A 225,766-nucleotide genomic window follows, 5' to 3' on the forward strand; every position below is an offset into this window, starting at 1 on the left:
GCGACCCGGATGGCGAACAGCGCCTCAAGCAGATCCGTACCTTCCAGATGGGCACCACGCCGATCGTTGAAATCACCGCCGAAGAGCGCCGCAAGGGCTTCCTTGCCCTCGACGCCTCCGGCAAGCTCGGCGTGTTCCACAGCACCGCCCACCGCACCCTGCTGGTGGATCAGGTAACCGAAGCCCAAGGCGTTTTCGGTCTGTCGCCGCGGGCCAACCGCGTTATCGTCGAAGCCGGCGGCAAGCTGCAGCCGCTGCTGCTCGACAACCCGCACCCGGAAGTGTCGTGGAGCGCGTTGTGGAGCAAGGTCTGGTACGAGAACTACGACGAGCCTAAATATGTCTGGCAATCGACTGCGGCCAACACCGATTTCGAACCGAAACTGAGCCTCTCGCCACTGACCTTCGGCACCCTGAAAGCGGCTTTCTACGCCATGTTGCTGGCCGCGCCGCTGGCCGTTGCCGCAGCGATCTACACCGCGTACTTCATGGCCCCGGGCATGCGCCGCAAGGTCAAGCCGGTCATCGAGCTGATGGAAGCGATGCCGACGGTGATCCTCGGCTTCTTCGCCGGTCTGTTCCTCGCGCCATACGTGGAAGGGCATTTGCCGGGTATCTTCAGCCTGTTGATGTTGCTGCCGATCGGCATTCTGGTCGCCGGTTTCACCTTCAGCCGTCTGCCTGAGTCGATCCGCCTGAGAGTTCCGGATGGCTGGGAAAGTGCGCTGCTGATTCCGGTGATCCTGTTCGTGGGCTGGCTCTCGCTGTACATGAGCCCGTTCATGGAAAACTGGTTCTTTGGCGGCGACATGCGCATGTGGATTTCCCACGACCTGGGGATTACCTACGACCAGCGCAACGCTCTGGTAGTCGGCCTGGCCATGGGTTTCGCGGTCATCCCGAACATCTACTCCATCGCTGAAGACGCCGTGTTCAGCGTGCCTCGCGGCCTGACCCTGGGCTCTCTGGCCCTGGGTGCGACGCCGTGGCAGACCATGACCCGCGTGGTGATTCTCACCGCCAGCCCTGGCATCTTCTCGGCGTTGATGATCGGCATGGGTCGTGCGGTCGGTGAAACCATGATCGTGCTGATGGCCACCGGTAACACCCCGGTCATGGAAATGAACCTGTTCGAAGGCCTGCGCACCCTGGCTGCCAACGTTGCGGTGGAAATGCCCGAGTCGGAAGTCGGCGGCAGCCACTACCGCGTGCTGTTCCTCTCGGCGCTGGTGCTGCTGTTGTTCACCTTCGTCATGAACACCCTGGCAGAACTGATTCGTCAGCGTCTGCGCAAGAAATACTCGTCGCTTTAAGCAAAGGTAGAAGTCTGTGAAACAGAACTCCCTGAAAGGATGGTTCAAGAGCGGCGCCCCGGGCGTCTGGATCAGCGGTGGCGCGGTGTCCATCGCGGTCATCATGACCATTGGCCTGCTGGCAGTGATTGCCGTGCGCGGCCTGGGTCACTTCTGGCCGGCGGATCTGATCCACGCCAGCTACAACGTGCCGGGCCAGGCCAATCACCTGGTCGTTGGCGAGGTGGTGCAGAAAGAAGAAGTACCGCGCGCGCGTTTGAAAAGCGCTGGCCTGCCGGTGCCTGACGAAGGCCCGGAGTTCATGACCCGCGAGCTGATCAAGGTCGGCAACCGTGACCTCAACGGCAACGACTTCAGCTGGATCGTCGGCGAGTGGCTGACTAACCAGACGACCCCGCCGGAGCTGATGGCGATCGAGCGTCGCGAGTGGGGCAATTTCTACGGCTACCTGGTCAACGTCAAACAGGACGGGAAGGTCATCGCCGAGGGCGAAGCGGCATGGCCTGAGCTGCAAGCGCGGATCAACCGTGTGAACGGCCTCGCAGCGCAACTGAAGTCGCTGGAAAAAACCGACATCGGTGCAATCAACGCCGGGCTGGAGCGCATCCGTCTGCACGGTCGCAAACTGGAACTGGAAGGCAAGCTCGACCCGGCTGCACAAGCAGATATGGAATCCGAGCGCGCCGAACTGAATGCGCGTTATCAGGACATCGAAGCACGTCTGGCCGATCTGCATGCGCAGTTCAACCGCGATGCCTTGACGGCTCGCGATGCCAACGGCAAAGAGATCGAAATCGGTCTGGGCAAAGTGGTTCACGCCTACCAGCCGAACGCGATGAGTACGTTCACCAAGGTCGGTTTCTACTTCAGCAAGATCTGGGAATTCCTGTCGGACGACCCGCGTGAAGCTAACACCGAAGGCGGGATCTTCCCGGCGATTTTCGGCACCGTGATGATGACGCTGATCATGGCGATGATCGTGACGCCGTTCGGCGTGCTGGCGGCGGTGTACCTGCGTGAATACGCCAAGCAGAACACCCTGACCCGGATCATCCGGATTGCCGTGAACAACCTGGCTGGCGTTCCGGCGATCGTTTACGGCGTGTTCGGCCTGGGCTTCTTTGTTTACGTATTGGGTGGTTCGGTCGACCGCTTGTTCTTCCCGGAAGCGCTGCCGGCGCCGACCTTCGGTACGCCGGGTCTGCTCTGGGCTTCGCTGACCCTGGCGCTGCTGGCGGTGCCGGTGGTGATCGTGGCCACTGAAGAAGGCCTGGCGCGAATCCCGCGCACCGTGCGCGAAGGCTCGTTGGCCCTCGGTGCGACCAAGGCTGAAACCTTGTGGAAGATCGTTATCCCGATGGCCAGCCCGGCAATGATGACCGGCATGATCCTCGCCGTGGCCCGTGCCGCCGGTGAAGTGGCGCCGCTGATGCTGGTGGGTGTGGTGAAACTGGCGCCGTCGCTGCCGGTGGACGGCAACTACCCGTACCTGCACCTGGATCAGAAAATCATGCACCTGGGCTTCCACATCTATGACGTCGGCTTCCAGAGCCCGAACGTCGAAGCGGCACGACCGCTGGTGTACGCCACGGCGTTGCTGCTGGTGTTGGTGATCGCGACATTGAACCTGTCGGCGGTGTACATCCGTAACCACCTGCGCGAGAAGTACAAGGCGCTGGATAGCTGACAACCCTGTAGGAGCCGGCTTGCTGGCGATGCTGGCAACTCGGTCTGCCAGTTTCACCGCGGTGATGCCATCGCCAGCAAGCCGGCTCCTACAGACAGAATTGCGTAACCGCAGGCAAGGCCTGCGGCTCACTGAACCGAATTTGTTAGCACAGGGAGCCTCCCATGCAGCACGAAACACATACCCACGGCATCAACATGTCGGCCCTGGGTCGCGACAAGCAGAGCCTGAGCCTCGAGCAGGAAACCGTAGCCATCGAAGTACCGGGCCTGAGCCTGTTCTACGGCGACAAACAGGCGCTTTTCGACGTCAGCATGAACATTCCGAAACAGCGCGTGACCGCCTTCATCGGCCCTTCCGGCTGCGGCAAGTCCACGCTGCTGCGGACCTTCAACCGCATGAACGACCTGGTTGACGGCTGTCGCGTAGAGGGTGCGATCAACCTGTACGGCAACAACATCTACCGCAAGGGCGAAGATGTGGCCGAACTGCGTCGCCGTGTCGGCATGGTGTTCCAGAAGCCGAACCCGTTCCCGAAAACCATCTACGAAAACGTGGTCTACGGCCTGCGCATCCAGGGCATCAACAAGAAGCGCGTACTGGACGAAGCCGTTGAGTGGGCATTGAAAGGCGCGGCGCTGTGGGATGAGGTCAAGGACCGCCTGCACGAGTCGGCACTGGGCCTGTCCGGTGGTCAGCAACAACGTCTGGTGATCGCCCGCACCATCGCCGTGGAGCCGGAAGTGCTGTTGCTCGATGAACCGTGCTCGGCACTCGACCCGATTTCCACGTTGAAAGTCGAAGAGCTGATCTACGAACTGAAATCCAAGTTCACCATCGTCATCGTGACCCACAACATGCAACAGGCGGCACGGGTTTCCGACTACACCGCGTTCATGTACATGGGCAAACTGGTGGAGTTCGGCGACACCGATACCCTGTTCACCAATCCGGCGAAGAAGCAGACCGAAGACTACATCACCGGTCGTTACGGCTAGGAAAGCTGTGGTTGCTCATTGAACTGACGCTGCGGTCCACCGCACCTTACCGGACGCTCCAAGGACGCCAACATGATTAGTAAAGAAGGCCTTACCCACCACATTTCCGCGCAGTTCAACGCCGAACTGGAGGAAGTGCGCAGCCACCTCCTGGCCATGGGCGGGCTGGTCGAGAAGCAGGTCAACGACGCGGTCACCGCGCTGATCGAGGCCGATTCCGGCCTGGCCCAGCAGGTTCGCGAGATCGACGACCAGATCAACCAGATGGAACGCAACATCGACGAAGAATGCCTGCGCATTCTGGCCCGTCGTCAGCCGGCCGCGTCCGATTTGCGTCTGATCATCAGCATTTCCAAATCGGTGATCGACCTGGAGCGCATCGGTGACGAAGCGACCAAGATCGCCCGTCGCGCCATCCAGTTGTGCGAAGAAGGTGAAGCGCCGCGCGGTTACGTCGAGGTGCGCCATATCGGCGACCAGGTGCGCAACATGGTCCGCGACGCACTGGACGCTTTTGCCCGCTTCGACGCCGATCTGGCGTTGTCGGTGGCGCAGTACGACAAGATCATCGACCGCGAGTACAAGACCGCCCTGCGTGAGCTGGCCACCTACATGATGGAAGACCCGCGCTCTATCTCGCGCGTCTTGAGCATTATCTGGGTGCTGCGTTCGCTTGAGCGCATCGGCGACCACGCGCGCAACATTTCGGAACTGGTGATTTACCTGGTGCGCGGCACCGACGTGCGTCACCTGGGTCTCAAACGCATGAAAGAAGAAGTTGAAGGAACCGGCGGGGAAACCGCTAATGTTCCGGGCAAATCTGACGATAAGTAAGATTGCCCAATGAACACGCCCGGCCTGTTGGCCGGGCGTTTTTGTTTGCGGCCCACGAATTCCAAAGGCAGCACCCGCGAACGAAAAGTCCGGCGTGACTGAGCGTTATTGGCAATATGCCATCAGCAAGACGGTATGCTTGCCGGGACTTTTTTAAGGGGTGATGGATGAGTAAGGTCAGTGTGTTGGTCGTGGACGACGCTTCGTTCATTCGTGACCTGGTGAAGAAGTGCCTGCGTAACCATTTCCCGGGCATGCGCATCGAAGACGCGATCAATGGCAGAAAGGCCCAGGCCATGCTGGTAAAGGAAGCCTTCGATCTGGTTCTGTGCGACTGGGAAATGCCGGAAATGTCCGGTCTGGAACTCCTGACCTGGTGCCGCGAGCAGGAGGGTCTCAAGGCCATGCCCTTCGTGATGGTGACCAGCCGTGGAGACAAGGAAAACGTTGTCCAGGCGATTCAGGCCGGCGTTTCCGGCTACGTCAGCAAGCCATTTACCAACGAGCAACTGGTCAACAAGGTCAAACAGGCGTTGCATAAGGTGGGCAAGCTCGACGCCTTGGTCAGCAGTGCGCCGAGTAAAGTGAGCTCGCCGTACGGCAATGACTCTCTGAACGCGTTGACCAGCGGCAAGCCTGCCGTGAGCGCAGCAACTTCCAGCCCTGCTGCCAATCCCTCCCGAGGCCTGCTGAACAGCCCGCCGCTCAAAGTCCCTGCGGCCTCGTCATCGGCTGCAATCGCCAGTGGCCGCGGCCAGGGCCAATTGCGCTTGCCGAACGGCATCCAGCAATGCGTAATCAAGGCCTTGAGCCTCAAGGAAGCGCTGTTGGTGGTGAAACGTACCGAGGCTCTGCCGCAGATTCTTGATAGCGCCGTGCTCGACCTGGAGCAGGGGGATAACGCCGAAGTTGCCCGCCTCAACGGCTACCTGCACGCGGTCGTGGCCCACGAACAAAAGCCCGACAGCGAGTGGTTGCAACTGACTTTCCGTTTTGTCGACCAGGATACGCAGAAGCTCGATTACATCTCGCGGTTGATCGCCCGTGGTACGGCGCAGAAGCAATTTATTCCGGGTGCGTAACCTTCGCCGCCTGCCCGTATGCCATCGCGAGCAAGCCCGCTCCCACATTGGAATGCATTTCAATTGTGGGAGCGGGCTTGTTCGCGATGGGGTTAATGAATTCACCGCACATTTACCAGGCTGCCCATTTTGAAACATCTGCCGACTACGCAGGTCAATTGCGACTGCTAGGCTTGGTCCCAAGCCTTACTCGACAGAATCCCGCCCATGCTCGCGCGCCTGCTGCTTCTATGTGGTCTGCTCATGGCCGCCGCCCCGGCTTTGGCCTTGACGATCTACAAGTCCACCGACGCCAATGGCGTGGTCTCCTATAGCGACCGCCCCACGAAAGGCTCCAAGGTGTTTACGTTGCGCGATCGTATGGACGAACGCCTGGAGCGCCAGGTGTATTACGTGTTGATGAAGAAGGACGGCGTTGACACTGTGTACGTGCGCAATGACCTGTATGCGCCGGTCGAAATCGAACTGGGATTTTCCGGGTTGAAGAACGTCAGCGGCGCGCCGGGCCGGCCGATTCGACGAGTGATACCGCTGCGCACCAGTGTTCGTCTGGCACAGCTCACCGCGACCAAGGCCGGAAGGCCAATCGCATACACCCCCAGGTTGAGATTTTCCCTGGGTGACCCCTCTGGGATCGCCACAGGCTATCGATACCCCTTGCCCTGGCGTGGCGGACCGTTTCGCATAAGTCAGGGCGCTAACGGCCAATACAGCCACTATGGACCGAAGAATCGTTACGCAATGGACATCGCCATGCCTGAAGGCACGCCGATCATTGCCGCGCGCGCCGGGGTCGTGGTGAAGGTCGAGAACAGCCAGACCGGGCGCGGCAGCAATCCATCGGGCAATTTCGTGCGGGTGCTGCACAGTGACGGGACGATGGGCGTGTACCTGCACTTGAAGAAAGGCTCGGTCAGGGTCGGTGAAGGTCAACGAGTCGAGGTGGGCAGCGCGCTGGCGTTATCGGGCAATACCGGCAACAGCAGCGGGCCGCACTTGCACTTCGTGGTTCAGCGCAACACCGGGATGGGGCTGGTGTCGATTCCGTACCAGTTCAAGCAGCCGGTGGGAGCATTGCCCAACTTTGCGCTGGGCAAGCAATAACGGCGACAGCGATCAAACATGGCGAGGGGTGCCTGCCTGTGGCGAGGGGTCTTGCCTGTGGTGAGGGGTCTTGCCTGTGGCGAGGGGTCTTGCCTGTGGCGAGGGGGCTTGCCCCCGCTGGACGGCGAAGCCGTCCCAAAGCCTTTGATGAAGGTGCATCAATCAGAGTAAAGCCCAAGACTTCAGGGCCGCTTCGCAGCCCAGCGGGGGCAAGCCCCCTCGCCACAGGAAGCCTCCTCCACAGAAGCCCCAAGCCACAGAGGTCCCATGCCACCGAAGGCCCTGGGAGCGTGCCTCAATCGAGCATCAACACCTTGGCCAGAACGATCTTCGGTCCTTTCATCTTCTTGATGATGATCCGCAGACCTTCGACTTCCAGCACTTCTTCCTCTTCCGGCACCCGTTTGAGGCTTTCGTAGACCAGCCCGGCGAGGGTTTCGGCTTCGACGTGATCAAGGTCGATCCCCAGCAGGCGTTCAACCTTGAACAGCGGCGTATCGCCTCGCACCAACAGTTTGCCCGGCTGGTACGCGAGGATCCCGCGCTCGGCCTTGCGGTGTTCGTCCTGGATGTCGCCTACCAGCACTTCCAGCACGTCTTCCATGGTCAGGTAGCCAATGATGTTGCCATCAGCCTCTTCGACCACAGCGAAGTGCGAGCCGCCCTTGCGGAACTGCTCCAGCAACTGCGACAGCGGCATGTGCCGCGAGACACGCTCCAGCGGGCGGGTCAGTTCGGCGAGGTTAAACGACTCTGGAATGTGGTCCAGCGCCGCCAGTTCCAGCAGCAGATCCTTGATGTGCAGCAGGCCGACGAACTCCTGGCGCTCGCTGTCGTACACCGGATAGCGGCTGAACTTGTGGCGACGGAACATCGCCAGGATCTGCTTGAGCGGTGCGTTGAACTCCAGGGTCACCAGGTCTTCGCGGGAGTTGGCCCAGTCGACCACTTCCAGTTCGCCCATTTCCACCGCCGAGGCCAGTACGCGCATGCCTTGGTCGCTCGGGTCCTGGCCACGGCTGGAGTGCAGGATCAGCTTCAGCTCTTCGCGACTGTAGTGGTGCTCGTGATGCGGGCCGGGTTCGCCTTGGCCGGCGATGCGCAGGATGGTGTTGGCGCTGGCGTTGAGCAGGTAAATGGCCGGGTACATGGCCCAGTAGAACAGGTACAGCGGCACCGCCGTCCATAGCGACAGCAGTTCGGGTTTGCGGATTGCCCAGGATTTCGGGGCCAGTTCACCGACCACGATGTGCAGGTATGAAATGATGAAGAACGCAGTGAAGAACGACACGCCCTTGACGATTTCGGCCGATTCCACGCCGATCGCGCTAAGCAACGGTTCGAGAATATGCGCGAATGCCGGCTCACCGACCCAGCCAAGGCCCAGGGAGGCAAGGGTGATACCCAGTTGGCAGGCCGACAGGTATGCATCGAGCTGACTGTGTACGGTGCGCAGGATGTGCCCGCGCCAGCCGTTCTTGTCAGCGATGGCTTCGACCCGGGTCGAGCGCAGTTTGACCATGGCAAATTCCGCCGCAACGAAAAATCCGTTGAGCAAAACCAGGATCAGAGCAAAAAGAATCATGCCGAAGTCGGCGAATATTGTTGCGAGGGACAAGCCAGGGGAAGGGTCCATGATGGAGTTTTGCGGGTTCCGTGTGTTCGAAAGGGAAGAATAAGCCGCGCCTGAAAGGCAGGCACAAGTCAGCCAATGTAGCGGCTGACTGATCTGTTGCCTAGTGGCGCGTGCTGGCCGGTATCAGTCTGCGGTATCGACAACCCGGGATTTACTGACCTGGGCCGGGGCAAAATGGCAGGTAAACGTACTGCCGTGGCCCGGTACGCTGCTGATTTCCATCCGCGCCCGATGACGTAGCAACACGTGTTTCACGATCGCCAGGCCAAGGCCGGTGCCGCCGGTGTTGGAGTTGCGGCTGGAGTCGACGCGGTAGAAGCGTTCGGTCAGGCGCGGCAGGTGCTTGCTGTCGATGCCGATCCCGGAATCCTGCACGCTAAGGTGCGCACCCTGGTTGTCGCCCCACCAGCGAATGCGGATGTTGCCTTCGGCCGGGGTGTATTTCACCGCGTTGAACACCAGGTTGGAGAACGCGCTGCGCAGTTCCGCTTCGCTGCCTTTGAGCAGAATCGTTGGATCCGCCTCCAGGGTGATGTGCTGGTTTTTCTGCCCGGACAGTTGCTGGGCGTCGCTCTTGATCGATTGCAGCAATCCGTCGATGGGTACTGGCTGGTTGTCCGACGGGTAATCGGTAGCTTCAAGCTTGGCCAACAGCAACAAGTCGTTGAGCAGCGCCTGCATGCGTCCACCTTGCTGCTGCATTTGTTGCAGGGCGCGGCTCCAGCGCGGGTTCACTTCCTCGACGTTGTCGAGCAGGGTTTCGAGGTAGCCGCAGATCACCGTGAGCGGTGTACGCAACTCATGGGAAACGTTGGCAATGAAGTCTTTGCGCATTTGCTCCAACTGATGGATGCGCGTCACGTCGCGTACCAGCATCAAGTGTTCGTTGTTGCCGTAACGGGTGATATACAACTGAATGCGTACCCGATCGTTGGTCGGCGAAGGGATTTCGAGGGGCTCGGCGTAGTTGTCCTGCTCGAAGTATTCCTTGAAACGCGGATGGCGCACCAGGTTGGTCACCGGCTGGCCGCTGTCCTGCGGGGTCTTGAGGCCCAGCAGGGTTTCAGCGGCGCGGTTCCACCATTCCAGGTTGCCGTCGGTGTCGAGCATGATCACCGCGTCCTTCAGCGCGGCGGTGGATTCCTGGACCCGGTCGATCACCGCTTGCAGGCGCCCGCGCACCCGTTGGTCGCGGCGTTGCAGGTGGTAGATGCTGTCGAACACCTCGCCCCACAGGCCGTAACCATCGGGGGGGGCTTCATCGGGTTTGTGCAGGCGCAACCACTCATGCAGGCGCAGCAGCTGCTTGAGGGTCCAGGCCAGGTAAAGGCCCAGGCCTGCAGCAAGGCTCCAGCCGAAATAGCCGGTAATCAGACCGATCACCAGGCAGGCGGTAACCAGTAACAGCATGTGGCGAATCAGGGTGCCATGCCAGTTTTGATTCACGGAAAATATGCGTCCTTGTCAGCGAGTCTGGCGGTCAATTCAGGCCTTGGTCGAGAACCGATAGCCGGTACCGCGCACGGTTTGTACCAGATTTTCGTATGCATCACCGAGGGCTTTGCGCAGGCGCCGAATGTGTACGTCGACGGTGCGTTCTTCGACATACACGTTGCCGCCCCAGACCTGATCCAGCAACTGGCCACGGGTGTAGGCGCGTTCCTGGTGAGTCATGAAGAATTGCAGCAGACGATATTCGGTAGGGCCCATCTCGGCAGGACTGCCATCGATGGTCACTCGGTGGCTGATCGGGTCGAGCAGCAGGCCGCCGACTTCGATTGGCGCCTCGCCATCGCTCGGGCCGGCACGGCGCAACACGGCTTTGAGGCGTGCTACCAGCTCGCGCGGGGAAAAAGGTTTGGTGATGTAGTCGTCGGCGCCGACTTCCAGGCCCTGGATCTTGTTGTCCTCTTCACCTTTGGCCGTGAGCATGATGATCGGAATGTCACCGGTCAGTTCATCACGCTTGAGGCGGCGGGCCAACTCGATACCTGAGGTGCCGGGCAGCATCCAGTCGAGCAGGATGAGGTCGGGCTTGCGGTCGACGATGATGGCGTGGGCCTGCTGGGAGTTCTCCGCCTCCAGGCATTCATAGCCGGCCATTTCCAACGCAACGGCGATCATTTCGCGAATGGGCGCCTCGTCGTCGACGATCAGAATGCTCCTGCCAACCATGCCTTACTCCTCTTGTCATTTAACTGTCTTGCGCCGCATTAGATAACGGAATTATTGCAGTCGTGTGACAGTATTTTAGTCGCCGGGTGATTGTCATGATCCTGAACTAAGCTTTAAGTCCGAATCCTGACAACCACCAAAGGAAGGTTTCCATGTATCAGCACTCGCAATCCTTCAAGGGCCTGCTGCTGGCAGCTGCCCTGATTCTGCCATCGATGGCGTTCGCCGCCGAACCGGCCATGATGAAAGATGGCGTGATGACCGACCACAAAGGCATGACGCTGTATACGTTCGACAAAGACACCGGCGGCAAGTCGGTGTGCACCGGGCAATGCGCGGAAAACTGGCCGCCGCTGATGGCCAAGGCCGACGACAAGGCTGAAGGCAAGTGGAGCATCATCAAGCGTGACGATGGCTCGATGCAGTGGGCTTACGACGGCAAGCCGCTGTACTACTTCGTCAAGGACAAGGCCCCGGGGCAAAAGGAAGGCGACAAGATGAAAGACGTTTGGCACGTCATCACCAATTCCGGGCCGAAGATGTAAGGATCCTGCAGGAGCGAGCTTGCTCGCGATGAACTTGAAGGCGGCGTGCGCGTCAACGTTTTCTCGCGAACAAGCTCACATCCCTCCTGTACGGTGTGGTCAACCTGTCGGAGCGAGTCTGGCCTGAACTCAGCGCAACGCATAATCCAGCACAATTCCCACGAATATGGCCAACCCGGCCCAGTGGTTGTGCAAGAACGCCTTGAAGCAGCGCATCCGGTCCTTGCCGCGGGTGTACCAGAACTCCCAGGCGAAGCAACCTGCGGCCACCAGCAGCCCGAAGTGGAACCATATCCCCAGCTCGAATTTCGAGCCTGCCAGCAACAGGCAACCCAGTGCCAGCCCCTGCAGGGTCAGAATGATTACCCGGTCTGCCTCGCCAAAGAGGATGGCCGTGGATTTCACGCCGATCTTCAGGTCATCGTCGCGATCGGTCATTGCGTAATAGGTGTCGTAACCCACTGTCCACATCAGGTTGGCGATCCACAGCAGCCAGGCGACAGCCGGTAGCTCACCGGTTTCGGCGGTAAACGCCATCGGCATCCCCCAGGAAAACGCCGCGCCCAGCACCACTTGCGGGTAATAGGTGTAGCGCTTCATGAACGGGTAGCTGAACGCCAGCGCCAGCCCGCCCAGCGACAGCCAGATGGTCGCGGCGTTGGTACACAGCACCAGCAGGAAACTCACCCCCATCAGCAAGGCAAAGAACACCAGGGCTTCTCTGGAACTGATCTTGCCGCTCACCAGCGGGCGTTGCTCGGTACGCTTCACGTGGCCGTCGACCTTGCGATCGGCCCAGTCGTTGATCACGCAGCCGCCAGCGCGGGTCAGCACCACGCCGAGCACGAAAATCACCACGTTGGCCAGGGACGGCGAGCCTTTGCCGGCAATCCACAGCGCCCACAGCGTCGGCCACAGCAGCAGGTATATGCCGATCGGCTTGTCCATGCGCGTCAGCTGGATGAAGTCCCAGGCTCGCGGATTCAGGCGGTTCAGGGACTTGAGCAGGCTCTGGTACATCAAGGTTTCTCCGGATGGGCGCGAGCGGCATTCCACAAGGTTGGCAGGAATACTTCGGCTACCAGGACGCTCAAGGCCCCGCGGTCGAAGCGCGAGCGACGGCCCCACAGCCCGCCGGCCTGTATCTCGGTCGGCAGCCAGGCTTGAGGGTAATGGCAAACCTCGATGTCCCGACGCTGGAATGCGTGGTCGCAAAACAGCAACTCGCCCAGGGAGCGGCTGCCCAATTCGTCCATATGCAAGCCATCGCCCTGCAGTGCACTGCGCGCAGCGACACTTCGGGCAAACACCCAGGCTTCGCCGTGGCCGCGCAAATACACTTCGCGTACCCAGCCTTCGCTGCCTTCGGCCAGATCCAGTGCCACGCATTCGTCAGCGCGCAGTAACTGCCAGCCTTCGAACGTGGGTGTGACGCTGAAAGCATCATTGGAGAGCTGAATGAGGCGCCGGGTCAGCGAGCCTTCATCGAACAGCCAGTCGAGGGCAGCCGGGTCGGGGAGGGGCGTCAGCTCGCTTCGGGGAAGCCAGAGCGGGGCCGTGCAGGAGGGTTTTGAGTGCGGCACAGTGCGTCATTATTGGCAGCAAATGAGGCGGCGAGCTTAACATGTCGGTCGACGACTTTGATTGAAATGGCCCGCCGTTGCGCCGAACAGTGCTTGCAACTGGCGGGCCCGATCAGTACAAAACGCCCTGAGCCGGATGGCAGCGTTTCACCATCGACCGTCTGAGCCTGCTAATGCCTGACCCCTGAGGAAGTATCTGAATGAAAAAGTGGCAATGTATCGTCTGTGGCCTGATCTATAACGAAGCCGACGGCTGGCCCGATGACGGCATTGTGCCGGGCACCCGTTGGGAAGATGTCCCGGCAGACTGGCTGTGCCCGGACTGCGGTGTGGGCAAAATGGATTTCGAAATGATCGAAATCAACTAATAAAAAACCAGAGGAGTAAGGAATGAACGCACCTGTCGTAATCGTAGGCACCGGCCTGGCTGGCTACAACCTGGCCCGCGAGTTTCGCAAGCTCGATAGCGAAACCCCGCTGCTGCTGATTACTGCCGACGACGGCCGTTCCTACTCCAAGCCGATGCTCTCCACCGGCTTCGGCAAGAACAAGGATGCCGACGGCCTGAGCATGGCCGAACCGGGCGCGATGGCCGAGCAATTGAAGGCCGAAGTGCGTACCCACACGCGCATCAGCGGCATCGACCCGGGTCACAAGCGTCTATGGATTGGTGAAGAAGCGGTGACCTACCGCGACCTGATCCTGGCCTGGGGCGCCGAAACCGTACGGGTTCCGATTGAAGGCGACGCAGCGGACTGCGTGTTTCCGATCAACGATCTGGAAGACTACGCGCGCTTTCGCGCGGCTGCGGCCGGCAAGCGTCGGGTGTTACTGCTTGGAGCCGGCCTGATCGGCTGCGAGTTCGCCAACGACCTGACCCTGGGCGGCTACGAGGTGCAACTGGTTGCGCCATGTGAACAGGTTATGCCGACCCTGCTGCATCCGGCGGCCGCTGCTGCCGTGCAGGCAGGCCTGGAAAGCCTGGGTGCACGCTTTCATCTGGGGCCGGTGCTCAATCGCCTGCAACGAGTGGCAGAAGGCCTGGAAGCGCATCTGTCCGATGGTCAGGTGATCGCGTGTGATGTCGTGGTCTCGGCCATTGGCCTGCGTCCGCGCATCGATCTCGCCGCAGCGGCTGGATTGCAGGTTAATCGTGGCGTGGTGGTCGACCGTCACCTGAAAACCTCCCATGCCAACATCTACGCCCTGGGTGATTGCGCCGAGGTCGATGGCCTCAATCTTCTGTACGTCATGCCCCTGATGAGCTGTGCCAGGGCGCTGGCGCAAACCCTGGCCGGCAACCCGACCGTCGTAAGCTATGGGCCAATGCCGATCACCGTCAAAACGCCGGTCTGCCCATTGGTGGTTTCGCCGCCACCGCGGGGTGCCGAAGGCGTCTGGACAGTCGAAGGGCAGGGCGCCGACATCAAGGTTCTATGCCGCGACGCGACGGGCAACCTGCTCGGTTATGCCCTGACGGGCGCGGCCGTAATGGAAAAACTGGCCCTGAACAAAGAGCTTCCGGCACTGCTGGCGTAAATACCGGTCGTTCTGTCGGATTCACCCCCCTTTTGCCCCTACATTGGCCGCGCCGACACTGGCGCGGCTCCTCGCTGCGTGCCATCCTCACTCCCGTCTGCCGCAGAGTAGAGCACCTGCGGCGCTTTGGGCGCTGCTTCGCAGAGAGCAGCACGGACATAACAACAAAAAACCGTCAAAGGGGCTTCACTCATATGCGTAAACCAGAACTCGCTGCAGCCATCGCTGAAAAAGCAGACCTCACCAAAGAACAAGCCAACCGCGTTCTCAACGCCGTTCTCGAAGAAATCACCGGCGCCCTGCATCGCAAGGACAGCGTGACGCTGGTGGGCTTCGGCACCTTCCTGCAACGCCATCGCGGCGCCCGCACCGGCAAAAACCCGCAAACCGGTGAGCCCGTCAAAATCAAGGCCAGCAATACCGTGGCTTTCAAGCCAGGTAAATCGTTGAAGGACAGCGTTAATCCGTAAGCGGTTTTCACCTCTCCCTTAGTGGGGGAGTGGAATAAAAAAATGGGCACGCCAACCAGGGTTGGGTGCCCATTTTTTGTGGGATCAACAGGTTTCATGGAAATCTGCCCCGGACATCTGCCTTCAAAGGTCTGAAAAACTATAGGGCTGAAGCTCGGTGATCTGAGACAGCAGGATCAGATGCTCCACTGCCTTTACCTTCTCCAGATGTTCGAGGGTGTCCGGGCCGCCGAACATCAGCGCTGGGACGAAACCGTACATTTCGTCGTGGCGTAGGGTGCCGAGCTTTTTCTTTGCGGGTTGGAACAGGTCTTCGAAATCGTTGTATTCAACTTCTGTAGATAAAAGAAAATTTTGGAGCTCTCTGTCCATTTCATCACTTGCTATTTCGAAGTTATCGATAATACATCGAGAAAGCACACTGGTTATTTTAAGAGAGGCACCCGTTTTTTCACCCCACAGGTACAAGTCGCCAAAGGCGCTGCGAGCAATCAGGTGGTAAGCGTCTCGATCTTCAAATGTTGTTCCTCCAAGCCAGGACGCCACCACCCCATCGTATTCCTGAGGGTTCACTATCCAAAAAATCCCATCACCATAACCGCACCAGCCGTGTTCAGCCCAATACTCCAGCAGTTGATTGGGTAGCTTGTCCCTATAACGTTCGATACTAGACGCCGGGACCTCCTGACGATCAACTGGACTGCCAAACGTATCCAGAAAAATTGAAAACACTTCATCCATTACGTTTCTCCTTAGCATTTATGAAGTTTGACATTGAGATATGTATCACCGCGTAAAGTCGTTGGCACTGTCTCAGCGGCCTTTTTCAAATTTGTTATTTTTGGTCCCCACTGAGGTCCAATGCTGGAGTTGACTTGTCGATCCCCGAAATCCGCGATGATGTCTTTACCTCCTGCACTCAAATCCGGATTATGCAGTCCTGCAAGGTTTGACATCGTTTCCTTGGCTTTTTTCAGACTCTCTGCTTTCGCAATTCCGGGGCTCATCGTTTTCGAATATTCCCTTTGAAATCGTGTTTGCAATTTGGCTTGTAGATTCTTTCGGGCCTGCCTGGCCGCCGTCCGACTACGCTTCACCGGATTAGCTATATTCTCCAGATATTCATCAACCGTCAGCCGATTCAGCCCGTCCTCTTGTCCCTTCAACTGCCGCTCGAATTCTCCGATTTTCGACGCCGGCATCTTGTCCGCTTTGAAACACTCGACTGTATGAAGCGGCATGGCGTTCGGTTTGTTATGGGGCGAGTCCTTAACTTTTCCAGGTGGACGGTTTGTCGGTGGTGCAGGCTCTTGCCGGCCGATAGCCCCTCTGCGCGGCTCTGCGGTTTGCAGGTCTGGTCGTTTTTTCAGTGACTCTTCATGCTTGAGCATCCATGCGCCCAGTCGCACGCCTTTGCGGCTCTCTCGCATTTCCTGGGCGAGGACATTTGCATTACCTCGACCACGGGTAATGTAAGCGACGATGGCTCCCAGCAGCAGGACGACAACCTCAACATGCCCCAGTGCGATGTGGTGGGCTGCTCTTGCTCCGGCAAAAGGATCGTCCCGGCTGAATGGGTTCAACCCTTCCTCGCCCCGTGGGCCTTTCCACGCGATGTTGATGCCCGTCAGGTAATACTCGCCAATGCGCGGCAATCCCTCGACGAAAAACTCAGCGATGGACGTCAGACCGAGTATCCCCAATATCCACGTGCTCACTTGTAACCCCATGGCGGCGCCAGCTGCGCCCATGGGAATGGCGCCTGCTCCTCCGAAAAACGCGCCTGCACCTGCGCCTATTGCGCCTCCGGTCATCACACTGCCCGCGACGATCATTGCCATTTGAGTGGCGACTTCGATCAGCTCGTTGAGGATGCTGGAGATGTCGAGGTCAGAGAAACGCTGCCTCAATAAACGACCAGCCTCCAATTCGGCCTGGTAGAACGCGGACCTGACACTGTTGATACGACGGATATTGAGAGAGAGGGAGGGGGCACGCTCGTTGAACTGCGTGCGAAAGATAGATCCTCCCTGGTAACCCATTTCGTGGGTTATACGGTTTTCAATCTCGTGCCACGTGGGCACGATTTGCCATAAAAACATTCGAGTGTCTCCCTGACAGTTCGCCCCATTGATGGACTGATAATCCCAGCGTCCATTGCTGAAATACGCTAACAAGATGTTTGAAGCGTTGATGTAGGAAAACACCCCTGTCAAAGTCAGAAACTTCTTCTATTTCACAATGTTGCGTCATTAGTCAGCAGAGGCTCGTATTGAGCCTGCTACTTGGATAGTCGGATTCATGACCACGAGAAGAAGGAAGCATTGGAAGGGAGCCAACCAGCGGAGCCTTGCAATTTGCAATTTGCAATTTGCAATTTGCAGAGTGCCGCAGGCCGTTCACTCCGCTGTCCGGCGCTTCGGACTATTCCAATTGGGTATTGGCAACTGTCAGTTCTGACAGTTAAAAGTGGTCAACTGATGCTTTATAAGAGGAGTCCCCTTACCAACGATAAGTGACTGAAATGACCTCGAACAATGTAATTGCAAATGCAGTTACCCCTCAGACAATCCCGGCGCAGATCAAGACTCTCTTTGCCGATATCAGATTTGCGCAGGTGGCGGCCGAACATATTTCAGCTGCCGCGGGCAAGCCTGTAACTGTCGAAGACACAGTGACACAGGACATGCTTGATAAAGTGACGGTGTTGAGAGTGTTGAGTGGGAGTCCGGTAAAGTTTACCAACCTGGGAGGCATTGGACATCTGCGCAACTTGCAGGACGTGATGATAGAAAAGCAAGTGATCACTCGCTTGCCCAAAGACTTCGGGACGTTGGCAAAATTGACGTCGTTGTACATCGGCAACTGCTCACTCCAGTCAATTCCATACTGGATCGGAAATCTCACCAGCCTGACCAACCTGAACCTCAGTGGTCAGTTTCCGGTAGGCATTATGAGAGGCGGTATTCCGGAGTCGATCGGTAACCTGACGAAACTGGAGCGCTTCGACGTGGGCAATAACAGCAACCTGTGCGGAAAATTGCCGGATACCTTTGCTCGGCTAACCGCTCTCAAACAGCTATTGGTTCAGAGCAACGGATTTGAAGACCTGACCGTCTTGAATGCCCTGCCTTCGACCGCCTTCATGTATTTCATCAACCAAGCCTTGGGGGTTTTTGAGTTGGGCGATGTGCGGCAAAACAGTTCATTGCCCATCAGGCTGCCGGAAATATTTGTGCAGGCCCAAACTCCGTGTGACGTCCTGTATCAAGCGGGCGGTGTCGAAATCCACGGCAATCCAGATGCGTACCTGGATGCGAACCTGCGCTATGTGCATTTGCCGACCTCCACCCTTGGCCCGTCCGAAGTGATACTGGCGTTTCCTGGGCGGCAGACCAATGTGACTTATCGCTACACGGTGACCGTATAGCGGTTAGCAGCTCTCCGGGCTTGAGCGGACATAAACCGTGCGCTGGACACGACAGCATTTCTGCGCACGGCTCATTAAGCTGGAAGGGGCATCGGCAGGCGAATGTTGAATAGCGTTTAATATTTGAAAGAAAAGTGTCCGCCCCATGATGAAAGCGTTCAAAAAATCGACGAATCATCCGACGCTTTTTTAGGGTTGGCCTTCGGAAGTGTGAGGGTTAGCGTGATAGCTCCACACTTACATGACGGAATCACTATGGTCAGTATCACCGACATACCTTCTGAATCAGAAGCCGACAGCATTTCCCCGTATGTCTGCGCTACTTCGAGAAAACTGCACGATGCTGCTGACCGTGCGCTGAACTATTACCTCAATCCCGTTCCCGTTAAGGCGCAGATCATACCCGGCTCGATCTTTACTATTGCGCCTGACATCAACAACGAGACGCTGTTGGCGCACGCGTCTGAGTCGCTGGAATCGGCGAGGGTGATGGCGGGTGATTTTGTCGGGGTTCTGGAGGGCTCACACCGCAAAACAATGCTGGCGCTTCAACAAATCATCATGCTGGGTCAGTTGGCAGTGAATCGGGTTCTGGACAATACCGGTGTTTCTGAAAATGCGTGAGCGAGTAGGAAAGCACAGCCTCGCGACACCTCTCATGTAACAACCTTCGTTAATGACTTGGTAGTCATCAGCGTCAAAAACGACAACATCTCCTGCTAAATAATGCAGATAGTGGTGTTCTTTGTTTTTGCCGTTACACTGCTCCCGCCGTTCATTTTTCTTTCGAGGCTGTGCGCATGAAGTTTCGTTTTCTGCTGTGGATGCTGGGTTTGTTGATGGGCAAGGCCAGCCGGACCAATCCGGCCTTTCAGCAGCAGTTGGGTGACAAGGACCTGGTGTTTCAGTTGCAGACCCTGGACGGGAAAGTGGCGCGGCATTTCCGCGTGAAGGACCAGCGCATTACCAGCCAATCGGGTGTGCATGCCGAGCCTGCGTTTGCGATTGCCTTTAAAGATGCCGCCTATGGCTTTGCCACGATGCAGGCGAAGAACAAGCAGTTGGCCTTCATGACCGGGATTCAGGACAAGTCGATTCAGATCAAGGGCAACCCGGCACTGGTGATCTGGTTCCAGGGGTTGACCAAGTATTTGAAGCCGAAGAAGGCAAAGGCGAGGGTTTGAGGCTTCTGAGATAGACCGGGGTGAATCTATCGTGGGCGAATCTTTTTCCTACTGGAGTGGGGCTCGCCCGCGGCGCTTTTAGGGAAACTTCGAACAAGTCTTCAATATGCTGAAATACAGTCTCAGCACCTGTATTTGAAAGGCTTCTTAATAACTGTAATTTCTGACAGTTACGTTAGCTTGAGTGGTGTGTTTCACTTCGACTGTTGGTTTTTAACTCAGTCGATTACAGGGAACATAATCATGACTCAAACTACGCGTGCACCAGGCACTATCGATCCTGGTTTTGGTCAACGAGGATTTGCCTTCTTTCCGCTTCCAGGTAGCGAAGGACTCAATAGGACCGTTACTATTCTTCCGGATAAGAGGGTGCTTGTAACCTTGGTATATCCGCCATTCGACGATGTAGCTTTAGGTTTGGCTGTATTTAAGGAAGATGGGAGCCTTGATCCTGTATTCGGTAGTGGGGGAATAAAAGATATATCTTTTTCTCAGCCGCTCACTTTTTACCCGAATACCGTGCTTTTGCTAACAAGCGGGGGCTGGTTGATTGCAGGTACTGCGTCAACCGAAAAAGGACTGTCTCTGGCTGTTGCCAAATTCCAGGCAGATGGCTCGCTAGATCCGACATACGGTGCAGCTTCAACACCGGGCTTAACGCTTATCGACGTTGATGATCTTGTTAAGGGGGCAACTTTACTATCATCTGATCAAGCGCCAACTGACATCATGGATAACGATGGTGGCAATGGTGCGATTTCTGCCACACAGCAGGATGGAAAAATTGTCATAGGCAGCGTGGTCAGTGTTGAGGGAACACCGTTTCCGCGAGGTATCGTGATTCAGTTGGACTCCACGGGAAACCTGGACATCACATTTAATTGTAAAGGATATTTACTGGTCAATTTGCCGGACGGCCTTGATTGGACCAATGTGATGGCCGTGCGTTTCCAGGATGATTACCTGGTAGTTTGTGGTAACTATCGCAAAGATTTGAAGTTGGGAGGTTATTTTAATCGCTATGACCGGCTAGGAAATCTGGATAGAAGTTTTGGCGAAAGAAACAACGGTACCGTTTTGATTTCACTCGATGACAGGCTGGTGCGTCTAAGTTCTTTCACAGTAAAGTCCGATAATAGTTTGATTGGGGCTGGCTATGTAATGGATAACCAGATCGGAGGCTTGGTTGTCCATCTAACTCCAAAAGGAAGCTATAATTTGCTGTTCAACGGCGGAACGCCGTTGGTCTCCAAATTCCTGGACTCAGGCGTGTTGTGGCGGACAAGTATGGTGCAATCGGATAGCAACCTGATTATTGCCGGTCAGGGCGGCGAGGATTTGGGCGAATTGAGATCATCTATTACAGCGCGCCTGCTTCCAAATGGAGATGTTGATCTTAAGTACGCTGACAAGGGTTGGGTTGAGTACCCAAGTCCAGATGTTGGAGGAAACCATACTTTTCGAGATGCAGCGTTGAAGTCGGATGATTATATGTATGTTAGTGAAACACAGATGGAAGGCGGGGGTACAACGAGAGGATCTGTGTTTCGTTATTTAGTATGAACCAGTGAAGGCAGTTGAGTGAGTGCAATTCTGTTGTCGGCTTGAGGCGTTTTGTGCCGCTCAACGTTAGACAAGTAAGTGTTCGTGATGAAGGTGTCTTTAATCACGAACACTTACTATGGGTTTCAAGCAGCCCCGTAATGAACTATCAATCGATGGTTTTTCAAGTCTGGCTGAATTGCGACGCCAGCTCCCGTAACAGCACTTCAGCCTCGAGCACTTTGCTGACTACATCATTGGCTTTATCGCGGGTCAAACCGACTCGTTCCAGTAACGCCTCAGGAATGTCTTCATCCGGGCCGGAGCCAATGCCCCGGCTGCGCAGCAGGCGCACGGACAGGCACACCAGGTTCGGGTACTCGGCGTGTTCACCGTCGTAGTGCGGGTCGTGCTGGAAGCGCAGCGCGGTGGCCAGTTCTTCGGGCATGTCCCAGTAGCGCATCAGCCACGAGCCGATCTGTTCACGGCTGATGCCCAGCAGGTGTTGTTCCACGAAGCTGTGGCACAGATGCGGGTTGACCTCCAGGTGGCGGCAGATCAGCGAAAAATGCGGCGGGAACACATGAGCCAGCAGCAGGTAGCCGAAGTTATGCAGCAGGCCGGCAAGGTAGGTCAGGCCGGCTTCCGGGCGCTGGGCGCGTGGCATGGCACGGGTCAGGCCTTCGATGACGGCGGCGGTGTAGATCGATTGCTGCCAGTACGGCGTGCTGTGTTGCGGGTGGTCCTTGGGCAGGCTCAGGGTTTTGCCCAAGGCCAGGCCCAGCGCCAGGTTGATCACCAGATCGAAGCCCAGCACGCGCACGATGGCGTCTTCTACCGAGCGAATCTTGCCGGGTGAGGCGTAGTAGGGCGATGCCGCCCAGCTCACAACCTGTGCCGCCAGCGCAGGGTCGGTCTCGACCACACCGGTAATGTCGTCGATGGTGGCGTTCGGGTCTACGCGCAGCTTGATGATCTTTTGCGCGGTTTCGGCAAGTGGCGGAATTTCGATGGTGGCTTCCAGGCGCTGCTGGATGCGTCGTGCAGTGAACGCTTGAACAGCCTGGGTGATCTCCTCGCGGTCATCGTCGGGTCGGTCAAGGTTCGGGCGGATGCTGCTCAGGGTTTCGCCGAAGTTGGCGGCGCTTGCCTTGGTCAGCATGGTCTTGAAGTCTTCGCTGGCGATTTCCAGCAGGACGCCCGGCTCGCCAGAGTTGATCAGCAACTTCGGCTCGCGCAGCAGGCATTCTTCGTACAGGCACGGTGAAGTGGTCAGTGCCGGCAGACCGGGCAGCAGGCTCAGGTTGTGCTTGCCGAGCATTTTTGCCAAGCGTTCGCCCGGCACGGCCGTAAGGCGGCGACCGGTGAGTTCGGTGAGGCGATTGAGGTCCAGCAACTGGCTCTGGGGGAACAACACCATCAATGCGCCGACGGCGTCATCCAGCAGGACGGCCTGGATCTTGCGCGCAGGGTTAAGGCCGTGATGATCCAGCACTTCTTCGTAAGTAATGCCCAATTTGCCAAGCATCAGCCGAATAACCGACGGAGCGTGCGGGGTGTCGGGTGCGAAGGCAACTTCGGTCATGTTCCGTATCCGTACCAAATCAATTGCGCAAGTATAACCAGCTTGCTTGGGGCGATGCGTCACAAACTGCGACGGGGATCACACTTGACCGTATTGCTGGCCATGGCGCAACCAGCGGTCTAGTAACGGGCTGACGTGGGTTGGCCAGCGTTCGAGCAAGGCTTGGGCGGCATCACGCACGGCGGGCAGCAGGTCGGCGTCACGCATCAGGTCGGCGACCTTGAATTGCAGCAGGCCGGTTTGACGGGTGCCGAGCATTTCGCCAGGGCCACGCAGTTCCAGATCCTTTTCCGCTATGACAAAGCCGTCGTTGGTTTCACGCATGATGCCCAGGCGCTGGCGGCCGATCTGCGACAGCGGTGGATGGTAGAGCAGCACACAATGGCTGGCTGCGCTGCCCCGGCCTACCCGGCCGCGCAATTGGTGAAGTTGTGCGAGACCCAGGCGTTCAGGGTTCTCGATGATCATCAGGCTGGCGTTGGGTACGTCGACACCGACTTCGATCACGGTGGTCGCGACCAGCAGTTGCAGATTACCGGCCTTGAACTCGGCCATCACCGCAGCTTTTTCCGCAGGCTTCATGCGCCCGTGGATCAACCCGACCTTCAGTTCGCCAAGGGCAGCGGTGAGGTCTTCGTAAGTGCTTTGCGCGGCCTGGCAGGTCAGTTCTTCGGACTCTTCGATCAGCGTGCACACCCAGTAGGCCTGTCGCCCTTCGGCGCAAGCACCACGTACCCGCTCGATGACTTCGACGCGGCGGGTGTCGGTGATCAGTACTGTGTTCACCGGGGTTCGCCCGGGTGGCAATTCGTCGAGGATCGAGGTGTCGAGATCGGCGTAGGCGCTCATCGCCAGCGTCCGTGGGATCGGCGTGGCGGTCATGATCAACTGATGCGGGCACATGCGTCCGCCGACGCCTTTCTGCCGCAGGGCCAGGCGTTGCTGCACGCCGAAGCGATGCTGTTCGTCGATGATCACCAATGCCAGATTCTTGAACTGCACTTCGTCCTGAAACAGCGCGTGGGTGCCGACCACCATCGGTGTGCCGCTGGCGATCTGCTCCAGCGCGGCGACACGATTCTTGCCCTTGAGCTTGCCGGCCAGCCACGCGACTTCGATGCCCAGCGGTTCGAGCCAGCGCTTGAAGGTGATGAAGTGCTGCTCGGCGAGAATCTCGGTAGGCGCCATCAGCGCGACCTGATAGCCAGCCTCCAGAGCCTGGAGCGCGGCGAGGGCAGCGACCACCGTTTTACCGGCGCCGACGTCACCCTGGATCAGCCGCAGCATTGGCTCGTGCTGGCTGAGGTCATAGGCGATTTCGTTGCCGACCCGTTGCTGGGCGCCCGTCGGGCTGAAGCCGAGGTTGGCCAGGTATTTGGGTGGCAGCTTCGTGGCTTTGGGCATGGCCGGCGCACGCAGGGAGCGCATGCTTTCGCGCAAGCGTTGTTGCGACAGTTGATGGGTCAGCAGTTCTTCGAACGCCAGGCGGTGCTGGGCCCAGTGATGACCCAGGGCCAGTTCATCGACGTCGGCATCGGCGGGCGGGTTGTGCAAATAGCGGATCGCATCGGCCAGCGGTGCCAGTTGATAGTCCCGGGCCAGCTCGGTCGGCAGCCAGTCGGGCAGGCTGCTGGGGCCAAGCAGGGTCAGGGTCTGCATGCACAACTGACGCAGGCGCTGCTGGGTAAGGCCTTCGGTGAGCGGGTAGACCGGGGTCAGGGTTTCATCCACCGGCGGTGGTTCGTCGCCGGTGATGGCGCGGTATTCCGGGTGGTAGATCTCCAGCCCCGAGGCGCCGGGCCGCGCTTCGCCATAACAGCGAATCCGCGTGCCGCGCTTGAGGCCTTCTTTCTGCGCGTTGCTGAAATGGTAGAAGCGCAGGCTCAATCCGCCGGTGCCATCTTGCAGCCGGACAACCAGGCTGCGACGACGACCCATGACCACATCGGCACCGCTGACGGTGCCTTCGATGACCGCATCCTGACCGGGCCTCAGCGCGCCGATGGGCACCACGCGGGTGCGATCCTGATAGCGCAGCGGCAAGTGAAACAGCACGTCCTGGAGGTTTTCCAGGCCGACCTTGGCCAGCTTTTCGGCCATGGCTTCGCCGACACCCTTGAGTGCCGTCACCGACACTTGCGACAACTCGCTCATGGCCGTGACTTAACCCGCAGCGACCTGTGCCGCTGGCTTGGCCACGGAACACAGGCGAATGGAGTCGGCGAGGATTTCGATGGCCTTGGGCCGGGGAAAGCTCGCGCGCCAGGCGATGGCCACGGTGCGGTAGGGCACCGGTGCGGAAAGCGGGCGCACTTCGATCACGCCAGGGGCGTAGTGATGGCTGTCGACCGCCGACAACGGCAGGATCGAGATGCCCAGGCCGGAGGCGACCATGTGGCGGATGGTTTCCAGGGAGCTGGATTCGACTGTGGTGTGCCTGGCGCCGTCGTTGCCCTTGGTCAAGGTCGGGCAGGCTTCGAGCACCTGATCGCGGAAGCAGTGACCTTCACCTAGCAACAGCAGGCTCTTGTCGTTGAGCAGGCTGGCGTCAATGGACTCTTTCTGCGTCCACGGGTGCTGGGCTGGCATCAGCACGTAGAACGGCTCGTCGTAGAGCTGCAGCGTCAGCACGTCGGCTTCGTTGAACGGCAGGGCGATGATGATCGCGTCGAGTTCGCCGTTGCGCAGTTTGTCGCGCAGCACGTGGGTGAAGTTTTCTTCGATGTACAACGGCATCTGCGGGGCGACCCGGTGCAGTTGCGGAATCAGGTGCGGGAACAGGTACGGGCCGACGGTGTAGATCGCGCCGACTTTCAGTGGCGCGGTCAGCTGGTTCTTGCCGGCCTGGGCCAGTTCGCGGATGCCCTGGGCCTGTTCCAGGACTTTTTGCGCCTGGGCAACAATGCCTTCGCCGACCGGGGTCAGGCGCACGGCGCTCTTGCTGCGCTCGAAAATCAGCACACCGAGTTCGTCTTCAAGCTTTTTCACGCCCACCGACAGGGTCGGCTGGCTGACGTGGCAACGCTCGGCCGCGTGGCCGAAGTGCTGCTCTTGGGCGAGGGTAACGATGTAGCGTAATTCTGTGAGGGTCATAGCAAGCGTCCATGTGGTTGCGGGCCAAGCATACCGGCTGCAATCGATAGACGCACGTTATCAGACTGGGTGTGTGCAGGGGCAAGCTCGCTCGCGAAGAACCTGAGACCGCCGTGGGGTGTCAGGCTCGCCGCGTTATCGTTGACGACCTTCGCGAGCGAGCTCGCTCCCATAGTGGTTCGGCGGTGCTTTACCGCCGGTGTTTTTCCAGCGAATAAACAAAAGGTGCAACGATTTCGATGGAACCGTTGTTCAGCATGTCGGCCGGTGGCTTGGGCAGCGGCTGGGCGCGGCGGATCATTTCCAGGGTGGCCCGGTCCAGATCGGCAGTGCCAGAGGCGCTTACCAGTTCAAACGACAACACATTACCTTCAGCATCCACGACGAAACGAAGACGGTTCGTGCCTTCCTTGCTCCGTGACCGGGCACTTGCAGGGTACTTTTTGTACTTCTGCAGGTGTGCCAGCAGCGTGCCTTGCCAACTGGCCTTGGCCGCCAGTTGAGCAGGCGAAGGGCCTGGTGCCGGCTGCGCGGATTTCTGCGTCGGTGCCTGAGTCTGCTGCGTTTCGGCAGGTTTCTCTTCGGCCGGTTTTTCCTTCGGTGGGTCAGGTTTTTTTTCTACCGGCTTGGGCGGTTGCGGCTTTGGCTTGGGTTTGACCGGCTTGGGCACGGCAATTTCAGCTTTCGGCGCTTCGGCAAGCTTCGGAATCGGCAGTTCTTCAACCGGAGCCGGGGGCTGTGGCGGTGTGACGACCTTCGGCGGAGCAGGCGGTGGTGGGGCAGGAACCGGCGCCAATTCGACCATCATTGCCTGTGGGGGCAACTCGATGGGCGGGCGGGCAGACCAGTTCAGCGCCAGCGCGATGGCCAGCGCGTGAACGCCCAGCACCACGGCCAGGCTACCGCTGTAACGCGTCAGCTTATGGCGCGTCGTGATCATTTCTTGGCTGCCGTCTCAAGTCCAACCAGGCCGACCTTCAGGTAGCCGGCGGAACGCAGGTTGTCCATCACGCTCATCAGGTCGCCGTAATCCACGCCTTTGTCGGCCTGGAAAAAGATCGTCGTGTCTTTTTTGCCTTGAGTCCTGGCGTCGAGGGTGGCGCCGAGGGCTTCAGCCTTCACTTCCTCTTCGCCGAGGAACAGGCGCTGGTCAGCCTTGACGCTGAGGAACACCGGTTTCTCCGGACGCGGCGCCGGTTTGGCGGTGGACGCGGGCAGATCGACCTTGATGTCCACAGTAGCCAGCGGAGCCGCCACCATGAATATGATCAACAGCACCAGCATCACGTCGATGAACGGCGTGACGTTGATTTCATGGTTCTCGGCCAGATCGTCGTCTGCCCCTTCTTTCAAATGCAGGCCCATGGCCGATTACCCCACTTTCACCATGTGCGGTTGCGAGCTGCGCTCAGGCTGGTGGTCGAGGTCGCGGCTGACCAGCAGCAGGACCTGCGCCGACGCGTCGGACACCTGGGCTTTGTAACCGGCAATGGAGCGAGCGAAGACGTTGTAGATCACCACGGCAGGAATCGCTGCAACCAGACCCAGCGCGGTGGCCAGCAGGGCTTCGGCGATACCGGGAGCCACGACGGCGAGGTTGGTGGTCTGGGTCTTGGCGATGCCGATGAAGCTGTTCATGATGCCCCATACGGTACCGAACAGGCCGACGAATGGCGCGGTGGAACCGATAGTGGCCAGTACGCCGGTGCCGCTGCTCATGTTGCGACCGCAGGCTGCAACCAGACGCTCGAGGCGAAAGCTGACACGCTCCTTGATACCTTCTTTCTCGCGGCTGTTGGCCGACAGGCGCATCTCTTCGAGGGCGTCGTGCACCAGCAGGTTGGCCAGAGTGCCTTCCTTGGTCGCCGTGGTGCTGGCTTCCTTGAGGGAGGCAGCCTTTTTCAGGTGAGCGATTTCAACGCGCAGACGACGCTTGGCGCCAATCAACTCGAAGCCTTTGGCGATCCAGATGGTCCAGGTAATGACGGAGGCGATGGCCAGTCCGATCATCACGATTTTCACGATGATGTCGGCGTTCTGGTACATGCCCCACGGCGACAGATCATGGGCCATGCCCAGGGTGTTGTCGGCTTCGAGGACTTCAGGAACGTCTTCGCCAAGGGTGTCGACAGCCGGTGCCGGGTCAGAGGCGGCCGGTGCCGCGACCGGGGCAGCTTGATCTGCCGGTGCAGGCGTTGCGGCGGCTGTCGGAGTGGCGGGTGCCTGGGCATCAGCGAACGCGGCAGCGGGTGCCAGTATCATGCTGAGGAGCAGGGCGGCCACGGCGCTCCAGGCGCGAGGTCGTTTGGTAGGCGAAGCGGGGAGTTGATTGCGTGTCATGCTGGCCGGACCTGAGAGTAAAAAAGGGTGATGTTCTTCCAGGCCTCGAAGGGCCGAGAACAAAAGTGGTCGGCATTATTGCAATTAATTCTTGTTAACAGAAGCAATAGCATCTCTTTTTTTCCCGCATTGCTAGCCGCTCGTCTATTGTCGGCGCTAGTCTGTTGCTTTCCGATGGGAGTATTTCAATGTCTGTCCCCTCTGTTTTGATCGCCGGTTGCGGTGACGTAGGCAGCCGTCTGGCTACGCAATTGCTGGCTGCGGGGTGGGAGGTTCATGGCCTGCGGCGCGATGTTTCACGCCTGCCCAAGGGTGTTGTCGGTGTGGCTGGCGACCTGTTCAAAGAAGACTGTCCGCCGACCTGGCCGGTGGGTGCGGTGGACTACCTGGTGTATTGCGCCGCCGCAACCGATCACGATGAAGACGGTTACCGTGCCGCTTATGTAGAAGGTTTGCAGCATGTGTTGGGCTGGCTGAATGACTATGGGCAGGTGCCCAATCGTCTTCTGTTCGTCTCCAGCAGCAGTGTTTACGGCCAGCAGGATGGCGAGTGGGTCGACGAGGCGTCGACGGCCGTGGCGGCGGGCTACTCAGGGCGTGTGATGCTCGAAGCCGAGCAGGTTGCGCTCAATAGCGGCATACCTGCCAGCATTGTGCGTTTGACCGGTATCTACGGCCCGGGCCGTGAGTGGTTGCTGACACAGGTACGCCGGGGTTATCGCGTAGTGGTCGAGCCGCCGCTGTACGCCAACCGTATTCATGCCGATGACGCCGCAGGGTTGATGGCGTACCTGCTTGAGGCGGATCGGCGTGGTGTGGCGTTGGAAGATGTCTACATTGGCGTCGATGACGCCCCGGCAGCCCTGGCAGACGTAGTGGGTTGGTTGCGCGAGTATCTGGGCGTGACCGAGTGGGCGGAGGATGCCAGCGTGCGACGCACCGGGAGCAAGCGTTGCAGCAATGCTCGGGCAAAAGCCTTGGGCTGGGCCCCGAAGTATCCAAGTTTCCGCGAGGGTTACGCGGCGATTCTGGAGGGGCGCTGCTGACTCCCAGTCACCACAAACCAAATGTGGGAGCGGGCTTGCTCGCGAAAGCGGTGTGACAGTCGAGAATAATGTCGTCTGACACACCGCTTTCGCGAGCAAGCCCGCTCCCACACGGGTTATGCGCTGTTTATTGTTGTTCCAGCAACCACTTGCGGTCACCCGGCGTGAACTGCGGCATTTCGTCTGCCTGCGCGGTGTTCACTGTCTGGAAAATTTCCAGCTCTTTGCCTTTGCGCGCAAAAATCCAGGCATTGCCTTGCCCGTTGAGTTGCAGCCACATGTTGTCGTTACCGCCGCTCATCGATGCGCAGTCGCCCGCCAGGCACAGGGCATAGCGATCGGCTCCCGGCAGGCCGGACACCTGGCCGTCGGGCTGGAACTGTACAGTGCTGCCTTCGCCCGGGCCGCTGATGACTTTCCAGCTACCGCCCATGTAGGTCGAATACAGCGCACGCTCGAAAGTTGCGCCAATCGGAGCGCCCTCCGGCACCGGAATCGATGAGCGATCGAAGAGCTGGGCAGATTCGTTTTCGGTAGCGGCCTGGCTCAATTGTTTGCCATCACGCTTCAGTTCACTGCCGGAACTGCCATAAAAATCGACTTTCCAGGCACCGGACTCCTCGCCCAGCAGCTTGCCGTCGACGTTTTCAAAACCATTGGTGTAGCGGGCCTGACCGGCCTTTGTATTGATGTCCCATTCCAGGTTCGGACCATAGGCCTGGAGCGCTTCACGCAGGGGGCCGCCTTTGGAGGCGGCGTCGATCGCCACCTGATTGATCCAGGTGCCGCTGATATCTCGGTCGGCAGGGTCGCTGGCACATCCGCCCAGGAACAGGGCAAGCAGCGAGAGAACAAGCGCATTGCGCATGGTGGAATCCTTTCAGGCTTTCTTTACTGCTGAGCAGTCGGCGCAGCCTGAAGCTGCGCCAGACGCATTACTCGATGACCAGGATGGCATCCATTTCAACCTGCGAACCCTTTGGCAGGGCTGCTACGCCGATGGCGGCGCGGGCAGGGTAAGGCTGGTCGAAGTATTTGCCCATGATCTCGTTGACCTTGGCGAAGTGGCTCAGGTCGGTGAGGAAGATGTTCAGTTTGACGATGTCCTTGAACGAACCGCCGGCGGCTTCAGCCACGGCCTTGAGGTTCTCGAACACCTGGACGGTCTGGGCTTCGAAGCCTTCAACCAGTTCCATGGTTTTTGGGTCCAGAGGAATTTGACCCGACATGTAGACGGTATTGCCAGCCTTGATCGCCTGGGAGTAGGTGCCGATGGCGGCCGGGGCCTTGTCGCTGGTGATAACAGTCTTGGTCATGAATGACTCCTTGTGAGGATGGGCTTCATGCACGCATGCGGGTGATGCGAATCACCCCGGTCAGCGCGCGCAGTTTTTTGATCACGCGGGCCAGGTGCACGCGGTCGTGTACGCTGACTACCAGTTGGACCACGCTGATGCGACCATCGCGTTCGTCCATGCTGATTTTCTCGATATTGCCGTCGGCCGCGTTGACGCTGCTGGCCAGCAGGGCGATCAGGCCGCGCTGATGTTCCAGCTCGACACGCAGTTCGACGTTGAATTCTCCGGTGACATCCTTGGCCCATGAGAGCTGGATGCATTTTTCCGGGTTGTGGCGGATTTCGGTGATGTTGCGGCAGTTGTCCAGGTGCACGACCATGCCTTTGCCCGCGGACAGGTGGCCGACAATCGGGTCCCCCGGGATTGGCGTGCAGCACTTGGCGTAGCTGAGTACCAGGCCTTCGGTGCCGCGAATCGCCAGCGGGCCTTCGGGACTTGGCAGCTGTTCGCCTTCGCCGAGCAGGCGGCGGGCGACAACATAAGCCATGCGATTGCCCAGGCCGATATCTTCGAGCAGGTCTTCGGCCAGTTCGAGGCGATATTCGGCAAGCATCGCCTTGATGCGCTCGGCGGGGATTTTTTCCAGCGAGCTGTCGAAACCGTTGAGGACTTTGTTCAGCAGGCGCTCGCCGAGGCTGATGGATTCCGAGCGGCGCTGCAGTTTCAGCGCATGGCGGATGTGGGTTCGCGCCTTGCCGGTAACCACGAAGTTCAGCCACGCCGGGTTCGGCCGCGCGCCAGGGGCACTGACAATCTCGACCGTGGAGCCGCTTTGCAGCGGTTCGGACAGCGGTGCGAGACGACGATTGATCCGGCAGGCAATGCAGCTGTTGCCGACATCGGTGTGCACCGCGTAAGCGAAGTCGACCGCCGTGGAGCCTTTGGGCAGCTCCATGATCCGGCCCTTGGGCGTAAACACGTAGACCTCGTCCGGGAACAGGTCGATCTTCACGCTTTCGATGAACTCCAGGGAGTTGCCGGCGCGTTGCTGCATTTCCAGCACGCCCTTGACCCACTGGCGAGCACGGGCGTGAGTGCCTTTTGGCTGCTCGTCGCCGCTGGACTTGTACAGCCAATGGGCAGCGATGCCGTTGTTGGCCATCTCTTCCATTTCACGGGTGCGGATCTGGATCTCGATCGGAACACCGTGCATGCCGAACAGCGTGGTGTGCAGCGACTGATAGCCGTTGGCCTTGGGGATCGCGATGTAATCCTTGAAGCGCCCTGGCAGCGGTTTGTACAAATTATGTACAGCACCCAGCACGCGATAGCAGGTATCGACCTTGTCGACGATGATCCGGAACGCGTAGACGTCCATGATCTCGTTGAAGGCCCGACGTTTGCCGCGCATTTTCTTGTAGATGCCGTAGAGGTGTTTCTGCCGACCGCTGACCTCGCCCTGAATGCCGTCGACGGCCAGGCAGTGGCTGAGGGACTCTTCGATCTTGTTGACGATTTCCTTGCGGTTGCCCCGGGCACGTTTGACGGCCTGGTTTATCCGCGCGGAACGCATCGGGTGCATGGCCTTGAAGCCGAGGTCTTCGAATTCTATGCGGATGGCGTGCATGCCCAGCCGATTGGCGATGGGCGCATAGATTTCCAGGGTTTCCTTGGCGATCCGCCGGCGCTTTTCACCGGACAGGACTTCCAGCGTGCGCATGTTGTGCAGGCGGTCGGCAAGCTTGACCAGGATCACGCGAATGTCGCGTGCCATGGCCATGGCCATTTTCTGGAAGTTTTCGGCCTGGGCTTCGGCTTTGGTCTCGAAGTTCATCTGGGTCAGTTTGCTGACCCCGTCGACCAGTTCGGCCACGGTTTCACCGAACTGCGCTTGCAGCGCTTCCTTGGCAATACCGGTGTCTTCGATCACGTCATGCAGCATGGCAGCCATCAGGCTCTGATGGTCCATATGCATTTCGGCAAGAATATTCGCAACCGCAAGTGGGTGCGTGACGTACGCCTCACCGCTACGGCGGCGTTGGCCGTCGTGTGCTTGTTCGGCGTAGAAATACGCTCGGCGGACCAGGTTGACCTGGTCGTTGCCGAGGTAGGTCGATAAGCGATCGGCGAGGGCGTCTATGCTCGGCATGATGTCTCCTGCCGCAAGCTGTGATCCCGTGCCGTGCTACGTCGACCAGGCATAGGCTTAGACGGCCTCGTTGGACTCGTCCTCGAATGCAGCAAAAAGCGGTTCATCTTCAACGATTTCGGCTTCGGCGATAGCTGCGTAGTCGATCAGGCCTTCAGCGATTTCACGCAGGGCAACAACGGTAGGTTTGTCGTTTTCCCATGCTACTTTCGGCTCTTTGCCGCCGGTGGCCAATTGACGGGCACGCTTGGTAGAGAGCATGACCAGCTCAAAGCGGTTATCCACGTGTTCTAGGCAGTCTTCAACGGTTACGCGGGCCATGGTCTTCCTCGTAGCAAATGCAATATGCGCGCTGCCCGGATGGGCGAGCGGACTGAACAGTTTAAAAAATCACCAGCGATTAGGGAAGCGCTGATTTTTTGACCAAGCCCTTCAACGCGCTGCAAGTGCCAATGTAAAGCCCTTGCAGCTGTTTTGGGAAGTGCTCTTTAACCGAGCAACTCAGCCAGTAATTTGCCAAAACGTTGCTGCTGGCGCTTCTGTTGGAGCTGATTGGCGCGGAAAATTGCCTGCAGGTCGCGCAAAGCGTGGGCGAAATCATCGTTGATGATCAGGTAGTCATAGTCGACGTAGTGGCTCATTTCGCTGACTGCTTCGCGCATCCGGCCGTCGATGATCTCGTCGCTGTCCTGGCCTCGGTTGGTCAGGCGCTGGTGCAAGGCCTCAAGCGACGGCGGCAGAATGAAGACCGAGCGGGCTTGCGGCATCAGCTTGCGCACTTGTTCGGCGCCCTGCCAGTCGATTTCCAGGATCAGGTCGTGGCCTTCGTCCAGGGTCTGCTGCAGGTGGCTTTGCGAGGTGCCGTAGAGGTTGCCGAAAACTTCGGCGCGCTCGAGGAAGTCCCCGTGTTCGATCATCTTCACGAACTCGCTGCGTTCGACGAAGTGGTAGTTCACGCCGTTCACTTCACCAGGGCGCATGGCGCGGGTGGTGTGGGAGACAGAGACGCGAATCTCCGGATCGGCGTCGGTCAGGGCTTTGACCAGGCTGCTTTTGCCCGCGCCCGAAGGGGCGGAAATGATGTACAGGGTGCCGGTGCTGTGGGTCATGTCAGGGTAGCCTTACTCAATATTCTGCACTTGTTCGCGCATCTGCTCGATCAACACCTTGAGGTTGACCGCAGCCTGGGTGCTGCGCGGGTCGAAGGCTTTGGAGCCCAGTGTGTTGGCTTCGCGGTTGAGCTCCTGCATCAGGAAGTCCAGACGCCGTCCGGCGGCACCGCCGGACTTGAGCACCCGGCGAACTTCGATGATGTGGGTGCTCAGGCGATCCAGTTCTTCGGCGACGTCGCTTTTTTGCGCGAGCATGACCATTTCCTGCTCCAGGCGCTGCGGATCCATCTCCGCCTTCATGTCGGCGAAGCGGTCGAGGACTTTCTGGCGCTGGGTGGCGAGCATCTGCGGGACCAGTTCGCGCAAGGTCACCACGTCGTCTTCTATGGAGGTCAAACGCTCGTTGATCAGCCGTGCCAGCTCGGCACCTTCACGCTCTCGGCCGGCCTTGAGCTCCTTGAGGCCCTGGTTGAACAGCGCGAGGGCTTCGGCATTCAGGGCTTGTGGATCGCTGGCGTCACCTACCAGCACGCCGGGCCAGCCCAGCACTTCCAGCGGGTTGAGGGCGGCGGGATTCTTGATCAGGCTGGCGATGGTCTCGGCGGCGGCGACCAGTTGGGCGGCACGCTCGCGGTCCACTTGCAGGGACTTGCCGGTGCTTTCCTCGGTAAACCGCAGCGTGCATTCCAGCTTGCCCCGGGATAGGCCCTGGCGCAGGGCCTCGCGGACTGCGCCTTCGAGGTCGCGAAAAGTTTCCGGCAGGCGCAGGTGGGGTTCCAGGTAGCGGCTGTTGACCGAGCGCAGTTCCCAGCTCAGGGTGCCCTGGGCGCCGGCTTTTTCGACGCGGGCGAAGGCGGTCATGCTGTGCACCATGGGGTACCTCGCAGTGCAGATGGGCGCAGAACCGAGGTTCCGGGGATCCGCTATCAATGAATTAAAGCCGACAGGCAGCAAAGGCGCAGGATTGTAACGCAGTGGTGCGGATGCGCCCAAACACACGGTGTGACAAACGCCTGCAAGCCTTCGATACCACGCCATGCAGAGCCTTCGGTCGTCGGCGGATTTTTTTAGAAGTGCCCAGGTGCGGCCAGCGGCTCTATAATGCCCGCAGTTTTCCGTCCCCAGTACAGGTACTCCCTATGATACGTCCAAGTGGTCGCGCTGCCGATCAGCTCCGCTCGATCCGCATCACCCGCAACTACACCAAACACGCCGAGGGATCTGTACTGGTCGAGTTCGGTGATACCAAGGTCATCTGCACCGTCAGCGTCGAGCCGGGCGTGCCGCGTTTCCTCAAGGGCCAGGGCCAGGGCTGGCTGACTGCCGAATACGGCATGCTGCCGCGCGCCACCGGCGAGCGTAACCAGCGTGAAGCCAGCCGTGGCAAGCAGGGTGGCCGCACCCTCGAAATCCAGCGTTTGATCGGCCGTTCCCTGCGCGCTGCGCTGGACATGTCCAAGCTGGGCGACGTCACCCTGTACGTCGATTGCGATGTGATTCAGGCAGATGGCGGCACCCGTACCGCGTCGATCACCGGCGCCATGGTGGCGCTGGTCGATGCCCTGAAGGTGATCAAGAAGCGTGGCGGCCTGAAAGGCGGCGACCCGATCAAGCAAATGATCGCTGCAGTTTCGGTAGGCATGTACAAGGGCGAGCCGGTGCTCGACCTCGATTACCTGGAAGATTCGGCGGCCGAAACCGACCTGAACGTGGTCATGACCAGCGCTGGCGGTTTCATCGAAGTGCAGGGCACTGCCGAAGGCGCGCCGTTCCAGCCTGAAGAGCTGAACGCCATGCTGGAACTGGCGAAGAAAGGCATGAACGAAATCTTCGAACTGCAAAAGGCTGCACTGGCCGATTGAACAGGCCGCTCCCAGCAAGGAGGACGCGATGAGTGATGAGCAAGAGCTACTTCCCACCCCGAGTAAAGACGTTCGGCAGTGGGCGATGTTTTGTCACCTGTCTGCCTTGCTCGGGATCTGGATCCCGTTCGGGACGCTGATCGGTCCTCTGATTCTCTGGCAGATGAAGCGCGAGATGGACCCGTTCGTCGACGCACAGGGCAAGGAGGCGCTGAACTTTCAGATTACCGTCGCCATTGCCTCTGCCATTTGCTTCCTGCTCATGGTGGTGATTATCGGGTTCTTCCTGTTTGGTCTGGTTGCGATTGGTGCGCTGGTGCTGACCATCATCGCAGGCGTGAAAGCCAATGAGGGGCTCCCTTACCGGTACCCGTTTACCTGGCGATTGATCAAGTAAAAGCCCGGTTGCTCTATACAAGTAGAACTGGCGCCAACAATAAGCAAATGCCCCGGAATTCCGGGGCATTTTCGTTTATTAAATAAGTGTTTCTAGTTGTGTTAAATCTTTGCTAGTTGTATCAATCACCGTGTACCAGGATTCGTTGAATCCCCAATGCCGAGTTGTTTACACTTTTAGTCACAACTGTAAAGTGTCAATGGTGCCCATGTGCTTGGCAATAAGGCGAGCTGATTGATAAAGTTGCCACCGCGAAATATTTCAAGAAATATTTTGATATATTCAGACCAGTGAAGGTTCTTGAATCTAACATCAGCCAGTGTTGAGGAGTTCAACCTGTTCAAGAGGCGTGTCCAGGTAAAAAGTTCGCCCCTGAATACTTATCCAAGAATGATGCAAATGATTCAGCTCGATTTTTATGGAACGTTAGTCGCCGCCTCTTTAGTGCTGTTACTGGGTCGCGGACTTGTCACTCGTGTAGGATTTTTACGCGCCTACAATATCCCCGAACCTGTAGCAGGTGGCCTGGTGGTCGCCCTGGCTCTCCTGGCTTTACGCAGCTTTGATATTCAAGTGCGGTTCGACACCTCGTTGCAGACGCCCTTGATGTTGGCGTTCTTCGCCACCATTGGCTTGAGCGCGGACTTCGCCAGCTTGAAAAAGGGCGGGCGTGTCGTGGGGATTTTTATTCTCGCGGTCACCGGGTTGTTGCTGGTCCAGAATGCCATGGGCATCGGTCTCGCAAGTCTGCTGGGGCTTGACCCTCTGATGGGCTTGCTGACGGGGTCGGTCACTTTGGCTGGCGGTCACGGCACAGGCGCTGCCTGGAGCGCGACATTCAGTGAAAAGTACGGCCTGGCTTCGGCTTCCGAGCTTGCGATGGCTTCTGCGACTTTTGGTTTGGTGCTGGGTGGTCTGATTGGTGGGCCGGTCGCTCGCCTGCTGATCAAGCGAGTGCAAGTCCCCGGTTGCGCTGAGCAAGCCAAGCTGCGCGTGCCAAAGGGTTTTGAGCAACCAAACAAAGAACGTTCGATCACACCCTTTTCGTTTATCGAGACACTCGCCCTGATTGCCGTCAGCTTGCTGGCAGGTAATCTTCTTAATGGCTGGCTGCTGGGCAGTGCATTTGAGTTGCCGACGTTCGTTTGTGTGTTGTTCGTGGGTGTTGTATTACGCAATGGACTTTCAGCACTGGGCTTGTATCAGGTGTTTGAGCGGGAAGTCTCGGTGCTGGGCAATGTCAGTTTGTCACTGTTCCTGGCCATTGCCTTGATGTCTCTTAAGCTATGGGATCTGGCTTCACTGGCTTTGCCGATCTTCATCATTCTGGCTGTTCAAACTATCGTCATGGCGTTGTTTGCGATATTCGTGACGTTCAGAATAATGGGTAGCAACTACGATGCGGCCGTACTGGCGGCAGGGCACTGCGGTTTCGGACTGGGTGCCACGCCAACAGCCATTGCAAACATGCAAGCCGTCACGCAGCGCTTCGGGCCATCGCAGATTGCGTTTCTGGTAGTGCCCATGGTGGGAGCATTTTTCATCGACATCATCAATGTCATCGTGATCAAGTTGTTTCTTGCGCTGCCATTTTTTGTCGCTGTCTAAGTTCAGCCTGGTTGAGCCATAAAAAATGCCCGTATCTTGCGATACGGGCATTTTTATTGATCCGACGCCTCAGATAGTCAGCGTCCAGTCGTAGTCCACGATCAGCGGCGCGTGCTGCGAGAACCGCGGCTGACGTGGCAGGCGTGCACTGCGTACAAAGCGGCGCAGGCCAGGGGTCAGCAGCTGATAGTCGAAACGCCAGCCGAGGTTGAGCATTTCGGCCTGTTCGTTGTCCGGCCACCAGCTGTACTGGTCGCCTTCACGACTGACTTCGCGCAGGGCGTCGACATAACCCATGTTGCCGACAATCTCGTCCATCCAGGCACGTTCAGGTGCCAGGAAACCCGGGGATTGCTGGCTGTCGCGCCAGTTCTTGATATCCAGCTTCTGTTGCGCCACGTATAGCGAGCCACAATAAATGTACTCGCGACGTTTGCGTCGCTGTTTATCCAGATAACGGGCGAAATCGTCCATTAGCTTGAACTTCTGGTTCAAGTCTTCATCGCCGTTCTGCCCCGAAGGGAGCAGCAAGGTCGCGATGCTGACCTTGTCGAAATCGGCTTGCAGGTAGCGCCCGTAGCGGTCGGCCGTCTCGAAACCGAGACCGCTGATGACAGCCTTCGGTTGCAGCCGCGAATACAAAGCCACGCCACCTTGGGCAGGGACTTCGGCATCGCAGGCATAAAGGAAGTATCCATCCAGTTGGAAGGCTGGATCGTCCAGTTCAAAGGCAGAGGCGCGGGTGTCCTGCAGGCAGATGACGTCAGCATTCTGTGCCTGCAGCCAACTGAGCAAACCTCGCTCGACTGCCGCCTGAATACCATTGACGTTCACACTGATGATCCGCATAAATGGCCCCAAAAATCGCGTGCGTGTATGATACACGGCGTCAAGCTAATTAGCTAAATCCGTGGTATTTGGGGTTTTTCATGCAAGCGTATCAGCGCGATTTCATTCGTTTTGCCATCGATCGCGGGGTTTTGCGCTTCGGTGAGTTCACCCTGAAGTCCGGGCGCACCAGTCCTTACTTCTTCAATGCCGGTCTGTTCAACTCAGGTTCGGCCCTGGCCCAGCTGGGTCGTTTCTATGCTGCAGCCATTGCCGAGAGCGGGATTGCCTTCGACGTGCTGTTCGGCCCGGCGTACAAAGGCATTCCTTTGGCGGCGACTACTGCTGTGGCCCTGGCCGAGCATCACAACCGTGACCTGCCATGGTGCTTCAACCGCAAGGAAGCCAAGGCCCACGGCGAGGGCGGCAGCCTGGTCGGCGCTCCGTTGACCGGTGAAGTGCTGATCATCGATGACGTCATCACGGCTGGCACCGCGATCCGTGAAGTGATGCAGATCATCGCTTCCCAGGACGGCGCCAAAGCGGCTGGCGTGTTGATCGCCCTGAACCGCCAGGAGCGCGGTAACGGCGAGTTGTCGGCGATCCAGGAAGTGGAGCGTGACTTCGGTATTCCGGTGATCAGCATTGTTTCGCTGAACCAGGTGCTGGAGTTCCTCGCCGACGATCCGCAGCTCAAGCAGCATCTGCCGGCCGTAGAAGCCTATCGGGCCCAGTTCGGCGTCTGATACACCGACCCTGTAGGAGCGAGCATGCTCGCGATGGACGTCAGGGCGCCACTTTCCGTCAGGTGCCCCGCGTTATCGTTGAAGTTTTTCGCGAGCATGCTCGCTCCTACAGGGATCTGCGGCAAAAAAAGACCCCGCTCAGCCAGGCTGAGTGGGGTCTTTTTGTATTCGCTACGGCTTAGTGACGCTTGCGATTACTGATCAGGGTGCCTACACCGGTATCGGTGAAGATCTCCAGCAGGATCGCATTCGGCACGCGACCGTCGATGATCAATGAGCTGCCCACGCCGCCCTGGACCGCTTCCAGTGCGCAACGGATCTTCGGCAGCATGCCGCCATAGATCGTGCCGTCGGCGATCAACTCGTCGACCTGCTGGGTGGTCAGGCCGGTGAGAACAGTGCCCGACTTGTCCATCAGGCCGGCGATATTGGTCAGCAGCATCAGTTTCTCGGCTTTCAGCGCCTCGGCGACTTTACCGGCGACCAGGTCGGCATTGATGTTGTACGACTCACCATTGGGGCCCACGCCTATTGGCGCGATAACCGGGATGAAATCACCTTTGACCAGCAGGTTCAGCAGGTCGGTGTTGATCCCGACCACTTCGCCGACATGACCGATGTCGATGATTTCCGGGGTAGTCATTTCCGGCGTCTGACGGGTGACGGTGAGCTTTTTCGCGCGAATCAGCTCGGCGTCTTTACCGGTGAGGCCGATGGCGCTGCCGCCGTGACGGTTGATCAGGTTGACGATTTCCTTGTTGACCTGGCCGCCGAGGACCATTTCTACCACGTCCATGGTCGCCGCGTCGGTGACGCGCATGCCGTCGACAAAGTGGCTCTCGATCGACAGACGCTTGAGCAGGTCGCCGATTTGCGGGCCGCCGCCATGAACCACTACCGGGTTGATGCCCACGGCTTTCATCAAAACGATGTCGCGTGCGAAGCCGGTTTTCAGCTCCTCGCTTTCCATCGCGTTGCCGCCGTATTTGATCACCAGGGTCTTGCCGACATAGCGTCGGATGTAAGGCAGCGCTTCGGACAGGACCTTGGCGGTATTGGCGGCGGCTTCGCGTTCGAGGGTCATTCAGGGCTCCGGGTGAATCAGAACGGTAGTTGGAGATCGGGCGCAACACGCTTCAACTGGACGTGGAACACATCCTTGATGCGCTGCAGTTCTGCCTCGTCATCGGCCTCGAAGCGCAACACCAGCACCGGAGTGGTGTTGGACGCGCGCACCAGGCCCCAGCCTTTGGCGTAGTCAACTCGCACGCCGTCAATGGTGGTCAGGTCGGCACCTGGGCCCCACTGTGCGTCGTGCAATGCATCAATGATGCTGAATTTGCTCTCTTCGGTCACATGGATATTGATTTCCGGCGTAGAAATATCGTTCGGGAAGGTCGCGAACAGCTCTTCCGCCGTGGATTTTTCCTTGCTGAGGATCTCCAGCAAGCGCGCGGCGCTGTAAATACCGTCGTCGAAACCGAACCAGCGCTCCTTGAAGAAGATGTGCCCGCTCATTTCGCCGGCCAACAGGGCGCCGGATTGTTTCATTTTCTTTTTGATCAACGAATGACCAGTCTTCCACATTAACGACCGGCCGCCGTATTCCTTGATCAGCGGGATCAGGCGACGGGTGCATTTGACGTCGAAGATGATCTCTGCGCCCGGGTTGCGCGCCACTACGTCGCGGGCAAACAGCATCAGCAGGCGGTCCGGGTAGACGATACTGCCGGTGTTGGTCACCACGCCGACACGGTCGCCGTCACCGTCGAAGGCCAGGCCGATATCGGCGTTGGTTTCCTTGACCTTGGCGATCAGGTCTACGAGGTTTTCTGGCTTGCCCGGGTCCGGGTGATGGTTCGGGAAGTTGCCGTCGACTTCACAGAACAGCGGGATGACTTCGCAGTTCAGGGCTTCGATCAGTTGCGGGGCGATCACGCCGGCAGCGCCGTTGCCACAGTCCACGACCACTTTCAGGCGTCGGGCCAGTTTGATGTCCTGGACGATTTCAGTGGTGTAGCGGTCGAGGATTTCGACCTGAGTGATGCTGCCTTGGCCGCTGCTCAGGTTGTTGGTCTTGAGGCGATCGTGCAGGGCCTGGATCTGTTCGTTGGCCAGGGTGTCGCCGGCTATGACGATCTTGAAGCCGTTGTAGTTCGACGGGTTGTGGCTGCCGGTGAGCATCACACCGGATTTGCCGGCCAGTACGTTGGCGGCGTAGTACAGCGCCGGAGTCGGGACCAGGCCGACATCGCTGACGTGGCAGCCGCTGTCGGCGATGCCCCTGATCAATTGCTCGACCAGCTCCGGGCCGGACAGGCGCCCGTCACGACCAACGCAGACGTTCGGCTCGCCTTGGGCCAGGCTCTGGGAGCCGACGGCGCGACCGATCCAGTATGCGGTTTCGGCATTCAGGAATTCCGGTACGGTGCCGCGAATGTCGTAGGCGCGGAAGATGCTGTCGGGGAACTTGGGGGCGATTTTGGCCGGGGTGTTCATCTGTGGAATGCTCCATCTCGAAGTTGGCTGGACCTGCCTGCGGGTCACTCAGCAGGCTCAAACTGAAGGGTATGACGGCGTTTTTCACAGAGAGTTCGTGGTGCGAAAAGGCCATGCCAGCGACGCGAGCGGCTTTTTGGCCGGCCAATGCCTTGATTCCAGACGGTCTCGGATCTTGTGTAGGAGCCGCCGAAGGCTGCGATCTTTTGATCTTGAAAGATCAAAATAAAAAGATCGCAGCCTTCGGCAACTCCTACATGGGTATCCGGTTATTTGGTGCCAGTGTGGCCGAATCCGCCAGTTCCGCGCTCGGTCTCGACAAACTCGTCGACCATCTCGAAATGCGCCTGCACTACCGGCACCAGCACCAATTGCGCCAGACGCTCGCCGACGGTCATGGTGAAGTCGGTCTGGCCGCGGTTCCAGCAGGAAACCATCAATGGGCCCTGGTAATCGGAATCGATCAGGCCGACCAGATTGCCCAGCACGATGCCATGCTTATGGCCCATTCCCGAACGCGGCAGGATCAGTGCGGCGAGATTCGGGTCGCCGATGTAGACCGACAGGCCGGTCGGAATCAACACGGTCTCGCCCGGCTTGATCACGATGTCTTGCTCCAGCATGGCCCGCAGGTCGAGGCCGGCGGAGCCTGGCGTGGCGTACTGCGGCAGCGGGAATTCGGTACCGATGCGGGGGTCGAGGATCTTGGCTTGCAAAGCGTGCATGTAAATTAAACCTGGTTCAGACGTTCGGCGATAAAAGTCACCAGCTGGCGAGCAATCTTGCTCTTGCTGGTCTGGGCGAAAGCGGTGGTATGAAGCTCGCGGTCGATCACGCTGCAGGCGTTTTCTTCGCTGTTGAAGCCGATGGTCGGGTTGGCGACGTCGTTGGCGACAATCAAATCGAGATTCTTGTCTTTAAGCTTGCGGGCAGCGTAATCGAGCAGGTGTTCGGTTTCGGCGGCAAAACCGACACTGAACGGGCGGTCGGGACGGGTCGCGATGGTGGCCAGGATGTCCGGGTTGCGCACCATTTGCAGAACGAAGCCGTCGCCGCTTGTAGGATCTTTCTTAAGTTTTTGCGGGGCAACGACCTCTGGTCGGTAGTCCGCAACCGCCGCAGAGGCGATGAACACATCGCACGGGATCGCGGATTCGCAGGCGGCGAGCATGTCGCGGGCGCTGACGACATCGATTCGCGTAACGCGGTCCGGGGTCGGCAGATGCACGGGACCACTGATCAGGGTGACGCGGGCGCCAGCTTCCACCGCCGCTTCGGCCAGGGCAAAGCCCATTTTTCCGGAGCTGTGGTTGGTGATGTAACGCACCGGATCGATGTTTTCCTGAGTCGGGCCAGCGGTGATCACCACGTGGCGGCCGGTCAACGCCTGGCGCTGGAAGCAGTCTGCCGCGCATTGGGCCAGATCGTTGGCTTCCATCATGCGACCCATGCCAACGTCGCCGCAGGCCTGGCTGCCGGAGGCCGGGCCGAAAGTCTTCAGGCCACGGCTTTCAAGGAGTTGCAGGTTGGCTTGGGTGGCCGGGTCGCGCCACATGGCCTGGTTCATTGCCGGGGCAACGGCGACCACGGCGTCGGTGGCCAGCACCAGGGTGGTCAGCAAATCGTCGGCAATGCCTTGGGCCAAGCGGGCGATCAGGTCTGCGGTGGCCGGAGCGATCAGCACCAGATCCGCCCATTTGGCCAGCTCGATGTGCCCCATGGCCGCTTCTGCCGCCGGATCCAGCAGATCCAGGTGAACCGGGTGGCCGGACAAAGCCTGCATGGTCAGCGGGGTGATGAACTCGGCACCGCCACGGGTCATGACCACGCGCACTTCGGCGCCCTGGTCGATCAGGCGGCGAACCAGGTCGGCGCTTTTGTAGGCAGCAATGCCGCCGCCGACGCCCAGAACAATGCGTTTCCGATACAGCCGCTGCATAGGCCTGCCTTTCAATTCGTTGGTGACATACGTGGCGAAACCCCCTCCCCAGGTGAATTCGCCCGCAAAAAAGATGGGCTACGATATCACAGCGACCGCGACGGAACAGCGGCGCCCACAGACAGGGAGGTGCTATGAGTATTCGCGATTGGCCGGCGGCGGAACGGCCGCGGGAGAGGTTGCTTGAACAAGGCTCGGGAAGCCTTTCGGACGCCGAGTTACTGGCGATATTTTTACGCACGGGCGTAGTCGGTAAAAGCGCCGTCGATCTGGCTCGACACTTGTTGAGTCAGTTTGGCAGCCTGCGCTTGCTGCTTGAGGCGGACCAGGAAACATTTAGCAAGCAGCTGGGGTTAGGGCCGGCGAAATTTGCCCAACTGCAAGCCGCTCAAGAAATAAGCAGGCGCCATCTGGCTGAGCGTGCGCGCGAAAAAACGGCGCTGGAGAGCCCGCAGGCGGTTCGTGAATACCTGAAGTCGATGCTGCGCCACGAGCCCCATGAGGTATTTGGTTGCCTGTTTCTCGACTCCAGGCATCAAGTGCTGACCTTTGAGAAAATGTTCCACGGCTCGATCGACAACACCAGCGTGCATCCGCGGGAAGTGGTCAAGCGCGCGCTGGCCCACAACGCCGCAGCGCTGATTCTGTGCCACAACCACCCGTCGGGTAACCCCGACCCAAGCCAGGCCGACCGAGAGCTGACCAAGCGCCTGCAAAAGGCATTGGAGTTGATCGACGTGCGGGTGCTTGATCACTTCATCATCGGCGATGGCGATCCGCTGTCGATGGCGGAGTATGGGTGGATGTAGGAGAGGGCAGACGCCCTCCTGTAGGAGCGAGCATGCTCGCGAAAAACGATCAGAGAACACGGCCTTTCAGGCGTCCCGCGTCATATTGACGTTCTTCGCGAGCATGCTCGCTCCTACAGGGGGGCGTGCAGGAGCGGATTATTTGATGCTGACCTTCGAGTAGTCCTGCCTGCCGAACGGGCTCACCGCATAGCCCTCGATATCCTTGCGCGTCAGGGCAAATGCCGTCGGGTGAGCCAATGGCAGCCACAACGCCTGCTGCTGGATCTGCGCCTGGGCCTGTTCATAGAGCTTGGTGCGCACCCCTTGTTCGCCGGTGGTCTTGCCGGCGCTGATGAGCTTGTCCAGGTCCTGGTTGCAGTAGCGGGCGAAGTTGGTGCCGGACTTGACCGCGGCGCAGGAAAATTGCGGCGTGAGGAAGTTGTCCGGATCGCCGTTGTCGCCGGCCCAACCCATGAACAGCAGGTCATGTTCACCGGCCTTGGCGCGGCGGATCAGCTCGCCCCATTCGATCACGCGAATTTCGGCCTGTATGCCGATTTGCGCGAGATCGGACTGCAGCAACTGGGCGCCGAGGCTGGGGTTGGGGTTGAGTAAACTGCCGGACGGGCGGGTCCAGATGGTGGTCTGGAAACCCTCTTTGAACCCGGCCTTGGCCATCAATGCCTTGGCCTTTGCAATGTCATGTGGATAACCCGGAAGGTTTTTCGCATAGCTCCAGGTGTTGGGCGGATACGGACCGTTGGCCGCTTCGGCGGTGTCTTCGAACACGGCTTTGATGTAATTGGCCTTATCGAAAGCGAGGTTGATGGCCTGGCGTACTTCGGGTTTGTCCAGCGGCGGATGCTGGCTGTTGATGCCGACGAATGCGGTCATGAACGCGTCAGTCTTTTCGACTTTCAGCGTCGGCTCCTGCTGTGCGGCCTGGACATCCAGAGGCTTGGGCGACAGGGCGATCTGGCACTCATTGCGACGCAGTTTTTGCAGGCGCACGTTCGCGTCCGGCGTGATGGCGAAGATCAGAGGATCGACCGAAGGCTTGCCGCCAAAGTAGTCGGCATTGGCCTTGTAGCGAACCGAGGCGTCCTTCTGGAATCGCGTGAAAATGAACGGGCCGGTACCGACGGGCTGGCTGTTGAGCTTCTCGGGCGCGCCGGCCTTCATCAGTTTGTCGGCGTACTCGGCCGAGTAAATCGAAGCGAAGCCCATGCTCAGGGTCGCCAGGAAGGTCGAATCCGGGTGGTCGAGGGTGAAGCGCACAGTCAGCGGGTCGAGGGCGTCGATTTTTTTGATCAGTGCGGGCAACTGCATTGATTGGGCGTGGGGGAATCCGCTTTGAGCGACTTTGTGCCACGGATGAGATGGGTCGAGCATGCGGTCGAAGCTGAATATCACGTCCTCAGCCGTCAGTTCACGGCTCGGAGTGAAGTATTCGGTGCGGTGGAATTTCACCTGCGGGTGCAGCTTGAAGACGTAGACCAGGCCGTCGGGGCTGACTTCCCAGCTCTCAGCCAGGCTGGCTATCACTTTGCCGCTGGCGGTGTCGAAGTCCACAAGGCGGTTCATCAGCACATCGGCCGAGGCGTTGGTGGTGGTCAGCGAGTTGTACTGCACGACGTCGAACCCTTCCGGGCTTGCCTCGGTGCAGACACTCAGGGCCGCCGCCATGGCCTGCGGACTCAGCAGGAAAGGGGCAAACAACAACGGTAGGGCAGCGAGGCGCATGGTCGGATTCCTTTACAGATCGAAGGCCCATCTGCAAGTGCAGTCTGGAAAAGGCTTACCCTAGTGGGCTCTTTTGAAAATGACTATCCCCGTATTCATTTTCAGGGGACTATGGACGGTCGGTTTTGCTGAGCCACTGCTGGGCAAAAAGCGTACTTGGCAGGGTAGCCGATTTTTCTTCGACGAGCGGTCACCACCGACGATAGCCTTTTTCCAAAGCGCTCGTAGCGCAAAAAATGGCTTTTTTATGGGTTGTGCGCACACCGAATGTTGTTGCTCTCAAGTCTTTCTGGTATAAAGCAGCGCTCTTTTCTAGGGGCCCGGTTCCTTCGTTTGTAGGTGTAGCCGGTAAGACCCTTAAAGAAACGCGGCGCCTGGCGCCAAATGACTGAGAGATTAAGCGGCCAACCCATGCCGGGTTGGGCATGTGGTTTAGAGGGCTGAGGCATGTCTAGAGTCTGTCAAGTTACCGGTAAGGGTCCGGTGACTGGGAATAACATTTCCCACGCAAACAACAAAACCCGTCGTCGTTTCCTGCCGAACCTGCAGCATCACCGCTTCTGGGTTGAAGAAGAGAAACGTTTCGTGCGTCTGCGCGTATCTGCCAAAGGCATGCGTATCATCGACAAGCGCGGCATCACTGTCGTGCTGGCCGAAATCCGCAAAGCCGGCAAGATCTAAGGGAGCTAATCATGCGTGAATTGATTCGTTTGATTTCGAGCGCCGGTACTGGTCACTTCTACACTACCGACAAGAACAAGCGTACTACTCCGGACAAAATCGAGATCAAGAAATTTGATCCGGTTGTTCGCAAGCACGTGATCTACAAAGAAGGCAAAATCAAGTAATTGATTTTTCCCTCTTACGAAAAAGGCCCGTATCGCGAGATACGGGCCTTTTTTGTTGGGCTGAAAAAAGTGGATCGGTAGATGCAAAAAAACGCCCGAAGCAGCGCATCGGGCGTTTCGTATTACCAGGTGCTTCTGGTCGCTTCAGCCCCGCGACAGGGCTGCAATGAGATCAATTTCCCATGGTGACATGGGTGATGATTTCGTTTTCAACCCGCAGGTTGATGCGTGCAGGGTTGTAGTCCTTGGTCATGATGAACCCGATGCCTGTCGGGCGTACTGCCAGGCCGGTCTTGTTGGCGAGTTCTGCACGCAGCTCTTCGGAGTAATGTTTGCCGATGTACTGCTGGGCGGTGATCAGATGTTGGTTCAAATCCAGAGTCATGAATTGCTTCCTTGCTAAAAGTTGATTTGAGCGAATTTGCTCTCGCCACCCGTCATGGGTGGCGTGGGAAAAGTCTGGATTAATCCCCGGCGTTTTTCATCCTCCGCACTGTGACGCGATGTTTTTCCAGCGCCTCGAGCAACAAAAAGCCCGCCATGAGGGCGGGCTTTGGGGTGGTTCAATCGGCCGGCTTCAAGCCTTCTGCTCAAATGCCACATAGATCTTGCGGCAAGGCTCAAGTACCTCCCAGGTACCCTTGAACCCGGCCGGGATCACGAAACGATCGCCCGCGCGCACGGTTTTGCTATTGCCATCGCTGTCGCGCAGCACTGACACGCCTTGAACGATTTCGCAGTATTCATGTTCGGTAAAATTCACCAGCCACTGGCCGACTGCGCCTTCCCACACGCCCGCATTCAACTGCCCGCACGGACTGTTGTAGTGGTTGTACACCGCTTGCTCCGGGTCGCCCTTGAGGACTTTGGCCGGGTCTGGCCGGTAGCGTTCGGGTTGAGTGTTGGCCTGGCTGAAGTCGACGACGTCCTGGATGCTCATTGTTGTAATCCCCAGAGATTGCGTTGGAAAAGCCCAAGTCTATGTTTATTAAAATGAACATCGCAAGGCCGTTTGCCGGTGTTGTGTCAAATATATTGAAACTTCACCTGTCGCTGGTTTAGGGTGACGGGATGCCTTGGGCCGAAAAACAGGCTGGCCGGGCAGAATTCCTGACAGCGCCCGCGAAGAACGCGGGTGTCGTATTCAATAAGAGGAGGACACTCGCATGACCACCCTGACCCGTGCCGACTGGGAACAACGTGCCCGCGACCTGAAAATCGAAGGCCGCGCCTACATCAATGGCGAATACACCGATGCTGTCTCCTCCGAGACTTTCGAGTGCATCAGCCCGGTCGATGGCCGTCTGCTGGGCAAGATTGCCAGCTGTGACGCCGACGACGCCCAGCGCGCCGTGGAAAACGCCCGCGCCACCTTCAACTCCGGTGTCTGGTCGCGCCTGGCGCCGACCAAGCGCAAAGCCACCATGATCCGTTTCGCCGGCCTGCTGAAGCAGCATGCCGAAGAATTGGCATTGCTTGAAACCCTGGACATGGGCAAACCAATCAGCGACTCCCTGTACATCGACGTTCCCGGCGCGGCACAAGCCCTGAGCTGGAGCGGCGAAGCCATCGACAAGATCTACGACGAAGTCGCCGCGACCCCGCACGATCAGTTGGGTCTGGTGACCCGTGAGCCGGTCGGTGTCGTGGGCGCCATCGTGCCGTGGAACTTTCCGCTGATGATGGCCTGCTGGAAACTCGGCCCGGCGCTGTCCACCGGCAACTCGGTGATCCTCAAACCGTCGGAAAAATCTCCGCTGACCGCCATCCGCATCGCGGCGCTGGCTGTAGAAGCCGGCATTCCGAAAGGCGTGCTGAACGTACTGCCGGGTTACGGCCACACTGTCGGCAAAGCCCTGGCCTTGCATAACGACGTCGACACCCTGGTGTTCACCGGTTCGACCAAGATCGCCAAGCAATTGCTGATCTACTCTGGCGAATCGAACATGAAGCGCGTCTGGCTCGAAGCCGGCGGCAAGAGCCCGAATATCGTGTTCGCCGATGCGCCGAACTTGCAGGAAGCCGCCGAAGCCGCTGCCGGCGCTATCGCCTTCAACCAGGGCGAAGTCTGCACCGCCGGTTCGCGTCTGCTGGTGGAGCGTTCGATCAAGGACAAATTCCTGCCGCTGGTGATCGAGGCACTGAAAACCTGGAAGCCGGGCAACCCGCTGGACCCGTCAACCAATGTCGGTGCGCTGGTGGATACGCAGCAGATGAACACCGTGCTGTCCTATATCGAGTCGGGTCATGCCGATGGCGCCAAACTGGTGGCCGGCGGCAAGCGCACCCTTGAGGAAACCGGCGGCACTTACGTCGAACCGACAATTTTCGACGGCGTGAGCAACGCGATGAAAATTGCCCAGGAAGAAATCTTCGGGCCGGTGCTGTCGGTCATTGCGTTCGACACCGCCGAAGAGGCTGTCGCGATTGCCAACGACACGCCTTATGGTCTGGCCGCTGCAGTGTGGACCAAGGACATTTCCAAGGCTCACCTCACCGCCCGGGCACTGCGTGCCGGTAGCGTGTGGGTCAACCAATACGATGGCGGCGACATGACCGCGCCGTTCGGCGGCTTCAAACAGTCTGGTAACGGTCGCGACAAGTCGCTGCACGCATTCGACAAGTACACCGAGCTGAAGGCGACCTGGATCAAGTTGTAAGTCAGTAGGGGAGGCCTGATTTGGATCAGGTCTCTCAAACGACAAAGATCCCCTGTGGGAGCGGGCTTGCTCGCGAAGGCGCCGTAACAGTCAACATAGACGTTGAATGTGCTGGCCACTTCGCGAGCAAGCCCGCTCCCACATTGTTTTGTGGTGGTTGAAAAAATAACAATCCACAGGAGCGTGGAACATGCGTTGGGCGACTTATTTCGCCGTGTTGGCGTCTGTCTTGAGTGTCGGCCTGGCCTTGGGCGTCAGCATGCCGTTGGTTTCTTTTCGCCTGGAAAGCTGGGGTTACGGCTCGTTTGCAATTGGCGTGATGGCAGCGATGCCGGCGATCGGCGTATTGCTGGGGGCGAAGATTTCCAGCCATCTGGCGGCACGCCTTGGCACGGCCAACCTGATGCGCCTATGCCTGTGGGCCGGGGCAGTTTCCATAGGTCTGCTGGCGCTATTACCGAGTTACCCCGTCTGGTTGCTGCTACGGCTGATGATCGGGGTGATCCTGACCCTGGTGTTCATCCTCGGTGAAAGCTGGATCAATCAACTGGTGGTCGAGCAATGGCGGGGGCGCCTGGTGGCGTTGTATGGCAGCAGCTACGCGCTGAGCCAACTGGCCGGGCCGGTGCTGCTTGGCTTCCTGGGCACGGAGCACGATTACGGCTTTTGGGTGGGTGTCGGTCTGTTGCTGGCCGCGCCGTTCCTGTTGCTCGGGCGAAGCGGTGCGCCTTCCAGCGAAGCCAGCAGCGTGACTTTCGGTGACTTGCTGAGTTTCTGTCGTGGCCTCCCGGCGATTGCCTGGGCGGTCTCGCTGTTTGCCGCATTCGAAGCCATGATCCTGACGCTGCTGCCGGTCTACTGCCTGCGTCAGGGCTTTACCACGGAAATTGCGCTGGCGATGGTCAGCACCGTGGTGGTGGGTGATGCCCTGCTGCAGTTGCCCATTGGCGCTTTGGCCGATCGCCTGTCGCGGCGTGCGCTGTTTACCGGTTGCGCGTTGATATTGCTGGTATCGAGTCTGGCGATCCCGATGTTGATCGACACGTTGCTGATCTGGCCGCTGTGGGTTCTGTTCGGCGCCAGTGCCGGTGGGTTGTTCACCTTGTCACTGATTCTGATCGGCGAGCGCTACCGCGACGATGCGCTGGTGCGAGCCAATGCGCACGTGGCACAGCTGTGGGGGATTGGCTGTCTGGTCGGGCCGCTGCTGGCCGGTGCTGGCAGTCAGTGGGTCAGCGGGCACGCGCTGCCGTTGCTGATGGCAGCGGGGGCCTTGGGTGTGCTGATTGTGGTGTTGCGGCAAGGGGCGTTTGGTACGGCGCAAGCTGCATAGATTTTTTGGGGTTTCTACAACATCCGCTCCAGGCCAACGGTGGTGCTGAGCCATGCATTGACCCGTCGCCACCAGCTCGCTGGCTCCTTGGTCAGCGTGTGCATTTTGCCGTCGTCTTCGGTGGTCCAGACGACATGGTCTTTTTCCAGTTTCACCTCATAACTCAAGGCGGGTGCCATGCCCTGGAGCGCCAGCTCACGGACTCGGGCCGCGAGTTCCGGGCTGTCTACCAACACGCCGACTTCGGTGTTCCATAACACCGAGCGAGGATCGAAATTGAAAGAGCCGATGAAGGATTTTTGCTGGTCGAAAATGATCGCCTTGCTGTGCAGGCTGGAATCGGAGCCGCTATAGGCGGCGCTGGAGAACAGGCGCGGTCCACTACCACCGGGGCTGTCTTCACCGGGTTGGCGGCGCAATTCGAACAGCCGCACGCCGTGTTCCAGCAGCGCCTTGCGATAGGGTGCGTATCCACCGTGTACCGCCGGTACATCCGTGGCCTGTAGTGAATTGGTCAGCAAACTCACCGAGACCCCGGCGTCGGCGCGTCCGGTAAGGTAAACAAGTCCGGGTTCGCCGGGCACGAAGTAAGCCGAAACCATGATCAGCTCTTTGCTGACGCCATCGAGCTCGGGCGTCAGTTGCGTGGTCAGCAGCAAATGCGGATCGGGTTCGCCCTTGGCCAGCACCTTGCTGGGCGCATCCCAGAGCGCCTGGCTCCAGGCCCAGATTAGCTCCTGACGCCAAGTATCGAGGCGCGGGTGAGTGGTATAGGTCATCAGGCGCTGGTAAAGCGCATGATTCTGTCTGCGGTTTTCTTCCAGCGATTTTTCCAGGCCGGCACGGGTCTCCTTCAAGTCCTGGGCGGTCGGTTTGCTCGACAGGAATTCGTCGATCGGCTTGCTCAACGCGCTGTTCCAGTACTGGTCGAAACCGTGTCCGAGCTCGTCGGCGACAGGGCCAACGCCGAGGATGTCGATGTCGGTGAAGTTCATATTGGGTTCGGCGTCGAAATACTCGTCCCCCAGATTGCGCCCGCCGACTATGGCCATGCTGTTGTCCGCCAGCCACAACTTGTTATGCATGCGCCGATGTTGCTGCGACAGGTTCAGCAGCCGCCCCACGGTCCGCGTCACTCCGGTACTGCGCCCCAGATTCAACGGGTTGAACACGCGGATATGGATTTTCGGGTGAGCGGCGAGGGTGCCGATGAACTGGTCCAGGCCATCGCTGGCGGTATCGTCGAGCAGCACCCGAACACGTACACCACGGTCGGCGGCCTTGAGCAGTTCATCGATCAGCATCCGTGTGCTGATACCGTCGTGCACGATGTAGTACTGCAAGTCGAGACTGCTTTGCGCGTTGCGGATCAGTTCGGCCCGGGCTGTGAAGGCTTCGGTGCTGTCGGACAGCAGGCGGAAGCCGGATTGCCCCTTATAAGGCGCGGCCTGCGCCTGGACCGAACGACCAAACGCCGAATCCGAGGCTGGCAGCGCCTGGCTGGACTCTCGCCGAATGTCGAAGCTGGCGCATCCACTCAGGAACGAAGCGATTAGCAGGAGAACAAGCAGGGGCTGACTGACTCTCACGTTAGGTCGTTCCAGTTGGCGAGGAGTAATGACATATGGATGCTGGATTCCGGATAAAAGTCAGTCACTGAATGGGTCGTTTTCCGCCAGCAATTTGATCGCCATTGCGCCGACCTTGCGCACCGCTTCTTCGATCTGCGGTGTTGGTTTGGCAGCGTAGTTCATGCGCAGGCAATTGCGGTATTTGCCCGAGGCGGAAAAAATGCTGCCGACGGCGATCTGTACGCCCTGATCATCCAGGGCACGATTGAGTTTCAGGGTATCAAAGCCTTCCGGCAGTTCGACCCATAGCATGAAGCTGCCTTGCGGACGACTGGCGCGGGTTCCGGCGGGGAAGTAACGGGTCACCCAGTCAATCATCATGTCGCGATTGCGCTGGTATTGGGTGCGCATCCGGCGTAAATGCGGCTCGAAGTGGCCGCCCTTGAGAAATTCGGCGATGGCGATCTGCGGTTGCGGAGCGGTTGAGCCGGTGCTGATGTATTTCATGTGCAGCACCCGTTCCAGATAACGGCCGGGCGCAACCCAGCCGATACGCAAGCCGGGGGCCAGGGTCTTGGAAAACGAGCTGCACAACAGCACGCGCCCGTCTTCGTCGAAGGATTTGATCGTGCGCGGGCGAGGATAGGTGTAGGCCAGCTCGCCATACACATCGTCCTCGATGATCGCCACGTCAAATCGCTGTGCGAGTGTCAACAACGCGCGTTTGCGCGACTCGGGCATGATGTAGCCCAAGGGGTTGTTGCAGTTGGGCGTCAGCTGTATGACTTTGATCGGCCACTGCTCCAGGGCCAGTTCGAGCGCGTCGAGGCTGATTCCGGTCAGCGGATCGGTGGGAATTTCCAGGGCTTTCATGCCCAGGCCCTTGAGGGTCTGCATGGCGCCGTGAAAGCTCGGCGAGTCCACCGCCACAATGTCGCCGGGCTCGCAAATCGCCCGGATGCTGGTGGAGAGCGCTTCGTGGCAACCGGTGGTGACTACCAGTTCGCCGCAGCCCAGCTGGCAGCCGGAGTCGAGCATCAGGCGGGCGATTTGTTCGCGCAGTTCGAGGTTGCCATGAATGTTGTCGTAATACAGGCCAGGCATGTCCTGGCGCCGGCTGATCCGGGCCAGATCGCGTAGCAGTGGTTTCATGGTCGGGCTGGTGATGTCCGGCATGCCGCGCCCCAGTTGCACCACATCCTTGCGCGGCACTGCGCGAATAAGCTCCAACACCTGATCCCATTGGGAGATGTCTACCGGACGTTGCGCCGGGCGGCCTACCGCCGGCAGGTCCGGCAGTTCGCGGCTGGCTGGAACGAAATACCCGGATTTTGGCCTTGGCGTGGCCAGCCCGCTGTCTTCCAGCACTCGATAAGCCTGCTGCACCGTGCTCAGGCTGACCCCGTGCTCGACGCTCAGCGCCCGCACTGAGGGCAACCGGTCACCGGGGCGATAGAAGCCCTGTTCAATACGCGTGCCGAGCAATTCGGCGAGATTGACGTAAAGGGTCATGGCGCAGCCTCGTGGGTGGTGATCCGATAAACCAGTACAGATACGGCAAAAATCGAGGATTCAGACGCAACAACAGCAAATCTGTATGGAGTTAATACGGATAGATTGAATCTGTAATGCTTTTGCCCGCCCGCGCATCATGGAATCTCTGGCTACCCAAGTAAACAGGAGCGACCAAAATGAACGGCTTGAGCGATGTGCGGCTGACGTTACACAGTCAGGAACTGGCAACAGGGCAGAAAAACGGCATGCGCGCAACAATGCGCAACGCGCCGTCCTGTCTGAATCGCTGGGGCCTGTTCTGGCATCGTCTGCACACGCGCCAGGCGTTGCTGGCGCTGACGCCGGATCAGTTGAAGGACATCGGCCTGACCCGTGAGCAGGCGCTGGAGGAGGGGCTGAAACCCTTCTGGCGGATCTGAAATAGGCAGTGTTCTTCAGGGCCTCTTCGCGGGCAAGCCCACTCCCACAATGGATCTGTGATCGACGCATATCCCCTGTGGGAGCGGGCTTGCTCGCGAAGGCGCCAGACGTGTCGCCGCCATTCTTTCAGACCAACTCTTTAAGCCGATGCCAAAGCATCCCCAACGCCAATAACGGCGAACGCAAATGCTTTCCACCTGGGAAGGTAATGTGCGGCACCTTTGCAAACAGATCGAACCCACCGCTCTGTTGACCGCTGATGGCTTCGGCCAGCAGCTTGCCCGCCAGATGCGTGGCATTCACACCATGCCCGGAATAGGCTTGGGCGTAGTAGACATTCGGCTGGTCCTTGAGACGTCCAATCTGCGGCAGACGGTTGGCGCCGATGCCAATCATGCCGCCCCATTGATAGTCGATCTTCACTGCGTCCAACTGCGGGAAGACCTCCAGCATTTTCGGGCGCATGTAAGCGGCGATGTCTTTCGGATCGCGCCCCGAATAATGGCAGGCGCCGCCGAACAGCAGGCGTCGGTCCGCCGAGAGCCGGTAGTAATCCAGCGCCACCCGTTGGTCACAGGCTGCCATGTTCTGCGGTAGCAGTTCCTGGGCCTGTTCTTCGCTCAGTGGCTCGGTGGCGATGATGTAGCTGCCAGCGGGCAAGACTTTGCCGCTGAGTTCTGGATTAAGTCCGCTCAAGTAGGCATTGCAACCCAGCACGAGAGTCTTGGCGCGTACCGCACCTTGGGCGGTATGAACCTTGACCTGCGGGCCGTAATCGATGCGAGTGACAGCTGAGTGCTCGAACAGCCTGACTCCCAACTGCTGCGCTGCAGCGGCTTCGCCCAAAGCCAGGTTCAGTGGATGCAAGTGCCCGGAACCCATGTCGATCAGTCCGCCGACGTAACGCCCGGAGCCGACTACGGTGTGCATTTCGTTGGCTTGCAGCAGGCGGGTTTCATAGCGATAGTCGAGGCTGCGCAGCTCTTCGGCATCCTCGGCGAAACCTTCAAGGTCGCGGGGCTTGTTGGCCAGGTCGCAGTAACCCCAGGTCAGGTCGCAGGGGATCTGAAAGTGTTCGACCCGCTGGCGGACGATTTCCACGGCTTCCAGGCCCATGAGTTTCATCTGGCGTACACCGTCCACGCCGATCACATTGGTGAATTGCTCAAGGCCGTGGCCGACGCCGCGAATCAGCTGCCCGCCATTGCGACCGCTGGCGCCCCAACCGATCTTGTGGGCTTCGAGCAGCACCACACTGAGCCCGCGCCCGGCGAGCTCGATCGCCGTGTTCAACCCGGAAAATCCGCCGCCAACCACGCACACATCGGCCACCACTTCGCCCTGAAGCACCGGGTGCTCAGGCTGCGCAAGGCTGCTGGCGGCGTAATACGAGGCGGTGTGCTGGTGGTGTGCAGCAGGCTGTTGAGCACGGGCATTCATGTGCGTATTCCCGATTCATGTGTTTAGAAAATTTGACGGAGCATAAGCCGGACTTTCCCGAGCGGGCAACACTGGTCGGTTGCTGCTGTCTGGATCCGGGCTTTTGCGTCAGAATCGCGCTCCAATCCGCTATTGGCCACCGCTTCAATGGACTGCAACAGTCAGAAAATCCGTACGCTGCGCCAGCAGATTCCCTCTTTCGAGTGCGTGCCTGGCTGCCACGACTGCTGTGGACCGGTGACCACCTCGCCGGAAGAAATGTCGCGCCTGCCGCGCAAGACCCGCGCCGAGCAGGATGCTGCGATGGACGAGCTCAATTGTGTGCATCTGGGGCCGAACGGTTGCACGGTGTATGACGAGCGGCCGCTGATCTGCCGGCTGTTCGGTACCACCAGGACATTGCCATGCCCTAATGGACGGGGGCCGGTGGAGTTGATACATCCGCGGGTGGAACAGCAGGTGTTCGAGTACATGGCCAGCACCCGGCAGGTGCTGGTCTAGGTAGACCGAGTCGCTACCTTCGCGAGCAAGCCCGCTCCCACATTTGACCGGGTTGTCCCAGATGAACGCGATCAAATGTGGGAGCGGGCTTGCTCGCGAAGGCTGTCGAACAGACGCCGCAAGCTTCAATCCGGAATCGGCAAGCTCAGGCTCTCTTTCACTTCTTCCATCACGATATAGCTCTTGGACTCCCGCACATGGGGCAGCTTGAGCAGGATGTCGCCGAGCAGCTTGCGGTACGAAGCCATCTCGGAAATCCGCGCCTTCACGAGATAGTCGAAATCCCCTGACACCAGATGACATTCCAGTACATGGGGCAATTTCAGCACCGCGCGTCGGAACTCTTCGAAGGTATCACCGGATTTGTAGTCCAGGCTGATCTCCACGAACACCAGGAGACTACCCTTCAAGTGCTGCGGGTTGAGCCGGGCGTTGTAGCCCATGATGATCCCTTCGCGCTCCAGGCGCCGGACCCGCTCGGTACAGGGCGTGGTCGAGAGCCCGACCTTTTCCCCCAGCTCGGTAAAGGAGATGCGCCCGTCCGCCTGCAGGATTCGCAAGATGTTGCGGTCGATCTTGTCGAGCTCCCGTTTGGTCTGAGTGTTGGTCCGCATAGGGGATGCGCCTCCGTGAAAAGGGTTTTTGCCGAGAATTGTCGCCAAATATAGGCGTTTATATAGTGAAATGCACTGGCAGATCTTTTTTACACTGCGCACATCTGTAGCTCTGATCAACAAACGTCAGCGGTTCGCCGCGATGAGGGATATGAAAATGCGCGTCATGGTCTTGGGTAGCGGCGTCATCGGTACCACCAGTGCTTATTATCTGGCCCGTGCCGGATTTGAAGTGGTGGTCGTGGACCGGCAGCCGGCTGCTGCCATGGAGACCAGTTTCGCCAATGCCGGGCAAGTCTCGCCGGGTTATGCCTCGCCGTGGGCTGCGCCGGGTGTGCCGCTCAAAGCCATCAAGTGGCTGTTGCAGCGCCATGCGCCACTGGCGATCAAGGCCACTGCCGACATCGATCAATACCTGTGGATGGCCCAGATGCTGCGTAACTGCACGGCCAGCCGCTATGCAGTGAACAAGGAGCGCATGGTCCGCCTGTCCGAGTACAGCCGTGACTGCCTCGACGAACTGCGCGCTGAAACCGGCATTGCCTATGAAGGCCGCAGCCTCGGTACTACCCAATTGTTCCGTACCCAGGCCCAGCTTGACGGCGCAGCGAAAGACATCGCCGTGTTGAAGGAGTCCGGCGTACCGTTTGAGTTGCTCGACCGCGAGGGCATTGCCCGCGTCGAACCAGCCCTGGCCCAGGTGACCGATATTCTCGCCGGTGCCCTGCGCCTGCCGAACGACCAGACCGGCGACTGTCAGATGTTCACCACTCGCCTGGCTGAAATGGCCACGAAACTTGGTGTGCAGTTCCGTTTCGGCCAGGACATCCAGCGCCTCGACTTCGCCGGTGACCGTATCAATGGCGTGTGGATCGACGGCAAGCTGGAAACCGCTGACCGCTACGTGCTGGCTCTGGGCAGCTACTCGCCGCAACTGCTCAAGCCGCTGGGCATCAAGGCACCGGTGTATCCGCTCAAGGGCTACTCCCTGACCGTGCCGATCACCAATGCGGCGATGGCTCCGACCTCGACCATTCTCGACGAGACCTACAAGGTCGCGATCACCCGTTTTGACAACCGCATCCGCGTTGGTGGCATGGCGGAAATTGCCGGTTTTGACCTGTCGCTGAACCCGCGTCGACGCGAAACCCTGGAGATGATCGTCAACGATCTTTATCCTCAGGGCGGCGATCTGGCCCAGGCCAGCTTCTGGACCGGCTTGCGTCCGACCACCCCGGACGGCACGCCGATTGTCGGCGCTACCCCATTCAAGAACCTGTTCCTGAACACTGGTCACGGCACGCTCGGCTGGACCATGGCGTGTGGCTCCGGCCGCTTGCTGGCTGACCTGATGGCGAAGAAAAAGCCGCAGATCAGCGCCGAAGGCCTCGATATTTCCCGTTATGGCAGCAAAATCCAGGAGTCTGCAAAGCATGTCAGTCCAGCGCCAGCTCACCAATGAGCGCATGAGTCAGGTCGTCACCCATAACGGCACGGTGTACCTGGCCGGGCAGGTCGGCGACGACATGAACGCCGGGATTGAACAACAGACCCGTGAAACCCTGGCCAATATCGAGCGTTTGCTCGACCTGGCCGGTACCGACAAGAATCATCTGCTGTCGGTAACTATTTACCTGAAAGACATCGACGCGCATTTCGAAGGCATGAACGCGGTGTGGGACAAGTGGCTGCCAAAAGGCGTCGCCCCTGCCCGTGCCACCGTTGAATCGAAACTGTGCGAGCCGGAAATTCTGGTTGAGCTGTCGGTTGTAGCGGCTCTGCCATAAGCCTGTCACAAAGATCCCTCTTCCGGTGCTGCTGGCGGTTTACGCCGACAGCCAGCGCCGGTTTTTTTTACAAAACCCGACCAGAAGTCTGCCGCCATGCGTCCTGCCCGTGCCCTGATCGACCTTCAAGCCCTGCGTCACAACTACCAGATCGCCCGTGAACTGACGGGGGCTCGCGCCCTCGCAGTGATCAAGGCCGATGCCTATGGCCATGGCGCGGTGCGTTGCGCCCAGGCGCTGGAAGCCGAGGCGGACGGGTTTGCTGTGGCGTGCATCGAAGAGGCTCTGGAGTTGCGGGCGGCGGGCATTCACGCGCCGGTGTTGTTGCTGGAAGGTTTTTTCGAAGCCTCAGAGTTGTCGCTGATCATCGAGCATGATTTCTGGTGCGTGGTGCATTCGTTATGGCAACTCGAAGCCATCGAGAAAGCCGTATTGAGCAAGCCGATTACCGTATGGCTCAAGCTTGATTCGGGTATGCACCGGGTGGGCTTGCATCCGGCGGATTACCAGGCGGCTTATCAACGCCTGCTGGCCAGCGGCAAGGTCGCGAAGATCGTGCTGATGAGCCACTTCGCCCGTGCCGATGAGCTGCACGAACAAACCAGCGCCGAGCAGGTGGCTGTGTTCGAGGCGGCGCGTCAGGGCTTGTCCGCCGAGGTCAGCCTGCGCAACTCCCCGGCGGTACTCGGTTGGCCACAGATTCCGAGCGATTGGGTACGTCCGGGCATCATGCTCTACGGCGCCACGCCGTTCGAAGAAGCCAATGAAGTCGCCTCGCGCCTGCAGCCGGTGATGACCCTCGAATCGAAAGTGATCTGCGTGCGTGAACTGCCGGCCGGCGAACCGATTGGTTACGGCGCCAGGTTTATTACGTCCAAACCGATGCGCGTGGGCGTGGTAGCCATGGGGTACGCCGACGGCTATCCGCGCCAGGCACCGACCGGTACCCCGGTGCTGGTCGCCGGGCAGCGCAGCCAATTGATCGGCCGGGTATCGATGGACATGCTGTGCATCGACCTGACCGATGTGCCGCAAGCCGGCCTGGGTTCGACCGTCGAATTGTGGGGTAAAAACATCCTCGCCAGCGAAGTGGCCATGGCTGCCGGGACGATTCCTTATCAGATCTTCTGCAACCTGCGCCGGGTGCCAATGCTCTATTCCGGGGCTTAGTGCCAGGAACGCCAGACCGGAAGTCGCCTCACCGGACAGGATTCGGGCCAAAGTGTTGTAAATACTGAACGCTGTCGCCATGATAACGCTCATTATTCCAACAAACCTGATTCCTGGAGGCGCAAGCTTGGACGTCGGTGAACGACTGCAATCCATCCGTAGGCTCAAGGGCCTTTCCCAGCGTGAACTCGCCAAACGGGCGGGGGTCACCAACAGCACCATTTCGATGATCGAGAAGAACAGCGTCAGCCCCTCGATCAGTTCGCTGAGGAAAGTACTGGGCGGGATTCCCATGTCCATGGTCGAGTTCTTTTCCGAAGAAATCCTGCAGGAAAAACCGACTCAGATCGTCTACAAGGCCAACGAGCTGATCGATATCTCCGATGGTGCGGTGACCATGAAGCTGGTCGGTCGGGCGCATCCCAGCCGGGCTATCGCGTTTCTCAATGAAATCTATCCGCCAGGCGCCGACACCGGGGACGAGATGCTCACCCATGAGGGCGAGGAAACCGGCATTCTGGTCGAAGGAAAGCTGGAGCTGGTGGTCGGGCTGGAAACTTTTGTGCTCGAAGCTGGCGATAGCTACTACTTTGAAAGTACCAAGCCTCACCGTTTCCGTAATCCGTTCGATGTGCCTGCGCGACTAATCAGCGCAGCCACGCCGGCGAATTTCTAAGGGGAAGAGGCGTCCTGCCAGTATCGCAGAGGCGTCCGGGGTGTTTTTTCGCCAGCGCCTAAGACCCCTTCGACTTTGGGGTTGTTTCAGTGACGCGGGCTTACCGCTATACTTGCGCCCGCCTGCGAACCGTGGCCGTAGGCGTGACTAGCCACCATTGAGGGTGAACGCGTGAATCTAATTATGAAAATGCTGGCTGCACCAGCAACCGTATTGGCCCTATGGGCTGTCAGCGCTCAAGCTGCGACCAACGACGATATCGCCAAACGCCTTGAACCGGTCGGTCAAGTCTGTGTTCAGGGTCAAGAGTGCAAGGGCATGGAAGTCGCTGCCTCTACCGGTGGTGGCGGAGGTGCAAAAGCGCCTAAAGATGTCATTGCAAAACATTGCAATGCTTGCCACGGCACCGGCCTGCTGGGCGCACCGAAAATCGGTGACAAGGCTGCCTGGAAAGAGCGTGCTGATCACCAGGGCGGCCTCGACGGCATCCTGGCCAAAGCCATCACCGGCATTAACGCAATGCCGCCAAAAGGCACCTGCGCTGACTGCTCTGACGATGAGCTGAAGGGCGCTATCAAAGAGATGTCCGGCCTGTAATTCGCCGAACCTTTCGCCAAAAAAACCGCTTTCGAGCGGTTTTTTTGTGCGTGTCGTTCAGGGTTGGATAGTGTGGGGTGATAGAGAGCCGTCCCCTCACCCCAGCCCTCTCCCAAAGGGAGAGGGGGCCGACCGAGGTGTCTTGCGTGATACATCGACCTGAAACATCGGGTTGATTATGGATTCAGAGCGGTACTTGCGATTCTTTGGCAGCCCCCCCAGGCCTGGTCCCAGCCCTCCCGAAACGTCCGGCCGCCCGTGGTGGCTTGTGTAATACATCGACCTGAAACATCGGGTTGATTATGGATTCAGAGCGGTACTTGCGATTCTTTGGCAGCCCCCCAGGCCTGGTGCCAGCCCTCCCGAAACGTCCGGCCGCCCGTGGTGTCTTGTGTAATACATCGACCTGAAAAGATCGGGTCGATTATGGATTCGGTACGGTACTTTCAGGTCGATGTGGCTCTTGAACAACCCTCAGTCGGTCCCCTCTCCCTTGGGAGAGGGTTAGGGTGAGGGGCTGTTCTTTGCAGCAAACTCCCGGCAAGCTCGGTCGTACCCTATTCACGGAACGGTTGGGAGGCTTCAGATGGTGCAGTTGTGTTCGATCGAACAGGCAGTGGATGACGTTTTGGCACGCTTGCCGGCGCATATTCACATGGGCCTGCCGCTAGGGCTGGGCAAACCCAACCACTTCGTCAACGCGCTGTACCGGCGTATTGCGCAGTTGCCCGAGCGGCGGCTGACGGTCTACACCGCGCTGTGCCTGGGCCGGCCTGCCTTGGGCGATGGCTTACAGAAGCGCTTCCTGGAACCCTTCGTAGAAGAGGTTTTCGGCGATTATCCGGAACTGGATTTTCTCGCCGATCTGCAGCAGGACAAGTTGCCGCACAACGTTCACATCCAGCAGTTTTTCATGCAGCCCGGCAGCCTGCTCAATAGCGCAACGGCGCAGCAGGATTACGTCAGCAGCAACTACAGCCATGCCGCCCGGGATATCAACGCCGCCGGCTTGAATCTGGTGGCGCAACTGGTGGCCAGCCACGGCGAGCATCCTGATCGCTTGAGCCTGAGCTGCAACCCGGACATCACCCTCGACCTGTTGCCGATGATCGCCAGGCGCCGCGCTGGCGGCGAAACCATTCTGATGGTGGGCCAGGTGCACAACGATTTGCCCTACATGCATGGGGATGCGCAAGTCGGTATCGACACCTTCGACCTGCTGATCGACGAGAAGGACAACAGCACACTTTTCTCCACGCCGAACATGCCGGTGGGTTTCCAGGACCATTTCATCGGCCTGCACGCCAGTGCACTGGTGCGCGACGGCGGCACGCTGCAGATCGGCATCGGCTCCATGGGCGATGCCCTGACGGCAGCGCTGTTGGCGAGACAGGCCGACAACGGTGGTTACAAGGCTTTGCTGGAGGATGTAGACCTCGGCCTGTGGGCGCAGCTCATTGCCCGTGAAGGCGGTGTCGATCCCTTTGTCAGGGGCTTGTACGGTTGCAGCGAAATGTTCGTCAACGGCCTGCTGGTGCTGGCTGAGGCCGGTATCGTGAGGCGCAAGGTTTACCCGGACGTCGCGACCCAGCAGCAGGCGAATGCCGGTACGCTGGACGAAGCCGCGCAGGCTGACGGTATTTCGGTGCATGGCGGTTTCTTCCTCGGCCCGCGCACTTTCTATGAGCGCTTGCGCGAGATGCCGCAGAGCAAGCGCCTGGAATTCAACATGACCCGCATCAGCTACATCAACGAGCTTCACGGCCAGGAAGAACTCAAGCGCTTGCAACGTCTCGATGCGCGGTTCATCAACACCGCGTTCACCGTGACCCTCCTCGGTGCTGGCGTAGCGGATCAGCTGGAGGACGGGCGTGTACTCAGTGGTGTTGGCGGACAGTACAACTTCGTGGTTCAGGGCCATGCGCTGGAAGGTGCACGGTCAGTGTTGCTGCTGCGTAGCTGGCGCGAATCAGGCGGGGAGGTCAGTTCGAACATCGTCTGGGAATACGGTCACTGCACGATACCCCGGCACCTGCGCGACATCGTGGTCACCGAGTACGGCATTGCCGATCTGCGCGGCAAGACCGATGCGGCGGTGATCGAAGCGTTGCTCAATATCAGCGATTCGCGGTTTCAGCCCGGGTTGATCAAGCAGGCGCAGAAGGTCGGCAAGTTGCCGAAGGATTTCCTTCTTGATCCACGGTTCACCGAGAACAACCCACAGCGTTTGCAGGCGATTCAGGCGCGGCATCCGCATCTGTTTGCGGAATATCCATTGGGGTGCGATTTCACCGGGGTAGAGCGGGATTTGTTGCGGGCGCTGAACTGGTTGAAGAGCAAGTTCAAACTGAGCGAAGTGCTGGAGCTGGGCAAGGCAGCGCTGGATGCGCCGCAGGCATCGTTGTATCCAGAGCATTTGGCGCGGATGCAACTGACCAGTACGGAGGGGTTGAAGGAAGATTTGTATCAGCGGTTGCTGCTGGCCGGCCTGAAAGCAACCGAGCAATAACAGACAACCCAAAACAACTGTGGGAGCGGGCTTGCTCGCGAATGCGGTGTACCTGTCAATAAACCTCTCGACTGACACACCGCATTCGCGAGCAAGCCCGCTCCCACAGGAGGTAGACGGTGTGACTTAGTCGATAAAGGTCACGACACCACCGGCCAGCGATTGCACACGCGCCAATGACTCAACGCGATAACCCTGCGAATCCAGCTCGGCACGGCCGCCCTGGAACGATTTTTCGATCACGATCCCCAGGCCTGCCACTGTCGCACCGGCTTGCTTGATGATCGAAATCAGCGCCTGGGACGCCTTGCCGTTGGCCAAAAAGTCATCAATGATCAGCACGCGGTCGCTGCTGGTCAGGTGACGCGGGGAGATGGCCACAGTGCTTTCAGTCTTCTTGGTGAACGAGTAAACGGTCGCCGACAGCAGATTTTCGGTCAGGGTCAGGGACTGTTGCTTGCGCGCGAAGATCACCGGTACGCCAAGGTTCAGGCCGGTCATGATCGCCGGTGCGATGCCCGAGGCCTCGATGGTGACGATTTTGGTGATACCCGAATCCTTGAACAGCGTGGCGAATTCGTCGCCGATCAGCTTCATCAGGGCCGGGTCGATCTGGTGGTTCAAAAAGGCGTCGACCTTCAGGACCTGGTCGGAAAGCACGATGCCCTCTTCGCGAATTTTCTTGTGCAGTGCTTCCATGAAGCTTGTCCTCATTTGGCGTGTTTTACGCCGAAGGTCTAATTAAAAGTGGTCAATTCTAACGCTTTAACATCGCGCGTATATCCGCCAATGCGCTATTGCCACGTACGGCTTTGACTTCGGTCGGGGTGTCGTCGTTGCCTTCCCAGGCCAGATCGTCCGGCGGCAGCTCATCAAGGAAGCGGCTGGGTGCGCAATCAATGATCTCGCCGTACTGCTTGCGCTTGGCGGCAAAGGTGAAGGCCAGGGTCTGGCGCGCGCGGGTAATGCCCACGTAGGCCAAGCGGCGTTCCTCTTCGATGGTGTCGGCTTCGATGCTGGAGCGGTGCGGGAGGATTTCCTCTTCCATGCCCATGATGAACACGTAGGGGAATTCCAGGCCCTTGGAGGCGTGCAAGGTCATCATTTGCACGCCTTCGGCGCCGTCTTCCTCTTCCTGCTGACGCTCCAGCATGTCGCGCAATACAAGCTTGCCGATGGCGTCTTCGACGGTCATTTCGCCGTCTTCGTCTTTCTCCAGAGTGTTCTTCAACGCCTCGATCAGGAACCAGACGTTACCCATGCGGTAATCGGCAGCCTTGTCACTGGAGCTGTTGGTGCGCAGCCAGTTCTCATAGTCGATGTCCATGACCATGCTGCGCAGGGCCGAGATCGGGTCTTCGCCGGCGCACTGCTCGCGGACCTTGTCCATGAAGCGCTTGAAGCGCGACAGGCGATCGGTGAAGCGGCTATCCAGATGCTCGCCCAGGCCGATTTCGTCGGTGGCGGCGTACATCGAGATTTTGCGCTCGGTGGCGTAGTTGCCCAGTTTTTCCAGCGTCGTCGAACCGATCTCGCGGCGCGGCACGTTGATCACCCGCAGGAAAGCGTTGTCATCGTCAGGGTTCACGATCAGGCGGAAGTAGGCCATCAGGTCTTTCACTTCCTGGCGACCGAAGAAGCTGTTGCCGCCGGACAGGCGATACGGCACCTGGTGATGCTGCAGCTTCAGTTCGATCAACTTGGCCTGGTAGTTGCCGCGATAGAGGATCGCGAAATCGCTGTAAGGGCGGTCGGTACGCAAATGCAGGCTGAGGATTTCCACGGCCACGCGCTCGGCTTCGGCATCTTCGTTGCGGCAGCGGATCACGCGGATCTCGTCACCGTGGCCCATTTCACTCCACAGCTGCTTTTCGAATTCGTGGGGGTTGTTCGAGATCAGCACGTTGGCGCAGCGCAGGATGCGGCTGGTGGAGCGGTAGTTCTGCTCCAGCATCACCACTTTCAGGGACGGGTAGTCGTCCTTGAGCAGCATCAGGTTTTCCGGACGGGCACCGCGCCAGGCGTAGATCGACTGGTCGTCGTCACCCACCACGGTGAACTGGTTGCGTTTGCCGATGAGCATTTTCACCAGCAAATACTGGCTGGCGTTGGTGTCCTGGTATTCGTCCACCAGCAGATAGCGCACCTTGTTTTGCCACTTCTCCAGAATGTCGGCGTGCTCTTCGAACAGCTTTACCGGCAGCAGGATCAGGTCGTCGAAGTCCACCGCGTTGAACGCCTTGAGCGTGCGCTGGTAGTGGGTGTAGACGATGGCGGCGGTCTGTTCCTTGGGGTTGCGCGCGTTTTCCAGGGCCTGGGGCGGCAGGATCAGGTCGTTTTTCCAGGCGCCGATCATGTTCTTGATCTCGTCGACGCCGTCGTCGCCCGAGTATTCCTTCTGCATGATGTCGGTCATCAGGGCCTTGACGTCGGTCTCGTCGAAGATCGAGAAACCGGGTTTGTAGCCCAGCCGCACGTGTTCCTTGCGGATGATGTTCAGGCCCAGATTGTGGAAGGTGCACACCGTCAGCCCGCGTCCTTCGCCGGCGCGCAACAAGGTGCCGACCCGTTCCTTCATCTCGCGGGCGGCCTTGTTGGTGAAGGTCATGGCGACGATGTACTGGGCGCGAATGCCGCAGTTCTGGATCAGGTGCGCAATCTTGCGCGTGATCACGCTGGTCTTGCCGGAGCCTGCACCGGCGAGCACCAATAGAGGGCCGCCGACGTAGTTCACGGCTTCTTGCTGCCGGGGATTGAGTCGGGACATAGCTAAATTCAGGAGTCAGTCACGAAATGGGCCGGCATTTTAACAGGCTCAGCGAATTGTGCTGCTCTGTCCGACTTGTGACGTAGAACGCGATCTATATTTGCCGGTTTTGATACTTTCACGCAGGATGCGCAACGAAATCACGGCGAGTGTCTCGTGACTCAAAATAAAAAGACCTGACTTTTGATAACTGATGCCATTGGTCATTGGTTATGGGCGCGGCATAATGCCTGCCGCCTACATCATTGCAGAGTCTAGGGAGCTAGCTTGTCTACGCCTGTCGAACCCTTGCGTTTGCTGTTACTGGCCGAAGAGCCAGCGTGGGCAGCGTTGTTGCGCGAGTGTCTGGCTCCGATGGGGAGCTCGGCGGTGCTTATCAGCGCGCCGAGCTGGGAATCGGTCAGCAGTCTGTTCGATGACAACCGCAACGCGGTGTTATTGACCATCCCGCAACTTCAACCGGCACCAGGCCGTTGCAGTCTGCCAGTGGTATTGCTGCTCGATCACGAGCCGCCGAACCCGCCTGATGGTGTAAGTGACTGGCTGGTACGCGACCATCTGGATCCTGGCATGTTGCGCCGTTGCCTGCGCCATGTGCGTGAGCGGGGCGTGCTGGAAACCACCCTGCAACGCCTGGCCGAACAAGACCCGTTGACCGGTATCGCCAACCGTCAGGGATTCCAGACTTTGCTCACGGCGCGACTGGCGGAAAGCGACGGTCGTGGCCTGGCCCTCGGTCACCTTGACCTCGACAATTTCCGTCACGCCAACGATGCCCTCGGCCACCAGGCCGGTGATCGCCTGATCCTGCAAGTGGTCGCGCGGCTTAAAAGTCAGCTGGAGGCTGGCGATCAGCTGGCGCGGTTGGGCAGTGACGAATTCGCCCTGCTGATCGACACTCGCCGTGCTCCCCAGCGCGCCGAATGGATCGCCGAACGCATCAGCGAAGCGTTGGCCGAGCCGTATTGGGTCGACGGCGAAAGCCTGTTGATCGGCTCCAGCCTGGGCATTGCCTATGCCCGGGCCCAGGCTGGCGCGGACCCGTTGATGTGGCATGCGCACATTGCCATGCAACAGGCCAAGAGCACTCAGGGCTGCACCTTTCATATTTTCAACGAACGCATCAACCGCAATGCCCGCAGCATCGCCGACCTCGAAACCGAACTGCGCCGGGCGTTGCGCCGCGACGAGCTGGAATTGCATTACCAGCCACGGTTGAACCTCGAGGACGGGCAGATCGTCGGCCTCGAAGCGCTGGTGCGCTGGCGCCATGCCGAGCGGGGCTTGCTGCCACCGAGCGAATTCGTGCCGCTGGCCGAGCAGAGCGGCTTGATCGTACCGCTGGGTTACTGGGTTATTTCCCGTGCCCTGCGCGATATGCAGGCCTTGCGCGAGCGCGGTTTGCCGGCTTTGCACATGGCGATCAATCTGTCGTTCCGGCAATTTCAGGACAGCCAGTTGCTATCGACCCTCAGCCGCCTTATTGCCGAGCGCGGTGTGGAGGCGCAGTGGCTGGAGTTCGAACTGACCGAAACCGCGGTCATGCGCCGCAGCGATCTGGTCAAGCAGACGATGGACGCCCTCGGGCGCCTGGGTGTGCGCTTCTCCCTCGACGACTTTGGTACCGGATTCTCGTCATTCGTGCACCTCAACAGCCTGCCGATCACTTTGCTGAAGATCGACAAGAGCTTTGTCGGCGGCATGGAGCAGCGAGAAGAGAACCGCAAACTGGTGCACGCGATGATCAATCTGGCGCACAACCTCAACCTCGAGGTGGTCGCCGAAGGTGTAGAGACGCCGGAGCAGCTGGAATTGTTACGCGGCTTTGACTGTGATCAGGTGCAGGGTTATCTGATCAGCAAGCCGTTGCCGTTGGCGGAATTGGTGGAGTATCTGACATTCGGCAGCAATCAGCAGCCGGCTTTGGAGTTCGTGATTTAGTCGCCATCAAATGTGGGGATGAGCTTTGTGGCGAGGGGGCTTGCCCCCATTGGGCTGCACAGCGGCCCCAATTTTACGACTGCTGCGCAGCCGAGCTCGCCACAGTATTTGCTCCCACAAGGGCATCTTATTCGCTTCGAATGGCCTCGAAGTGCGGATGTACCGACTCCCGGCGAATCATCCGCTTCATCTTCCACTCAAACGCCAGCGTCAGGCTCACCGCCGCGAACGCAAGACCCAGCGCCAATCCCCACCAGACGCCTGTCGGCCCCCAATGCAGGTGGAACGCCATCCACCACGCCGCCGGCGCGCCGATCAGCCAGTAGCAACCCAGTCCGACCAGGAAAGTGGTCCGGGCGTCCTTGAGGCCGCGGATGCAGCCCATGGCGATGGTTTGCGTACCGTCGAACAGTTCGAACCATGCAGCCACTGCCAGCAGGCTCACAGCGAGGTTGATGACGTCGCGGAACGCCGGATCGTTCTGATCGAGAAACAGACCTACCAACTGGTTCGGCAGCAGCCAGAAAACCATGGCGAAACACAACATCGCCGCTGCACCAAAGGCGAGACCGACCCGGCCGGCCAAGCGTGCGTCGAGCAATTGCCCGGCGCCGTAATGCTGGCCGATGCGCATGGTGATCGCGTAGGAAAGCCCCGCCGGTACCATGAACGCCACCGAAACGATTTGCAGGGCTATCTGGTGCGCGCCCAATTGCGTACTGCCCATGGTGCCCATGCACAGCGCGGCGAAGGCAAACAAGCCGACCTCCACGGCATAGGTACCCCCAATCGGCAGCCCCAGGCGCCACAGTTCTTTCAGATACTGGCGGTTGAGTCGCGACAGGCCTTGACGCAGCGGGTAGGCGTCGTAAGCCGGATGCCGGCCAATGTGCAGTGCCAGCGCCACGGCCATCAGGTTGGCGACAATTGCCGTGACCAGGCCAATACCCATCAGCCCCAGTTTCGGCAAACCGAACATCCCGGTGATCAATGCATAGTTGAGCAGGAAGTTGGCCACCGTACCGGCCAGGCTGATGACCATCACCGGCGTTGCCCGGCCGATGGCGCTGGTGAACCCGCGCAGGGCCATGAAGCTCAGGTAGCCGGGCAGGGCGAACGGCAGAAAAATCAGAAACTGGCCGGCCGACTGGACGTTGCTTTCGGTCTGGCCGAACAACAGCAGCACCGGTTTCAGGTTCCATAACAGCACGCCCGCTACGAGCGCCATCAGCCAGGCCAGCCACAAGCCGGCCTGGGTCAGCCGTGCGGCGCCGGCGGTATCACCCGCACCCTGACGGATGGACACAAGCGTGCCGACCGCAGCGATGACGCCGATACAGAAAAACGCCACGAACGAGTAACTCGCTGCACCCAGGCTGCCGCCCGCGAGCGCTTCCGGGCTCAGGCGCGCCATCATCAACGTATCGGTGAGGACCATCAGCATGTGCGCCAACTGCGAGGCAATCAACGGCCCCGCCAGCCGCAGGATGGCCCGGAGTTCTATACGTGCTGGATGCTGCATGGTCATCACGCCCGATTCTCGAAGTGAACAGGAAAACGTCGATTCTCGGCGCTCTGCGGGGTTTGCACAAAGGGATAAAAAGGATGGATGGCATGAGTCAAACTCATGCTGGTAAAGTTTCTGCCAGTGCGCCGAACCCCGCTGCAGGAGCTTTCCCGATGTCCCGTCGTCTTCCTCCCTTGTATGCCCTGCGCGCATTCGAAGCCGCGGCTCGGCACAGTTCGTTTACCCGTGCGGGCGAAGAACTGTCGATTACCCAAAGTGCGGTCAGTCGGCATATTCGTACGCTCGAGGAGCATTTTGCCTGTCGGCTGTTTCATCGCAGCGGACGCAACTTGCAATTAACCGAATCGGCGCGGCTGATCCTGCCGGGCATTCGCGAAGGCTTCACCGCCCTGGAGCGGGCCTGCAATAGCTTGCGCGCCGAAGACGACATCCTGCGCATGAAAGCTCCGTCGACCCTGACTATGCGCTGGTTGTTGGCGCGGCTCAGTCGGTTTCGGCACTTGCGACCGGGGAACGAGGTGCAATTGACCAGCGCCTGGATGGACATTGATACCGTGGACTTCAACCACGAACCTTTCGACTGTGCCGTCATCCTCAGCAATGGGCATTTTCCACCGGATTGGGAGGCAACTTTCCTGTTCCCCGAAGAGCTGATCCCGGTGGGTGCGCCGAATCTTCTGAAGGACCAACCATGGGGCGTCGCGCGCCTGGCCAGTACCGAGTTGCTGCACCCGACGCCGGACCGCCGTGACTGGCGCAACTGGCTAGAGCGCATGGGCCTGACCGATCAGGTCTCGCTCAAGGGAGGGCAGGTGTTCGACACGCTGGAGCTGGGCATGATTGCAGCCGCCCGTGGCTACGGGGTGTCCATGGGCGATTTGCTGATGGTGGCAGAGGATGTCGCGCAGGGACGTCTGAGTTTGCCGTGGCCGACAGCCGTCGCCAGCGGTGAGAATTATTACCTGGTCTGGCCGAAAACCCGTCCCGGAGGTGAACGTTTGCGCCGGCTCAGCGATTTCCTCTTGGGAGAGGTACGGGCGATGGAGTTACCGGCGGTCGAGCACCTGAGCTGAATCATCGTTGGCAAGCCACGCTCCCACAGGTTAAGTGTCGTTCCGCCCTTTTTGTGAATGACACAAACCCTGTGGGAGCGTGGCTTGCCCGCGATGGGCTCACCTCAATTGCGGAGCAGTCGCCAAGCTAATTGCACTTGGTATTGCTGGAGACTTCCTTGCTCGCCTGTTTCAATTGGTTCGCCAGTTCAGCCGCATTGGTGCTGTTGTAAACCCGGCCACCGGTGTTTTCGGCGATGCAGCGTGAAGGGCCGCCAGCACCGATTTTCACTACGTTGACCCGCAGGCGCGGTTGTTCCCTGGCGATTCGACGGGATACTGCGCAAACGTCCTGCCCGCAACCGTCTTCTCCGTCGACAAACATCACGATAACCGCATCGTTATTGCGCCCGTCGACGGTACTCGCCGCGTGAGCCAGGCTGTCGGCCAGAGGTGTGCCGTCGTCGGGAGCCAGACCTCGAATCCCGTTGATCAGCCGCGGGCGGTCGCCGAACCTGAACACACCCCGGTCCGGTGTTCTTTCACAGCCGGCGAAGGTGATCAGGCGTGTATCGATTTTCGGGTCCAGCCCGTTGATCATGCCGGCCAGCGAGTCCTTGGCGACGTCCATGCGGCTGGGTTTGGCGGTGAGCCGCATGGTGCGGTCCGGGTCCAGGAGCTTGTTGAGGTCATTACCACCGAAGTACCAGTCCTCGTCGGCTTTCACTGACTTGATGTTCAAGTTCATCGAACCTGAGGTGTCGAGCACCACCACGAATTGCGGGACCTCTGCGGGCGGCGCATTTTTACGGCAGGCGAAGTTGTCCAGCGTCGGGGCCGGTGGCGGTGGCGGTGGCGGTGGAGGTGGAGGTGGCGGGGCAGCCACTACCGGTTTTGGTGGTGGAACCGGCTTGGGTTCCGGTGCCGGTTTGGGTGGCGGTACCGGCTTGGGTTCCGGTACCGGTTCTGGCGCGGGTTCAGGTACCGGAGCAGGTTTCGGTTCAGGTTCCACGACAGGCTCGGGGACCGGCTCAACCGGTTTCTCAACTGGTTTCTCAGCCGGCGTCACCACCGGCGCCGCAGGCGCGACCGGCGGAACCACGACAACCGGCTCACGGTGCAGGAACCACCAGAGCCAGAGCGCCAGAAGCAACAACAGCAGCGCGAGCAAGGCCGCTGCGATCCACCAGCCACGACGCGATGGCGGCACGATCGGCGCCACCAGAATCACCGGCGGCACGATCGGTTTGGGCGGGCGCAGGTTCCAGCGCACCACCAAAGGCTCACCGTTGAGGCTGTAGAGTTTGTCCAGCTCAGGCGCGCCGAGCAGGCTGCGCAGGTCATCCGCTTCCGTCGGTTGACCGCGTTTTTGCAGTTCGTCCGCCAGCTGTCCAAGGGACGTCTGGCGCACTTCATAGGTTTCCAGCAAACGTCGTTGCGCGTCCTCGTTGAGGTCGGCATAGGGCGTGGGTTGGCCACCCAGTTCGGTCCACCATTCCAGTACGTCACCGCTGCCCATCCTCGGGATCGCAAACAGACTGGCGACGGTCGGCGGAAAGTGTTTCTGGATAAGGGCGACTTTGGCTTGCAGCGCACTCATCCCCTCCGATGTGGCTTGCGCATCCCTGATGACCCGCTGCATGACGACGATTCCTGAAAAAGTGCAGGCATCCGTCGGGATGCCCTGCGGGGTAAAAAGTTACTCTTCGTAGCCGAGGCTGAATTGCAGCTGATTGACCTTCTTCTGCAGCGTCTTGAGCTCTTGCTGCTTGGCCGCCAGAGTTGCTGGCGTTGATTGGGTCATTGGCGCTGCTTGCGAAGCCTTGAGCTGCTTCTCGAGGTCGGCAATCTGCTTCTGCACGTGGGCTTCATTGCCACGCCGGGCCTTGAGCGAGGCCAGCAGTTGCGTCAGCGACTGATTCAGCGCGTTCTGGGATTTCTGCTGGCTGGCCAGATCGGTCTTGGTGCTGAGTTGCTGGGCCTGAATGTTCTGGTACACCTGATGGAACATTGCGTTTTGCTGGCGGGACTCGCTCAGGGCCAGTTCCTTCTGTTTGACCTGTTCGCTGTAACCGCCGGAGTAGTCGCAGTTCATCTTGGTCAGCATGCTGCTGTCGCGATTGGTTGCATCGCACTCGCCAGGCGTGGTCGCGCAACCGCTCAGGACCAGGACGGCAGTGATGATCACCAGTTGTTGTAGCGTCATGTCTTTAACCCAGAGTGATTGCGGAGCGTTGGCTGTACAGAGCGTCGACTTCCTTCTGGAGGGTGACGACTTTCTGGTTCATTTTCTGAATGTTCATGTCCACCTGCCTGATCTCGGCGCTGGTGGCTTGTGAGCGCTCGGCGTCTGCCACTTTGCTGTACTCGGTGACTTTGGTACGCATGTTGGCCAGGTCTTTACGCAGGCGCGCGATGTCCGAATCGATCCCGGCGATTTGCGCCTGAGCCTTGGAATGGTCGACTCTCTTTCTGGCGATGTCCTTTTTGATCTGGGCGATTTGCGCCTGGTCGTCATTGATCACTTGCTGAGCGGTCGCGGTACGGGCGATCACCTTTTGCGTGTCTTGTTCGACGTCGCGGTTCATCTTCGCCAAACGAGTGGTGGTGTCGGCGTATTCGGCACGACGTTGATCCAGGTAATAGTTCGCGCCCATGGCCACGCCGCACGCGGTAATACCGGCGGCGACGACGCACACGGTTTTGTTGTTGCTGTTGGACAGTGCGCAAGCGAGGATGGCGACACCGGCGCCGACGGCGCAGGCCTGGTATCCGGACTTGCTGAAGAATTCTGCGTCATTACCCTGGGTCAGGCGCGGATCGGCACCGTCGCCTTCGCCGAGCATGGAGCTGCCGGTGTTGGCACAACCGGTCATTAACAGGCTGCCGGCGACCACGAAAGCGATCTGTAGCTTGAAGCGAGTCAAAAGGCTGCGCGACATGGTGAAAACTCCTGGGTAACGGTGTTGACGCATTGTTATTGAGTGACGGTTTTGCAGCTGTTCAGCCAGGCTTGAGTATCGATTTTCTGCTTTTGCAGGAACGCCTTCTGATTGGCCCAGTGGGTGCGCAAGTAAGGTTTGAGGTCCTGCAGCTGTTTGTTGCGGCTGATGATTTCTTCCATTACCGGGACTTGCGTTTCAAGCAGTGGCTGGCCGTACAAGGTAGCTGATTCCACCAGGCTGCTGGCGTAGTAACGGCTGAGTTTGTGCAGGCGATCCTTTTGCTCGTCGAGCTTGGTTTTGCGCATGTCGCAACTGGCGTCCTTGTCCGTGCCTTCGCAATTGAGCTTGTAGTTCTTTTGCAGGAAGTCCACATATTGACCATCGTCGAGCATCTTGGTGCACAGGAACGCGCCCAGGTTGAGGCTGGCGCGAATCGCCTGGTCGCGGGTTTCTTCCTGCTGCTGGTTGCTGGCGCGCAGCTGGTTTTCCAGGGCCTGGAGCTTTTCTTTGAGCGCTTTGTCTTCGACGCCCGAGGCGAGGCTGTTCAGGGATTGCACGGTGCCTTTGTCGGCGGATTCAGCTTCTTTGCTGCCTGTACCGAGTTTCTTCCAGCTGCTTTCGATGCTGGCGACCCGTTCGCGAGAGGTGAGGGTCGGGGAGACCAGCACCAGTCGCAAGCCGGTGGTCTTGTTTTTCACCTGACCTTCGGCGTTGTAATACGGCTCTTCCTGACGCAATGCCGTACGCAGGTCGGCCTGGGCGGTCAGGTAGTTGCCGCCACGAACGACGTAGCCGCCGGCCTGACCGTGCTGGCGGTCGAGTTTATTGAGGCGAAACGGCTCGAACATCATTTCGTCGACGTTACCGAGCATGTCATGCAGGCCCAGCGGATTGGGCTTTTGCAGTCCGCTCAATTGTACTTTGCCGTTGGACGATTGCGCCCCGGCGAACCACTCGTAGGCGTTGATGCCTTCCGGCATCGGGTAGTGCGTGTCGCGGAATTCAGCGGCACTGACTTCAAGCCCGCCGCGCGCGGCGAACTCCCATTCGACTTCAGTCGGCAGGCGCAGGAACCCTTGGGCGCCGTCTTCCTTGGGCACCTTGTCAGCGGCGTTTTTGCGCAGCCACAGGTTGTACTTGTCGGCGGCATCGATGGCTTGCACCCAGCTCACCGCCGTTTGCGGCACGCGCATCTTGGTGGCGGCGGTGGGGCAGGTTGCTTCGGTCAGCGCGGCGTATTGCAACTGACTCATCTCGTACTTGGCCATCAGGTAGTAGCGGGATTTGTCGCTTTTGGCCCCGGTAAAACTGCCGGCGATAAAGGTCGGACGGGTCTGCTCGACGTAGCCGTATTCCGCGCCGTCCTGACCGATATTGATCGGATAGTCGTCGAGCGGTCCGGCGACCGGAATGAACACCTTGCGAAACACCATCGAGCCTTCGCAAGGCATCGGCAGCACGACGTCGCCAGTCTCGGGCATGGGGTTGTAATACTTCTCTTCCCAGCCTGCCGCCGAGGCGTCGAGCACGTAGCCGAGGGTCAGGGGTAACAGCAAGCCAAAACGTTTATAGCTCACGCAGACTCTCCGCAGGTTGGATGTTGATCGCTCGCAGGGCGCCAATCATGGCCACCAATGCAGCGACCAAAAAGGTCAGGAGCAGGGCGGCCAGGCCATGCCAAACAGTGATGTGGCAAACGAAGGTACCGGTGGCGCGACTGCTGCCGAGCAAGTAGTCGAACAAATGACTGCCCACGGCATAAAACCCCAGTCCGCCAACGTAGCCGGCAAAGCTCAGCACCAGCGCTTGCAGGACCACGAAACCACCGACGGCGCTGCGCTTGAAACCCAGCAGGCGCAGGACCGCCAGGCTTTTGCGTTTACGGTCGATGTTGGCCAGGAACGCACCGACCATCGACGCCACGCAACCGATCAGCGCTGCCATGGCGATCACGCCGAAAATCAGCCCCAGCACATGGTTGATGGCTTTGACGTTATCGATGTCAGCCAGCCGGCTGGACGTTTCGATGTGTTGTTCGTTGAGCCAGTGTTCCAGCGGTGCGACCTGATCGATGTCGCGCGCATAGACGCGGGCGCGGGCATACAGTGGTTGTAGATTACCCTGAGGCTTGCCGGTGGTCACACCGAACCCGATGACCTGATAACCGTCGCGAAAGCGTTCCAGATCCAGCAGCAGCGGCGGGGCGACAAACCCGGCCGCGCGACCGAAGCGGGCAGCGTCGAGCACGGCCAGTACCGTCAGCGTCATCTCGCCGCGTTCATTGACCCCATCCAGGCGACGCAAGGCGCGCAGCTGCACGCTGTCGCCGGCCTTGGCCTGCAAGCGTTGTGCTGCACTGGCGCTGAGGATCACTTGATTGCCGACGGGGTTAAGTGACGCCAGGTTCAGTAGTGGGTCGCCCGGCTCGGTGGCGATGATTTCCGCACCTTCGACAAACCGCTGCATGCCGATCAGCAGGTCAGCCTGGGTATTGAGCGAGCGGGTCTGGCCAAGGGCAAAACCGGTCTCGGGTCGCTGGCGCAAACGCTCGATCCAGGCCGTGTCGTAGTTGCCGTTGCTGAGCATCTTCACTTCAAGATTGCGCGGGTCGCGCAGCAGTTCGTCCTGCAACTGGCTGACCACCCCGTGTTTGAGCCCGAACAGCAGCAACAAAGGCGCAATCACCGCCACCAGGGAGGCGGCGATGCACAGCGAGACCTTGCGGTCGTGCCAGAGGTCTTGCAGCGCCAGTGAGCCCAGAAGGTGCAAGCGATCAGTCCATCGGTTCAAACAAAGTCTCTCCCTGGCGGCTGATAGCGCCGAGTCGCGGCAAGCCGAAAGCCTTCAGCAAGGCCCAGTCATGGGACACAACGAGTGCGCTCAAACCCATGCTCGACACCAGGCTAAGGAGCAACTCGAACAAACGCCGGGCGCTGTGAGGGTCGAGCGCGGCGGTCGGCTCGTCGGCCAACAGCAGCAGTGGTTCATGGGCAATCGCGCGAACGCAGGCCACGCGCTGGCGTTCGCCGATCGACAAGGCCTGAGGTTGTTTATCCAGCAACCCTTGCAGGCGCAACACGTCAACGGCGTGGTCGATGTGTTCGCTCTTCGCCGACATCCCGAGCAAACGTCGCGGCAGGCTGATGTTGTCGCGCACACTCAGGAACGGCAGCAAGCCGCCGCTCTGCAAAATGAAGCCCAAGTGCCGTGAACGTACCGCTGCGAGCGCCGGTTGGTCGTCAGTCGCCAGCAGGTGCGCGATATCCTGAGCGGGCGTCGGGCCCAGCCGAAAGCGCTCGAGTTCCACCGGCGCGAGCAACAGGCCGATGGCTTCGAGCAATGTGCTTTTGCCGCTGCCGCTCTCGCCGGTGATGGCGAGGATTTCTCCGGCACCGACCTGCAAATGCGGCAGGCGTACGTGATGGGCCAGCGCGCCTTCACCACGGCGCACCAGCAGGTTCTTGATATCGAGCATCAGCGTCTCGTTAAGGCATCATTTCGAGTGGCACGGGGTACACGTTGTCCCGCGCATCGCTGTCCTTGGCTAAAGCCACCCAACGGTCGACATCGGCGTTGTAACGCTGGTAATGCCGCAGTTTGGTGTTCAGCGTGCGGATGAATTTCTCTTGCGCCAGACCGTCCCAGCTCTTCCAGGTCTCTTCATCCAGGTTCAGCACTTCACTCTGATAGGGCAGGTCTTCGAGGTATTCACCGAGCACGCCCATGTCCGCCAGTTTGGCGTTGCTGTTCTGTTTGAGCTGATTGGGATCGGCGCCCATGGTCGCCGCCACTGTGCGCAGGCGATCGAACATTTCCGTGGGTGAAATCAGGCCTTCGTTGGCGGCATCGAGGATTTTTTTCATCACGTCGCTCAAATCGCTGAGCTGCGACTTGGTCAGCAGCACCCGCACATCGGTGGTCGGGATGTTCTGCTTGATCAGGTCGCGGTCTGTGATCCAAGCCTTGAACACTGGCGGGGCTTTGCTGTTGGTCTTCTCGCCGAGATAGGCGAGCTGCATGGCGTGGCCGATCAGCGCCGCGTCTTCGAGCATTTTCTTCTCGGCCGGGTCCTGCTTGGCGTTCGCCGCGCTGCCGATGGCGTCTTCGCCCATGTAGGCGGCTTTCACTTGTGTCGTGATCGCCCCGGCCAGAGCGTCAACCTTGCGCCCGAATTCCTGCACATCGCCCGCATTCACCGGGTAGTACAGCGAGGTATTGGTGCCCGGGTAAGTCGACAGGTTCCTGTATTGCGCTTCAGCCTTGGCGTGGTCCTTGGCTCCGGCCGGGGTTTTCAGGTGCAGGGTGTAAATCGCCACACCCGGGTTGGAAGCTTCGATACGCACCTGCGCGGCGCTCAAGCCGGTCTTCGACAGTTTGTCGTCGCCTTCGATGGCGCCAGCGTCGGTGATCAGCACCACGTAGCGCGCGCCGAATTGGCTCCAGTCGACCTTTTCGATGCTTTCCATGACGCCGGCAAACGAGTCTTCATCGAAGCTGCTGCTCGACACGGTAGCCTGTTTGAGGTCGGCGATCTTGGCGAAAAAGTCGGCGCTGTCTTTCACCTTGGTAGGGTCGGCGTACATCTTGGTGGTGTATTCCAGCCCCGGCACCGCCTGGGTGTTGGAGCGGAAAGCTACCATGCCGAACTTGACCTGCTTGCCGAGATTCTGCGCTTCGATCTTCTGGTAAACCTTGCGGATCGCCTCGCGGGTGCGGTCGATGTAGGGATCCATCGAAATCGTCGAGTCGATGACAAATACCACGGCCGCACTGAATTCCTTCAACTGGTTGGCCTTATTGTCTTCGGCTTCCTTGCCACCGGCCGCGCTGGTTGCAGCACCGCCCTTGGCGTTCTTGTCATCCAGCTTGCTGACGGAGGCGACGTTGAGCAGGCGCGTGCGGAAACCGCTTTCGGTCATGACTTCTTCGCCACTGAGCACCGGCAGCAGGTAGAACTGCTTTTGCAGGTCGACGAAGTATTCCGGTTCTTCAGCCAGTACGCCTGGTGCCTGTTGGCCCTTTTTCAACGCGGCCCGCAACGGAGCGACTTTGCTGACCGGGTCCGGTGCATCAAGAATGCCTTCGACGGTGGCGCGGTCCTTGAAGAACAGCAGCCGGTCGCGGTTGGCCGGGTTGGTGAAGGCCAGCGTCAGTTGCATCTTCCAGTCGGTGGTACAGCTGGCGGGCAGCCAGCCAATGGTTTTGCCGTAGCTGTCAGGGCCGACTTTCAGCCACTCGGCGTTGTTCGCCTGGGCGCGCTCGTACACATAAAAGCGGCTGAAGACTGGTTGTGGGTCGCCTGCCGCCCCGCCCGCCGTCGGGCTGATTTTGCAGCCTGGAGTGGTCAGCACGCGTTGGAACAGGGTCTTTTTACCGGCCTGGATCAGCGGTTTGTCTTCGGCCTGGGACAGCGGGCTGATGCACAGCGCGAGCAAGGCGGCAGCGCTCAACAGGAATCGACTCAGGGGTGAACGCATCACTTCTGCAACTCCTCGAAGCGCTGCTTGGCTTCGGCGTTGTTCGGGTCCTGGGTGAGGATGGTTTCATACCAGTAGGCGGCGGTGGCGTTGTCCGCAGCCGGGAAGCACTCGCTGGCCTTCAGGTATTTTGGGTCGTATTCGCGGGCATAGGCGTTGGCGATCAACGTGTCACCGGCCTGGGCACGGTTGGCGTACAGGCGCTGGGCGACGCCGCAGTGCTTGCCAGCCTTGGCCTGGTTGATGATCTCCAGCAACTTGGCGCTGTCGGGTGCTGCCTTGATGCAGGTTTGGACGAAGGTCAGTTCGGGCAGGCTGTTCATGCTGTCGAGGGTGCACGCCTGGGCATCGGCGCCGGCGGGTGCGGCGGCAGTGGCTGCAACGGCAGGGGCCGGGGTGCGTTTGTAGAACCAGAATCCGGCGCCCGCTGCCAGCAGCAGCACCACAATCAACAGGCCGATCAGGCCTTTGTTGCTTTTCTTCGCCGGTGGGGGAGGCGGTGTGTAGTCGGTCTCGGTGAGCACCGACTCCAACTCCAAGTCAGGCTCGGCGGTGGACAAGACCAGTTCAGGCATGTCCGGGATTTCCGGGATGTCCTGCGCCGGTACGCTCGGCGCTGTCAGTTCAGCCCCGCCATAGGTCGAGCGCGTCTGGCCGCCGGCCATTGACGGCAGCACGCCAATGCCTGGGCGAACCACGCCTTTGTCGGCATGACCATGGTTCTGTTCACGCAGTTCGATCTGGAATTGCGCGTTGGCGCCGCCTTCCAGCAGCGGGTCGACCACATTCGGGCCGATCTGCGTTTCCAGGGCTTCGCCGTTGGCCGTGAGGTTGAAACGCGAGACCTTGAACCAGAATGGATTGTTGCTCCAGGCCTTATGGTCCTGGAGGTAAAAACCGTCCTGGTTACGCTGAAGGGAAAACTCCAGCTGTTCCTCGCCACCCTGCCATTTCTTCACAGTGAGGCGGGCCTGGCCAGGCAGATTGGGCTCTAACGCGAGCAGGTCGACACGAATGGGCATTGCTTATCTCGCTGCGAAGGCTGTGAGCACTTGGCCCAGCCGTTCGTTCTGTTCAGGGGTGATTTCACGTCCGGCACCATGGCCGGCATTGTCCTGCGTGATGTAGGCCAGGCCCGAGAGCCAGTCGCCCAGATACCGCTGTGCCTGATTCGCCGGTTGCGCCGGCAGCACGGGGACTTGTCCCGGGCCAATGTCGGTGTAGAACGAAAACAACGGCGCCTTGGCTCCGGCGCGGCTGTTTGGACGCTCGCTCACCGGCTTCTGGAGGTAGCCGAACCAAGACACGAAATCGCGCAGCACACGTTGCACTTCCAGTACCTGGCGCTCAACCAGTTGATCGCGTCGCGCGCCACTTTGTGCGCGCTTGAGGACGGCGCGGCTCAGTTGCCCCGGCAAGTCCTGGCGATAGCCGGCGGTGATCAACTCATCGACCACCGCCTCCAGCAAGGCTTTTTCCAGCCCCAGCAGGTTGAGCAGGCTTTGCCGGGTGGTTAGTTCACGCAGGTGTGCGATCCAGGCCTTGAAGGCCGCTTTGGCAAAACGGTGCTCGTTGCTTTGCAACTCGGGTGCCGGGGCACCGGTTTTGCTGCTGACCGGTGCTTCGTGGCTGAGGTCGTCACTGAAATCGAAATCGAAACCGGCGTCGTTGCCATACAGGCTCTGGCTCGGTGTCGGGGCGATCGGCTCGTCTTTCGCGGCCGGCCCGTCATCGGTTTCGTACACGCCGCTGAGGTACAGGTCGCGCACCTCTTCGCTCGGTATGTCGAGTTGATCGATCAACTCACCGAGCACCGCCGGACGACGACCCAGGCCTGTCAGAATCATTTGCGCCTTGGCTTTCTTGGCGGCTGCGGCGCTGTCGTCGTCAGCGTGGTACCAGGTGCTCAGGCCGTGAGTGGTCAGGCCTTCGAGGCATTCGCTCAATTGCTCGCGGATGCGCTGCAATTTGAATTCGATATTGGCCACGCCTTTGAAACTGCCGCTGAAGTGGCTAATGCCACCGTCATCGTTGCGCAGCATTTCTGCCCAGGCGTTGGCCGGGTTCTTGATGTGTTTGCACACCAGGGCGTTGCTGGCAAAGCTGGAACCCAGCGCGTCGACACGTTCCTGATAGATGGCATTGAGGCCGGTTTCCGCACCGGACGCGTCTTGCCCGATGAACGCCGCATCCATACGCGGTTTGCGCACCAGATAGGTGTTCTGGAACGGTGTGCCGGCCCAGTCGTTCATCCAGCTCAGGCTGCCGAAGCGCTCCAGCATGGTCAGCTTGACCATGCCGTTCCAGCTCTCGTCGTACTGATCGGGTGTCAGGCTCAGGGAGTTGGTAATGCGCAGGTCGAGCATGGTCAACGCCCAGATCAGGCCGGTGTCGCGCTTGCTGCGCTCGGCCGAGTCGGCGCCCTGGGTTTTTTCGATCCAGCGGGTCAGCACCGGGCCCACGTCGTTGACGTCGCTTTGCTTGGTCGTGCCTGTGCAAACCACCAGTGCGTTCATTTCCTGGTTGTCGGTGTAGCGTTCGAACAGATAGGCGACCTTGCCGCGCAGGATCAGTTGGGAAACCGAGTTGTCCTTGGCGGTGGACTGCGGGTCGCTGGAATCGGCGATCTCATGCAGTTTCTGGCGTCCGCGATAACCGGGGAAGTCCAGCAAGTCGACCTGATTGACGATGTCATCCACCGGCGCTTCGATCAGGGGGAAGGTCATTTCGGCGGTCAGTGCCGCCAGCTGCGCGACGGGAATCGCCTGACTGTTTTGCAGTCGTTCGCCTACCAGCGGTCGAACATCGATCGGCAAGTCCAGCGGGCTGCCGAAACGTTCGAGGATGTCGACGTTCATGATGCTATCGCGCTGGCTGTAGGTGTCGTTGTCGAAGCTCACCAATGCCTTCAGCGGTGCGAACACCGTCTCGGGCAGGCCCAGCTTGTGCAGCGCGCCGGCCAGTTGCTGGTACACGCCGGTCAACTCGCGTTGCTCACCCCAGAGAATCGAAAACAGCTCGGCCCGCTCCTGGAAATTCAGGCGTGGCGCCAGTTGCAACGCTTTGGGCCAGTACAGGTGCTCCAGCTTTTTCACCGAGTTGCGGAAGTTGTCGCGCAGGTAATCCCACAGCGACACCAGATCGTCGGTGTTGACGCCCGTTTGCAGCGGCCCGGTTTCGCGGCCTTCGAACGGTTTGAGTGCGCGCTGGATGCGCTCTTCGTCGATCTCGTAGGAAATTCGTTCAAGGTCGAAATCCTTGAACCATGCGTTGGCGAGAATCTTCGCCAGCTCGATTTCCTTGAACAGCGTGAGTTCTACCGGGAAGTCCTTGTCCTGACTTTCCCTCGCCCGACGGCTGAATCGCGTCACCAGGCCGGTGGCTTCCTTGCCACCACCCACCGGGTTGATGTGTTTGATGAAGTCCAGACGATGGTCGCCGAACTCGGTTTCCAGTTTGCCGTTCTGACCGGCGGCGAGGGCCGATATCAGGTAAGACTTGCCGGCCTGGGACAAGCCGAAAAAGCCAATGGTCATCGGCGTGCAGGCCACGCGACCGAGGCTTTGAGCCAGGTTGCGGGCGCGGTGCAGGCGGATGTTCAGGTTGTCGGCTTCGCTGTCCAGGCGCGGCGCATTCCCGCGCGTCTGGCCAATCCAGTCCAGCGCCTGACCGGCGCCTTCATAAACAGCGGCCCAACTGGCAGAGAGCTGAGTTTGATCGGGGGTCAGGTCGTTCATTTGCGTTTCACACTTCCACTGTCGAGCCAGTACTTGGTCTCGCTCAGGCCGGCGTCGAGCATGGTATTGAGTTCCAGCTCGAGGTCGCTGCGCGGGTTGAAGTTGACGTTGTTGCTGTTGGATTCGATGTCGCGAACCGAGAGGCGGTCGCTGACCAGATCCTGCTTGCGCGTGTACTTGTCCGCCGGTTTGACCTCGAACCGCACCTTGAGCAGCGGCGCGCTGCCGTTTTCACCGATGGCGCGGGAAAACTTCTCCCGACCGGCCTTGGTGAACCGCAAGGTGTACAGCGGCGAGGCGGCCCAGCGGTCGGTGGCCAACTGGCGGAATCCGAGGCGCAGATCGCCGCGCATTTCCAGCTGTGGCGTGTCGGCGGCGTCGCCCACGCCAATTTCCGGCAGCTTGATTTTGTAGTCTTCGGACTGGATGTCGCGGTACAGCACGTCCGCATCCTTGATCACGTTGTTCAGGTCGATGACGCCGATGTGCTTGACCGTCGAATACGGCTTGAGTGCCGAAGCACGGAAGTAGAAGTTCGGCACGCTGTGGTTGGCGCACAACAGGCAGAGCATGGCGCCGACCGAGGCGGTGCTTTTCGGGTCGTCGATCCGGCCGTTCTTGTGAAACGGATACCAGCCGCCGGTGCGGTAGTTTTGCAGCGCCAGAATGCGCCCCGGTGGCAGCGGCAACACCTTGCGAATGAACGCCTGGATGCCGGGCAGGCGCGAAGGGCGGCCGGTCAGCAGCAAGACATCGCAGGGGTACTGCGCGGCCACCTCACACAGCGCACCAAGGATCTTGGTGATGTTGATCTGGTCGTTGAGGAAGGCGGCGTGGAGTTTTTGCAGGTCGAAGCTGATCGGTGCGGCATACAGGTCAAAACCACTCTGACCGCCGACATCGCGGCGCACAGCGGCATTGACGTAGTCGAGCACGCTCTTGCTGATCGCGTTGTCACCGAGCAATTGGCGGTAGCTTTGCGGGGTGACTTCTTGCGGCACCTGCGGATCGTAATGCTCGTACGCCTTGAGCAGCGCCAGACCCAGCGGGGCGAACACCTGGAGATTCAATTGTTGGCGCAGGATCATGTCCTGGGCGCTGACCGATTCGTCGCCGCACAGCCGTGACATCAGCGAATCCGGGGCTTTTACGCCTGCGTTCTGCAAGGCCTTTTCGAAACTCGGCAGGACGAAGTCCTGAATCACATCCAGCAGGATGTCGTCGCCGGCCACTTTGAAGCCATCGCGAAAGCGCTGCTCGGGCACGATGTGCACATTGCTGCCGCTGCCGGTATTACTCGCGCGGTCGAGGCGATAGTCGGTGATCACAAGGTCCGTGGTGCCGCCGCCGATGTCGATGGTCGCGAGGGTGATGCGTTGGCGGTCGGTCTTGTCTGGTCGGGCGATGGTGTCAAAAAACTCTTCCGGGTGACCGGCGAAATTCTCGTTGACCTCGGTGTACAGGTACACCAACTGGCCGCAGGAGGCTTCGTCCCATTCCACGCGAATGCTCGGGATCGGCGTGCGCGGGCTGACGGCCTGATCCTGGTGTGGATCTTCCTCACCGGCATGCCAGCCGAGGCTTTTCCACACCAGGCCGATGGCTTGCAGCATGCGTTCGTTGAGGATGCTGCGCTCGGCCTGTGGCATGCCCGGCGGCACGGTCAAGGTGATGCTGTTGAGCTGGCGCGGCACGCGGGTGTGCCCCTGGCGCGAGCGCTGGGCCGGGCTGTTGATTTGCGACAGCGCCTGGGCCAACACTTCGGCGAGCATGAAGGTCATCAGCGAACTGCGCGAATAACGCGGCATGAACACCGGCAGACGATCGTCCTCTTCGAGGCTGTACAGCGCCTCGCCGGTTTCGTTGATCAGGTGCGAGAACGGCGCGGCGGTGGCGTACGGCTCGCTGTCGGTCTTGATGTACGAGCAGTTGAAACGCCAGCCGTGGCCATAGGCGTTTTCGTCCCACAGATAGCGTTTCGGGCTGGACAGGCCGGTGGAGCCTTCGGTACCGCGGCGACGGCTGGCCAGACGGCTGGCCTCATTGCCGACACGGGCAATCGTTGCCCATTGGAACGCGTCGTGACGGCCGCTCTTGACCGAGCAGTGGTCCTTGCCGAAGTACGCCTGGGCGAACTCCACGCGGCTTTCGAAGGGCAGATTGTAGGTGTGTTCGGGAGTGATCAGGTCGCGCAGTTCCAGCACGTAGTTCTGCTTCAGCCCGGAGCCGGCCTGACCGTGGTTTTCGATCAGGATGCCGCAGGTGCGCGAGTTGCCGACGTCCAGCACCAGGTCCACCGGAATCGGTTTGACCAGGCCATTGCTGTCGTTGGCGACCACCTTCAGTTCGGGGATTTCAACTTTCGCCCGGGCCGTCGACTGCTGGGCGGCTGACGGCGTGCTCAACAGGCTGAGCAAGTTAAGGTAGTGCGCCAGGTGATAGCTGGCGCGGATATCGGTGTCCAACTCCGCGCGCGAACGGTGGGCATTGCCCTCGTTGAACACTTCCAGCAGCCACTCGTTGACCCACGGCTGTGCCAGGAACCAGCGGGTTTCGCTGGCTTTTGTCGCCAGTTTGAAAGACACACCGGAGCTGATGTCTTCTTCATTTGGCGCCAGGTAAGCGGTGCCGTCACGCTTGGGCATCACACGGCTGTCGAAGGCCATCGTCAGGCGGTGGGTGTTACCGTCGATGTCGGGTGTCGCCAGTTTCACCAGACGCATGCGCGACCAGTTGGTCGGACCTTCATCGAAGCGATGGGGCGGCATGAAGCGGAAAAACGGGGTCGGTAGCCAGATACCGTCGAGCAATTCGAGGCTGCTTTTCATGTCGAGGCTGAACGCAGGTTTGGCTTTTTCGACCTTTTCCGGTTCGGGCTCGTAGAAAAAGAAGTCTTTCTCTTCGTTGTATGCCAAGCGGCAGATCAGCCCGCTGATCATCGGTGCGAACTCGCCCGCCGGCTCCTTGCGGGGATCCAGGCGCAGGGCGAAATCCATGAACTGGATGCCGGTGTCGCTGACCAGCGTGACGGTGTCTTCGAATTGAGTGACTTCAGGCAACATGTCGGGTTATTCCGTTTTTTCGGCCGCTTGCCGCATGGACATGGGGAATTGTTCTTTTCCGTAACCGCCAGTGCAGTCCGCGACCGTGGTGGCCCCTGGGCGGCAGTTGACCTTGGGCATGTCGTAAGTGCTGCCATCGCCGCAAACGGCCTGGCCCTGGCTGTCGATGGCCAGGCTGCCACCCTTCATGGTAGCGCTTACCGGTCCGCTGCATTTGGAACCGTCGGCCTGGTGTACGGTGACTTGGCCCTTACCGTCCTTGAGCTGGTATTCCAGACGCAGCGGTTTGCCAGTCCGGCGGTCTTGTATCCCGGCGCCTGCGTTGTACTGACCGTCGAGGAACTTGGCGGCACCGTCGGCGGCGTCTGGCGGGATGCTCAGGGGAGGGCCGGCTTTTGGGGCCGCAGGTTTTTCGGCCTCGGGTGATGTGATATCCGGCGGCGCGGTTTTGTTTTCGGGTGGTGTGGCTGGCGATTCGGCGGCAGGGTCCGCTGCCGGGTCTTTGGCCGGGTCTTGGGTCACGCCGGTGGGTGCTGCGTCAGCCTCGCTACCTTCGACCGCCGGCGCTTCCACGCCATGAGTTCCGGTCACAGCGGTGCCAGTTCCTGTGGTGGAGCCCACGACAGTGCCATTCACCGGAACGCCATTCAACGTCGTGACATTGCCAGGCAGTTTCGGATCTTCCAGTTGTTTTTCCACCGGCACGATGCCCTCAGGCAGCAGGTCTACCGCCACCGACGGAATCGGCACGCAACCGCGCAGGCCGAGCAGCAACCACAAAAGCAGCAGCAGGAGCGGCAGCAGCAACAGCCACCACCAGCGGCGCCACCATGGACGAGCAACCACCGGCACGACGGGCGCCACAACAGGCGCTTCGACCGCGGGTGGCGGCGTGAACGCGGGCGGAATCTGATAGAGGCAGTGCAATGGATCGCCAATGCCGGTGCCGGCATGCTCGAAACCCCAAAAGGTGAGCACGGGTTTGCCTTGCACCAGGTAGACGAAGTTTTCGTCGGGGAAATGAATGACGCGCTTGAGCAGCTTGCCGAACACGGCTTTGTCGCCTTGCTGCGGTTCGCCGGAATCAGTGACCAGGAAACGCTGGCTCAATTCCTCGAGCGCAGTTTTCAGCGATTCAAGCTGGCGACGGGCAGGGGCGCGTTCTTCTTCGGTCGCGCTGCTCCAGGGAATAACATCGCCTTCGAGGGCGCTGTACCAATCGATCTGGTTGCCGAGTTCATCGCTTTGAGGGATGGCCAGATGATCGACCAAATCGGGGTTCTTGCGGCGAATGGCTTCGCGCAATTGCAGGGCTGCCCGGTAGACCGGTTGACCTGTTTCGCCGAGGGCAGTGAATGACCCGCTCTTACCGCTGCGTAATAGTGCCCCGCGCATTCAAACTCCATACGATCCGTTGCGCAAAAATGACAGACAAATGTGTCTGTACTTGCTCCTGCATTTAGCGTGCGACATTGATGTCATTATGATATCGCAGACAATCTGCCGGAGGTTCAATCCGTATGAGACTAACGTAAGCGTGCGGAGGTTGCATAAGGTCAAATTTAATTGGCTTGGGAAGGCTCGAGCGAAGGGCGTCAGCATCGTCGACAACGATAACGGCACGATGAAACTCTCGGTGGTGCCGACTCGCGGCATGAACGTCTTGCAGGACCGGATCGGCAATATGCGCATGGGCTGGGATTCGCCGGTCACAAAGCACTTTGAGCTACTGGCTTGTTGGCCGGTATTGCAGCGCTTCGGCCAAGTGCTCGCGTCTGATCTCATCGACTTGTTCAAGGTCCGCAAGGGTGCGCGCTACTTTGAGCAGTCGATGGGCCGCTCGCAGTGACAAGGTCAGTCGTTCACACGCCGTCTCCAGCCAGGTTTCGTCTGTTGTGGATAACTTGCAGTGTCTGCGCAGGCCCGGCAAGTCGAGAAAGGCATTGGCACAGCCTTGGCGCTTTTGTTGCCGTTCCCGTGCATCGGCAACCGACTCGGCGGCGGTGGCAGTGTCGTCGCCGGGTTTTAACGCAGGATTCAATGCCGTGGCTTCGCGAGCAACCGTCAGGTGCAGATCAATACGATCCAGCAGTGGCCCCGACAGTTTGTTGCGATAGCGCTGAACCATGTCCGGCGTACAGGAACAACGGCCACTCGGTTCGCCAAGATATCCACAGGGGCAGGGATTCATCGCGGCGACCAGTTGAAAGCGCGCCGGGAAGCGTACGCGGTCCTTGGCGCGGGAAATCACGATGTGGCCGGACTCCAGTGGCTCTCTCAACACCTCCAATACCTTGCGATCAAACTCCGGGAGTTCATCGAGGAACAGCACGCCATGATGGGCCAGGGTGATTTCGCCGGGTTGTGGTTTCGAGCCACCGCCCACCAGTGCCGGTCCTGAGGCGGAATGGTGTGGTTGTCGAAAGGGGCGCTGTGGCCAATGGCTGAGCGGCACACAACTGGTGACCGATTGAATCGCCGCGACTTCCAGTGCCTCGCTTTCGGCCAAGGGCGGCAACAGGCCCGGCAAACGACTCGCCAGCAGCGTCTTGCCCGTGCCGGGCGGCCCGCTGAACAACAGGTTATGCGCCCCCGCCGCAGCAATCAGCAAGGCCCGTTTGGCGGCTTGCTGACCTTGTACTTCATTCAAATCGGGGTAGGGCTTGCTGGCGTGCATCAACCCATCGGAGACGAAGGGCTCAACAGGCGTATGCCCGTTGAAGTGCGCCACGGCCTGCAGCAAGTGATCCACAGCGATCACCTTTAGCCCGGACGCGAGGCAGGCTTCCTCGGCATTCGCCCGTGGCACCATCAGCACCCGCCCGGCCTTGCGCGCCGCCAGCGCAGCCGGCAATACGCCCTTCACGGCACGTATCGCGCCCGAAAGCGCCAACTCCCCCAGGCACTCCACGTCATCCAGAGTCAGCGTCGGCACCTGCACGCTGGCTGACAGAATCCCCAAGGCAATCGCCAGATCGAACCGCCCGCCATCCTTGGGCAAATCTGCGGGCGCCAGATTCAGCGTGATCCGTCGCGCCGGAAATTGCAGCCCTGAATTGATGATCGCACTGCGCACCCGATCCTTGCTTTCCTTCACCGCCGCCTCTGGCAGACCGACCATGGTCAGTGACGGCAAACCATTGGCCAGGTGGACTTCAACGGTGACAGCGGGCGCATCCACGCCAATCTGGGCGCGGCTGTGGACGATGGAGAGGGACATGGTCGTTCCTTGAGGTGACGGGGAGCCGCTTCCTGCGGGTTTTTCAAGGGTAGTTGCGGGGTGAGGTTTTCGCGTCGCGGCAGAGAAGACAAACTTTCTCAGGATGTTGCTGATACCACCGCTCCATCGCACAAGCTGTAGGAACCGGCTTGCTGGCGATGGCGATCTTGAGGGCGCTATCGCTGGCAAGCCAGCTCCCACAGGGATCGCGGTGTTTACTCGGTGGGTGGAGTGAGCTTCGCTTCCATCTCAGCCACTTTCGTTTCCAGTGCCTCCAGCCGCGCCCTGGTCCGCGCCAATACAACCATCTGGCTATCAAATTCTTCCCGGCTGACCAGATCCAGTTTGCTGAAGGCGCTCTGCAGCAACATTTTGAACTGGCTTTCGATTTCACTTTTCGGCAGCGGGGTGTCACCGCTGAAGAGGCGGGAGGCGGTGCCGCTCAGGGCGTCGAGGAAGTCTTTGGGCGCGAGCATGGGGAAATGTCCTGATAGCAATGGCGGGCAGTGTATCACGCAGCATCTATAGTCATTTGCGCGGGCAAGGGATGCACGCTTTTCGCGCATATGGACGGACGGTGTCGCACCGTTGTTGTGCGTATCGCGTCGCGTGTTGTGGCGAAGAAGCAGTCATCTGCGGGTAAAGGCTTGAAAACAGTAGTTTTTGTGGAGATGGCAAGCTTTCTGCTTAGACCCTGATGACCCATGCACTGATGCAGTCACTGTGACGAACGCAGTGCGCCAAGCGAAGCGGGGGAGTGTTTCGTGAGGGGCGTCGGACGGGCAGGTCAGGGCCGACGATGCGTTACAAAGCCAGGCACTGCGCTTAGACTTGAGACGGGTTTGTTTTCCTGGGGCAAGTCCACCAAATTCGGGAGAGAGTTTTCATGAAGCTAGTCACTGCCATCATCAAGCCGTTCAAGCTGGACGACGTACGCGAGTCGCTGTCCGAGATCGGCGTGCAGGGCATTACCGTCACTGAGGTCAAAGGCTTCGGTCGGCAGAAGGGTCACACCGAGCTGTATCGCGGCGCGGAGTACGTGGTCGATTTCCTGCCAAAGGTGAAGATCGACGTCGCCATCGACGACAAGGATCTGGACCGGGTCATCGAGGCCATCACCAAGGCCGCCAACACCGGCAAGATCGGTGACGGCAAGATCTTCGTGGTCAATCTGGAACAGGCGATTCGCATCCGTACCGGCGAAACCGATACCGACGCGATCTAAGCCGCTACAAACCCAACGCCCCAGGAGAAAACAATATGACTCTGCGTAAATTCGCAGGGCTAGGAGCCCTGTTGTCCATCGTAATGCCCAGCCTTGCTTTGGCGGCAGACGAAGTGGCGGCCCCAGTCCTCAACTCCGGCGACACCGCCTGGATGCTGACCTCGACAGCCCTCGTGCTGTTCATGACCATTCCTGGCCTCGCGCTGTTCTACGGCGGCATGGTTCGTTCCAAAAACATTCTTTCCGTGATGATGCAGTGCTTCGCCATTACCGGTCTGATCAGCGTCCTGTGGGTCATTTATGGCTACAGCATCGCGTTCGACACCACGGGCATGGAACAGGGCGTCGTCAACTTCAACTCGTTCTTCGGTGGCATGGGCAAGGCCTTCCTGGCCGGTGTCACGCCTTCGAGCCTGACCGGCCCTGCGGCGCTGTTCCCTGAAGCGGTGTTCATCACCTTCCAGATGACCTTCGCCATCATCACCCCGGCGCTGATCGTCGGTGCCTTCGCCGAGCGGATGAAGTTCTCCGCGATGCTGATCTTCATGGGTGTGTGGTTCACCCTGGTGTATGCACCGATCGCGCACATGGTCTGGTCCGGCAACGGCGGCCTGATGTGGGACTGGGGCGTACTGGACTTCGCCGGCGGCACCGTGGTGCACATCAATGCCGGTGTGGCCGGTCTGGTCGCCTGCCTGGTACTGGGCAAGCGTAAAGGCTTCCCGACCACCCCGATGGCTCCGCACAACCTCGGTTACACCCTGATGGGCGCGGCCATGCTGTGGGTCGGCTGGTTCGGTTTCAACGCCGGTTCCGCCGCTGCGGCCAACGGCACCGCCGGTATGGCGATGCTGGTGACCCAGATCGCAACCGCTGCTGCGGCACTGGGCTGGATGTTCGCCGAGTGGGTCACCCACGGCAAACCAAGCGCGCTGGGCATTGCTTCGGGTGTGGTCGCCGGTCTGGTAGCCATCACTCCGGCTGCTGGCACCGTTGGCCCGATGGGCGCACTGGTGATCGGTCTGGCGGCTGGCGTGGTGTGCTTCTTCTGCGCTACCACGATGAAACGCAAGCTCGGCTATGACGACTCCCTGGATGCGTTTGGCGTCCACGGTATCGGCGGCATTCTCGGCGCAATCCTGACCGGTGTGTTCGCTGCACCGTCCCTGGGTGGCTTCGGCACCGTGACCGACATCGCTGCACAAGTCTGGATTCAGTGCAAAGGCGTGGGCTTCACGGTGATCTACACCGCAGTCGCTACCTACATCATTCTCAAGGTGCTGGACGCGGTCATGGGCCTGCGCATCAACGAAGAAGAAGAGGCGGTCGGCATCGATCTGGCGCTTCATAACGAGCGCGGCTACAACTTGTAAGCAAGCGTATGAAAACTTGCCCGGCTTGCCGGGCATTTTTTTGTCTGGAATTAGTCATTCAACTAGCGGCTGAAGGGTTTTTACCTGCAAGTTGTATGTCGTCGATGTCCGGTGTTTTTGTGCGGTCGAAGGCTTACATGATTGAAGGAATATTAGGGCCTTTGTTTTTTCCCAGAGCACGCTAGAATGCGCCCCGAACGTGCGGAGAACTGTATGTGGCAACAGACTCTGATTACCCTGCGGGCGAGGCCCCGGGGCTTTCATCTGGTAACGGACGAGTTACTCGCCGGCCTGCCTGAACTCAAGGCGTGTCGGGTCGGTCTGTTGCACTTGTGGCTGCAGCATACCTCGGCGTCGTTGACCATCAACGAGAACGCCGATCCGGCGGTACGTCGCGACTTCGAACGATTTTTCAATCGTCTGATCCCACAAGGAACAGACGGCTATGAGCATAACGACGAAGGCCTGGACGACCTCCCGGCGCACTTCAAGTCCAGCGTGCTTGGCTGTCAGCTCAGTTTGCCGATTGCGGCAGGCAGGCTGGCGTTGGGTACCTGGCAAGGCGTTTATCTGGGCGAGCACCGTGATCATGGCGGTGCTCGTAAAGTCCTCGCCACCGTGCACGGTGAAGGGGCATAACCGCTGGTCAGCAGCGGTTGTTGAATTTTTTCCGGCAGCCTTCGACATAGGGCAAAGCTGGGCTATAACTAATCTGCTTTTCGCAAGTCATGAGGTAGAACATGAGCGACGATGATCTGGAAAACGACGACCTCGAAGTAGGCGACGACGAAACCGAAGAAGGTCTGGAAGCAGCGGCGGAAGACGTCGCTGAAGACGACGGCGGTGATGCGCCCGTTCCGACCGCCAAAGGCAAAGCCAAGGCAGCGGTATCGGTCGATGAGCTGCCGAGTGTCGAAGCCAAGAACAAGGAACGAGACGCCCTGGCCAAGGCCATGGAAGAGTTCCTGGCTCGCGGCGGCAAGGTGCAGGAAGTGGAGGCCAATGTGGTCGCCGATCCTCCCAAGAAGCCTGACAACAAGTACGGCAGCCGGCCTATCTGAGGCTGTCTTGCTTACTGAAAAGGCCCGCCGTCGCTGCGGGCTTTTTCATGCCTGAAAATCGAGGATACGCCGACAATCTCCTTGTGGGAGCGAGCTTGCTCGCGATAACGGTGGGTCAGGCAGGATCAATTTTGAATGTGACGGCCTCATCGCGAGCAGGCTCGCTACCATAGGGGGTGTGTGTGATTTCAGGCCGGGTGTCTGGGGTTCCACCGCGCCAACAACGCCGGCAACTCGGTCAGGCTGCGGATTTCTGCATCCGGCAGATGCTCGGCTTCCCAGGCCTTGCCCGCCGGGTTGAACCAGATCGCCCGCAGCCCTGCTTGCTGGGCACCGGCAATGTCGTCGCCCGGATGGTCGCCAATATGTACTGCCGTCTCGGCAGTGGCGTCTCCACGCTGCAACGCCTCATGGAACAATCGCGCATCCGGTTTGCCAATGCCGATGTCTTCGGCGCACAGCGCAAACCTGAAATAATCCGCCAGCCCCAGGCGCCGGATATCAGCGTTGCCGTTGGTGACCACGCCCAAGGTGTAATGGTTGGCCAGTGCTTGCAGGGTCGGTTGCACCTCCGGAAAGATTTCCAGTTGGTGGCGGGCGTGCAAAAACACTTCGAAGCTCTGGTCGGCCAGGTCGGACGCTACTGCGTGAGCGTAACCGGCTTCTTCCAGCGCCTGGAACAACACCCGTCGACGCAATGCGCTGATGCGATGCTTGAGGTTCGGCTCGATGCTCAGGATGCGTTCGCGAATGGCCCACAGATGCTCCACCGGCACCGCCCCGAGGGCGGGAGCATGTTCGCTCAGCCATTCACGCAAAACGGCTTCGGCGCTGACGATCACCGGGGCGGTGTGCCAAAGGGTGTCGTCGAGATCGAAGGTGATCAACTGAATGCTCATGAATCATCGCCTTTCATGCGTTTGGCTCGTGGGTGGGCGCTGTCATAGACCGTTGCCAGGTGCTGGAAATCCAGGTGGGTATAGATTTGCGTGGTCTTGATGTCCGAGTGACCGAGCAATTCCTGTACGGCCCGCAGGTCCTGGGAAGACTCCAGCATGTGGCTGGCGAAAGAGTGTCGCAACATGTGTGGGTGCAGGTTCTGCCCTAGCTCGCGTTCGCCGGCTGCCTTGACCCGACGCTGGATCGTCCGTGGGCCCAGGCGCTGGCCTTGCTGGCTGACAAACACCGCATCGTCCGCCGGGTTGGCCAGGGCTCGTAATGGCAGCCACTGTTCCAGCGCCTCGCGAGCTTTTTTTCCCACGGGTAGCAGACGGGTCTTGCTGCCTTTGCCGAGCACCTGGACCATCCCGTCGGCCAGATCGAGCTGGTCGAGATTCAGCCCGGTCAGCTCCGAAAGTCGCAGCCCGGAAGAGTAGAACAGTTCCAGGATCGCCTGATCACGACGGGCCAGAAAGTCATCTTCCACCGCACCCTCAAGCAGTTGCAAGGCGCGGTCGGTGTCGAGGGTCTTCGGCAGGCGGCGCTCGCCTTTAGGTGGCGCGAGACCATTGGCCGGGTCGTGATCGCACAGGCCTTCGCGGTTGAGGTAGTGATAGAGCCCGCGGACCGCCGACAGCAAACGCGCCAGACTGCGGGACGACTGGCCTTGGGCATGCAGGCGGGCGATCAGGCTGCGCAGGCGCTGGATATCCAGCGCCGCCCAACTGTCGATGTTCTGCTTGACGCACCAGCCGAGCACTTTATCGAGGTCGCGGCGGTAAGCCGACAAAGTGTGCGGCGACACCTGCCGCTCACTGCGCAGGTGTTCGCAGTAAGCGTCCAGTTGCCGTTCCATGGTCAGCGTACCGAGCGCAGGTTGCTGTTGACCCGTGGCAGCACGCGGCCCATGACTTCGGCGATGTAGCTCAGGAACAAGGTGCCTACTGAGCTTTTGTATTGCTGTGGATCTCGGCTGGCGATGGCCAGGATACCGTGGATGCCCTGATGGCTGATGGCGACGACGGCGGTGGAGCCGATCTGCTTGCGCTGATCCTCACCGAACAGGAAGTCCAGTTCATGCTCGCGCAGACTGCCGCTGACGCTTTTGTCTTCCGAGAGCAAACCGCCTATGGCCACCTGCGCTTCGGCGTGGGTGACCCAGCGGCCGACTGGCATGGCGTTGTCGCCCAGCAGGATGAGGCTGACGAAGGGCACCTGGAAATCCTGGCGCAGACTGTCTTCGACGCAGATCACTACGTCTTCGAGGCTGGTGGCGTCCATCAGCGCAAGGATCAGGCGGCGGGTCTTATCGAACAGCCGGTCATTGTCGCGGGCCACATCCATCAAATGCGAGAGGCGATGACGCAACTCGATGTTGCGGTCGCGCAGGATGGTCATCTGCCGTTCCACCAGCGAAATGGTGTCACCGCGCTGATGGGGAATACGCAAGGCCGGGAGCAGTTCTTCGTGCTCGATGAAAAAGTCCGGATGAGCCTCCAGGTACGCGGCAACAGCCGCCGCCTCCAGGCTTTCGGGCGCAGATTCGTCGGCTTTTCGTGCGGGTACCTGAGGCTTGTCGGTCATGGATTTCGCTCGCTCAAAGACGCACTTGTCCTTCGTATACGCGGACTGCCGGGCCGGTCATCTTCACCGGTTGGCCAGGGCCTGCCCACTCAATGGACAGGCGCCCGCCAGGCAGGTCGATCAATAGCGGCGAATCCATCCACCCCTGGCTGATCGCGGCCACTGCTGCGGCACAGGCGCCGGTACCGCAGGCCTGGGTTTCCCCGGCCCCGCGCTCCCAGACGCGCAACTGCGCGCGGCTGCGGTCAATCACCTGGAGAAAACCGACATTGACCCGCGCCGGGAAGCGCGGGTGATGCTCGATTTTCGGACCCAGATCATGCACCGGTGCATTGTTGATGTCGCTGACGCGCAGTACGGCATGGGGGTTGCCCATCGATACGGCGGCCAGATCGACCGGGTTGCCATCGACGTCGACCTGGTAACTCAAGGCCTGATCCGCAGCCTGGAATGGAATCTCGGCCGGTACCAGGCGCGGGGCGCCCATGTTGACGCTGATCTGCCCGTCGTTGCGCACATCCAGCTCGATGATGCCGCTTTTGGTTTCGACGCGGATCTGCCGTTTTGCGGTCAGGCGCTTGTCGAGGACGAAGCGGGCGAAGCAGCGCGCACCGTTGCCGCACTGTTCCACTTCCGAGCCGTCGGAATTGAAGATCCGATAACGGAAATCCACGTCCGGATTGCTCGGCGCCTCGACGATCAGCAACTGGTCGAAGCCGATGCCGGTATGCCGGTCGCCCCATTGCTTGGCGTGCTTGGGCAGGATATGCGCGTGCTGGCTGACCAGGTCAAGGACCATGAAGTCGTTGCCCAGGCCGTGCATCTTGGTAAAACGCAGCAGCATGGTTTTACTCCGGCAGCAGGCTTTCGCCAGCAAACAACTCGGCTACCGTTTCACGGCGACGCACTTCAAATGCCTGATCACCGTCCACCAACACTTCGGCGGCGCGGCCACGGGTGTTGTAGTTGGAACTCATGACAAACCCATAGGCGCCGGCCGAATGCACAGCCAGCAGGTCGCCTTCTTCCAGGGCCAGCTGACGATCCTTGGCCAGGAAATCGCCGGTCTCGCAGATCGGGCCGACGACGTCGTAGGCGCGGGCAGCAGTGTCACGCGGGCGTACGGCGGTGACGTCCATCCAGGCTTGATACAGTGCCGGGCGGATCAGGTCGTTCATGGCCGCGTCGACGATGGCGAAGTCCTTGTGCTCGGTGTGCTTTAGGTACTCGACATGGGTCAGCAGCACGCCGGCGTTTGCCACGATGAAGCGGCCCGGCTCGAATACCAGTGCCAGGTCACGACCGTCGAGACGCTCGCGCACGGCCTTGATGTAGTCGGCAGCCAGTGGCGGTTCTTCGTCGCGATAACGTACGCCCAGGCCACCACCGAGGTCGATGTGGCGCAGGTAGATACCGCAGTCGCCGAGGCGGTCGACCAGACCCAGCAGGCGGTCGAGGGCATCGATGAACGGTGGCAGGGTGGTCAGTTGCGAGCCGATATGGCAATCGACGCCAACCACTTCCAGGTTCGGCAGCTGCGCGGCACGCACGTACACGTCTTCGGCCTCAGCGATGGCGATGCCGAACTTGTTCTCTTTGAGGCCGGTGGAGATGTACGGGTGAGTGCCGGCATCGACGTCCGGGTTGACGCGCAGCGAGATCGGCGCGCGAACGCCCAGCTCGGCGGCGACCACTTGCAGGCGTTCCAGCTCGTCGGTGGATTCGACGTTGAAGCAGTGCACGCCGACTTGCAGTGCGCGACGCATGTCGTCACGGGTCTTGCCGACGCCGGAGAAGACGATCTTGTCGGCGCTGCCGCCGGCAGCCAGAACACGTTCGAGCTCGCCACGGGAAACGATGTCGAAACCGGCGCCAAGGCGCGCCAGGACATTCAGTACGCCCAGGTTGGAGTTGGCTTTGACGGCAAAGCAAACCAGGCTCGACATGCCGGCCAGCGCATCGGCGTAGGCCAGGTACTGGGCTTCGATGTGCGCGCGCGAGTAAACGTAGGTCGGTGTGCCAAAGCGCTCGGCGATGGCAGACAGGGCAACACCTTCGGCGAACAGTTCACCGTCACGGTAGTTAAAAGCGTCCATGAGGTTCCCTTATTATTGGTAGACGTCGTGCTTGTGTGCTTTGGACGGCTGCTTTTGCGAGGACTGAGCCTGCTCGGCAGGGTCCTGGTCTTCATCGGGCAGGTACAGCGGGCCTTTTTGACCGCAGGCCGACACAAGGCAGGCAACCGCGAGGAGCGCAGCAAGGGAAGAGATCAGGCGCTTCATGGCGAAATCCTTGAAAATGCGTTAATTGCGCCGGAGTATACCGGCCACCCGTCAGCTTGCCTATGCAACGGACCGCCCGTCCGGCGGGGTCTGGCTGATGTCGGCAGGCCAGTTGCGATCCCCTGTGGGAGCGGGCTTGCTCGCGAAGGCGTAGTGTCAGTCGACATTGATGCTGCCTGATACGCCGCATTCGCGAGCAAGCCCGCTCCCACAGGGATCAGTGTTGGATGTGCTGGTATGGCGCTTATTCGTTATTCTTTGCAATCGACGGGGCTCGGTCGTATCTTGCGGCGCTTGAGCCTGATCAGACACTTTTTGAGGTTGCCGTAATGAGTTTGTCCGAAGCGCGTTTCCATGACCTGGTCGATGCCACACAGCAGACGCTGGAGGACATCTTTGATGACAGTGGCCTGGATATCGACCTGGAGAGTTCGGCGGGTGTACTGACCGTAAAGTTTGAAAACGGCAGCCAACTGATCTTCAGTCGTCAGGAGCCGCTGCGTCAGCTGTGGCTGGCGGCAGTGTCCGGTGGCTTCCACTTCGATTACGACGAAGAAAGCGAGCGCTGGATGTGTGACAAGAGCGAAGAGCAGTTGGGCGAAATGCTCGAGCGCATCGTCAAGCAACAGGCCGACGTCGAACTCGACTTCGAAGGCCTGTAATTTCGTGACTGAAACAACCCCCGTCCGTGCACCCAAACCGCTTTACAGCAATGTCAGCCCGGCGGTGCCTTCACCATGCAGCGGTGTGTGCCGCCTGGACGAGCAGAAAGTCTGCCTGGGCTGTTTTCGCCATGTCGAAGATATTCGCGAGTGGCGCTCGGCCGATGATCAGCGCCGGCGGGTGATTTGTGAGCAGGCTGCCCATCGTAAAGTCTTTTGTGGCGAGGGGGCTTGTCGGAACGCCGCATCGCCGCGTTCGGCTGCGAAGCAGTCGTAAAGATTCTGGGGGCGTTACGCAACCCAGCGGGGGCAAGCCACCTCACCACGAAAGACCTGGCGACCGCTGGATCGCCCAGCTTGTATATTTATTGAGCTGTGATAGTGTCCGGATACGCCTCAACCCATCGAGGCTTGTGAAAACCCCGTCTTCTTCTGGCGGGGTTTTGCTTTTTTCGTGCAGAAGAAAGGAGTCTGCCCTGATCATGACCGCACCTTCCATCACTCTTACCCGTCTGGACGTGCAACGTCTGGAGCGCCTGATCGAAAGCCTGGATGACACGCTGCCGGGCGTTATCGCGCTGCAAACCGAACTGGATCGCGCCGATACTCTGGTTGGTCACGATGAAGTGCCCGCCGATGTCGTGACCATGAACTCCCGTGTGCACTGTCGCGAAGAAGGCAGTGGCAAGGACTATCACCTGACGCTGGTGTACCCGAAGGACGCGAACGCCGATGAAGGCAAGATCTCGATCCTGGCGCCAGTGGGCAGCGCGTTGCTGGGCCTGAAGGTGGGTCAGCATATCGACTGGCCGGCTCCAGGCGGCAAGACCCTGAAACTGACCCTGCTTGAAGTCGAATCGCAGCCGGCCAATGGCGGCGCATTCCCGGAATGATCCCTCAGACCTGATCGAGCGCCTCGTTCAGTGCGCGCTCCAGGTCGGCTTTATAGCGCAGATACAAATGAGTGGATCCCGACCCGTCACGGAGCAGGCCTGAGAGGTCCAGGTCGGTGATATAGCAGCGGTAGCGTTCGGTTTCCCGGCGCTGCCCGATGATTTCCCGGGCGACCGCGCTGAAAAGTTGGTTGCCATGCTCCAACTCCGAAAATTCCCGTTGATTGCAGTACAACGTCACCCGCACCTGGCCAGGTGCGGCTTTGCCGATGATCGCCTGGACATCGTAAAACGCTTTGTTGGCAGGGGTTTGCGGTGCTGGTCGGGGTTCGATCCGGCGCGCCCTGCCTTGGCCAGACGGCAATAATTGGCAATACAACGTATCCAGATTCAGGGGTTGGGCGGCGGCCCTCGGCAACAAGGCATCGCGCCGGTATTGGATCGATTGCAGGAACCGCTGCAACGGCACCAGCAGGCTTTGCTCATCGTGCCAGGGCAGGCATTGCTGCCACAGGGCATTGAACTCATCGAGCACGTAAAGATCGACCAGGTCTTCATTGACCCGATAGAACACTTGAACGCAGTCCGGCTGGCCCATCGGCAGCAACAGTGCGAGGTCATGCTCTTCCAGCGCCATGGCATCCAGGTGTAGCGGGCTGTAGCGGGTCAACTCCTTGCCCAGATAGTCGATCAGCGCTGGCAGCGTGGCGAGGGCGACGTGATTGACCTGGCCTGGTATCAGTTCCAGCACGTGGTAGTGCTGCTGGACCTGTATCAGGTAGCGGTAGTTGAGTCGGCTCAGTAGAAGGTTCTGTGCGGTATCGAGGGTTTCTTCCACCCGCTGCGCGATGAATGGCGCGCGGTTATGACAGAAGCACCGCACTCGCAGCCTGGGCTGTTGCGCACCGACCGGCAGATTGTTGAGGTAGTCGCGTATGCAGTCGAGCAAGGCGTTGGGGCCATCATGGTGGCTGACCAGCACTTCGTTCCAGCTGTTGATCGTGACCTGATCCAGGGTCAGGACCAGATTCTCGCGCACGCCTGCGTAGCTCAGGGAGTCGGTGCGCTCGGTGGTCATCAGGATGTTCAGATCACGATGGTGCTTGAGCGGGTCGACGCCGACGTTCACCAGAATCAGCACCTCGCTTGGCACGCTGGCGCGTAGCAAAGGCTCTTCAGCGACAGTGGCAAGGGGCAGGGCAATGCTCTGTTGCAGGCTGCCGAGCAGGTTGAACAGTTCAAACTCACTCAAATCGCTGCTGCCGGGGTGCAAGGCCAGGCGGGTACTGCTGTCGATCACGCCGTTGCGATGGCACCAGGTGAGCAGTTCCAGCAAATGGCGGCTGCGTTTGATCGGCGCGAAATGTTCCCACTCCAGTGCCGTCAGGCTGCCGTTGTACAAACCCCACTGGCCTTGCCCGGGCTCTTTGCGGTTTGGCGCATACACCAGGGTCAAGGTGTCTTCGGCCAGGTCCGGAGCAATACCGGGATTGATGAATTCGACCTTGCCTGTCTTGCGCTCGAAGGCTGCGTACAAGCGCCGGCCCAGCACACTGAGGTCGCGCTTGTTGATGCGGCTGGCGGTCTGTTCATGGCGGGCGAACCGGGTGAGGAAGCGGTAGCTGTAATTGAGTTCGTTGACCAGGGCCGTGCGCTCGGAGCTGACCTGGCGAACCTTCCACTGGCTGCGGCTATCGAGCAGTGCCAGCTGACGTTGATCCCAGTGCCATTCCCGGGCCAGGCGCTCGAGCAAGGCGCGTTGCCAGCTCTGGGCTCGACTGGTGCCGGTCAGTTTGCGATTGACCTTCAGGTACAGCGCGCGGCGCACCAGTTCCAGGCGTTCCGGTTCGTTACGGGCGATGAGGTATTCCTCGATGCGCCGGTATACCACGATGTAGGGGTCCAACTCGTCGAGGTCGAGCTGATTGGCGAACACCGCTTGTTTGAAGCGCAGGCTCAGGCAGTGGACCCTGGGGTGTTCGCTGGCGTAAACCTCGGTCAGCAGTAACTTCAGCACTGATTTGTAGGGTGACTCGATGCCCTTGAACAGTTGCCAAAGCCCGGCGCCGATAAACTCCCCTGGCGGGATCAAGGCCAGATTGCCCAGGTCAAGGGTTTCATCGGCACGGATGAAGCGCTTGGAAAGCAGCGTGTGCGTGTAACGGTCGTAGCTCGATTCTTCGTAGACCGGTACCAGCCACCAGATCGGTGTGCGTCCGGCCAGCCATATGGCGGTTCGATAAAATTCGTCCAGCAACAGATAGTGCTGGGTGGTTCCGCAATCCTCCGAGCTCAGTTGGGTATCGCGTTCGCCGCGCACGAATCGGGTCGGGTCAATCAGGAAGAAGTGCGCCTCGGCTCCCTGGCTGGCCGCCCAGGTTTCGAGCAACTGGCATTTCTTGCGCAGTTCGTTGAGTTCGCTTTCGCTCAGATCCGGAGCGTGGCAGACCCATACATCCATATCGCTCTGGTCGGCCTGTGCCAGGGTGCCGAGGCTGCCCATCAGGAACAGGCCGTGAATCGGTCGCGGCGGATTGCTGCCATGGCGTGGCTTGTAGGAAAAGGACCGGGTCAGGCGCTGGGCTTCGGCGAGGACATTGGCATCGGGCTCGAATTTCGACAGCCCGGCCGGCGTACTGCCTGAAACGTAGCCTGGCAACAACGGATGATTGACGTGAAAAAACAGCGGCAGCAGGGTCAAAACCCCTTGCTGGCGTGTCGACAGCCCTTCCATGGCCCGTGCCAGACGACCTTCGTTGAGCTTCAGAAAGCGTGCTCGCAGCTGGCCGAGTACCTTGCGGTCGATTCCCTCGTCCAGATCGGGGCGGATTTCATAGTTGCTCGTCATGTCAGCTCAAACCGGCTCGCAGGGCTCGGAGGAAGGAATCTCGGGATGAGTCGCAGTGTAGCGCCTCGGCTCCGGGATTTTTAAGCTGATTTTGTGATTTTGACGTCAGATTTCCATCGCTTGCCGATGGCAGGTCAAAGAGCAAGCCCGCGGAAATCCTCTGATGTGGTTTTCCGTGGGCTATACGGCGAAATTCAGGCGGTTTCCTGGACGCTCAGTATGGTCAGGAGCGTTTGCACATTCTGCGCGGCGTCACGACCCAGACTGGTCAGGTAGCCGCCATCAGGTTGATCGATCAATTCTTTTTCGAACAGGCGTTGGGCAGCGGCAATAGCTTTTGGAGCAGCGGTCTGATGAATTTTCAAACCTTCCTGGGAACTGTCCAGGTTGAAGAGTGCGAGGATTTCCAGTTCGGCAACCAACTCAGGGGTAAGCGACATAAGGACTCCAGACTTTCTAGGAATTGGACGACAGCGCCACTAAGGTGAGCTCACTTGCGCGGCATGTCCAGTGCTTGCGACAGGGATTTTTTGTCTTGGGATGCATTCCCCGGCCGGCTGCGAGGCAGCGGGGTTTACCCAGTGTAGTCAGGGGCTGAAAGGTGGCAGGCATGATTGGCAACAAATTGTGTGAGGCTCGCTTCGCTGTGGCGAGGGGGCCTGCAGGTACGCCGAATCGCCCTGTTTTTGCTGCGCAGCAGTCGCGAAATTGTTGGTGGGTCGCTTGGCGACCCAACGGGGGCGAGCCCCCTCGCCACAGGAATCGGTGTCGATGCCTACTGCTTTTCCGGGGGCAACTCTGGCAGCGCACGCAGCGCCGCCTCGTACCATTCGGTGTTGAACGCGCGGTCTTCTTCGAGGATCGCGTCGATTTCCACCGCTAATACGTGGGCCATCAAATTAAGGATTTCTTCGCGCTCGTAGCCCACCAGCGTCAGCTTGTTGAAGGTGGCTTTGGCCGCTGGAGGGTTGTCGCTTTCGATCTGGTTTTCGATGGCCTGGATCAGGGTGCTTTCGGCGAACTCTTCTTCGTCGTTGTCGATATCGGTTGGCTCGCTCATGGCAGGCTCCTCAGGTAAAGGCGGCCAGTTTACCCGCATTCAGGTGCGTGATGCTGCTGGCAAGAAACGCACAGGCGTTCTATAAACAGGCACCGCCAACCCCCGCACGGCCTGGAGGCTTTGTGATGATCAAGCTTTATGGATTCTCCGTCAGTAACTACTACAACATGGTCAAACTGGCGCTGCTGGAAAAAGGCCTGCCATTTGAAGAAGTGCCTTTTTACGCAGGCACCAGCCCCGAGGCACTGGCTATCAGCCCGCGTGGAAAGGTCCCGGTGTTGAAGGTAGAGCAGGGTTTCATCAATGAGACCAGCGTGATTCTCGAGTACATCGAACAGAGCCAGAAGGGCACACCGCTGTTGCCGACAGATCCGTTCGAACGTGCGCAGGTGTTGGCGTTGGCCAAGGAAATCGAGCTGTACCTCGAACTGCCGGGCCGTGCCTGCTACGGCGAGGCGTTTTTTGGTACGCCAGTGCCAGAGGCGATCAAGGAAAAGACCAAGGCCGAACTGCTACAGGGAATCGCGGCCCTGGGCCGCCACGGAAAATTCAGTCCTTACGTGGCCGGCGACAGCCTGAGCGTGGCGGATCTGTACTTCCTTTACAGCGTGCCGCTGGCCTGTGCAGTTGCCAAAAAGCTGTTTGGAATTGATCTGTTGGCAGAACTGCCGGCAGCCAAGGCGCTGCTGGAGAAGCTGGAGCAGAACCCGAATGTGCAGAAAATCGCAGCGGACAAGGAAGCGGCGATGCCAGCATTTATGGCGATGATCGCGTCCAGGAAGTGAAGTTTGTAGTGTGCTGAAGTCAGTCGTCGCAGGCAGGCCCGCCCCCACAGTGGAAAGTGTTGAATACACCTGACCCTGTGGGAGCGGGCTTGCCCGCGAAGCTTTAGCGGCTGGCGAGCAACGCCTGGCCGCGAACCACGGCAGCCTTCACCTGCGCCGGTGCAGTGCCGCCGATATGGTTGCGGGCATTCACCGAGCCTTCCAGGGTCAGTACGGCGAACACGTCCTGATCGATCTGGTCGCTGAACTTGCGCAGTTCTTCCAGGCTCATCTCCGCCAGGTCCTTGCCGCTGTCCACACCGTACTTCACGGCATGGCCGACGATTTCATGGCAGTCACGGAAAGGCAGGCCACGACGTACCAGGTAGTCGGCCAGGTCGGTGGCGGTGGAGAAACCACGCAGGGCCGCTTCGCGCATGATGGCGTGCTTGGGCTTGATCGCCGGAACCATGTCGGCAAAGGCCCGCAGCGAGTCGCGCAGGGTATCGGCGGCGTCGAACAGCGGTTCCTTGTCTTCCTGGTTATCCTTGTTATAGGCCAGTGGCTGGCCTTTCATCAGGGTCAGCAGGCCCATCAGTGCGCCGAACACCCGGCCGGTCTTGCCACGCACCAGTTCTGGCACGTCCGGGTTTTTCTTTTGCGGCATGATCGAGCTGCCGGTGCAGAAACGGTCCGGCAGATCGATGAACTGGAATTGCGCGCTGGTCCATAGCACCAGTTCTTCGGAGAAGCGCGACAGGTGCATCATGGCGATGCTGGCGGCCGAGCAGAACTCGATGGCGAAGTCGCGATCGGAAACGTTGTCCAGCGAGTTGCCGCCCACCGCGTCGAAACCCAGCAGTTGAGCGGTGTATTCACGGTCGATAGGGTAAGTAGTGCCGGCAAGAGCGGCGCTGCCCAAAGGCATGCGATTGGTGCGTTTGCGGCAGTCGACCAGGCGTTCGTAGTCGCGGCTGAGCATTTCGAACCAGGCCAGCATGTGGTGGCCGAAGGTCACCGGCTGTGCAGTCTGCAAGTGGGTGAAGCCGGGCATGATACTGGCGGCTTCGCGCTCGGCCTGTTCCAGCAGGCCTTTTTGCAGGCGGGTGATCTCGGCCAGGATCAGGTCGATTTCGTCACGCAGCCACAGGCGGATGTCGGTCGCGACCTGGTCGTTACGGCTGCGACCGGTGTGCAGCTTTTTACCGGTGACGCCGATGCGGTCGGTCAGGCGCGCTTCGATGTTCATGTGTACATCTTCGAGGTCGATGCGCCAGTCGAACTGCCCGGCCTCGATTTCGCCCTGGATGGTCTTCAGGCCATCGATAATGCTGTCGCGCTCGGCATCGGTCAGCACGCCGACCTTGGCCAGCATGGTGGCGTGGGCGATCGAGCCCATGATGTCGTGGCGATACAGGCGCTGGTCGAAAGTGACGGAGGCGGTGAAGCGGGCGACGAAGGCGTCGACGGGTTCACTGAAGCGGCCGCCCCAGGACTGATTGGTCTTGTCAGTGCTCATGAATTCGCTCGTATCGGCTTGAAGTAAGAAGGCGTGGAACGCTGGCGCGGATAATAACAGGGTTGTCATTGCTGGCGTTGACGCTGGTCGACCGGTTTTTTTTCGCAATGCGAGCCCGCTCGGGTCAGGTCCTGTGCAATTTTGCAAAACGATATTTACCAATTGAGCAATAACGTCCCGCCAACCGTCTACAGTTGGAAAGTAGGATCGGCGCACTCCTTTGTGCGGCTGCAGGCTATAAGAAGAGGGGGGGTGTTCAGATTGCGTATCAACAAACCCTTTGGCGATGTATCGCCAGTGCGGGCATGGACCGCCAATCGCCCGGCGGATGAAAATTTAGCCGCCGGATTCGCGGCACTTTTTGACGCTCGCGCTAGTCTTAGCGTGGATCGCGGTGACAGACGTCACTTCACCTGTCTACGCTATCCTTGTGCGAGACTCACGCAGGAATCCAGCGCAATATGAATGTCCTGATCGTTGATGACGAAACCCTGGCCCGCGAGCGCCTGAGCCGAATGGTTGGCGAACTCGAGGGATACAGTGTCCTGGAGCCCAGCGCCACGAATGGCGAAGAGGCCTTGGCACTGATTGACAGCCATAGACCGGATATCGTGTTGCTCGATATTCGCATGCCGGGTCTCGATGGCCTGCAAGTGGCCGCGCGTTTATGCGAACGCGAAACACCGCCCGCCGTAGTATTTTGCGCCGGGCCCGATGAATTTGCCGTGGAAGCCTTACAGGCCAGCGCCGTAGGCTATCTGGTGAAACCTGTGAGAACTGAACAGTTACATGACGCATTAAAGAGAGCCGAACGCCCCAACCGCGCTCAGCTCGCCGCACTGACCCGCCCTGCTGCCGACAGCGGCAGCGGCCCGCGCAGCCATATCAGCGCCCGGACCCGTAAGGGTATCGAGCTGATTCCGCTGGATCAGGTGGTCTATTTCATTGCCGACCACAAATACGTGACCTTGCGCCACGAAGGCGGCGAAGTGCTGCTCGATGAGCCGCTCAAGGCTCTTGAAGACGAGTTCGGCGACCGTTTTGTGCGCATCCATCGCAACGCCCTGGTCGCCCGTGAGCGCATCGAACGATTGCAGCGCACACCCCTGGGGCATTTCCAGCTGTTTCTCAAAGGCCTCAATGGTGATGCCCTGATCGTCAGCCGGCGCCATGTAGCTGGCGTGCGAAAAATGATGCAACAGCTTTAATTCGCCATTTACAGGCGGATTGCACACCCGATTGCCGGACATCCGGGGCCAGGGAGGCCGGGCAGTATCTGATACAAGTCAAAGTGGATTTGGCTGAGCTGTTATTATCCGCCGTATCTATTCAGTACGGATTGATCCATGTCCACTCGCGAAATCCGCATCGCCACCCGCAAAAGCGCGCTTGCCCTGTGGCAGGCCGAATACGTCAAAGCCCGTCTTGAAGCCGCCCACGCGGGTCTGCTCGTGACCCTGGTGCCCATGGTCAGCCGTGGCGACAAGCTGCTCGACTCGCCGCTGTCGAAAATCGGTGGCAAGGGACTGTTCGTCAAGGAACTGGAAACCGCGCTGTTGGAAAACGAAGCCGACATCGCCGTGCATTCCATGAAAGACGTACCGATGGACTTCCCCGAAGGTCTGGGACTGTTCTGCATTTGCGAGCGTGAAGACCCGCGCGATGCTTTCGTTTCCAACACCTACGCGAGCCTCGATGACTTGCCCGAGGGCAGCATCGTCGGCACCTCCAGTCTGCGCCGTCAGGCCCAGTTACTGACCCGGCGTCCGGATCTGGAAATCCGCTTCCTGCGCGGCAACGTCAATACCCGCCTGGCGAAACTCGATGCCGGTGAATACGACGCCATCATCCTTGCGTCAGCGGGGCTGATTCGCCTGGGCTTTGAAGACCGCATCACCTCGGCCATCAGTGTCGACGACAGCCTGCCGGCCGGCGGGCAGGGTGCGGTGGGCATCGAATGTCGCACTGCCGACAGCGAGATCCATGCCTTGCTGGCACCGCTGCATCACCAGGATACGGCCACCCGCGTGACTGCCGAGCGCGCCCTCAATAAACATTTGAATGGCGGTTGCCAGGTGCCGATCGCCTGTTACGCCGTGCTTGAGGGCGATCAGGTCTGGTTGCGTGGACTGGTAGGCGATCCGAGCGGTGGTCTGCTGCTCAGTGCGCAAGCCCGTGCACCGCGTAGCGATGCCGAGGCGCTGGGCGTGCAAGTTGCTGAAGATCTTCTGAGCCAGGGTGCCGACGATATACTCAAGGCGGTCTATGGCGAGGCAGGCCACGAGTGACCGGTTGGCGCCTGTTGCTGACGCGTCCGGCGGATGAGTCGGCAGCGCTGAGCCGTTTTTTGGCGCAAAACGATATTTTCAGTAGCTGCCTGCCGCTTTTGGACATCGTGCCGATTGCGGCCACTGACACAATGCGCCAGGTGATTCAGACGCTGGATCGTTACTGTGCCGTGATCGTCGTCAGCAAGCCGGCCGCCCGGATCGGTCTTGAACTGCTCAACCAATATTGGCCACAACCACCGCGCATCAAGTGGTTCAGCGTCGGTGCGGCCACCGCGCAGATACTCCAAGAGCGCGGCCTGGACGTCAGCTTTCCCGCCGAGGGTGATGACAGCGAAGCCTTGCTCGAACTTTGCGTATTGCGCCAGGCTATCGCGCAGCCCGATGCGCGCGTGCTGATCCTGCGCGGGGAGGGTGGGCGCGAGTTGCTGGCTGAGCGTTTGCGTGCGCTTGGTGCTAGTGTCGAGTATCTGGAGTTATACCGCCGCGACCTGCCGCAATACCCGCCAGCCGCTCTGCCCCGGCAGATCGAAGCGGAACGCCTGAACGGGCTGGTGGTCAGCAGTGGACAAGGTTTTGAGCATCTGCATCGACTGGCTGGCACTGCGTGGCCACAGTTGGCGCGGTTGCCGGTGTTTGTACCAAGCCCCAGGGTCGCCGAGATGGCCCGTGCCGCCGGGGCTGAAACTGTTGTGGATTGTCGTGGCGCCAATGCCGCGGCCTTGCTGACGGCGTTACGGGAGCACCCCGTGCCCGTTTTCTAACGCAAAGGATGGATACGTGAGCGAAACTGCCTTGCCTAAAGATGACGTCCGGCCAGTGCTTGATGCACCGGTTGATGAAACTCCGCCACCTGCTGCGGTACAGCGCCAGGGCAACGGGCTGGCAATAGTCGCGCTGTTGATTGGTGCTGTCGGTGTCGCGGTGGGCGGCTGGGGTGTCTGGCAGGTACGGCACCTGCAGGCGACCACTCAGCAGCAACTGAGTCGGGTGCAAGCTTTGAGCGACGAGGCGCAAAGCCTCAAGCTCAGCGAGCAGCGCCTGAGTGCACGCCTTGAGCAATTGCCCGGCGTAGATGAGCTGGAAGAGCGTCGCCGTCTGGTGACGCAGCTGCAGGGTGATCAGCAGCGCTTGAATCAGCGCCTGGAAACTGTCCTTGGCGCCAGCCGCAAAGACTGGCGCCTGGCCGAGGCCGAGCACTTGCTGAGACTGGCCAGCCTGCGCCTGTCTGCATTGCAGGACATCAGCAGCGCCCAGGCGTTGGTGCAGGGCGCCGATGAAATTCTGCGCGAGCAAAATGATCCCGGCTCCTTCGCTGCCCGCGAGCAAGTGGCCAAAACCCTGGTGGCCTTGCGCAGCACCGATCAGCCGGATCGCACCGGGCTGTTCCTGCGTCTGGGCGCGCTGCGTGACCAGGTCATCAGCCTCACTGAGCTGGCACCCGAGTACAAGGATCGTGGCGATTCCCTGCTGGGCCTGACTGCCGATGGCGACGGTGCCAGTCGTTGGGCGCAGTGGTGGGATCAGATCTCACGCTATATCCGTATCGATTTCAATGCCGACAAAAATGTTCGCCCCCTGCTGGCCGGTCAAAGCCTGAGCCAGGTGCGCCTGGCCCTGAGCCTGGCGCTGGAGCAGGCGCAATGGGCTGCGCTCAACGGTCAGGCAGCGGTTTACACCCAGGCGCTGGATGAAGCGCGGGACGTACTCCAGGGCAACTTCAACCCGGACAACCCGCAAAGCAAAGTGATGCTTGAGCAGGTTGTTGAATTGAGCAAGCAGCCCGTCTCCGTGATCACACCAGACCTGACCGGCACGCTGAGCGCGGTGCAGGGCTATCTGGAGCGGCGCAACGTCAACGCCGAGGACTCGATCAAGCCAATGGCCAAACCTGCCGCTAATCCTGCGCAGGAGGCCACGCCATGAAACGTCTTTATGTGATCGTGTTTCTCGTTATCGCCGCTACAGCTGCACTCGGGTTGGCGATTGCCGAACATTCCGGTTATGTGCTGGTGGCCTACAAGTCTTTCCGCTATGAGTCGAGCCTGTGGGCAACTTTGGCGCTGGTGGCGGTGTTGTGGCTGGTGGTCTGGAGCATCAAGGCATTGATCGAACTGGTGATGACCTCCAGTGGCGTGGTCAATCCGTGGTCGCGGCGTAATCGAAGTCGCCGGGTGCAAGTGGCGATCGAGCACGGTCAGCTGGATTTGGCCGAGGGGCGCTGGGCCAGCGCGCAACGCCATTTGTCTCGGGCTGCCGAAGCCGAGCGCCAGCCACTGCTTTACTATCTTGGTGCTGCCCGTGCCGCCAACGAACAAGGGCACTATGAGGAAAGCGACAACTTGCTGGAGCGCGCACTCGAGCGTCAACCCCAGGCCGAGTTGGCCATTGCCCTGACTCATGCCCAGTTACAGACGGACCGTGGTGATACGGAAGGCGCGCTGACGACCCTGCAAGCCATGCACGAACGTCATCCCCGTAATGCGCAAGCCCTGCGCCAGTTGCAACGATTGCATCAGCAGCGGGGGGACTGGTCGGCAGTGATCCGTCTGCTGCCGGAGCTGCGCAAAGACAAAGTCTTGCCAGCGTCCGAACTCGCCGATCTGGAACGTCGAGCCTGGGGCGCGAATCTGTCGTTGGCGGCGCAGCGCGAAGAAGATGGAACGGTCGGTTTGCAGTCGCTCGAGCGCGCTTGGCAGCAACTGACTTCGGCCCAGCGTCAGGAACCACAGCTGGTGCTCGCTTATGCTGAGCAGTTGCGTCAACTGGGGGCTCAGGTCGAGGCCGAGGAGGTTCTGCGCACGGCGCTCAAGCGTCAATACAGCAGCCATCTGGCGCGTCTTTACGGTTTGACTCGCGGCGCTGATCCAGCCCGCCAGTTGCAGACTGCCGAAGGCTGGCTGAAGGATCATCCGGCTGATCCGAGCCTTCTGTTGACCCTGGGGCGGCTTTGTCTGCAAAGCAGTTTGTGGGGCAAGGCCCGGGACTATCTGGAGAGCAGCCTGCGTGTGCAGCGTAATCCGGAAGCCTGTGCCGAGCTGGCGCGGCTGCTTGCGCAAATGGGTGATACCGAGCGCAGCAACCAGCTGTTTCAGGAGGGCCTGGGCTTGCTGGATGAACGCTTGCTCGCGGCTCCCTTGCCGGTGCCCGCACGCGCTTGAAGTACGCATTGTTGTAGTAACTGGCGAGTCCGGCGCCAGCTGCTGCAACATTGATGAACGCGTAGGATTTGGACGTTCCCGGGCCTTATCAGAAAAGTCCTACGACAGAACTCCATTAATCCTCTCGCTGTGTCGAGAAATCCGTACGCCTCTGCTGAAGTGTCCCTGACAACCTGCCTTGAAAGGCCGGAGCGCTTTCCTCTACCGTAACTACCGGTCTCAACTGTTACTGGAAAAGCCATGTCTTTGGCCTGCTCACGCTCCTTGTTCTTCATGGCTTTCATTGCGGGTGCCCTGGCGCTGGGTGTTTCCTATTATCTTGAGTACGTGGTCGGTCTGCGGCCCTGTGGCTTGTGTGTGCTGCAGCGGATTTGCCTGGCATTCTTTACGGGTGTCTGCCTGATGGCTTCGGTCCACGGGCCGTCCCGCGTCGGGAGTTTTCTGTACTGGCTGCTCGGACTGTTCTCCAGCCTCGCCGGGACGGTCACGGCAGGGCGGCAAGTATTGCTGCAAAGTGATCCGGCAGCTCACCTGTCGACCTGCTTGCCTGGTCAGGCCGATGCTTTCGCTTCCTCATCGTGGCTGTCTGCGATACGACAAATGTTTGAGGGCACGGTCGATTGTGTGGAAATTTCCTGGACCTTGTTCGATCTGAGCATCGCGGAGTGGAGTTTATTGTTCTTCGTCCCGATGATGATTCTGAGTGTCTATCAGTTGGTGCGCCTCGTCTGGATCAGCTATCAGCGACCGCTCGGCGGCGAGTCGTCGCACCGATCGTTGCGAAGTGATTAAACACTTGTATGAACTTTGTCGCCTGCGTACCTTGAAGCCAGTGTCGCGCGGGCATAATCTGGCCCGCACGTGTCATTGGAATTATGTTGCTCGATGACGCTCTGCCTGACCGCCCACCGATGTGACAAGAGGCGAACGGGCACAGAGCAGCTGACCCACAAGGGAAGAGAGATCACCATGCTCGAAAGTTGTCAGAATGCTCAGGAACGCTGGGGCGGAGTGCACCTGCTTATCGACCGCTGGTTGCAGGAGCGCAAGGAGCTGATCGATGCATACGACAAGCTCGGAGCCGATCCGCAGGCACTGTCCACGAATCGAAAGCACTTGCAGGAGTTCTGCGGCGTGCTGGTCGATTACGTGTCGGCGGGGCATTTCGAGATCTACGAACAGCTGACAGGGGAGGCCAAGGCCTTCAATGACAAGCGTGGTCTGGAGCTCGCCGAGACTCTCTACCCGCGCATCGATGTCATCACCGAAAAGCTGCTCGCATTCAACGACCTTTGCGATGAAGGCAAATGCGTCGTCGAAAAATTCAAGGAACTGGGCGGGCTGTTGCACGAACGCTTCGAACTGGAAGACTGTCTGATCGAAGTGCTGCACACCGCTCACAAGGAAGTCGATTCGGTTCAGGCCTGAATCGTTTCCCGCAAGCTCCGGGAACGGCGTGCCACGGCACGCCGTTTTCATATCTGCAGTCAGCTGGTTGCGCCGCGCAATTCGACTTCGAATATCAGCGGAGTGAAGGGGGCAATGACGTCGCCGGCACCGTCGGCGCCGTAGGCTTGAGCCGAAGGAATGACCAGTCGCCATTTCGCCCCTGTCGGCATGTTTTGCAGTGCGCTTCGCCATCCTGCAATCACACTGTCGAGACTGAACCATTGGGGTTGATTGTTCTGGTCGAAAACCGTGCCGTCAGGCAAGCGACCAATGTACAGAACTTGTACCTTGCCATTGGGGCCTGCCTTGGGACCATTGCCTGGCGACAGCTCGGTCAACAGCACACCATCTGCCAACTCACGCACGCCTGGCCTGGCTTTTTCTTCGGCAAGAAAACGGTGCTCTTTTTCCAGCGCCGCTTCGCTCTGCGGTTCAGCTGACGGCATGGATACCCGGGCTTCATGCTCCGTCAGGATCTGTTCGATCTGCTCGTCTTTCAGGGCCAGTGGCTTGCCCTGATAGGCTTGTTGCAGGCCTTCGATCAGAGCCTGAAGTTGCAGGTCCGGTGCCTCCAGGCGCAAGCGCTCACCGAGGCTGGCGCCCAGGCTGTAAGCGAGATCGTGAGCTTCTTTTTCCGGGGTGTTTTCGACTGCCTGGGCTACCGAAAAAAACACGCACAGCGATAAAAACAGGTAGCGCGACATGGGCAATCTCCGATCTGAAATGCGAGCGATTATGCCAGTGTGAAGGAGCGCTACGGTGAACTGCTTTTGCGTTGGCGAAGAAGTTTTCCGGTCCGTTGCAACACAACGCTTTCGATAGTGTCAACATGCCCTAGCGGCGGTTGCAGCAGAGGTCTAGTATGAGCCGCACTCACTTCAGCCAGGAGGTAAACCATGTCGGCCACCAAGAAGCCAGTAAACACTCCGTTGCACTTGCTCCAACAACTCTCGAGCAGCTTGCTCGAGCATCTGGAAACCGCTTGTTCCGAAGCCTTGGCTGATGCTGAAAAATTGCTCGCCAAGCTGGAAAAGCAGCGTGGAAAAGCGCAAGAAAAACTGCATAAGTCCCGCACCAAATTGCAGGACGCTGCGGCAGCCGGCAAAGCCAAGGCACAAGCCAAAGCCAAGGGGGCGGTGACCGATCTCGAGGAGTTGCTTGATGCTCTCAAAGATCGTCAGTCGGAAACTCGTGGCTACATCCTGCAACTCAAACGCGATGCTCAAGAAAGCCTGAAACTGGCCCAGGGCGTCGGTCGTGTACAAGAGGCTGTCGGCAAGGTGTTGTCCCTGCGAGCGGCCAAACCTGCTGCGGCACCTGCGAAGAAAGCCGCTGCCAAGCCCGCTGCTGCGAAAGCACCGGCCAAGCCTGCTGCTGCAAAACCTGCAGCTGCCAAGCCGGTAGCTAAAACTGCCGCAGCCAAACCTGCTGCCAAACCGGCTGCGAGAAAACCGGCTGCTGCCAGCGCTGCAAAACCTGCGGCTAAAACCACGGCTGCCAAACCAGCCGCCGCACGACCTGCCGCAGCAAGAGCCACTGCTGTCAAGCCACCTGTGGCTAAAACCGCCGCCGCTAAACCGGCTGCAAAACCGGCCGCTAAACCAGCTGCCCGCACCGCTGCGGCGAAACCTGCTGCCAAGCCGGCTGCAAAACCGGTCGCTGTAAAACCAGCAGCTAAACCTGCGGCAAAAGCGGCTGCCAAACCTGCTGCAAAACCCGCCGCTAAACCAGCTGCAGCGAAACCAGCTGTTGCCGCCAAGCCTGCCGCTGCCAAGCCAGCCGCCAAACCGGCTGCTGCAAAACCCGCAGCGAAACCCGCAGCGAAACCTGCAGCGAAACCTGCAGTGAAGAAACCGGTTGCCGCCAAGCCAGCCAGCGCGCCGGTTGCCAAGCCAGCCAACCCGGCCCCGGCAGCAACGTCTGCTCTGGCAGCAGCCACCTCGACAGCCACGCCAGCGCCAACGCCGGCCGCCGCATCGATCGCAGCAACGACCCCAACCAGCGCTTCCTAAGTGCCGGTTACCGCGACTCGCAGCTGATGCAGCGCGTCGCGGTGCAGGTGGGCGGCCTCGGCCGCCGCACCTTCCAGCCAGGCCGATAGATCGGCCCCGGCATTTTGCGGCCAACTCTGCGCCGCTCTCTCCAGCCGCAACAACAGATGCCGTTCGGCTTCCAGCTCCAGCGCCTTCACTTGTTCACGCAGGCTTTGCAAATCGGCGTCTTGCGTGGCCGCGGCCTTCCACTGTGTGCGCAAGGCGCGTAACGGGCGCACGACGTCGGTGTCCCACGAGACAGCTACACTGCGCAGTTGCTGCAAGCGCTGCTCTTCGCAGGCCACGCCTCGTTGTCCCAACCACGCACTACACAGCAGCAGGCACACATTGGCACCCGCCGATTGCAATTGCAGGCATGCCTGCTCAACACCCGGATGGGCATAAGTGGTCAGGGAAAAGCTCCACAGGTCAGAGGACATAGTGCTACTCGCGCCAGTTGCGAGCGAAGCTGGTAGACTCCGCCGCCATTATGATTCGACTTCAGAACCTGACTTTACAGCGTGGCCCGCAACGTCTGCTAGAAGACGCCGAGCTGACCCTGCACGCCGGCCAGAAAGCCGGCCTTATCGGTGCCAACGGCGCCGGCAAATCGAGCCTGTTCGCCTTGCTCAGGGGCGAACTGCACCCTGACTCGGGTGATTGCTTCCTGCCGGCCGACTGGCGTATCGCCCACATGCGCCAGGAGGTCGACACTCTCGAGCGCCTGGCGGTCGACTACGTGCTCGATGGCGACCTGCGCCTGCGCCAGGTGCAACGCGACCTGGCAGCAGCCGAAGCGGCCCATGACGGTGCCGCACAGGCCCGCTACCACTCCGAGCTCGATAGCGCCGACGGTTACACCGCCGACGCAAGGGCTCGCAAGCTGCTGGCCGGCCTGGGCTTCACCAACGAGCAGATGGATCGCCAGGTCGGAGATTTCTCCGGTGGCTGGCGGATGCGCCTGAACCTGGCGCAGGCCTTGATGTGTCCTTCGGACCTGCTGCTGCTCGACGAACCGACCAACCACTTGGACCTCGACGCCATCATCTGGCTCGAAGAGTGGCTCAAGAGCTATCCCGGCACTCTGATGCTGATTTCCCACGACCGGGATTTCCTCGATGCCGTGGTCGATCACGTGGCCCACGTCGATCAGCGCAAGATCACCCTCTATCGCGGTGGCTACAGCGCCTTTGAACGCGCCCGCGCCGAACGTCTGGCCCAGCAACAGCAGGCCTACGAGAAGCAACAGGTGCAACGTGCGCACATGGAAAGCTACATCGCCCGTTTCAAGGCCCAGGCAACCAAGGCCCGTCAGGCCCAGAGCCGGATCAAGGCCCTGGAGCGGATGGAGGAGCTGACCGCGGCCCACGTCGATTCGCCGTTCGACTTCGTTTTCCGCGAGTCGCAGAAGATTTCCAGCCCGCTGATCGACCTGTCCGATGCGCGCTTGGGCTACGGCGACAAAACCGTGCTGGAGAAGGTCAAGCTGCAACTGACCCCCGGCGCGCGAATTGGCCTGCTCGGCCCTAACGGCGCCGGTAAGTCGACCCTGATCAAGAACCTCGCCGGAGAGCTTGAACCGCTGGCTGGCCGCTTGACCCGTGGCGAGAACACCGTCGTGGGCTACTTTGCCCAGCACCAGCTCGACTCGCTGGACGCCAAGGCCAGCCCGTTGCTGCACCTGCAGCGCCTGGCACCGACCGAGCGCGAACAGACCCTGCGCGACTTCCTGGGTGGCTTCGACTTCCGCGGCGCGCGCATCGATGAACCGGTTCTGAACTTTTCCGGTGGCGAGAAGGCCCGTCTGGCGTTGGCACTGATCGCCTGGGACCGGCCGAACCTGCTGCTGCTCGACGAACCGACCAACCACCTGGACCTGGAGATGCGCCTGGCCCTGACCATGGCCTTGCAGGAATTCAGTGGTGCGGTGCTGGTGGTTTCCCACGATCGTCACTTGCTCAAAAGCACCACCGATAACTTCTTCCTGGTGGCCGACGGCAAGGTCGAAGAGTTCGATGGCGACCTCGAAGACTACACCCGTTGGCTGGTGGATTATCGTCAGCGCAATGCGCCGGTCAGCACCACGCCGGTCAATCCGGACAAGACCGACAAGAAGGCCCAGCGTCAGGCTGCGGCTGCCTTGCGCCAGCAACTGGCTCCGCACAAGCGTGAAGCGGAAAAGCTCGAAGCCGAACTGGGCAAGCTGCATGAGAAGCTCGCGAAGATCGACACCAGCCTTGGCGACAGTGATATCTACGAGCCTGCGCGCAAGAACGAATTGCGCGATCTGCTGGCCGAACAGGCCAAACTGAAAGTGCGTGAAGCAGAGTTGGAAGAAGCCTGGATGGAAGCCTTGGAACTGCTTGAGAGCATGCAGGCGGAGCTGGAGACGTTGTCCTGATGGATGCCTTCAGATTGCCTCTGCCGCAGGTTTGGGTCGAGCCGATCTGGCTCGGCGTGCAGATCCTGATGATCCTGCTGGCCGGCTACCTCGCCCAGCGGTTCGTTGCCAAGGGCCTGACTCGACTGGGCGAGCGCTATCCGTTTCCGCCGCAGTTGCTGATGCCGCTGCGTGGCGGCCTGCGCTGGCTGATCATGGGCAGCGCGTTGATCTTCGTGCTGGAACGCCTCGGGGTGTCGGCGACGGTGCTCTGGACTGCCTTGTCCGGTTTCGTGGCGGTGGCCGCGGTAGCGTTTTTCGCCATGTGGAGCGTGCTCTCCAACCTGCTCTGCGCGATCCTGATCTTCACCGTTGGCCCGTTTCGCCTCGGCGATGTGGTCGAACTGGTGGACACCACCGACAAACCCGGCGTGAAGGGGCGGGTGGTGGCGATCAATCTGCTTTACACCACGCTGATCGAAGCTGAAGAGCTTGGCACTGGCAGTGCCATGGTCCAGGTGCCCAATAGCCTGTTCTTCCAGCGCTCGGTACGGCGCTGGCGCGGCAGTGACGTGTTCCCTGCGAGCGGTTTCGAGAAGTAGCCGCATATTCGACCAATTCCTACAAAAAAGTCGTAGTCAACTTTCCAAAGCCGCATTAGCTTAGACGTCTGTGACGTGTAAGAGCCGAGGTGTGCGATGGAGCTTGAAACGTGGCTGGCGTTTTTTGCCGCCTGTTGGTTGATCAGTTTTACTCCCGGTGCCGGTGCTATCGCATCGATGTCCAGCGGTCTTCAATACGGCTTCTGGCGCGGGTACTGGAATGCGCTGGGCCTGCAACTGGGTCTGGCGTTGCAGATCGCGATTGTCGGTGCCGGCGTGGGCGCGATCCTCGCTGCTTCGGCTACGGCCTTCTATGCGATCAAGTGGTTTGGTGTGGCGTACCTGGTTTACCTCGGGGTCAAGCAATGGCGCGCGCTGCCAAGTGACATGAGCGATGATTCGGCCGTGCGCCCAATGGGCAAGCCGCTGGTCCTGGTGTTCCGGGGCTTCCTGGTGAACATGAGCAACCCCAAGGCTCTGGTGTTCATGCTGGCGGTGTTGCCGCAGTTCATCGACCCGCATGCGCCGCTGCTGGCTCAGTACCTGATCATCGGCGCTACCATGGTGACCGTGGACCTGATCGTCATGGCCGGTTACACCGGGCTTGCATCCAGAGTGCTGCGTCTGCTGCGCACACCCCAGCAGCAGAAACGCATGAACCGGACCTTTGCCGGTCTGTTCATCGGTGCGGCGGCTTTCATGGCCACGCTGCGCAAAGCCACGGTGTAAAACTGTCAGGTATAAATAAGGCGACCCTTGTGGTCGCCTTTTTCGTTGCCGGCATCAGCGCGCGGTCACGACTGTCGAAACAAGAAAGACCGACAAAGCTTGAGTGAAAGCCGTTGGAAGTGAACAATATGTTACTTCGTATTTCCAATTGAGATTCATTCATGATTGCCCCATCCCGTTTCCTGGCCTGGTTGCTGCTGCCGCTGTTCGCGTCGTGCAGCTTTCAACTGCTGGCCGACACCGTCGATGGCGCGCCGCAGGCGTTGCATTTGCTCGATTACATCAGCGCGGATTACCCGGACACTGTGCAAGCTGGCAGCATCACCAACCAGACCGGGTACCGCGCGCAGCAAGAGTCGATCAAAACCCTGGAAGACCTGGTCGCAGGCATGCCGGACAAACCGGAAAAGGCCGCGCTGGAGCAGGGGGTGGCCGGCTTGCTGAGTGCAGTCAGTGCCCGTCAGGACGGCACCGATGTGGCTCGCCAGGCTCGGCAACTGGGTGCGAAACTGGCGGTCGCCTATGAAGTCAGCCAGGCGCCTATCATTACGCCGGACCCAACCCGCGGCGCGCCGCTTTACGCTCAGCATTGCTCGGTTTGCCATGGCGCCGCAGGTGCCGGCGACGGCCCGGCGGGAGTCGGCCTGACGCCCCCACCCTCCAATCTGCGTGATACCTCACGTCTGGATCGTCTGAGCCTTTACGCCATCTACGGCGCCGTTGGCCTGGGGGTCGAAGGTACTGACATGCCGGCCTTCGGCGATCAACTGGATGAGCGTCAGCGTTGGGACCTGGCCACCTACATCGCCAGCTTCAGCGTCGACCTGGCCAATGCCAGCAGCGACAAAACCTACAACATCGCCGACCTTGCCCGTCAGACTCCGGCAGAAGTGCAGGGCGCCGAAGGTCCGCAGGCGGCGGCGACGTTCCGTGCACAGCGTTCGCAACCGCCGCAGGTCAAGCGTGGCCCGGGGCAGTTGCTCGATTACACCGCTGCGACCCTGGACAAGAGCATTGCGGCGTACCGCGCCGGTGACCACGATCAAGCCTATGACCTGTCGGTGGCGGCATACCTCGAAGGTTTCGAACTGGTTGAAAGCTCGCTGGATAACGTCGATGCCACCGTGCGCAAAGACACCGAAAAATCGCTTATGGCGTACCGCCAGTCATTGCAGGACGGCCTGCCGGTTTCCGAGGTCGAGCAGCGTCTGGAGGAGGCCAAGGCCAAGTTGAAAGTGTCTGCCGGGTTGCTGGGCAGCGACGGTTTGAGCTGGTCCCTGAGCTACATTTCCGGCCTGCTGATTCTGCTGCGCGAAGGCCTGGAAGCGATTCTCGTGCTGGCAGCCATCCTTGCCTTCCTGCGCAACACCGGGCAGCAGTCGGCAGTGCGCAGCGTCAACGTCGGTTGGGGCCTGGCGTTGCTGGCCGGCCTGGGGACCTGGGCGCTGGCAGCGTATGTGATCGATGTCAGCGGTTCGCAACGCGAGTTGCTTGAAGGTGCGACAGCCTTGTTTGCCGCCGTCATGGTGCTCTGGCTCGGCGTGTGGATGCACGACCGTCGCCACGCGGCAGCCTGGCAGGATTACATCAAGAGCAGTCTGGTGGGCGGCGGGGGGCGTTTCGGTTTCGCGACCTTGGCCTTCTTCTCGGTGTATCGCGAGCTGTTCGAGGTGATTCTGTTCTACGAAACCCTGTGGCTGCAGGCAGGTCCGGCGGGGCACAACGCGGTACTGGCCGGTGGTGCGACGGCGCTGGTGCTGCTGGTTGTGCTGGCCTGGGTGATTTTGCGTGGTTCGGCGAAGCTGCCGTTGTCGTTGTTCTTCAGCATCAACGCCGGCCTGCTGTGCGCGTTGTCGGTGGTGTTCGCCGGGCACGGCGTGAAGGCATTGCAGGAAGCGGGGATCTTTGGAACGCGGCCGGTGCCGTTCTTTGAGTTCGACTGGCTGGGGATCCACGCGGATGCGTATTCGTTGAGTGCCCAGGCCGTGGCGATCATTGCGATCATCGTGCTGTATGGTCGTAGTTGGGTAGCTGAGAAGCGGCGGGTGCAGGTTTCTTAAACAGCATTCGCTGCGCTCACATTCGCGGGCAAGCCACGCTCCCACAGGTTTAGCGTTAACCTGTAGGGGCGTGGCTTGCCCGTGGTGCTTTCAGATGAGGAAAAAACACATGCGTGTCTGGATCGATGCCGACGCCTGCCCCCGGGCAGCCAAGGACCTGGTGGTGAAGTTCGCCCTCAAACGTCAGTTCGAAGTGGTGCTGGTGGCCGGGCAGCCGCAGATCAAGCCGAGCCTGGCGCTGGTCAAATTGATCGTGGTGCCCAGTGGTCCGGATGCGGCCGATGATTACCTGGTGGAGCACGCGGTTCCCGGTGAGCTGGTGATCTGCAGCGATGTGCCGCTGGCCGACCGTCTGGTCAAGAAAGGCGTGGCCGCACTGGATCCGCGGGGCAAGGAATTCGATGCGCAGAACATGGGAGACCGGCTCGCGGTGCGCAACCTGTTCACCGATTTGCGCGAACAGGGGCAAATGAGCGGGGGGCCGGCGCCGTTTGGCGAGCGGGAAAAACAGGCGTTTGCCAATGCGCTGGACCGAATTCTTACCCGGCTATCACGCAAGCCTTGAGAACTGCATTGAACCCCTGTGGGAGCTGGCTTTCCAGCGATAGCGATCTAACGTCCAGCATCTATGTTGAATCGGCGGGCGCCATCGCTGGCAAGCCAGCTCCTACAGTGTATGTGTGTCAGGCATCATTTTCGTGGGTCAGTTCTAGCACGCGGTCGACCAGTTTGTTGATCCCGGTTGCGGCCTCGCTGATGCTTTGCGCCAGCATGTACGCCGGAGTGCTGACCAGCTTGCGTGCCTTGTCTTCGACAATGTCACTGACCGCGCAGTCGGTGTGAGTCGCGCCCATTTTGTTCATTGCGGCGGCCGTGTCAGTGTCGTTGCCGATGGTGCAGGTCACGCCGGGGCCGTAGATTTTTGCCGCCAGGGCCGGCGAGATGCACATCAGCCCGACCGGTTTGCCGGCCTCGGCAAAGGCTTCGGTCAAAGCCAGGACATCGGGTTGTACGCTACAGGCGGCGCCTTCGCTGGCGAAGTTGGAAAGATTCTTGGCCGAACCGAAACCTCCGGGCACGATCAGGGCGTCGAAGTCTTCGACGTTCGCGTCACGGATATCCTTGACGTTGCCCCGGGCGATGCGCGCCGATTCCACCAGCACGTTGCGCGACTCGGGCATCTGCTCGCCGGTCAGGTGATTGATCACATGCATCTGTGCGATGTCCGGTGCAAAACACTGCACCTGAGCACCGCGTTGGTCCAGACGCAGCAAGGTGATGACGCTCTCGTGGAGCTCGGCGCCGTCGTACACGCCACAACCGGAAAGGATCACTGCAACTTTTTTGCTCATGGGCTTTTCTCCAGATTCATGGCGCTAAATGTCCACTAATTTGTCACTCGTTGCCATAGGGTAAATTCGCGGCTACACATACGATCAGCCCTCTGGAATCCGATCGGGACGCATCATGGACTTCATTCTGTATGCGGTGCCGTTTTTCTTCGTGCTGATCGCCATCGAATTGCTGGCTGACCGTTGGCGCGGAGTGCGCAACTATCGGCTCGCGGACTCGATCAACAGCATCAGTGCCGGCGTGCTGTCGACCACCACTGGCCTGCTGACCAAGGGTGTGGGACTGCTGACCTACGGGTTTGCGCTCAAGCACCTGGCACTGTTCGAGCTGTCGGTCGACAGTGTCTGGGTCTGGCTGTTCGCCTTCGTGTTTTACGACTTCTGTTATTACTGGCTGCACCGCATGGGGCATGAGCGCAACATCCTCTGGGCCGCCCATTCGGTGCACCACCAGAGCGAGGACTACAACCTCTCCACGGCGTTGCGCCAGACCAGCAGCGGTTTTCTGCTGAGCTGGATTTTCTATCTGCCGATGGCGGTGTTCGGTGTGCCTTTGCTGGTGTTCGTCAGTGTCGCGGCGCTGAACCTGCTGTACCAGTTCTGGGTGCACACCCGGCACATTCCCAAGCTCGGCTGGTTCGAGTGGTTTTTCGTCACACCTTCCAATCATCGGGCCCACCATGCACAGAACGCTCTCTACATGGATCGCAACTACGGCGGTGTGTTCATTATTTGGGACCGTCTGTTTGGGTCATTCCAGGAAGAAGACGACAACGAGCCGGTTGTTTTTGGCGTGACCACGCCACTGGCGAGCTGGAACCCGCTGTGGGCGAACGTACAGTTCTACGTGCAGTTATGGGCGGACGCACGACGTGCCGAGCGCTTGTGGGACAAGCTGCGAATCTGGTTCATGCGCACCGGCTGGCGGCCGGCGGACGTCGCTGCCAAATACCCGATGAGTAAGCCGGACCTGAGTCAGTTCCGCAAATTCGAGGTGGCGCTGGACCCCAGGCAGCAGCTTTATGTCTTGCTGCAGTTCTGCGTCTACATCGCTCTTGGCAGCTATGTTATGAATCTGCAGGCGCACTTGCCGACGGCCGCCCTGGTGCTGGGCTGGGGAGCCGTGGCATGGGGATTGTTCGTGCTGGGTGTGGCGCTGGAGAGTCGCCCCTGGGCGTTGAAGCTGGAACTGCTGCGGCTGGCGTCGAACGTGCCGCTGATGTGGCTGGCGCCGCTGGTCGGGCTGTGGCCGGCCAGCGTGGTGGGCTGGGTCGGCCTGCTCAGTTACAGCCTGGTGAGCGGTATCGGTCTCTACTGCTGCAGAAACCGCATCACTCGGTGGGCGTCGTAGGGCCGTCGACTTTGGTTTGTTTGGCCTTGAGGGCTTGTTCGTCGGCGTAGATCTTTCTGGCCAGACGGGCATTTTTGAAGCGACGACGCAGCCACAGCACCAGACCCAGTACCAGCAGCGCGCCGAGCACCCACAGCTCGTACTTCTTGACGCTGCCCAGCATGCCCTCGAGCACCGCGCCGAAGTGATAGGCGGCAGCGGCCAGCGCCGACGCCCAGATCGCCGCACCAATGCCGTTGAGCAGCAGATAGCGTCCCGGTGGATAGCCCGACAAGCCGATTGCTACCGGCATGACCGTGCGCAAGCCATAAACGAAGCGGAAACTCAGCACCCAGATGTCCGGGTGCCGGCGGATGTGCTCCAGCGCCCGGTCGCCCATCATTTGCCAGCGGGGTTTGCGTGCCAGCAATTTGCGCCCGTGCTTGCGTCCCAGGAAGTACCACAGCTGATCGCCGGCATAGCTGCCGAAGAAGGCCACGACCACCACCAGGTTGATGTCCATGTATCCACGGAACGCGAGGAAGCCCGCGAGTACCAGGATGGTTTCGCCTTCGAAGAACGTGCCGAGAAACAAGGCAAAATAGCCGAAGTCCTGCAGGAATTGTTGGAGCATTGTCTGGGTGCTGGCGAAATGAACGCGCAGCCTAACCCTTCGGACACATTCATGAAAGTGTCCAAATGTGTCTCGACGTGAACATTTCCTACAACGACAATGGAATGCGACTACCTGTCACATGGGTGCACATAACTGTAATACGTTAGTCATAATGGTCGCTTATAACTGTCACGCTCGCCCGTAAGCGCGGGCTCAGGAGTCTGCCGTGAGCTTTACCCCCGCCAACCGCTTGTTCCCTGCAACCCGCCTGCGCCGCAATCGTCGTGATGATTTTTCGCGTCGTCTAGTCCGTGAAAACGTTCTGACTGTCGATGACCTGATCCTGCCGGTGTTTGTGCTGGACGGTGAAAATCGTCGCGAAGCCGTGGCCTCGATGCCGGGCGTCGAACGTCTGACCATCGATCTGCTGCTCGAAGAAGCCGCGAAGTGGGTCGAGCTGGGGATTCCTGCGCTGGCGCTGTTCCCGGTCACGCCGACAGAGCTCAAGTCGCTGGACGCCGCAGAGGCCTGGAACCCTGAAGGCATTGCCCAGCGCGCCACCCGTGCCCTGCGTGCCCGCTTCCCCGAGCTGGGAGTGATCACCGACGTCGCCCTGGACCCATTTACCACCCACGGTCAGGACGGCATCCTCGACGAAGAAGGCTACGTGCAGAACGACATCACCGTCGACGCGCTGGTCAGGCAAGCCCTCTCCCATGCTGAGGCAGGCGCGCAGGTAGTGGCGCCGTCGGACATGATGGACGGCCGCATCCAGGCTATCCGCGAGGCGCTTGAAGTGGCCGGTCATGTAAACGTGCGCATCATGGCCTACTCGGCGAAGTACGCCAGTGCCTATTATGGGCCGTTCCGTGACGCCGTCGGCTCTGCGCTGAACCTGGGCAAGGCCAACAAGGCCTCCTATCAGATGGACCCGGCCAACAGCAACGAAGCCCTGCACGAAGTGGCGGCGGACTTGTCAGAAGGCGCGGACATGGTCATGGTCAAGCCAGGCATGCCGTATCTGGACATCCTCTGCCGGGTCAAAGAAGAATTCAAAGTGCCGACTTTTGTTTACCAGGTCAGCGGCGAGTACGCCATGCACATGGCGGCGATCCAGAATGGCTGGTTGAGCGAAGGGGTTATCCTCGAATCCCTGACCGCTTTTAAACGTGCAGGCGCTGATGGCATCCTGACGTACTTTGCCGTTCGCGCAGCTCAATTGTTACGAGAGCAGAAATAGCCCTCCCAGGAACATTCAATGAATACCGAAGGACTCACTGAAGTTGCCGTAAAAGACGCTCAACCCGTGGTCGAGCAAATTGCCGAAACCCCGCCGGAACTGGAGCCTGCTCCACCCGCGGTAGTGGTCGAGGCCGCCCCGGCGGCGCCGGCCATTGCCATTCCCGGCCTGGATGACAGCAGCTTGTACATCCATCGCGAGCTGTCGCAACTGCAGTTCAATATCCGCGTGCTGGAACAGGCGCTGGATGAGTCCTACCCGTTGCTGGAGCGGCTCAAGTTTCTGCTGATCTTCTCCAGCAACCTCGACGAGTTCTTCGAGATTCGCGTCGCCGGCCTGAAGAAACAGATCACCTTCGCCCGGGAACAGGCGGGCGCTGATGGCCTGCAACCGCACCAAGCCCTGGCTCGCATCAGCGAACTGGTGCACGGTCACGTTGACCGCCAGTACGCGATCCTCAACGACATTCTGTTGCCGGAACTGGAAAAGCATCAGGTCCGCTTCATTCGTCGCCGCCATTGGAACGCCAAGCTCAAGACCTGGGTCCGTCGTTACTTCCGCGACGAGATCGCGCCGATCATCACCCCGATCGGTCTCGACCCGACGCACCCGTTCCCGTTGCTGGTGAACAAGAGTCTCAACTTCATCGTCGAGCTCGAAGGCATCGACGCCTTCGGTCGCGACTCCGGTCTGGCGATCATTCCAGCACCGCGCTTGCTGCCGCGGATCATCAAGGTGCCGGAAGAAGTCGGCGGCGCCGGCGATAACTACGTGTTCCTGTCGTCGATGATCCATGCCCATGCCGATGACCTGTTCCAGGGCATGAAGGTCAAGGGCTGCTACCAGTTCCGTCTGACCCGTAACGCCGACCTGGCGCTGGATTCGGAAGACGTAGAGGACCTGGCCCGCGCCCTGCGTGGTGAGCTTTTCTCCCGTCGATACGGCGACGCGGTGCGTCTTGAAGTTGCCGATACGTGCCCGAAACACCTGTCCGACTACCTGCTCAAGCAGTTCAACCTGAGCGAGACCGAGCTGTATCAGGTCAACGGTCCGGTGAACCTGACGCGCCTGTTCAGCATCACCGGTCTGGACAGCCAGCGTGAGCTGCAATACCTGCCGTTCACCCCGCAGATCCCGAAACTGCTGCAAAACAGCGAGAACATTTTCAGCGTGATCAGCAAGCAGGACATCCTGCTGCTGCACCCGTTCGAGTCGTTCACCCCGGTGGTCGACCTGCTGCGCCAGGCGGCCAAGGATCCGCACGTTCTGGCCGTGCGCCAGACGCTGTACCGCTCTGGCGCCAACTCGGAAATCGTCGATGCCCTGGTGGATGCGGCGCGTAACGGCAAGGAAGTCACGGCGGTGATCGAGCTGCGCGCGCGGTTCGACGAAGAGTCCAACCTGCAGCTGGCCAGCCGTCTGCAAGCGGCCGGTGCGGTGGTGATCTATGGCGTGGTCGGCTTCAAGACCCACGCCAAGATGATGCTGATCCTGCGGCGCGAGGCCGGCGAAATCGTGCGTTATGCGCACCTGGGCACCGGTAACTACCATGCCGGCAATGCTCGCCTGTATACCGACTACAGCCTGTTGACCTCCGACGACGCGCTGTGCGAAGACGTCGGCAAACTCTTCAGTCAATTGATCGGCATGGGTAAAACCCTGCGCATGAAGAAGCTCCTGCATGCGCCGTTCACCCTGAAGAAGGGCATGCTCGACATGATTGCCCGGGAAACCCAGTTCGCCGTCGATGGCAAGCCGGCGCACATCATTGCCAAGTTCAACTCGCTGACCGATCCGAAGATCATCCGCGCCTTGTACAAGGCCAGTCAGTCAGGTGTGCGCATCGATCTTGTGGTACGCGGCATGTGCTGCCTGCGGCCGGGCATTGCCGGGGTCTCGCACAACATCCACGTGCGCTCGATCATCGGTCGTTTCCTGGAGCACACGCGGGTCTTCTACTTCCTCAACGGTGGCGATGAACAGATGTTCCTGTCCAGTGCCGACTGGATGGAGCGCAACCTCGACAAGCGTGTCGAGACTTGCTTCCCGGTGGAAGGCAAGAAGCTGATCATGCGGGTCAAGAAAGAGTTGGAGCTGTATCTCACCGATAACACCCACAGCTGGAGCCTGCAGTCGGACGGCCGGTACATCCGCAACACACCGACTGGCAATCAGAATCCACGCAGCGCCCAGGCGACGTTGCTGGAGCGGTTGGGCAGCCCGATTCTGACGGTGCGGTAACGGCAGTCGGCGGGTGAAAAAATGGCGATCCATGTGGATCGCCCTTTTTTTGTGTCAGCGCCGCTCTCTGTAGGAGCGAGCCTGTTCGCGACGATCGTCAACGATGACGCTGGCAACCTGACGCCCCGCGGTGCTCTCAGGTTCATCGCGAGCCTGCTCGCTCCTACGGGGGGCGAATCAGCGAGCGGTCAGGACGATGTCGACCCGAGTCAGCCATTGCGCTTCGATTTCGAAGTCGGCCTGGGTCAACTGGTTTTCGTTCAGCCAATTTTCCGGAAACACGACTTCCAGTTGGTTACCCTTGGCCTTCAGAGCCACTTGGGGCATTTGCTGGGTACCACGGATGTGGTGGAACAGGATCGCAAAGCGCAGCAACACGCACAGACGGATCAGCTTGATGCCGTCATGGCCGAAGTCGGCAAACTTGTCCTTGGGAATGTTGCGTCGATGGCCGCGCACCAGTAGCGCGAGCATCAGTTGGTCTTCCCGGGAGAAACCGGCCAGATCGGAGTGTTCGATCAGGTAGGCACCATGCTTATGGTACTGATAGTGAGCGATATCCAGGCCCACCTCATGGACCTTGGCCGCCCAGCCGAGCAGCTCGCGCCAGACGCCGTCTTCCAGATCCCAGTCCTCGGCCACCTGGTCGAAGGCATGCAGGGCCTTGCGCTCGACCCGTGCTGCCTGTTCCAGATCAACGTGGTAGCGCTCCATCAGCGAAGTGAGGGTACGCTCGCGCACGTCTTCGTGATGGTGGCGACCGAGCAGGTCATAGAGCACGCCTTCGCGCAGGGCGCCTTCGCAGTGGTCCATGCGTTGCAGCTCGAGGGAGTCGAAAATCGCTTCGAGAATGGCCAGGCCTGCGGGGAAAATCGTCCGGCGATCCGGCTTGATGCCTTCGAAGTCGATCTTTTCGACATCGCCAAGCTTCATTAGCTTGCGCTTGAGCCAGGCCAGGCCTTCGGCATTGACCTCGCCGGACCCCTGGCCGCCGGCCTTCAGGGCCAGGCCGATGGCGCGAATGGTACCCGAGGAACCGATGGCTTCGTCCCAGGTCAGGCGGTGCAGCGCGTGCTCGATGCTCATGATCTCCAGTCGCGCCGCGGTGTACGCCTGGGCGTAACGGGCCGGGGTGATCTTGCCGTCCTTGAAGTAACGCTGGGTGAAGCTCACGCAGCCCATTTGCAGGCTTTCGCGCAGCAGCGGTTCGAAGCGCTGGCCGATGATGAACTCGGTACTGCCGCCGCCGATGTCGGCCACCAGGCGCTTGCCCGGAGTGTCCGCAAGGGTGTGGGACACGCCAAGGTAGATCAGGCGCGCTTCTTCACGACCGGAGATGACTTCCACCGGGTGGCCGAGAATTTCTTCGGCGCGGCGGATGAATTCGCTGCGGTTGCGGGCTTCGCGAAGGGCATTGGTGCCAACGATCCGCACGGAACCAGTGGGCATACCGTTGATCAGTTGGGCGAAGCGCTTGAGGCAGTCGAGCCCGCGCTGCATGGATTCTTCGTTGAGGTGACGTTCTTCGTCGATACCGGCAGCCAGCTGCACCTTCTCCCCGAGACGCTCGAGAATACGGATTTCACCATTCTGGGCCTTGGCCACGACCATGTGAAAGCTGTTGGAGCCCAAGTCGATTGCGGCGATCAGGGACAGATTCTTGGCTTTGGATTGCGGCATGGTCAGGGGGTCTCGGTCGATTACCTCGCCATCGTGCCACGATCAAAGGCTGGCGCCAACGCGAAGTGTTCAAAGCTTTGATTCAGCACACCCCCTCCCTGCAAAATCCCGGCATGCAGGGACATGAGCTATACCAAAACTCATGGAACACCATAGCAAGAGTCAATCATCTGCACCTTCCTGAACACGGGAAGGGCAGCTATGATGGGCCACGTTTTTTTGCTTACAACCTGGAGAATTCCATGAGCAGCGATCTTATCAAACACGTTAGCGATGCCAGCTTCGAGGCTGACGTACTCAAGGCCGAGGGCGCTGTACTGGTCGACTACTGGGCTGAATGGTGCGGCCCTTGCAAAATGATCGCTCCGGTTCTGGACGAAATTGCCGAGACTTACAAAGGCAAGCTGACCGTCGCCAAGCTGAACATCGACGAAAACCAGGAAACCCCTGCCAAGCATGGCGTTCGTGGTATTCCTACGTTGATGCTGTTCAAGAACGGCAACGTTGAAGCGACCAAGGTTGGTGCTCTTTCGAAGTCGCAACTGGCTGCTTTCCTCGACGCCAACATCTAAGCGTCAACAAGGCGTCAGTCAAAGGCCCCGCAAATAGCGGGGCTTTTTCGTTATTGAGGGCTAGACGCTCCTAAACTCAGGTGGTACATTCGGCCCCGCACTGGTTTCTCCATTGCCCCCTGCTAGCCGTCGCCGACGCACTCCTTTTCGAATAAGTACGCGATCCTGTCGCCTTCTCCGCGGCGCGGCCTCATTAAGCCAAAAGCTTAATTTCCCCCCTCCATAAATGATTACGTCATTCCTATATGAATCTGACTGAACTCAAGCAAAAGCCGATTACCGAACTGCTCGAATTGGCCGAACAGATGGGCATAGAAAATATGGCCCGTTCGCGCAAGCAGGACGTGATTTTCTCCCTGCTCAAAAAGCACGCGAAAAGCGGTGAGGAAATCTCCGGTGATGGCGTGCTGGAGATTCTCCAGGACGGCTTCGGCTTCCTGCGCTCCGCTGACGCTTCCTACCTGGCCGGCCCGGACGATATCTACGTCTCGCCAAGCCAGATCCGCCGTTTCAACTTGCGCACCGGTGACACCATCGTTGGCAAGATCCGCCCTCCGAAGGAAGGCGAGCGGTATTTCGCCCTGCTCAAGGTCGACACGATCAACTTCGATCGTCCGGAAAATGCGAAAAACAAGATTCTCTTCGAGAACCTGACCCCGCTGTTCCCGACCGTGCGCATGAAGATGGAAGCCGGTAACGGTTCCACCGAAGACTTGACCGGTCGAGTCATCGACCTGTGCGCCCCGATCGGTAAAGGCCAGCGCGGTCTGATCGTTGCACCGCCGAAAGCCGGTAAAACGATCATGCTGCAGAACATCGCGGCCAACATTGCGCGTAACAACCCTGAAGTTCACCTGATCGTGCTGCTGATCGACGAACGTCCGGAAGAAGTAACCGAAATGCAGCGCACCGTGCGCGGCGAAGTGGTTGCCTCGACGTTCGACGAGCCGCCAACCCGCCACGTGCAGGTTGCCGAAATGGTGATCGAGAAGGCCAAGCGCCTGGTCGAACACAAAAAAGACGTGGTGATCCTGCTCGACTCCATCACCCGTCTGGCCCGTGCCTACAACACCGTGATCCCGAGCTCCGGCAAGGTGCTGACCGGTGGTGTCGATGCCCACGCCCTGGAGAAACCGAAACGTTTCTTCGGCGCCGCGCGGAACATCGAAGAAGGCGGCTCGCTGACCATCATCGCCACCGCGCTGGTTGAAACCGGCTCGAAGATGGACGAAGTGATCTACGAGGAATTCAAAGGCACCGGCAACATGGAGCTGCCTCTGGATCGCCGCATTGCTGAAAAGCGCGTGTTCCCGGCCATCAACATCAACCGTTCCGGCACCCGCCGCGAAGAGTTGCTGACCGCAGACGACGAGTTGCAGCGCATGTGGATCCTGCGCAAGCTGCTGCATCCGATGGACGAAATCGCTGCCATCGAGTTCCTGGTCGACAAGTTGAAAACGACCAAGACCAACGATGAGTTCTTCCTGTCGATGAAGCGCAAGTAACATCGCGGGTTGAATCCGAAAATGGCGTCCTTTTGGGGCGCCATTTTTTTTGTCTGTTTTTTGTCCGGGCCATGGGAGGTTCCGGATCTGGTAAGGTCTGTGACCTGGTAAAACATCAAGCAGCGCAGGTGACCGTCTCTGAGTCGGGCGTGCGGCTGTACAAAAAACAACCAACGTATTGGCATTAAAGATTTATGAGCACACTTGCTTATCGAAGGGATATCGACGGCTTGCGGGCAGTCGCGGTAATTGCCGTGGTGCTGTTCCATTTTGGCGTCCCGGGTTTTACCGGTGGTTTTGTCGGCGTAGACGTATTCTTCGTAATCTCCGGCTACCTCATCACTTCGATCATCTGGAACCAGCGCCAGGCCGGGCGTTTCAGCTTTGTCGATTTCTGGGCGCGGCGCGCGCGACGGATCCTGCCTGCACTGTTTGCCATGATCATCGCGGTGCTGGCGCTGGGCTGGTTCCTGCTCGCCCCCAAGGATTACGAAGAGTTGGGGCGCTCGGTGCGCTATCAGGTAATGTTCGTATCGAACATCCTGTTCATGCGCCAGGATGGTTATTTCGACGTTGCCTCTGACCTCAAGCCGCTGCTGCACACCTGGTCGCTGGCAGTGGAAGAGCAGTTCTACATCATCTTTCCATTATTGCTGACGCTGCTGTCCAGTCGCTTGAAACACTGGCGCATGGCGCTGTTCGGTGTGCTGCTGGTTTCTTTCGGCCTGAGTGTGTGGGCGGTCAATCACCATCCGGAGAAAGCGTTCTTTCTGCTGCCGATGCGCGCCTGGGAGTTGCTGGCCGGTGCGATGCTGGCTGTCGCGCCAAAACATGGTTGGCGGCTTAAGCCGATGGCGGCGCAGGCGCTTAGCCTGCTCGGCATGGCACTGATCCTGTTGGCAGTGTTCGGCTACGACAAGACCACGCCGTTTCCGGGTGCTGCCGCGCTGCTGCCGACCCTCGGTGTCATCGCGCTGATTCTGGCCAACGGTCATCGCCAGACCTGGGTGGGACAATTGTTGAGCACTCGGGTGATGGTCGGCTTCGGCCTGATCTCCTACTCCTGGTATCTGTGGCACTGGCCGGTGTTCGTGTTCTCCAGCTACGCCAGTGTCGATCAGCCGAGTGCGATCGACAGCGCCGGATTGATTTTGTTGACGCTGGTGCTCGGTTACCTGTCCTGGAAGCTCATCGAGACCCCGTTTCGCGAACGTCGCCTGCTCGCCGGGCGCCGGCAAATTCTGCTTGCCGGAGCTTTTGGCGTGGTGGTGCTGGGGCTGGCCGGGCAAACCCTGCGCTGGACCGATGGCTTGCCGTGGCGCTTGTCCGATCAGGCCCTGCAGTATGCCAAGGGCCGCGAATGGCGGCCGGAGCTGATGGCGTGCCTGGCGGACGACAAAACGCCTGATGACAAACTCTTTTGTCACTACGGCGCGGAAAATACTCAGACCCGGGCGCTGGTCTGGGGTGACAGTCATGCCACGGCGCTGATCCCGGTGTTCGATGACGGTGCCACCGCCCATGACGTCAGTGTGATCCTTGCCAGCTCTCCCGGCTGCGTGCCAGTGGAGGGATTGGAGCACGATGCACGTTGCGCGCGGTTCAACCAGCGCATCGAGCAGGCCCTGAAGTCGCAGACCGTTAGTGATGTAGTGCTTGTCGCGCGCTGGAGCCTGTACCTCTATGGCGACGTCAGAGGTGATCTGGGCCACGCGCTGAAAAAGTCCGACGGTCATTACGACCGTGCTGTTGCCGAACAGCGTCTGGCCGAAGGTTTGCGGGCGCGGGTGATGCAATTGCGCGCCGGCGGTCACCGCGTCTGGTTGGTGAAAGAGGCGCCGTTGCAGGCTTTCAGCCCGCCTTATCGACTCACGCGCCTGGCAATGCTCGATCGCCCGGTGGATGACGTCGGGCTGGCGGTTGGCGAACACCAAAAGCGTCAGACGTTCATCAGTCAGTTGTTCGCACAACTGGCGCAAGACCCGGCGGTACGGGTGGTCGATCCGGCGCCACGACTGTGTGGTGAAAGCGGGCTGTGCCGCGCCGAACTCGGCGGTTATTCGCTGTACACCGACGATAATCACCTCTCGGAAGTCGGTGCACGGTTGGTGGCGCCGATCCTCGAGCCGCTGTTTGTCGATCTGCAAGCCACGCAAAAGCTGAAAAAAGGCCCGGTGAATGCAGCCAAGTGAAGCGCAACGGGCTGCCAGCGGCCGGCATAGCAGGTAGGATGTACGCCTATTTTGAGGGTGCCATCGTCAATGAAATTCAAGGATCTTCGGGATTTCGTGCAGCAGCTTGAGCAGCGCGGAGAGTTGAAACGCATCCAGATTCCCGTTTCGCCGGTGCTGGAGATGACCGAGGTCTGTGACCGCACGCTGCGGGCCAAGGGCCCGGCGCTGCTGTTCGAGAAACCGACCGGTTACGACATCCCGGTGCTCGGCAACCTGTTCGGCACCCCCGAGCGGGTGGCCATGGGCATGGGCGCCGAATCTGTCAGCGAGCTTCGCGAAATCGGCAAGCTGCTGGCATTCCTCAAGGAGCCGGAGCCGCCCAAAGGCCTGAAGGATGCCTGGTCGAAGCTACCGATCTTCCGCAAGATCATTTCGATGGCGCCGAAAGTCGTCAAGGACGCGGTGTGCCAGGAAGTCGTGATCGAAGGCGACGACGTCGATCTGGCCATGCTGCCGGTGCAGACCTGCTGGCCTGGCGATGTCGGCCCGCTGATCACCTGGGGCCTGACCGTCACCAAAGGCCCGAACAAGGACCGGCAGAACCTCGGCATCTATCGTCAGCAAGTGATTGGCCGTAACAAGGTCATCATGCGCTGGCTGAGCCATCGTGGTGGCGCGCTGGATTTCCGTGAGTGGTGCGAAAAGCATCCAGGCCAGCCGTTCCCGGTGTCCGTGGCATTGGGCGCGGATCCTGCGACTATTCTAGGCGCGGTCACCCCGGTTCCCGACAGCCTTTCCGAGTACGCCTTCGCCGGTCTGCTGCGTGGCAACCGTACAGAGCTGGTGAAGTGCCGTGGCAACGACCTGCAAGTGCCGGCCACTGCCGAAATTATCCTTGAGGGCGTGATCCATCCGGGCGAAATGGCTGATGAAGGTCCATACGGCGACCACACCGGCTATTACAACGAAGTCGACAGCTTCCCGGTGTTCACGGTCGAACGTATCACCCACCGGATCAAGCCGATCTACCACAGCACCTACACCGGCCGGCCGCCAGATGAGCCGGCGATTCTCGGGGTGGCGCTGAACGAAGTGTTCGTGCCGATCCTGCAGAAGCAGTTTCCGGAAATCACCGATTTCTACCTGCCGCCCGAGGGCTGCTCGTACCGCATGGCCATTGTGACCATGAAGAAGTCGTATCCCGGCCACGCCAAGCGGGTAATGCTGGGTGTCTGGTCGTTTTTGCGACAGTTCATGTACACCAAGTTCGTTATCGTCACCGACGACGATATCAATGCCCGGGACTGGAACGATGTGATCTGGGCCATCACCACGCGCATGGACCCCAAGCGCGACACGGTGATGATCGACAATACGCCGATCGATTACCTCGACTTCGCCTCGCCGGTTTCCGGCCTGGGTTCGAAGATGGGGCTCGATGCCACGCATAAATGGCCGGGCGAAACCACTCGCGAGTGGGGTCGGGTGATCGTCAAGGACGACGCCGTGACCCAACGGATCGATGCCATCTGGAATCAGTTAGGAATAGATTGATGCGTGTAACCTTGCAGCCCTCCGGAGCGGTGCTAGAGATTCTGCCCGGCGAGCGGATTCTCGATGGTGCGCGGCGCCTGGGCTATGAATGCCCGCAAAGCTGCCGCAACGGCAATTGCCACGTGTGCGCTGCGTTGCTGGTGGAAGGCCGTGTCGAACAAGCCGGCAATGTGCGTGACCATGGCGAGTTCTACACTTGCATAGCAGAGCCGCTGGAAGACTGCATCGTGCTGTGGGATGGCGTGCTCGCGCTGGGAGAACTGCCGGTGCGCACCCTGTCGTGTCAGGTCATTGAGTGCAAGGACGTGGGGGGCGATACCTGGCGCGTGCGTTTGCGGACGCCTGCTGGCAAACCGCCGCGCTATCACGCCGGTCAGTATCTGATGATCCAGCGCGAGAGCGGCGAGAAGTCGGCATTTTCCCTGGCCTCTGCACCACACGCCGGGCGCGACCTGGAAATCCATGTGCTGGCGCGCGAAACCAGTGCGTTGAACCTGATCGACCAGCTCAGGCGCAACACCACGGTGCGGGTCGAGTTGCCGTTCGGCGATACCCATCTGGCAGAACTGCCGGACGGTCCGCTGGTGCTGATCGCCGCAGGTACCGGCATGGGCCAGATCCATAGCCTGATCGAACACTGCCGGGCCTCCGGTTTCAAGCATCCGGTGCATCTGTATTGGGGTGTGCGTCGTCCCGAAGATTTTTATCAGATCGAACACTGGAACGAATGGCTGAAGCTACCCAACCTGTTCCTGCATAAAGTCGTCAGCGATCAATGCGGCTGGGAAGGGCGTTGCGGCATGTTGCATGAGGCGGTCTGCGAGGACTTTCCTGATCTCAAGCCCCTGCATGTGTACGCCAGCGGGTCACCGGCCATGGTCTACGGCACGCTGGATGCGCTGGTCGAAGCGGGGATGGACGCCCACCAGATGCGCGCCGACGTATTTGCGTATGCGCCGCGATCTTGATCCGCGATCTTGATCCGCGCTCCTGAGACGCGCTCTTGATGCTGCCACTCCGCCCTGTAGGAGCGAGCACGCTCGCGATGGACTCAAGAACACCGCGGGGAACCAGCCGCCCCGCATAATCGTTGACGACCATCGCGAGCATGCTCGCTCCTACAGGGTTATAACTCCATATATAGCTTATCGGTATTTATAAAATCATATAAATACCGGTAGGTTATATATCTTGCGGGCAATTAGAAAAATTTGTGCCATGGCACTCAAATTGCCTTAAAACATATGTGCCTTATTGTTACAGCGGTGCGTTCTATTAAGTAATTCTTCACCCGCGGGGAGCTGAACGCTATTCGCCATGAGCGCCATTGAATCTGCTTTTCTGAATATGGCTTATCCTCCGCGGCTCGATCTGGGGCCGCAGCTGACTCACGAACAATTGCTCGGTTCGATGCATTCGACCATGGCGCGCCACAAGGGCGGTCCGGTCTGGCTGTTCGCTTACGGATCCCTGATCTGGCGCCCTGAATGCACGGCGGTGGAGCGGGTTCGCGGACGGGTGCATGGTTATCATCGCGGCCTGTACCTGTGGTCCCACGAACATCGCGGCACCCCGGAAATGCCCGGCCTGGTGTTTGGCCTGGATCGTGGCGGTTCTTGCAGCGGTTTCGCCTATCGCCTGCCCGAAGAGCAGCTCGAAGCCTCGCTCTACGCGTTGTGGCAGCGCGAGATGCCGTTCCCGTCCTATCGTCCGCACTGGCTCAACTGCCGGCTTGAAGACGGAAGTCAGGTTCAGGCCCTGGGCTTTGTGCTGGAGCGGCACCTGCCCAGCTATGCCGGCAACCTGCCGGACCATGTGCTCAGCCACGTGTTCGAAAACGCTTGCGGACGTTACGGCACCACTCGCGATTATGTCGAGCAGACCGCCCACGCCCTGCGCAGCCACGCCATGCCAGACCGGAATCTGGAGGCGCGGCTCAAGCGTTGTAAATCAAAGGCTGATCAGGCGAGTGCTTCGCCACCTTGATACTGGCTCTGGACTGTCTGCGACCCTACCGTCCAGGTAACAGGTTGTAGGAAGCGTTACCCATTTCGTTAAGACGACCCCTAGCCAAGGGATGTAGGTCAGTTCTTTGGGAAATGTCCTGCGTTTTTACAGGAAGTTGTGGTCTTCAGCTCGATGCCATCGCTCTTTAACCTTTTGTCCTGCCGCCAGGCCTGGTGTGCAGTGACTAAAGGAGAGGAGAAATGCGGTGGCTTGTGGGCGTGTTTTTATGGGTGATGGCGCTGGATGTCCGGGCCGGGGAGGTGTTTCTGATCCCCGAGTACAATCCCAAGCCGTTATATCCTGTGGAGCTTCATCGGGCTGGCATAACGGGCAAGCTGCAAGTCAGCCTGACCGTGCATGCCGATGGCTCTGTCAGTAAGGTTGCTGTTATGGAAGACGCTCATCCAGACCTCAGCGAAGCATCCGTGACAGCGGTTAGCCAATGGCGATTCAAGCCCTGGGAAATCACCAGCGACCATCCCGCAGAAATCGCCGTAATCGCGCCAATAGATTTCCGTTTGGATAGCCAGCTGCCGTTTCACGCCAACAAGCAGCTGGCGAAGTTGAAGTGCGCAAGTATCGCCCGTGCAGCATCGGGCACTCCAGTTGCCACCTGGGTGGACCTGCCAGTGTTCGATTGGACCCGCAGTTACCTGACCTACTCGCTATCACCAGCGCAGTTGCCAGACGAAGAGCGTCTGGAGCTGATCAACACGCTCAACGCGAGCGTCCCTTCGATTGTCAGGCGCTGCAAGTCCTATCCGGCGAGCCGCTATGTGCGGTTTCTTCCGGAGGAGATCCGGGTGTTGCTTTAACTTGAATCGACTCACGTCGCCCTAGGTGCAAGGGCGGCGTGAGCGCAGTCAATGCCTCAGCGAACCTGTACCACAACCTTCCCGACCGCCTTGCGCTGCCCAAGATCGTTAATGGCTTGCGCCGCATTGCTCAGCGGGTAAACCTGCGACACCAGCGGTTTCAATTTACCTTCAGCGAACCATCCAAACAGTTGCTGGAAATTCGCTGCATTGTCCTGCGGCTGGCGTTGGGCAAACGAGCCCCAGAATACGCCGAGCACCGCGGCGCCTTTGAGCAGGGCCAGGTTCACCGGCAATTCGGGGATGCGTCCGCTGGCGAAGCCGACCACCAGCAGGCGGCCGTTCCAGGCGATGGCGCGGATGGCCTGGTCGAACAGGTCGCCGCCGACCGGGTCGTAGATCACATCGGCGCCCTGGCCATCGGTCAGGCGTTTGATTTCGTCCTTGAGGCTGGTTTCGCTGTAGTTGATCAGTTCGTCGGCACCTGCAGCCTTGGCCACAGCGAGTTTTTCAGCACTACTGGCGGCGGCGATCACCCGGGCGCCCATGGCTTTGCCGATTTCTACGGCCGCCAGGCCGACTCCGCCGGAAGCGCCGAGCACCAGCAGGGTTTCGCCCGGTTGCAGGTTGCCACGCTGTTTAAGGGCGTGCATCGAGGTGCCATAGGTCATGCTGAACGCGGCGGCGGTGTTGAAGTCCATGGACGGAGGGATCGGCAGCACGTTGTAACCTGGTACTGCAACCTGCTCGGCAAAGCTGCCCCAGCCGGTCAGGGCCATGACCCGGTCGCCGACTTTCAGATTGCTGACTTTTTCGCCCACGGCGCTGACTACCCCGGCCGCTTCGCCGCCCGGGGAAAACGGGAAGGGCGGTTTGAACTGGTACTTACCCTCGATGATCAGCGTGTCGGGGAAATTCACCCCGGCGGCGTGCACGTCCAGCAGGATTTCGTTCTTCTTTGCGACAGGACTGTCGACGTCTTCCAGCACCAGCGATTCGGCAGGGCCGAAGGCTTTGCACAGCACGGCTTTCATCAGGGCTATTCCTTTTGGAGTGATGGCCGATAAGTGTAGGTGTGTGAGTCAACGGGTCAACGAGCATGCCCGCCCCTGATAGTCAGCCATAAGCTTGTGCTGGCGTGGCGGGTCGTTATGCTAGGCCGCAAACCGGATAAGGAGCGAATTGTGAAAGCGTGGATCATGTTGTTGGCTGCCCTGTCGTTGCCTCTGGCAGCGTTGGCCGAAGAAGCCAAAGAGGGTGAGGCTGTGAAGGTCAATTACATCACCCTGAGCCCACCGTTCGTGGGTAACTACGGGCTGGACGGCACGCCGAAGCTCAAGGTCTACAAGGCCGATGTGGCGTTGCGGGTGACCGGCGATGAGGCCACCAAAGCAGTGAAGGCCAACGAACCCTTGATCCGTAACCAACTGGTGGCGCTGTTTGCCCAGCAGACCAGCGAGACCATGAACAACGTCGAAGCCAAGGAGAAGCTGCGTCAGGAAGCCTTGAAGCAGACTCAGCAGGTGATGAGCGATGAAACCGGCAAGCCGGTGGTTGAAGATTTGTTGTTCAACAACCTGATCATCCAATAAGTCTTTTGCTGTCCAGTCGGGCCTCTTCGCGAGCAAGCCCGCTCCCACAGTGTTTTGTGTCGGGCACAACCGAGTTTTCGGCGCAGAAACCTGTGGGAGCGGGCTTGCTCGCGAAGAGGCCGGTACAGACAGGCGAAAATCCTACGGTTTGAGCGCAATCACCGCAGCCCACTGTTCCGCAGTCACCGGCATCACCGACAGCCGCGAGCCTTTCTGCACCAGCGGCATCTCAGCCAGTGCCGTCTGTTGTTTCAGATAGTCGAGTTTCAGCACCCGGGGGAAAGTCTCCACATGCGCAACATCTATCGCGCTCCAGGCGTTCTTCTCAGGTGTGGCCTTCGGGTCGTAGTAATGGCTCTGCGGCTCCAGCGCCGTTGGGTCCGGATACGCGGCTTCAATAATCTTGCCGATCCCGGCAATGCCCGGTTCCGGGCAGCTGGAGTGGTAAAAGAAAAACTCATCCCCTACCGCCATGGCCCGCAGGAAATTGCGCGCCTGGTAATTGCGCACACCGTCCCAGCGAGCTTTGCCGAGCGTCTCCAGACCTTTGATCGAGAGTTCGTCAGGCTCGGATTTCATCAGCCAATAGGCCATGTCTTTTGCTCCTTGCGGGGTGATTGGGCAGGTTGTCCGGCAATTTTATGACAAACCGACGGTCGGTTGACGCCAGCATTTGCGTGCTGGATCACGTTGTCGCAAAATGCCGGCCTTTAAAGCTTGACGCTGCTGCACGGCCTACAAACGGAAACCGCTGCTGTCATCGTGTTGATATGCCTTTGGGGGGCAATCGATGAAACGCAAACCGGATTTACTATGGATTTTGGTCATTTTGTTTGGCCTGGGTGTCGTGACCACCGGCTATGCCCAAAGTCTGTGGGCCAACAAGACCGACGCACCGGTCGAGCTTGCACAGCTGCAACAACAGTCGACAGCTTTCAAGCGCTGATCCTGTTGCCACGGCGCCACTGATCGAAGTGGTGCCTAGCCTGCGTAATACCATGCCTTGTCTGTCACCGTTCCTTGCAACGGCACATCCCAGCTAGCCTGAGCCAATCGCTCCACTTTCTGGCATTCATGGGCCAGCCCCAACAATGTCGGCTTGTGCCAATCACTGCGACGCGCCAGATAGGCCAGGCTTCGATCGTAGAACCCGCCGCCCATCCCCAGGCGTCCGCCGACATCGTCAAACCCTACAAGCGGCAGCAATACCAGATCCAGCGCCCAGACCTTGCGCTGCCGGCCAATGTTGGCCCGCGGTTCGAGAATGCGGAAGCGGTTGGGCTTGAGCTTTTCCCCCGGTCGGACGCGCTGGAACACCATTTTGGTGCGCGGCCAGGCACTCAGTACCGGTAGATAGGTCGCTTTGCCCCTGCGCTGCGCTGCACGCAACAGCAGCTGCGGATCGATCTCACCATCGGTGGGCAGGTAAAGCGAGATGTGTCTTGCGCGGCGGAACAATGGCTGCTGGGCCAGTTGTTTGTACAGCCCGCGGGCGGCCTGGCGCTGCTGATTGGGTGTCAGTGCGCGGCGGGCCTTGCGCAGCATGCGTCGAAGTTGCGGGCGGGGCAGCAGCGCAGGTTCGGTCATGGATTCAGGCTTCGACAGGACGAATACATAAAGCGTATCCGTAGAAAAGCCGATGCCGGTATTTAAACCGGCATCGGACTGGAATCAGGCTCCCCGGATGAACCGCTGCTGACTTAGCCCTTGAACCCGAAAGTTCAAGGTGGAAGATGCAGTAGGCTTTAAGGCTTTCCGTCTAGCGGACATGCACACCAGCCCAACGTGCAGCCTCCAGGGTAGTGCGAATCGGCTCAGGGACGTGGTCAACTGGCAAGCACCCCAGGGAGTGATGCGAGTATACCTCAAGCGGCAACGTGAATCAGCCTTTGGTGACGTCCGGATCGGTAGCGAGCACCAGATCGACGCGATCGAGCAGGTCGCGAACCTGCTCGCGGGTCGAGCCGCTGGCCTGGATGTCCGGGCGTTCTTCCTTGTGCAGCAGGTCATGGGTGATGTTCAGCGCGGCCATCACGGCGATGCGGTCGGCGCCGATGACTTTGCCGCTGCTGCGGATTTCACGCATCTTGCCGTCCAGGTAACGGGCGGCGCTGACCAGGTTGCTGCGTTCTTCCTGGGGGCAGATGATCGAATACTCTTTGTCGAGGATCTGCACGGTGACGCTATTGCTTGAACTCATGAGTCTTGCTCCAGGGCCTTGAGGCGCGAAATCATCGATTCGACCTTACGCCGGGCGATTTCGTTTTTTTCAATGAGGTGCGCGCGTTCCTCGCGCCAGGTCTTTTCCTGAGCTTGTAAGAGTGCGTTTTGACTCTTAAGTTGCTCGACTCGGGTAATCAGCAGTTCGAGTCTGGCCATCAGCGCTTGCAGGTCGGTGTCTTCCATTGTCTTCACTGTCTGATGGGGTTGGACTGTGTAGAAGCGAGCCTGCTCGCGATGAGCCCGAGAGCGCCGCAGGGTATCAGCTACCCAGCGTTATCGTTGGCGACCATCGCGAGCATGCTCGCTCCTACAGGGGTAGTCGATGTAGGATACAAGGCCTTCATTCTAGACATAGCGCCGTCTGGCGCCTAGCTGCCCATGACCATTCAGAATTCCCCGTACCAAGCCTTCGCCACTCTGCTCAACAGCAGCGGTCACCCCGTCTCGCCCGCCGAATTGCACGGCCTGTTGCTCGGCCGTAGCTGTGCCGGTGCCGGTTTCGAAGCCGATGGCTGGCTGGTCGATGCCGCCGAGCTGCTCGAAAACGAGCCTCAGGACAACGTCCGCAACGCCCTGATCGGCCTGCAACAGATGGTCAAGGGTGAGCTCACCGGTGACGACGTGACCGTGGTTCTACTGCTGCCGACCGACGATGCCCCGCTCACCGAGCGTGCCGCTGCACTGGGCCTGTGGTGCCAGGGTTTCCTCAGCGGTTTCGGCCTCAATTGCCGTGACAGCAGCACCCTGAGCACCGAGGCTAACGAAGTGTTGCAGGATCTGGCCGCTATTTCCCAGGTGCAAGACGCCCTGGAAGAGTCGGATGACGGCGAAAGCGATTACATGGAAGTCATGGAATACGTGCGCATCGCACCGCTGTTGCTGTTTTCCGAAACCAGAAAAGACGCGGCGGCTGCCGCCAAACCATCGCTGCACTGATCAATGCCAGGGAACGCCATCTGCCCATGATTCATATCCCGAAAACGGAATACAGTCGTCGCCGCAAGGCCTTGATGGCGCAGATGGAACCCAACAGCATCGCCATCCTGCCCGCCGCGGCGGTGGCGATTCGTAACCGCGACGTCGAGCACGTCTACCGTCAGGACAGTGACTTCCAGTACCTCAGTGGTTTCCCCGAGCCTCAGGCCGTCCTGGTGTTGATGCCGGGGCGAGTGCATGGCGAGTACATCCTGTTCTGCCGCGAACGCAACGCCGAGCGCGAATTATGGGATGGGCTGCGGGCGGGGCAGGAAGGTGCGATTCGCGACTTTGGCGCCGATGATGCCTTCCCCATCACGGATATCGACGACATCCTGCCGGGCCTGATCGAGGGGCGCGACCGCGTGTATTCGGCAATGGGCAGCAACCCGGAATTCGACCGGCACTTGATGGACTGGATCAACGTGATCCGTTCCAAGGCCAGCCTCGGTGCGCAGCCGCCGAACGAATTCGTTGCCCTGGATCACCTGTTGCACGACATGCGCCTGTATAAGTCGGCAGCAGAAGTGAAGGTGATGCGCGAAGCCGCCAGGATCTCCGCCCGGGCACACGTGCGCGCGATGCAGGCCTGTCGCGCCGGTTTGCACGAATTCAGCCTGGAAGCCGAACTCGACTACGAATTCCGCAAGGGCGGGGCGAAGATGCCGGCCTACGGTTCGATCGTCGCGGCGGGGCGCAACAGTTGCATCCTGCATTACCAGCAGAATGACGCAGCGCTCAAGGATGGCGATCTGGTCCTGATCGATGCCGGTTGTGAAATCGATTGCTATGCCAGCGACATCACCCGCACCTTTCCGGTCAGCGGCAAATATTCAGCGGAGCAGAAGGCGATCTACGAATTGGTGCTGGCTTCCCAGGAAGCGGCATTCGCCGAAATTGCCCCGAACAAACACTGGAACCAGGCGCATGAGGCGACGGTACGGGTCATTACTTCTGGCCTGGTCAAACTGGGGCTGCTCCAGGGCGATGTCGACGAGTTGATCGCCAGCGAAGCCTACAAGGCGTTTTACATGCACCGCGCCGGCCACTGGCTGGGCATGGACGTGCATGATGTCGGCGAATACAAGGTCGGCGGCGAGTGGCGCGTGCTGGAGGTCGGCATGGCGCTGACCGTGGAACCGGGGATCTATATTGCCCCGGACAACCTGCGCGTGGCGAAGAAATGGCGCGGCATTGGCGTGCGTATCGAGGACGATGTAGTGGTCACCAGAACCGGCTGTGAAATATTGACGGGCGGCGTTCCGAAAACGGTCGCCGAGATCGAAGCCTTGATGGCTGCTGCGCGGACGCAAGCGGCATGAGTCGAGTCAACCTGGCAATCATCGGTGGCGGCCTGGTCGGTGCCAGCCTGGCGTTGGCCCTGCAGGCCGGGGCCCGTGCCCGGGGCTGGAAGATCGTGCTGATCGAGCCGTTCGCCCCCGGCGATACCTACCAGCCGAGCTACGACGCCCGGTCTTCGGCATTGTCCTTCGGTTCCCGGCAGATTTATCAACGGCTGGGCGTATGGCAGGAGATCTCCCGCCGCGCCGAGCCGATCAAGCAGATACACGTTTCCGACCGAGGGCGCTTCTCCACCGCGCGGCTGTCTGCGATGGAAGAGGGCGTTCCGGCGCTGGGCTACGTGGTGGAAAACGCCTGGCTCGGCCAATGCCTGTGGCAAGGCCTGGACAAGGACGTGATCAGTTGGCGTTGTCCGGCCGAAGTCACGCGCATGGAGCCACTGACCGATGGTTATCGCCTGACCCTCAACGATGAAACCACCCTGGAATGCGATCTCGCCGTGCTCGCCGATGGCGGCCGTTCCGGGTTGCGTGAGCAGTTGGGGATCGGCATCAGGAAGCGCCCGTATAACCAGAGTGCGTTGATCGCCAACATCACACCGAGCGAAGCGCACAACGGCATGGCGTTCGAGCGATTCACCGACGAAGGCCCGATGGCGCTGCTGCCACTGCCGGACAATCGCTGTGCGCTGGTCTGGACCCGCCTGGGTATGGACGCGCAACGCCTGGCGGCTCTCGACGAGCGTAGCTTCCTCAGCGAATTGCAGAGTGTGTTCGGCTATCGCCTCGGCACCCTGAAGCAGGTGGGTGCGCGGCATTTGTATCCGCTGACCCTGGTGGAAGCGGAAGAACAGGTGCGACCGCACCTGGCCGTGCTCGGCAACGCGGCCCACAGCCTGCATCCGATTGCCGGCCAGGGGTTCAACCTGTCCCTTCGCGATGCCCAGGCCCTGGCTGACGCCTTGCTCGCCAGTGACAAGTCACTGGGCGATTTCGCCACGTTGCAGGCTTATCGCGAGCGCCAGCGCCTCGATCAGAGCCTCACCGTGGGCTTCTCCGACCAGGTCACCCGCCTGTTCGGCAGTCAGCAGCCGCTGGTGTCCCTGGGGCGCAACATCGGTTTGCTCGGTCTTGATCTGCTGCCGCCGGCGAAACGCTGGTTCGCCCGTCAGGCCATGGGTCTGGGTACACGTCCGGATGCGTAGCTGGTTGATCCGCCGATTCGGCAAGGCGCGGTTGCTGCGCAGGTTCATGGCGCTTTACCCGCCGTACCTCGGCGCGGGTGTGCGGGTGCAGCACATCAGCGATGATTTTCGTGACGTCAGGGTGTCGATGGGCTTGGGCTGGTATAACCGCAACTACGTCGGCACCCAGTTCGGTGGCAGCCTGTATTCGATGGTCGACCCGTTCTTCATGTTGATGCTGATGGAAAATCTCGGGCGCCAGTACATCGTCTGGGACAAGGCGGCCGACATCGACTTCATCGCGCCGGGCAAAGGCCCGGTGTTCGCCCGTTTCACCATCGACGATACCTTGCTCGATGAGATCCGCCGCCAGACCGCCAATGGCGAAAAATACCTGCCGCAATTGCAGGTCGACATTCACGACGGCGCCGGCCACCTGGTGGCGCGGGTCGGAAAAACCCTATATGTGCGGCTCAAGCCGCAAGAGAGACAGGCTTAAAGCATGGAAATGCGCGCAGATCTGCTGATTGTCGGGGCCGGAATGGTCGGCAGCGCCCTGGCGCTGGCGTTACAGGACAGCGGGCTGGAAGTCCTGCTGCTGGACGGCAGCCCCCTGAGCGTCAAACCTTTCGACGGGCAGGCACCGTTCGAACCGCGCGTCAGTGCCCTGTCGGCCGCCAGCCAGAGGATTCTCGAACGTCTGGGTGTGTGGGACGGCATCGCCAGACGGCGCAGCAGCCCCTACACCGACATGCATGTCTGGGACGGTAGCGGCACCGGGCAGATTCATTTTGCAGCGGCCAGCGTACACGCTGATGTGCTGGGGCATATCGTCGAAAACCGCGTGGTTCAAGACGCCTTGCTCGACCGCCTGCACGACTGTGATCTGGGCATGTTGGCCAATGCACGCGTGGAACAGATGCGCCGCTCCGGCGACGACTGGCTGCTGACCCTGGCCGATGGCCGTACCCTGCGCGCGCCATTGGTGATTGCGGCAGATGGTGCCAATTCAGCGGTGCGGCGCCTGGCGGGGGTCGCCACTCGTGAATGGGATTATCTGCATCATGCCATCGTCACCAGCGTGCGCTGTGCCAAGCCGCACCAAATGACCGCCTGGCAACGGTTTACCGATGACGGACCTCTGGCGTTCCTGCCGCTGGAGCGGGACGGGCAGCAAGACTGGTGCTCGATCGTCTGGTCGACCACCCCAGCGGAAGCAGAGCGCCTGATGGCTCTCGACGACGAACGCTTCTGCAAGAACCTGGAACGCGCCTTCGAAGGCCGGCTCGGTGAAGTGCTCAGCGCTGACCCGCGCCTGTGCGTACCGCTGCGTCAGCGCCATGCCAAGCGCTATGTCGCTGAAGGTCTGGCTTTGATCGGCGACGCGGCCCACACCATTCACCCTTTGGCCGGGCAGGGTGTGAACCTCGGTTTCCTTGATGCTGCAGTGCTGGCCGAGGTGCTGCTGCAAGCCAATGCCCGCGGCGAACGCCTGGCGGACGTGAAGGTTCTTAGCCGTTACGAGCGCCGACGCATGCCGCACAACCTGGCGTTGATGGCAGCGATGGAAGGCTTCGAGCGCTTGTTCCAGGCCGATCCGCTGCCGGTGCGCTGGTTGCGCAATACCGGTTTGAAGATGGTCGAGCAGATGCCCGAGGCGAAAGCGCTGTTCGTGCGAGAAGCGCTCGGGCTGACCGGGGATTTGCCCGCCCTCGCCAAACCCTGACGTGTGGCGAGGGGCTTGCCCCCGTTCGAGCGCGTAGCGGTCGCAGACGGGTTGCCCAGGATTTCTGAGTAAATGCAGGCCTGCTTCGCAGCCCAACGGGGGCAAGCCCCCTCGCCACAGGTGGAAAACTTAGGCTGTGCAACATCTGGTAACTCCTCGACGCACTGTTCGATTGAGAAGGCAAATGTGAGTCCTTATCATTTGGCCTCATTTTTCAATCGAGAGACCGCTCCCATGTTGGCACCGAAGCGTCTACTGACCGCAATCGCCCTGACCCTGATCGGCAGCACCGCCGCCCAGGCCGCTGACGAGGTGGTGGTTTACTCCTCGCGTATCGACGAGCTGATCAAGCCGGTCTTCGATGCCTACACCGCAAAAACCGGTGTGAAAGTGAAGTTCATCACCGACAAGGAAGCGCCGCTGATGCAGCGGATCAAGGCCGAGGGCGAGAACGCCACCGCCGACCTGCTGCTCACCGTCGACGCCGGCAACCTCTGGCAGGCTGAACAAATGGGCATCCTGCAGCCGTTCACCTCCAAAGTGATCGACAGCAACATTCCCCTGCAATACCGCGCGTCCTCTCACGCCTGGACCGGCCTGAGCCTGCGGGCGCGGACCATCGCTTACTCCACCGAGCGGGTCAAACCCGGTGAACTGACCACCTACGAAGCCCTGGCCGACAAGAACTGGGAAGGCCGCCTGTGTCTGCGTACGGCGAAGAAGGTCTATAACCAGTCCCTGACCGCCACCATGATCGAAGTGCACGGTGCTGCCAAAACCGAGGAAATCCTCAAGGGTTGGGTCAACAACCTGTCCACCGATGTCTTCTCCGACGACGTCGCGGTGCTCGAGGCGATCAACGCCGGTCAGTGCGACGTCGGCATCGTCAACACCTACTATTACGGGCGCCTGCACAAGCAGAAGCCGGAACTGCCGGTGAAGCTGTTCTGGCCGAACCAGGCTGACCGTGGTGTGCACGTCAACCTTTCGGGCATTGGCCTGACCAAACATGCGCCGCATCCGGAAGCCGCCAAGGCTCTGGTGGAGTGGATGACCACACCTGAGGCACAGAAAATCTTCGCTGACGTGAACCAGGAGTTCCCGGCCAACCCGGCTGTGGCACCTTCGGAAGAAGTGGCGGCATGGGGCAAGTTTGTGGCGGATACCTTGCCTGTTGAGGTCGCTGGTAAACGTCAGGCTGAAGCGATTCGCATGATGGATCGGGCGGGCTGGAACTGAGTCGTTTGGTATTGGGCGTCATGCTTTAACATCGCTGCCTCGCCCCGGCCATTCGGATGGCCTCTGGGGGGGCCGATTTGCGTAGTTTTCGAATCCTGAGTTCGACTCGGAATATCAGGTCGCAAAAATTCAAATAGACTACGCGGTCAGTCCCCTCTCCCTCCGGGAGAGGGCTAGGGTGAGGGGCGGAACCAAAGCCATCCACATCGTCCAAAAACTACCCAAATCTTCAGAGACCCAAACGTGGCCCACCCCGCCCAACGCCGCTGGTACCCCATCGTCTTCGCCATCGCTGCGCTGGTCTTGCTTCCCCTGAGCGTCCTGCTTCTGTCCTGGCAAAGCATCGACCAGCAAATATGGTCCCACCTCTGGGACACGCAGATGCCACGCTTACTGGGCAACACTCTGACCCTGGTGTTCGGCGTTGGCGTGGGAGTCACTCTGCTGGGCGTCAGCCTCGCCTGGCTGACCAGCCTCTGTGAGTTCCCCGGCCGGCGCTGGCTGGATTGGGCATTGATGCTGCCCTTCGCGATTCCGGCCTACGTGCTGGCGTTTGTCTTCGTCGGCCTGCTGGATTTCGCCGGACCTGTGCAGACGTTGTTGCGCGAGTGGTTTGGCAGCGGGTTGCGACTGCCCCGGGTGCGCTCCACCGGCGGGGTGATTGTGGTGCTGGTGCTGGTGTTCTATCCCTATGTTTACCTGTTGGCGCGCACCGCGTTCCTCGCCCAGGGCAAAGGCCTGATGGAAGCGGCGCGGGTACTTGGGCAGACACCCTGGCAGGCGTTCTGGCGGGTGGCGTTGCCCATGGCACGACCGGCCATCGGCGCGGGCGTGGCCTTGGCGCTGATGGAGACGCTGGCGGATTTCGGCGCGGTTTCGGTGTTCAATTTCGACACCTTCACCACCGCGATCTACAAGACCTGGTACGGATTTTTCAGCCTGTCCACAGCGGCGCAACTGGCCAGCCTTTTGCTGCTGGTGGTGATGCTAGTGCTGTACGGCGAACGTCGCGCTCGCGGGGCCAACCGGGCGAGCAACGAGCGACCGCGCGTCAAGGCGTTGTACCACCTGCGGGGACTCAAGGCGCTGGCAGCCATGGGTTGGTGCGGTCTGGTATTCGCCTGTGCCTTCGTCATCCCGATGCTGCAACTGATCGCGTGGTTCTGGCAGCGCGGGCGCTTCGATCTCGATGAGCGTTACGCCGGGCTGATCGTTCATACCCTGTACCTGGGCGGCATGGCAGCGCTGATCACCGTCTGCGTCGCCCTGATGCTGGCATTTGCCCGACGATTGGCGCCCACGCCCGCGGTCCGTTCCGGCGTCAGTCTGGCCAACCTGGGCTATGCCTTGCCCGGTTCGGTGCTGGCGGTTTCGATCATGCTGGCGTTCAGCTATCTGGACCGGGAGCTGGTCATCCCGCTCTCCGGATGGCTCGGGGGCGCTGGCAAGCCGCTTTTGCTGGGCAGTCTGTCGGCGCTGCTGCTGGCCTATCTGGTGCGTTTCATCGCTGTGGCCTACGGGCCACTGGAAAACAGTCTGGCGCGTATACGGCCATCTTTGCCCGAAGCGGCACGTAGCCTTGGCGTCAGTGGGCCGCGACTGTTTTTCAAGGTGTATCTGCCGCTGTTGCTGCCCGGCACGTTGAGTGCTGCTTTGCTGGTGTTCGTCGACGTGCTCAAGGAAATGCCCGCGACGCTGCTGATGCGCCCGTTTGGTTGGGACACACTGGCGGTGCGGATCTTTGAAATGACCAGCGAAGGCGAGTGGGCGAGGGCATCGTTACCGGCATTGACCCTGGTTTTGGTCGGGCTGTTACCGGTCATCGGATTGATCCGACGTTCGGCGCATCGAAACACCTAGGTGCCAGTCCTACACCTTGCAGCTACAATGCGCGGCATTCGGTGCGGTCTGTCCTACAGACCAGGTAGCTGAAATCGGCTAAAGGCTTTGTAATTCAAGGCCTGCACTCCGTTCAGCACTTGTCCGCACCTTCGCCACGCCCGGAAGGAGAAACCCATGGGACAGCGTACGCCTCTGTATGACCTTCACCTCGCTCTTGGCGCGAAGATGGTCGATTTTGGCGGTTGGGACATGCCTTTGCATTATGGATCGCAGGTCGAGGAACACCATCAGGTGCGCCGCGATTGCGGTGTCTTCGATGTTTCCCACATGACCGTGATCGATGTCAGCGGCTCCCAGGCCAAAGCCTGGCTCCAGCATTTGCTGGCCAATGATGTCGAACGCCTGCACAGCCCCGGCCGTGCGCAATACAGCACCATGCTCAACGAGCACGGCGGTATCGTCGACGACATGATTGTCTATCGACTCGATGAAGGCTATCGCCTGGTGGTCAACGCCTCCACCCGCGATCAGGACATGGCCTGGATGAGCGCTCATCTGGACGGCTTCGACGTGCAGCTCAGTGAGCGTTCGGAGATGGCGATGCTGGCCATTCAGGGCCCTCACGCCCGTCACAAGATTGCCGAACTGGTGAACCAGTCCCGCAGCAACCTGATCCAGCTCCTCAAACCCTTCGAAGGTCAGCCCGACGGTGACTGGTTCATCGCGCGCACCGGCTATACCGGCGAAGACGGGCTGGAGATCATTCTGCCCGCCGATCAGGCCCCCGGCTTCTTCAACGATCTGGTCGGTGCCGGGATTTCCCCGATTGGCCTCGGTGCCCGGGACACCTTGCGCGTCGAAGCGGGCATGAACCTGTACGGTCAGGATATCCAGCAGGACATTTCACCGCTGGCCTCGAACATGGCATGGAGCATCGCCTGGGAACCGGCCAACCGCCAGTTCATCGGCCGCGCGGCCCTGGAAGCTGAGAAGGCGGCGGGTATACAGCACAAACTGGTCGGTCTGGTCCTTGAGGAGCGTGGAGTTTTGCGCGCTCATCAGGTGGTCCGCATCGCCGATGTTGGCGAAGGGGAGATCACCAGTGGTAGTTTCTCTCCTACGCTTAGCAAGTCGATTGCACTGGCGCGCGTGCCGATGGCAACTGCCGACCGCGCTGAAGTGGAAATCCGTGGCAAGTGGTACCCGGTCCGGGTGGTCAAACCAACCTTCGTACGCCACGGTAAAACCTTGATCTAACCTTTTCCGGCGGGCAACGACCGCTGATAATTTTCCTGAGGACACACAACATGAGCGATATCCCTGCCGACCTGCGTTTTGCCGAAAGTCACGAATGGGCACGTCTGGAAGCCGATGGCACCGTCACCGTGGGCATCAGCGATCACGCGCAGGAAGCGCTGGGCGATGTAGTGTTCGTCGAACTGACGGAAGTGGGTAACGTGTTTGCCGCTGGAGATCAGTCCGGCGTCGTTGAGTCGGTCAAGGCTGCTTCCGACATTTACTCCCCGGTTGCCGGTGAAGTGATCGCGGTCAACGACGCGCTGAGCGCTGAGCCTGAGTTGCTCAACTCCGACCCGTACGGCGCGTGGATCTTCAAGATCAAACCAAGCAATGCCGCTGACCTGGAAAAGCTGCTCGATGCTGCCGGCTACAAGGCTGCCATCGGCGAGTAAGTGTTCAGCGTCATCCCAAAGCCCCGACTTGTCGGGGCTTTTTTTGTTGTGCGGATTCCCTTTGTAGGAGCGAGCATGCTCGCGATGGTCGTTAACGATAACGCGGGGGGCCTCACACCCCGCGGCGCTCTCAAGTCCATCACGAGCATGCTCGCTCCTACAGGGTTCACTGTTGGTAGTGGCTGCTATGCTGTTTTGACCGTGTTGCATCGACGTTGAGCGCCAGTCAAAAGAGAGCCCGTCATGTCCCAGTTGCCGTCCCTGAGCCAGTTACGCGACCCCAATGCCTTTCTTCGCCGCCACCTCGGGCCCGATGCCGCCGAGCAACAGGCGATGCTCGACAGTCTCGGTCTGGGCAGCCGGGTCGAACTGATCGAACAAACGGTACCGCCCGGCATTCGCCTGAATCGTGCGCTGGACTTGCCTCCGGCACTCGATGAAGTAGCGGCGCTGGCAAAGCTGCGCGGCTATGCCGAGCAGAATCAGGTGTGGACCAGCCTGATTGGCATGGGCTATCACGGCACGCTGACGCCGGCCGTCATTCTGCGCAACGTGCTGGAAAATCCTGGTTGGTACACCGCGTACACCCCGTATCAACCGGAGATCGCCCAAGGGCGCCTCGAAGCACTGTTGAATTTTCAGCAGTTGACCATCGACTTGACCGGGCTGGAACTGGCCAACGCCTCGCTGCTGGACGAAGCCACGGCCGCTGCGGAAGCCATGGCCCTGGCCAAGCGGGTCGCCAAGTCCAGAAGCAACCTGTTCTTTGTCGACGAAAACTGCCATCCGCAGACCATTTCCGTGGTGCAGACCCGCGCCGACGGGTTCGGCTTCGAGCTGATCGTCGACGCTGTGGATAACTTGAAGCAGCACCAGGTGTTCGGCGCGCTGCTGCAATACCCCGATACCCATGGCGAAATCCATGACCTGCGGCCGTTGATCGATCACCTGCATGCCCAGCAAGCGCTGGCCTGCGTGGCCACGGACTTGCTCAGCCTGCTGTTGCTGACCCCCCCGGGCGAGTTGGGCGCCGATGTGGTGTTCGGTTCATCCCAGCGTTTCGGCGTGCCCATGGGCTACGGCGGGCCCCACGCAGCATTTTTTGCCAGCCGCGATGAATACAAGCGGGCGATCCCCGGGCGGATCATCGGCGTGTCGAAGGATGCCCGAGGCAACACCGCCCTGCGCATGGCCCTGCAAACCCGCGAGCAACATATTCGTCGGGAAAAGGCCAACTCGAACATTTGTACCGCCCAAGTGCTGCTGGCCAATATCGCCAGTTTTTATGCGGTCTACCACGGTCCGGAAGGACTCAAGCGGATTGCCCAGCGTGTTCATCGGCTGACCTGCATCCTCGCCGCCGGCCTGGAACGCAAGGGTGTCAGTCGCCTTAATAAACACTTTTTCGACACCCTGACGCTGGAGGTCGGCGGCACCCAGACCGCGATCATCGACAGTGCCCGGGCTGCGCAGATCAACCTGCGCATTCTGGGGCGCGGGCAATTGGGCTTGAGCCTGGACGAAACCTGCGATGAGTCCACTGTGGCGAAACTCTTCGATGTGTTTCTCGGAGCCGACCATGGACTGAAGGTCGAGGAACTGGATGTGCAAACCTTGACCGGAGGTATTCCCGAAGGGCTGACACGTACTTCACCCTATCTGCGCCATCCAGTGTTCAGCGCCCATCACAGCGAAACCGAAATGCTGCGCTACCTCAAACAGCTGGAAAACAAGGACCTGGCGCTTAATCAATCGATGATCCCGCTCGGCTCCTGCACCATGAAGCTCAACGCTACGAGCGAGATGATCCCCATTACCTGGCCGCAGTTCGCCAATCTGCATCCGTTCGTACCCAAGGAGCAGGCTGCGGGTTATGCACTGATGATCGAAGAGCTGGAGCGCTGGCTCTGCGCGATTACCGGTTTCGACGCGATTTGCATGCAGCCCAACTCCGGGGCCCAGGGCGAATACGCCGGGTTGCTGGCGATCCGCAAATATCACGAGAGCCGCGACCAGGGTGGGCGGGATGTCTGCCTGATTCCTTCGTCCGCCCACGGCACCAACCCGGCATCGGCGCAAATGGCCGGGATGCGGGTGGTGATTGTCGAGTGTGACGAGGCGGGCAATGTCGACCTGGACGACCTGAAAGAAAAAGCCGCGGCCGCTTCAGACAAGCTTGCCTGCCTGATGGCAACGTATCCTTCGACTCACGGCGTGTATGAGGAAGGCATCAGCGAAATCTGCCAAGTGATCCACCAGCATGGCGGCCAGGTCTACATGGATGGTGCCAACCTCAATGCCCAGGTCGGGTTGGCGCGCCCGGCGGACATCGGCGCCGACGTTTCGCACATGAATCTGCACAAAACTTTCTGCATCCCCCATGGCGGCGGTGGGCCGGGCATGGGGCCGATCGGGGTGCGGGCGCATCTGGCACCGTTCGTGGCCAATCATCCTGTCGTGCCGATCGATGGGCCGCAGCCGCAGAACGGTGCCGTCAGCGCCGCGCCCTGGGGCAGCGCAAGCATTCTACCGATCAGCTGGATGTACATCGCCATGATGGGGCCACAACTGGCGGACGCCAGCGAAGTGGCGATCCTTGCGGCCAACTACCTGGCCCGGCATTTGTCGGGCGCGTTTCCAGTGCTTTACACCGGGCGTAACGAGCGGGTGGCTCACGAATGCATCCTCGACCTGCGTCCACTCAAGGCGCTGACCGGCGTCAGCGAAGAAGACGTCGCCAAGCGGCTGATGGATTACGGCTTCCATGCGCCGACCATGTCGTTTCCGGTGCCGGGGACATTGATGGTCGAGCCGACCGAAAGTGAATCCAAGGCCGAGCTGGACCGCTTCATCGGCGCGATGCTGAGCATCCGCGCAGAAATCAACGAGGTGCAAAACGGTAACTGGCCTGCCGAAGACAACCCGCTCAAAGGCGCGCCTCATACTTTGGCCGATATCACCGGGATCTGGGAGCGGCCGTACAGCATCGAGCAGGCGGTCACGCCGGACGCCCACACCAAGGCTCACAAGTACTGGCCGGTGGTGAACCGGGTGGACAACGTGTACGGCGACCGCAATCTGTTTTGTGCGTGTGTGCCGGTGGATGAATATCGCTGATATCCGGCAGCACACAGCCAGCGTGGGAGGCTGTGTGGAGAGGGGAGGCTTTTTGCTAAGAGGGGGGGGCTTTTTGTGGCGAGGGGGCTTGTGTGGCGAGGGGGCTTGCCCCCGTTGGACTGCGAAGCAGGCCCTGTTTTTTTTGGGGCCGCTGCGCGACCCAACGGGGGCAAGCCCCCTCGCCACACAAGCCCCCTCGCCACAAATGCTCGCACCCTTAGTGTGTGTCTCGGGCGATCTATTGGGACGCTACGGCATTCTTCGCAAGGATCGCATTCGCCAGCTCCATGTCCGTGGCCTGCAGCCCCGGATTGTCGGCGCGGACTTTCTGCATCGCCGATTCCAGGTACGGGCCACGGATGCCGCCGTCGCTGGCGACGAAACTGCCGGCATCGTCCTGGGCAGCGACGATCAGCTTGTGATCCTTGAAGGTCAGGTAGGTCGAGCCGGTCGTTGCACCGGATGAGATGACGTTCTGCCAAAAGCTATCGGCCATCGCCGAGCCGACAGGCAAGGACAGCAGCGCAATGGTAGCGATAGCAAGTTTGAAACGCATAAAGGTGACTCCAGTGATTAACTGCGGCGTTGGATTGCCAATGCGCAATCCAGTTCCGTTGCCGCCTACTCAGCCACCTCGACCAGCAGGATCGCCCCTTGCTGGCCGACCACCCGCACGCGGCTGCCAGTAGCAGCATCCGGTCCGCGGGCCATCCACACACCGTCGGCAACCTTGATTTTGCCGCGACCGTCGACAATCGCTTCGTGCACCACAAAGGTTTTGCCGATCAGTTCCTGACCACGCAGGTTGAGGTTGGGCTGATCGCTGACGCGCACCGCCGTGCGCTGGCGCCGCCACCAGTACAAGGCGGTGGCAATCGAGAGCAGGCCGAACAGCAGAAACTGCAGTTCCCAGGACAGGTCCGGCACGATAAAGGTCAACACCCCCACGGCTGCGGCGGACATGCCGATCCACAGCAGGTAGCCACCAGCACCGAATACTTCAAGAATCAACAGCACCGTGCCCAGCGCCAGCCAGTCCCAGTACGACAAATGCTGCAGAAATGACCACATGACGAGCCTCAGGCTTTCTTGTTGTCGAAGGTGGCCTTGACGATTTCGCCGATGCCGCCGATTGCACCAATCATCGAACTGGCCTCCAGTGGCATCAGGATCACCTTGCTGTTGTTGGCCGAGGACAGCTTGCCCAAGGCATCGATGTACTTCTGCGCCACGAAGTAATTGACCGCCTGGACGTTGCCGCTGGCGATGGCTTCTGACACCACTTTGGTTGCCTGGGCTTCTGCCTCTGCTTGTCGCTCCCGGGCTTCGGACTCGAGGAACGCGGCCTGGCGACTACCCTCGGCTTCGAGGATCTGTGCCTGCTTCTTGCCTTCGGCGGTCAGGATCGCAGCGGCACGCAGGCCTTCGGCTTCAAGGATCTGCGCACGTTTGATACGTTCGGCCTTCATTTGTCCCGACATTGCCGCCATCAGGTCCGCAGGCGGGCTGATGTCCTTGATTTCGATCCGGGTGATCTTGATGCCCCACGGCGCGGTCGCCTCGTCGACGGTGCGCAGCAGCTTTTCGTTGATGCCGTCTCGCTGGCTGAGCATGGCGTCGAGTTCCATGGAGCCGAGCACCGTACGGATATTGGTCTGCAGCAGGTTGCGAATGGCGTGTTCGAGGTTGTTGACCTCGTAGGCGGCCTGGGCGGTGTTGACCACCTGGAAGAAGCACACCGCGTCGATTTGTACCGTGGCGTTATCGGCGGTGATGACTTCCTGTGGCGGAATATCCAGCACACTTTCCATCACATTCATCTTGCGCCCGATGCGGTCCATGACCGGAATGATGATGTTGAGTCCCGGTTTGAGCGTATTGGTGTAGCGCCCGAAACGCTCGACGGTCCATTCAAAGCCCTGGGGCACGACTTTGAAACCCATGAACAGAATGGCGACCACCAGGCCGACAAAAAGTAAAAGAACACTACCGATCTGCATAACGATTCCTTGTTGATGTATGAATCCGTGGAGTTGCAATTGCTCGAGTGTATCGGCGCCGGTCACGGATAAGAACCGTCCCTGCGCAGAATTCAGTTCTGCTCGCTTTGCGGTGTCACTCGCAGCACCTCCTCTATGGTGGTCAAACCAGCCGCAACCTTTTGCGCCCCCGACAAGCGCAAGCTGCGCATGCCCTCCTTGAAGGCCTGGCGCCGCACCGACAGCAAATCGGTGTCGGGATTGATCAGTGCTTTGATGCTATCGCTGAACTGCATGATTTCGTAGACGCCGGCGCGACCGCGATAGCCGGTATCGCGGCATTCGACGCAGCCGATGGCGCGGTGGGCACTGCCCGGCAGTGGAGCCTGCCAGGGACGGGTCAGGGTCTGCCAGTCCTCTTCACCCAACGCCAGGGGGGCCTTGCAGTGCGGGCACAGCGTTCGTACCAGGCGCTGGGCCATGACGCCGAGTACCGTGGCCTTGATCAGATAATGCGGTACGCCGAGCTCCAGCAGGCGGCTGATGGCGCTTGGCGCGTCGTTGGTGTGCAGGGTCGACAGCACCAGGTGCCCGGTCAGCGCCGCCTGAATGGCCATTTCCGCGGTTTCGAGATCACGGATCTCGCCGATCATGATGATGTCCGGGTCTTGCCGCATCAGCGCGCGTACGCCGGCGGCGAAAGTCAGGTCGATGTTGTGCTGGACCTGCATCTGGTTGAACGCCGACTCGACCATTTCGATCGGGTCTTCGATGGTGCAGAGGTTGACCTCTGGCGTCGCCAGTTTTTTCAGCGTGGTGTAGAGGGTAGTCGTCTTGCCCGAGCCGGTAGGCCCGGTAACCAGAATAATCCCGTGGGGCTGTCGGGTCATGTCCTGCCAGCGACGCAGGTCATCAGCAGAAAAACCCAACTGGTCGAAATCCTTGAGCAGCACTTCAGGATCGAAGATCCGCATGACCATTTTTTCGCCGAAGGCCGTAGGCAGCGTCGACAGGCGCAACTCGACTTCGCCGCCGTGGGGCGTCCTGGTCTTTACCCGGCCATCCTGGGGTTTGCGTTTTTCCGCGACGTTCATGCGCCCAAGGCTTTTCAGGCGGCTGACAATGGCCACTGTCACCTGCGGCGGGAACTGGTAGACGTTGTGCAGCACGCCGTCGATGCGAAAGCGTACCGTGCCCTGTTCACGTCGGGGCTCGATGTGGATATCGCTGGCGCGTTGCTGGAAGGCGTACTGGAACAGCCAGTCGACGATGTTGACGATGTGCGCGTCGTTGGCATCCGGCTCCTGGTCGCTGGCGCCGAGGTTGAGCAACTGTTCGAAATTGCCCAGGCTGTTCAACTGCTGATCGGTATTGTTCGCCCCGGTGACCGATTTGGCCAGGCGAAAGAACTCCACACTGAAGCGCTGGATGTCTACCGGGTTGGCCACCACGCGCTTGATCGGCAACTTGAGCACGTGGGTCAGGTCGGCCTCCCATTCGCTGACATAGGGTTGGGCGCTGGCTACCGTTACCGCGTCACGGTCGATGGAGACCGCGAGGATCTTGTGGCGCTGGGCGAAGGCGTAGGACATCAACGGGGTGACGGCCGCGACATTGATTTTCAGCGGGTCGATGCGCAAATACGGCTGGCCGGCTTGCCGGGATAACCACAGGGTCAGGCTTTCGAGGTCCAGGTATTTGTCGGGTCGACTGAGATCGGCCAGATGTTGATTGGCGATGAATTCCAGCGGATGCATCTGGCCATTGGCGGCATGGCGGCGCCGGGCGTTGAGCGCGTGTTCGGCTGAATCCTGGCTGATAAAACCCTGGGCGACCAGCTCGCGCAGTACGTCATTGAGATCCAGCCAGCGGTCCTGAGAGACGAGTTGAACGGACATGCGGGCTCCTTTTGAACAACAGTTCGCCAAGGATAGCCGTGGCCCGGCAGACCGTTGGGCCACTACCCGATGAAGCCGTTTCGGGGTTTTTCAGCCCGCAGCCTGAGCCATTTCAACCCATGTGCAATCAGCCTCTTGCAGATCGACCGAGCAGACGCTGATCAGGTTACGAAGTTTTTCCGCAATGACTTGGGCCCGGTGCCAGCTCAAACCGTCGACGACGATCCCGATGTTCAGCAAATCGCCCTGACGCTGCACATTCACTTGTTGCGGTGTGAGCAACTGCAAGGCGAACAGGTTAAGGGCGCGACACAGCAGGTCCGGCTCGGCTTCGGCCAGCAATTGATAGTGGGCCCGGCAATGGGCATTGCCGGCATTCCAGACATCGGCGCGGGTGTGTGGGGTGTTCACGGCTTCGAGATGCGGCATGTTCAGGGCTCCAGATTCCATGGAGAAATTTTTACATCCGCCGCCGGGTATTTCTTCTCTATGATGGTCTAAAAGGCGCATTTCAAGAATTGTTGAATTCGCTTGTTAGTCAATTCAGGGTTTTTTTATGCAGAGCGAGCTGGACAGCTACGACCGCAAGATCCTCGCGTTGCTGCAGGAAGACGCATCACTTTCCAGCGCACAGATCGCCGAGCAGGTGGGGCTCTCGCAGTCGCCGTGCTGGCGGCGGATTCAGCGGATGAAAGAGGAGGGCATAATCCGTGGCCAGGTAACCTTGCTCGATCGCAAGAAAATCGGCCTGAACACGCAGATTTTCGCGCAGGTCAAACTCAACGCCCACGGGCGTTCGAACTTCACCGAGTTTACCGAGGCGATTCGCGGTTTTCCCGAAGTGCTGGAATGTTACGTGCTGATGGGGGCAGTGGATTTCATGCTGCGCATCGTTGCGGCTGACATCGAGGCGTACGAGCGGTTCTTTTTCGAGAAGCTGTCGCTGGTACCGGGGATTCAGGAGGTGAATTCGATCGTGGCGTTATCGGAGATCAAGTCGACCACCAGTTTGCCGGTCTGAGATTCTGCGGCAATTGTGTGGGCCCCATCGCCAGCAGGCTGGCTCCCACATTGGTTTTGTGTACGCCACAAATCCCCTGTGGGAGCCAGCCTGCTGGCGATGGCGGTATTACAGGCGCAGCAGCATTTTCCAGGCGCGATTTTGATAAACAGCAATCGCCTGCTGCTTGCGTGCATCCAGCGATTCATCGGTGATCGGCTCGTTAGCCAGTTGCGCCAACTGTTTCAGCTCGCCAAACAAGCGGTCCATCTCCGGGATTTCCAGCACGGTGCGCGCATGGTGCAGCCAAACCTGAATGCGTTCGATGCGCGGCAGTTGCTCGGCGAGGTCTTCCGGTTGTTGCTGATAACGCTGCAATTGCAGCGAGTTGGCTTCTTCGCCCAGCAGGCGCGGCAGCCAGCTGCCTAGTTGCGCAGCGCCTTGGCGATTGCCACGGGTGTTGCGCTCGGCGGTCCAGGTGCGGGCCAGCAGCCAGCGCGAAGTGGTCAGGGAGAACAGGCCCCAGCGCGGGTCTTGCAGCTCTTCGAGGAACTGCTCCGGCGCGGCTTTGCGCACGTCTTCGTCGTCGACACCGGCTTGTACCAGCGGGCGCCAGTCTTCGAGCAGGGCATCGAGCGCGACACGCAGGTCGTGGGTCGACTGACGTGGAGCGGCTTGGCCGAGGCTGCTGATCAGGGCGCGCATTTCCGCGAGGCTTTCGACCCAATCCTGCAACAAACGCCAGTGACCGTTGAAACGATACTGTTCGGCCAGGCGCTGGCTGCTGCCCAGCAAGTGCCAGCTCAGCGCGGCGAAGGCGTCGTCCAGCGGAGTTTCGGCAGTGATCTGCGGCGCCGGGAGGCTCAGGGAATAGCTGTGGGCGTCGTACAAACGATAACCGCGCTCGGCCTTGCTGATGTCGCACGGCATCAAGGCCAGGGTCTCGGCCAGTTCGGCGGCCAGTTCCAGCAGGGCCGCCGGTTCGCCTTCGCGCAGTTCCAGCTCGAGCTCGCAGATTTCTTCCTTCTGCTTGCCGACGACTACATGCCCCAGGTCCAGCGCGGCTTCGATCACCACTTTGGCCTTGCCACGACCCCAGGCGATTTCGGCGCGCTCGCGGACGAAATCAGTGGTGAAGATCGGCTTGAGGGTTTTTTTGTCCAGGTCGGCCAACGCTTCGGGCCAGCATTCGCCGTCGAGTTTCTTAACGTCGAGCTTGGCTTTGGGCAGGTTCCAGTCGTACTCGTTACGCTCGGACAGACCGGCGATGCTCTGGCCACGGGTCTTGAGCGTCTGAATCACTTCTTCGCCATCGCGGCGCAGGCGCAGGGCAACCTTGGCGCGGGCCAGGTCGCGTTCAGGCGTGTCGAAGTATTGATTCATCAACTCACGGCGTTCCCAGCCACTTTTGTTGCGTTTTTTCAGGAGTGGGTGCTCGCGCAAGGCGGCGAGGGTTTCGCGGCTGACGCGGAGTTTGATTTCGGTTTCTTTCTGCATGGCCGGAAAATCCAGGATCGGGAGCGCAGCCGGGGGAATGTGTGGCTGCCAAGGTCGTGCAGTGTACAGCACTGGCAAAACCTGCGCGCCGCAACGGTTTATTCCTGCCATCGGATGGTTCTATGATGGACCTCAATTCGGGAGCCGGGAGTCAGCGATGCCATTGCCGTCCATGAAAGATCAGTTCGCTGCGCTGATCGCTGCACCGTCAGTCAGTTGTACCCAGCCCGGGCTCGATCAATCCAACCGCCCGGTTATCGATCTGTTGGCGACATGGTTGGGTGAGCTGGGTTTTACCTGCGACATCCAGCAGGTCAATCCCGGCAAATTCAACCTGCTCGCCACTTTCGGCAGCGGTCCTGGGGGCCTGGTGCTGGCCGGGCATAGCGACACCGTGCCGTTCGATGGCGCGCTATGGCAGACCGATCCGTTGAAACTGACCGAAGTCGACGGCCGTTGGGTGGGCTTGGGCAGTTGCGACATGAAGGGTTTTTTTGCCTTGGCTATCGAAGCGGTCATACCGTTGCTCGACCAACCGTTCAAGCAGCCGTTGCTGATTCTGGTCACCTGCGACGAGGAAAGCTCAATGTCTGGCGCCCGGGCGCTGGCAGTCGCGGGTCGTCCTCTGGGGCGCGCGGCGGTGATCGGCGAGCCGACCGGGCTCAAGCCGATTCGCATGCACAAAGGCATCATGATGGAGCGCATCGACATTCTCGGGCAGAGCGGTCACTCCTCCGATCCGCGCCTGGGCCACAGCGCTCTGGAAGCCATGCACGATGCCATCGGTGAACTGCGTGGTCTGCGCCTGTTGTGGCAGCGCGAATTCCGCAATCCGCAGTTCAGTGTGCCGACCCCGACAATGAACTTCGGTTGCATCCATGGCGGCGACAACCCCAACCGCATCTGCGGCCAATGTTCGCTGGAGTTCGATTTGCGGCCGTTGCCGGGCATGGACCCGCAAGCCCTGCGCGCCGAGATCTTGCACAAACTCAACCCGATTGCCGAGCGCCATCAGGTGAAGATCGATTACGCACCCTTATTCCCCGAAGTGCCGCCCTTCGAGCAGGCCGAGGATGCGGAACTGGTGCGAATTGCTGAAAAGCTCACTGGCCATGCTGCCGAAGCAGTAGCGTTCGGCACCGAAGCACCTTATCTTCAGCGCCTTGGCTGCGAAACGCTGGTGCTTGGTCCGGGTGATATCGCTTGCGCCCACCAGCCGGGGGAATACCTGGAAATGTCACGTTTGCAGCCTACGGTGCATCTATTACGTCAGTTGATTGAACATTACTGCCTGACAGCGGCCCCACATAAGCTGTAGGAGCCGGCAAGCCGGCTCCAGCAGGTATAAATTGCCAATGTTTCTACCCGTATTCATGAGGAGACCGCGCGTGTCGCCAAGCCTGTTCCGACGATAACCATCAGCCCGCTGTGCGTTTTCCGCTTCGCCCATTTTTTGGCTGCTATTTGTTACAGGCCCAGGTTCATGCCCGAATACGTTAATTGGCTTCGTCACGCTTCGCCTTACATCAATGCCCACCGCGATTGCACCTTTATCGTCATGCTGCCCGGCGACGGGGTCGAGCATCCGAATTTTGGCAATATCGTCCACGACCTGGTGCTGCTGCACAGCCTGGGCGTGCGGCTGGTACTGGTTCACGGCTCGCGTCCGCAAATTGAAGCGCGCCTGGCTGCTCGCGGCCTGACCCCGCACTACCACCACGGCATGCGCATCACCGACGCCGCGACCCTGGAATGCGTAATCGATGCCGTCGGCCAGTTGCGCATTGCCATCGAAGCGCGGCTGTCCATGGACATGGCTTCATCGCCGATGCAGGGCTCGCGCCTGCGGGTGACCAGCGGCAACCTGGTCACGGCCCGACCGATCGGCGTGCTTGAAGGCGTCGATTATCACCACACCGGCGAAGTGCGCCGGGTCGACCGCAAGGGTATCAATCGCCTGCTCGACGAACGCTCCATCGTGCTGCTGTCGCCCTTGGGTTATTCGCCGACCGGCGAGATCTTCAACCTCGCCTGTGAAGACGTCGCGACCCGCGCGGCTATCGAATTGGGCGCGGACAAGCTGCTGCTGTTCGGCTCCGAGCCGGGCCTGATCGATGAGAACGGTCGTCTGGTTCGCGAGTTGCGTCCGCAGCAAGTGCCGGCGCATCTGCAGCGTCTGGGCAGCAACTATCAGGCGGAACTGCTGGATGCGGCGGCCGAGGCTTGCCGCGGTGGTGTGGCTCGCAGCCATATTGTCAGCTACGCCGAAGACGGCGCGCTGCTGACCGAACTGTTCACCCGCGACGGTGGCGGTACGCTGGTGGCCCAGGAGCAATTCGAGGTGGTGCGCGAAGCGGCCATCGAGGACGTCGGCGGTTTGCTGGATCTGATCAGCCCGCTGGAAGAGCAGGGCATCCTGGTGCGTCGTTCCCGTGAAGTACTGGAGCGCGAAATCGAGCAGTTCAGCGTGGTTGAGCGAGAGGGCATGATCATCGCCTGTGCGGCGTTGTATCAGATTGCCGATTCGGATGCCGGGGAGCTGGCGTGCCTGGCGGTGAACCCGGAGTATCGCCATGGCGGTCGTGGTGATGAGTTGCTGGAGCGCATCGAGACCCGTGCCCGGGCTCAGGGTTTGAAAACCCTGTTCGTCCTCACCACCCGTACTGCGCACTGGTTCCGCGAACGTGGTTTCGTGCCGAGCAGCGTCGAGCGCCTGCCGTCGGCGAGGGCATCGCTGTACAACTACCAGCGTAATTCGAAGATCTTCGAAAAAGCCCTGTAACCGAGTTGGCCCACCTGATCGTTCCCGCGCGTGGGAACGATCACTACTCAGCCACAAACTTCGCACTGACATAGGGCGAATAGTCCGCCAGCACCGTTTCAACCTTCCCTTGTTCCTTCAGGAACTTCGCCGTCTACCAATCGCCTTGGCCATGCCGCCGTCCAGCAGCGCAGTGCTTTGCTGTGCCTTGGCATCCGGAAACGCTAGGGTCGATGCCGGTTTGATAACCAACCGTGAGACTCCCCGTTTGGGCGCCGAAGAAACCGCCGTCGATACACAAGCTGTAACAATTGATCCGGATAGTGCGCGTCTGATTGGCATGGGCCGCCTTTCGGTAAAAGCATTGTTTCCGAATTGCGTGAGCGCTAAACGAACTAAAAAACCACCAATAAATACCATTTAGTAATTAGCTTGCGAGCGGTTCTAGCTCTAGGCCGCAGCGGTTGCGGCGCAGAGCTGAATGCCTAAATGGTCTTAGAAAAGAGCCAGCTAAATCTTTTCAGGTTTATGACACACGCAAGACCTTGCAGTGACCCAAAAGCCGGGCATTAGACGATGGTCGTAGACACACATGGTTACGATTGACTTGTGAGTCACGGTCTGGCGCTAATCGCTCATCTTAGGATTTTCGGGCGTCGACTCGAAACCAGGAACACAACAATTAGAATCCAGAGGAGCTTCACAATGAACAAGTCCACCTTGGCTCTTGCCGTAGCCGTAGGGGTTTTGGCGCAGCAGGCAGGCGCCGCAGGTTTCATCGAAGACAGCAAGGCTTCCGTCAGTTCCCGCACGATGTATTTCAACAACGATAACCGCGAAGGCGGCGCGGATCAGAAAGAGTCTGCCGAAGGCCTGAAGTTTGATTATCTGTCGGGCTTCACTCAGGGTTCTGTTGGTTTCGGTATCGACGCCCAGGCGCTGGTGGGGATCCATCTGGACGGTGGCAAGGGCCATCATCCGGACGCCAACACGTTTTTCCCAAGCGATACCGATGGTTCGGCCGTAGACGAGTGGAGCCGTGCGGCCGCTAACGTCAAGGCTCGCTTCTCGAAAACCGAAGCTCACCTGGGTGGCGCTCTGCAGCCAAGCCTGCCGATTCTGGTAGCGAACGACAGTCGCCTGCTGCCACAGACCTTTGACGGTGGCACCATCACGTCGAAGGAAATCGACAACGTAACCTTCAACGCAGGTCAGCTGGAACATGCAGCCGGTCGTGCCTCGTCCAACTCCACCGGCCTGGCCGTCAATGGTGGTACCCAGGACAGCAACCAGTTCCGCTACGCCGGTGCCGACTGGAAGGTCACCAAAGACCTGACCCTGCAGTACTACCATTCGAATCTGAAGGACTACTACAAGCAGGACTTCCTTGGTCTGGTCCATGTGTTCACGATCGATGCCAAACAATCCTTCAAGACGGATATCCGCTATTTCGACAGCGGCTCTGACGGCAAGAACGGCGATCCAGGCTACCGCTTCAACAACAACGGCGGTTACGCCAAGAACCTGGGTGAGGTCGACAACAAGACCTGGAGCGCCATGTTCACCTACACCCTGGGTGGCAACGCGTTCCTGTTGGGCCACCAGCGTGTAAGCGATGACGGTGGTTTCGTCTTCCTGAACCAGGGCAGCGTAGTCGATGGTAGAGGTCGCCCGGAAGGCAACGGTGGCGCCAGCTTCTACTCGTTCACCGACGCCATGGTTAACAGCTTTATCCGTGCCGGTGAAAACACCACGTTCGGTCAGTACTCCTACGACTTTGCGGCACTGGGTGTACCGGGCCTTAAAACCGCGATTGCTTATCTGCACGGTGACAACATCAAGGCAACGAACGGCCGTGGCCCTGATTCATCCGAGTGGGAACGCGATATGCGCATCGACTACACCATTCAGCAGGGTGCCCTCAAAGGTTTGGGCGTAACGCTGCGTAATGCTGTTTACCGTGGCAGTGAAGTCACCAACAGCCCCGATATAGATCAGACTCGTTTGATCTTCAACTACACCTACAGCTTCCTGTAATCACTGCGTAAAAGAGCCTCGCCTGCTGGCGGGGCTTTTTTACGCGGTTTTTCTTATATTTCCAAAAAGAATATCATTGTTATTTTTTATTCTTTTTAGCTTTTTTATCTTTCGGCCTAAAGTAACGCCGTCCCGGAGTCACGGATGAGTCCTGGATTGTGTCTACTTTACATCTCCCAACACATTGATCGGTTCAGGCATTGGCCAGACGGCCGATACTCGAACTTGCCCTGAATGGGCATATTCCTAACTGGTATGAAGGATTGTTCAATCAATTCTTTTTGGAATTATGAAGCTGTATCCTGCCGCGGCCAAAAGACCGGTTTAGACGGTTGCCGCGAAATATGCGTTTGAGGATCCCGGGCGACAGATCCAGGACCAGAAACACAGAATTAGAAATCAGAGGAGCGAAACATGAACAAATCCACCTTGGCCATGGCTGTGGCCGTTGGGGTTGTGGCCCAACAGGCAGGCGCCGCGGGTTTTATCGAAGACAGCAAGGCAACATTGGGGTTGCGCAACTTCTACATCAACACCGATTACCGTGACGGTACCGGTCCGAACAAAAACGAAGAGTGGGGCCAGGGCTTCGACCTGCGTTTCATCTCCGGCTACACCCAAGGTACCGTCGGCTTCGGTGTCGATGCGATCGGCCTGTTGGGCGTCAAGCTGGATTCGGGTGGCGGCACCAACGGCGCCAGCGGTAACTCGTACGGCGGCACCGTGTTCCCGAGCAAGTCCAACGGCGAAGCGGTTGATGACTTCTCCAGCCTGGGCCTGACTGCCAAAGCCAAGATTTCCCAGACTGAGCTGAAACTGGGCACCCTGCAGCCAAAACTGCCGGTTATCGTGACCAACGACGGTCGACTGCTGCCGCAAACCTGGCAGGGTGGTCAGCTCACCTCCAACGACGTGTTCAAGGATCTGACGCTGATCGGTGGCCAGATCGAGCAGGTCAAAGGGCGTAACTCGAGCAACAACCAACAGTTATCCATTTCCGGCGCCAACGGCCGTAGCGCAGCGGCTCGCGACAGCAACAAATTCATCTATGGCGGCGGTGACTACAAAATCACCAAAGACCTGACCGCCCAGTACTACTATGGCAATCTGGAAGACTTCTACAAGCAGCACTTCCTCGGTCTGGTGCACAACTGGGCTATCGGACCGGGCATCCTGAAGTCTGACTTGCGCTACTTCAACAGCTCCGACGACGGTGCCAACGGCAGCAACCCGTTGTACTACACCACGGGTAACTACAAAGGCGCAGCCAACGGCAAAGGCAAGGTCGACAACAACCTGTACAGCGGCCTGTTCCTGTACACGGTTGCCGGTCACACCTTCGGTGGTGGTTACCAGGTCAGCAACGGTAGCAGCGACTTCCCGTGGTTGAACCAGGGTGACGGTTCGTCGAACTACACCATCACCGACATGCAAATCCAGAAGTTCGGCCGTGCCGGCGAACGTACCTGGCAAGCACGCTACTCCTACGACTTTGCCAAAGTCGGGGTGCCAGGCCTGACGGCGGGTCTGATTTACCTGCACGGTGACGACATCGATACGGTCAACGCTCGCGGTGGTGAGGCGGCCAGCGGAGCTTCCGAGTGGGAACGCGACCTGAGCGTTGCTTACGTCGTACAGGAAGGCCCGTTGAAGAACCTTGGCGTGGCCTGGAAAAATGCCACCTGGCGCACCGACCTGCCGAACACACGCTCCCAGGACGAAAACCGCGTGATCCTCAGTTACTCGCTCCCGCTGCTGTAATAGCGTTCGGTAACAGCGATAAAAAAGCCCCGCCCGGCATCACGCCGGGCGGGGCTTTTGCGTCTCCAAAGCGGGTTCACCCCCGTAAATCCGCCTTGAAATTCCCTTCTTTACAGCAACTCAAGGCCTTCTCGAACCTTGGGGGCGATGTTCGTCGTGATGCGTGTGTGCGTCCAGTGAACAGATTTTTAATATTCAAATATGATCTAAGTAAATCGATATCTATTCTTTTTAATAGATAACAAACACAGGCACAGTTGAGTTCATCAAGCACTCACAAGGAGCCGCACCATGAGCCTCAGACTTGGCGATATCGCCCCCGACTTCGAACAGAATTCCAGCGCCGGTATCATCCGCTTCCATCAATGGCTGGGCGATAGCTGGGGCGTGCTGTTTTCCCATCCGGCGGACTTCACGCCAGTGTGCACCACCGAACTCGGCTTCACGGCCAGGCTCAAGGATGAATTTGCCCAGCGTGGAGTCAAGGCCATCGCCTTGTCCGTGGACCCGGTGGAATCCCATCACAGATGGATCGAGGACATTAACGAGACCCAGAACACCCAGGTCAACTTCCCGATCCTCGATGACGCGGACCGCAAGGTCTCGGATCTCTACGATCTGATCCATCCCAACGCCAATGACACCCTGACCGTGCGCTCGCTGTTTGTGATCGATCCGAACAAGAAGGTTCGGCTGACCATCACCTACCCGGCGAGCACTGGTCGTAATTTCAACGAAATCCTGCGGGTGCTCGACTCGCTGCAACTCACCGACAACTACAAGGTGGCCACCCCGGCCAACTGGCAAGACGGTGACGAAGTGGTGATCGTGCCATCGCTCAAGGATGAGGATGAAATCAAACAGCGGTTTCCCAAGGGCTATCGGGCGGTGAAGCCATACTTGCGTCTGACGCCGCAGCCGAATCGCTAACGGCTGCTGTAGGAGCCGGCTTGCTGGCGATCTTTACAGAGGCGCATCGTCCTGCAGGAGCTGGCGCAGGCTGCGATTTATTCAAGAAGGTAGGCGACTTTCAGGCCGTTTCGACGGCCTTTTTTTTTGCCTGGAGAAAATCGGCCCTTATATCTCTTAAAGGAATAACCAAATGAATAAATATGATTTATGGATATATAAATCAACTGTTAATGTCACTCCATCGAAGCGAGATCGCAAACCGCGAATCGCCAGCACCATTCAAGGAATCGTCTGAATGTTGGTCGTCTCACTTGGTGGCAGTCCCAGTCAACGCTCCCGGTCAGGGGTGCTGCTGGATCGCTCCCGGCGTTGGTTACAAGAGCAGGGCGTGGAAGTGGTGAGTTATCAGGTACGGGACTTCCCCGCTGAAGATTTACTGCACGCACGCTTCGACAGCCCCAAGGTGATCGACCTGCTGCAACAGATTGAAAATGCCGATGGCCTGCTGATCGCCACGCCTGTGTACAAGGCTTCGTTTTCCGGTGCATTGAAGACCGTGCTGGATTTACTGCCTGAACGGGCCTTAAGCCACAAGGTGGTGTTGCCGATGGCGACCGGGGGCAGCATCGCTCACATGCTCGCGGTGGATTACGCGCTCAAACCGGTGCTCTCGGCGCTGAAAGCGCAGGAAATGCTCCACGGTATTTTCGCGGTGGACAGTCAGATCGCTTACGGCGAAGGCAGTGCCCTGGCGCAGTTGGCCCCGGAGCTTGAGCAACGCCTGGAAGAGTCGCTGGAACTGTTTTTAGGCGCCATGGCACGACGGCCCAAGCCGCTCGATCCGAACCTGTTGAATGAACGTTTATTGAGTGCTCGCTGGAGCATTTAAGCCTTACCAAAACTATTGATGTACTGGCCTTACTCGCCCGCTAACGGGCAAGCAGGTGCAGCCAAAACCCAACTGCAAAAAGGAGAGCGCTATGCGCACTGTCATTTTGCGTCGTGGTCTGGTCGCTCTGTTTGCTGCGGCTGTAACCTTCGGCGCCATTACACAAGCTCAGGCCGAGACTCTGCGAATCGGCTATCAAAAGTACGGCACCCTGGTGCTGCTCAAAGCCAAGGGCACTCTGGAAAAACGCCTCGCCGCCCAAGGCGTGGACGTGCAATGGACTGAATTCCCCGGCGGCCCTCAACTGCTCGAAGGCCTGAACGTCGGCTCCATCGACTTCGGCGTCACTGGCGAGACCCCTCCGGTATTCGCTCAAGCCGCCGGTGCCGATCTGCTCTATGTTGCCTATGAACCACCTGCGCCGAACAGCGAAGCGATCCTCGTACCGAAAGACTCACCGATCAAATCGGTCGCGGACCTCAAGGGCAAGAAAGTTGCCTTGAACAAAGGCTCCAACGTTCACTACCTGCTGGTGCGCGCACTGGAAGACGCCGGCCTCAAATACACCGACATTCAAACCGTATTCCTGCCGCCAGCCGATGCCCGCGCTGCCTTCGAACGAGGCAGTGTCGATGCGTGGGTGATCTGGGATCCGTATCAGGCGGCCGCCGAGAAACAGCTGCAAGCGCACACCCTGCGCGACGGCAAAGGCATCGTCGACAACCACCAGTTCTATCTGGCGACCAAACCCTACGCGCAGAAAAATCCCGAGGTGATCAAGACCCTCGTCGAAGAAGTGCGCGCCGTCGGCGAATGGTCCAAAGCCAATCCTGAAGACGTGACCCAACAGGTTTCGCCGCTGCTCGGCCTGCCGGCCGACATCACCCTGACCTCGGTAAAACGCCAGGGCTACGGTGCGCTGTTCCTGACTCCGGAAGTGGTCGCTGCCCAGCAGAAAATCGCCGACACCTTCTTCCAGCTCAAGCTGATTCCCAAGCCTTTGAGCATCAAGGATGTGATCTGGACGCCACCTGCAGCCGTTGCCCAAAACTCTGCAACCAAAGCCCAGTAAACCGATTTCCGAAGGAGACCACTCCAATGAGCCTCAATATCTTCTGGTTCCTGCCTACCCACGGCGACGGCCATTACCTTGGCACCGCTGAAGGCGCACGCGCCGTCGACCACGGCTACCTGCAACAAGTCGCGCAAGCGGCGGATCGTCTGGGTTTTGGCGGCGTGCTGATTCCCACCGGACGTTCTTGCGAAGACTCGTGGCTGGTGGCGGCGTCGCTGATTCCGGTAACCCAGCGTTTGAAATTTCTTGTCGCCCTGCGCCCCGGGATCATTTCCCCGACGGTGGCCGCGCGTCAGGCGGCGACCCTGGATCGTCTGTCCGGTGGCCGTGCGCTGTTCAACCTGGTCACGGGCGGTGATCCGGAAGAGCTGGCGGGTGATGGACTGTTTCTCAGCCATGAAGAGCGTTATCAGGCTTCGGTAGAATTCACCCGCATCTGGCGCCGTGTGCTCGAAGGCGAAACCGTCGACTACGATGGCCAGCACATCAGCGTCAAAGGTGCGAAATTGCTTTACCCGCCGATCCAGCAGCCGCGTCCGCCGTTGTACTTTGGCGGGTCGTCGGAAGCCGCGCAGGACCTGGCCGCCGAGCAGGTGGAAATGGTCCTGACCTGGGGCGAGCCGCCGGCCGCCGTGGCGGAAAAAATCGAACAGGTCCGCGCCAAGGCCGCCAAGCTTGGCCGTACCGTGCGCTTCGGCATTCGCCTGCATGTCATTGTGCGTGAAACCAACGATGAAGCCTGGAAAGCGGCGGATCGCCTGATCTCCCACCTGGACGACGAAACCATCTCGCGTGCCCAGGCTTCGCTGGCGCGGTTCGACTCGGTCGGCCAACAACGCATGGCTGCGCTGCACGGTGGCAACCGCGACAATCTGGAAGTCAGCCCCAATTTGTGGGCCGGTGTCGGCCTGGTGCGTGGTGGTGCTGGCACGGCACTGGTGGGCGATGGACCGACCGTGGCCGCACGGGTGAAGGAATACGCGGACCTGGGCATCGACACCTTTATCTTCTCCGGTTATCCACACCTGGAAGAGTCGTTCCGAGTGGCTGAACTGCTGTTCCCGCACCTCGATATCGAACGCCCTGAATTGCCGAAAAGTGCTGGCTACGTCAGCCCGTTTGGCGAGATGGTCGCCAACGATATTCTTCCTAAAGCTGCGTCCCAGAGCTGAGGCGCGCCATGAAGAAAATCATCCACAGCCTTGCGCCCTGGGCGTTGCCGGTGTTGTTGCTGGCGGTGTGGCAGTTGTCGGTGTCGGCTGGCTGGTTGTCGACACGGATTCTGCCGGCGCCAATCGCGGTGATTGAGGCCGGGGTCAGTCTGGTGCGCAGCGGCGAGATCTGGACGCACCTGGCGATCAGTGGCTGGCGCGCGGCGCTGGGTTTCACCATCGGTGGCAGCATCGGTCTGGTATTGGGCTTCATCACCGGTCTGTCGAAGTGGGGCGAAAGCCTGCTCGACAGCTCGGTGCAGATGATCCGCAACGTACCGCACCTGGCGCTGATTCCGCTGGTGATCCTGTGGTTCGGCATCGACGAGTCGGCGAAGATTTTCCTGGTGGCATTGGGCACGTTGTTCCCGATCTATCTCAACACTTACCACGGCATCCGCAACGTCGATCCGGCGCTGGTAGAGATGGCGCGCAGTTATGGCTTGTCCGGTTTCAGCCTGTTCTGGCAGGTGATTCTACCGGGCGCGTTGCCTTCGATTCTGGTCGGCGTGCGCTTTGCCCTGGGCTTTATGTGGCTGACGCTGATCGTTGCGGAAACCATTTCGGCCAGTTCCGGCATCGGCTATCTGGCGATGAACGCCCGGGAGTTTTTGCAGACCGACGTGGTGGTGCTGGCGATTCTGCTCTACGCGGTGCTCGGCAAACTCGCCGACCTCGCGGCCCGAGGGCTTGAGCGCGTATGGCTGCGCTGGCATCCGGCGTATCAAGTAGCCAAAGGAGGTGCGGCATGACGGCTCAACAACCTCCACGCTTGCTGCGCGGGATTCCGCTGGCAGTGCGCAACCTGCAAAAGACTTTCGGCGCGCGGCAGGTGCTGCGCGATATTGACCTGCATATTCCGGCGGGGCAATTCGTCGCCGTGGTCGGTCGCAGCGGCTGCGGCAAAAGTACCTTGCTGCGCTTGCTTGCCGGTCTCGACCAGCCCACGGGCGGTGATTTGCTCGCCGGTGCCGCGCCACTGAGCGATGCACGGGAAGACACTCGACTGATGTTCCAGGAGGCCCGTCTGCTGCCGTGGAAAAAAATCATCGACAACGTCGGGCTGGGCCTCAAGGGCAACTGGCGGCCACAAGCGCTGGCGGCACTGGACGCGGTAGGCCTGGCCGATCGTGCCAACGAGTGGCCGGCAGCGTTGTCCGGCGGGCAGAAGCAACGCGTGGCCCTGGCCCGTGCGCTGATCCATCAGCCGCGCCTGTTGTTGCTCGACGAGCCTTTGGGTGCCCTGGATGCATTGACCCGAATCGAAATGCAGCAACTGATCGAACGGCTGTGGCAGCAACACGGCTTCACCGTATTGCTGGTGACCCATGACGTCAGCGAAGCGGTGGCGATTGCCGATCGGGTGATCCTGATCGAAGACGGCGAAGTCGGCCTGGACCTGCACGTGGAACTGCCGCGCCCTCGGGTTCGAGGCTCTCATCGGCTGGCGGCGCTGGAAACCGAAGTGCTCAATCGCGTGCTGGCGCTCCCGGGCCAGCCGCCGGAACCGGAACCTGTTTCACCCTTGCCCACGCAGTTGCGCTGGGCTCAATAACTCAAGTTTTCCCCAACGACAGGAATCAACACCATGACTATCAAAGCCATCAACGTTCGCAACCAGTTCAAAGGCTCCATCAAGGAAATCGTCCTCGGTGATGTGCTGTCGGAAATCGACGTGCAGACCGCGTCCGGCATCGTCACTTCGGTGATCACTACACGTTCGGTGAAAGAGCTGGAACTGGCGGTCGGCAGCGAAGTGATCGCGTTTGTTAAATCCACCGAGGTATCGATCGCCAAGTTGTGAGCCACATGCGTAAACAACAACCCCGAAGGGTTTGAGCCCTTCGGGGTTTTTCCATGTGTGCTTGTCTTGGGATAAGTGGTGCGGCCATCGCGGGCAAGCCCGCTCCCACAAGGATCTCCAGCGGACACAGATTTTGTTTTCGACCAATAAACCTGTGGGGGCGGGCTTGCCCGCGATGAGGCCGGTCAGGCTACTGGAAATCTCGCTTGGGAAGATAGAGCGGCAAATACAACCCCAGGTACGCATCAAACACCCGCATCCCTTCCTCGGCCATGCGCGGCGTAATCTGCCCGTGCTGCTGCACCGAGCGCGCGTAAACCCGATCACCCAGCTCCATGGCCAGGGCAAACACGTCGACATCACCCGGCAGCTTCGGCAACTCGAAGTGCTGGTCGAAGAGCTTGTGCATCAGGTCGCCCAGTTCGATGTCGTGCTGGCGGTCGGCCTGGGTGACTTCGGTCAGGCCGTGCTGGGCAAGGATGAGCTGGCGGGCGGCGGCGTCCTCTTCGTAGATGTCCAGCATGCGTTGCTCGACCAGTCGCGACAGGTCACGCCAACCACTCAATGAATCATGGTCGATAGGTGCTTGCAGGCAGGCGCGGAAGGCGGCGTGGACGTCGGCCGTCAGGGCTTCGAGCAGGGCGGGGACGCTGGCGAAGAAATGGTAGACGGAGGAGGGCGGGATCTGCGCGCGCTCGGCAACACTATAGATCGACAAACTGGCCACGCCCTCGGCGGCCAGCAGCGTGCGGGCGGCATCGAGGATCGAGTCGATCCGCGCCTGGCTGCGTGCGCGGGGTTTGCGGGCGGTGGCTACGCGTGTCATTGGAGTCTCCTGCGGGGCAGCGGGCATTGTACGCAGAGCGCAGGATTGATCCATACCTGTGGCGAGGGGGCTTGCCCCCGTTGGAGGGCGAAGCACTCCCGAGTCCGACACTTGCCGCGTTTCTGATGCAACGAAATCGCATGTTTCAGGTCTGCTTCGCGGCCCAACGGGGGCAAGCCCCCTCGCCACAAAGTTTGATGTCAGCCGATCCCTGTGGAGCCAGCCTGCTGGCGATCCGCCGAAGGCGGCCATAAAAAAACGCCGCGGGCTGTGAGGCTCGCGGCGTTGTTTTTTACTGCAACCGCTTACACGGTATGCAGGTACCAGTTGTACTCGAGGTCGGAGATGGAGTGTTCGAACTCCTCCAGCTCACTCTCTTTACAGGCGACAAAGATATCGATGTATTTCGGATCGATGTACTTGGCCATGACTTCGCTGTCGTCCAGCTCACGCAGGGCATCGCGCAAGTTGTTCGGCAGGCTCTGCTCGTTCTGCTCGTAGCTGTTGCCTTCCACCGGTGCCCCCGGCTCGATCTTGTTGACCAGACCGTGGTGAACGCCAGCCAGGACCGAAGCCATCAGCAGGTACGGGTTGGCATCGGCACCAGCCACCCGGTGTTCAATGCGCACGGCATCCGAGGAGCCGGTTGGTACGCGGATCGCCACAGTGCGGTTATCCAGGCCCCAGCACGGGGAGTTCGGCACGTAGAACTGGGCGCCGAAACGACGGTACGAGTTGACGTTCGGGCAGAGGAAAGCCATCTGCGCTGGTAGGGTCTCGAGCACACCGCCGATCGCGTGACGCAGTGCGGCGTTCTGCTCGGGATCCTCACTGGCAAAAATATTCTTGCCGTCTTTGTCGAGAATCGAAATGTGTACGTGCAGACCATTACCTGCCTGGCCCGGGTACGGCTTGGCCATGAAGGTGGTGTCCATTTCATGGTCGTATGCGATGTTCTTGATCAGGCGCTTGAGCAGGACCGCGTAGTCGCAGGCCTTTATAGGGTCGGCCACGTGGTGCAGGTTCACTTCGAACTGCGCCGGGGCACTTTCCTTGACGATGGCGTCGGCCGGGATGCCTTGCTCTTTGGCACCTTCCAGAATGTCCTGGAGGCAATCGACGTATTCATCGAGGTCGTCGATCAGGTAGACCTGAGTCGAATGCGGGCGTTTGCCGGAGATCGGCGAGCGCGGTGGTTGTGGCCGGCCGTTCACGTTCTCCTGGTCGATCAGGTAGAACTCCAGTTCGAACGCGGCGCAGATAGTCAGGCCCAGCTCATCGAACTTGGTCACGACTTGTCGCAAAACTTCCCGCGGGTCGGCGAAGAAAGGATCGCCTTCGAGTTCGTGCATGGTCATCAACAGTTGCGCGGTCGGGCGCTTCTGCCATGGCTCGTTGCACAGGGTGTCGGGGATTGGATAGCAGATTCGATCGGCGTCGCCGATGTCCAGGCCCAGGCCGGTGCTTTCCACCGTAGAGCCGTTGATATCCAGGGCAAATAAAGAGGCCGGCAGGTTGATGCCTTTCTCGTAAACCTTGTGGAGGCTGGTGCGTTCGATGCGCTTGCCGCGCACCACACCATTCATATCCGCAATCAGAAGGTCAACGTACAGAACCTCAGGATGTTCCTTAAGGAACGCGTTCGCTTCGTTAAGCTGAACGGCACGCGGGGGTACCGACATGATGCAACACCTTTGTTGTTAAAAATATCAATCATTGATCTTTTCTGGTTTCAGTCAACCCGAACGGCCTGCCGAAGTCAAGCAAGGCCTCTTTTGCCCTAAAAAAGCGCTCGTATGGCTTTATTGGGGCACTTTGGGGCGTTTTTATAACCTTGGACGCGATGGCGGCCGCAGACTTGAGCGGGCCGTGTTGTATTTTTTACGGGGGTGTTGTGTAAAAAAATGAACAAGGCTAAGCTCGAATCAAACCCATAACAGCAATAATACCGGGGTGCTTCATGTCTCGCCTGCCGTTAATCGGCGTCACCGACTGCTCAAGCCAGCTCGGTCAGCATGCTTGTCACATCAGCGGCGACAACGATACCAACGCTGTGGCTGAAGCGGCGGTGTTGATTATCCCGTCGCTGGCGTTTCGACAATTCCCGTCCGATATTCTGGACGGCCGAAATGGCACCCCCATTACCGTTACTCCATTCAATATAGAACCGATTCACCATAGCGGCCTGGCCATCGTGCAAAGGCGCCGCTTGCGATTGTGCACGCCTGATTTCTGTAGCCCCGCCGGGCAACACGATAGCCTGCTGCAGACACGCCTTTCAACGCGACGCCGATGCGTCAAACAACGCCTGACTTTCAAGGGTCAGACAACTCAAGCCTAGAGGCATTTATGAGTAACAACCTCGACCAGCTCACCGATTGGTTGAAAGACCACAAGATCACAGAAGTCGAATGCATGATTGGCGACCTGACCGGAATCACCCGGGGCAAGATCTCGCCGACCAACAAGTTCATCGCCGAAAAAGGCATGCGCCTGCCGGAAAGCGTTCTGTTGCAAACCGTAACCGGCGACTATGTCGAAGACGACATCTATTACGAGCTGCTTGACCCGGCCGACATCGACATGATCTGCCGGCCCGACCAGAACGCGGTATTTCTCGTGCCGTGGGCCATCGAACCCACCGCGCAGGTGATCCACGACACCTACGACAAGCAAGGCAACCCGATCGAGTTGTCGCCGCGCAACGTGCTCAAAAAGGTACTGAAACTCTATACCGACAAAGGCTGGCAGCCCATCGTGGCGCCGGAAATGGAGTTCTACCTGACCAAACGCAGTGATGACCCGGATTACCCGCTGCAGCCACCCATCGGCCGCTCCGGTCGCCCGGAAACCGGTCGTCAGTCGTTCTCCATCGAAGCGGCGAACGAATTCGATCCACTGTTCGAAGACGTTTACGACTGGTGCGAGCTGCAGGAACTGGATCTGGACACGCTGATTCACGAAGACGGCACGGCGCAGATGGAAATCAACTTCCGTCACGGTAATGCCTTGTCCCTGGCTGACCAGATTCTGGTGTTCAAGCGCACCATGCGCGAGGCCGCACTCAAGCACGACGTGGCCGCGACGTTCATGGCCAAGCCGATGACCGGTGAGCCTGGCAGTGCCATGCACTTGCACCAGAGCATCATCGACATCGAGACCGGCAAGAACATCTTCTCCAATGAAGACGGGACCATGAGCCAGTTGTTCCTGCACCACATCGGTGGCCTGCAGAAACTGATTCCCGAGCTGTTGCCGTTGTTTGCACCCAACGTCAACTCGTTCCGCCGCTTCCTGCCGGACACCTCGGCACCGGTGAACGTGGAATGGGGCGAAGAAAACCGCACCGTGGGCCTGCGGGTTCCGGATGCCGGGCCGCAGAACCGTCGGGTGGAAAACCGCCTGCCGGGTGCCGATGCCAACCCGTACCTGGCGATTGCCGCGAGCCTGTTGTGCGGTTACATCGGCATGGTCGAGGGCTTGAACCCGAGCGCGCCGGTGGTGGGTCGTGGCTATGAGCGCCGCAATCTGCGCCTGCCGCTGACGATTGAAGATGCGCTGGAGCGCATGGAAAACAGCGCGACGATCGAGAAATACCTGGGTAAAAATTTCATCACTGGCTACGTCGCGGTCAAGCGGGCCGAGCATGAAAACTTCAAGCGCGTGATCAGCTCGTGGGAACGGGAATTCCTGCTGTTTGCCGTCTGACACGCCGGGCGCCGCCGTTGTCGGGTGGCGCTTTCACTGATTTTTTTTAGGAGATTCACATGACCAGCAACAACCCGCAAACCCGTGAATGGCAAACCCTGAGCAACGATCACCACCTGGCCCCGTTCAGTGACTTCAAGCAGCTGAAAGAGAAAGGCCCGCGGATCATCACCAACGCCAAGGGTGTTTACCTCTGGGACAGCGAGGGTAATCAGATCCTCGACGGCATGGCCGGCCTGTGGTGCGTTGCGATCGGTTACGGTCGCGATGAACTGGCCGATGCCGCCAGCAAGCAGATGCGCGAACTGCCTTACTACAACCTGTTCTTCCAGACCGCTCACCCACCGGTGCTGGAGCTGGCCAAGGCCATCGCCGACATCGCACCTGAAGGCATGAACCATGTGTTCTTCACCGGTTCCGGCTCCGAAGGCAACGACACCATGCTGCGCATGGTTCGCCACTACTGGGCGATCAAGGGCCAACCGAACAAGAAAGTCATCATCAGCCGCAAGAACGGTTATCACGGTTCCACCGTGGCCGGCGCGAGCCTGGGTGGCATGACCTACATGCACGAACAGGGCGACTTGCCGATTCCGGGCATCGTCCACATTGCCCAGCCGTACTGGTTCGCCGAAGGCGGCGACATGACCCCTGAAGAGTTCGGCATCTGGGCAGCCAACCAGCTGGAAGAGAAGATTCTGGAAGTCGGCGTCGACAACGTCGGTGCCTTTATTGCCGAGCCGATCCAGGGCGCCGGTGGCGTGATCATTCCGCCAGACACCTACTGGCCGCGGGTCAAGGAAATCCTCGCCAAGTACGACATCCTGTTCGTGGCGGACGAAGTAATCTGTGGTTTCGGGCGCACCGGTGAGTGGTTCGGTACCGATTTCTACGGCCTCAAGCCCGACATGATGACCATTGCCAAAGGCCTGACGTCCGGCTACATCCCAATGGGTGGCCTGATCGTGCGTGATGAAGTCGTGGAAGTGCTCAATGAGGGCGGCGACTTCAACCACGGTTTCACCTACTCCGGGCACCCGGTGGCCGCTGCGGTGGCCCTGGAAAACATTCGTATCCTGCGCGAAGAGAAAATCATCGAGCGTGTCCATGCAGAAACGGCACCGTATTTGCAGAAACGCCTGCGGGAACTGAACGATCATCCTCTGGTGGGTGAAGTTCGTGGGGTTGGCCTGTTGGGCGCCATCGAACTGGTGCAGGACAAAGCCACGCGCAAGCGCTACGAAGGCAAAGGCGTCGGCATGATCTGCCGGCAGTTCTGCTTCGACAACGGCCTGATCATGCGCGCGGTCGGCGACACCATGATCATCGCTCCGCCGCTGGTGATTACACCGGCGGAGATCGATGAGCTGGTGGCCAAGGCCCGCAAGTGCCTTGACCTGACCCTGAGTGCATTGCAGGCCTAAGTGCTAGGCTTTGAGCGGGAATTCCGGGTGCTTCTACGGAAACAGGAATTTTCGCTCAGAGCTGTCATAAAACATTGCAGTTCCTTGAAAGACCGATGTGGATCTTGCCAGACTAGCCGCAGTTCCAGTTGCCCTGGTTCGGCTGCTGAACAAGTGGTTCAAAAAAAGAAAAATTTGGAGCATCACGCATGAAGGCACTAGGTAAAAAGCTCGCAGGCAAGACACTCCTCGCCATGTCCCTGATGGGCGTGATGGCAGGTGCGGCTCAGGCCGACGACAAGGTTCTGCACGTGTACAACTGGTCCGATTACATTGCCCCGGACACCGTCAAGAAGTTTGAAGACGAGTCGGGCATCAAGGTCGTCTACGACGTTTTCGACAGTAACGAAACCCTGGAAGCCAAGTTGCTGGCAGGCAAGTCCGGTTACGACATCGTTGTACCGTCGAACAACTTCCTGGCCAAGCAGATCAAGGCCGGTGTCTACCAGAAGCTGGACAAGTCCAAGCTGCCCAACTGGAAAAACCTGAACACCGACCTGCTCAAGGCGGTATCGGTCAGTGACCCGGGCAACGAACATGCCTTCCCGTACATGTGGGGCTCGATCGGTATCGGTTTCAACGCCGAGAAGGTCAAGGCTGCACTGGGTGCCGATGCGCCAACCAATTCCTGGGACCTGCTCTTCAAACCTGAGAACGCAGCGAAGTTGAAATCGTGCGGTATCAGTTTCCTGGATTCGCCAACCGAGATGATTCCGGTGGCATTGCATTACCTGGGCTATCCAACCGACAGCCAGGACAAAAAACAACTGGCCGAAGCCGAAGCACTGTTCCTGAAGATTCGTCCTTCGGTGGGCTACTTCCACTCGTCCAAGTACATCTCCGACCTGGCGAACGGCAACATCTGCGTAGCCGTTGGTTATTCGGGTGACATCTACCAGGCCAAGTCCCGTGCGGCTGAAGCTGGTGACAAGGTAAAAGTCAGCTACAACATTCCGAAAGAAGGTGCAGGCAGCTTCTACGACATGGTCGCCATCCCTAAAGATGCCGAAAACGTGGAAGGCGCCTACAAGTTCATGACCTTCTTGCAGAAGCCGGAAATCATGGCTGAAATCACCAACGCCGTGCGTTTCCCGAACGGTAACGCGGCCGCCACCCCATTGGTCGAAAAAGAAATCACCGAAGATCCAGGCATCTACCCGCCGGCGGACGTGCTGGCCAAGCTGTACGCGATTGCCGATTTGCCGGCCGCGACCCAGCGGATCCTGACCCGCAGCTGGACCAAGATCAAATCCGGTAAATAAAAAAACACCTGTAGGAGCGAGCCCGCTCGCGATGAACCAGAGAGCACTGCGGGGTGCCAGGCACCCAGCGTCATCGTTGAAGACCATCGCGAGCGTGCTCGCTCCTACAGGTGTCTGTGCATAAAAGTTTTGCTGGAACGGTTTTTCGAGGTTAAGTTGCGCGCCGGTTTTGTTGCCAGGCAACCACGGTTGTCATGTAACGCGGGGCAACTTGGGCCCAACTAATTTTAGAGGACCTCCACTTGCCTATTTTTTCTTTGTTGCGCAACACCATGCTGGCCGTCGCCGGCCTGTCCATCGCTGTCGGTGCCCAGGCTGCCGGTACTGTGCATATTTATAACTGGTCGGATTACATCGGTGAGAGCACCCTGGCCGACTTCCAGAAAGAGACCGGGATCAAACCGGTCTATGACGTGTTCGATTCCAACGAAACCCTGGAAGGCAAGCTGCTGGCCGGGCGTACCGGCTACGATGTGGTCGTGCCGTCGAACCACTTCCTCGGCAAGCAGATCAAGGCGGGGGCGTTCCAGAAGCTCGACAAGTCGCAGCTGCCGAACTATTCGAACCTCGACCCGGTGTTGCTCAAGCGCCTGGAGCAGAACGACCCGGGCAACCTGTACGCCGTGCCATACCTGTGGGGCACCAACGGCATCGGTTACAACGTCGACAAGGTCAAGGCTGTGCTGGGCGTCGATACCATTGATTCGTGGGGCGTGCTGTTCGAGCCGGAGAACATCAAGAAGCTGCAAAGCTGTGGCGTCGCGTTCCTCGATTCCGCCGATGAAATGATGCCGACAGTGCTCAATTACATGGGCCTGAACGCCAACAGCACCAACGCAGAAGACTACAAAAAGGCCGAGGCCAAGTTGCTCGCGGTGCGGCCTTACGTAACCTACTTCCACTCTTCCAAATACATCGCGGATCTGGCCAACGGCGACATCTGCGTAGCCATCGGTTTCTCTGGCGATATTTTCCAGGCGAAAAACCGCGCCGAAGAGGCCAAGAAGGGCGTGAACATCGCCTACTCGATTCCGAAAGAGGGCGGTGCGCTCTGGTTCGACATGCTGGCGATTCCGAAGGACTCGGCCAACGCCAAAGAGGCCCATGCCTTCATCAACTATTTGCTCAAGCCTGAAGTTATCGCCCAGGTCAGTGATTACGTCGGCTACGCCAACCCGAACCCGGGGTCGGACAAACTGATGGAACAGTCCATTCGCACCGACGAAGCGGTTTATCCACCGCAAGAGGTGCTCGACAAGACCTACGTGTCGGTCGAATTACCACCAAACATTCAACGTTTGATGACCCGCAGCTGGACCAAGGTCAAGTCGGGTAAATAGCGACAAGGCTCAAACTATCCAAGGTTGGCTCACCTTGAGCGAACTGCACTCTTTTTTTCTGGGAGTTTCGTAAATGGCAGTTGCCTCCGGCGCCTATAAGAAAGCCCTCGAGGGCGACCAGACACCTAAACAGGTCCTGGTCAAAATCGACCGGGTAACGAAGAAGTTCGACGAGACGATTGCGGTGGACGATGTGTCCCTGGAAATCAAGAAAGGCGAAATTTTCGCCCTGCTCGGCGGTTCTGGATCGGGCAAATCCACCTTGCTGCGCATGCTGGCAGGGTTCGAACGGCCCACGGAGGGTCGCATTTTCCTCGACGGCGTAGACATCACCGACATGCCGCCGTACGAGCGGCCGATCAACATGATGTTCCAGTCCTACGCTTTGTTCCCGCACATGACCGTGGCGCAGAACATCGCCTTCGGCCTCAAGCAGGACAAGATCCCGGCGGCGGAAGTCGACGCTCGCGTGGCCGAAATGCTCAAGCTGGTGCAGATGAGCCAGTACGCCAAGCGCAAGCCGCACCAGTTGTCCGGTGGTCAACGCCAGCGTGTGGCACTGGCCCGTTCGCTGGCCAAGCGGCCGAAGCTGTTGCTGCTTGACGAACCGATGGGCGCACTGGACAAAAAACTGCGCTCGCAAATGCAGCTTGAGCTGGTCGAGATCATCGAGCGCGTCGGCGTAACCTGCGTCATGGTGACCCACGACCAGGAAGAAGCCATGACCATGGCCGAGCGCATCGCGATCATGCACCTGGGCTGGATCGCCCAGATCGGCAGCCCGATCGACATCTACGAAACCCCGACCAGTCGACTGGTCTGCGAATTCATCGGCAACGTCAACATCTTCGAAGGCGAAGTGGTGGACGACGCCGAGGGCCACGCCCTGATTACCTGCAAGGACGTGGACCGCAACATCTACGTCGGCCACGGCATCAGCACTTCGGTGCAGGACAAGTCGGTCACTTACGCGATCCGTCCGGAAAAACTGCTGGTTACCGCCGATATGCCGACCTGCGAGTACAACTGGTCCAGCGGCAAGGTGCATGACATTGCCTACCTGGGCGGCCACTCGGTGTTCTACGTCGAGCTGCCAAGCGGCAAGATCGTCCAGTCGTTCGTGGCCAACGCCGAACGTCGTGGCGCGCGTCCGACCTGGGGCGATCAGGTTTACGTGTGGTGGGAAGACGACAGCGGCGTGGTACTTCGCTCATGAACATGCGCAAGTTTAAACGGCGCCTCAATCGAATAATTCCCGGTGGCCGCCAGTTGGTCATCGGGGTGCCCTTCATCTGGCTGTTCCTGTTCTTCATGTTGCCGTTCTTCATTGTCCTGAAGATCAGCTTCGCCGAAGCCGACGTAGCCATTCCGCCCTACACCGAAATCTACAGCTACGCCGAACAGAAACTGCAGTTGCTGCTGAACCTGGGCAACTACGCGATGCTCGGCGACGACGAGTTGTACATCGCCGCCTACCTCGGCTCGTTGAAGATGGCGCTGATCAGCACCATCCTCTGCCTGCTGATCGGCTACCCGATGGCCTACGGTATCGCCACCGCCCGCAAGGAAATGCAAACGGTGCTGGTGCTGCTGATCATGATGCCGACCTGGACCGCGATCCTGATCCGCGTGTATGCGTGGATGGGCATCCTCAGCAATAACGGTCTGCTTAACGGTTTCCTGATGAGCATGGGCTGGATCAACGAGCCACTGCAGATCCTCAACACCAACCTGGCGGTCTACATCGGGGTTGTGTACTCGTACCTGCCGTTCATGATCCTGCCGCTCTACGCCAACCTGGTGAAACACGACAACAGCCTGCTGGAAGCCGCCTCCGACCTGGGTTCGAGCACCTTCAACAGCTTCTGGAAGATCACCGTGCCGCTGTCGAAGAACGGCATCATTGCCGGCTGCATGCTGGTGTTCATCCCGGTCGTGGGTGAGTTCGTGATCCCGGAACTGCTCGGCGGTCCGGAAACCCTGATGATCGGTAAAGTGCTCTGGCAAGAGTTCTTCAACAACCGCGACTGGCCGGTGGCGTCTGCCCTGGCGGTGGTGATGCTGGCGATCCTGATTGTGCCGATCATCCTGTTCAACCGTAGTCAGGCCAAGGAAATGGAGGGCAAAGAATGAAGCGCTTCAGTTTCTCCAGCCTGATGCTGGTAGTGGGTTTGCTGTTCATCTACGCACCGATGCTGATCCTGGTGATCTACTCGTTCAACGCCTCGAAACTGGTGACGGTATGGGGCGGCTGGTCGATCAAGTGGTACGTCGGCCTGCTCGACAACACCCAACTGATGGGCTCGGTGCTGCGCTCGCTGGAAATCGCCTGCTACACGGCGATTGCTGCGGTGGCACTGGGTACATTGGCTGCGTTCGTCCTGACCCGCATCACCCACTTCAAGGGCCGCACGCTGTTCGGCGGCCTGGTCACCGCGCCGCTGGTGATGCCCGAAGTGATCACCGGTCTGTCGCTGTTGCTGCTGTTCGTGGCCATGGCACAGATGATCGGCTGGCCGCAGGAGCGGGGCATCGTCACCATCTGGATCGCGCACACGACTTTCTGTGCGGCGTATGTGGCGGTGGTGGTGTCGGCGCGCCTGCGTGAACTGGACCTGTCCATCGAAGAGGCGGCCATGGACCTCGGCGCGCGGCCGTGGAAGGTATTCTTCCTGATCACCATCCCGATGATCGCGCCGTCGCTGGCGGCCGGTGGCATGATGTCCTTCGCCCTGTCGCTGGACGACCTGGTGCTGGCCAGCTTCGTGTCGGGCCCGGGTTCCACGACCCTGCCGATGGAAGTGTTCTCGGCAGTGCGCCTGGGCGTGAAGCCTGAGATCAACGCCGTGGCCAGCCTGATTCTGTTGGCGGTTTCGCTGGTGACCTTCCTCGTCTGGTTCTTCAGCCGTCGCGCGGAAGAGAACCGCAAGCGGGCGATCCAGCTGGCGATCGAAGAAGCGGCAGCCGACTCCTGGAAACAACCGGACGTGCGTCGCGCTCAGGCTCCGGAAGCGGCATGAGCCTGAAATCGGGTTGACCGCTATCCTGTGGCCAACCCAGATACTTTGTAGGAGCCGGCTTGCTGGCGATGGTGGTTCAGCAGCATTGATGTCGACTGACACACCATCGCCAGCAAGCCGGCGCCTACAGGTTTCTATGCCATCCAGTGGGTTGTCCGGACGGCCTTAACGAAGCTCATCGGCCAGAACCCCGACTCCTGATCCCTAAGCGAATCTCTGGTGTGGTTGCTGCCTGCGCTACACAGCAGACCCCTGTGGGAGCGGGCTTGCCCGCGATGGCGTCAGCCCGGCCAGCAAAGACCTACTGCGCAGCCCGCGCCGGCACCAGCTTCAACGTACTGCGTGTATTGGCCGTGACCTCTTCATCACTCAGATGCGCCTGGAAATACATCCCGTCGACATAGGCTTCGGCCTGATCGTCATAGTGGCTGTCGAACAGCACACCACTCTGACCAACCGGGTTGATGGTCAGGCTGTGGGCCGGGTCGGCGAAGTCGATCAGGCGCCGGGTCGAGGGGCCGTAGGTGACGGGCCACGGAGCCGGGCCGATCTTCGCCGAAAGGTTGTTCGGCACTTCATGACTGCCAGGGGCGGCGAATGGACCGACATTGAAGAACCGGTCCAGCGGTTTTTGCTGCCCCAGGGGATGGCCGTGGGTCAGTGTGTGGGCGTTGCCCCATTGCCATTGGGCAAAGTCCGCACCCAGAGTGGTCTTGAGGTGGGCGATGCTCGCCTGCCACGCAGCCTTCACTGTGTCGGCGCGGGTTTCCTTGCCGGGAGTGTCGCGGTTGTCCCACCATGGCGAATCTGCGGTGGCGGCCAGGCGCGGCAGCGCGGCGTCAATCACCCGGGTCGAGAGCAGGGTTTCGAAGAAGTCGTTGCCCAGTTCATCGTGCATGGCGGCGTCAGCCAGGTTGAACAGGAGCTGATTGAACAGCGTGGCGCTGGTCGAATCGAGCGGGTAGTCGCCTTGCCACAGGGCCAGTTGTTCCACCAGTTTGAGTTCAGCGGGATCGCTGACCACTTCACGCAATACCGGCAGCAGCGGCGCCAATAGGCGAGGGCCGTAGGCGGTGGTGGTACCCAGTTGCAGCTTCTGACTGTTTTCCAGGTCCCACTTGACGGCGTTGTCGCCCAGTTGGCGATCGAGCTGCTGGCCACGATCGGCAAGGTTGTAATAGCCGGGAATCTCCATGCCTGTTGGTGATAGCGGCTGGAAGTTGGCCGAGACAATGTAGCCCCGTGCCGGGTTCTCTTCCTGCGGGTTGGCGCTGAACGGGTAGAAGCCGTCCTTGTCCGCCTCGGCCGTGCTGCCGTCCAGGATGAACTCCGGGCGCACGCCGGCGGGACGCTTGGGTAATTGCGCAGCTGCCCACCAGGCGATGTCGCCTTTGGCGTTTGCCCACACCACATTCAGGCCTGGTGCATGGATCTTGGCGGCGGCGCTGCGGGCCTTGGTCAGGGTCTCGGCGCGGTTGAGCTGATAGAAGCCTTCAAGAATCGGGTTCTGGCTTTCCAGGAAGCCCCACCACATGGCGATCGGCGTTTTGCCGACGCTGGCACCCAGGGCGTCGTTCACGATCGGGCCGTGCGGCGACTGGCGCAGTACCAGCGTCACCGGCGCCTGGCCCTTGACCGCGATCTGCTGCTCGCTGGTGGTCATGTCCACCCACTCGCCGCGATACCAGACCTGGTTGGAGTTGTCCGGGTTGACCTTCTCGGCGATCAGGTCGAGGTCATCGTTCTGGAACATGGTGATGCTCCAGCCGAAGTCGCGGTTCATGCCCAGCGAAGCAAACGGCATCAGGGCCTGATAGTGGCCGTAAAGGTCGAAGCCCGGCGCCGAGAGCTGTGCCTCGTACCACACTGACGGTGCGGAAAAGCGGATATGCGGATCACCGGCCAGCAGCGGCTTGCCGCTTTGGGTACGGCTGCCCGCAACCACCCACGCATTGCTGCCTTCGAATTGCGGCAGGCCATTGTCGGCCAGTGCCTGCTCGCTCAGTCGGGCGAGGGCATTGAGGTCTTTCCAGTCGGCATTGGCCAGTGGCGGCACGCTGGCGTTGTGATGGTTCGCCAGCACGCCCTTGGACTGCCAGCCGAGATCGAACACATCCAGATAGTTCGCCCCCAACTGATCGCGAACATAGGTCAGCAATGGCTCGGTGCGAAACGCCGCGGCAAAGCTGTAGGCCATGTAGCCGGCGATGCTGATGGTGTCCTGGGTAGTGAATGGGCGCTTGGGAATGCCCAGCACATCGAATTCGACGGGGCGGGCGTGGCTGTCCTGATACTGGTTGATGCCGTCCAGGTAGGCCTGCATGGCGATAAAGGCCGGGGTCGATTTGTCCAGGTTCGCCAGGTGGGTTTCGGCGCGCTCGCGAATGCGCAGGCTGCGCATCAATTTGTCGGTATCGAGCAGTTTCGGCCCGAGCACTTCGGCCAGCTCGCCGCGGGCAAGGCGACGCAGGACTTCCATCTGGAACAAGCGGTCCTGGGCATGCACGTAGCCGAGGGCGCGGTACAGGTCGGTTTCGTTCTCGGCGCGAATATGCGGGACGCCGCGTTCGTCGTAGCGAACGGTGACCGGGCCTTGCAGGTGGTGCAACTGCATCGTGCCCTGGCGTGACGGCTGCTTGCTGTAGAGGTACCCGCCGGCACCGGCGGCGAGGACAACGATCAGAAGAACAAGCGCGATCAGGCTACGTTTCATGAAAACTCCTTGTTGTTATTGTGTTCCCTGGTGCCATTGTTTATCACGGCCCGACTCTTTGGCGCATCGCCCATAGGAGGGATTCGTTTTGCCGTGCTTGTCCCTATTTCGCCGGATCGACCGGCCACGGGCAGTAACAGCCCACAGCCAGCGTATGCGTGGCACTCACCGCACGGCCTTCATCCAGCGCTTGCAGGATCGGCTCGATGAAGCTGTTGCTCGAATTGCAGGTCAGGCCTTCGCTGTAGGGGCCGAAGTACGCCAGTTTGCCGCTGCGATCCCAGATCGCCACGGCCGGGCTGGCGGGAATCTGTTCGGAGCCGGGCAGGACGGTGATGGATTTGAGGTCGCTCAAGGTGTTGGGTAACTGGCCATGGCTGCCGGGCTTTTGTACCGCATAGAACTCCACGCCATGGGGCTCATAGCGCTGGACCAGTTCGCTCAGGTGTTGTTGGTTGCCGACGTTGCACGGGCAGGCCGGGTCCCAGAAATGCACCAGACGGATAGCGCCGGGGCCGGCGAGGTTGTCCGGAAGGCGCAACGGGTCGCCGGAAAACACTGCGGTATGCTCGCTGAAGGCACGCAGGTAACGCCCTTGGAACCAGTCGTAAGCCGCCCACAGCACCCCGGCGCACACCAGGGCGAGCAGGCTGGCAAACAAAGTGGTGCGGTAGGGCGAGCGCATGGGTATCAATCCTCGAAGGCCGCCCAGCTTGCCATGCTTGCCGCTACAGATGAATATCGCAGGTCTATAAAGTCCGTTTCATGCTCTGGAATTGTTCATGTCTGCCACTTTTGACCCTGATGATTTGCGTGCCAGCCTGCGGCCACTGGCGGCCATGCAGCCGTTATCGGCGCAGGCGCAGGCCTATCAGCGGTTCTACGGGCTGGATTTCGCGCAGCGTCAGGTTCGCAGTGGCCTGGGGCGCTTCGAGGTCGATGGTTATGAACTGGTCAGCCAGTTCTGGTGGCCGGAACGGGCGAAGGCGACGCTGTTTGTCTTCCACGGTTTCTACGACCACACCGGGCTTTACCGGCATGTGATCGAGTGGGCGCTGGACCAGGACTTTGCGGTAATTGCCTGCGACCTGCCGGGGCATGGGCTATCCAGCGGCGAGCGCGCCAGCATCAAGGATTTCGCCGAGTATCAGGACACGCTGCAAGGGCTGTTTCGCGAGGCGCAGTCCCTTGATCTGCCGCAGCCATGGCACCTGTGCGGGCAAAGCACGGGCGGGGCGATTGTGGTCGATCACGTGCTCAATGCCGGTGCGAGCAGCCCGGCCCAGGGTCAGGTGATTCTGTTGTCACCGCTGGTGCGGCCACGGGCCTGGGGTTGGTCGCAGCTGAGTTATTACCTGCTCAAGCCTTTCGTCAAAGCCATTGCCCGGCGCTTCAGCGAGAACTCCAACGACCCGGCTTTTTTGCCATTCCTGCAGGCCGATCCGTTGCAGCCGCTGCGGCTGCCCACAGCCTGGGTCGGCGCGCTGTCGCGCTGGATCAAGCATATTGAAGCCGCTCCCCTGAGCAGCCGGCGCCCGCTGATTGTGCAGGGGCAGGCGGATATGACGGTGGACTGGCAGCACAATCTGCAAGTGCTGCGCGGCAAATTCGATCGGCCGCAGGTGTTGATGTTGCCAGAGGGGCGGCATCATCTGGCGAATGAGACGCTGGTGATGCGCCAGGAGTATTTCGGGTTCTTGAGCAAGCGGATCAAGGGCCGCAATTCCTAGCGACAGCCAGGGCCTCTTCGCGAGCAAGCCCGCTCCTGCATTGGATTTGTGATCGACGCAGATCCCCGTGGGAGCGGGCTTGCTCGCGAAAGCTATTTACAAGGCGCCGAAGATCATTGGGTGAGATTCGACGAACTCTGCCCCACCGCCAACCCCGCCCGAATCGCCGCCAGGGCCGCCTGGTAATACGCCTGGCCTTCAGCCGACTCGGCAAAGGTGGCGAATTCTTCCAGTTCGTTGTCCGACAGGTCGCGATACACATACAGCAGCGTGTTGTTCAGATCGCTGCCAATCTGGTCCATCAGGCGCTGACGCTGGCCATTCAACATGCTTTGGGCCTGACCGGTGCCAAGCAAACCGGGGATCATCGAACTCAAGCTGTCCGCAGCCACGCCGGCAATCGCCAGGCTGACTTCTGCGCCGGCCTCGCGAGCAGGCAGGGCCTGGGCCAGGTGACCGATAATCAGCATACGGCTGTCGCTGGCCTGCATCTTCGGCAAACCCTTGGCATTTTTTGCCAGTTGGTCGCGACGGGTCGCCAGCAACTCGGCGGCGACGACCTTCTTGCCCAAGGGCGACTGAAAGAAGGTCAGCGCCGGTTTCGGGTTGGCGAGGTTCTTGCGCAACTGCGCTTCGGCACGCTGGTCCACCGCATTGGCAGCAAAGCGTTGATTGCTGTTGGTAAGCAGCGCCTGAAATACCGCCGGTGGCAGGCTGCTCTGGTAGCGTTGCTGAGCGGCTGAAAGGGCGTCGGTGAAATGCGCGCGTTGTTCCGGCCAGCCGGCGACCTTGTACAACTGGTCATGGCCGTCTGCCCAGGCGGGCAAAACGCAGAGCATCAACAGTGATAAAAGCAAACGGCGCATAGGGACTCCTGTCAGCAGGCGACTATTCTCCGTGTGGCATCCCTACTTGTCGAGAATTCGTATCAACCCGCTGCGTGGCTCTGTCGGATTTCCGGGCACAGGAATACTATGCGCGCCATGCAAATATCCTCTGATCACCCGCTGCTGTTACGAATCGTCGACGACCTGGCCGAGCACGGCTGGTCGCAGCAGAATGTTTTCCTGCCCCTGGATCTGACCCGGGCACTGGCGGCCGAGTGCCGTAAACGTGCCGCCGAGGGTGAACTGGCCCCGGCCGCCGTGGGCCGCGGGCCGACGTCGGAGATCCGCGAAGGAATCCGTGGTGATCATATCCAGTGGATCGATCCCGGTCAGGCCGAAGCCTGCGACAGCTACCTGAGCCTGATGGACAGCCTGCGCGAGGCGATCAATCGTGGCTTGTTTCTGGGGCTGGAGGATTTCGAAAGCCATTTTGCGATGTATCCACCTGGTGCCTTCTACCTCAAGCATGTCGACCGCTTCCGCGATGACGACCGGCGCATGGTCTCGGCGGTGGTTTACCTCAATGACGCCTGGTTGCCGGAGCACGGCGGTCAGTTGCGCATGTACCTGGACAATGACCGAGCCTACGACGTGCAGCCTATAGGTGGTTGTCTGGTGGTGTTTCTGTCGGGTGAGGTGCCCCACGAAGTCCTGCCCGCGACCCGTGATCGCCTGTCGTTGACCGGCTGGTTCCGTCGCCGTGGCAACGAGCCGTTCTGAGATGGAAAAGATTCTGGTCAGTCGCTGCCTGTTGGGCCACCGCGTGCGTTATGACGGCGGGGCGAGCGGGCCGTTCGATCTGCTGCAACTGTGGCTCGACGAAGGCCGGGTAGTGCCGTTGTGCCCGGAGGTGGCCGGTGGGCTGCCAACGCCACGGGCGGCGGCGGAAATTCCGGGTGGGCAGGGCGCGCAAGTGCTCGACGGCCGGGCGCTGGTGATCACCACTGAGGGCGAGGATGTCAGTGCGCAGTTTCTGTCCGGAGCACATCAAGCGCTGGAACTGGTGCAACAGCACGGCATCCGCATCGCCGTACTCAAGGCCAACAGCCCGTCCTGTGGCAATCTGCTGACCTATGACGGCACGTTCAGCGGGGTCAAGGTCAGCGGCGAAGGGGTGACGGCGGCGTTGCTCAAGCGCCATGGCGTGCAGGTGTTCAGCGAGCTGGAACTGGCCGAGGCTGCCCGGGCACTGGCTGTCCTGGGCTGACCTGGCTACTCAAGGATCTTTGCGGCCAGCGCCTCAACCTGTTCCTGTCGCTCGGCCTGATTGAGCTTCGCGTGCGGATTGAGCGATGACCACTGTGGGTGCGCCCGGGCCTTGTTCAGGGCTTCGGGCAGCTTGCCTTCGCGCCAGGTCTTGTCCTGAGGCGTGGCCACCTGGATGCTGTCCAGCGCCGCGTGTCCTCGGACATTCAACGCCTGCAGCAGTTGTCGCTGGCGCAGCGCCAACAGGCGCAGCACGTTGTCATCGACCGTGAGTTCGCGCTGGCCCTTGATCTTGCCCATCAAGCGGCTGCCGTAGCTTCGCGCGGTTTGCAGGGCGCCGCCGGCGATAGCCCCGGCCAGTGCAGCGGCGCCGAGGGTCAGGCCGCCGACCAGCAGGTCGACTCCGGCTCCGGCGGCAGCTCCCGCAGCGATTCCGCCACCGACCCGCACGCCCAGTAGCTTGAGGGTTTCCGGGTTGAACAGGTCATCTCCCCAACGGCCATCGAGCAGCGGCAAGTCGCTGGCTGCGGCGTCCTGCGGGCGGAAGGCGTAGAGCTTGAGCAAGGCCTCGACGCAGCGCTGTTCCCGTTGGCGCACGGCTTTGCGCAGTTCGCCGATTGCTTGCTGCTCCTGCTCGACGTCGCTGACCACGCTGCGCCGGCAGGCGGCACAATCGATCAGCAATTCGGCAATCAACCGCGCCGCGCTTTGCTGACGAGCCAGGCGTTGAGCCTGTTGGTCGGCGATCAGGCGTTCCAGTTGCGGCCGGGCGCTTTCCAGCAGCAGGGCGAGGCTTTCATACAATCGGCGCTCACCATCCTCCGGCGGGGCGACGCTGTCGAAGCGCACCAGGGCATGCAAGCCCAGTCGTGCCAGGGCTTCACGCCACGCAGGCTCGCGGTGGTTGGCGCTGCTGACGAAATTCAGCACCGGCAGCAGCGGTTTGCCACAGCCGGCCAGCACCTCCAGCTCATCGCGGTACTTGGCCAGCACTGGTTCCCGGGCGTCGATCACATAGAGACCGGCGTCAGAGGCCAGCAGTTGCCGCAGCACCTTGGCTTCCTGTTCGAAACGTTGCCGGGCTTCGCTGCCATCGAGGAAGCGCGCCAGCCGCGCCGGACCGTCGAGGCGTTCGCCGGGACGTTCCAGGCGTTCAAGGTAGTCGAGCAGGGCGATGGCATCTTCCAGGCCGGGGGTGTCATAAAGGTCGAGCAGCGGCTCGCCATCCACCGACAGGCGCGCGCCTTCGACATGCCGTGTGGTGCTGGGGCGGTGAGAGACTTCACCGAAGCCGACGTCCCGGGTCAGGGTACGCAGCAACGAGGTTTTGCCGACATTGGTGTGGCCGACCACCGCGAGCTTCAGGGGCTGTTTCCAGGCATTAGTCATGACCGGTCTCCAGCCAGTTCATAGGCGCACTGTCGGCGAACGGCAATTGCAGTTGTTGCAGCGCCACGTGCCAGTCGCCCAGACGCTCGGCGTCCAGTGCTTCGCCAGGAGGTGCCTGCAGCAACCAGACCCGGGTAGCGCTGGCGTTGCGCGCCAATTCGGCGATCAGTGCCAGGCTGCCGCGATCCGGCGAGCGCCGCGGATCGCAAGCGATGGCCAGGCGGGCAGGGGGAAAGCGGCTTAATTGTTCAAGGAGTCGGTTGCGCGATTCGCGGCTGTCGAGGATGCCGGCATTGCTGACGTTTTTCGGCAGTTGCGGCGGCCATGGGCGTTGATCGTCCAGCTCGATGGCGACGAGCAGCGCACCATCGCTTTGCTGGTCACTGACACCGCTCTCCACGCGGTGCAGTTGAGCCGGTGCCGCATCGCTGACACCCAGACGCTCACTGGTGGGCATCAGCCGTTCACGCAATTGGGCGTAACCGGGCAGGTTCAAGTCCAGATGCAAGGCGGCCTGCCCGGCTCTCCAGCGCCACAGGCAAAACCCGGCGAGCACAAGACGCGGCACAACGCCGTAGACCAGCAGCACGCCGACCAGCCATGCGGCCCAGGCCTGGCGGGCGCTTTCGATATTCAGGGCAGCGTCGCCACTGGCGCGGATCATCTCTACGGTGGGCACACTGAAACCGAGCAGGGCCGGCAGCGCGCCGAGGGCCTGGGTCACGGCAATAAAGGTATCAGCACCGAGGATGGTCGTTTCCCAGACAAAGCCATAACGCCGGGTCGCCATCAGAGTCAGCAGGATCACCAAGGCGCTGAGCATCGCCAGTAACCACAGACTGTTGACCAGCACGCCGATCGCCCAGCGATTGAGTTTCTGTCGTTGCAGCAACAGCAGCAACGCCGGAGCCAATTGGGCGGCTTTGGCATCGCGAGCGAATTTTTCGCTGAGCCACAGCCACAAGCGTCCCAGCGTTGCACCGTGCTCGCCGGCAAACACCAGGCCGAGCGCCCAGCTCAGCAGCAGAATCAGGTTCAGCCCGAGCAGGCTGCCCAAGGCCCAGAACACGTTCACCGGAGTCTGGCCGTCGCCCAGTGCGGCAAACGCCAGGCCGGCGCCGCTGATCACGGCCAGCGCCGCCAAGACCAACAATGCCAGCCGCGCACCTTGCAGCCAGTGTTTCAGGGCGTCGGCCAGACCATCGCGCTCGGCCAGCCATAGGGCCCGGCGCAAAATGCGCGACGGCAAATCGCCGCCGGCGCTACGGGCCAGTCGGTTGGCTTCAAGGTCCTCCAGGGGGCCGGCGTGCTCTTCGCGCAGGCGAATGGTTTCTGTCAGCCAGAGGTTATTCAGTTCAGTCACGCGGCATTCCGTCGCTTAATCGAGCTGTGAGCATAACCGCTGTGGCGCTTATCGGCGAAAGCAAGGCTCTGGTATCCTCGCCGACATGACTAAATCACTCCCCCTCAGCCTGATCGCAGCCCTCGGTGAAAACCGCGTGATCGGCGTCGACAACAGCATGCCCTGGCACTTGCCGGGGGACTTCAGATACTTCAAGGCCACCACCCTGGGCAAGCCGATCATCATGGGTCGCAAGACCTGGGATTCCCTCGGTCGGCCGCTACCGGGCCGGTTGAACATCGTGGTCAGCCGCCAGGCGGATCTGGTGCTGGAAGGCGCAGAGGTTTATCCGTCGCTGGAAGCGGCAGTGATTCGCGCAGAAGAATGGGCGAAGGAACAGGGCGTCGATGAGCTGATGCTGATTGGCGGCGCGCAGTTGTATGCGCAAGGGTTGGCTCAGGCCGATCGCCTGTATTTGACCCGCGTGGCGCTGAGTCCGGAAGGGGATGCGTGGTTTCCGGAGTTTGATTTGGGCCAGTGGAAACTGGTGTCGAATATGCCGAATCCGGCCGAGGGCGACAAGCCGGCGTACAACTTCGAAGTCTGGGAAAAAGCTTAAGAGCTTCGCGAGCAAGCCCGCTCCCACAGGGGATGTGTGTCGTTCACAGATCCAAGGTGGGAGCGGGCTTGCTCGCGAAGGGGCCTACTCAGTGGCTGCAAAGCTTAAGCGTGAGCCAACTCCGAATGCTCATCCGCATCCAGTAGTTCTTTGTCCGTCTGCTGCATCACCTGGCTGGTAATCGCCCCGGCCGTGATCGAACCACTCACGTTCAACGCCGTACGCCCCATATCAATCAACGGCTCGACCGAAATCAGCAACGCCACCAGTGACACCGGCAAACCCATCGCCGGCAGCACGATCAATGCGGCAAACGTCGCGCCACCACCGACACCGGCCACGCCAGCCGAGCTCAAGGTCACAATCGCCACCAGCGTCGCGATCCACAGCGGGTCCAGCGGGTTGATGCCCACGGCTGGCGCCACCATCACTGCCAACATGGCCGGGTACAGGCCGGCGCAGCCATTCTGGCCGATGGTCGCGCCGAACGAGGCAGAAAAACTGGCGACGGACTGTGGAATGCCCAGGCGACTGGTCTGCGCTTCGATGCTCAACGGGATCGTTGCCGCGCTCGACCGGCTGGTGAAAGCAAACGTCAGCACCGGCCAGATCTTGCGGAAGAAACGCAGCGGGTTGATCCCGGCGGCTGACACCAACAGCCCGTGCACGACAAACATCAGGCCCAGGCCAATGTAGGACACCACCACGAAGCTGCCGAGCTTGATGATGTCTTGCAGGTTGGAACCGGCGACCACTTTGGTCATCAGCGCCAGCACGCCATACGGGGTCAGCTTCATCACCAGGCGCACCAGACGCATCACCCAGGCTTGCAGGGTGTCGATGGCATTGATCACTTTCTGACCTTTTTCCACGTCATCCTTGAGCAATTGCAGGGCCGCGACGCCGAGGAACGCGGCGAAAATCACCACACTGATGATCGACGTCGGCTTGGCCCGCGCCAGGTCGGCGAATGGATTCTGCGGAATGAACGACAGCAGTAACTGCGGCACATTCAGGTCAGCGACCTTGCCCGCATAGTCGCTCTGAATGGTTTGCAGGCGAGCCATTTCCTGGGTGCCGGCTACCAGGCCCTCGGCGGTCAGGCCGAACAAATTGGTCAGGCCGATACCGATCAGCGCCGCGATGGCGGTGGTAAACAGCAGGGTGCCGATGGTCAGGAAACTGATCTTGCCCAGGGACGAGGCGTTATGCAGGCGGGCCACGGCGCTGAGGATCGAGGCGAAGACCAGCGGGATCACGATCATTTGCAGCAACTGCACATAACCGTTGCCGACCAGATCGAACCAGCCGATCGAGGCTTTGAGTACCGGATTGCCGGCACCGTAGACAGTGTGCAGGGCCACACCGAATACCACGCCCAGCACGAGGGCGAGCAAGACTTTTTTCGCCAGGCTGAATGTAGTGTGGCGGGTTTGCGCCAGGCCAACGAGCAGGGCCAGGAACACCAGCAGATTGAGGATCAGCGGCAGATTCATGAAAACTCCGAGTGAGACTTGTGCTGGCTGCCTTGGGGGGCAGCTGCGAACCGGTAAGCCTAACAGCTTGAAAACTAAAGATTTAATATCAAAAGCGTAGGGTGTCCGTCGTTTTTGGAATAAGCGGATGTCGCTGTCGGGACAGCAACTGGCGCGATAGGGACGCAGGCGGTCGCTGACAGACGGGAGCTGTCACACTTATTTGTTAGCGTCGATGTCTTTAAATCAGGGAGATTTTCCAATGAAGTTCGCACCGAAGTTTTTGGCCTTGGCGCTTTGCATCGGCCTCGGCGGCCAGGCATTCGCGACCGATCTGAAACACTGGCCTGCCGATCAGGCCAAGGCGCTGGACGCAATGATTGCCGCCAACGCCAACAAAGGTAACTACGCGGTGTTCGACATGGACAACACCAGTTACCGCTACGACCTTGAAGAGTCGTTGCTGCCGTTCATGGAGAACAAGGGCCTGATCACCCGCGACAAGCTCGACCCCTCCCTGAAACTGATTCCGTTCAAGGACACCGCCGACCACAAGGAAAGCCTGTTCAGCTACTACTACCGCCTCTGCGAACTCGACGACATGGTTTGCTATCCATGGGTCGCCCAGGTGTTTTCCGGCTTCACCCTGCAGGAGCTCAAGGGCTACGTCGATGAAATGATGGCGTCCGGCAAACCGGTACCGGCCACTTATTACGAAGGCGACGTGGTCAAGAAACTCGACGTCAACCCGCCGAAAATCTTCACCGGCCAGCAAGAGCTGTACAACAAGCTGATGGAGAACGGCATCGAGGTCTACGTAATGACCGCCGCTTCCGAAGAATTGGTGCGTATGGTCGCGTCCGATCCGAAGTACGGCTACAACGTCAAACCGCAGAACGTGATTGGTGTGACGTTGCTGCTCAAGGACCCCAAGACCGGCGAACTGACCACCGCACGCAAGCAAATCACCGCCGGCAAATATGACGAGAAGGCCAACCTGGGCCTTGAACTGACCCCGTACCTGTGGACCCCGGCGACCTGGATGGCCGGCAAGCATGCGGCGATCCTGACCTACATCGATGAGTGGAAAAAACCGGTCCTTGTCGGCGGAGACACCCCAACCAGCGACGGCTACATGCTGTTCCACGATGTGGACGTAGCCAAGGGTGGCATCCACCTGTGGGTCAACCGCAAAGACAAATACATGACCCAGATTAACGGCATGATGGCCAAGCACGCCGCGGCACAGGCCAAAGAAGGGCTGCCGGTGACGGCGGACAAGAACTGGGTGATCGTCAAGCCGGAAGAGATTCAGTAAGACCGCGGCGCTGCCTTCGCGAGCAAGCCCGCTCCCACACTGTATCTGTGAACGACGCAAATCCAGTGTGGGAGCGGGCTTGCTCGCGAAGAGGCCCGTCCGGGCAATGAAAGCCTCTGTTTGATCGGCTTCTTCCTACAGTCACAACCTGCACGTTCTTGCGTAACGGACTACGACTACTTCAGAATCCGCCGACTTGTGCGCCTGTTTGGCGGGTTCTATCTTCTCCGCGTCGCTGCCCATCAGTGATCGGGTTTGGTAGCCCGGATTTTCCAGGCGCATGACTACACCGTCAGCAGGTTTTTCGACTCTGCTTTTATGGTGGTCATGCGTAGGGCGCTCTCGAGCGCGCCGGCTCCCTGGACCGGTCTACCAACCTGCGTATGGCTGCCACCTTTCGTTTGGTAGCGAAGGTGATAGCTCCCTGTTTCCAGGAGAATCATCAATGCTCAAAATTACCCCCGATCCCCCAAATACCGACAACCTGTCCGCCCACATCAACACCACCCCGCGCAAACCCAGCCGAACATTCATCATCGCCCCCGGCCTCGACACCGAAACCCTCCTGGCCCACGCCTGCGAATCCCTCGCCTCGGCCAATGTCATGGCCAGCGATTTCGCCGCACTGCTCGAAGGCTCGCAACGCAGCACGATGCTGGGGATCGCCCAGGTCATCATGCTGGGCGAACTGGCGGTAAATCAGGCGCTGGATAACCTCGACCCGCAGGGTTAGCGCAAGCATCGCCCGGACGAATGCTTTCCTGTAGGAGCGAGCATGCTCGCGAAGGACGTCAACGATAACGCTGGAAGCCTGATTCGACGAGGCACCTTCAGGTTTTTCGCGAGCATGCTCGCTCCTACAGAAGGATTGGCTAAAACAAATGTGTCCCGCACTCGCCGGGGCACTTTTATTGCGGCGAATCCTGGCGTATCGCGAGCGCACCGACTTCCACACTCCATTTCAGAATCAACCTACATCAATCAAAGAATGATCTGATTTTTCCTCCGTATCGCCTCTTCTAGCGTGTGTCCTTTCGATCCGACAAGGGCACATTTCGCATGAAGCGCTACAACATCACAGTCGGGGCTAAAACCACCGTCGGCGGCACGGTCCTCAGCGGGTGGCATCGCGGCGACATCAATGGCCAGGCCATGGCGCGTGAAGGCGATGAAGTCAAATGCCCGGAATGCGACAGCACCGGGACAATTATCTGTGTCGGCCCACGCCTGTCGGAAGATTGGGAAGGACGCAAGCCCGCGCTGGATGGCGACCTGTGCAAGTGCAAGTGCGATCCATCGCCCAAGCTGATTGCCAACCAGACCATCAGATGCCAACAGATTGAAGCCGGCACCGTTGCGCCGCCTGCCCGAGTCGCCGCGCAATCCGTCAAGCCGGTCGAAGTACCTCAACCAACCGTTGAACCGCGCACATCCGGCTACGCACCGCCGCCGAGCCCTCCTGTAACGAGCTACAGCGAGCAGCCGGGGCAGGTCTGCCAGAATCTTTGGCGCAGCTACCAGCAAAGAGCCGAAGCCATCGTGGCGCCGGGCGGCGTCCTGATCTCCGACCCAAAGGCGCGTAATCGTGCGATCAATGCGGCATACGCCCGATTGTGGCTGGAGGATCAGCGCTTCCAATGGGCGGGTCTCGCGGCGTTCGCTTCCAAGCAGGTGGGTTGCGGGTTGTTGCATGCGGCGGATTCGATCGAAAAGATAGAGGCAGAAAAGGAGGCAAAACAACGGCGGGTGGAGGCGCATAGGAGAAAGCCCGCTGGCTTGTTCGGTTGGTTCAGCAAGAGCGAAAGGCAGACCACAGCACGCGAGCTTGAGCAGGCTGAACGAGATTACGAGCAGGCCCGCAACAACAATCCGACGTGGTGGCTCGACGTGCGAAGCCCGAACCAGCCGTTGTCGCTCGTGCAGGAGCAACTCAAGTACGTGCACGACATGCTGGCGCTGGGCAATACCACGCTGTTTCTGGATGTGTTTCCGCTACATGCTTTTTATAAAGAACGTGGGTTGTGGGCGTTCAAGACATGTCTGGAGTCACGTCATAAAATTTATGGGCATGATCAATATCCGGTCCTGTGGCCGATTGAGCAGGAAAGATTGGAATTTGGCTATGACCACAAGGAAATCCTGCAAGCTTTCGAAGCCGTCGAGGCCGGCAACATTGCCGAAAGTGTTGTGCATCTGGCTTGGCACGAACAGAAGAACATCCTGCAGCCATCGATGTACAGCGATGTGCAATTGGTACGCTTGCTACGTGGCAACCATCTCTCCTACGTCACGAACTTCCCCTCCGGTGCTGCGGCAGCGGTCGAGCTGACACTGGCCAGTCAGTGCCACCCCAGCGAAGATGGTCGCACCGTTGACTTCAGCAGCGATTACTCTGCCAATCTGGCTGATATCCATCAACGCATGACCTTTGTGCTCAAGGCGGCGACGCAATTCGATGAGCTCCTACGGCGCTCTGATCGCCCACTGATCGAACAGGGGATTCTCGATATAGCCGCAGGCCGGGGCGTGCGATGAATCCGCTGCGACGCATGAAGTGGCGACGGAAGGTTTTAGCCATTGCAGTCGCGGCTCTGCTGATAATGGCGGTGATGCGAGCGCTATCGGATAAGCCGGAAATTGCGCTGGTGATCGACGAACCATGGGAAGCCATGCGCCTGCGCTCCAGCGCGGCCATCGATCCGGATTTTCCTGGGTACTCCTGGTTCAGTACTCCCAAGTCCGACGCACGCCTACATTTTATCGACGACCAACTCGGATTTTTGACCCCGCTGGCTCGTTTTTTTACGGTTAGTTTCGATCGTAATGGGTTAGTCAGAAGTCTGCGAATGTCCCCGCAAATCGAGCCGCTGTTACTCGACGTTCCACAGAGGAGCGCTATCTCATAAAACTACAAGTTGCCAGACCATGGGTAAATCCTTGACTCGCTCATCGAAGGTCTGAGGGCGGCGGGAGCCCATATCAGTCTGAGAATTTATGCGGCTCGAGCTTTTTTAATGGAGTGGATATACATGGTGCTACGCATATTTTGGCCAGTTATGTATCTAATCGGAGGTGTCTTACCTGCTTTTGGATTGGCCCTGCTAAGCTCGGTCTTTATGATGTTTGGTGAAGCCTTCGGTATTTTGATCGGCCTATTCGCATGGTCTGGGACTGTAGGGCTTGCTCTTGCGGCACTGAATAGACCTAGTGTTACAGGATATTACAGTAGGCGCTTTATATCGTTAATGTTAATAATGGGGCTGGTAGCTATCACCCCTCCGTTAGTAGGCTCACTAACCCATCCCAGCAATAAAATTTGGTTTAGCGTGGCAATGATTAGTCCAACATTACTGGCGCTTTTCTATCTGGGAGAGATGTTGCGGACATCTAGTTCTTGCGAATGACGAATTTGGCTTGTGACTCGGTTCTGAATATGCCTTCGGAATACGCTGGCAAGTAAGATGTACTCAATAGGCGCTGCAAAAAATACCCCGCACTTGGCGGGGCATCTTTACTTAACGCGTTAAACGTTATAGCCCATCAAGCATCGCCTTATTACGCACAGCACCCTTGTCAGCACTGGTCGCCAGTAAAGCGTAGGCTTTCAACGCTGTGGTCACTTTGCGCGGACGCACTTCCACCGGTTTCCAGCCTTTCTTGTCTTGCTCAACGCGGCGCACAGCCAGTTCTTCGTCGCTGACCAACAGGTTGATCGAGCGGTTCGGGATGTCGATCAGTACTTTGTCGCCGTCCTGCACCAGGCCGATTGCGCCGCCAGCAGCCGCTTCAGGCGAAGCGTGGCCGATGGACAGGCCCGAGGTGCCGCCGGAGAAACGGCCGTCGGTGAGCAGGGCACAGGCTTTGCCCAGGCCTTTGGATTTCAGGTACGAAGTCGGGTAGAGCATTTCCTGCATGCCCGGGCCGCCTTTCGGGCCTTCGTAGCGGATGATGACGATGTCGCCTTCCTTCACTTCGTCAGCGAGGATGCCGCGTACGGCGCTGTCCTGGCTTTCGAAAATTTTCGCGTTGCCTTCGAACACGTGGATCGACTCGTCGACGCCGGCGGTTTTCACCACGCAGCCGTCCAGGGCGATGTTGCCGTACAGCACGGCCAGGCCGCCTTCTTGCGAGTAGGCGTGCTCGACGCTGCGGATGCAGCCGTTTTCACGGTCGTCGTCCAGGGTGTCCCAACGGGTCGACTGGCTGAATGCGGTTTGCGTCGGGATGCCAGCAGGACCGGCCTTGAAGAAGTGATGCACCGCTTCGTCGTTGGTCTGGGTGATGTCCCACTTGGCGATGGCTTCTTCCATGCTGCGGCTGTGCACGGTCGGCAGCTGGGTGTGCAGCAGGCCGCCACGGGCCAGCGAGCCGAGGATGCTGAAGATCCCGCCGGCACGATGCACGTCTTCCATGTGGTACTTCTGGATGTTCGGCGCGACCTTGCACAGTTGCGGCACGTGACGGGACAGGCGGTCGATGTCGCGCAGGTCGAAATCGATCTCGGCTTCCTGGGCGGCGGCCAGCAGGTGCAGGATGGTGTTGGTGGAACCGCCCATGGCGATGTCCAGGGTCATGGCGTTTTCGAACGCCTGGAAGTTGGCGATGTTGCGCGGCAACACCGACTCGTCGTTCTCGCCGTAGTAACGCTTGCACAGCTCGACGATGGTGCGACCGGCCTGCAGGAACAGCTGCTCGCGGTCGCTGTGGGTGGCCAGGGTCGAACCGTTGCCCGGCAAGGCCAGGCCCAGGGCTTCTACCAGGCAGTTCATCGAGTTGGCGGTGAACATGCCGGAGCACGAACCGCAGGTCGGGCAGGCGCTGCGCTCGTACTCGGCGACTTTCTCGTCAGAAGCGCTGGAGTCGGCGGCGATCACCATGGCGTCGACCAGGTCGAGGCCGTGGGAGGCGAGTTTGGTCTTGCCGGCTTCCATCGGGCCGCCGGAGACGAAGATCACCGGGATGTTCAGGCGCAGGGACGCCATCAGCATGCCAGGGGTGATCTTGTCGCAGTTGGAAATGCAAACGATGGCGTCGGCGCAGTGGGCGTTGACCATGTACTCGACGGAGTCGGCGATGATCTCGCGGCTCGGCAGCGAATAGAGCATGCCGTCGTGGCCCATGGCGATGCCGTCATCGACAGCGATGGTGTTGAATTCCTTTGCCACACCGCCAGCGCGTTCGATTTCGCGGGCGACCAGTTGGCCCAGGTCCTTGAGGTGGACATGGCCAGGCACGAACTGGGTGAAGGAGTTGGCAATGGCGATGATCGGCTTTTTGAAGTCGTCATCTTTCATCCCCGTGGCGCGCCACAATGCGCGGGCGCCGGCCATGTTGCGGCCGTGGGTGGATGTTTTCGAGCGGTAATCAGGCATGAAGCACTCCGGGCGGCTAATCAGGTATCAAAAGGGAAGTGAGCTTCTATTGACGTCTGGAACACCCAGAAATGGCCGTGTGTCCGGAAGTTGCCGATAACTTTGCGGGATCGCCGCGCGCTTCAGCTTGAGCTCATAAACCCGCCGGGGATGACTGGCGATGAATGTGGCGATTCTACACGGCTGGCGGCGGGAGGGAATGCCTGCAAGCATTCACGAGACGTGTGGGCAAACGCAACCCTGTAGGAGCGAGCATGCTCGCGATGGACTCAAGGCCGCCGTGGGTTGTCAGGTTTCCCGCGTTATCGTTGACGACCATCGCGAGCATGCTCGCTCCTACAGGAGACGGGAGACGGTGATGTCAGAGCCAGGTGGCGTCCCACAGTGGGTAATCGCCGATATGGTCGACAAGCCCTGCGCGTAACGGGTTGGCGATGATGTACCGAGCAGCAGCCTTCAGGTCTTCCTCCCGGCGCAGCGCCCGGTCGAAATAACCTTTCTGCCACAGCCTCTCTGGCTGGCCTCGCTGGAGGTTGATGGCGCGGGCACTTCGGGCTTTGGTGGTTTGCATCAGTTTCGGCAAATCGCCGTTGTGCAATTCGAGCAGCCAGTGAAAGTGATCCGGCATGACGACCCAGGCAATAGAAGTGGCCTTTCCCGAGTCATGAGCCTTTCTGAATTCATGCACGAGCAGGCGCCCCATGCGCCAGTCCTTGAAGACCGGGGTTCGCTCGTGGGTAACAGCAGTGAGCAGATAGATCCGGCCCTGCTCTGAGTGCCGGCCGGAGCGCAAACGGTGGCCGTGTGGCGTGCTGGACATTCCGTTGTCCTCTTCTGTGGTTGGAAGAGAAACCTTAGACGCCACAGGTGAGGCTGTCGTAAAGACAGAGAGTCAAAATGTGTCGCCAGTCGCTTTATCTGTAGGAGCGAGCATGCTCGCGATGAACCTGAGAACACCGCTGGGTGTCAGGTTTCCCGCGTTATCGTTAACGTCCATCGCGAGCGTGCTCGCTCCTACAGGTGTTGGTCTGACGATTGATTAATGCATTGAGAGCAAGCGCCGCCGAGCTGAGCAGCAGGAAAGACAGTGCCAAGGTGACTTGCAGATCTGTTCCACTCAGGTTGATCAATGCGCTGGTCAGACCACCGCAGATGAAAACCAGTGTGTTTCCGGCCGATGCCGACGTGCCGGCGTTTTCCGGGAATACCTCCATGGCTTTGGAAGTTGCGATCGGGCGGGCGATGATGGTGCCGGCAGTGCAGATGATCATCGGCGCCAGCACAGTCAGGATCGAAAGCACCAGCAAGCTTGAGAGTACCAGCATCACCAGTCCGCCACAGAAGATCAGACCGAGACCCACGATGATTTGCGTGTTGGGGGCGATCCGGCCGGCGAGAAACCGGGCGAGAACCCCTCCGAGGATGTAAGCCGCTCCGTAGAGCAGCAGGGTCAGCGAAAACTCATAGGTCGATAGCTGCAACTGCTCCATGAAAATCAGCGGCGAGACCACGATGAAGGAAAAGTGGCAGGTGAATGCAATCGCCGCGATCAGCCAATAGCCGATGAAACCTATATCGCCGCATACCAGACGGTATGAGCTGAGGATGCTCTGACGCGAGGTTTTGATTGCGCGCGGGTTATCCAGAAAAAAGCAAACCTTCACAAATACGGCGGCGGCCACGGCGATAAACAGCAAAAAGCTGCCGGGCCAATCCAGAATCTGTTGCAGCACGCTACCGACCAGTGGCGAGATGGAAATGAAAACCCCGCTGGCAGTGATCATCAGAATCCGCAGTCGGTCCCGCTCCTTGCCCTCGAACAGATCCTGGATCAGTGCCTGCGAAAGCACGAAGCAACCGCAGCCGATGGCCTGCACCATCCGAAATACCAGGAACCAGGTGTATTCCGTCGACAGGACACAGCCCAGCGCGCCGATGATCGAAACCATCATGCCCGTCAGCAGCAGGTTTTTACGCCCGAATGAGTCCGAAAGTGGACCGATCACCAGTTGGGAAAGCGAGATACCGACAGCGAAAAAACTGATGGATAACGCAATGTCGGCAGGAGAGGTCCGGAAGTGTTCCGCCAGAGCAGGGAAGGAGGGCAGCAAAACATCAAGGGGAAAAACGCTGAGCAACGTCATGGCCATCAGCAGCAGGATGGCTGAAACCTTTTGCGTGGATTTATTGCTGTACTCCATCAGTCAGTCTGCTCATTCCGTGAGAGGTGGCCGAGGATTGATTTGTTGAGAGGGGGAAGTCAATGCGGGGAGGGTAGGATCATTCCCTATTCATTGTGGGACTGAGCTTTTTGGTGGCGAACAAACTCGCGAAGTCATCAATCCAGCCGACATCCATGTTGGCTGGCGTTTTTGCGACCAGGTCGGATCGCTGCACCGCCGCACCCACAGGAAATTTGCATTCCAATATGGGCGCGGTGCGCGTCTTAGCTGTTTGGCAACAACCGGCAAGTAATGCTCTTGATATACCGAGTCTCGGCAATCGCCGGATGCACCGGATGATCCGGGCCCTGGCCGCCGCGTTCGAGCATCTGGATGTTGCGGTCCAGGTGGCGGGCGCTGGTCAGCAGGATGTTTTGCAGGTCGTCTTCGGGCAGGTGCATCGAGCAGGATGCGCTGACCAGGATGCCGTCCTTGCTGAGCAGGCGCATGGCTTGCTCGTTCAGGCGGCGGTAGGCGCCTTCGCCGTTTTTCATGTCTTTCTTGCGTTTGATGAAGGCTGGCGGGTCGGCGACGATCACGTCGAAACGCTCTTCGCTGGCTTTCAACTCTTTCAGGGCTTCGAAGACGTCGCCTTCGATGCAAGTCATTTTTTCGGCGAAGCCGTTCAGGGCGGCGTTGCGCTCCACGCCATCAAGGGCGAAGGAGGAGGCGTCGACGCAGAACACTTCGCTGGCGCCGAACGCGGCAGCCTGCACGCCCCAGCCGCCGATGTAGCTGTACAGGTCCAGAACGCGTTTGCCCTTGGCATACGGAGCCAGACGGGCGCGGTTCATGCGGTGGTCGTAGAACCAGCCGGTTTTCTGGCCCTGGATGACCGGGGCTTCGAATTTCACGCCGTTCTCTTCCAGCGCGACCCACTCCGGCACCAGGCCGAACACGGTTTCGACGTAGCGATTGAGGCCTTCGGCGTCGCGAGCGGCGGAATCGTTCTTGAACAGGATGCCGCTTGGCTTGAGCACTTGGGTCAGTGCTGCGATCACGTCGTCTTTATGGGCTTCCATGGTCGCCGAAGCGATCTGCACCACGAGGATGTCGCCGAAACGGTCGACCACCAGACCCGGCAGCAGGTCGGAGTCACCGTACACCAGGCGATAGAAAGGCTTGTCGAACAGGCGGTCGCGCAGGGACAAGGCGACGTTCAGGCGGTGCACCAGCAGCGACTTGTCCAGCGGCAGCTTTATGTCACGCGACAGCAGGCGCGCGCAGATCAGGTTGTTCGGGCTCATGGCAACGATGCCCAGCGACTTGCCGCCGGCAGATTCGAGAATCGCCTGATCGCCGGCCTTGAAGCCGTGCAACGGGGTGGCGGCCACGTCGATTTCGTTGCTGTAGACCCACAAGTGGCCGTTGCGCAGGCGACGGTCGGCGTTGGCTTTGAGGCGCAGGCTAGGCAGGGACATGACGTCGCTCCGGAAAAAAGAGCGGGATTATAGCGTGTTGAGGGTGGCGGCGGGTCTGGTGTGCGATGAACGCGGGAGTTTCGGACTTGCGGGAAGGCCAAAAAGATCGCAGCCCCCGGTAATCGGCGTTTACAAGCCCGCAAACTGGGCTTCAATGAAAGTTCAGCCGAAATGCCCTCTGGTGTGTCGGATCCAACTTCATAAAGGTTAGAATCGCCTCCTGACCCAGAGTGTGCACTTATGTCCCAAGAGCTGACTTCCGAACAGATCCAACAAGCCCTGCAGGGCATCAGCGTGCCCGCCCAGCCGCAAATCATGGTGGATTTGCAGATGGAGCAGTACATGCCCGATCCGGATCTGGAAGTCATCGCCAAGCTTATTTCCCAGGACCCGGGCCTTTCCGGTTCCTTGCTGAAGATCGTCAACTCGCCGTATTACGGCCTGAGCAACAAGATTGCGTCGATCCAGCGCGCCGTGAATCTGCTGGGCAGCCGTTCGATCATCAACCTGATCAACGCGCAGTCGATCAAGGGTGAGATGAACGACGAGACCATCGTTACCCTGAACCGTTTCTGGGACACCGCCCAGGACGTGGCGATGACCTGCCTCACACTGGCCAAGCGCATCGGCATTCAGAACGGTGACGAAGCCTACGCATTGGGCTTGTTCCACGACTGCGGCGTGCCGCTGATGCTGCAGCGCTTCCCCAGCTACATGGGTGTTCTGGAGCAGGCCTATGCCAACGCCAGTGCCGAATGCCGGGTGGTGGATACCGAGAACCGTGAATTCAACACCAACCATGCGGTGGTCGGTTACTACACGGCCAAGTCCTGGCGCCTGCCGGAGCATGTGAGCACGGCGATCGCCAATCACCATAACGCCCTGGCGATTTTCAGCGATGAGTCGTCACGCAACAGCTCGTTGAAGAACCTGCTGGCGATCCTGAAGATGGCCGAGCACATTTGCGCGTCCTATCGGGTCCTGGGGAATCAGACCGAGGATCACGAGTGGAACAGCATCGCGCCTTTGGTGCTCGATTACGTTGGCCTCTCGGACTACGACTTCGAGACCCTGAAGCAGACGATTCGCGACCTCGGTACTCATCGCTGAGATTTTCCAACTCGAGAGCCTGATCGAGAGCGCCATGCCTGAACTGCCAGAAGTCGAAACCACCCGTCGCGGCATAGCGCCGCATCTGGAGGGCCAACGTGTCACCCGGGTGATCGTGCGCGACCGGCGTCTGCGCTGGCCGATTCCCGAGGACCTCGATGTGCGCTTGTCGGGCCAGCGCATCGTGCTGGTGGAACGGCGCGCCAAATACCTGTTGATCAACGCCGAAGTCGGCACCTTGATCAGTCACTTGGGCATGTCGGGCAATTTGCGTCTGGTGGAGGCCGGGTTGCCGGCACTCAAGCATGAGCATGTGGACATCGAGCTGGAGTCGGGCCTGGCCCTGCGCTACACCGACCCAAGGCGTTTTGGTGCGATGCTCTGGAGCCTCGACCCGCTCAACCACGAGTTGCTGATTCGCCTGGGGCCGGAGCCGTTGACCGATCTGTTCGACGGCGAGCGGTTGTTCCAGCAGTCCCGTGGGCGCTCAATGGCGGTCAAGCCGTTCATCATGGACAACGCGGTGGTGGTGGGGGTCGGCAATATTTACGCGACCGAAGCGCTGTTCGCCGCGGGCATTGACCCGCGTCGCGAAGCCGGGAGCATCTCCCGGGCGCGTTACCTGAAGCTGGCGATCGAGATCAAACGCATCCTGGCCGCCGCCATCGAGCGCGGCGGTACTACCTTGCGCGATTTCATCGGCGGGGATGGCCAGCCGGGTTATTTCCAGCAGGAATTGTTTGTGTACGGCCGTGGCGGCGAACACTGCAAGGTTTGCGGCACGGGGCTGCGCGAAGTGAAGCTTGGGCAGCGTGCGAGCGTTTTTTGTCCGCGTTGTCAGAGTTGATACGCGCGGTAAACCTTTAAGAATTTGGCGCCCTGACAGGCGCCAGATGACTCAAGCCTTGCCGGTAATCTTCCGATACTTCTCCATCAACTGTTCTTCAGTTTCCGGATGGGCTTCGTCCAGCGGAATGCAATCCACCGGGCAGACCTGCTGGCACTGCGGTTCGTCGTAGTGGCCGACGCACTGGGTGCACAGGTTCGGGTCGATCACGTAGATCTCTTCGCCTTGGGAAATGGCGGCGTTCGGGCACTCGGGTTCGCAGACGTCGCAGTTGATGCAATCGTCGGTGATGATCAGGGACATGCTAACTCCAGCCGGGGCGGCAGGCCCGGGCGCAATAAATCAATGCGCGTAATTGTGCCGTATTGGTGGGCGCTATGCACGCGCACGCGACGTTCTGTAGGAGCCGGCTTGCTGGCGATGGCGGTGTATCAGGTGCACCGCGTTGTATTCATCGCCAGCAAGCGGGCTCCTACAGTCGTGTATTACTTCTTGAATCGAAGTGTAAGAGCATCCGCCACCGCAGGGTGTACGAACTTGGTGATGTCGCCGCCCAGGGCTGCGATTTCACGGACCAGCGTCGAGGAGATGAACGAGTAGCGTTCGGATGGGGTAAGAAACAGGCTTTCCACATCCGGCGCCAGCTGACGGTTCATGTTGGCCAGCTGGAACTCGTATTCGAAGTCCGACACCGCGCGCAAACCACGCAGGAACACGTTGGCATTCTGCTCTTTGGCGAAATGCGCCAGCAGCGTCGAGAAGCCGACCACTTCAACGTTGGGCAGATGCTGGGTGACCTCGCGCGCCAGTTCCACTCGTTGTTCCAGAGGAAACAGCGGGTTTTTCTTCGGGCTGGCGGCGACGGCAATGATCACGTGGTCGAACAGGCGCGAGGCGCGTTCGACCAGATCGCCATGGCCCTTGGTAATAGGGTCGAAGGTACCTGGGTACAACACTCGGTTCATCGCGTCGTCCTGGCGGGAATCCGTTGGGGAGTCGGATGGTATCGCAGCCTTCCCGGTCGGCCAAGTCGCCTGTGGGATAAGAAAGCACTATAGACGACAGGGATAATCATATTTTTCACGGATTTTTCAAGCGCTCGGCCAGGGAGGTCGCCAGTTGCGCCGTCAGTCCATAGACCGAAAGCTGCGGGTTGGCGCCAATGCTGGTGGGGAATAATGAACCGTCGTGGATCGACAGATTGCCCAGTTGATGATGGCGGCCGAGGCTGTCGGTCACGGCATGGACCGGGTCTTCACCCATGGCGCAACCGCCCATCACATGGGCGCTGCCCAAGCGGGTTCGATACAGCTCCAGGCTCAGGCCATCGATCAGCGTGCGCGCTTCGGCCAGGGTTTTCACGTAGCGGGCGTCGGCGTGCATTGGCATTACCGCCTTGGCGCCACCGGCGAACTGGATCTCGGCCATGCTGTGGAACGCCCGGCGCAATCCATCCCAGGCATAGGGCGAGAGCTGATAGTCGAGCACCGGGGTGTCATCGCTGCGCAATTCGACGCTGCCACCGGGGCTGTCCGGGTGAAAACCGTCCCGGAGCAGCGCCAGCATGGCGTGGGTGTGCGGCAGGTTCGCCATGTGCTGCGAATTTTCCTCGCCGAAGCCTCCGAGCAAGGTCGTGGCCAGCGCCGGGTGCAGTGGCGGGACTTCGAGTTTGTAGGACATCTTGCCGGCGGTGCCGTCCAGCCACTGGAAGTGGTCGGAGTAGATCGACTGCGGCGCGCCATAGAAAGGGTTGATCACCTCGTCGAACAGCGCGGCGGACATGTTCACCGGATGCAGGAACGTGCGTTTGCCCAGGCGCTTATGCGGATCAGGTGCGCCGGAGCGCAGCAGCAGCGCCGGGCTGTTGATGCCGCCGCCGGCCAGCACGTAATGCCGCGCCTTGACCGTAATGGTGCGCCCGGTTGGCGCGACACAACGTTCATCCATCGCCGAGCATTGCAGGCCGGTGACCTTGTCGCCGCTGAGAGAGAGTTTTTCCGCGCGGGCCAGGTAAAGCAGTTCGCCGCCTTTTTCCAGGGTCGCCGGAATGGTGGTGACCATCATCGACTGTTTGGCATTGGTCGGGCAGCCCATGCCGCAGTAACCGAGGTTCCAGCAACCGCGCACGTTGCGCGGGATCACATGCCAGCTGTAACCCAGGCTCTCGCAACCTTTGCGGATCACGTCGTTGTTGGGGTTGGGCGGCACCATCCACGGGGCGACGCCCAAGCGCTGCTCCATTTTCTCGAACCACGGGGCCATGTCCGCCGGGCTGTGGCCCTTGACGTTATGCTCCCTGGCCCAGTGTTCCAGGGTTGCCTCTGGAGTACGGAAGCTGGAGGTCCAGTTGATCAGCGTGGTGCCGCCCACCGCACGGCCTTGCAGGATGGTGATCGCGCCGTCTTTGCTCATGCGGCCGATGCCTTCCTGATAGAGGCTGGCGTAGGCCTGGTCTTCGAGCAGCTTGAAGTCGCTGCTGGTCTTGAGCGGGCCTTCCTCGATCAGCAGCACCTTGTAGCCGGCCGCGCTGAGAATCTCCGCAGTGGTACCGCCGCCGGCCCCGCTGCCGATGATCGCCACATCCGCTTCGAGGGTCAGGTCCCGGGTCAGTTGCGAGCCATTGTAGGTTTTCCAGCCTCGGGCCATGCCTTCGCGGAACGGATCGGGTACGGGCATCTTCTGGTTCTCTTTTTATTATGGTTCAAGTGCTGTGGTGATACGACCGACGTCTTCGCGAAGGGGGCGACCCGGTTTCAAACTGTGGGAGGCCCGGGATACCCGCAATGCGCCCATGACTCCTTGCGCCCATACCAGGCCATCATCACCAGTTGCAGCAATGAGCTGTGGCCCATGCGCAGCAGGCTCAACGAGCTGTTTTCCCAGCGATCCAGAAACTGGCGGATATCGTTGGCACTGGCGTTTTCCCAACTGCCCCAGATCCCGGTCAGCGGACCGCGGGTCACGGCCATGCCCAGCACGTCGAAGAGCTGCCGGGTCAACTTGAGCATTTCCGGTGACAGGTGATCGAGGTTGTAATCCAGGCTTTTCAGGGTGCCTTCGACGGCGTCGGGCATGCGTTCGCTGCTTACGGCGCCGGTGAGCATTACCGGGACCAAGGCGCGCAGGAAAGCTAAATCGCCGGTGCGCAGGGAGGCAAAACCGTTGGCCGGGACGCTGGACGAGCAGCCGCTGAGGCTGGCGCCCAGTCCGGCAGTGGCGAGAAAGGCGCTGGCGCCGAGGCTGAATTTGAGCAGGCCGCGCCGTGACAGCGCGGGTGTATCGGACAGGCTGGGGCTCATTATTGTTATTACCCGACGGTGGTGATCTTTAGCGAATGAACAGCTTCTGGATCAGTTTCTGAATGGACTTGCCGTACGGTGGATAAATCAGCTTCGACGCATTGAAGCGCTGCTTGATCAGTACACCCTTGGCCTTGCTGAACGTCAGGAACCCTTCGTGACCGTGGTAATGGCCCATGCCGGAGGCTCCGATGCCGCCGAACGGCATGTCGTCCTGGGCGACGTGCAGCAGGGTGTCGTTCAGGCATACGCCGCCGGAATGGGTTTCCTGCAGCACGCGATCCTGCTCGCGCTTGTCGTAGCCGAAGTAATAGAGCGCCAGCGGGCGAGGGCGCTGGTTGATGTAGGCAAATGCCTGATCCAGATCCTTGTACGGCACGATCGGCAGCAGCGGGCCGAAGATTTCGTCCTGCATGACCGTCATGTCATCAGTGACGTTGAGCAATACGCTATGGCTCATGCGCCGGCCCTGGCCTTGTTCGAACAGCGGGATCAGCAATGCGCCCTTGCTGGTGGCGTCGCTGACATAGCCATTGAGGCGGGTCAGTTGTCGGTCATTGATGATCGCGGTGTAGTCCGGGTTGTCAGTCAGTGTCGGATAAAACCCGCGAACGGCCGAGCGATAGGCTTCAACGAATGCACCGACACGATCTTCCGGCACCAGCACGTAGTCCGGGGCTACGCAGGTCTGTCCGGCATTCAGGGTTTTGCCGAAGGCGATGCGCTCTGCGGCGTCCTTGAGTGGCACATCGCGGGAGACGATGGCCGGGGATTTGCCCCCGAGTTCCAGGGTCACCGGTGTCAGGTTCTCGGAGGCGGCGCGCATCACGTGTTTGCCGATGCTGGTGGCACCGGTGAATAGCAGGTGATCGAAGGGCAGTCGCGAGAACGCCACACCCATATCCGCCTCGCCAAGGACGACACAGACCAGGTCTTCCGGAAAGATCCGCGCCAGCAGTTGCTTCATCAGCAGGCCAGTGGCGGGCGTCGATTCGCTGAGCTTGAGCATCACCCGGTTGCCTGCCGACAGGGCACCGACCAACGGCCCGACGGCCAGGTACAGCGGGTAGTTCCATGGCACGATCACCCCGACTACGCCGAGGGGTTGATAAACCACTTTCGCCGACGCCGGCTGGAAGGCAGCACCGACCTTGCGCCGTGAAGCGCGCATCCAGCCCTTGAGGTTCCGGCTGGCGTAATGGATGCCGTGCAGGCTGGGCATCAGTTCGGCGAGCAGGGTTTCATCGGCGCTGCGATGGCTGAAGTCCTGGCTGATCGCGTCGATCAGGGCCTGGCGTTCATCGTTCAATAAATCCTTCAACGCCTTGAGCCATTGCTGGCGCTGGGCGGCGGGTGGCATCGGATTGGCGGCGTAGGCGGCGCGCTGAGCATCGAACAGTGCCTGCAGCTCTACCAGCGGCTGCTGCAGGTTTTGCAGGTAGGAGATATCAGCGGTCATCGTCGGCTCCGGATTTATTGTAATGAGGTCTTTTTAGAGTCTATGCTCTAGAATGTCAAATGGCATCCTGGTTCAGCTTTCTTTTATCCATTCGCCGTTAGGTCGTAAGATGCCCGTCAACGCACTCTGAATTAAAGCTCAAGCCATGGCCCCAAGGATCAAAACCAGCGAGCGCATCGTGCAGAACAGCCTGGAGCTGTTCAATCAGCAGGGCGAGCGCAGCATCAGCACCAACCACATTGCTGCCCACATGGAAATTTCCCCGGGCAACCTGTACTACCACTTCCCTAACAAGCAGGCGATCATCGCCGTACTGTTCAGTGAGTACGAAAGCCTCGTGGACAGTTTCCTGCGCCCGCCCCAGGGCCGTGCCGCCACGGTGGAAGACAAACGTTTCTATCTCAAGGAATTGCTGTCGGCGATGTGGCGCTACCGATTCCTGCATCGCGACCTCGAACACTTGCTCGACAGTGACCAGGACCTGGCGGATCGCTACCGGCGTTTCTCCCAGCGCTGTCTGATCCAGGGCGCGGCCATCTACGAAGGGTTTGTCGCCGCCGGCATTCTCAAGATGGATCGTGTGCAGATCGAATCCCTGACGCTCAATGCCTGGATCATCCTCACCTCCTGGGTGCGATTTCTGTGCACGACCCGGGAGAACTCCAGTCATTTGAGTGAGCAGGCGATCAAGCGCGGGGTCTATCAGGTGCTGGTGCTGGAAGCCGGGTTTGTCACGGATCAGTCGCGCGCTGACGTCAACGCATTGTTCGAAGAGTTTTACGTGCCGCTGGCCCAGGCCCTTGAAGAATTGTGAGTGAGCTGGGGTGAATTGACCGGTTTGAGCTGGAAAGTGCAGTAGGATCGAGATTCCACAGACACCACAGGAGCAAGTCATGCCCATTGCGCAACTGATCAGCCCGCAGGCACTGGACCTGAAAAAGGACCAGCCGGGGTTGGTGATTCTGGATTGTCGTTTTGCCCTTGAAGACCCGGATTATGGCCAGCGCAGCTATGCCGAAGGACACATCGCCGGGGCGAGTTTTGCCGATCTTGAGCGCGATCTCAGTGGTGCAGTGGTCAAGGGCGTGACCGGGCGTCATCCGTTGCCTGAGCCGGCGCAGTTGATCGAACGCCTGCAAACCTTTGGTATCGACGCTGGCAGTGAAGTGGTCTTGTACGATGACGGTCCGGGTGCCTTTGCGGCGCGGGCCTGGTGGTTATTGGCATGGCTGGGCAAGCGTGATGGCGTGTTCATCCTCGATGGCGGGCTCAAGGCTTGGCATGCGGCGGGTTTGCCGCTGAGCCTGGATGCGCCGTCGCACACTCGCGGCAGCTTTACCGGTAGCCCCGATGCTTCGTTGCTGCTCAGCGCAGAGCAACTGCAAAAACGCCTCGCCAAGCCACAACTGACCTTGCTCGATGCCCGCGCCTTGCCGCGCTTCAAGGGCGAAGTGGAACCGATCGACCCGATTGCCGGACACATACCCGGTGCGCAGTGTGCGGCGTTTACCGACAACCTGGGCACCGACGGGCGTTTCCTGGCGGCCGACCAACTCAAGCACCGCTTCGCCGCGAAACTGGGCGATCGCTCGCCGACCGAACTGGTGGCGTACTGCGGGTCGGGCGTGACGGCTTGTCATAACCTGTTTGCGTTGTGCCTGGCAGGTTATCCGCTGGCCTCGTTGTATGCCGGGTCGTGGAGTGAGTGGATCAATGAACCGTCTCGCGGCATCGCCACTGGCGAGTAGTCGCCACAATCCCCTGTAGGAGCGTAATGCTGTTCACTTGAGTTGGGTCACACACTTGTGGCGAGGGGGCTTGCCCCCGTTGGGCTGCGGACTGACACTCCATCGCGAGCAGGGGGACTGGTGTCTGCGGGATTTCATCAGGCACTTGCCCTGACGGCGGCCAGCCACTGTGGGATGCGCCGCTCCAGGTAGTAACCGGGTTGCCTGATCGAACCGTCGACGAATCCGACATGCCCGCCCTTGGCCTGCAGTTCGAGGTGCGTGCAGGCGGCCAGTTCATCGGCCTGCGGCAGGCTGTGGGGGAAGACGAAGGGGTCGTCTGCGGCCTGAATGATCAAAGTTGGTGTGCGAATTTCCCCCAGGAAGTAGCGGCTAGACGCGCGGCGATAATAATCCTCGGCATCGATGAAGCCATGCAGCGGTGCGGTGACGCGGCCATCGAAATCCCAGAAGGTGCGCATGTTCTCCAGCGAGCCGAGGGCCGCCAGCGCTGCCAGGCCATCCTCGCGTCCGTCGTGCTGGAACTGTCGCTGCTTGTTCTTGATGTAAGCGACCATCTCGCGCATGAAGTGCGCCTGGTAGACCCTGGAGAAACCCTGGCCGATGCGGTCGGCGCACTGGTCCAGGCGAAAAGGTACCGACACCGCGACAGCACCCATCACGCCACTGTCACTGCCGGTCTCACCCAGGTGCTTGAGCAGGACGTTGCCACCGAGCGAATAGCCGACCGCGTACAACGGCGCTAGGGGGCGTTTGGCTTTCAGGTGCCTGATGGTTTCCCCCAGGTCGTCACTGGCGCCGGAGTGGTAGCTGCGCGGCAACAGGTTGGGTTCGCCAGAGCAGCCGCGCCAGTTCAGCGCAACACTGGCCCAGCTCTGATCGCCCAGCGCTTTTTGCAGCCCCGCCACATAAGGTGAATTCGATGAGCCGGTGAGGCCGTGCAGCACCAGCACCAGGGGGGCGTCGGCGCTATGCGGGCCATGCCAGTCGAGGTCGAGGAAGTCGCCATCCTCAAGCCATAAACGTTCACGCTCGCGTTCGATGTGCGTGGTTTTGCGCCACAGCGGACCCCACAGGGTTTGCAAGTGCGGGTTGCCGAGGCCGAGGGCAGGGGTGAAGCGTACAGGCAGATGAGGCACGATCATTCTCGAGGCAGCGGTGCGCAACGCGTACGCACCTTTTTCAGGCCGGTCAATTAACCGGCGATCTCTGCCATACGTTGCCACAACGAGTAGTACACGCGCCCGGATTTCTGCTCGCGATGCAGGCGCCAGTTGCCCGGCAGGCCCAGAGTCGACGGTGCGGATTCGCTTTCGGTGTACACCCACGCTTCCTCGGCCAGCCACTGGCGCTCTTCGAGCAGGGCGCAAACGGCGGGCAACAGGTTCTGGTTGAACGGTGGGTCGAGGAACACCAGGTCGTAAGCCGTTGCTGTCTGGGTTTCCAGGTAGCGCAGGGCATCGGCGGTCTGCACCTGGCCGTTGGTGCAGCGCAGGGTGCCCAGGTGCTCCTTCAGGCTGGATACCGCGATATTACTGGCGTCCAGCGCCTGGCCCATGGCTGCGCCACGGGACAGTGCTTCGAGGAACAGCGCGCCGCTGCCGGTAAACGGGTCAAGGACCTTGGCCCCCGGTACATAAGGCGCGAGCCAGTTGAACAGGGTTTCACGCACCCGGTCCGGCGTCGGGCGCAGGCCCGGAGCGTCGGGAAAACTCAGTTTGCGGCTGCGCCATTCGCCGCCGATGATGCGCAGTTGATTCACGCCGTTATGGACGTTTTTGGCGGGTTTTTTTGGACTGGCCATTAATGCTCCGGAACCCCGAGCGGCTGCTCGGAAGGTTTATCAGTAGGGGCCGGTAACGGCTTTTGCGGCACGGTCGGGCCAGCGCTGACGATGACCATTTTATCCGTGCTCAGGTGTTTGTTCAGTGCGGCTTTGACTTGCTCGACGGTCAGGCTCTGGGACTGCTGCATGAAGTCCTCGAGATGGCTCAACGGCAGATTGTAGAAGCCGATGGCGCCGAGCTGGCCGACGATATCGGCGTTGCTGGCTGTGGACAGCGGGAAGCTGCCGGCCAGTTCGCGCTTGGCGTCGTCGAGCTCTTTTTCGGTCGGGCCGGTTTTAAGGTATTCGGCGAGTACATCCTGCACCAGTTTCAGGGTGCCCTCGCTCATTTCGGCGCGGGTTTGCAGGTTGATCATGAACGGGCCGCGCGCCTGCATCGGAGTGAAACCCGAGTACACGCCGTAGGTGAGGCCACGTTTTTCACGTACTTCGCTCATCAGGCGGGTGCCGAAGCCGCCGCCACCGAGGATCTGGTTGCCCATGGACAACGCTGCGTAGTCCGGGTCGTCCCGGTCGATGCCCAGTTGCGAGAGCATCAGGGTGGTCTGCTTGGACGGGAACTCAATGTGGCCAATGCTGGCCTTGGGTTCGCTCGGTTGTGCAATCTTCGGCAGGGCCGCGCCTTTGGGCAGTGCGGTGGAAACCTGGGCTGCAATCGCTTCGGCTTCTGCGCGGGACAGGTCGCCGACCAGCGCGATCACCACGTTGCCCGCGGCATAGGCTTTGGCGTGGAATGCCTGCATCTGAGCCACGGTGATCGCCGGTACGGTTTTCGCCGTGCCATCGCTGGCGTGGGCGTACGGGTGGTCGCCGTACAGGCGGTTCATCAGTTCCAGGCTGGCCAGTTTTCCGGGGTTCTGCTTCTGGTACTCGAAACCGGCGAGCATCTGGTTCTTGATCCGCGCAAACGAATCGGCGGGGAAGGTCGGCTTGCCGACGACTTCGGCGAACAGCTTCAGGGCCGGCTCGCGTTTGTCCGTGGCGCTGAGGCTGCGCAGGGACGCGACGGCCATGTCCTTGAAAGCGCCGTTGCCGAAGTCGGCACCCAGGCCTTCGAAGCCCTGTGCGATGGCACCAACGTCCTTGCCGGCCACGCCTTCGTTGAGCATGGCGTTGGTCAGCAGCGCCAGACCCGGTGCGTCACCGTCCTGGCTGCTGCCGGCGGCGAAGATCAGGCGCATGTCGAACATCGGCAGCTCACGGGCTTCGACAAACAGCACCTTGGCACCTTCGGCGGTGTTCCAGGTTTGCACGTCCAGCTTGCGATGCTCCGGCGCCTTGCCGTTGAGCTCGGCCAAAGATTGCAGTTTCTGGCTGGCCTTGGCCTTGTCGAGCGCCTCGCTGGCGTTGGTGTCGCCGGAACGCAACAAGTAGAACGCGGCGGAGCCGATCAGGGCGATGGCGATCAGGCCGATCAGGGTCAGACGGGTTTTTTTATGCTCACTCATGAGTCGTCTCCAGTGGCAGTACATGGGCGACGCTGAGACGTTCGCGGGTGAAATACAGCTTGGCGGCTTTCTGGATATCTTCCGGAGTTACGCTTTCCAGATCGGCCAGTTCGGTGTCCATCAATTGCCACGACAGGCCGACAGTTTCCAGTTGGCCGATGGCAGTGGCCTGGCTGGTGATCGAGTCACGCTCGTAGACCAGGCCCGCGATGACCTGGGCACGCACGCGCTCCAGCTCTTCAGCTGATGGCGCCGTGGTTTTCAGCTGTTCGAGCAGTTTCCACAAACCGGCTTCCACCTGGGCGACGGTTTTGTGTTTCTGGGTGTTTGGCGTTGCCGACAGGGTAAACAGGCTGTCGCCACGGGTGTAGGCGTCGTAACTCGACGAACCGCCGGACACCAGCTCCTCGCCGCGTTCAAGCTGGGTCGGAATGCGTCCGCTGTAGCCGCCGTCGAGCAGGGCCGAGATCAGGCGCAGGGCATTGACCAGGCGCTTGTCTTCGGCGGTGGCAATGCTGGGCACGTTGAAGGCCAGCATCAGGCTGGGCAGTTGGGTCTGCACATGCAGGGTGATCTGGCGCTCCCCCGGCTCGGCCAGTTCCAGCGGTTTTTTCGCTGCCGGCACATCGCGCTTGGCGATAGGGCCGAAATAACGCAGGGCCAGGGTTTTGACTTCGTCCGCAGTGACGTCGCCGACGACTACCAGCGTGGCGTTGTTCGGCACGTACCAGGTCTGGTACCAGTGGCGCAGCTCTTCGACTTTCATCCGTTCCAGGTCAGCCATCCAGCCGATTGTCGGGGTGTGATAGCCGCTGGCCGGGTAGGCCATGGCCTTGAAGCGTTCGTAGGCCTTGGACATCGGCTTGTCGTCGGTGCGCAGGCGCCGTTCTTCCTTGATGACCTCGATCTCGCGGCTGAACTCGTCGGCGGGCAGGCGCAGGCTGGCCATGCGGTCGGCTTCCAGTTCGAAAGCGACGCCCAGGCGATCCTTGGCCAGCACCTGGTAGTAGGCGGTGAAGTCATCGCTGGTGAACGCGTTCTCTTCGGCGCCCAGGTCGCGCAGGATCAGCGAAGCCTCACCCGGGCCTACCTTGTCGCTGCCCTTGAACATCATGTGTTCCAGGGCGTGGGACAGGCCTGTGTTACCAGGCGTTTCGTAGCTGGAGCCGACCTTGTACCAGACCTGGGAAACCACCACCGGTGCGCGATGGTCTTCGCGCACGACAACTTTCAGCCCGTTGTCCAAGGTGAATTCGTGGGTGGGTTGCGGGTCGGCAGCCAGGGCCGAAAGGGGCAGGCAAACTGTGCTGAGCAGCAGGCCTGCGGCGCGGCGGGCTAGAGCATTCATTCGTTTTTAAACCTTTGGGGCTGCCCGCTTGGTCTTAGCGTCAGCGGGCGAGAGGGTGCTAGGATACTGATCCGTTTTACTGGCGGCCACGCCTATCAGGCCTCGAAGCTTGATCAGGTTGTATGGGTTTGCGGCGGAAGGCTATGGTTTATCAGCTAAACTCTGCTTTTTCGCCGATTTTGCCGCTTCAGTCCTTCGTGAATCGTTTTTTGTAAGGTGCCATTTGCACCTCGACAAAATGTTGAGCGTGAACAAGCTGGATCAATCGCAGTCTGTTCTGCATCGAATTTTTATTTGCCGAGGCGCCATTGGCGCGTCGCTACCGTGAGATAGCCGTCCTCCATGTTTGGTTCCAACGACGACAAGAAGACCCCAGCTGCGGCTGGCGAGAAAAAAAGCCTGTTCGGATGGCTGCGCAAAAAGCCGCAGGAACCCGTCGTCGAACAGCCACAGCCCATTTCCGAGCCCGCGCCGGCACCCGTAATAGAAGAAGCGCCCGCACCGGTTGTCCTGCCACTTGCCGAACCTGTGTTGCAGCCGACGCTCGAAGCCCGGCCTGAACCGGTCGCTGAAGTCGCCGCTCCATCGCCGCAAGCGCCAGCGGCCGAGCCCTGGCTGACATTGCCGGTGGCGGAAGAGCAGGTGGCGCTGGTTGTAAATGATCAGGCGCCGCACGTGACGCCACCCATTCCAGCCCCGGCAGCATTCATACCAGCGCCGGTTCAGGAGCCTGTCGTTGAGGCGGTTGTTGAGGCAGTTGTTGAGCCTGTCGTTGAGCCGGTTGTTGAGCAGGTCGTTGCACCTGCCACCGTGGCTGAGCCTGAGCCTGAGCCTGCGCCTGCATCTACATCTACATCTACATCTGCACCCGCACCGGTAGTGGTCGAGGCTGTAGCGAATTCATACGCAGAGCCAGAGCCAGAGCCGGTTGTTCCAGTTGCATCCGCTCCAGCCTTTGTACCGGTGCCTGCTCCAGCGTCTGCGCCGGTCATCGCTCCAGTCGAAGTGGTCACTGACGCGACTGCTGAGACGCCCGTCGAACCTGTTCGTAGCGAAGAAACCAAGGCCGGCTTCTTTGCCCGCCTCAAGCAGGGTCTGTCCAAGACCAGCGCCAGCATCGGCGAAGGCATGGCCAGCTTGTTTCTGGGCCGCAAGGCCATTGATGACGAACTGCTCGAGGACCTCGAAACCCGTCTGTTGACCGCTGACGTTGGCGTCGAAGCGACATCGGTGATCATTCAGCGTCTGACCCAGAAGGTCGCACGCAAGGAACTGGCCGATGCCGATGCCCTGTACAAATCCCTGCAAGCCGAGCTGGCCGCCATGCTCAAGCCGGTCGAGCAGCCGCTGAAAATCACTTCGCAGAACAAGCCGTTCGTGATCCTGGTGGTCGGCGTCAACGGGGCCGGCAAAACCACCACCATCGGCAAACTGGCGAAGAAGCTGCAGCTCGAAGGCAAGAAAGTCATGCTCGCCGCGGGCGACACTTTCCGCGCGGCGGCGGTCGAGCAGTTGCAGGTCTGGGGCGAGCGCAACAAGATTCCGGTGATCGCCCAGCACACGGGGGCCGATTCGGCCTCGGTGATCTTCGACGCCGTACAGGCGGCCAAGGCCCGTGGCATCGATGTGCTGATCGCTGACACTGCCGGTCGCCTGCACACCAAAGACAACCTGATGGAAGAGCTGAAGAAGGTTCGCCGGGTCATCGGCAAGCTCGACGCCGACGCGCCGCACGAAGTGCTGCTGGTCCTCGATGCGGGCACCGGCCAGAACGCGATCAACCAGGCCAAACAATTCAACCAGACCGTCGCACTCACTGGCCTGGCGCTGACCAAGCTCGACGGCACGGCCAAGGGCGGGGTGATTTTCGCCCTGGCCAAGCAGTTCGGCTTGCCGATTCGCTATATCGGCGTCGGTGAAGGCATCGACGATTTGCGTACCTTTGAAGCAGAACCCTTTGTCCAGGCACTGTTTGCCGAGCGGGAGCGTTCATGATTCGTTTCGAACAGGTCGGTAAACGCTACCCGAACGGTCACGTGGGCTTGCATGAGCTGAGCTTTCGAGTCCGTCGGGGCGAATTTTTGTTTGTTACCGGCCATTCCGGCGCCGGTAAAAGCACCTTGTTGCGGCTGTTGCTGGCCATGGAACGCCCGACCAGCGGCAAACTGCTGCTCGCCGGGCAAGACCTGAGCACCATCAGCAACGCGCAGATTCCTTTCCTGCGCCGGCAGATCGGCGTGGTGTTCCAGAATCACCAGTTGCTGTTCGATCGCACCGTTTTCAACAACGTTGCGCTGCCGTTGCAGATTCTCGGCCTGTCCAAGGCCGAGATCGTCAAACGCGTGGACTCGGCGCTGGAGCGCGTGGCGCTGTCGGACAAAACTGATTTGTACCCCGGCGACCTGTCCACCGGTCAGCAGCAGCGCGTCGGCATCGCCCGCGCCATCGTCCATCGTCCGGCCTTGCTGCTGGCGGACGAGCCAACGGGTAACCTCGACCCGCGTCTGGCGGCGGAAATCATGGGTGTATTCGAAGACATCAACCGCCTGGGCACCAGCGTGCTGATCGCCAGCCACGACCTGGCCCTGATTGCCCGCATGCGCCACCGCATGCTGACGCTGCAGCGCGGTCGATTGATCGGCGACGGGGAGGCTGCCGTATGAGTGCTACACGTAGCCCCAAGGTTTCCGAGCGAGTGGCCCCGAAAGCCGCCGATCCGCAGCCGCAGAAGAAAAAACACGACGATGACGACGGGCCGGACTTTTCCACATTGTTTCGTGCGTGGGTCGAAAGCCATCGTGCCAGCTTGCTGGACAGCCTGCGCCGCCTGGGCAAGCAGCCGATCGGCAGTTTCTTTACCTGCCTGGTGATGGCGGTGGCCCTGAGTTTACCCATGGGGCTGTCACTTTTGCTAAGTAACGTCGAGCGCCTGGGCGGGTCCTGGCAGCGTGCGGCGCAGATTTCCCTGTATCTGGAAATTAACGCGAGCTCCGCTGAGGGCGAATCGCTGCGTGAACAGATCAAGGGCATGCCTGGCGTGGCCGACGCGGAATACGTCGGCCGGGAACAGGCGCTGGAAGAGTTCCAGCAGCAGTCCGGTCTGGGCGAGGCGCTCAAGGAGCTACCGGAAAACCCGCTGCCGGGGGTGGTGCTGGTGACGCCGAAAGAGGTCGACAAGCCCGCGCTTGAAGCATTACGACAACAACTTTCCGAGCTGCCGAAGGTACAACAGGCGCAACTTGATTTAGTCTGGGTCGAGCGTCTGGCAGCCATCCTCAAGCTGGGTGACCGTTTTGTCTTCGGTCTGACCGTGCTTCTGGTTTCTGCATTACTTTTGGTGATAGGCAATACCATTCGTCTTCATATTGAAAACCGCCGCACAGAGATAGAAGTGATTAAACTGGTCGGCGGCACTGACAGCTATGTGCGCAGGCCCTTTCTGTACATGGGCGCGCTGTATGGCTTCGGTGCGGGGATTCTCTCCTGGGGCGTGCTGGCATTTGGCCTTGACTGGCTGAACGACGCAGTGGTTGGGCTGGCCGGTTTGTACGGCAGTGATTTCGCGCTGGCCGGAGTGCCAGTTGCCGATGGTCTGTCTCTCTTGCTTGGCGCGGTGCTGTTGGGGTATATCGGTGCATGGATTGCAGTCGCACGCCACCTGAGGGAGCTTGCGCCTAAGTAGTATCATTTTGCTCGTATTGACCTTTCAGCGTTTTTGGGAACTTGTCTTTCGGTTTCCGGTCAATTTTCGCAGTGCTGAACTGCACGAGTTTGTAAGTGGGAGGTTTTTTCGTATGACCAATTCTTTGCAACCTGCATATGCTCTGGTCCCGGGTGCGAACCTGGAGGCCTATGTGCACACGGTGAACAGCATTCCATTGCTGACGCCGGAGCAGGAGCGTGAACTGGCCGAGAGTCTCTATTATGAGCAGGATTTGGGGGCGGCTCGGCAGATGGTGCTCGCCCACCTGCGTTTTGTCGTACATATCGCCCGTAGCTATTCCGGCTACGGTCTGGCTCAGGCGGACCTGATCCAGGAAGGTAACGTCGGCCTGATGAAGGCCGTGAAGCGCTTCAACCCGGAAATGGGCGTGCGCCTGGTGTCCTTTGCCGTGCACTGGATCAAGGCGGAAATCCACGAATTCATCCTGCGCAACTGGCGTATCGTGAAGGTCGCGACCACCAAGGCCCAGCGCAAGCTGTTCTTCAACCTGCGCAGCCAGAAGAAGCGTCTCGCCTGGTTGAACAACGAGGAAGTCCATCGTGTGGCCGAAAGCCTCGGTGTAGAGCCTCGCGAAGTGCGCGAGATGGAAAGTCGCCTGACCGGCCATGACATGGCCTTCGATCCGGCTGCCGAAGCGGATGACGACAGTGCTTTCCAGTCGCCGGCCAACTATCTGGAAGACCACCGGTACGACCCGGCCCGTCAACTGGAAGACGCCGACTGGAGCGACAACTCCAATCACAACCTGCACGAAGCGCTGGAAGTGCTGGACGACCGCAGTCGTGACATCCTCTACCAGCGCTGGCTGGCAGAAGAAAAAGCCACGCTGCACGACCTGGCACAGAAGTACAACGTGTCGGCCGAGCGTATTCGTCAGCTTGAGAAGAGCGCGATGAACAAGCTCAAGTTGTCGATCGCCGCATAAGCTGCGTACTGGCAATAAAAAACGCCCCGGTCATTGATCGGGGCGTTTTTTTTGTACTCATTCACAGATTCACCTTGGTCCCTGTGGGAGCGGGCTTGCCCGCGAAGGCGTCGTGTCAACCGCTACACCCGTCGCTGACACACCGCAAGTTGTGTCCGAAAATCGTGATCGGCTATTGGGACCAGGGCGCACGGCGCGAAGCGTTCAAGCCCGCCAGATAACTATCGCCACCCAACTGACTCATCTGCTGCCGAATCCATCCGGCCCGACGTGCGACGTAGTTGGTCGGGTGACTCGCGCTCCAAACGCGTGGGTTTGGCAGTACGGCGGCCAACAGACTCGATTGCTGGCGGCTGAGATTTTTTGCGCTGATGCCGAAGTGATGCCTGGCTGCAGCCTCTGCCCCAAACACCCCGTCATCCCATTCGACGCTATTGAGGTACACCTCCAGAATCCGTTCCTTGGGCCACAACACCTCGATCAACGCGGTAAACCAGGCTTCCAGACCTTTGCGCAGCCAGCTGCGGCCTGACCACAGGAACAGGTTCTTCGAGACTTGCTGGCTCAGGGTGCTGGCACCACGGATCGTGCCGCCGAGCTCGTTGTGGGCGAGGGCTTTCTGGATGGCACCGAAGTCAAAGCCCCAGTGCTCGGGGAATTTCTGATCTTCACCGGCAATCACAGCCAGCTTCAGGTCGTCGGAGATTTCATCCCACGGCTTCCAGGTGCGTTGCAGGTCAATGGGTTCGCCATCGAACCAGGATTCGATCTTGCGCTCAACCATCAGTGCGGTTCCCGGTGGCGGAACGAAGCGAAAAATCAGCACCAGCAAAACGCTGCCGCCCATGAACCACAGCACGGCCTTGGTGAAACGACGGAAATAAATACGCAGCATAGAGATGGCTTGGCCGAACCCGTTGAGCGGGCCATTATACAGACCCTGTTGATCGACACTGACTGGAGTTCTTCATGCTGCGTGGCTTTTTGATGTTGGCCGCTTTTTTCGGCTTCACCGGTGTCGGCCTGGGTGCCTTTGCCGCTCACGGCCTGAAAAACCGTCTGAGTGCCGAGTATCTGGCGATTTTCCATACCGGCGTGACCTATCAGTTGGTGCACACCCTGGCGCTGCTGGGCGTGGCGCTGCTGGCCACGCAGATCCCGGGGCGCCTGGTTACGTGGGCCGGCGCATCGTTCGCCATCGGCATCCTGCTGTTCTCCGGTAGCCTCTATGTGTTGACGCTGACCGGAGTGAGCAAGTTCGGCATCATCACGCCCTTTGGCGGCCTGGCGTTTCTGATAGGCTGGCTATCTCTGGGTCTGGCTGCCTACCGATTGTCCTGATCTGCAGGAGCCGGCTTGCAGGCGATGAAGGCGATGCGGTGAAACAGCCAGGCCGAGTAGCCTGCATCGCCAGCAAGCCGGCTCCTGCAATGCGTCCGTCCATTTCAAGACGAATGGC

General features: G+C 59.9%; 208 protein-coding genes, 1 other RNA gene and 4 pseudogenes (1 of these 213 only partly in view). 116 read left to right on the forward strand and 97 right to left on the reverse strand.

Annotation, left to right across the window (positions count from 1 at the left end):
* From KW839_RS04245 to KW839_RS04270, 6 genes are all read left to right on the forward strand, one after another.
* Positions 1-1,313, forward strand: partial view of an ABC transporter permease subunit gene (locus tag KW839_RS04245; RefSeq protein WP_218423526.1) — the 3' portion only. The gene continues 970 nt to the left of window position 1, outside the view; the window shows 1,313 of its 2,283 coding nt (coding positions 971-2,283); its start codon lies beyond the left edge, outside the window; the stop codon is at positions 1,311-1,313.
* A gap of 16 nt (positions 1,314-1,329) precedes the next feature.
* Positions 1,330-3,000: a phosphate ABC transporter permease PstA gene (gene pstA, locus KW839_RS04250; protein ID WP_218423527.1), complete on the forward strand. Its 1,671-nt coding sequence runs from the start codon at positions 1,330-1,332 to the stop codon at positions 2,998-3,000.
* Between the two features lie 164 nt (positions 3,001-3,164).
* A complete protein-coding gene (gene pstB / locus KW839_RS04255) occupies positions 3,165-3,998 on the forward strand; it encodes a phosphate ABC transporter ATP-binding protein PstB (RefSeq protein ID WP_060540210.1) in 834 nt (277 codons plus the stop codon).
* Between the two features lie 72 nt (positions 3,999-4,070).
* Positions 4,071-4,832, forward strand: a complete 762-nt coding sequence (gene phoU / locus KW839_RS04260; RefSeq protein WP_060540209.1) for a phosphate signaling complex protein PhoU — start codon at positions 4,071-4,073, stop codon at positions 4,830-4,832.
* A 167-nt stretch (positions 4,833-4,999) separates the two neighbouring features.
* The gene (locus KW839_RS04265) at positions 5,000-5,914 is read left to right on the forward strand and encodes a response regulator (RefSeq protein WP_060540208.1); all 915 of its coding nucleotides are present in this window, start codon (positions 5,000-5,002) and stop codon (positions 5,912-5,914) included.
* 207 nt (positions 5,915-6,121) lie between these two features.
* Positions 6,122-7,018, forward strand: coding sequence for a peptidoglycan DD-metalloendopeptidase family protein (locus tag KW839_RS04270; RefSeq protein WP_218423528.1), 897 nt, complete (start codon positions 6,122-6,124; stop codon positions 7,016-7,018).
* A 295-nt stretch (positions 7,019-7,313) separates the two neighbouring features.
* Here the strand turns inward: KW839_RS04270 and KW839_RS04275 are convergent, their stop codons facing one another.
* The 3 genes from KW839_RS04275 to phoB form a co-directional block, all read right to left on the reverse strand.
* Positions 7,314-8,654 carry a hemolysin family protein gene (locus KW839_RS04275; protein ID WP_060540206.1) on the reverse strand — a complete coding sequence of 447 codons (1,341 nt, stop codon included), beginning with the start codon at positions 8,652-8,654 and terminating at the stop codon, positions 7,314-7,316.
* Between the two features lie 123 nt (positions 8,655-8,777).
* Positions 8,778-10,064, reverse strand: a complete 1,287-nt coding sequence (phoR, locus tag KW839_RS04280; RefSeq protein WP_256352531.1) for a phosphate regulon sensor histidine kinase PhoR — start codon at positions 10,062-10,064, stop codon at positions 8,778-8,780.
* 75 nt (positions 10,065-10,139) lie between these two features.
* Positions 10,140-10,829 (reverse strand): phosphate regulon transcriptional regulator PhoB, encoded by a 690-nt coding sequence (gene phoB, locus KW839_RS04285; RefSeq protein ID WP_060540204.1) that lies wholly within the window; start codon positions 10,827-10,829, stop codon positions 10,140-10,142.
* A 152-nt stretch (positions 10,830-10,981) separates the two neighbouring features.
* On the opposite strand from phoB, the gene KW839_RS04290 reads away from it, so the two are divergent.
* Entirely contained in the window at positions 10,982-11,374 is a 393-nt protein-coding gene (locus KW839_RS04290) for a hypothetical protein (protein ID WP_060540203.1), read from the forward strand.
* A gap of 129 nt (positions 11,375-11,503) precedes the next feature.
* On the opposite strand, the gene ubiA is transcribed toward KW839_RS04290, so the two are convergent.
* Together ubiA and KW839_RS04300 are read right to left on the reverse strand one after the other, a co-directional pair.
* The gene (ubiA, locus tag KW839_RS04295; protein ID WP_060540202.1) at positions 11,504-12,394 is read right to left on the reverse strand and encodes a 4-hydroxybenzoate octaprenyltransferase; all 891 of its coding nucleotides are present in this window, start codon (positions 12,392-12,394) and stop codon (positions 11,504-11,506) included.
* Positions 12,394-12,957, reverse strand: coding sequence for a chorismate lyase (locus KW839_RS04300; protein ID WP_218423530.1), 564 nt, complete (start codon positions 12,955-12,957; stop codon positions 12,394-12,396). The genes ubiA and KW839_RS04300 overlap by 1 nt, the downstream gene beginning before the upstream one ends.
* Positions 12,958-13,157: 200 nt before the next feature.
* On the opposite strand from KW839_RS04300, the gene KW839_RS04305 reads away from it, so the two are divergent.
* From KW839_RS04305 to KW839_RS04315, 3 genes are all read left to right on the forward strand, one after another.
* A complete protein-coding gene (locus KW839_RS04305) occupies positions 13,158-13,325 on the forward strand; it encodes a rubredoxin (protein WP_160388651.1) in 168 nt (55 codons plus the stop codon).
* A 22-nt stretch (positions 13,326-13,347) separates the two neighbouring features.
* Positions 13,348-14,496 (forward strand): NAD(P)/FAD-dependent oxidoreductase, encoded by a 1,149-nt coding sequence (locus KW839_RS04310; protein WP_060540200.1) that lies wholly within the window; start codon positions 13,348-13,350, stop codon positions 14,494-14,496.
* Positions 14,497-14,690: 194 nt separating this feature from the next.
* Positions 14,691-14,966 (forward strand): HU family DNA-binding protein, encoded by a 276-nt coding sequence (locus KW839_RS04315; protein WP_003213368.1) that lies wholly within the window; start codon positions 14,691-14,693, stop codon positions 14,964-14,966.
* 123 nt (positions 14,967-15,089) lie between these two features.
* Here the strand turns inward: KW839_RS04315 and KW839_RS04320 are convergent, their stop codons facing one another.
* Both KW839_RS04320 and KW839_RS04325 read right to left on the reverse strand, forming a co-directional pair.
* Complete coding sequence (locus KW839_RS04320; RefSeq protein ID WP_218423532.1) at positions 15,090-15,707, reverse strand: GAD-like domain-containing protein; 618 nt, start codon at positions 15,705-15,707, stop codon at positions 15,090-15,092.
* An 11-nt stretch (positions 15,708-15,718) separates the two neighbouring features.
* The gene (locus tag KW839_RS04325; protein WP_218423534.1) at positions 15,719-17,068 is read right to left on the reverse strand and encodes a DUF6861 domain-containing protein; all 1,350 of its coding nucleotides are present in this window, start codon (positions 17,066-17,068) and stop codon (positions 15,719-15,721) included.
* A 422-nt stretch (positions 17,069-17,490) separates the two neighbouring features.
* On the opposite strand from KW839_RS04325, the gene KW839_RS04330 reads away from it, so the two are divergent.
* From KW839_RS04330 to KW839_RS04345, 4 genes are all read left to right on the forward strand, one after another.
* A complete protein-coding gene (locus KW839_RS04330) occupies positions 17,491-18,396 on the forward strand; it encodes a leucine-rich repeat domain-containing protein (protein ID WP_218423536.1) in 906 nt (301 codons plus the stop codon).
* 255 nt (positions 18,397-18,651) lie between these two features.
* Positions 18,652-19,020 (forward strand): DUF6124 family protein, encoded by a 369-nt coding sequence (locus tag KW839_RS04335; protein WP_218423538.1) that lies wholly within the window; start codon positions 18,652-18,654, stop codon positions 19,018-19,020.
* Between the two features lie 176 nt (positions 19,021-19,196).
* Complete coding sequence (locus KW839_RS04340; protein WP_218423540.1) at positions 19,197-19,580, forward strand: helicase; 384 nt, start codon at positions 19,197-19,199, stop codon at positions 19,578-19,580.
* 243 nt (positions 19,581-19,823) lie between these two features.
* Positions 19,824-21,143: a hypothetical protein gene (locus KW839_RS04345; protein WP_218423542.1), complete on the forward strand. Its 1,320-nt coding sequence runs from the start codon at positions 19,824-19,826 to the stop codon at positions 21,141-21,143.
* 163 nt (positions 21,144-21,306) lie between these two features.
* Here the strand turns inward: KW839_RS04345 and KW839_RS04350 are convergent, their stop codons facing one another.
* The 6 genes from KW839_RS04350 to exbB form a co-directional block, all read right to left on the reverse strand.
* Positions 21,307-22,707 carry an aminoacyl-tRNA deacylase and HDOD domain-containing protein gene (locus tag KW839_RS04350; protein WP_218423544.1) on the reverse strand — a complete coding sequence of 467 codons (1,401 nt, stop codon included), beginning with the start codon at positions 22,705-22,707 and terminating at the stop codon, positions 21,307-21,309.
* 78 nt (positions 22,708-22,785) lie between these two features.
* The gene (gene recG / locus KW839_RS04355) at positions 22,786-24,861 is read right to left on the reverse strand and encodes an ATP-dependent DNA helicase RecG (protein ID WP_218423546.1); all 2,076 of its coding nucleotides are present in this window, start codon (positions 24,859-24,861) and stop codon (positions 22,786-22,788) included.
* Positions 24,862-24,870: 9 nt separating this feature from the next.
* A complete protein-coding gene (locus KW839_RS04360; RefSeq protein WP_060540193.1) occupies positions 24,871-25,800 on the reverse strand; it encodes a hydrogen peroxide-inducible genes activator in 930 nt (309 codons plus the stop codon).
* Positions 25,801-25,990: 190 nt separating this feature from the next.
* Positions 25,991-26,740, reverse strand: a complete 750-nt coding sequence (locus KW839_RS04365) for an energy transducer TonB (protein ID WP_218423548.1) — start codon at positions 26,738-26,740, stop codon at positions 25,991-25,993.
* Positions 26,737-27,165 (reverse strand): TonB system transport protein ExbD, encoded by a 429-nt coding sequence (exbD, locus tag KW839_RS04370; RefSeq protein ID WP_060540191.1) that lies wholly within the window; start codon positions 27,163-27,165, stop codon positions 26,737-26,739. Before exbD ends, KW839_RS04365 begins: the two co-directional genes overlap by 4 nt.
* A 6-nt stretch (positions 27,166-27,171) precedes the next feature.
* Positions 27,172-28,140 (reverse strand): tonB-system energizer ExbB, encoded by a 969-nt coding sequence (gene exbB, locus KW839_RS04375; RefSeq protein WP_218423549.1) that lies wholly within the window; start codon positions 28,138-28,140, stop codon positions 27,172-27,174.
* A 188-nt stretch (positions 28,141-28,328) separates the two neighbouring features.
* Here exbB and KW839_RS04380 point away from each other — a divergent pair, with 188 nt between their 5' ends.
* Positions 28,329-29,186 (forward strand): SDR family oxidoreductase, encoded by an 858-nt coding sequence (locus KW839_RS04380; RefSeq protein ID WP_218423550.1) that lies wholly within the window; start codon positions 28,329-28,331, stop codon positions 29,184-29,186.
* A 127-nt stretch (positions 29,187-29,313) separates the two neighbouring features.
* On the opposite strand, the gene KW839_RS04385 is transcribed toward KW839_RS04380, so the two are convergent.
* From KW839_RS04385 to KW839_RS04410, 6 genes are all read right to left on the reverse strand, one after another.
* Positions 29,314-30,054 carry a hypothetical protein gene (locus KW839_RS04385; protein ID WP_060540188.1) on the reverse strand — a complete coding sequence of 247 codons (741 nt, stop codon included), beginning with the start codon at positions 30,052-30,054 and terminating at the stop codon, positions 29,314-29,316.
* A gap of 67 nt (positions 30,055-30,121) precedes the next feature.
* On the reverse strand, positions 30,122-30,502 hold the full coding sequence (locus tag KW839_RS04390) for a RidA family protein (protein ID WP_003229509.1): 381 nt from the start codon (positions 30,500-30,502) through the stop codon (positions 30,122-30,124).
* Between the two features lie 25 nt (positions 30,503-30,527).
* Positions 30,528-32,633, reverse strand: coding sequence for a bifunctional GTP diphosphokinase/guanosine-3',5'-bis pyrophosphate 3'-pyrophosphohydrolase (gene spoT, locus KW839_RS04395; protein ID WP_218423551.1), 2,106 nt, complete (start codon positions 32,631-32,633; stop codon positions 30,528-30,530).
* 57 nt (positions 32,634-32,690) lie between these two features.
* Positions 32,691-32,954, reverse strand: coding sequence for a DNA-directed RNA polymerase subunit omega (gene rpoZ, locus KW839_RS04400; RefSeq protein ID WP_007921129.1), 264 nt, complete (start codon positions 32,952-32,954; stop codon positions 32,691-32,693).
* 167 nt (positions 32,955-33,121) lie between these two features.
* Positions 33,122-33,742: a guanylate kinase gene (gene gmk, locus KW839_RS04405; RefSeq protein WP_060540186.1), complete on the reverse strand. Its 621-nt coding sequence runs from the start codon at positions 33,740-33,742 to the stop codon at positions 33,122-33,124.
* Positions 33,743-33,754: 12 nt separating this feature from the next.
* The gene (locus tag KW839_RS04410) at positions 33,755-34,618 is read right to left on the reverse strand and encodes a YicC/YloC family endoribonuclease (protein ID WP_060540185.1); all 864 of its coding nucleotides are present in this window, start codon (positions 34,616-34,618) and stop codon (positions 33,755-33,757) included.
* Between the two features lie 266 nt (positions 34,619-34,884).
* Here KW839_RS04410 and rph point away from each other — a divergent pair, with 266 nt between their 5' ends.
* The 3 genes from rph to gltS all read left to right on the forward strand — a co-directional run bounded on the left by rph (position 34,885) and on the right by gltS (position 37,612).
* Complete coding sequence (gene rph / locus KW839_RS04415; protein WP_060540184.1) at positions 34,885-35,607, forward strand: ribonuclease PH; 723 nt, start codon at positions 34,885-34,887, stop codon at positions 35,605-35,607.
* 28 nt (positions 35,608-35,635) lie between these two features.
* On the forward strand, positions 35,636-36,004 hold the full coding sequence (locus KW839_RS04420) for a DUF4870 domain-containing protein (RefSeq protein ID WP_060540183.1): 369 nt from the start codon (positions 35,636-35,638) through the stop codon (positions 36,002-36,004).
* 399 nt (positions 36,005-36,403) lie between these two features.
* On the forward strand, positions 36,404-37,612 hold the full coding sequence (gltS, locus tag KW839_RS04425; RefSeq protein WP_060540182.1) for a sodium/glutamate symporter: 1,209 nt from the start codon (positions 36,404-36,406) through the stop codon (positions 37,610-37,612).
* A gap of 69 nt (positions 37,613-37,681) precedes the next feature.
* On the opposite strand, the gene KW839_RS04430 is transcribed toward gltS, so the two are convergent.
* Positions 37,682-38,461 carry an exodeoxyribonuclease III gene (locus tag KW839_RS04430; RefSeq protein WP_003176915.1) on the reverse strand — a complete coding sequence of 260 codons (780 nt, stop codon included), beginning with the start codon at positions 38,459-38,461 and terminating at the stop codon, positions 37,682-37,684.
* Positions 38,462-38,541: 80 nt separating this feature from the next.
* On the opposite strand from KW839_RS04430, the gene pyrE reads away from it, so the two are divergent.
* Positions 38,542-39,186, forward strand: a complete 645-nt coding sequence (gene pyrE / locus KW839_RS04435; RefSeq protein ID WP_007975175.1) for an orotate phosphoribosyltransferase — start codon at positions 38,542-38,544, stop codon at positions 39,184-39,186.
* A gap of 178 nt (positions 39,187-39,364) precedes the next feature.
* Here pyrE and argB read toward each other — a convergent pair whose 3' ends face one another.
* The 4 genes and pseudogenes from argB to coaBC all read right to left on the reverse strand — a co-directional run bounded on the left by argB (position 39,365) and on the right by coaBC (position 43,624).
* On the reverse strand, positions 39,365-40,270 hold the full coding sequence (gene argB, locus KW839_RS04440; protein WP_060540181.1) for an acetylglutamate kinase: 906 nt from the start codon (positions 40,268-40,270) through the stop codon (positions 39,365-39,367).
* A gap of 17 nt (positions 40,271-40,287) precedes the next feature.
* Positions 40,288-41,664 (reverse strand): annotated as a pseudogene (locus tag KW839_RS04445) (phosphomannomutase/phosphoglucomutase); the annotation flags it as partial.
* Positions 41,665-41,954: 290 nt separating this feature from the next.
* On the reverse strand, positions 41,955-42,410 hold the full coding sequence (gene dut / locus KW839_RS04450) for a dUTP diphosphatase (RefSeq protein ID WP_060540179.1): 456 nt from the start codon (positions 42,408-42,410) through the stop codon (positions 41,955-41,957).
* A gap of 5 nt (positions 42,411-42,415) precedes the next feature.
* Entirely contained in the window at positions 42,416-43,624 is a 1,209-nt protein-coding gene (gene coaBC / locus KW839_RS04455) for a bifunctional phosphopantothenoylcysteine decarboxylase/phosphopantothenate--cysteine ligase CoaBC (protein ID WP_218423553.1), read from the reverse strand.
* Positions 43,625-43,758: 134 nt separating this feature from the next.
* Here coaBC and radC point away from each other — a divergent pair, with 134 nt between their 5' ends.
* Entirely contained in the window at positions 43,759-44,433 is a 675-nt protein-coding gene (gene radC, locus KW839_RS04460) for a DNA repair protein RadC (RefSeq protein ID WP_218423555.1), read from the forward strand.
* Between the two features lie 138 nt (positions 44,434-44,571).
* Here the strand turns inward: radC and KW839_RS04465 are convergent, their stop codons facing one another.
* The gene (locus KW839_RS04465; RefSeq protein WP_060540176.1) at positions 44,572-46,158 is read right to left on the reverse strand and encodes an ABC transporter substrate-binding protein; all 1,587 of its coding nucleotides are present in this window, start codon (positions 46,156-46,158) and stop codon (positions 44,572-44,574) included.
* Positions 46,159-46,605: 447 nt separating this feature from the next.
* Here KW839_RS04465 and rpmB point away from each other — a divergent pair, with 447 nt between their 5' ends.
* Entirely contained in the window at positions 46,606-46,839 is a 234-nt protein-coding gene (rpmB, locus tag KW839_RS04470; protein WP_007894701.1) for a 50S ribosomal protein L28, read from the forward strand.
* A gap of 11 nt (positions 46,840-46,850) precedes the next feature.
* Positions 46,851-47,006, forward strand: coding sequence for a 50S ribosomal protein L33 (rpmG, locus tag KW839_RS04475; RefSeq protein ID WP_007894709.1), 156 nt, complete (start codon positions 46,851-46,853; stop codon positions 47,004-47,006).
* A gap of 172 nt (positions 47,007-47,178) precedes the next feature.
* Here rpmG and KW839_RS04480 read toward each other — a convergent pair whose 3' ends face one another.
* Entirely contained in the window at positions 47,179-47,391 is a 213-nt protein-coding gene (locus KW839_RS04480) for a hypothetical protein (RefSeq protein WP_060542569.1), read from the reverse strand.
* 192 nt (positions 47,392-47,583) lie between these two features.
* Entirely contained in the window at positions 47,584-47,946 is a 363-nt protein-coding gene (locus tag KW839_RS04485) for a cupin domain-containing protein (protein ID WP_060542568.1), read from the reverse strand.
* Between the two features lie 226 nt (positions 47,947-48,172).
* On the opposite strand from KW839_RS04485, the gene KW839_RS04490 reads away from it, so the two are divergent.
* Together KW839_RS04490 and KW839_RS04495 are read left to right on the forward strand one after the other, a co-directional pair.
* Positions 48,173-49,666 (forward strand): aldehyde dehydrogenase, encoded by a 1,494-nt coding sequence (locus KW839_RS04490; protein ID WP_218423556.1) that lies wholly within the window; start codon positions 48,173-48,175, stop codon positions 49,664-49,666.
* Between the two features lie 190 nt (positions 49,667-49,856).
* A complete protein-coding gene (locus KW839_RS04495) occupies positions 49,857-50,999 on the forward strand; it encodes an MFS transporter (protein ID WP_060542566.1) in 1,143 nt (380 codons plus the stop codon).
* A 14-nt stretch (positions 51,000-51,013) separates the two neighbouring features.
* On the opposite strand, the gene KW839_RS04500 is transcribed toward KW839_RS04495, so the two are convergent.
* Both KW839_RS04500 and KW839_RS04505 read right to left on the reverse strand, forming a co-directional pair.
* Positions 51,014-52,588 (reverse strand): phospholipase D family protein, encoded by a 1,575-nt coding sequence (locus tag KW839_RS04500; RefSeq protein ID WP_218423557.1) that lies wholly within the window; start codon positions 52,586-52,588, stop codon positions 51,014-51,016.
* A gap of 60 nt (positions 52,589-52,648) precedes the next feature.
* Positions 52,649-54,082, reverse strand: a complete 1,434-nt coding sequence (locus KW839_RS04505) for a PLP-dependent aminotransferase family protein (RefSeq protein WP_060542564.1) — start codon at positions 54,080-54,082, stop codon at positions 52,649-52,651.
* Positions 54,083-54,261: 179 nt separating this feature from the next.
* Here KW839_RS04505 and KW839_RS04510 point away from each other — a divergent pair, with 179 nt between their 5' ends.
* Entirely contained in the window at positions 54,262-54,504 is a 243-nt protein-coding gene (locus tag KW839_RS04510; protein ID WP_218423559.1) for a DUF1127 domain-containing protein, read from the forward strand.
* A gap of 127 nt (positions 54,505-54,631) precedes the next feature.
* Here KW839_RS04510 and KW839_RS04515 read toward each other — a convergent pair whose 3' ends face one another.
* Positions 54,632-55,945 carry an FAD-binding oxidoreductase gene (locus tag KW839_RS04515; RefSeq protein WP_218423561.1) on the reverse strand — a complete coding sequence of 438 codons (1,314 nt, stop codon included), beginning with the start codon at positions 55,943-55,945 and terminating at the stop codon, positions 54,632-54,634.
* Positions 55,946-56,092: 147 nt separating this feature from the next.
* Between KW839_RS04515 and KW839_RS04520 the strand changes: the two genes are divergently transcribed.
* Complete coding sequence (locus tag KW839_RS04520) at positions 56,093-56,446, forward strand: YkgJ family cysteine cluster protein (protein WP_218423563.1); 354 nt, start codon at positions 56,093-56,095, stop codon at positions 56,444-56,446.
* Positions 56,447-56,571: 125 nt separating this feature from the next.
* On the opposite strand, the gene KW839_RS04525 is transcribed toward KW839_RS04520, so the two are convergent.
* Positions 56,572-57,060 (reverse strand): Lrp/AsnC ligand binding domain-containing protein, encoded by a 489-nt coding sequence (locus KW839_RS04525; RefSeq protein WP_003177284.1) that lies wholly within the window; start codon positions 57,058-57,060, stop codon positions 56,572-56,574.
* A gap of 157 nt (positions 57,061-57,217) precedes the next feature.
* On the opposite strand from KW839_RS04525, the gene dadA reads away from it, so the two are divergent.
* From dadA to KW839_RS04555, 6 genes are all read left to right on the forward strand, one after another.
* Entirely contained in the window at positions 57,218-58,522 is a 1,305-nt protein-coding gene (gene dadA, locus KW839_RS04530; RefSeq protein ID WP_218423565.1) for a D-amino acid dehydrogenase, read from the forward strand.
* A complete protein-coding gene (locus tag KW839_RS04535; RefSeq protein WP_060542560.1) occupies positions 58,494-58,847 on the forward strand; it encodes a RidA family protein in 354 nt (117 codons plus the stop codon). The genes dadA and KW839_RS04535 overlap by 29 nt, the downstream gene beginning before the upstream one ends.
* 96 nt (positions 58,848-58,943) lie before the next feature.
* Positions 58,944-60,017, forward strand: coding sequence for an alanine racemase (alr, locus tag KW839_RS04540; protein WP_060542559.1), 1,074 nt, complete (start codon positions 58,944-58,946; stop codon positions 60,015-60,017).
* A gap of 127 nt (positions 60,018-60,144) precedes the next feature.
* On the forward strand, positions 60,145-60,693 hold the full coding sequence (locus KW839_RS04545) for a cupin domain-containing protein (RefSeq protein ID WP_008023455.1): 549 nt from the start codon (positions 60,145-60,147) through the stop codon (positions 60,691-60,693).
* Positions 60,694-60,876: 183 nt separating this feature from the next.
* Positions 60,877-61,290 carry a cytochrome c5 family protein gene (locus KW839_RS04550; protein WP_060542558.1) on the forward strand — a complete coding sequence of 138 codons (414 nt, stop codon included), beginning with the start codon at positions 60,877-60,879 and terminating at the stop codon, positions 61,288-61,290.
* A 586-nt stretch (positions 61,291-61,876) separates the two neighbouring features.
* A complete protein-coding gene (locus KW839_RS04555; RefSeq protein WP_218423567.1) occupies positions 61,877-63,799 on the forward strand; it encodes an acetyl-CoA hydrolase/transferase C-terminal domain-containing protein in 1,923 nt (640 codons plus the stop codon).
* 126 nt (positions 63,800-63,925) lie between these two features.
* On the opposite strand, the gene KW839_RS04560 is transcribed toward KW839_RS04555, so the two are convergent.
* Together KW839_RS04560 and rep are read right to left on the reverse strand one after the other, a co-directional pair.
* Positions 63,926-64,498, reverse strand: a complete 573-nt coding sequence (locus KW839_RS04560; RefSeq protein ID WP_060542556.1) for a xanthine phosphoribosyltransferase — start codon at positions 64,496-64,498, stop codon at positions 63,926-63,928.
* A gap of 58 nt (positions 64,499-64,556) precedes the next feature.
* Positions 64,557-66,566, reverse strand: a complete 2,010-nt coding sequence (gene rep / locus KW839_RS04565) for a DNA helicase Rep (protein WP_060542555.1) — start codon at positions 66,564-66,566, stop codon at positions 64,557-64,559.
* 267 nt (positions 66,567-66,833) lie between these two features.
* Between rep and KW839_RS04570 the strand changes: the two genes are divergently transcribed.
* Positions 66,834-68,507: a bifunctional diguanylate cyclase/phosphodiesterase gene (locus KW839_RS04570; protein WP_218423570.1), complete on the forward strand. Its 1,674-nt coding sequence runs from the start codon at positions 66,834-66,836 to the stop codon at positions 68,505-68,507.
* Between the two features lie 127 nt (positions 68,508-68,634).
* Here the strand turns inward: KW839_RS04570 and KW839_RS04575 are convergent, their stop codons facing one another.
* Entirely contained in the window at positions 68,635-70,029 is a 1,395-nt protein-coding gene (locus tag KW839_RS04575; protein WP_060542931.1) for a NorM family multidrug efflux MATE transporter, read from the reverse strand.
* Between the two features lie 158 nt (positions 70,030-70,187).
* Here KW839_RS04575 and KW839_RS04580 point away from each other — a divergent pair, with 158 nt between their 5' ends.
* Positions 70,188-71,108: a LysR substrate-binding domain-containing protein gene (locus KW839_RS04580; RefSeq protein WP_060542553.1), complete on the forward strand. Its 921-nt coding sequence runs from the start codon at positions 70,188-70,190 to the stop codon at positions 71,106-71,108.
* Between the two features lie 127 nt (positions 71,109-71,235).
* On the opposite strand, the gene KW839_RS04585 is transcribed toward KW839_RS04580, so the two are convergent.
* The 11 genes from KW839_RS04585 to KW839_RS04635 are packed head-to-tail and all read right to left on the reverse strand — an operon-like array spanning position 71,236 to position 87,703.
* Positions 71,236-72,729, reverse strand: coding sequence for a VWA domain-containing protein (locus tag KW839_RS04585; RefSeq protein ID WP_218423571.1), 1,494 nt, complete (start codon positions 72,727-72,729; stop codon positions 71,236-71,238).
* Between the two features lie 57 nt (positions 72,730-72,786).
* Complete coding sequence (locus tag KW839_RS04590) at positions 72,787-73,293, reverse strand: hypothetical protein (RefSeq protein WP_060542551.1); 507 nt, start codon at positions 73,291-73,293, stop codon at positions 72,787-72,789.
* 4 nt (positions 73,294-73,297) lie between these two features.
* Positions 73,298-74,029, reverse strand: coding sequence for a hypothetical protein (locus KW839_RS04595; protein ID WP_060542550.1), 732 nt, complete (start codon positions 74,027-74,029; stop codon positions 73,298-73,300).
* Between the two features lie 35 nt (positions 74,030-74,064).
* Positions 74,065-75,609, reverse strand: a complete 1,545-nt coding sequence (locus KW839_RS04600) for an SUMF1/EgtB/PvdO family nonheme iron enzyme (RefSeq protein WP_218423573.1) — start codon at positions 75,607-75,609, stop codon at positions 74,065-74,067.
* The gene (locus tag KW839_RS04605) at positions 75,599-76,822 is read right to left on the reverse strand and encodes an ABC transporter permease (protein WP_060542548.1); all 1,224 of its coding nucleotides are present in this window, start codon (positions 76,820-76,822) and stop codon (positions 75,599-75,601) included. The genes KW839_RS04600 and KW839_RS04605 overlap by 11 nt, the downstream gene beginning before the upstream one ends.
* On the reverse strand, positions 76,806-77,507 hold the full coding sequence (locus tag KW839_RS04610) for an ABC transporter ATP-binding protein (RefSeq protein ID WP_060542547.1): 702 nt from the start codon (positions 77,505-77,507) through the stop codon (positions 76,806-76,808). Before KW839_RS04610 ends, KW839_RS04605 begins: the two co-directional genes overlap by 17 nt.
* 10 nt (positions 77,508-77,517) lie before the next feature.
* Positions 77,518-79,509, reverse strand: a complete 1,992-nt coding sequence (locus KW839_RS04615; protein ID WP_218423575.1) for a vWA domain-containing protein — start codon at positions 79,507-79,509, stop codon at positions 77,518-77,520.
* Positions 79,509-80,531 (reverse strand): hypothetical protein, encoded by a 1,023-nt coding sequence (locus KW839_RS04620; protein WP_218423577.1) that lies wholly within the window; start codon positions 80,529-80,531, stop codon positions 79,509-79,511. Before KW839_RS04620 ends, KW839_RS04615 begins: the two co-directional genes overlap by 1 nt.
* 3 nt (positions 80,532-80,534) lie before the next feature.
* Positions 80,535-83,246 carry a putative virulence factor gene (locus KW839_RS04625; RefSeq protein ID WP_218423580.1) on the reverse strand — a complete coding sequence of 904 codons (2,712 nt, stop codon included), beginning with the start codon at positions 83,244-83,246 and terminating at the stop codon, positions 80,535-80,537.
* Positions 83,243-86,308 (reverse strand): virulence factor SrfB, encoded by a 3,066-nt coding sequence (locus KW839_RS04630; protein ID WP_218423581.1) that lies wholly within the window; start codon positions 86,306-86,308, stop codon positions 83,243-83,245. The genes KW839_RS04625 and KW839_RS04630 overlap by 4 nt, the downstream gene beginning before the upstream one ends.
* Positions 86,309-86,314: 6 nt before the next feature.
* Positions 86,315-87,703: an SrfA family protein gene (locus KW839_RS04635; RefSeq protein ID WP_218423582.1), complete on the reverse strand. Its 1,389-nt coding sequence runs from the start codon at positions 87,701-87,703 to the stop codon at positions 86,315-86,317.
* A gap of 133 nt (positions 87,704-87,836) precedes the next feature.
* Here KW839_RS04635 and KW839_RS04640 point away from each other — a divergent pair.
* Positions 87,837-88,019 (forward strand): annotated as a pseudogene (locus tag KW839_RS04640) (DUF4432 domain-containing protein); the annotation flags it as partial.
* Positions 88,020-88,034: 15 nt separating this feature from the next.
* Here the strand turns inward: KW839_RS04640 and KW839_RS04645 are convergent.
* Entirely contained in the window at positions 88,035-89,528 is a 1,494-nt protein-coding gene (locus KW839_RS04645; RefSeq protein ID WP_060542540.1) for a YifB family Mg chelatase-like AAA ATPase, read from the reverse strand.
* 215 nt (positions 89,529-89,743) lie between these two features.
* Entirely contained in the window at positions 89,744-90,004 is a 261-nt protein-coding gene (locus tag KW839_RS04650) for an accessory factor UbiK family protein (RefSeq protein WP_060542539.1), read from the reverse strand.
* 410 nt (positions 90,005-90,414) lie between these two features.
* On the opposite strand from KW839_RS04650, the gene glnK reads away from it, so the two are divergent.
* From glnK to sutA, 4 genes are all read left to right on the forward strand, one after another.
* A complete protein-coding gene (glnK, locus tag KW839_RS04655) occupies positions 90,415-90,753 on the forward strand; it encodes a P-II family nitrogen regulator (RefSeq protein WP_002555808.1) in 339 nt (112 codons plus the stop codon).
* A gap of 35 nt (positions 90,754-90,788) precedes the next feature.
* A complete protein-coding gene (locus KW839_RS04660) occupies positions 90,789-92,126 on the forward strand; it encodes an ammonium transporter (RefSeq protein WP_060542538.1) in 1,338 nt (445 codons plus the stop codon).
* Positions 92,127-92,339: 213 nt separating this feature from the next.
* Positions 92,340-92,765, forward strand: coding sequence for a secondary thiamine-phosphate synthase enzyme YjbQ (locus tag KW839_RS04665; protein ID WP_060542537.1), 426 nt, complete (start codon positions 92,340-92,342; stop codon positions 92,763-92,765).
* A gap of 101 nt (positions 92,766-92,866) precedes the next feature.
* Entirely contained in the window at positions 92,867-93,187 is a 321-nt protein-coding gene (sutA, locus tag KW839_RS04670) for a transcriptional regulator SutA (protein WP_060542536.1), read from the forward strand.
* A gap of 188 nt (positions 93,188-93,375) precedes the next feature.
* Here sutA and KW839_RS04675 read toward each other — a convergent pair whose 3' ends face one another.
* From KW839_RS04675 to KW839_RS04700, 6 genes are read right to left on the reverse strand one after another with little or no spacing between them, the layout of a single operon-like run.
* Positions 93,376-94,086 carry an HAD family hydrolase gene (locus tag KW839_RS04675; protein WP_218423583.1) on the reverse strand — a complete coding sequence of 237 codons (711 nt, stop codon included), beginning with the start codon at positions 94,084-94,086 and terminating at the stop codon, positions 93,376-93,378.
* Positions 94,083-94,982 carry a tyrosine recombinase XerC gene (xerC, locus tag KW839_RS04680; RefSeq protein ID WP_218423585.1) on the reverse strand — a complete coding sequence of 300 codons (900 nt, stop codon included), beginning with the start codon at positions 94,980-94,982 and terminating at the stop codon, positions 94,083-94,085. Before xerC ends, KW839_RS04675 begins: the two co-directional genes overlap by 4 nt.
* Positions 94,983-94,984: 2 nt before the next feature.
* Positions 94,985-95,710 (reverse strand): DUF484 family protein, encoded by a 726-nt coding sequence (locus KW839_RS04685; RefSeq protein ID WP_218423586.1) that lies wholly within the window; start codon positions 95,708-95,710, stop codon positions 94,985-94,987.
* Between the two features lie 13 nt (positions 95,711-95,723).
* On the reverse strand, positions 95,724-96,554 hold the full coding sequence (gene dapF / locus KW839_RS04690) for a diaminopimelate epimerase (protein WP_060542532.1): 831 nt from the start codon (positions 96,552-96,554) through the stop codon (positions 95,724-95,726).
* A 4-nt stretch (positions 96,555-96,558) separates the two neighbouring features.
* Positions 96,559-97,806, reverse strand: a complete 1,248-nt coding sequence (gene lysA / locus KW839_RS04695; protein ID WP_218423587.1) for a diaminopimelate decarboxylase — start codon at positions 97,804-97,806, stop codon at positions 96,559-96,561.
* Between the two features lie 12 nt (positions 97,807-97,818).
* On the reverse strand, positions 97,819-97,992 hold the full coding sequence (locus KW839_RS04700; RefSeq protein WP_034147687.1) for a lipoprotein: 174 nt from the start codon (positions 97,990-97,992) through the stop codon (positions 97,819-97,821).
* A 329-nt stretch (positions 97,993-98,321) separates the two neighbouring features.
* On the opposite strand from KW839_RS04700, the gene cyaY reads away from it, so the two are divergent.
* The 3 genes from cyaY (at position 98,322) to rnk (ending at position 99,547) form a co-directional block, all read left to right on the forward strand.
* Entirely contained in the window at positions 98,322-98,654 is a 333-nt protein-coding gene (gene cyaY, locus KW839_RS04705; protein WP_060542530.1) for an iron donor protein CyaY, read from the forward strand.
* Positions 98,655-98,658: 4 nt separating this feature from the next.
* Positions 98,659-98,931 (forward strand): DUF1289 domain-containing protein, encoded by a 273-nt coding sequence (locus tag KW839_RS04710; RefSeq protein WP_218423588.1) that lies wholly within the window; start codon positions 98,659-98,661, stop codon positions 98,929-98,931.
* A 205-nt stretch (positions 98,932-99,136) separates the two neighbouring features.
* Complete coding sequence (gene rnk / locus KW839_RS04715; RefSeq protein WP_060542529.1) at positions 99,137-99,547, forward strand: nucleoside diphosphate kinase regulator; 411 nt, start codon at positions 99,137-99,139, stop codon at positions 99,545-99,547.
* Between the two features lie 4 nt (positions 99,548-99,551).
* Here the strand turns inward: rnk and KW839_RS04720 are convergent, their stop codons facing one another.
* From KW839_RS04720 to KW839_RS04730, 3 genes are all read right to left on the reverse strand, one after another.
* Positions 99,552-102,395, reverse strand: coding sequence for a class I adenylate cyclase (locus KW839_RS04720; RefSeq protein ID WP_218423589.1), 2,844 nt, complete (start codon positions 102,393-102,395; stop codon positions 99,552-99,554).
* A 194-nt stretch (positions 102,396-102,589) separates the two neighbouring features.
* Positions 102,590-102,835, reverse strand: a complete 246-nt coding sequence (locus KW839_RS04725) for a TIGR02647 family protein (protein WP_060542527.1) — start codon at positions 102,833-102,835, stop codon at positions 102,590-102,592.
* Between the two features lie 335 nt (positions 102,836-103,170).
* The gene (locus KW839_RS04730) at positions 103,171-103,455 is read right to left on the reverse strand and encodes a hypothetical protein (protein WP_046039010.1); all 285 of its coding nucleotides are present in this window, start codon (positions 103,453-103,455) and stop codon (positions 103,171-103,173) included.
* A gap of 125 nt (positions 103,456-103,580) precedes the next feature.
* Here KW839_RS04730 and KW839_RS04735 point away from each other — a divergent pair, with 125 nt between their 5' ends.
* The gene (locus KW839_RS04735; protein WP_218423590.1) at positions 103,581-104,240 is read left to right on the forward strand and encodes a glutathione S-transferase family protein; all 660 of its coding nucleotides are present in this window, start codon (positions 103,581-103,583) and stop codon (positions 104,238-104,240) included.
* Positions 104,241-104,343: 103 nt separating this feature from the next.
* Here the strand turns inward: KW839_RS04735 and argH are convergent, their stop codons facing one another.
* Positions 104,344-105,738 (reverse strand): argininosuccinate lyase, encoded by a 1,395-nt coding sequence (gene argH / locus KW839_RS04740; protein ID WP_060542525.1) that lies wholly within the window; start codon positions 105,736-105,738, stop codon positions 104,344-104,346.
* Positions 105,739-106,080: 342 nt separating this feature from the next.
* On the opposite strand from argH, the pseudogene KW839_RS28030 reads away from it, so the two are divergent.
* The 8 genes and pseudogenes from KW839_RS28030 to KW839_RS04775 all read left to right on the forward strand — a co-directional run.
* A pseudogene (locus KW839_RS28030) lies at positions 106,081-106,203 on the forward strand (sensor histidine kinase); the annotation flags it as partial.
* Positions 106,200-106,946, forward strand: a complete 747-nt coding sequence (locus KW839_RS04745; RefSeq protein WP_060542524.1) for a LytTR family DNA-binding domain-containing protein — start codon at positions 106,200-106,202, stop codon at positions 106,944-106,946. The pseudogene KW839_RS28030 and the gene KW839_RS04745, both read left to right, overlap by 4 nt.
* A gap of 138 nt (positions 106,947-107,084) precedes the next feature.
* Positions 107,085-108,026 carry a hydroxymethylbilane synthase gene (gene hemC / locus KW839_RS04750; RefSeq protein ID WP_218423591.1) on the forward strand — a complete coding sequence of 314 codons (942 nt, stop codon included), beginning with the start codon at positions 107,085-107,087 and terminating at the stop codon, positions 108,024-108,026.
* Positions 108,023-108,790 (forward strand): uroporphyrinogen-III synthase, encoded by a 768-nt coding sequence (locus KW839_RS04755; protein ID WP_218423592.1) that lies wholly within the window; start codon positions 108,023-108,025, stop codon positions 108,788-108,790. Before hemC ends, KW839_RS04755 begins: the two co-directional genes overlap by 4 nt.
* Before the next feature lie 16 nt (positions 108,791-108,806).
* A complete protein-coding gene (locus KW839_RS04760) occupies positions 108,807-109,952 on the forward strand; it encodes a uroporphyrinogen-III C-methyltransferase (protein WP_060542521.1) in 1,146 nt (381 codons plus the stop codon).
* Complete coding sequence (locus KW839_RS04765) at positions 109,949-111,187, forward strand: heme biosynthesis protein HemY (protein ID WP_218423593.1); 1,239 nt, start codon at positions 109,949-109,951, stop codon at positions 111,185-111,187. The genes KW839_RS04760 and KW839_RS04765 overlap by 4 nt, the downstream gene beginning before the upstream one ends.
* A 240-nt stretch (positions 111,188-111,427) precedes the next feature.
* Positions 111,428-111,979 carry a disulfide bond formation protein B gene (locus KW839_RS04770; RefSeq protein WP_060542519.1) on the forward strand — a complete coding sequence of 184 codons (552 nt, stop codon included), beginning with the start codon at positions 111,428-111,430 and terminating at the stop codon, positions 111,977-111,979.
* A 177-nt stretch (positions 111,980-112,156) separates the two neighbouring features.
* Complete coding sequence (locus KW839_RS04775) at positions 112,157-112,615, forward strand: Rsd/AlgQ family anti-sigma factor (RefSeq protein ID WP_060542518.1); 459 nt, start codon at positions 112,157-112,159, stop codon at positions 112,613-112,615.
* 59 nt (positions 112,616-112,674) lie between these two features.
* On the opposite strand, the gene KW839_RS04780 is transcribed toward KW839_RS04775, so the two are convergent.
* The gene (locus tag KW839_RS04780; RefSeq protein ID WP_060542517.1) at positions 112,675-113,340 is read right to left on the reverse strand and encodes an FKBP-type peptidyl-prolyl cis-trans isomerase; all 666 of its coding nucleotides are present in this window, start codon (positions 113,338-113,340) and stop codon (positions 112,675-112,677) included.
* Between the two features lie 192 nt (positions 113,341-113,532).
* On the opposite strand from KW839_RS04780, the gene KW839_RS04785 reads away from it, so the two are divergent.
* A complete protein-coding gene (locus tag KW839_RS04785; protein WP_218423594.1) occupies positions 113,533-114,648 on the forward strand; it encodes an AlgP family protein in 1,116 nt (371 codons plus the stop codon).
* On the opposite strand, the gene KW839_RS04790 is transcribed toward KW839_RS04785, so the two are convergent.
* Positions 114,645-115,109 (reverse strand): TIGR02444 family protein, encoded by a 465-nt coding sequence (locus KW839_RS04790; protein WP_060542515.1) that lies wholly within the window; start codon positions 115,107-115,109, stop codon positions 114,645-114,647. The genes KW839_RS04785 and KW839_RS04790 overlap by 4 nt on opposite strands.
* Before the next feature lie 50 nt (positions 115,110-115,159).
* On the opposite strand from KW839_RS04790, the gene KW839_RS04795 reads away from it, so the two are divergent.
* The 5 genes from KW839_RS04795 to KW839_RS04815 all read left to right on the forward strand — a co-directional run bounded on the left by KW839_RS04795 (position 115,160) and on the right by KW839_RS04815 (position 121,005).
* Positions 115,160-117,070, forward strand: a complete 1,911-nt coding sequence (locus tag KW839_RS04795) for an ATP-binding cassette domain-containing protein (RefSeq protein WP_218423595.1) — start codon at positions 115,160-115,162, stop codon at positions 117,068-117,070.
* Complete coding sequence (locus KW839_RS04800; protein ID WP_060542513.1) at positions 117,070-117,651, forward strand: mechanosensitive ion channel family protein; 582 nt, start codon at positions 117,070-117,072, stop codon at positions 117,649-117,651. Before KW839_RS04795 ends, KW839_RS04800 begins: the two co-directional genes overlap by 1 nt.
* A gap of 96 nt (positions 117,652-117,747) precedes the next feature.
* Positions 117,748-118,380, forward strand: a complete 633-nt coding sequence (gene rhtB / locus KW839_RS04805; protein WP_060542512.1) for a homoserine/homoserine lactone efflux protein — start codon at positions 117,748-117,750, stop codon at positions 118,378-118,380.
* Between the two features lie 161 nt (positions 118,381-118,541).
* Complete coding sequence (locus KW839_RS04810) at positions 118,542-120,440, forward strand: FTR1 family protein (protein WP_218423596.1); 1,899 nt, start codon at positions 118,542-118,544, stop codon at positions 120,438-120,440.
* 109 nt (positions 120,441-120,549) lie between these two features.
* Entirely contained in the window at positions 120,550-121,005 is a 456-nt protein-coding gene (locus tag KW839_RS04815) for a YaiI/YqxD family protein (protein WP_060542510.1), read from the forward strand.
* Positions 121,006-121,123: 118 nt separating this feature from the next.
* Here KW839_RS04815 and elbB read toward each other — a convergent pair whose 3' ends face one another.
* Positions 121,124-121,792, reverse strand: coding sequence for an isoprenoid biosynthesis glyoxalase ElbB (elbB, locus tag KW839_RS04820; protein ID WP_060542509.1), 669 nt, complete (start codon positions 121,790-121,792; stop codon positions 121,124-121,126).
* A gap of 115 nt (positions 121,793-121,907) precedes the next feature.
* Here elbB and KW839_RS04825 point away from each other — a divergent pair, with 115 nt between their 5' ends.
* Positions 121,908-123,143, forward strand: a complete 1,236-nt coding sequence (locus tag KW839_RS04825; RefSeq protein WP_218423597.1) for a sterol desaturase family protein — start codon at positions 121,908-121,910, stop codon at positions 123,141-123,143.
* On the opposite strand, the gene KW839_RS04830 is transcribed toward KW839_RS04825, so the two are convergent.
* The gene (locus tag KW839_RS04830; protein WP_060542507.1) at positions 123,124-123,756 is read right to left on the reverse strand and encodes a DedA family protein; all 633 of its coding nucleotides are present in this window, start codon (positions 123,754-123,756) and stop codon (positions 123,124-123,126) included. The genes KW839_RS04825 and KW839_RS04830 overlap by 20 nt on opposite strands.
* A 208-nt stretch (positions 123,757-123,964) precedes the next feature.
* Between KW839_RS04830 and hemB the strand changes: the two genes are divergently transcribed.
* Together hemB and ppk1 are read left to right on the forward strand one after the other, a co-directional pair.
* Entirely contained in the window at positions 123,965-124,978 is a 1,014-nt protein-coding gene (hemB, locus tag KW839_RS04835; RefSeq protein WP_060542506.1) for a porphobilinogen synthase, read from the forward strand.
* Between the two features lie 18 nt (positions 124,979-124,996).
* Positions 124,997-127,219 (forward strand): polyphosphate kinase 1, encoded by a 2,223-nt coding sequence (ppk1, locus tag KW839_RS04840; protein WP_060542505.1) that lies wholly within the window; start codon positions 124,997-124,999, stop codon positions 127,217-127,219.
* Between the two features lie 177 nt (positions 127,220-127,396).
* Here the strand turns inward: ppk1 and ppx are convergent, their stop codons facing one another.
* Positions 127,397-128,899 carry an exopolyphosphatase gene (ppx, locus tag KW839_RS04845; protein ID WP_060542504.1) on the reverse strand — a complete coding sequence of 501 codons (1,503 nt, stop codon included), beginning with the start codon at positions 128,897-128,899 and terminating at the stop codon, positions 127,397-127,399.
* A gap of 242 nt (positions 128,900-129,141) precedes the next feature.
* On the opposite strand from ppx, the gene trxA reads away from it, so the two are divergent.
* From trxA to KW839_RS04880, 7 genes are all read left to right on the forward strand, one after another.
* Positions 129,142-129,471: a thioredoxin TrxA gene (gene trxA / locus KW839_RS04850; protein ID WP_003206727.1), complete on the forward strand. Its 330-nt coding sequence runs from the start codon at positions 129,142-129,144 to the stop codon at positions 129,469-129,471.
* 245 nt (positions 129,472-129,716) lie between these two features.
* On the forward strand, positions 129,717-130,976 hold the full coding sequence (gene rho, locus KW839_RS04855) for a transcription termination factor Rho (protein WP_057712815.1): 1,260 nt from the start codon (positions 129,717-129,719) through the stop codon (positions 130,974-130,976).
* A 194-nt stretch (positions 130,977-131,170) separates the two neighbouring features.
* Positions 131,171-133,168: an acyltransferase family protein gene (locus KW839_RS04860; RefSeq protein ID WP_218423598.1), complete on the forward strand. Its 1,998-nt coding sequence runs from the start codon at positions 131,171-131,173 to the stop codon at positions 133,166-133,168.
* A gap of 69 nt (positions 133,169-133,237) precedes the next feature.
* Positions 133,238-134,704: a 4-hydroxy-3-polyprenylbenzoate decarboxylase gene (gene ubiD, locus KW839_RS04865; RefSeq protein WP_060542502.1), complete on the forward strand. Its 1,467-nt coding sequence runs from the start codon at positions 133,238-133,240 to the stop codon at positions 134,702-134,704.
* Entirely contained in the window at positions 134,704-135,672 is a 969-nt protein-coding gene (locus tag KW839_RS04870) for a CDP-6-deoxy-delta-3,4-glucoseen reductase (protein ID WP_218423599.1), read from the forward strand. The genes ubiD and KW839_RS04870 overlap by 1 nt, the downstream gene beginning before the upstream one ends.
* A gap of 349 nt (positions 135,673-136,021) precedes the next feature.
* Positions 136,022-136,690, forward strand: a complete 669-nt coding sequence (locus KW839_RS04875) for a gamma-glutamylcyclotransferase (protein WP_218423600.1) — start codon at positions 136,022-136,024, stop codon at positions 136,688-136,690.
* A gap of 221 nt (positions 136,691-136,911) precedes the next feature.
* Positions 136,912-137,526, forward strand: coding sequence for an energy transducer TonB (locus tag KW839_RS04880; RefSeq protein ID WP_060542499.1), 615 nt, complete (start codon positions 136,912-136,914; stop codon positions 137,524-137,526).
* Between the two features lie 56 nt (positions 137,527-137,582).
* Here KW839_RS04880 and KW839_RS04885 read toward each other — a convergent pair whose 3' ends face one another.
* On the reverse strand, positions 137,583-138,560 hold the full coding sequence (locus tag KW839_RS04885) for an NADPH:quinone oxidoreductase family protein (protein ID WP_218423601.1): 978 nt from the start codon (positions 138,558-138,560) through the stop codon (positions 137,583-137,585).
* Between the two features lie 150 nt (positions 138,561-138,710).
* Between KW839_RS04885 and KW839_RS04890 the strand changes: the two genes are divergently transcribed.
* Entirely contained in the window at positions 138,711-139,118 is a 408-nt protein-coding gene (locus KW839_RS04890) for a flagellar basal body-associated protein FliL (RefSeq protein WP_218423602.1), read from the forward strand.
* A 141-nt stretch (positions 139,119-139,259) separates the two neighbouring features.
* Here KW839_RS04890 and KW839_RS04895 read toward each other — a convergent pair whose 3' ends face one another.
* Positions 139,260-139,712, reverse strand: a complete 453-nt coding sequence (locus KW839_RS04895; RefSeq protein ID WP_218423603.1) for an EVE domain-containing protein — start codon at positions 139,710-139,712, stop codon at positions 139,260-139,262.
* Positions 139,713-139,908: 196 nt separating this feature from the next.
* Between KW839_RS04895 and KW839_RS04900 the strand changes: the two genes are divergently transcribed.
* Positions 139,909-140,064 carry a hypothetical protein gene (locus tag KW839_RS04900; RefSeq protein WP_007982896.1) on the forward strand — a complete coding sequence of 52 codons (156 nt, stop codon included), beginning with the start codon at positions 139,909-139,911 and terminating at the stop codon, positions 140,062-140,064.
* A gap of 35 nt (positions 140,065-140,099) precedes the next feature.
* On the opposite strand, the gene KW839_RS04905 is transcribed toward KW839_RS04900, so the two are convergent.
* The 4 genes from KW839_RS04905 to KW839_RS04920 form a co-directional block, all read right to left on the reverse strand.
* A complete protein-coding gene (locus KW839_RS04905; RefSeq protein ID WP_218423604.1) occupies positions 140,100-140,705 on the reverse strand; it encodes a 5-formyltetrahydrofolate cyclo-ligase in 606 nt (201 codons plus the stop codon).
* An 86-nt stretch (positions 140,706-140,791) separates the two neighbouring features.
* A non-coding RNA gene (gene ssrS, locus KW839_RS04910) (6S RNA) lies at positions 140,792-140,970 on the reverse strand.
* Between the two features lie 30 nt (positions 140,971-141,000).
* Positions 141,001-141,318 carry a cell division protein ZapA gene (locus KW839_RS04915; RefSeq protein ID WP_008055229.1) on the reverse strand — a complete coding sequence of 106 codons (318 nt, stop codon included), beginning with the start codon at positions 141,316-141,318 and terminating at the stop codon, positions 141,001-141,003.
* Positions 141,315-141,524: a TIGR02449 family protein gene (locus tag KW839_RS04920; RefSeq protein ID WP_096817418.1), complete on the reverse strand. Its 210-nt coding sequence runs from the start codon at positions 141,522-141,524 to the stop codon at positions 141,315-141,317. The genes KW839_RS04915 and KW839_RS04920 overlap by 4 nt, the downstream gene beginning before the upstream one ends.
* A 195-nt stretch (positions 141,525-141,719) precedes the next feature.
* On the opposite strand from KW839_RS04920, the gene KW839_RS04925 reads away from it, so the two are divergent.
* The 10 genes from KW839_RS04925 (at position 141,720) to gcvP (ending at position 154,416) form a co-directional block, all read left to right on the forward strand.
* Complete coding sequence (locus KW839_RS04925; RefSeq protein ID WP_060542491.1) at positions 141,720-142,277, forward strand: YecA family protein; 558 nt, start codon at positions 141,720-141,722, stop codon at positions 142,275-142,277.
* Positions 142,278-142,303: 26 nt separating this feature from the next.
* Positions 142,304-143,638, forward strand: a complete 1,335-nt coding sequence (gene pepP, locus KW839_RS04930; protein WP_060542490.1) for a Xaa-Pro aminopeptidase — start codon at positions 142,304-142,306, stop codon at positions 143,636-143,638.
* Positions 143,635-144,822, forward strand: coding sequence for a 2-octaprenyl-6-methoxyphenyl hydroxylase (gene ubiH / locus KW839_RS04935; protein WP_218423605.1), 1,188 nt, complete (start codon positions 143,635-143,637; stop codon positions 144,820-144,822). The genes pepP and ubiH overlap by 4 nt, the downstream gene beginning before the upstream one ends.
* Positions 144,815-145,300 carry a DUF4442 domain-containing protein gene (locus tag KW839_RS04940; protein WP_060542488.1) on the forward strand — a complete coding sequence of 162 codons (486 nt, stop codon included), beginning with the start codon at positions 144,815-144,817 and terminating at the stop codon, positions 145,298-145,300. Before ubiH ends, KW839_RS04940 begins: the two co-directional genes overlap by 8 nt.
* 9 nt (positions 145,301-145,309) lie before the next feature.
* The gene (locus KW839_RS04945; RefSeq protein WP_218423756.1) at positions 145,310-146,527 is read left to right on the forward strand and encodes a 2-octaprenyl-3-methyl-6-methoxy-1,4-benzoquinol hydroxylase; all 1,218 of its coding nucleotides are present in this window, start codon (positions 145,310-145,312) and stop codon (positions 146,525-146,527) included.
* Between the two features lie 234 nt (positions 146,528-146,761).
* Positions 146,762-147,766, forward strand: coding sequence for an extracellular solute-binding protein (locus tag KW839_RS04950; RefSeq protein ID WP_060542486.1), 1,005 nt, complete (start codon positions 146,762-146,764; stop codon positions 147,764-147,766).
* A gap of 243 nt (positions 147,767-148,009) precedes the next feature.
* A complete protein-coding gene (locus tag KW839_RS04955) occupies positions 148,010-149,626 on the forward strand; it encodes an iron ABC transporter permease (protein ID WP_218423606.1) in 1,617 nt (538 codons plus the stop codon).
* A 156-nt stretch (positions 149,627-149,782) separates the two neighbouring features.
* Positions 149,783-150,865, forward strand: coding sequence for a glycine cleavage system aminomethyltransferase GcvT (gene gcvT / locus KW839_RS04960; RefSeq protein ID WP_218423607.1), 1,083 nt, complete (start codon positions 149,783-149,785; stop codon positions 150,863-150,865).
* A gap of 50 nt (positions 150,866-150,915) precedes the next feature.
* A complete protein-coding gene (gene gcvH, locus KW839_RS04965) occupies positions 150,916-151,299 on the forward strand; it encodes a glycine cleavage system protein GcvH (protein WP_060542483.1) in 384 nt (127 codons plus the stop codon).
* Positions 151,300-151,542: 243 nt separating this feature from the next.
* Positions 151,543-154,416: an aminomethyl-transferring glycine dehydrogenase gene (gcvP, locus tag KW839_RS04970; protein ID WP_218423608.1), complete on the forward strand. Its 2,874-nt coding sequence runs from the start codon at positions 151,543-151,545 to the stop codon at positions 154,414-154,416.
* Between the two features lie 238 nt (positions 154,417-154,654).
* On the opposite strand, the gene KW839_RS04975 is transcribed toward gcvP, so the two are convergent.
* From KW839_RS04975 to KW839_RS04995, 5 genes are all read right to left on the reverse strand, one after another.
* Positions 154,655-154,972: a DUF2388 domain-containing protein gene (locus KW839_RS04975; RefSeq protein ID WP_218423609.1), complete on the reverse strand. Its 318-nt coding sequence runs from the start codon at positions 154,970-154,972 to the stop codon at positions 154,655-154,657.
* Positions 154,973-155,037: 65 nt separating this feature from the next.
* Positions 155,038-155,487 carry an NfeD family protein gene (locus KW839_RS04980; protein ID WP_218423610.1) on the reverse strand — a complete coding sequence of 150 codons (450 nt, stop codon included), beginning with the start codon at positions 155,485-155,487 and terminating at the stop codon, positions 155,038-155,040.
* An 8-nt stretch (positions 155,488-155,495) separates the two neighbouring features.
* Entirely contained in the window at positions 155,496-156,416 is a 921-nt protein-coding gene (locus KW839_RS04985) for an SPFH domain-containing protein (protein WP_060542479.1), read from the reverse strand.
* Between the two features lie 92 nt (positions 156,417-156,508).
* Entirely contained in the window at positions 156,509-158,293 is a 1,785-nt protein-coding gene (locus KW839_RS04990) for a GspE/PulE family protein (protein ID WP_218423611.1), read from the reverse strand.
* 90 nt (positions 158,294-158,383) lie between these two features.
* Positions 158,384-158,722 (reverse strand): hypothetical protein, encoded by a 339-nt coding sequence (locus KW839_RS04995; RefSeq protein WP_060542477.1) that lies wholly within the window; start codon positions 158,720-158,722, stop codon positions 158,384-158,386.
* A 127-nt stretch (positions 158,723-158,849) separates the two neighbouring features.
* On the opposite strand from KW839_RS04995, the gene KW839_RS05000 reads away from it, so the two are divergent.
* Positions 158,850-159,314: an Lrp/AsnC family transcriptional regulator gene (locus KW839_RS05000; protein WP_060542476.1), complete on the forward strand. Its 465-nt coding sequence runs from the start codon at positions 158,850-158,852 to the stop codon at positions 159,312-159,314.
* 108 nt (positions 159,315-159,422) lie between these two features.
* Here the strand turns inward: KW839_RS05000 and KW839_RS05005 are convergent, their stop codons facing one another.
* The gene (locus tag KW839_RS05005) at positions 159,423-160,790 is read right to left on the reverse strand and encodes an inorganic triphosphatase (RefSeq protein ID WP_218423612.1); all 1,368 of its coding nucleotides are present in this window, start codon (positions 160,788-160,790) and stop codon (positions 159,423-159,425) included.
* A gap of 157 nt (positions 160,791-160,947) precedes the next feature.
* On the opposite strand from KW839_RS05005, the gene argE reads away from it, so the two are divergent.
* Positions 160,948-162,108, forward strand: a complete 1,161-nt coding sequence (argE, locus tag KW839_RS05010) for an acetylornithine deacetylase (protein ID WP_218423613.1) — start codon at positions 160,948-160,950, stop codon at positions 162,106-162,108.
* Positions 162,109-162,273: 165 nt separating this feature from the next.
* Positions 162,274-163,572, forward strand: coding sequence for an amino-acid N-acetyltransferase (gene argA / locus KW839_RS05015; protein ID WP_060542473.1), 1,299 nt, complete (start codon positions 162,274-162,276; stop codon positions 163,570-163,572).
* A gap of 43 nt (positions 163,573-163,615) precedes the next feature.
* Here the strand turns inward: argA and tauA are convergent.
* Positions 163,616-163,776 (reverse strand): annotated as a pseudogene (gene tauA, locus KW839_RS27545) (taurine ABC transporter substrate-binding protein); the annotation flags it as partial.
* A 480-nt stretch (positions 163,777-164,256) separates the two neighbouring features.
* Here tauA and KW839_RS05020 point away from each other — a divergent pair.
* From KW839_RS05020 to KW839_RS05060, 9 genes are all read left to right on the forward strand, one after another.
* On the forward strand, positions 164,257-165,588 hold the full coding sequence (locus tag KW839_RS05020) for an OprD family porin (protein ID WP_218423614.1): 1,332 nt from the start codon (positions 164,257-164,259) through the stop codon (positions 165,586-165,588).
* 414 nt (positions 165,589-166,002) lie between these two features.
* The gene (locus KW839_RS05025; RefSeq protein ID WP_060542471.1) at positions 166,003-167,349 is read left to right on the forward strand and encodes an OprD family porin; all 1,347 of its coding nucleotides are present in this window, start codon (positions 166,003-166,005) and stop codon (positions 167,347-167,349) included.
* Between the two features lie 291 nt (positions 167,350-167,640).
* Complete coding sequence (locus KW839_RS05030; RefSeq protein ID WP_218423615.1) at positions 167,641-168,279, forward strand: peroxiredoxin; 639 nt, start codon at positions 167,641-167,643, stop codon at positions 168,277-168,279.
* A gap of 277 nt (positions 168,280-168,556) precedes the next feature.
* Positions 168,557-169,150 carry an NADPH-dependent FMN reductase gene (gene ssuE / locus KW839_RS05035; RefSeq protein ID WP_218423616.1) on the forward strand — a complete coding sequence of 198 codons (594 nt, stop codon included), beginning with the start codon at positions 168,557-168,559 and terminating at the stop codon, positions 169,148-169,150.
* Positions 169,151-169,241: 91 nt separating this feature from the next.
* Positions 169,242-170,222 carry a sulfonate ABC transporter substrate-binding protein gene (locus KW839_RS05040; RefSeq protein ID WP_060542468.1) on the forward strand — a complete coding sequence of 327 codons (981 nt, stop codon included), beginning with the start codon at positions 169,242-169,244 and terminating at the stop codon, positions 170,220-170,222.
* A gap of 26 nt (positions 170,223-170,248) precedes the next feature.
* A complete protein-coding gene (ssuD, locus tag KW839_RS05045; RefSeq protein WP_218423617.1) occupies positions 170,249-171,397 on the forward strand; it encodes an FMNH2-dependent alkanesulfonate monooxygenase in 1,149 nt (382 codons plus the stop codon).
* A gap of 8 nt (positions 171,398-171,405) precedes the next feature.
* A complete protein-coding gene (gene ssuC, locus KW839_RS05050; RefSeq protein WP_060542466.1) occupies positions 171,406-172,188 on the forward strand; it encodes an aliphatic sulfonate ABC transporter permease SsuC in 783 nt (260 codons plus the stop codon).
* Positions 172,185-172,991 (forward strand): aliphatic sulfonates ABC transporter ATP-binding protein, encoded by an 807-nt coding sequence (gene ssuB / locus KW839_RS05055; RefSeq protein ID WP_060542465.1) that lies wholly within the window; start codon positions 172,185-172,187, stop codon positions 172,989-172,991. Before ssuC ends, ssuB begins: the two co-directional genes overlap by 4 nt.
* 33 nt (positions 172,992-173,024) lie before the next feature.
* Positions 173,025-173,240: a molybdopterin-binding protein gene (locus tag KW839_RS05060; RefSeq protein WP_007967989.1), complete on the forward strand. Its 216-nt coding sequence runs from the start codon at positions 173,025-173,027 to the stop codon at positions 173,238-173,240.
* Between the two features lie 190 nt (positions 173,241-173,430).
* Here KW839_RS05060 and KW839_RS05065 read toward each other — a convergent pair whose 3' ends face one another.
* Positions 173,431-174,066, reverse strand: a complete 636-nt coding sequence (locus KW839_RS05065; RefSeq protein WP_060542464.1) for a TetR/AcrR family transcriptional regulator — start codon at positions 174,064-174,066, stop codon at positions 173,431-173,433.
* Positions 174,067-174,371: 305 nt separating this feature from the next.
* Positions 174,372-175,748, reverse strand: coding sequence for a glutamine synthetase family protein (locus KW839_RS05070; RefSeq protein ID WP_218423619.1), 1,377 nt, complete (start codon positions 175,746-175,748; stop codon positions 174,372-174,374).
* A gap of 278 nt (positions 175,749-176,026) precedes the next feature.
* Between KW839_RS05070 and KW839_RS28035 the strand changes: the two genes are divergently transcribed.
* The 8 genes from KW839_RS28035 (at position 176,027) to KW839_RS05110 (ending at position 184,859) form a co-directional block, all read left to right on the forward strand.
* Positions 176,027-176,407 carry a hypothetical protein gene (locus KW839_RS28035; protein ID WP_177336981.1) on the forward strand — a complete coding sequence of 127 codons (381 nt, stop codon included), beginning with the start codon at positions 176,027-176,029 and terminating at the stop codon, positions 176,405-176,407.
* Between the two features lie 8 nt (positions 176,408-176,415).
* Positions 176,416-177,774: a glutamine synthetase family protein gene (locus KW839_RS05080; RefSeq protein ID WP_060542462.1), complete on the forward strand. Its 1,359-nt coding sequence runs from the start codon at positions 176,416-176,418 to the stop codon at positions 177,772-177,774.
* A 59-nt stretch (positions 177,775-177,833) separates the two neighbouring features.
* On the forward strand, positions 177,834-179,198 hold the full coding sequence (locus KW839_RS05085) for an aspartate aminotransferase family protein (protein ID WP_060542461.1): 1,365 nt from the start codon (positions 177,834-177,836) through the stop codon (positions 179,196-179,198).
* A 188-nt stretch (positions 179,199-179,386) separates the two neighbouring features.
* A complete protein-coding gene (locus KW839_RS05090) occupies positions 179,387-180,499 on the forward strand; it encodes a polyamine ABC transporter substrate-binding protein (RefSeq protein WP_060542460.1) in 1,113 nt (370 codons plus the stop codon).
* 242 nt (positions 180,500-180,741) lie between these two features.
* Positions 180,742-181,839 (forward strand): polyamine ABC transporter substrate-binding protein, encoded by a 1,098-nt coding sequence (locus tag KW839_RS05095; protein ID WP_060542459.1) that lies wholly within the window; start codon positions 180,742-180,744, stop codon positions 181,837-181,839.
* Positions 181,840-181,912: 73 nt separating this feature from the next.
* Positions 181,913-183,055 (forward strand): ABC transporter ATP-binding protein, encoded by a 1,143-nt coding sequence (locus tag KW839_RS05100; protein WP_060542458.1) that lies wholly within the window; start codon positions 181,913-181,915, stop codon positions 183,053-183,055.
* Positions 183,056-183,090: 35 nt separating this feature from the next.
* Complete coding sequence (locus tag KW839_RS05105; RefSeq protein WP_236707815.1) at positions 183,091-183,972, forward strand: ABC transporter permease subunit; 882 nt, start codon at positions 183,091-183,093, stop codon at positions 183,970-183,972.
* A complete protein-coding gene (locus KW839_RS05110; RefSeq protein ID WP_218423620.1) occupies positions 183,969-184,859 on the forward strand; it encodes an ABC transporter permease subunit in 891 nt (296 codons plus the stop codon). The genes KW839_RS05105 and KW839_RS05110 overlap by 4 nt, the downstream gene beginning before the upstream one ends.
* A gap of 301 nt (positions 184,860-185,160) precedes the next feature.
* Here KW839_RS05110 and KW839_RS05115 read toward each other — a convergent pair whose 3' ends face one another.
* Together KW839_RS05115 and KW839_RS05120 are read right to left on the reverse strand one after the other, a co-directional pair.
* On the reverse strand, positions 185,161-187,572 hold the full coding sequence (locus tag KW839_RS05115) for a penicillin acylase family protein (RefSeq protein WP_218423621.1): 2,412 nt from the start codon (positions 187,570-187,572) through the stop codon (positions 185,161-185,163).
* 103 nt (positions 187,573-187,675) lie between these two features.
* Positions 187,676-188,257 (reverse strand): DUF6436 domain-containing protein, encoded by a 582-nt coding sequence (locus tag KW839_RS05120; RefSeq protein WP_218423622.1) that lies wholly within the window; start codon positions 188,255-188,257, stop codon positions 187,676-187,678.
* Positions 188,258-188,354: 97 nt separating this feature from the next.
* Here KW839_RS05120 and KW839_RS05125 point away from each other — a divergent pair, with 97 nt between their 5' ends.
* Positions 188,355-189,302: an alpha/beta hydrolase gene (locus KW839_RS05125; RefSeq protein WP_218423623.1), complete on the forward strand. Its 948-nt coding sequence runs from the start codon at positions 188,355-188,357 to the stop codon at positions 189,300-189,302.
* 113 nt (positions 189,303-189,415) lie between these two features.
* Here KW839_RS05125 and KW839_RS05130 read toward each other — a convergent pair whose 3' ends face one another.
* Positions 189,416-190,168 carry a DUF2059 domain-containing protein gene (locus KW839_RS05130; RefSeq protein ID WP_060542452.1) on the reverse strand — a complete coding sequence of 251 codons (753 nt, stop codon included), beginning with the start codon at positions 190,166-190,168 and terminating at the stop codon, positions 189,416-189,418.
* Between the two features lie 108 nt (positions 190,169-190,276).
* On the opposite strand from KW839_RS05130, the gene KW839_RS05135 reads away from it, so the two are divergent.
* A complete protein-coding gene (locus KW839_RS05135; RefSeq protein WP_218423624.1) occupies positions 190,277-190,909 on the forward strand; it encodes a 2OG-Fe(II) oxygenase in 633 nt (210 codons plus the stop codon).
* A 1-nt stretch (position 190,910) separates the two neighbouring features.
* On the forward strand, positions 190,911-191,396 hold the full coding sequence (locus KW839_RS05140) for a DUF523 domain-containing protein (protein ID WP_218423625.1): 486 nt from the start codon (positions 190,911-190,913) through the stop codon (positions 191,394-191,396).
* 5 nt (positions 191,397-191,401) lie between these two features.
* Here the strand turns inward: KW839_RS05140 and KW839_RS05145 are convergent, their stop codons facing one another.
* Positions 191,402-192,784: a GTPase/DUF3482 domain-containing protein gene (locus KW839_RS05145; RefSeq protein WP_060542449.1), complete on the reverse strand. Its 1,383-nt coding sequence runs from the start codon at positions 192,782-192,784 to the stop codon at positions 191,402-191,404.
* Entirely contained in the window at positions 192,777-194,147 is a 1,371-nt protein-coding gene (locus KW839_RS05150) for a DUF2868 domain-containing protein (protein WP_218423626.1), read from the reverse strand. The genes KW839_RS05145 and KW839_RS05150 overlap by 8 nt, the downstream gene beginning before the upstream one ends.
* Before the next feature lie 85 nt (positions 194,148-194,232).
* On the opposite strand from KW839_RS05150, the gene KW839_RS05155 reads away from it, so the two are divergent.
* Positions 194,233-194,745, forward strand: a complete 513-nt coding sequence (locus KW839_RS05155) for a dihydrofolate reductase (protein ID WP_218423627.1) — start codon at positions 194,233-194,235, stop codon at positions 194,743-194,745.
* Positions 194,746-194,849: 104 nt separating this feature from the next.
* On the opposite strand, the gene KW839_RS05160 is transcribed toward KW839_RS05155, so the two are convergent.
* The gene (locus tag KW839_RS05160; protein ID WP_218423628.1) at positions 194,850-196,241 is read right to left on the reverse strand and encodes an L-cystine transporter; all 1,392 of its coding nucleotides are present in this window, start codon (positions 196,239-196,241) and stop codon (positions 194,850-194,852) included.
* 241 nt (positions 196,242-196,482) lie between these two features.
* Between KW839_RS05160 and KW839_RS05165 the strand changes: the two genes are divergently transcribed.
* The 4 genes from KW839_RS05165 to KW839_RS05180 all read left to right on the forward strand — a co-directional run bounded on the left by KW839_RS05165 (position 196,483) and on the right by KW839_RS05180 (position 200,444).
* Positions 196,483-197,538 (forward strand): haloacid dehalogenase-like hydrolase, encoded by a 1,056-nt coding sequence (locus KW839_RS05165; protein ID WP_218423629.1) that lies wholly within the window; start codon positions 196,483-196,485, stop codon positions 197,536-197,538.
* A gap of 445 nt (positions 197,539-197,983) precedes the next feature.
* Positions 197,984-198,271 (forward strand): DUF6124 family protein, encoded by a 288-nt coding sequence (locus KW839_RS05170; RefSeq protein WP_218423630.1) that lies wholly within the window; start codon positions 197,984-197,986, stop codon positions 198,269-198,271.
* Between the two features lie 326 nt (positions 198,272-198,597).
* Positions 198,598-200,073, forward strand: a complete 1,476-nt coding sequence (locus KW839_RS27555) for a PAAR domain-containing protein (protein WP_082457570.1) — start codon at positions 198,598-198,600, stop codon at positions 200,071-200,073.
* Complete coding sequence (locus KW839_RS05180; protein ID WP_156465519.1) at positions 200,070-200,444, forward strand: hypothetical protein; 375 nt, start codon at positions 200,070-200,072, stop codon at positions 200,442-200,444. The genes KW839_RS27555 and KW839_RS05180 overlap by 4 nt, the downstream gene beginning before the upstream one ends.
* A 624-nt stretch (positions 200,445-201,068) precedes the next feature.
* On the opposite strand, the gene ilvD is transcribed toward KW839_RS05180, so the two are convergent.
* From ilvD to KW839_RS05200, 4 genes are all read right to left on the reverse strand, one after another.
* Positions 201,069-202,910 (reverse strand): dihydroxy-acid dehydratase, encoded by a 1,842-nt coding sequence (gene ilvD, locus KW839_RS05185; RefSeq protein ID WP_060542442.1) that lies wholly within the window; start codon positions 202,908-202,910, stop codon positions 201,069-201,071.
* 361 nt (positions 202,911-203,271) lie between these two features.
* A complete protein-coding gene (locus KW839_RS05190) occupies positions 203,272-203,730 on the reverse strand; it encodes a transposase (protein WP_218423631.1) in 459 nt (152 codons plus the stop codon).
* A 166-nt stretch (positions 203,731-203,896) separates the two neighbouring features.
* Positions 203,897-205,111 (reverse strand): MFS transporter, encoded by a 1,215-nt coding sequence (locus tag KW839_RS05195; protein WP_218423632.1) that lies wholly within the window; start codon positions 205,109-205,111, stop codon positions 203,897-203,899.
* A gap of 245 nt (positions 205,112-205,356) precedes the next feature.
* Positions 205,357-206,553, reverse strand: a complete 1,197-nt coding sequence (locus KW839_RS05200) for a class I SAM-dependent rRNA methyltransferase (protein WP_060542439.1) — start codon at positions 206,551-206,553, stop codon at positions 205,357-205,359.
* Between the two features lie 294 nt (positions 206,554-206,847).
* Between KW839_RS05200 and KW839_RS05205 the strand changes: the two genes are divergently transcribed.
* Both KW839_RS05205 and mutM read left to right on the forward strand, forming a co-directional pair.
* Positions 206,848-207,663 (forward strand): HDOD domain-containing protein, encoded by an 816-nt coding sequence (locus tag KW839_RS05205; protein ID WP_162237405.1) that lies wholly within the window; start codon positions 206,848-206,850, stop codon positions 207,661-207,663.
* A 34-nt stretch (positions 207,664-207,697) separates the two neighbouring features.
* Entirely contained in the window at positions 207,698-208,510 is an 813-nt protein-coding gene (mutM, locus tag KW839_RS05210; protein WP_060542437.1) for a bifunctional DNA-formamidopyrimidine glycosylase/DNA-(apurinic or apyrimidinic site) lyase, read from the forward strand.
* Between the two features lie 51 nt (positions 208,511-208,561).
* Here the strand turns inward: mutM and KW839_RS05215 are convergent, their stop codons facing one another.
* The 5 genes from KW839_RS05215 to KW839_RS05235 all read right to left on the reverse strand — a co-directional run bounded on the left by KW839_RS05215 (position 208,562) and on the right by KW839_RS05235 (position 213,268).
* Complete coding sequence (locus KW839_RS05215; protein WP_003195146.1) at positions 208,562-208,813, reverse strand: YfhL family 4Fe-4S dicluster ferredoxin; 252 nt, start codon at positions 208,811-208,813, stop codon at positions 208,562-208,564.
* 182 nt (positions 208,814-208,995) lie between these two features.
* The gene (gene coaD, locus KW839_RS05220; protein WP_060542436.1) at positions 208,996-209,475 is read right to left on the reverse strand and encodes a pantetheine-phosphate adenylyltransferase; all 480 of its coding nucleotides are present in this window, start codon (positions 209,473-209,475) and stop codon (positions 208,996-208,998) included.
* Positions 209,476-209,590: 115 nt separating this feature from the next.
* On the reverse strand, positions 209,591-211,186 hold the full coding sequence (locus KW839_RS05225; protein ID WP_218423633.1) for a GMC family oxidoreductase: 1,596 nt from the start codon (positions 211,184-211,186) through the stop codon (positions 209,591-209,593).
* A 77-nt stretch (positions 211,187-211,263) separates the two neighbouring features.
* Positions 211,264-211,809 (reverse strand): twin-arginine translocation pathway signal protein, encoded by a 546-nt coding sequence (locus KW839_RS05230; RefSeq protein ID WP_218423635.1) that lies wholly within the window; start codon positions 211,807-211,809, stop codon positions 211,264-211,266.
* Positions 211,810-211,837: 28 nt separating this feature from the next.
* On the reverse strand, positions 211,838-213,268 hold the full coding sequence (locus KW839_RS05235; protein WP_218423636.1) for a coniferyl aldehyde dehydrogenase: 1,431 nt from the start codon (positions 213,266-213,268) through the stop codon (positions 211,838-211,840).
* A 145-nt stretch (positions 213,269-213,413) separates the two neighbouring features.
* On the opposite strand from KW839_RS05235, the gene KW839_RS05240 reads away from it, so the two are divergent.
* Together KW839_RS05240 and KW839_RS05245 are read left to right on the forward strand one after the other, a co-directional pair.
* Positions 213,414-214,082: a TetR/AcrR family transcriptional regulator gene (locus KW839_RS05240; protein WP_060542432.1), complete on the forward strand. Its 669-nt coding sequence runs from the start codon at positions 213,414-213,416 to the stop codon at positions 214,080-214,082.
* Positions 214,083-214,161: 79 nt separating this feature from the next.
* A complete protein-coding gene (locus KW839_RS05245; RefSeq protein WP_218423637.1) occupies positions 214,162-215,016 on the forward strand; it encodes a sulfurtransferase in 855 nt (284 codons plus the stop codon).
* A gap of 137 nt (positions 215,017-215,153) precedes the next feature.
* Here the strand turns inward: KW839_RS05245 and KW839_RS05250 are convergent, their stop codons facing one another.
* From KW839_RS05250 to KW839_RS05265, 4 genes are read right to left on the reverse strand one after another with little or no spacing between them, the layout of a single operon-like run.
* Positions 215,154-216,161 carry a hydrolase gene (locus KW839_RS05250; protein WP_218423757.1) on the reverse strand — a complete coding sequence of 336 codons (1,008 nt, stop codon included), beginning with the start codon at positions 216,159-216,161 and terminating at the stop codon, positions 215,154-215,156.
* Between the two features lie 50 nt (positions 216,162-216,211).
* Positions 216,212-216,820, reverse strand: a complete 609-nt coding sequence (gene rsmD / locus KW839_RS05255) for a 16S rRNA (guanine(966)-N(2))-methyltransferase RsmD (protein WP_060542429.1) — start codon at positions 216,818-216,820, stop codon at positions 216,212-216,214.
* Positions 216,820-218,310 carry a pitrilysin family protein gene (locus tag KW839_RS05260; protein WP_218423638.1) on the reverse strand — a complete coding sequence of 497 codons (1,491 nt, stop codon included), beginning with the start codon at positions 218,308-218,310 and terminating at the stop codon, positions 216,820-216,822. The genes rsmD and KW839_RS05260 overlap by 1 nt, the downstream gene beginning before the upstream one ends.
* Positions 218,303-219,658, reverse strand: coding sequence for a pitrilysin family protein (locus KW839_RS05265; protein WP_060542427.1), 1,356 nt, complete (start codon positions 219,656-219,658; stop codon positions 218,303-218,305). The genes KW839_RS05260 and KW839_RS05265 overlap by 8 nt, the downstream gene beginning before the upstream one ends.
* A 342-nt stretch (positions 219,659-220,000) precedes the next feature.
* Here KW839_RS05265 and ftsY point away from each other — a divergent pair, with 342 nt between their 5' ends.
* From ftsY to rpoH, 4 genes are all read left to right on the forward strand, one after another.
* Entirely contained in the window at positions 220,001-221,653 is a 1,653-nt protein-coding gene (gene ftsY / locus KW839_RS05270) for a signal recognition particle-docking protein FtsY (RefSeq protein WP_218423639.1), read from the forward strand.
* Positions 221,650-222,321: a cell division ATP-binding protein FtsE gene (gene ftsE, locus KW839_RS05275; protein WP_060542425.1), complete on the forward strand. Its 672-nt coding sequence runs from the start codon at positions 221,650-221,652 to the stop codon at positions 222,319-222,321. The genes ftsY and ftsE overlap by 4 nt, the downstream gene beginning before the upstream one ends.
* Complete coding sequence (gene ftsX / locus KW839_RS05280) at positions 222,318-223,340, forward strand: permease-like cell division protein FtsX (protein ID WP_060542424.1); 1,023 nt, start codon at positions 222,318-222,320, stop codon at positions 223,338-223,340. The genes ftsE and ftsX overlap by 4 nt, the downstream gene beginning before the upstream one ends.
* A gap of 112 nt (positions 223,341-223,452) precedes the next feature.
* The gene (gene rpoH / locus KW839_RS05285; RefSeq protein WP_007897890.1) at positions 223,453-224,307 is read left to right on the forward strand and encodes an RNA polymerase sigma factor RpoH; all 855 of its coding nucleotides are present in this window, start codon (positions 223,453-223,455) and stop codon (positions 224,305-224,307) included.
* Between the two features lie 172 nt (positions 224,308-224,479).
* Here the strand turns inward: rpoH and mtgA are convergent, their stop codons facing one another.
* Positions 224,480-225,202, reverse strand: a complete 723-nt coding sequence (gene mtgA / locus KW839_RS05290) for a monofunctional biosynthetic peptidoglycan transglycosylase (protein WP_218423640.1) — start codon at positions 225,200-225,202, stop codon at positions 224,480-224,482.
* 74 nt (positions 225,203-225,276) lie between these two features.
* Here mtgA and KW839_RS05295 point away from each other — a divergent pair, with 74 nt between their 5' ends.
* A complete protein-coding gene (locus tag KW839_RS05295; protein ID WP_060542422.1) occupies positions 225,277-225,648 on the forward strand; it encodes a DUF423 domain-containing protein in 372 nt (123 codons plus the stop codon).
* The last annotated feature ends 118 nt before the right edge of the window (positions 225,649-225,766 follow it).

Origin of the sequence: Pseudomonas sp. PDM31, from assembly GCF_019218965.1 — a bacterium.
Classification (GTDB): domain Bacteria; phylum Pseudomonadota; class Gammaproteobacteria; order Pseudomonadales; family Pseudomonadaceae; genus Aquipseudomonas.

Excerpts from the sequence above, each read along its gene's own strand:
- KW839_RS04725 (WP_060542527.1), bottom strand. The coding sequence starts at position 102,835 with ATGTCGCTTACCCCTGAGTTGGTTGCCGAACTGGAAATCCTCGCACTC.
- KW839_RS04590 (WP_060542551.1), bottom strand. The coding sequence starts at position 73,293 with ATGACGCTACAACAACTGGTGATCATCACTGCCGTCCTGGTCCTGAGC.
- KW839_RS04905 (WP_218423604.1), bottom strand. The coding sequence starts at position 140,705 with ATGACCGAACCTGCGCTGCTGCCCCGCCCGCAACTTCGACGCATGCTG.
- KW839_RS04920 (WP_096817418.1), bottom strand. The coding sequence starts at position 141,524 with ATGGAAGACACCGACCTGCAAGCGCTGATGGCCAGACTCGAACTGCTG.
- KW839_RS04340 (WP_218423540.1), top strand. The coding sequence starts at position 19,197 with ATGAAGTTTCGTTTTCTGCTGTGGATGCTGGGTTTGTTGATGGGCAAG.
- KW839_RS04660 (WP_060542538.1), top strand. The coding sequence starts at position 90,789 with ATGACTCTGCGTAAATTCGCAGGGCTAGGAGCCCTGTTGTCCATCGTA.
- argH (WP_060542525.1), bottom strand. The coding sequence starts at position 105,738 with ATGAGCACTGACAAGACCAATCAGTCCTGGGGCGGCCGCTTCAGTGAA.
- KW839_RS05245 (WP_218423637.1), top strand. The coding sequence starts at position 214,162 with ATGCCCATTGCGCAACTGATCAGCCCGCAGGCACTGGACCTGAAAAAG.
- KW839_RS04480 (WP_060542569.1), bottom strand. The coding sequence starts at position 47,391 with ATGACTCTGGATTTGAACCAACATCTGATCACCGCCCAGCAGTACATC.
- cyaY (WP_060542530.1), top strand. The coding sequence starts at position 98,322 with ATGAGTTTGTCCGAAGCGCGTTTCCATGACCTGGTCGATGCCACACAG.
- KW839_RS05295 (WP_060542422.1), top strand. The coding sequence starts at position 225,277 with ATGCTGCGTGGCTTTTTGATGTTGGCCGCTTTTTTCGGCTTCACCGGT.
- KW839_RS04735 (WP_218423590.1), top strand. The coding sequence starts at position 103,581 with ATGATCAAGCTTTATGGATTCTCCGTCAGTAACTACTACAACATGGTC.
- KW839_RS04800 (WP_060542513.1), top strand. The coding sequence starts at position 117,070 with ATGGATGCCTTCAGATTGCCTCTGCCGCAGGTTTGGGTCGAGCCGATC.
- KW839_RS04895 (WP_218423603.1), bottom strand. The coding sequence starts at position 139,712 with ATGGCCTATTGGCTGATGAAATCCGAGCCTGACGAACTCTCGATCAAA.
- KW839_RS05195 (WP_218423632.1), bottom strand. The coding sequence starts at position 205,111 with ATGGAGTACAGCAATAAATCCACGCAAAAGGTTTCAGCCATCCTGCTG.
- KW839_RS04730 (WP_046039010.1), bottom strand. The coding sequence starts at position 103,455 with ATGAGCGAGCCAACCGATATCGACAACGACGAAGAAGAGTTCGCCGAA.
- ssuE (WP_218423616.1), top strand. The coding sequence starts at position 168,557 with ATGTTGGTCGTCTCACTTGGTGGCAGTCCCAGTCAACGCTCCCGGTCA.
- KW839_RS04390 (WP_003229509.1), bottom strand. The coding sequence starts at position 30,502 with ATGACCAAGACTGTTATCACCAGCGACAAGGCCCCGGCCGCCATCGGC.
- KW839_RS05230 (WP_218423635.1), bottom strand. The coding sequence starts at position 211,809 with ATGAGCCCCAGCCTGTCCGATACACCCGCGCTGTCACGGCGCGGCCTG.
- ubiA (WP_060540202.1), bottom strand. The coding sequence starts at position 12,394 with ATGTACCAGAGCCTGCTCAAGTCCCTGAACCGCCTGAATCCGCGAGCC.
- KW839_RS04700 (WP_034147687.1), bottom strand. The coding sequence starts at position 97,992 with ATGAAGCGCCTGATCTCTTCCCTTGCTGCGCTCCTCGCGGTTGCCTGC.
- gmk (WP_060540186.1), bottom strand. The coding sequence starts at position 33,742 with ATGACCCACAGCACCGGCACCCTGTACATCATTTCCGCCCCTTCGGGC.
- KW839_RS04900 (WP_007982896.1), top strand. The coding sequence starts at position 139,909 with ATGAAACGCAAACCGGATTTACTATGGATTTTGGTCATTTTGTTTGGC.
- KW839_RS05070 (WP_218423619.1), bottom strand. The coding sequence starts at position 175,748 with ATGTCGGTACCCCCGCGTGCCGTTCAGCTTAACGAAGCGAACGCGTTC.
- ftsE (WP_060542425.1), top strand. The coding sequence starts at position 221,650 with ATGATTCGTTTCGAACAGGTCGGTAAACGCTACCCGAACGGTCACGTG.
- KW839_RS04365 (WP_218423548.1), bottom strand. The coding sequence starts at position 26,740 with ATGATCACGACGCGCCATAAGCTGACGCGTTACAGCGGTAGCCTGGCC.
- KW839_RS05025 (WP_060542471.1), top strand. The coding sequence starts at position 166,003 with ATGAACAAATCCACCTTGGCCATGGCTGTGGCCGTTGGGGTTGTGGCC.
- KW839_RS04815 (WP_060542510.1), top strand. The coding sequence starts at position 120,550 with ATGCGTGTCTGGATCGATGCCGACGCCTGCCCCCGGGCAGCCAAGGAC.
- KW839_RS05145 (WP_060542449.1), bottom strand. The coding sequence starts at position 192,784 with ATGACTAATGCCTGGAAACAGCCCCTGAAGCTCGCGGTGGTCGGCCAC.
- KW839_RS04940 (WP_060542488.1), top strand. The coding sequence starts at position 144,815 with ATGCGTAGCTGGTTGATCCGCCGATTCGGCAAGGCGCGGTTGCTGCGC.
- KW839_RS04420 (WP_060540183.1), top strand. The coding sequence starts at position 35,636 with ATGAGTGATGAGCAAGAGCTACTTCCCACCCCGAGTAAAGACGTTCGG.
- KW839_RS05085 (WP_060542461.1), top strand. The coding sequence starts at position 177,834 with ATGACCAGCAACAACCCGCAAACCCGTGAATGGCAAACCCTGAGCAAC.
- KW839_RS04945 (WP_218423756.1), top strand. The coding sequence starts at position 145,310 with ATGCGCGCAGATCTGCTGATTGTCGGGGCCGGAATGGTCGGCAGCGCC.
- KW839_RS04785 (WP_218423594.1), top strand. The coding sequence starts at position 113,533 with ATGTCGGCCACCAAGAAGCCAGTAAACACTCCGTTGCACTTGCTCCAA.
- KW839_RS04410 (WP_060540185.1), bottom strand. The coding sequence starts at position 34,618 with ATGGTGCACAGCATGACCGCCTTCGCCCGCGTCGAAAAAGCCGGCGCC.
- pyrE (WP_007975175.1), top strand. The coding sequence starts at position 38,542 with ATGCAAGCGTATCAGCGCGATTTCATTCGTTTTGCCATCGATCGCGGG.
- ubiD (WP_060542502.1), top strand. The coding sequence starts at position 133,238 with ATGAAATTCAAGGATCTTCGGGATTTCGTGCAGCAGCTTGAGCAGCGC.
- KW839_RS04765 (WP_218423593.1), top strand. The coding sequence starts at position 109,949 with ATGAAACGTCTTTATGTGATCGTGTTTCTCGTTATCGCCGCTACAGCT.
- KW839_RS04585 (WP_218423571.1), bottom strand. The coding sequence starts at position 72,729 with ATGCAGCGGGTCATCAGGGATGCGCAAGCCACATCGGAGGGGATGAGT.
- KW839_RS04625 (WP_218423580.1), bottom strand. The coding sequence starts at position 83,246 with ATGAACGACCTGACCCCCGATCAAACTCAGCTCTCTGCCAGTTGGGCC.
- ftsY (WP_218423639.1), top strand. The coding sequence starts at position 220,001 with ATGTTTGGTTCCAACGACGACAAGAAGACCCCAGCTGCGGCTGGCGAG.
- ftsX (WP_060542424.1), top strand. The coding sequence starts at position 222,318 with ATGAGTGCTACACGTAGCCCCAAGGTTTCCGAGCGAGTGGCCCCGAAA.
- pepP (WP_060542490.1), top strand. The coding sequence starts at position 142,304 with ATGATTCATATCCCGAAAACGGAATACAGTCGTCGCCGCAAGGCCTTG.
- KW839_RS04385 (WP_060540188.1), bottom strand. The coding sequence starts at position 30,054 with ATGCGCAATGCGCTTGTTCTCTCGCTGCTTGCCCTGTTCCTGGGCGGA.
- KW839_RS04555 (WP_218423567.1), top strand. The coding sequence starts at position 61,877 with ATGGTGCAGTTGTGTTCGATCGAACAGGCAGTGGATGACGTTTTGGCA.
- KW839_RS05170 (WP_218423630.1), top strand. The coding sequence starts at position 197,984 with ATGCTCAAAATTACCCCCGATCCCCCAAATACCGACAACCTGTCCGCC.
- KW839_RS04265 (WP_060540208.1), top strand. The coding sequence starts at position 5,000 with ATGAGTAAGGTCAGTGTGTTGGTCGTGGACGACGCTTCGTTCATTCGT.
- KW839_RS04275 (WP_060540206.1), bottom strand. The coding sequence starts at position 8,654 with ATGGACCCTTCCCCTGGCTTGTCCCTCGCAACAATATTCGCCGACTTC.
- KW839_RS04560 (WP_060542556.1), bottom strand. The coding sequence starts at position 64,498 with ATGGAAGCACTGCACAAGAAAATTCGCGAAGAGGGCATCGTGCTTTCC.
- KW839_RS04430 (WP_003176915.1), bottom strand. The coding sequence starts at position 38,461 with ATGCGGATCATCAGTGTGAACGTCAATGGTATTCAGGCGGCAGTCGAG.
- KW839_RS04610 (WP_060542547.1), bottom strand. The coding sequence starts at position 77,507 with ATGCTCGATATCAAGAACCTGCTGGTGCGCCGTGGTGAAGGCGCGCTG.
- rhtB (WP_060542512.1), top strand. The coding sequence starts at position 117,748 with ATGGAGCTTGAAACGTGGCTGGCGTTTTTTGCCGCCTGTTGGTTGATC.
- KW839_RS04345 (WP_218423542.1), top strand. The coding sequence starts at position 19,824 with ATGACTCAAACTACGCGTGCACCAGGCACTATCGATCCTGGTTTTGGT.
- KW839_RS04870 (WP_218423599.1), top strand. The coding sequence starts at position 134,704 with ATGCGTGTAACCTTGCAGCCCTCCGGAGCGGTGCTAGAGATTCTGCCC.
- KW839_RS05130 (WP_060542452.1), bottom strand. The coding sequence starts at position 190,168 with ATGCGCCGTTTGCTTTTATCACTGTTGATGCTCTGCGTTTTGCCCGCC.
- KW839_RS04380 (WP_218423550.1), top strand. The coding sequence starts at position 28,329 with ATGTCTGTCCCCTCTGTTTTGATCGCCGGTTGCGGTGACGTAGGCAGC.
- KW839_RS04490 (WP_218423556.1), top strand. The coding sequence starts at position 48,173 with ATGACCACCCTGACCCGTGCCGACTGGGAACAACGTGCCCGCGACCTG.
- KW839_RS04860 (WP_218423598.1), top strand. The coding sequence starts at position 131,171 with ATGAGCACACTTGCTTATCGAAGGGATATCGACGGCTTGCGGGCAGTC.
- mtgA (WP_218423640.1), bottom strand. The coding sequence starts at position 225,202 with ATGCTGCGTATTTATTTCCGTCGTTTCACCAAGGCCGTGCTGTGGTTC.
- KW839_RS05120 (WP_218423622.1), bottom strand. The coding sequence starts at position 188,257 with ATGCGCTCGCCCTACCGCACCACTTTGTTTGCCAGCCTGCTCGCCCTG.
- argA (WP_060542473.1), top strand. The coding sequence starts at position 162,274 with ATGCCCGAATACGTTAATTGGCTTCGTCACGCTTCGCCTTACATCAAT.
- dapF (WP_060542532.1), bottom strand. The coding sequence starts at position 96,554 with ATGCTGCTGCGTTTTACCAAGATGCACGGCCTGGGCAACGACTTCATG.
- rpmG (WP_007894709.1), top strand. The coding sequence starts at position 46,851 with ATGCGTGAATTGATTCGTTTGATTTCGAGCGCCGGTACTGGTCACTTC.
- rsmD (WP_060542429.1), bottom strand. The coding sequence starts at position 216,820 with ATGGCCAGTCCAAAAAAACCCGCCAAAAACGTCCATAACGGCGTGAAT.
- KW839_RS04665 (WP_060542537.1), top strand. The coding sequence starts at position 92,340 with ATGTGGCAACAGACTCTGATTACCCTGCGGGCGAGGCCCCGGGGCTTT.
- KW839_RS04790 (WP_060542515.1), bottom strand. The coding sequence starts at position 115,109 with ATGTCCTCTGACCTGTGGAGCTTTTCCCTGACCACTTATGCCCATCCG.
- KW839_RS04775 (WP_060542518.1), top strand. The coding sequence starts at position 112,157 with ATGCTCGAAAGTTGTCAGAATGCTCAGGAACGCTGGGGCGGAGTGCAC.
- gcvT (WP_218423607.1), top strand. The coding sequence starts at position 149,783 with ATGGGACAGCGTACGCCTCTGTATGACCTTCACCTCGCTCTTGGCGCG.
- KW839_RS04650 (WP_060542539.1), bottom strand. The coding sequence starts at position 90,004 with ATGCTCGCGCCCAAAGACTTCCTCGACGCCCTGAGCGGCACCGCCTCC.
- KW839_RS05060 (WP_007967989.1), top strand. The coding sequence starts at position 173,025 with ATGACTATCAAAGCCATCAACGTTCGCAACCAGTTCAAAGGCTCCATC.
- KW839_RS04350 (WP_218423544.1), bottom strand. The coding sequence starts at position 22,707 with ATGACCGAAGTTGCCTTCGCACCCGACACCCCGCACGCTCCGTCGGTT.
- KW839_RS04620 (WP_218423577.1), bottom strand. The coding sequence starts at position 80,531 with ATGCCCATTCGTGTCGACCTGCTCGCGTTAGAGCCCAATCTGCCTGGC.
- KW839_RS04635 (WP_218423582.1), bottom strand. The coding sequence starts at position 87,703 with ATGCGCGGGGCACTATTACGCAGCGGTAAGAGCGGGTCATTCACTGCC.
- gcvH (WP_060542483.1), top strand. The coding sequence starts at position 150,916 with ATGAGCGATATCCCTGCCGACCTGCGTTTTGCCGAAAGTCACGAATGG.
- coaBC (WP_218423553.1), bottom strand. The coding sequence starts at position 43,624 with ATGCAGCGGCTGTATCGGAAACGCATTGTTCTGGGCGTCGGCGGCGGC.
- KW839_RS04745 (WP_060542524.1), top strand. The coding sequence starts at position 106,200 with ATGAATGTCCTGATCGTTGATGACGAAACCCTGGCCCGCGAGCGCCTG.
- KW839_RS04465 (WP_060540176.1), bottom strand. The coding sequence starts at position 46,158 with ATGCGCCTCGCTGCCCTACCGTTGTTGTTTGCCCCTTTCCTGCTGAGT.
- coaD (WP_060542436.1), bottom strand. The coding sequence starts at position 209,475 with ATGAACCGAGTGTTGTACCCAGGTACCTTCGACCCTATTACCAAGGGC.
- phoR (WP_256352531.1), bottom strand. The coding sequence starts at position 10,064 with ATGCTGTTACTGGTTACCGCCTGCCTGGTGATCGGTCTGATTACCGGC.
- exbD (WP_060540191.1), bottom strand. The coding sequence starts at position 27,165 with ATGGGCCTGCATTTGAAAGAAGGGGCAGACGACGATCTGGCCGAGAAC.
- dadA (WP_218423565.1), top strand. The coding sequence starts at position 57,218 with ATGCGCGTCATGGTCTTGGGTAGCGGCGTCATCGGTACCACCAGTGCT.
- KW839_RS04335 (WP_218423538.1), top strand. The coding sequence starts at position 18,652 with ATGGTCAGTATCACCGACATACCTTCTGAATCAGAAGCCGACAGCATT.
- radC (WP_218423555.1), top strand. The coding sequence starts at position 43,759 with ATGAGTATTCGCGATTGGCCGGCGGCGGAACGGCCGCGGGAGAGGTTG.
- KW839_RS04315 (WP_003213368.1), top strand. The coding sequence starts at position 14,691 with ATGCGTAAACCAGAACTCGCTGCAGCCATCGCTGAAAAAGCAGACCTC.
- rep (WP_060542555.1), bottom strand. The coding sequence starts at position 66,566 with ATGTCCCGACTCAATCCCCGGCAGCAAGAAGCCGTGAACTACGTCGGC.
- KW839_RS04880 (WP_060542499.1), top strand. The coding sequence starts at position 136,912 with ATGCGGTGGCTTGTGGGCGTGTTTTTATGGGTGATGGCGCTGGATGTC.
- mutM (WP_060542437.1), top strand. The coding sequence starts at position 207,698 with ATGCCTGAACTGCCAGAAGTCGAAACCACCCGTCGCGGCATAGCGCCG.
- exbB (WP_218423549.1), bottom strand. The coding sequence starts at position 28,140 with ATGACACGCAATCAACTCCCCGCTTCGCCTACCAAACGACCTCGCGCC.
- lysA (WP_218423587.1), bottom strand. The coding sequence starts at position 97,806 with ATGGACGCTTTTAACTACCGTGACGGTGAACTGTTCGCCGAAGGTGTT.
- KW839_RS04320 (WP_218423532.1), bottom strand. The coding sequence starts at position 15,707 with ATGGATGAAGTGTTTTCAATTTTTCTGGATACGTTTGGCAGTCCAGTT.
- KW839_RS05250 (WP_218423757.1), bottom strand. The coding sequence starts at position 216,161 with ATGATCGTGCCTCATCTGCCTGTACGCTTCACCCCTGCCCTCGGCCTC.
- KW839_RS04980 (WP_218423610.1), bottom strand. The coding sequence starts at position 155,487 with ATGTGGTCATTTCTGCAGCATTTGTCGTACTGGGACTGGCTGGCGCTG.
- ilvD (WP_060542442.1), bottom strand. The coding sequence starts at position 202,910 with ATGCCTGATTACCGCTCGAAAACATCCACCCACGGCCGCAACATGGCC.
- KW839_RS05235 (WP_218423636.1), bottom strand. The coding sequence starts at position 213,268 with ATGACCGCTGATATCTCCTACCTGCAAAACCTGCAGCAGCCGCTGGTA.
- KW839_RS05000 (WP_060542476.1), top strand. The coding sequence starts at position 158,850 with ATGCAGAGCGAGCTGGACAGCTACGACCGCAAGATCCTCGCGTTGCTG.
- KW839_RS04810 (WP_218423596.1), top strand. The coding sequence starts at position 118,542 with ATGATTGCCCCATCCCGTTTCCTGGCCTGGTTGCTGCTGCCGCTGTTC.
- KW839_RS04830 (WP_060542507.1), bottom strand. The coding sequence starts at position 123,756 with ATGCTCCAACAATTCCTGCAGGACTTCGGCTATTTTGCCTTGTTTCTC.
- KW839_RS05115 (WP_218423621.1), bottom strand. The coding sequence starts at position 187,572 with ATGAAACGTAGCCTGATCGCGCTTGTTCTTCTGATCGTTGTCCTCGCC.
- KW839_RS04950 (WP_060542486.1), top strand. The coding sequence starts at position 146,762 with ATGTTGGCACCGAAGCGTCTACTGACCGCAATCGCCCTGACCCTGATC.
- KW839_RS04675 (WP_218423583.1), bottom strand. The coding sequence starts at position 94,086 with ATGAGCATTCAGTTGATCACCTTCGATCTCGACGACACCCTTTGGCAC.
- KW839_RS05020 (WP_218423614.1), top strand. The coding sequence starts at position 164,257 with ATGAACAAGTCCACCTTGGCTCTTGCCGTAGCCGTAGGGGTTTTGGCG.
- KW839_RS04825 (WP_218423597.1), top strand. The coding sequence starts at position 121,908 with ATGGACTTCATTCTGTATGCGGTGCCGTTTTTCTTCGTGCTGATCGCC.
- KW839_RS04685 (WP_218423586.1), bottom strand. The coding sequence starts at position 95,710 with ATGACCGACAAGCCTCAGGTACCCGCACGAAAAGCCGACGAATCTGCG.
- phoB (WP_060540204.1), bottom strand. The coding sequence starts at position 10,829 with ATGGTTGGCAGGAGCATTCTGATCGTCGACGACGAGGCGCCCATTCGC.
- gltS (WP_060540182.1), top strand. The coding sequence starts at position 36,404 with ATGATTCAGCTCGATTTTTATGGAACGTTAGTCGCCGCCTCTTTAGTG.
- ssuC (WP_060542466.1), top strand. The coding sequence starts at position 171,406 with ATGAAGAAAATCATCCACAGCCTTGCGCCCTGGGCGTTGCCGGTGTTG.
- KW839_RS04310 (WP_060540200.1), top strand. The coding sequence starts at position 13,348 with ATGAACGCACCTGTCGTAATCGTAGGCACCGGCCTGGCTGGCTACAAC.
- trxA (WP_003206727.1), top strand. The coding sequence starts at position 129,142 with ATGAGCAGCGATCTTATCAAACACGTTAGCGATGCCAGCTTCGAGGCT.
- KW839_RS04520 (WP_218423563.1), top strand. The coding sequence starts at position 56,093 with ATGGACTGCAACAGTCAGAAAATCCGTACGCTGCGCCAGCAGATTCCC.
- gcvP (WP_218423608.1), top strand. The coding sequence starts at position 151,543 with ATGTCCCAGTTGCCGTCCCTGAGCCAGTTACGCGACCCCAATGCCTTT.
- KW839_RS05065 (WP_060542464.1), bottom strand. The coding sequence starts at position 174,066 with ATGACACGCGTAGCCACCGCCCGCAAACCCCGCGCACGCAGCCAGGCG.
- KW839_RS04580 (WP_060542553.1), top strand. The coding sequence starts at position 70,188 with ATGTCCCGTCGTCTTCCTCCCTTGTATGCCCTGCGCGCATTCGAAGCC.
- pstB (WP_060540210.1), top strand. The coding sequence starts at position 3,165 with ATGCAGCACGAAACACATACCCACGGCATCAACATGTCGGCCCTGGGT.
- KW839_RS04505 (WP_060542564.1), bottom strand. The coding sequence starts at position 54,082 with ATGACCCTTTACGTCAATCTCGCCGAATTGCTCGGCACGCGTATTGAA.
- argB (WP_060540181.1), bottom strand. The coding sequence starts at position 40,270 with ATGACCCTCGAACGCGAAGCCGCCGCCAATACCGCCAAGGTCCTGTCC.
- KW839_RS04885 (WP_218423601.1), bottom strand. The coding sequence starts at position 138,560 with ATGAAAGCCGTGCTGTGCAAAGCCTTCGGCCCTGCCGAATCGCTGGTG.
- KW839_RS05160 (WP_218423628.1), bottom strand. The coding sequence starts at position 196,241 with ATGAATCTGCCGCTGATCCTCAATCTGCTGGTGTTCCTGGCCCTGCTC.
- KW839_RS04795 (WP_218423595.1), top strand. The coding sequence starts at position 115,160 with ATGATTCGACTTCAGAACCTGACTTTACAGCGTGGCCCGCAACGTCTG.
- KW839_RS04330 (WP_218423536.1), top strand. The coding sequence starts at position 17,491 with ATGACCTCGAACAATGTAATTGCAAATGCAGTTACCCCTCAGACAATC.
- xerC (WP_218423585.1), bottom strand. The coding sequence starts at position 94,982 with ATGGAACGGCAACTGGACGCTTACTGCGAACACCTGCGCAGTGAGCGG.
- KW839_RS27555 (WP_082457570.1), top strand. The coding sequence starts at position 198,598 with ATGAAGCGCTACAACATCACAGTCGGGGCTAAAACCACCGTCGGCGGC.
- KW839_RS04990 (WP_218423611.1), bottom strand. The coding sequence starts at position 158,293 with ATGTCCGTTCAACTCGTCTCTCAGGACCGCTGGCTGGATCTCAATGAC.
- KW839_RS05135 (WP_218423624.1), top strand. The coding sequence starts at position 190,277 with ATGCGCGCCATGCAAATATCCTCTGATCACCCGCTGCTGTTACGAATC.
- KW839_RS05040 (WP_060542468.1), top strand. The coding sequence starts at position 169,242 with ATGCGCACTGTCATTTTGCGTCGTGGTCTGGTCGCTCTGTTTGCTGCG.
- ubiH (WP_218423605.1), top strand. The coding sequence starts at position 143,635 with ATGAGTCGAGTCAACCTGGCAATCATCGGTGGCGGCCTGGTCGGTGCC.
- KW839_RS05155 (WP_218423627.1), top strand. The coding sequence starts at position 194,233 with ATGACTAAATCACTCCCCCTCAGCCTGATCGCAGCCCTCGGTGAAAAC.
- rpoZ (WP_007921129.1), bottom strand. The coding sequence starts at position 32,954 with ATGGCCCGCGTAACCGTTGAAGACTGCCTAGAACACGTGGATAACCGC.
- rph (WP_060540184.1), top strand. The coding sequence starts at position 34,885 with ATGATACGTCCAAGTGGTCGCGCTGCCGATCAGCTCCGCTCGATCCGC.
- glnK (WP_002555808.1), top strand. The coding sequence starts at position 90,415 with ATGAAGCTAGTCACTGCCATCATCAAGCCGTTCAAGCTGGACGACGTA.
- KW839_RS04525 (WP_003177284.1), bottom strand. The coding sequence starts at position 57,060 with ATGCGGACCAACACTCAGACCAAACGGGAGCTCGACAAGATCGACCGC.
- KW839_RS04550 (WP_060542558.1), top strand. The coding sequence starts at position 60,877 with ATGAAAATGCTGGCTGCACCAGCAACCGTATTGGCCCTATGGGCTGTC.
- KW839_RS04325 (WP_218423534.1), bottom strand. The coding sequence starts at position 17,068 with ATGTTTTTATGGCAAATCGTGCCCACGTGGCACGAGATTGAAAACCGT.
- rnk (WP_060542529.1), top strand. The coding sequence starts at position 99,137 with ATGACCGCACCTTCCATCACTCTTACCCGTCTGGACGTGCAACGTCTG.
- phoU (WP_060540209.1), top strand. The coding sequence starts at position 4,071 with ATGATTAGTAAAGAAGGCCTTACCCACCACATTTCCGCGCAGTTCAAC.
- elbB (WP_060542509.1), bottom strand. The coding sequence starts at position 121,792 with ATGAGCAAAAAAGTTGCAGTGATCCTTTCCGGTTGTGGCGTGTACGAC.
- KW839_RS04645 (WP_060542540.1), bottom strand. The coding sequence starts at position 89,528 with ATGTCCCTCTCCATCGTCCACAGCCGCGCCCAGATTGGCGTGGATGCG.
- KW839_RS05100 (WP_060542458.1), top strand. The coding sequence starts at position 181,913 with ATGGCAGTTGCCTCCGGCGCCTATAAGAAAGCCCTCGAGGGCGACCAG.
- KW839_RS04995 (WP_060542477.1), bottom strand. The coding sequence starts at position 158,722 with ATGCCGCATCTCGAAGCCGTGAACACCCCACACACCCGCGCCGATGTC.
- KW839_RS04780 (WP_060542517.1), bottom strand. The coding sequence starts at position 113,340 with ATGTCGCGCTACCTGTTTTTATCGCTGTGCGTGTTTTTTTCGGTAGCC.
- KW839_RS04290 (WP_060540203.1), top strand. The coding sequence starts at position 10,982 with ATGTATCAGCACTCGCAATCCTTCAAGGGCCTGCTGCTGGCAGCTGCC.
- KW839_RS05200 (WP_060542439.1), bottom strand. The coding sequence starts at position 206,553 with ATGTCCCTGCCTAGCCTGCGCCTCAAAGCCAACGCCGACCGTCGCCTG.
- KW839_RS04485 (WP_060542568.1), bottom strand. The coding sequence starts at position 47,946 with ATGAGCATCCAGGACGTCGTCGACTTCAGCCAGGCCAACACTCAACCC.
- KW839_RS04360 (WP_060540193.1), bottom strand. The coding sequence starts at position 25,800 with ATGACCCTCACAGAATTACGCTACATCGTTACCCTCGCCCAAGAGCAG.
- KW839_RS28035 (WP_177336981.1), top strand. The coding sequence starts at position 176,027 with ATGTCTCGCCTGCCGTTAATCGGCGTCACCGACTGCTCAAGCCAGCTC.
- rpmB (WP_007894701.1), top strand. The coding sequence starts at position 46,606 with ATGTCTAGAGTCTGTCAAGTTACCGGTAAGGGTCCGGTGACTGGGAAT.
- KW839_RS04575 (WP_060542931.1), bottom strand. The coding sequence starts at position 70,029 with ATGCAGCATCCAGCACGTATAGAACTCCGGGCCATCCTGCGGCTGGCG.
- KW839_RS05265 (WP_060542427.1), bottom strand. The coding sequence starts at position 219,658 with ATGAATGCTCTAGCCCGCCGCGCCGCAGGCCTGCTGCTCAGCACAGTT.
- KW839_RS04510 (WP_218423559.1), top strand. The coding sequence starts at position 54,262 with ATGAACGGCTTGAGCGATGTGCGGCTGACGTTACACAGTCAGGAACTG.
- KW839_RS04270 (WP_218423528.1), top strand. The coding sequence starts at position 6,122 with ATGCTCGCGCGCCTGCTGCTTCTATGTGGTCTGCTCATGGCCGCCGCC.
- KW839_RS05215 (WP_003195146.1), bottom strand. The coding sequence starts at position 208,813 with ATGTCCCTGATCATCACCGACGATTGCATCAACTGCGACGTCTGCGAA.
- dut (WP_060540179.1), bottom strand. The coding sequence starts at position 42,410 with ATGCACGCTTTGCAAGCCAAGATCCTCGACCCCCGCATCGGTACCGAA.
- KW839_RS04305 (WP_160388651.1), top strand. The coding sequence starts at position 13,158 with ATGAAAAAGTGGCAATGTATCGTCTGTGGCCTGATCTATAACGAAGCC.
- ppx (WP_060542504.1), bottom strand. The coding sequence starts at position 128,899 with ATGCCGCAATCCAAAGCCAAGAATCTGTCCCTGATCGCCGCAATCGAC.
- KW839_RS05110 (WP_218423620.1), top strand. The coding sequence starts at position 183,969 with ATGAAGCGCTTCAGTTTCTCCAGCCTGATGCTGGTAGTGGGTTTGCTG.
- KW839_RS04720 (WP_218423589.1), bottom strand. The coding sequence starts at position 102,395 with ATGACGAGCAACTATGAAATCCGCCCCGATCTGGACGAGGGAATCGAC.
- recG (WP_218423546.1), bottom strand. The coding sequence starts at position 24,861 with ATGAGCGAGTTGTCGCAAGTGTCGGTGACGGCACTCAAGGGTGTCGGC.
- KW839_RS04875 (WP_218423600.1), top strand. The coding sequence starts at position 136,022 with ATGAGCGCCATTGAATCTGCTTTTCTGAATATGGCTTATCCTCCGCGG.
- KW839_RS04915 (WP_008055229.1), bottom strand. The coding sequence starts at position 141,318 with ATGAGTTCAAGCAATAGCGTCACCGTGCAGATCCTCGACAAAGAGTAT.
- KW839_RS05165 (WP_218423629.1), top strand. The coding sequence starts at position 196,483 with ATGAAGTTCGCACCGAAGTTTTTGGCCTTGGCGCTTTGCATCGGCCTC.
- KW839_RS04535 (WP_060542560.1), top strand. The coding sequence starts at position 58,494 with ATGTCAGTCCAGCGCCAGCTCACCAATGAGCGCATGAGTCAGGTCGTC.
- KW839_RS05260 (WP_218423638.1), bottom strand. The coding sequence starts at position 218,310 with ATGAGTGAGCATAAAAAAACCCGTCTGACCCTGATCGGCCTGATCGCC.
- KW839_RS04595 (WP_060542550.1), bottom strand. The coding sequence starts at position 74,029 with ATGTCGCGCAGCCTTTTGACTCGCTTCAAGCTACAGATCGCTTTCGTG.
- KW839_RS04770 (WP_060542519.1), top strand. The coding sequence starts at position 111,428 with ATGTCTTTGGCCTGCTCACGCTCCTTGTTCTTCATGGCTTTCATTGCG.
- KW839_RS05180 (WP_156465519.1), top strand. The coding sequence starts at position 200,070 with ATGAATCCGCTGCGACGCATGAAGTGGCGACGGAAGGTTTTAGCCATT.
- KW839_RS04975 (WP_218423609.1), bottom strand. The coding sequence starts at position 154,972 with ATGCGTTTCAAACTTGCTATCGCTACCATTGCGCTGCTGTCCTTGCCT.
- KW839_RS05030 (WP_218423615.1), top strand. The coding sequence starts at position 167,641 with ATGAGCCTCAGACTTGGCGATATCGCCCCCGACTTCGAACAGAATTCC.
- KW839_RS04630 (WP_218423581.1), bottom strand. The coding sequence starts at position 86,308 with ATGTTGCCTGAAGTCACTCAATTCGAAGACACCGTCACGCTGGTCAGC.
- KW839_RS05080 (WP_060542462.1), top strand. The coding sequence starts at position 176,416 with ATGAGTAACAACCTCGACCAGCTCACCGATTGGTTGAAAGACCACAAG.
- rho (WP_057712815.1), top strand. The coding sequence starts at position 129,717 with ATGAATCTGACTGAACTCAAGCAAAAGCCGATTACCGAACTGCTCGAA.
- KW839_RS05240 (WP_060542432.1), top strand. The coding sequence starts at position 213,414 with ATGGCCCCAAGGATCAAAACCAGCGAGCGCATCGTGCAGAACAGCCTG.
- ppk1 (WP_060542505.1), top strand. The coding sequence starts at position 124,997 with ATGAATACCGAAGGACTCACTGAAGTTGCCGTAAAAGACGCTCAACCC.
- argE (WP_218423613.1), top strand. The coding sequence starts at position 160,948 with ATGCCATTGCCGTCCATGAAAGATCAGTTCGCTGCGCTGATCGCTGCA.
- KW839_RS05090 (WP_060542460.1), top strand. The coding sequence starts at position 179,387 with ATGAAGGCACTAGGTAAAAAGCTCGCAGGCAAGACACTCCTCGCCATG.
- KW839_RS04925 (WP_060542491.1), top strand. The coding sequence starts at position 141,720 with ATGACCATTCAGAATTCCCCGTACCAAGCCTTCGCCACTCTGCTCAAC.
- sutA (WP_060542536.1), top strand. The coding sequence starts at position 92,867 with ATGAGCGACGATGATCTGGAAAACGACGACCTCGAAGTAGGCGACGAC.
- ssuB (WP_060542465.1), top strand. The coding sequence starts at position 172,185 with ATGACGGCTCAACAACCTCCACGCTTGCTGCGCGGGATTCCGCTGGCA.
- hemC (WP_218423591.1), top strand. The coding sequence starts at position 107,085 with ATGTCCACTCGCGAAATCCGCATCGCCACCCGCAAAAGCGCGCTTGCC.
- KW839_RS05225 (WP_218423633.1), bottom strand. The coding sequence starts at position 211,186 with ATGCCCGTACCCGATCCGTTCCGCGAAGGCATGGCCCGAGGCTGGAAA.
- KW839_RS04495 (WP_060542566.1), top strand. The coding sequence starts at position 49,857 with ATGCGTTGGGCGACTTATTTCGCCGTGTTGGCGTCTGTCTTGAGTGTC.
- alr (WP_060542559.1), top strand. The coding sequence starts at position 58,944 with ATGCGTCCTGCCCGTGCCCTGATCGACCTTCAAGCCCTGCGTCACAAC.
- KW839_RS04615 (WP_218423575.1), bottom strand. The coding sequence starts at position 79,509 with ATGCGTTCACCCCTGAGTCGATTCCTGTTGAGCGCTGCCGCCTTGCTC.
- KW839_RS05005 (WP_218423612.1), bottom strand. The coding sequence starts at position 160,790 with ATGCAGAAAGAAACCGAAATCAAACTCCGCGTCAGCCGCGAAACCCTC.
- KW839_RS05140 (WP_218423625.1), top strand. The coding sequence starts at position 190,911 with ATGGAAAAGATTCTGGTCAGTCGCTGCCTGTTGGGCCACCGCGTGCGT.
- KW839_RS04515 (WP_218423561.1), bottom strand. The coding sequence starts at position 55,945 with ATGAATGCCCGTGCTCAACAGCCTGCTGCACACCACCAGCACACCGCC.
- spoT (WP_218423551.1), bottom strand. The coding sequence starts at position 32,633 with ATGCCGAGCATAGACGCCCTCGCCGATCGCTTATCGACCTACCTCGGC.
- KW839_RS05190 (WP_218423631.1), bottom strand. The coding sequence starts at position 203,730 with ATGTCCAGCACGCCACACGGCCACCGTTTGCGCTCCGGCCGGCACTCA.
- rpoH (WP_007897890.1), top strand. The coding sequence starts at position 223,453 with ATGACCAATTCTTTGCAACCTGCATATGCTCTGGTCCCGGGTGCGAAC.
- KW839_RS05125 (WP_218423623.1), top strand. The coding sequence starts at position 188,355 with ATGTCTGCCACTTTTGACCCTGATGATTTGCGTGCCAGCCTGCGGCCA.
- ssuD (WP_218423617.1), top strand. The coding sequence starts at position 170,249 with ATGAGCCTCAATATCTTCTGGTTCCTGCCTACCCACGGCGACGGCCAT.
- KW839_RS04985 (WP_060542479.1), bottom strand. The coding sequence starts at position 156,416 with ATGCAGATCGGTAGTGTTCTTTTACTTTTTGTCGGCCTGGTGGTCGCC.